This is a genomic window from Streptomyces sp. NPDC006487, from assembly GCF_042870555.1.
GTDB lineage: Bacteria > Actinomycetota > Actinomycetes > Streptomycetales > Streptomycetaceae > Streptomyces.
Genome location: NZ_JBIAHN010000014.1, coordinates 1 through 225,744, shown reverse-complemented (window position 1 = coordinate 225,744; position 225,744 = coordinate 1). Strand labels below are relative to the sequence as shown.

The window sequence follows — 225,744 nt, the reverse complement described above, 5'->3', positions numbered from 1 at the left end:
CCTCCGCGCCCGCGGCGGCCTCCCTGCTGACGCGGGCCGCGGAGCGGGGCGTGCGGGAATCCGTGCTCGGGGCGCTGACCGGTGGATCGGTCCTCTCCGCCTGCGTGGGACCGGTGACGGCCCTGCCCCTGCAGGCGGAAGGAGTGCCCACGGTGCAGCCCGAGCGCTTCCGGCTCGGACCCCTCGTGCAGCTCCTGTGCCAGGAACTCCCGGGCCGCGCCCGTGTCTTCCCGGTGGCCGGACACCGGCTGGAACTGCGCGGCCATGCCGTCCTCGTCGACACCGAGCTGCGCTCCGTCCCACCGGCCGGGATGGCCCTGCTCAGGGCCCTGTCCCGGCGCCCGGGCTGGGTCGTGGCCCGCTCCGAACTCCTGCGCGCCCTCCCCGGCGCGGGCCGCGACGAGCACGCGGTGGAAACGGCGATGGCCCGCCTGCGCGTGGCCCTGGGCGCGCCGAACCTCATCCAGACCGTCGTCAAGCGCGGCTACCGGCTCTCGCTGGACATGGCCGCCGACACGAAGTACGCGGACGCCTGACACCCCCTGCGGCCGGAAGCCGACGGGGCGCCGCTCTGGCCCGGGACCGGGCCGTCCGTTAGCGTGCCCGGATGATCACTGACGGGGTGGAGATGAGGGAGATCCGGGAGGCCGACGCCGCCGGGCTCGCCGAGGTGCTGGACCGCAACCGGGCGTACATGGCCCCCTACGAGCCCCTGCGGACCGCGGGCTTCTACACCGAGGCCGGCCAGCTGGAGCGGATCGAGGGCCTGCTCGCGGACCGGGACGCAGGGCGGGCGCGGCCGTACGTGCTGATCGGGAACGGCGTGCCGATCGGGGCGATCAACCTCGGCTCCATCGCCCTCGGGCCGCTGCGCAGCGGCGGCATCGGCTACTGGGTGGACCAGGCATGGGCCGGCAGGGGGGTGGCCACCGCCGCCCTGGAGGAGCTCTGCCGGATCGCCCGCGACGAGGTCGGGCTGCACCGGGTCGAGGCGGGGACCCGGATCGAGAACCTTGCCTCGCAGCGGGTCCTCGCGAAGGTGGGCTTCGAGCAGTACGGGCTCGCGCCCCGCTACCTGCACGTCGGCGGGGACTGGCAGGACCACCGGCTCTTCCAGCGGCTCCTCAACGACGACCCGCCCGCCCCCTAGCCGACTGCCCGCGGGACGGGCACTCTGGGGGCACGCCCCGAGTGGGAGGCGGTGACGGGCATGTGGTTCGACTCCGGGCGGGTCTGCCTGGACCTGGTGGCTACTTTTTCGCCCCTCGGACACCCCGGGGGCACCGAGGGGATCCGGGACGGAGACGGGCTTCGGCTGTGGCTCACCGGAGCCGGGCTGGTGCCCGACCGGACGCCGCTCAGCCGCGTCGGGGACGACTGGGTGCGGGCCTTCCGGGTGCTGCGCGCCGACGTCGAGAGCCTCGTACGGGCCGAGCTGGCCGGAGCCGCGCCGCCCGGGCCCGCACTGGCCCGGGTCAACGCGGCGGCCGCCGGTCCACCCCCGGGACTGTGTGCCGTACAGGACCAAGAAGGGCACCTCGTCCGTGAGTTGTGCGGCGGCGTCGGATGCGCCGGGCTGCTCGCCGCCGTGGCCCGGGACGCCGTCGAACTGCTCACCGACCCCGGCGAACGGGCGCTGCTGCGCACCTGTGAGGGCGACGGCTGCGCCCGCGTCTACCTCGACACCTCGCGCGGACACCGCCGCCGCTGGTGCTCCAGCGAGCTCTGCGGCAACCGCGAGCGCGTCGCCCGCCACCGGCGGCGCGTCCTCGAATCCCGCCCCGGCTGACGCCGCCCGCGGCGCCCGCCGGGCGTGATCTTCGTCCTGATCCGCGAGCCGTCCCGGAAGGGGCGTGCGCACACGGGCCCCTTCGCGTACGGTTGACGGCTGCCCATGCACGTCAGAAAGGGGCCTTGGTGGCCGCGCAGAATGCCGCTGTCGACAGCACGGCGGATTCCGTCCGCGATCGGGAGATCGCGGTCGAGCAGACGCATCTCGATCACGTGTACCGACGCCTTGAGGAGAAGATCCACGAGGCGGAGTTCCTGATGAACGACGCCGCCAAGCGTGGCCAGGTCGGCACGCCCGGCGCCCTCGCGGAACGGGACGCACAGGTGTTCCGCGCCGGGATCCACCTCAACCGTCTCAACAACGAGTTCGAGGACTTCCTGTTCGGCCGCATCGACCTGGTCCTCGGCAAGGACGGGGAGCGGGGCCCCGACGGAGCCTTCACCTCCGTCGAGCCCGCCGACGACGCGATCCGTACCGACCTCACGGCCGATATCGCCGAGACGCTCCACATCGGCCGCATAGGAGTCCTCGACTCCGACTACGCGCCGCTCGTCATCGACTGGCGCGCCCCCGCGGCCGCGCCGTTCTACCGGTCCACCCCCAAGGAGCCGGGCCGCGTCGTACGCCGCCGCGTCATCCGCTCCAAGGGCCGCAAGGTGCTCGGGGTCGAGGACGACCTGATGCGCCCCGAGGTGACCGCCTTCCTCGACGGGAACGAACTGCCCGTCATCGGCGACGGCGCGCTGATGGCCGCCCTGGGGCGGGCCCGCACCCACTCGATGCGCGACATCGTCTCCTCCATCCAGGCCGAGCAGGACCTCGTCATCCGGGCGCCCGCCGCCTCGGTCGCCGAGGTCGCGGGCGGACCCGGCACCGGCAAGACCGCCGTCGCCCTGCACCGTGCCGCCTACCTGCTCTACCAGGACCGCCGGCGCTACTCCGGAGGCATCCTGATCGTCTCCCCGACCCCGCTGCTGGTGGCCTACACCGAGGGCGTCCTGCCCTCCCTCGGCGAGGAGGGCCAGGTCGCCATCCGGGCGCTCGGCTCGCTCGTCGACGGGGCCGAGGCGACCACGTACGACGACCCGTCCACCGCACGCGTCAAGGGCTCGTCCCGGATGCTCAAGGTGCTGCGCAAGGCCGTACGGGGGGCACTGGAGTTCGGCGGTCCCGGCGGGACCCCCGCCCCCGACCGGCTGCGCGTGGTGGCCTTCGGGCGCCGCCAGGAGCTGGAGGCCCCCGACCTCGACCGGATCCGGCAGAACGTCCTGTCCGGCACCGCACCGGTCAACCTGCTGCGCCCGCGTGCCCGCAAGCTCCTGCTGGACGCGCTGTACTCCAAGTCCGGCGGGGCCGGCCGGCACAGCGACCCGGAGCTCGCGGCCGAGCTGCGCTCCGCCTTCGACGAGGACATCTCGACGGAGGACGCGTTCATCGACTTCCTGAACGCCTGGTGGCCCGAGCTGACCCCGCGCGGGGTGCTGGCGTCCATGGCGGACGAGCGGCGCCTGTCGCGCTGGTCGCGCCGGGACCTGAACCCGCGCGAGACCCGTCAGGTGGCGCGCTCCCTGCGCCGGGTGGGCCCGGACGGCAAGGGCGCCCTGTCGGTGCACGACGTGGCGCTGCTGGACGAGCTCCATCAGCTGCTGGGCGCGCCCGCGCGGCCCAAGAAGAAGCGGCAGATGGATCCGCTCGACCAGCTCAGCGGGCTGGAGGAGCTGATGCCCACCCGCGAGGAGACCCAGTGGGAGCGGGCCGAGCGGCTCGCGGCGGAGCGCACCGAGTACGCGCACGTCATCGTCGACGAGGCGCAGGACCTGACGCCGATGCAGTGGCGGATGGTCGGCCGCCGCGGCCGGGGCGGCACGTGGACGGTGGTCGGTGACCCGGCGCAGTCCTCGTGGACCGATCCGCAGGAGGCGGCCGCCGCGCGCGACGAGGCGCTGGGCACGCGGCCGCGGCGCAAGTTCACCCTGACGGTGAACTACCGCAACCCGGCCGAGGTCGCCGAGGTCGCCTCGCGGGTGCTGAAGCTGGCGGCGCCGGGCACGGAGCCGCCGACGGCGGTGCGTTCCACGGGCCTGCGGCCGCGCTTCACGGCGGTGACGCGGGATCTGCGCTCCACCGTCGTGGAGGAGACCCGGCGGCTGCTGGAGCAGGTCGACGGCACGGTCGGCGTGGTCGTGGCCATGGACCGGCGCGCGGAGGCCGCGGGCTGGCTCGCGGACCTGGGGGAGCGGGCGGTCGCGCTGGGCAGCCTGGAGGCGAAGGGCCTGGAGTACGACGCCACGGTGGTCGTCTCCCCGGCGGAGATCGCGGACGAGTCCCCGGCCGGTCTGCGGGTGCTCTACGTGGCCCTGACCCGTGCGACGCAGCAGCTGACGGTGATTTCCACGGACCGGGACGCCCCGGACGCGGAGGGGGTCGCGGCGCTGCTGCAGCCATCGGGCCCGTCGTAGGGCCGGTTGGTCGGCGGCCAAGGGCGTGGTCCCCGCAACCGGTCTGCGGTGGGGGGATCACTTCCGGCGAACCTTTGTTAGCCTGGGTTACGGCACCGACTCGATCCAAGCCCCCGGGCCCAACCTTAGTCGCCTAGAGCGACCACTTGCCGCGAGGCGAGCATGGCGGGTCGGTGTCGCAGACGTAGGAAGCACCAGGTCCGCGTCCTCCACTCAGTGGGGGGCGCGGACCTTTTTGTATGGGCCACCCATTCCGCAGACCCCGGAAATCTCGTATGGTGGAAGAGTTCTTCCGAAATTTGTAGCTGGTTACCTTGTACCGGCTGGTAGGTGGGACGATCGGACAACAGGTCCTGCCAGTCCTGCCATGTTCTCGGCGGCGCAGCGCGGGACCCTGTGTGTACAGAACCAGGGACAGAAGAGGAACACGGCCATGGCAACGGCGCCCAGCGTCTCGTACTCGATGACGGTCCGTCTGGAAGTCCCCGCGAGCGGTACCGCGGTCTCCCAGCTCACCACCGCCGTGGAGTCCTCCGGTGGCTCGGTCACCGGCCTCGACGTGACCGCATCCGGCCACGAGAAGCTCCGTATCGACGTCACCATCGCCGCGACGTCCACGGCGCACGCCGACGAGATCGTCGAGAAGCTCCGCGGGATCGAGGGGGTCAGCCTCGGCAAGGTCTCCGACCGCACCTTCCTGATGCACCTCGGCGGCAAGATCGAGATGCAGTCGAAGCACCCCATCCGCAACCGCGACGACCTCTCGATGATCTACACCCCGGGCGTGGCCCGGGTGTGCATGGCGATCGCCGAGAACCCCGAGGACGCCCGGCGCCTGACCATCAAGCGCAACTCCGTCGCAGTCGTGACGGACGGCAGCGCCGTGCTGGGCCTCGGCAACATCGGCCCGATGGCCGCGCTGCCCGTGATGGAGGGCAAGGCGGCCCTCTTCAAGCGCTTCGCCGGCATCGACGCCTGGCCGATCTGCCTCGACACCCAGGATTCCGACGAGATCGTCGCCATCGTCAAGGCGATCGCCCCGGGCTTCGCGGGCATCAACCTCGAGGACATCTCCGCGCCCCGCTGCTTCGAGATCGAAGCCCGGCTGCGCGAGGCCCTCGACATCCCCGTCTTCCACGACGACCAGCACGGCACCGCCATCGTGGTCCTCGCCGCCCTCACCAACGCACTGCGCGTGGTGGGCAAGGCCGTTGGCGACGTCAAGGTGGTCATGTCGGGCGCCGGCGCCGCCGGTACGGCCATCCTCAAGCTGCTCCTCGCCGCGGGCGTCAAGAACGCCGTCAGCGCCGACATCCACGGCGTGGTGCACGCGGACCGCCCCGACCTCGTCGACGCGGCCGCGGACTCCCCGCTGCGCTGGATCGCCGACAACACCAACCCCGAGGGCTACACGGGCACGCTGAAGGAGGCCGTGGTCGGCGCCGACGTGTTCATCGGCGTCTCGGCCCCCAACGTCCTCAGCGGCGATGACGTGGCCGCCATGGCGGAAGGCGCGATCGTGTTCGCGCTCGCGAACCCGGACCCCGAGGTGGACCCGGCGATCGCCCGCCAGACCGCCGCCGTCGTGGCCACCGGCCGTTCCGACTTCCCGAACCAGATCAACAACGTGCTGGTCTTCCCGGGTGTCTTCCGCGGCCTGCTGGACGCCCAGTCGCGCACCGTCAACACCGACATGATGCTGGCCGCCGCGACCGCCCTGGCCGACGTGGTCGGCGAGGACGAGCTGAACGCGAACTACATCATCCCGTCGGTCTTCAACGACAAGGTCGCGGGCGCGGTCGCAGGAGCCGTCCGCAAGGCGGCCTCCGCGGCTGTGACGCCGCCCACCTCCGTCTGATCCCCGGCGCGTCGCGGGATGCGGGCCCCCCGGGCCGCCCATAGGGTTGCGGGGATGCCCGCGTGGCCCGCGGTCCGCGTCTCCGGACACCCATCCGGACGCCTTCTGGTGCGGACGGAGCGTCACCGCGGCGTGACTGTGGCGCTTTTCGTGTGACCCCGGTGGGTGCCGGATTGGCTTTCCCGCCGGTGGTGGGGGCAGGATGCGTAACCGGGCGAGAGGGTCTGACGTCAGACCCGGGTCCGGGGACTGTCCTAGGGCCCTGGCAGCATCGGCTTCGATCTCACGCCTCTAAGGCACGTTGAACACGGGAGTACAACATGAACCGCAGTGAGCTGGTGGCCGCTCTGTCCGAGCGCGCCGAGGTGACCCGCAAGGACGCCGACGCCGTTCTGGCCGCGCTCGCCGAGACCGTCGGCGAGATTGTCGCCAAGGGCGACGAGAAGGTCACCATCCCCGGCTTCCTGACCTTCGAGCGCACCCACCGTGCCGCTCGCACCGCGCGCAACCCGCAGACCGGCGACCCCATCCAGATCCCGGCCGGCTACAGCGTGAAGGTCTCCGCGGGCTCCAAGCTCAAGGAAGCCGCCAAGGGCAAGTAGTCCGCCCTTGTGCCGAGGGCCTCACCGGCCCCCGGGACGGCAGGAGTACGCAGTAGTACGTAGTACGCGAGAGGCGGCCGCCCGGCACCGGGTGGCCGCCTCTCGGCGCTCCCGGCACCACGAGTGGCCTCCGGGAGCCAGAACGCCCCCACAGGCCCCGTACGGGGCCTGTGGGGGCGTTCTGGGTCGGTCTGCGTGGATCTACGGCGTACCGGCGTACCGGAGCGCCGGTCAGACGAGGTCGCCGCCCGGGAGCTCGACCTTGGCGCCCAGTTCCACGAGCTTCTCCATGAAGTTCTCGTAGCCCCGGTTGATCAGGTCGATCCCGTGCACCCGCGAGGTGCCCTCGGCGGCGAGCGCCGCGATCAGGTACGAGAACCCGCCGCGCAGGTCCGGGATGACGAGGTCGGCGCCCTGGAGCTTGGTGGGCCCCGAGACGACGGCCGAGTGCAGGAAGTTGCGCTGGCCGAAGCGGCAGGCGCTGCCGCCCAGGCACTCCCGGTAGAGCTGGATGTGCGCGCCCATCTGGTTGAGCGCGGAGGTGAATCCCAGACGGGACTCGTAGACCGTCTCGTGGACGATCGACAGGCCGGCGGCCTGGGTCAGCGCCACGACCAGCGGCTGCTGCCAGTCCGTCTGGAAGCCGGGGTGGACGTCCGTCTCCAGCGCGATGGCGTTGAGCGGGCCGCCCGGGTGCCAGAAGCGGATGCCGTCGTCGTCGATCTCGAACGCCCCGCCGACCCGGCGGAAGGTGTTCAGGAACGTCATCATCGAGCGCTGCTGGGCGCCGCGCACGTAGATGTTGCCGCCGGTGGCGAGGGCCGCGGAGGCCCAGGAGGCGGCTTCCAGCCGGTCCGGGAGCGCCTTGTGGTTGTAGCCGCCGAGGCGGTCCACACCGGTGATCCGGATGGTCCGGTCGGTGTCGACGGAGATGATCGCGCCCATCTTCTGCAGGACGCAGATGAGGTCTTCGATCTCCGGTTCGACGGCGGCGTTGCTGAGCTCGGTGACGCCCTCGGCCAGGACGGCCGTCAGCAGCACCTGCTCGGTCGAGCCGACCGACGGGTAGGGCAGGCGGATCTTGCAGCCGCGCAGTCGCTGCGGGGCCTCCAGGTACTGACCGCCCTCGCGCTTCTCGATGGTCGCGCCGAACTGGCGGAGCACCTCGAAGTGGAAGTCGATCGGCCGGCCGCCGATGTCGCAGCCGCCGAGGCCGGGGATGAAGGCGTGGCCGAGGCGGTGCAGCAGCGGGCCGCAGAAGAGGATCGGGATCCGCGAAGAGCCCGCGTGCGCGTCGATGTCCGCGACGTTCGCGCTCTCGACGTGCGAGGGGTCGAGCACCAGCTCGCCCGGTTCGTCACCGGGGCGGACGGTCACCCCGTGCAGCTGGAGCAGCCCGCGCACGACCCGGACGTCCCGGATGTCGGGGACGTTGCGCAGCCGGCTGGGCTCGCTGCCGAGCAGGGCCGCGACCATCGCCTTGGGTACGAGGTTCTTCGCGCCGCGGACACGGATCTCGCCCTCGAGCGGAGTTCCGCCGTGGACAAGCAGTACATCGTCACTGATGCCGGTCATGAATCTCGCGTTCCGGAGAGGGGTGGGCAGGGGGGCCAGTGAAAAGGGTAAGGGGCATGACCCCCCTGTTCGTAAGGCTGACGGGGCCGTAGGACTGTCATGAATTCGGTACAACACCCTGGGTGCCCGCCAGGTGGCGGAGCGTCTCCTTCCGCCCGGGGTCCGCGCGGCGGCCCGTACGCGCCCCGAATTGCCGCCGTGCGCCCTGAGCTGCGTACGTTCCGGATGCGCCGCCCACTCCCCCTCGCGGGCGAATGTGCGAGACCATGGCGCCATGACCGAGGTGTCCTCCCTCACAGGGCGGCTGCTCGTGGCCACCCCCGCCCTCGCGGACCCGAATTTCGACCGCGCGGTGGTGCTGCTGCTCGACCACGACGACCAGGGCTCGCTCGGCGTCGTCCTCAACCGCCCCACCCCGGTGGGCGTCGGTGACGTCCTGCTGCCCTGGGCTCCGCTGGCCAAGGACCCCGGAGTGGTCTTCCAGGGCGGCCCGGTGGCGCTGGACTCCGCGCTGGGCCTGGCCGTCATCCCGGGCGAGGAGGGACCGCTCGGCTGGCGCCGCGTGCACGGGGCGATCGGCCTGGTGGACCTGGAGGCCCCGCCGGAACTCCTCGCGGCGGCCCTGGGCGGCCTGCGCATCTTCGCCGGGTACTCGGGCTGGGGCCCGGGGCAGCTGGAGGAGGAACTGGGCGTGGGCGCCTGGTACGTGGTCGACTCCGAGCCCGGCGACGTCTCCTTCCCCGACCCCGAGCGGCTCTGGCGCGCGGTGCTGCGGCGCCAGCGCAGCGACCTGGCCATGGTGGCCACGTACGCGGACGACCCGTCGCTGAACTGAGCCCGCGGCCGGGGCGCCCGCCACGGATCCCTCGCGCGCGAGGGACTCGGTACCCTGGCAGTCATGAGCACTCTTGAGCCCGATCGCGGGACTGGTACGGGGACCCTCGTAGAGCCGACGCCGCAGGTGTCCCACGGCGACGGCGACCACGAGCGCTTCGCCCACTACGTCCAGAAGGACAAGATCATGGAGAGCGCGCTCGGGGGCACCCCCGTCGTCGCGCTCTGCGGCAAGGTCTGGGTGCCGGGCCGGGACCCGAAGAAGTACCCGGTCTGCCCCATGTGCAAGGAGATCTACGAGTCCATGGGCCCCGGCGGGGACAAGGACAAGGGCGGCAAGGACGGGAAGTAGCAGCCGTCCGGCCCTCCTGGAGCGGGACGAAGGCCCTCGGTGCGCAGACGTGCGCACCGGGGGCCTTTTCCGTGCCCCCGGGGCGGGTTAGGGTCGCCGCGTCAGCGCCCTGTGAAACGTACGTTGCGCCTGGTGCAACGGTGAAGGAGTCGAGGCCATGCCCGAGTTGATCCCGCGGCCGCGGTACGCGCGATTCCTGCCCGACGGCGGCACCTGCGAGCTCGCCGACCCGCTCCTCGACGCCCCGCCCGGCACCGAGGGCGCGGCCCGCTGGCTGCGCCGCGAGCTCGGCGACGCCACCGGCTGGACGCTGCCGGCCCCGGTCCGCGGGGAGGCGTACGGCGAACGCCCGGTGATCCGGCTCGCGCTGCGCCCCGGGATCGCGCGGGGGACCGGGGCGGAGTCGTACGAACTCCACGTGGCGCCCGGCTTCGTCCTCCTGGAGGGCGCCGACCCGGCGGGCCTCTTCTACGCCGCCCAGACGCTGCGTCAGCTGCTCGGGCCCGACGCCTTCCGGCGGGCGCCGCTTCCCGGCGCGGTGTGGCGGCTGCCGGTCGGGGACCTCCTGGACGGCCCCCGCTTCGGCTGGCGCGGGCTGATGCTCGACGTGGCCCGGCACTTCATGCCCAAGGACGGGGTGCTGCGCTACATCGACCTGCTCGCCGCCCACAAGCTCAACGTGCTGCACCTGCACCTGACGGACGACCAGGGCTGGCGCGTGCAGATCGAGCGCTACCCGAAGCTCACCGAGGTCGGCGCCTGGCGGGCCCGCAGCCGGCGGGGCCACCGGGCCTCGCCGCTGTGGAACGAGACGCCGCACGGCGGCTTCTACACCCGGGAGGACATCCGCGAGATCGTGGCCTACGCCGCCGAGCGGCACGTGCGGGTGGTGCCCGAGATCGACGTGCCCGGGCACTCGCAGGCCGCGATCGCCGCGTACCCGGAGCTCGGGAACACCGACGTGGTGGACACGGCCGCGCTCGGAGTGTGGGACGACTGGGGCATCAACGAGAACGTGCTCGCGCCCACCGAGGCCGTCCTGCGGTTCTACGAGGGGGTCTTCGAGGAACTGCTGGAGCTGTTCCCGGCAGAGGTCTCGCCCTTCGTGCACATCGGCGGCGACGAGTGCCCCAAGGCGCAGTGGAAGGCCTCCGAGGTCGCGCAGGAGCGGATCCGCGAGCTGGGCGTCGACGGCGAGGACGGTCTGCAGTCCTGGTTCATCCGGCACTTCGACGGCTGGCTCGCCGAGCGCGGCCGCCGGCTCATCGGCTGGGACGAGATCCTGGAGGGCGGACTGGCCCCCGGAGCGGCCGTGTCCTCCTGGCGCGGCTACGCGGGCGGGATCGCCGCCGCCGAGGCCGGCCACGACGTGGTGATGTGCCCCGAGCAGCAGGTGTACCTGGACCACCGTCAGGCGGGCGGCGAGGACGAGCCGATGCCCATCGGGTACGTACGGACATTGGAGGATGTGTACCGTTTCGAGCCGGTACCGCCGAAGCTGTCCGAAGAGGCCGCCACCCACGTACTGGGAGCGCAGGCCAACGTGTGGACCGAGGTGATGGAGGACCAGAGCCGCGTCGACTACCAGACGTTCCCGCGCCTGGCGGCCTTCGCCGAGGTGGTGTGGTCCCGGCTGCCGCGGCCCGAGGAGCGGGACTACGCGGACTTCGAGGCGCGGATGACGGCGCACTACCGGCGCCTGGACGCCCTCGGGGTCGACTACCGGCCGCCGGGCGGCCCGTTGCCGTGGCAGCGCAGGCCCGGAGTCCTCGGACGCCCGATCGAGGGAGCGCCCCCGAACGTGTGACGAGCCCCCCGCGGGGATGAGCCGGGGCGGCGGCGGGGGCGGCGGCACCGGGGCGGGAACGCGGCGCCGCCCGCGCGGGATCGAGGCCGGATCGATGCCGGAGCGAGACCCGGTCACGGCCGGATCGCGGCCCGGTCCCGGCCGGATCACGCCGGTGCCGCGCGGGTGGTGCGGGGGCCGCAGGGGGGCCGCACACGGGGCTTCGCGGGTGGTGTCGCCGGTGGTGCGCGGGCGGTGGACCCTCGCGTCCGGTGCTCCGGAAGATGTGCCAGAGTTGCCACGTCCCGGCGGTGAGCACGTACCGTACGGCGGACAGGCGTGAGCGCCGGGACCGGGACATCGGGAAGGGGCAGCTGGGTTGACCACGCACGCACCGCACGCACCGCAGGCACGGGACTCGTCCCAGGGGCCCCGCAGCGACCCGCGGGCGGGGAACGCGGAGCAGTCCGTGACGCTGCCGGCCTCGCTCGACGAGGCCGTGGCGGCGCTCGCGGCCATGCCCGCCGCCGTCCCCGTGGCGGGCGGCACCGACCTCATGGCCGCCGTCAACGCGGGACTCCTGCGCCCCGCCGCGCTCGTGGGCCTCGGCCGGATCAACGAGATCCGCGGCTGGCAGTACCAGGACGGCCACGCGCTGCTCGGCGCCGGCCTCACGCACGCGCGCATGGGCCGGCCGGACTTCGCCGCCCTCATCCCGGCCCTGGCCGCCGCCGCACGCGCCGCGGGCCCGCCGCAGATCCGCAACGCCGGCACCCTGGGCGGCAACATCGCCACGGCCGCGCCGACGGGTGACGCGCTCCCCGTGCTGGCCGCGCTGGAGGCCGTACTCGTCATCGTCGGGCCCGGCGGATCGCGGCGCGAGATCCCGGTCTCGCACCTGCTGGCCGGCCGGGAGATGCTCCGCCCCGGAGAGCTGATCGGCTTCGTGCGGGTGCCGTTGCTGCACGCGCCGCAGGTGTTCCTCAAGGCCACGGGCCGTACGGGACCGGGGCGCGCGGTGGCGTCCGTCGGGCTCGTGCTGGACCCCGCGCGCCGGGGTGTGCGCTGCGCGATCGGCGCGGTCGCCCCGATGCCGCTGCGGCCGCTGGAAGCCGAGCAGTGGGTCGCTTCGTTGATCGACTGGGACGGGGACCGCAGTCTGGCCCCCGAGGCGCTGGAAGCGTTCGGCGAGTACGTCGCGGCGGCGTGCGTACCCGACCAGGGGGAGCCGGTGGCTCCCGCAGTACTGCATTTGCGGCGGACGGTGGCCGTGCTGGCACGGAGGGCCCTGGGGAGGGCGCTGAGCTCATGAGCGAGAACGAGAACACGGGCCCCGCGGGTCCCACGGGACCTGCGGGACCCCACTGGGGCTGGGAGCCGGTGCCGCACGGCGGCGAGTACGACTCCGACGCGACGGCCTTCGTGAAACTGCCGCAGGACATGCTGGACGCGCTCGGCACCGGGGAGCCCCTCGCGGCCCCCGGGCACGGCTACGTGCCGCCGCCGATGATCGTGCCGCTGGGCAGCGGGAGTACGGATCCGGCGGCCACGGGCACGTGGACGATCCCGGTGCAGTGGCCGGAGGCGGGTTCGGCGGCTCCGGCGGACGCCGGTGCGGCCGCGGGAACTTCGGGGGCCGCGGCGCGGGCTCCGATCCCCGCGTCGGTGCCGATTCCGGCGTCGGTGGCCGCGGCGTTCGCTGAGCCGGCGGCGGAGCCGGTGGCCGAGCCCGTCGCGGAGCCCTTCGGGCAGCCCCGCGCGGAGCCCTTCGCCGAGTCCTACGCGGAGCCGTTCGGCGAGTCCTTCGCGGAGCCCTTCGCGGAGCCCTTCGCGGGGAACCGGTCCGGTGTGCACGAGCCGGGGTCCACCGCCGAGTGGCGGTTCCCCGAAGCGGTGGCCAGCGACGTGTGGACCCCGGGCGGCGGGGGCGACACGGGCAGCTTCGGGCAGCTCGCGGCCTCGGCCGACTGGAGCCAGGCCCCCGCGACGCTGCCCGGCGGGGCCGCGGCTCCGTGGGCGGCCCATCCGGACTTCGAGGGTGCGCGAGGGTACGCGGCGCAGCAGCCGGGCGGGGACGGTCCGGGCTCCGACGGTCCGGGCTCCGGCCAGCCGGGTTCGCCGCTGGGCTCGGACCCGCTGGGCTCGGACCCGCTGGGCTCCGGGGTGCTTCCCGGGGCTTTCGCACCGGCCGGCGGCCCCTTCGGCTCCACCTCGGCCCCGAGGCGCGGACCGCGCGTGCTGGGCGGCCCGGGGGTCGGTACCCCGCTGGACGGCGAGCCGGGCTACCCGGCCCCGCACGACATCGAAGCCGCCCACGGCCCGGCGCAGGTCCCGGACTCGGGGGAGCGGCAGCATCCGGGGAACGAGGGCGAAGCCCGGGCGGGTGACGAAGCCCGGGGTGATGGCGAGGCCGAGGCCGTCGCGGGCGAAGCCGGGGATCAGGCCGGAGCCGGAGCCGGAGCCGTGGTCGTGGAGGCGGAGCAGGGTGACGGCGGAGCCGTGCCGGCCGGCGGCGGAGCCGGGGCCGCGCCCGCGCCGGGTGCGGACGACGCCGACCCGGCTGTCGGGACGGCACCGGCGGAGACGGCCGAAGGGGCTCCGGGCGAGGGGGCGACGTACGAGGAAGAACCCACCGGCAGAGGCGATGGAGCGGACGCCGCGGCCGTCGCCCAGCACGAGCACCCGTCGGCCTCCTACGTCCTGCGCGTCAACGGCGCCGACCGCCCCGTCACCGGCGCGTGGATCGGCGAGTCCCTCCTCTACGTGCTGCGCGAGCGCCTCGGCCTCGCCGGCGCCAAGGACGGCTGCTCGCAGGGCGAATGCGGCGCCTGCGCCGTGCAGGTCGACGGCCGACTCGTCGCCTCCTGCCTCGTCCCGGCGGCCACCGCGGCGGGCAGCGAGGTGCGGACCGTGGAAGGTCTCGCGACCGACGGGGAACTGTCGGACGTACAAGAGGCGTTGTGCAGGTCGGGTGCGGTGCAGTGCGGGTTCTGCGTCCCCGGCATGGCCATGACCATCCACGATCTGCTGGAAGGCAACCACGCCCCCAGCGAGCTGGAGACCCGCCAGGCCCTGTGCGGCAACCTCTGCCGCTGTTCCGGCTACTCGGGCGTCATCGAGGCCGTCCGCGAGGTCGTCGCCGAGCGCGGATCGGCGGCCGAAGCGGCTGCCGCGGCGTCCGCCGAGGCCCGGATCCCGCACCAGGCCCCGCCGGGCGAGGGCGGCGTCCACGGGAACCAGGGCAACCACGGGAACCACGGGATGCTTGGCAACGGCAACCACGGCAACCACGGCAACCACGGCAACCACGAGGGAGGCACGGCGTGAGCGCCCACGACGCGGCGACGGTCCCGGTATCGGTCACGACACCGGTGCCCGAGGGCGCGGACCCCTCGGAGTCGGCGGTCCCGCGCGGCATCGGCGCGTCCGTACCGGCCACCGACACCCGGGCCAAGACCGAGGGCACCTTCCCCTACGCCGCCGACCTGTGGGCCGAGGGCCTCCTCTGGGCCGCCGTGCTGCGCTCCCCGCACGCCCACGCCCGCATCCTCTCCATCGACACCTCCGCCGCCGCCGAGATGCCCGGCGTGCGCGCCGTCGTCACGCACGCCGACGTCCCCGGCGCCACCACCCACGGCCGCCGCATCGCCGACCGGCCGGTCTTCGCGCACGACGTGGTCCGCCACCACGGCGAGCCCATCGCCGCCGTCGCCGCCGATCACCCGGACACCGCACGCCTCGCGGCCGCCGCGATCGCCGTCGAGTACGAGCTCCTCGACCCGGTCACCGACCCCGAGCAGGCCTTCGGCGCCCCCGACCTGCACCCCGACGGCAACCTGATCCGGCACATCCCGCTGCGCTACGGCGACCCCGAAGCCACCGGCGAGGTCGTCGTCGAGGGCCTCTACCGCATCGGCCGCCAAGACCCCGCCCCCATCGGCGCCGAGGCCGGCCTGGCCGTGCCGCGCCCCGACGGCGGCGTGGAGATCTACACCGCCTCCACCGACCCGCACACCGACCGCGACCTGGCCGCCGCCTGCTTCGGCCTCGAACCGGACCGCGTACGGGTCGTGGTCACCGGGGTCCCGGGCGCGACGGCCGACCGCGAGGACGCCGCCTTCCAGCTCCCGCTGGGCCTGCTCGCCCTGCGCACCGGCTGCCCGGTCAAACTGGCCGCCACCCGCGAGGAGTCCTTCCTCGGCCACCCCCACCGCCACCCCACGCTGCTGCGCTACCGCCACCACGCGGACGCGGACGGCCGGCTGGTCAAGGTCGAGGCCCAGATCCTGATGGACGCGGGCGCGTACGCCGACGCCTCCTCGGAATCCCTCGCCGCGGCGGTCGCCTTCGCCTGCGGCCCGTACGTCGTCCCGCACGCCTTCGTCGAAGGCTGGGCGGTCCGCACCAACAACCCCCCGTCGGGGCACGTGCGCGGCGAAGGCGCCATGCAGGTCTGCGCGGCCTACGAGGGCCAGATGGACAAGCTGGCGGCCGCCCTCGGCATCGACGGCGCCGAACTTCGCCTGCGCAACGTCCTGGCCACCGGCGACCTGCTCCCGACCGGCCAGACCGTCACCTGCCCCGCCCCCGTGGCGGAACTCCTGCGCGCCGTCCGCGACTGCGAACTCCCGCCGCTCCCGAAGGACACCCCGGAGGAGGACTGGCTGCTCCCCGGCGGCCTGGAGGGCGCCGGGGAGCCGGGCGCGGTGCGGCGCGGAGTCGGGTACGGGGTCGGCATGGTCCACATGCTCGGCGCGGAGGGCACCGACGAGGTGTCCACGGCCACCGTGAAGATCGTCGGCGGGGCGGCGACGGTCATCTGCGCGGCCGTCGACACCGGCCAGGGCTTCTCCACGCTCGCCCGCCAGATCGTCCAGGAGACCCTCGGCGTGGACGAGGTCGTCACGGCCCCGGTCGACACCGACCAGCCGCCGGCGGGCCCCGCCGCCCACGGCCGCCACACCTGGGTCTCGGGCGGCGCCGTCGAACGGGCCGCGAAGATGGTCCGTACGCAGCTCCTCCAGCCGATGGCCCACAAGCTCGGCATGTCCACCGAACTCCTCCAGATCGCGGACGGCCGGATCACCTCGTACGACGGAGCCTTCTCCACGACCGTCGCGGAGGCGATGGAGGGCAAGGAACTCTGGGCCACGGCCCAGTGCCGCCCCCACCCGACGGAGCCGCTGGACGGGGACGGCCAGGGCGACGCCTTCGTGGGCCTCGCCTTCTGCGCGATCCGCGCGGTGGTCGACGTGGACATCGAGCTCGGCTCGGTACGCGTCGTGGAACTCGCGGTCGCCCAGGACGTGGGCCGCGTCCTGAACCCCCGCCAGCTGGCGGCCCGTATCGAAGCGGGCGTCATCCAGGGCGTGGGCGCGGCCCTCACGGAGAACCTCCGCACGGCCTCCGGCCTGATCCGCCACCCCGACCTCACGGGCTACGCCCTGCCCACCTCCCTGGACGCCCCGACGGTCCGCATCGTCAAGCTCGTCGAGGAACGCGACGTGGTGGCCCCCTTCGGCGCCAAGCCGGCGAGCGCCGTCCCGGTGGTCACGGCCCCCGCGGCGGTGGCCTCGGCGGTCCGCGCGGCCACGGGCCGCCCGGTCAACAGGCTCCCGATCCGGCCCTCGGCGGCGGTGGCGGCGGTGGCGGCGCCCAACTCCTGACCCTCCGGCCCTGATTGCATCCGCAACCCAGGACTTGGGTCCCGTCGGCGTCTGTCGATACAGTTCCTCTGGACGTTGGTGCGGCACGTGTGCGTATGCGTATGCGTGTGCGAACGGGGAGTCGTGGAGTCGGGGAGGCCATCGTGACAGTGGACTACGGGCCGGGCGTGTTAGGCCGGGACTTCGGCGTGGGCGTGGCCTCGCCCGCGGTTTTGGTCGCGCTCCAGGTCGAATACGAGTCGCTGACGGACTACAAGAACCGGGTCGACGGCCTCCTGTCGAAGCTGGACGGCTCCCCGGCGAGCGACAGGCAACTAGCGGACGGCACCCTCCCGGAAACCTCCCTCGGCGAGGGCTTCGCGGAGGCCAAGAGGCTGTTCACGGCCTACTCGAACGTGCACGGGCAGTTGCTCGCGCTGTCGAAGGGGCTGGCTGACCAGATCGAGGGGCTCGGCATCGCGATCCAGACGGCGGGGCGGGGCTTCGGGGACGTGGACGAGGACACCAAACGGCGGATGCTGGCGATCAGCAAGCAGGCCGACGCGAACTACGTCCCGGAACGCGACCCGTTGGCCCCGCCACCCCCGCACGGTGCGGCTTCGCCGACGGCTGGATCCGGAACCGCGCAGGTGGAGAGTCTCTGATGGCGACGAGCTTCGAGAGCCACACGCACCAGCAGCTGTTAGCCATGCTCGCCTCGGCCGATGCGGAGATTCTCAAGGCCCGCGGCGCCCAACTGGCGGACGCCGCGGCGGTCCTGAAGGACATCGGTGAAAGCCTCAAGGACCACCGGGCGACCGGCTGGGAAGGCGAATCCGCCACGGCCTTCCAGGACTGGGTGAGTCGCACGGGCAACGCGACGCTGCGCCTGAGCGAGTACAGCGCCGAGGGCGGCAAGCAGCTGACGCAGGCCGGCCAGGTCGTCATCGAGGTCAAGGCCAACATGCCGACGTACGACACCGGGGCCGAGGCCAACCTGAAGGCCGCCCGCGAGTACCACAACGACCCCGACGCACAACGGATCGGCCAGCAGGCGCACTCGAAGCTGAGCGGCGACCGAGAACAGGCGATCCAGCAGATGACGAAGCTGGCACAGGGGTACGAGGCTGCGGCCACTGGGATGGAGATGGCGGAGGTTCCGACGTTTCCGCCACCTCCGGCAACGTTTGTCCCGGAGGCTAAAGATGGCGGGCAGCAAATCGAGCGGCCTGGAGGGGCTACTCCGGGGGTAATTGGAGGCGCTGCTCCGGGGGCAATTGGGGCAGGTGGTCCTTCGTACTCCTCGTCACCAGTGAGCCCCAGTGGTTCGTCGTCTGACTCGGGCCCAGCGTTGGTCCCCCAGCCGTCGGCGGGACCGATCGCGGCACCCTCGGACCGCAACATTGGCACCAATCTTGACACCGTGGGCCCGACGCCAAGTGCGGCCCTTCCCCTGGCCCCGGGCATGCCCGGAGGCCTGGGGCCGAGTGGACTAGGCGGTGGCAGTCCGGGTAGTACCCCCGGTGGGTTTGTCCCACCCCTGACGTTGCCGGCCGGCAGTGGCGTACAGAAGCCGATCGGTGATGTCGGCCCGGGCGGCTTTGGTCCCGGCGGGACCCTTCCCGGCCCCGGCAGGGCTGGCGGGAAGGGTGGTGGACTAGGTGGTGTTGCAGGGCTAGGGCTGCACCTACGCGACAGTGGGATCAGCGGTGGTAGGCCGGTCACACCCGGCGGGCCGGATACGAGCATTTCCCGTGGCACGGTCATTGGTGGTGAGGGAGCCGAGGCAGGCGGGCGTGGCATGGGTGTGGGCGGCGGCATGGGTATGGGTGGTGGCGGAACGCACGGCGGTCCCGGTAATTCCATGGCCGGGCGTCGCCTCGCCACCGAACTGGGCGGCAACGTTGGGCATCTGGGCTCGGGCGGCCGCTCGATTGCGGGCGGTCAGCCATTCACTCCGGGTGGTTCAGGACTGGTTCGTGGTGGCCCCAGCACTGGTACGGCTGGTGGTCCGATGGGTCACATCGGAGCGGGTGTACATGCCCCGGGCCGGCGAGGTGACGGACGGCAGGGTGAGCGTCCTGACTACCTGGCTGAGGATGAAGAAACGTGGCAGGGCGATGGTCGTGTCGTTCCGCCGGTGATCGACTGAGTGGAGCGGGCGTTGCACGGGATGCGTACGCGTAGGGCTACGGCGGCCTTGGCCGCTTTCCTGCTGGCTGGGATTGCAGCGACGCCGGCTCATGCGGAAACCGTTCGATCCCAGCAGTGGCATCTCACGTCGATGAAGGCTGATGCGATCTGGGAGACCACCACGGGCAAGGGGGTCACTGTCGCTGTAATCGACACAGGTGTCGGTCGCATCCCTGAGTTGGAAGGGCAAGTCCTGCCCGGAATAGACCTAGCCACGGCAAACGAGGGCGACGAGCGCACCGACTACGAGAAGCATGGAACCACTATGGCTGCGTTGATCGCAGCAACGGGAAAGCATCCCAGTGGCGATGGGTCGTTTGGGCTTGCGCCGGGAGCCAAGATTCTCCCGATCCGGGTGCCACATGAGTCCCGTGAGACCGCTCCCTCCTGGACCAAGGCCATTCGGCTTGCGGCAGACTCAGAGGCCAAGATCATCAATATCTCGTTAGGGCTACCCAAGGACGACCCTGAGCGGCTCGGCGCCGTTAAGTACGCGTTGTCCAAAGGGAAATTGATCTTTGCTTCCGTCGGCAATGAGGGCGACGCAGGCAACAGTGTCCTCTACCCGGCTGCAACGCCAGGCGTGGTAGGTGTTGGTGCCGTTGGCTCAGATGGAAAAACGACTGCGGAGTCTCAGCATGGCCCCCAGGTCGACCTAGTGGCCCCAGGCATCGACATCGTTACGGCTTGCGCCAGTGATACTCAACTGTGCAAGAACCACGGCACGAGTGACGCCACCGCCCTCGCCTCCGCCTCGGCGGCCCTGGTCTGGTCTGCCCACCCCGAGTGGACAAACAATCAGGTACTCCGGGTCCTCATCAACACGGCAGGCAAGCCCGTCGGCGGGGCCGCGCGCAGCGACTTCGTTGGCTATGGCGCCGTCCGTCCCCGCATCGCGGTGCCCACCCCCGGCGACCCCGGCCCCGCGGACGTCTACCCGCTCCCCGACCTCGCCGCAGCCGGCGGCGGGACCGGTGCGAAGGCCACGTCGGCGCCATCCTCCACCTCCACCTCCACCTCCCCCTCCGGCCAGGCGGCCCGCGCTCCCCAGGCCGGGGCAGGGGCGGAGGGGAGTGGTGGCCTCGCCTGGATCGCGCTCGGTCTAGGGGCCTGCGTGCTCATCGGTGGGGGCGTGACCGCAGTCGCCGTCCGGCGCCGGAGCCGCTGACTCGCGCGAAGTCTCCGGGGGCTTCAGCCCTTCTTGGAGGCTGATCGCAGCAGTTCTGCAAGCGGCTTCTGCATGTAACCGCTCGGGGCGTTGGACAGCCCGTAGGTGTCCGCCATCTGTCGGCGCTCCGAGGCGGTCGGCTCCGGCCGCTCCATACCCTCCGGTCCTACGATTGCCGTCAGTTCAGGACCGAAGGGGGACTCCGATGGCGGCTCTCTCCCGACCCACCAGAGGGTTACGTAATGTGGAGGGCGGGTGTGTTCGAGCAGCGAGTTGCTCTGCTTGATGCGGGACCTGAATCGGTAGGTGATTTCGCCGGGTTGCGCAATCCAGGAGGGTGGCGCTGGAGCTCCATAGTGATGATAGGTGTCGTTCGACACCCACAGCCTGCGTCCAGAGGTTCCGAAGTTATCGGTCAGCTTCGCTCGGTCTCTCCGCATATAGACGATGTTCGCGGTGATTCCCAGCACGTCGTACTTCGCGCCGTACGGAAACTCGAGAACGCGCTCTGCGACAATCTCGCTACCTGGCTCGAGAACGACCACCAAACCGGCTCTCCCCGTGAACTGGCCCTGCGCCAGGAGCTGATATCCATTCTTCGGCACATCGGTATGGCGCAGTAGATCGCGCTGCCGATCATCCCAGTCCTGGAACAGTTCGCGTTTGGTTCGGGCCTTCGTGACGAACCGGGGCTTCCTTCCGCTGACCTGATAGAGGGAGCCGAGGGCGTAGACACCCACCTTCCCGATGTTCTTGGTGCGTAGGCGCACCGTGACGACGACCTTGTCTTCTTCAGGCTCGTGCGTGGCGCCGAGGAATTCCACAGAGGTGGAGAGCAGCGCGGTCGATACGTAGGGCTGGTAGACCTGGGTGTAACCAAAGTTGCCGATCGCCACCATGGCGGTGACCACCACTCCGGCAGCAAAGCCACGGGGTCGCGATACCCCTTTCCAAAGGTCCCATTCCCACCAAAGAGCCCAGAAAGCCCACAGCGCGAGGAGTCCCCAGACCCAGAGGTAGTGGGTGTAGCCGCCGTCGGCCAGTTGGAGAGTGAGCAGCACGAGATTCAGGACCAGCGACACCAGGATGCCGATCCCCAGCAGCGCGGCGGCATGCCTTGGCGTGCCACCGGCAAAGACAGAGACCGCAGCGAAGAATGCCGCCGACTCCAACAGCATCGCCGCCAGGAACACGACCCCGGTCATCCGGCCGGCGAAGGTCAAGGCGCTGCCGACGTCCTCGGCTCCGAAGAGCATCAGCTCGACCGCCGTCACGAACAGACCCGCCAGGAGGGCCGTTCTGCAGGCGAGGCTCGTCACACTCGACATCCGCACCCGCTCACAGTGGCACGCAGAGCGCGCGCCCTCCGGGTACCGCTCCGCGCGAGGTCCACAGGCACCCACACGCTCGGACGGGAGCCCCCGTCCGGCCTACCCCGTCGCCGCGGCGGACGGGCCGGATGGGGGAGACGGCGAGCGGCCGGCGTGCTCGTACCAGGGAAGCCAGGCGAACAAACGAATGGGCGGCGCTCGCGGCGGTGCGGGATGATCAGCCCGGTGCAGCGGTAGCCGCCGTCAGCGATCACGGTGGTGTTGCCCAGGGGGCATCCTTGGCGCCGGAGGGATCCCATGCCTTGCAGTCGTTGCGGTTGCCGGGCAAGGGCCGGCCGACCACGACAACGCGCCGGGTGTCAGCGTCGATGACGACCTGGTGGTTGGTGGAGTATCGGTAGTTCTTGGATTGTTCAGCCACGGTGTGGTCACGGGTAGGGACCAGGGTGCCGTCCACGATGAGCACGGTGTTCTTGCGGAACCGCCTGCGGGGCCGCAGTGCCACCAGGGGCCCGAGGTGGTTGATGATGCGATCGGCCGCGGATTTGGAGACACCAAAAAGCGGGGCGAGCTGGCGCAGGGTCAAATTGGTGCGCCAGTAGGCGGCGACCAGCAGCACCCGGTCCTCCAGCGGCAGGCTCCATGGTCGGCCCCTGCGGACCGCGTCCGCGCCTTCACGCCGCAGCGTCGTCAGCAACTTGCCGAACAGGCTTGGGCTCAGCCCGGTGAACGGGGCTATCCAGGACGGTTGCGACGCCGTGATCACACCGGTCACGGCGAGATCCTCGCACGGTTCCCGCCGGTACTGGCGCGCCAATCACTTCCTGGACAAGCACAGATCTTCGGCTGCGGGTCATTGGATCAGCGGTCTTCCCACTGGGTGCGGGCGAGCTCCGAGTTCGTCCGGACCAGGTCCTCGGCGTCCTCGATCATGAACAGCGAGTACCGGCCCGTTCCGTCCAGGGCGTCGAAGACCCGGTGGGCCCAGGCGCCCGAATCCGGCTGATTGGCAGTGACCCGGGCCGGGTGGGAGTGGTGCGGCTCGTCCAGGTCTGGCGGCACGGCGACCCAGACCCTCAGCCAGCGCTCGTTGTCCCCCCAGGTGAAGGAGGGGAAGTGCCCATCGGCGTCACCGGAGAACCTGATGCCGAAGGCCGCTTCGAGGTCAGCCCACAGGGTCTTTCCGAGGGTGACCACGGGGGCCTGCGGCTGCCGGTGGCCAGCGTAGATGTTGTATTCGCTCAAGATGATCAGCCTCAGCCCACGTCGAAGGTCTCGTCGTAGCAGTATCCGATCGGTCACACCTGGGTGAACTCAGCCCCTCGCACCGGAGGGACTGGGCGGAGTGGACGACCTACTCGTGGAAGCGAAGGTTCGTGACGGACGGCTCCACGACGCACGGCACACGGCGGCCACGGTGCTGCTCATCCTCGGGATGCCCGGGCGAGCCGTGATGGGCCTCATGGGAGGGTCGACCACGGCCATGGCCGCGCGGTATCTGCACGTGGTCGACGCGGCGCGGACCGATGTGGCGCGCCAGGTCGATGGTCTGATCTGGAAGCCGGAGCCGGAGCCGGAGCCGGAGCCGGAGCCGGAGCCGGAGCCGGAGCCGGAGCCGGAGCCGGAGCCGGAGACGGGCCAACTGAATGACGGCGCGGCCGATGCCGTCATTCGCGGCTACTGAGCTGCTCGGTGGAGTCGAGCGCCACCGGCCAGATGCGCACAGACGGGACCGCGATGGCGGGTGGAGCTCGCACCCCTTGACCTGCCAGGGAGATGGCGGCGTGTGAGGTGCATCACTCGAAATCGGCGGTTCCGAAAAGGGGGCCTTGGCCATCTGCGCGCAGTGATGGTAGGCCGCGGATCAATTCGGACTTATTTCGGAAACCTCGTGATCGCGGCCTTGTGGCAGCGTGTCCGATACGCCCGTTACGGCGTCAATAAGACGCGCGGCGCGCCCGGTTGGCCCGGTTCGCGAACAACTGTGGCGCAGACCGCGTTTCTTGAAGGGACCCCGGATGCCCTGATAGCGGTTGGTCAAGCGCCCCAACAGGGGTGTCCCCAAAGGCCTTTGGTCGCAGCCTTCCTCCCGGCATGGCTGCGGCCCCCTGCTACCAACAGGGGGCCGCCGGGTATGTGCAGTCGAGCCTGGAAAGGGTCGATACCCATGTTTCACCGTAGTGCCCGGCGTCAGCGGCGCACAGTGACGCCGCTCACGCAGAGTGCTGTAAATCGCGGCAAGCGACCGATTTTGATTGCATCCGTCGTTACTGGGGCCGGGCTCATGCTCGGCGGTGGTGTCCTCGCCGGCGCCGTCGCGCCGGATGCGGCAACCGCTGTGGCCACCATCGGCACCGCCACAGGGGGCATCGTCGCCTTCGTCCTGCGCCGCTCTTCGGTCGCATCGGGCGACAGTGCCGCAGAGGGGCGCAGGCGCGTCACCGGGCGGGACGACAGCACGACTTCCCTGGAGAACTAACAAGGAAGGCTGGAGCCCCGGGCGCTCGCGTGTCCCGGGTCTCCGGTCTGCTCGGTCTTGGTCGGGCCGAGAGGGCGGCCGGTTGTGCCGTCCGGGCGATGGTGCAGCCCGCGGCGGAGAGCACCGATGGAGGCGGGAACTGAGACGGACGGCCGAAGGGGCGGCACCCTCAGAGGGTGCCGCCCCTTCGTTTTGCCTGTTCAGGCAGCTAGAAGCCGTGACCGGAATCGAACCGGCGTAACTCGCTTTGCAGGCGAGTCCCTCAACCACTCGGGCACACGGCTGGGTGGTGGTGATGTGTATGACCGTACGAGGGCGGGGAGGGCGGGGGAAGGGGTGCGGGGGCGGTGCAATGTGACTGCCACGCCGCGTTCACAGAGGGGCGGGTAGGACCTTCGGCCTAGGGCTGGGGGAGGGGGTGGGATCGGTCGAAATGACAGGGTCGAAATCTAGGTACGGGCCTTACTCTGGGGCGATGAGCGTCCTCCCGCAGCGGGCTGCTGCACCAGCCGCACCGATACCCGGCCACCCGAAGGGCGGGATCCTCGGGCCCGCGTACCGGACGCTCAGCATCGGGATCATCTCCGTCATTTTTCTCATCGCCTTCGAGGCGACCGCGGTGGGGACCGCCATGCCCGTGGCCGCCCGTGAGCTGAACGGGATCGGGCTCTACGCCTTCGCCTTCTCCGCCTACTTCACGACCAGCCTCTTCGGGATGGTGCTCTCCGGGCAGTGGGCCGACCGGCAGGGGCCGCTGCGGCCGCTGACCGTGGGGATCGGGTCCTTCGCCGCCGGGCTGGTGTGTTCCGGGACCGCCGGGGCAATGTGGATGTTCGTGCTCGGGCGGGCCGTGCAGGGGTTCGGGGGCGGGCTGGTCATCGTCGCGCTCTACGTGGTCGTCAGCCGGGCCTACGAGGAGCAGCTGCGGCCCGCGATCATGGCGGCCTTCGCGGCGAGCTGGGTCGTGCCGTCGATCGTCGGGCCGTTGGCCGCGGGGACGGTGACCGAGCACCTCGGGTGGCGCTGGGTCTTCCTCGGGATTCCCGCGCTGGTCTTCGTACCGCTGGCGGTGGCGCTGCCCGCGATACGGCGGAGTGCGTCCGGACCCGTGGACCCCGAGGCTCCGCCCGTGGCCGTCGACCGGCGGCGGATCAGGCTCGCCCTCGGGATCTCGGCCGGTGCGGGGCTGCTGCAGTACGCCGCCCAGGATTTGAGGTGGCTGTCGCTGCTGCCGGGGCTGGCCGGGGCCGCGCTGCTGGTGCCCGCCGTGCTGGGGCTGCTGCCGCGCGGGACCTACCTGGCGCGGCGCGGGCTGCCGTCGGTGGTGCTGCTGCGGGGCGTGGCGGCGGGATCGTTCATCGCGGCGGAGAGCTTCGTACCGCTGATGCTGGTCACCCAGCGGGGGCTGAGCCCGACGATGGCCGGGTTCTCGCTCGCGCTGGGCGGGGTGACGTGGGCGACCGGTTCGTGGGTGCAGTCGCAGGGGCGGGTGGCGCCGTACCGGGAACGGCTGATGGTGCTGGGCATGATCATGGTCGCCGCGTCGATCGCCGGGGCGCCGGCGGTGCTCCTGGAGTGGGTGCCGGTGTGGGCCCTGGCGCTGGTGTGGGCGCTGGGGTGCCTGGGGATGGGGCTCGTCATCGGCTCCACGAGCGTGCTGCTGCTGAAACTTTCGGCGCCGGAGGAGGCGGGGGCGAACTCCGCCTCGCTGCAGATTTCGGATGCGCTGGCGAACGTGGTGCTGCTCGCTGCCGGAGGCGCGGCGTTCGCCGCGCTGGGCGGGGGAGCGGTGGGTGCGGCGCACTCCGTGGCGGAGGGGGGCGGGGCTTCGCACCCCGGTGCCTTCGTGGTGGTGTTCCTGCCGATGGCCTGTGTGGCGCTGGTGGGGGCGTGGGTGGCCACCCGGCTGGATGCGGAGCCCGGGCGGGGCTGAGGCCCGTTGCAGGGTCGGGGCGCCGTTGCCGGGGGCCGGCCCCGGGCGCCCGCTCCTCAAACGCCGGAGGGGCTGGATTTTCGCCGGCCCCGGCGCTGCCCGGGTGGGTCGTACCAACGGAAACGCGGGCGCGGGCCGGGGGCGGATCTGGCTAGCATCCGGGGATGAAAGAGCTGACCATCGCCATGCCCGACGCCGAGCGGGTGGAGCTGGACGATCTGGCCGATGCCACCGGGCAGAGCGTCGAGGACGCCGTGCTGGCGGCCGTACGGGCCTGGGTGCTGGGGGAGCGGGAGCGGGCCGGGAGCGAGGCCGCGCGGTTGGCCGGGCGGCATGCCGGGCTGCTGAGGAGGCTCGGGGAATGAGCACCGGACACCTCACCCGGCACCTGACCCTCGGAGAGGTTCTCGACCTCGCGCGGTATGCCTGCCTCGCCCAGGACCAGCCCGTCGAGCTGCGGGCCCCCGGGCTGCTCGAGTCCGCTGTGCACCGGCCGCGGGCAAGGATGTTCGGGACTTCGGCGTACGAGGACACCTACGAGCAGGCGGCCGCCCTGCTGCACGGGATCGCGACGAACCACCCCCTCGTCGACGGGAACAAGCGCACCGCCTGGCTCGCCGCCGTCACCTTCCTCGCCCTCAACGGCGTCGATCTCGGTGATGCCGATCAGGACGCGGCGTACGACCTGGTCATCGACGTGGCGGCGGGCGACGAGGAGCACACCGGACGGATCGCGGAGCGGCTGCGCACTCTCGCCCGGCGAATGTGACGCTCGCCGCACGCCCCGAGGTCACGGGCCTGTCCCTCCGCGGGGGGCGGGCCGGGGCCGGTAAGGTGGCCCGGTTGTCCTACGTACGACTGCCCGTACCGCTGGCCGTACCGATGCCCGGAATGCACGCCGCCCGGAACGGATACGCCGCCGAGAGCCCGAACCGGAGACCGTGACTACTACCGCCTCCCACCACCTCTCACCCGCCTTCCCCGGCCGCGCGCCGTGGGGTACCGCCAGCGCCCTGCGAGCTTGGCAGCAGGGTGCGCTGGACCGGTACCTGGAGACCCAGCCGCGCGACTTCCTCGCCGTCGCGACCCCCGGCGCCGGAAAGACCACCTTCGCCCTGACACTCGCGTCCTGGCTGCTGCACCACCACGTGGTGCAGCAGGTGACCGTCGTCGCACCGACCGAGCACCTGAAGAAGCAGTGGGCGGAAGCGGCCGCCCGGATAGGGATCCGGCTGGACCCCGACTACTCCGCCGGCCCGCTCAGCAAGGACTACCACGGGGTCGCCGTCACGTACGCGGGCGTGGGCGTGCGCCCGATGCTGCACCGCAACCGGTGCGAGCAGCGCAAGACCCTGGTGATCCTGGACGAGATCCACCACGCCGGTGACTCGAAGTCCTGGGGCGAGGCCTGCCTGGAGGCGTTCGATCCGGCGACCCGGCGGCTCGCCCTCACCGGTACGCCTTTCCGGTCCGATACGAATCCCATTCCCTTCGTCGCCTATGAGGAAGGGAACGACGGAATCCGGCGGTCCTCCGCCGATTACACGTACGGCTACGGGAACGCCTTGGGCGACGGGGTCGTGCGGCCCGTCATCTTCCTTTCCTACAGCGGCAACATGCGCTGGCGCACCAAGGCGGGCGACGAGATCGCCGCGCGCCTCGGCGAGCCGATGACCAAGGACGCCATCTCGCAGGCCTGGCGCACGGCGCTCGACGCGCGCGGCGACTGGATGCCGAACGTGCTGCGCGCCGCCGACCAGCGGCTGACCGAGGTCAGGAAGGGCATCCCGGACGCGGGCGGGCTGGTCATCGCCGCCGACCAGGACTCCGCGCGCGCCTACGCCAAGCTCATCCGGGAGATCACGGGGAGCAAGGCCACCGTCGTCCTGTCCGACGACACGGGCGCCTCGAAGCGGATCGACGAGTTCGCCGCGAGCAACGACCGGTGGATGGTCGCCGTCCGCATGGTGTCCGAGGGCGTCGACGTACCGCGGCTCGCGGTCGGCGTGTACGCCACCACCATCTCGACCCCGCTGTTCTTCGCGCAGGCCGTCGGCCGCTTCGTGCGCTCGCGCCGGCGCGGCGAGACGGCCTCGGTGTTCCTGCCGACCATTCCCTACCTGCTCGGCTTCGCCAACGAGATGGAAGTCGAGCGCGACCACGTCCTCGACAAGCCGAAGAAGCAGGGCGAGGAAGACCCGTACGCCGACTCCGAGAAGGAGATGGAGGAGGCGAACAAGCAGGAGGACGAGGACACCGGCGACGAGGAGCAGATGTCCTTCGAGGCGCTGGAGTCCGACGCCGTCTTCGACCGGGTCCTCTACGACGGCGCCGAGTTCGGCATGCAGGCCCACCCGGGCAGTGAAGAGGAGCAGGACTACCTCGGCATCCCCGGGCTGCTCGAACCCGACCAGGTGCAGATGCTGCTCCAGAAGCGGCAGTCGCGGCAGATCGCGCACAGCAAGCGCAAGCCGGACTCGGAGGCGGACCTGCTGGAGCTGCCCGCCGACCGGCGGCCGGTGGTCTCCCACAAGGAACTGCTCGAGCTGAGGAAGTCGCTGAACACGATGGTGGGCGCGTACGTCCACCAGAGCGGCAAACCGCACGGCGTGCTCCACACCGAACTGCGCCGCGTGTGCGGCGGACCGCCGAGCGCGGAAGCCACGGCCGGACAGCTGCGCGAGCGCATCAAGAAGGTCCAGGAGTGGGCCACCCGGATGCGGTGATTTCCTACGGAATGCGGCGCGGCGGGCGGGGGGAGATTCGTACGGTTCCCGCTCGCCCGGGCCGTCGTGGCGCTCTCGCCGCACCCGTGGTGGGAGGCCCTGCGCGGCCGCACGGGGGCCCTGTGGAGACGGGGGCCGACGCCAGGGGCCGAAGGTCACGAATCGACGGCGATGCGCGTTTTCAACCGGCATAAAACGGCAGTAGGCGCCCGGATTCTGGACGAGCCCTTCCGCTGAGCGAACCTGCTCGCTACTGTCCCCGCATCGAACGCCCCGTGGCAGCGCCGCCGCGGGAGCGCAGCCGGTGCCATGGCCGCTACCGGCGGCCTCTCCGTGCGTCGCCGAGGGACCGGCGGCGCTATCCCCAGAGAGTCACCGCCGCCCACCGAAAGAGGGAGAGGCGTCGTGACCGCGGAAACCTCCCAGACTCTCGACCGAGGACTCCGAGTTCTCAAACTGCTCGCCGACACCGACCACGGTCTGACCGTCACCGAGCTCTCCAACCGCCTCGGTGTGAACCGCACCGTCGTCTACCGCCTTCTGGCCACCCTCGAACAGCACGCCCTGGTCCGCCGCGACCTCGGCGGCCGCGCGCGCGTCGGGCTCGGAGTGCTGCGCCTGGGCCGCCAGGTGCACCCGCTCGTGCGCGAGGCGGCGCTGCCCGCGCTGCGCTCCCTCGCCGAGGACATAGGCGCCACCGCGCACCTGACCCTCGTGGACGGAACCGAAGCGCTCGCCGTGGCGGTCGTCGAGCCGACCTGGACCGACTACCACGTGGCCTACCGGCCCGGCTTCCGGCATCCGCTGGACCGCGGGGCGGCCGGCCGGGCCATCCTGGCCGCCCGTCAGGGCACGCTCATCGAGCCCGGGTACACGCTGACCCACGGTGAGCTCGAAGCGGGCGCCAGCGGTGCCGCGGCGCCCCTCGTGGGCATCACCGGGCTGGAGGGCAGCGTGGGCGTCGTCATGCTGGCCGACGCCGTGCCCGAGCGGGTCGGCCCGCGCGTGGTGGACGCCGCCCGCGAGGTGGCCGACGCCCTGCGCTGAGCCGCGGAGCAGCAGGGCCGCAAGCGCGGCACATCCCGGACACCGAGCCGCGCCCCCGACCGCAGGGGGCGCGGCTCGACCCGTTCGGGGGCACCCGCGCTAGATTGACCCGGTGCTCTCTCGCCTCACACGTCTGCCGCGTCCCGCCGCCCTCGCCGTCTGCGCCGTGCCCGTGCTCGCGCTGTTCGCCGTCGCGGCCTTCGCACCGCTGCCCTTCGTGATCGCGCAGCCGGGCCTCACGGCCGACGTGCTCGGTTCCCGTGACGGCAAGCAGGTCATCTCCATCACCGGGGCACCCACCCGCGAGACCACCGGCCAGCTGCGGATGACCACCATCCAGGCCACCGGCCCCTCCACCTCCGTCACCCTCCCCGAGCTGGTCGGCGACTGGTTCGACACCTCCCGCGCGGTCATGCCCAGGGAAGCGGTGTACCCCTCGGGCGGAAGCGACAAGGAGATCGAGGAGCACAACCTGGAGGAGATGACCAAGTCGCAGTCGACGGCCTCCGAGGCCGCCCTCGGCTACCTCCACAAGGACCCGAAGGACGTGAAGGTCGAGCTGAACCTCGCCGACGTCGGCGGTCCGAGCGCCGGACTGCTCTTCTCCCTCGGCATCGTCGACAAACTCGACGGGAACGGCAGCGGCGGCGATCTCACCGGCGGCAGCACCATCGCCGGTACGGGCACGATCAGCGCGGACGGCGAGGTCGGCGCGGTCGGCGGGGTGGCCCTGAAGACTCAGGCCGCGCGGCGCGACGGGGCGACCGTGTTCCTCGTACCGGCGGCGGAGTGCTCGGACGCCTCGTCCGAACTCCCCGAGGGGCTCCGGCTGGTCCCCGTCACCTCGCTGACGGATGCGGTGAACGCGCTGCGGGCTCTGCAGAAGGGCGAATCGGTTCCGTCCTGCTGAGCCGGGGGGCCGCCTCCATGCTCCGCCAGGAGGGGAACAGCAGGGGCGAGAGCGTGGCGAGGAAGTACGCCCCGCCGAACACCAGCAGGGCCTGCGTCACCCCGAAGCCGTCGACCAGCAGGCCCGCGGCCAGCCCGCCCAGCGGCATCGTCAGCTCGCAGCCGGCCGTGGTCACGCCCGCGACCCGGCTGCGCAGGGCGTCGGGCACCTTCTCCAGCGTCACGGTGGTCAGGATCGGGTTGAGCACGCCCGCGCCCAGCCCGGACAGCGCCATCGTGACCGCGAGCGGCAGCGGGGTGTCGGTGAAGGCGGCGACCACGTAGCGCGGGGCCCCGGCCAGCAGGAACGCCGCGGCGAACACGGCCCTACGGGGGAACCGCTCGCCCCAGGCTCCGTAGAGCAGGGCCCCCAGCAGCGCGAACCCGCCGAAGAGGGCGATCATCAGGCCGAGCGCGGCGGCTCCGCCCAGGGCCTCGCGGCCGTGCACGGGCAGCAGGACCGAGGACCAGCCCTGGTCGATGCCGTTGGTCGTCATCACCATCAGGGTGATGCCCAGCAGCAGCCGGGCCCGGGTCAGGAACCGCCAGCCCTCGGCGAGTTCGGCCCGGTAGCCGGCCAACGAGACCTTCCCGGCGGCGCGCTGCGGCTCGGCGGCCGGTATCCCGCGCAGGAACACGGCGACCAGCAGCGCCGAGGCGCCGAAGGTGGCCGCGTCGAGGAGCAGGACCGACTCGGCGCCGACCGTGGCGATCAGTACGCCGGCCAGCGCGGCCCCGATCATGCGGGCTCCGCGCGAGACGGCGTCGTAGAGGCTGGCGGCGCGGGCGACGGTGGTGCCGGCGTGTTCGGCGAGATGGGGGAGCATGACGTAGCGCGCGGTCAGTCCGGGGGTGTGGACGAGGCCGCCGACCGCCATCAGCGCGCACAGCATCCAGAACTGCAGCAGCCCGGTGTGGTGCAGCAGCGGGATCGCGCCCACGGCCAGTCCGCAGATCAGGTCGGAGACGGCGGAGACCCGGCGGCGGCCGATCCGGTCGATGACCGGGCCCCCGACGAGGGCGGCCACCGCGACGGGCAGGGTGGCGCAGAAGGCGACGATCCCGGCCCGGCCGGCGCTGTCCGTGGTCTGGAGCACGAACAGGGGCACGCCGATGAGGGACAGCGAACTCCCGGCTATCGAAATGGTGTTGGCGATCAGGACGGCGGTGAAGGGGCGACGGTTCACGCGATGCCGCCGTACGGCCGGGGGCCGTGGGCGCCGCGGATGATGCGCGCATGCAGGTGCGCGGGCTGTATGAGGTGGATCCCGGCGGCGATCAAGGCCTCGCCGACCCGGTTGCGCACGGCGGCGCCGGGGCGCCGGCGCAGGCGGGGTGCGGCCTCGTGCGCACGGCGCCAGGCGGCGGCCTCGGCGGTGCGGGCGGCGTGGGTCCCGGCATGGATCTGGGCATGGCTGAAGGCGTGCACGGCAGGGCTCCTTCTGCGAAAGGGGTGCTGTGGGTGCTGCTGCGTGGCCGCGTGGGCGCTACTTGGTGCGGACCGGGAAGGCGTGCGTGTGGAAGCGGACCGTCTCGGTGTCCTCGGAGGGCGGCAGATCGCGGTAGCTGTTGATCAGGTCGTGCACCTTGAGGACCAGTTCGTGGCTCTGCTCGGGGGTCAGCTGCAGTGAGAAGTCGCTGAGCTCGGAACTCCGGCGCCACTCCACCGACCAGGTGTGCGCGTCGCCCAGCCAGGCGGACAGCTCCTGTTCGTGGATCTTCACGATCTCCGCCATGAAGACCTCCGCGGCGCCGCGCGTGGCCGGGTTGGTGTCGTAGATCAGCGCCTCGTCGAAGATCGTGCCGTCCTGGGACGGCCGCCACCAGCGCTCGCGGCCCTTGCCGTGCTCGGGGGCGTCCTCGACGAACCCGTACGCGGCGAGCTGGCGCAGGTGGTAGCTGGTGGCCCCGCTCGATTCCCCGAGCTGCTCCGCGAGTTGCGAGGCGGTGGCCGGCCCGTGCAGGCGGAGGTTGCCCAGCAGTCGGATGCGCAGCGGGTGAGCCAGGCCGCGCAGGGAGTGGGCGTCGAGTTTGCGGAGTTGGGGTTCGGCCGGCTGCGGGGACTGGGACTGGGACTGGGGCTGGGGCTGGGCGTTCTTCTCGGGCATGCCTCAACAGTAGAGTTGCAAAGAAGTCTGTGCAAGGGTTTCTTTGCAAGCACTTCTTTGCGTCCCGTTCCGGAGGTCACCCCTCCTTGATGAACCCCTCCGCCACCAGCCACTCCTTCGCCACGTCGTGCGGATCCCGCCCGTCGACGTCCACCAGCGCGTTGAGCCGCTGCGCCGTCTCCGTCGTCAGCCGCTTCGACAGGGGGTCCAGGAGCCCCGCGATCGCCGGATACTTCTCCAGCGTCTTCGCGTGCAGCTCCGGCGCCGCGTTGTAGTTGGGGAAGAAGTGCTTGTCGTCGGCGAGGGTGTCCAGGTCCATGGCCCTGATCCGGCCGTCCGTGGTGAAGGCCTCGCCCAGCAGACAGGAATCGGACGTGGAGACCTGCGTGTAGATGATCCCGGCGTCCATCTTCATGACGTTGCCCGCCGGGATCTTCATCCCGTACGCCTTCTCCATCCCGGGCAGCCCGTCCTCCCGCGAGGCGAACTCGTTCTCCACGCAGACCGTCACCGCCTTGGGGTCGCGCTGCGACAGCGCCGCCACGTCCGACATGGTCTTCAGCCCGTACTTGGCGTTGTTCTTCTTGCTGATGGCGAGCGTGTAGGTGTTGTTGAGCGTGGAGGGCGGCAGCCAGGCCACGCCGTTCTTCACGTCGGCGTCCCGCACCGCCTCCCACTGCGCGTACGGGTCCGTGATCGGCTTGTCGTTGCCGAGGTAGGTGATCCACGCCGTGCCCGTGTACTCGTACATGGCGTCCGCGTCGCCCTGGATGATCGCCTCGCGGGCGCTGATCGAACCGGGCAGGTTGGTGCGGTCCAGCACCTCCGCGCCGGCCGCCTTGAAGATCAGGCCGATCATCTGGCCGAGCACGATGTTCTCGCTGAAGTTCTTCGAGGTGACCGTGAGCGAGGCGCCCTTGAGGGGCTGCCCCTGGCCGACCGAGCCCGGCAGGACGTCGTCCACCATCGGGGACCCGCTCTTGAGCCCGCAGCCCGCCAGGGGCAGCCCGAGTGCCAGCAGGGCCGCGCAGGCCGCGGCCGTCCGTACGGAGAGGGGGAGCCGGTCCATCTACGCCTCCAGCCCGCGCGGGGTCAGGACCGTCTCGGCCAGGGAGGCCAGCCAGTCCACGAACAGCGCCAGTGCCACCGTCAGTACCGAGCCCAGCACCAGCACCGGCATCCGCTGGGTCTGGATCCCGGAGGTGATCAGGTCGCCCAGGCCCCCGCCGCCGCCGAAGGTGGCCAGGGTCGCGGTGCCGACGTTGAGGACGAGGGCCGTCCGTACGCCCGCCAGGATCAGCGGGACCGCCAGCGGCAGTTCGACCTTCATCAGGGTTCCCATGGAGGACATCCCGATCCCGCGCGAGGCCTCCACCAGCTGCGGGTCGATCCCGCGCAGCCCCGCGACGGTGTTGGACAGCACGGGCAGGACGGCGTAGGCGACCATGCCGATGATCGCCGTCGAGGGGCCGATGCCGAGCCAGATGACGAGGAGGGCGAGCAGGCCGATGGCCGGGGTGGCCTGGCCGATGTTGGCGACGGCGGTGACCAGCGGGGCGGCCCGGCGCAGACCGCGGCGGGTGAGGGCGATGCCGAGCGGGATCGCGATGACCAGCACCCAGAAGGTGGAGATCGCGGTGAGCTGGACGTGCTGCCACAGCCGGAGCTCGACGTTGCCGTCCTTGAGGGAGTTCTCGGCGATCGTGTCGAGGGTGGCGTTGGTGATCCACAGGTACGTGGCCAGCAGCACCAGCGCCAGCACGATGGGCAGGGTCACCAGCCGGGCCCAGGTGAGCCGGCTCCCGGGGCGGGGCGGCGCGATGGAGGCCATGACCTCCTCGTCGGGCCCGGGGTCCTCCGGATCGCGGAAGACGTGGCCCTTGAGCTCGTGCTCGCCGGGCGGGCGCTCGGGGGAGACCGGGTTCCGCGGGCTCATGAGCCCTCCGAACCGTCCCGGAGCCCCTCCAGGTCCCGTTCGGTGCGGTGGTGGCGCAGCTCCTCGAGGTCGTGCGCGTGCTCGGCGGCCGTCAGCCGGTCGGCCTCCAGCATCTCGTGCACCGAGTTCATCAGGGTCTCCATGTCCACGACGCCGATGTACTCGCCGCGCCGCCCGGTGACGGCCACCCGGCCGCCGCTGTCGGTCAGTACGGCCTCCAGGGCGTCGTGCAGGGTCGCGTCCCGGGTCACGGTGTCGTGCACGAGCTGGCCGGCCCGGGCGAGGGAGCCCTTGGCGCGCATCAGGTCGCCGCGGCGCAGCCATTTGTACGGGCGGCCGCGCCGGTCCAGCATCAGCAGCTCGTTGCCCTGTCCGGCGCGCAGGGTGTTGAAGATCTGCTGGAGCGGGTCGTCCACGGACACGGTCGGGAACTCGGCGATCTCCACGTCCCGCACCCGGGTGAGGTTGAGCCGCTTGAGCGCGGCCCCGGCGCCGACGAACCCGGAGACGAAGTCGTCGGCGGGGTTGGTGAGGATCGCCTCGGGGGTGTCGAACTGGGCGATGTGCGAGCGCTCGCGCAGGACGGCGATCCGGTCGCCCAGCTTGATGGCCTCGTCGAAGTCGTGGGTGACGAAGACGATCGTCTTGTGCAGCTCGTGCTGGAGCCGGATCAGCTCGTCCTGGAGGTGGTCGCGGGTGATGGGGTCGACGGCGCCGAAGGGCTCGTCCATCAGCAGGACGGGCGGGTCGGCGGCGAGGGCCCGGGCCACGCCCACGCGCTGCTGCTGGCCGCCGGAGAGCTGGCGCGGGTAACGGCCGTGGAACTCGCGCGGGTCCAGGCCGACCAGGTCGAGCATTTCCTCCACCCGGTCCTTGACGCGGGACTTGGACCAGCCGGTCATCTTCGGGACCAGGGCGATGTTCTCGGCGACCGTCATGTGCGGGAAGAGCCCGGAGGACTGGATCGCGTACCCGATCTTGCGGCGGAGTTTGACCGGGTCCATGTCGGTGACGTCCTCGTCGCCGATGCGGATCCGGCCGGAGGTGGGCTCGATCAGCCGGTTGATCATCTTCAGGGTGGTGGACTTCCCGCAGCCGGAGGGGCCGACGAAGACCACCAGCTCGCCCGCCTTGATCTCCATCGAGACGTCGTCGACGGAGGGATGGGGGTTGCCCGGGTAGCGCTTGGTGAGGTTCTCCAGCCGGATAGTGGCGCCGGAGGCGGCGGCCGGCCGGGGGCTCGCAGCCTCCGGAGCCTGCGGACCGGTCGTCGGCTGCGGGCTGGTCCTCGGCGCGGGCTTCGGCTCAGACACGGATTCCCCTCGGGATGGTGAGACGGCCGAGCAGGACGTACGCGGCGTCGAAGAGCAGGGCGAGGATGACGACGCCGAGCGTCCCCGCGAGGACCTGGTTGATGGCGTTGGCGCTGCCGAGCGAGGCGATCCCGCGGAAGATCTCGTTGCCCAGGCCCGGCCCGGAGGCGTAGGCGGCGATGGCCGCGATGCCCATCAGCATCTGGGTGGAGACCCGGATGCCGGTCAGGATCGGCGGCCAGGCGAGCGGCAGTTCCACCTTCAGCAGCTGGGCGCTGCGCGACATCCCGATGCCCTTGGCGGCGTCGACCAGGGCGGGATCCACCCCGCGCAGCCCCACGATGGAGTTGCGGACGATGGGCAGCAGCCCGTACAGCGTCAGGGCGATCACGGTCGGCGCGACGCCGAGGCCGACGATCGGGATCAGCAGGCCGATCATGGCGAGGGAGGGGATGGTCAGCACCGTGGAGGTGGAGGTGACCGCGAGGTTGCCGGCCCAGCCGCTGCGGTAGGTGAGCACGCCGATGGCGACGCCGAGGGCGGTCGCGATCACCATGCACTGGAAGACGGCGCTGGCGTGCTGGAAGGCGTCGGTGAGGAGCTGCTGGTGGCGGCTGGACAGGTAGGACCAGAAGCTCACGCCACGTCACCTCGTCCGTCGTTGCCGCAGGCCGGTCGGGTCAGTCGTCCTCGGCCGCCTGTTCGACCAGGGGGATGATCCGCAAGGGTACGGGATTCTCCATGACAATCGCTGTCGAAGCCCGAACGATCCCATCAAACGCGACAACTCGGTCGATCACCCGCTGAAGGTCCGCGTTGGACCGGGCCACGAGCCGGCACAGCATGTCCCCGTGGCCGGTCGTCGTGTGCAGCTCCAGCACCTCCGGAACCCCGTCCAAGTGGGCTCGTACGTCCGCGCCTTGCCCCTGTTTGATCTCCAGTGTGGCGAAGGCCGTCACCGGGTAGCCCAGGGCCGCCGGATCCACCTGCGGACCGAACCCCCGGATGACTCCGTTCGACTGAAGCCGGTCCAGCCGGGCCTGCGCCGTACCGCGCGCCACGCCGAGCCGGCGCGAGGCCTCCAGCACCCCGATCCGGGGCTCGCGGGCGAGCAGGACGATGAGCCGGCCGTCGAGTTCGTCGATTCCCATGGGTGCCTCCCGGGCGGTCGGTCGGTGGTCATAGTGCACAGATATCCCAGCCATGGTGGGCTGATACTGGGCAGTCTGTACAGCAGAAATGGAAACTATTGCGCAGCTTGTGGAACGGCGGGACTCTGCCGTCATGACTGAGACCCAGCCGCTCGACACCGCACCGTCCACCGCCGCCAAGGCCGACCCCTTCCCGGTCAAGGGCATGGACGCGGTCGTCTTCGCCGTAGGCAACGCCAAGCAGGCCGCGCACTACTACTCGACCGCCTTCGGCATGAAGCTCGTCGCCTACTCCGGACCGGAGAACGGCACGCGCGAGACGGCCAGCTACGTCCTGACCAACGGCGCCGCGCGGTTCGTCCTCACCTCGGTCATCAAGGCCTCCACCGACCGCGGCCGCTTCCTCGCCGAGCACGTCGCCGACCACGGCGACGGCGTCGTCGACCTGGCGATCGAAGTCCCCGACGTGAAGGCGGCCTACGCCTACGCCGTCGAGCACGGCGCGCGCGGCCTCGACGAGCCGTACGAGCTCACCGACGAGCACGGCACGGTGCGGATGGCGGCGATCGCCACCTACGGCCAGACCCGGCACACCCTGGTCGAGCGCGGCGACTACACCGGGCCCTACCTGCCCGGCTTCGTCTCCGTCGCCCCGATGGTCGAGCCCCCGGCCAAGCGCACCTTCCAGGCCATCGACCACTGCGTGGGCAACGTCGAGCTCGGCCGGATGAACGAGTGGGTGGCGTTCTACAACAAGGTCATGGGCTTCACGAACATGAAGGAGTTCGTGGGCGACGACATCGCGACCGAGTACTCGGCGCTGATGTCGAAGGTCGTCGCGGACGGCACCCTGAAGGTGAAGTTCCCGATCAACGAGCCGGCGATCGCGAAGAAGAAGTCGCAGATCGACGAGTACCTGGAGTTCTACGGCGGCGCCGGAGTCCAGCACATCGCGCTCGCCACGAACGACATCGTCCGCACGGTGCGCGAGATGCGGGCGGCCGGTGTGACCTTCCTGGACACCCCGGACTCCTACTACGACACCCTCGGCGAGTGGGCGGGCGAGACCCGCGTCCCCGTCGAGACCCTGCGCGAGCTGAAGATCCTCGTCGACCGCGACGAGGACGGCTACCTGCTGCAGATCTTCACCAAGCCGGTCCAGGACCGCCCGACCGTCTTCTTCGAGATGATCGAGCGGCACGGGTCGATGGGCTTCGGCAAGGGCAACTTCAAGGCCCTGTTCGAGGCGATCGAGCGGGAGCAGGAGAAGCGGGGCAATCTGTAGATTGCGCAGTCCGGGCTGCGGGCCCGGCCGAGCCGGGGTTGCTGGGGCTCCGCCCCAGACCCCGCGCCTCAAACGCCGGCGGGGCTGGATTCGGCCGGCGTCGCCCGGCACCTTCAAAGCCGGCGGGTTGGAACATCCAGCCCCGCCGGCGTTTGAGGCGCGGGTCCGGGCAGAGCCCGGGACGCCCCGCGCAGCGGCCCCGGCCCGGCCCGCCTCCTACGGCTTCGGCTTCGGCTTGGGCACCGGCTTCGCCTTCGGGAGTTCCGGAGCCACCCACGGCTTGGTGGGCTGCATGTTCTCCGGGCCGCCCGCCGGGGGCTTGCCGATGGCCGCCAGGGCCTGCTTGGCCAGCGGCGCCCGCACCGGCGAGAACCGCGGGTTCGTGCGCAGGGCCTCCTCCAGGTGCCGCCGCGCCCCGGCCACGTCGCCCAGGCCGCGCTCGATCATCGCCCGGTGGTACGAGAACTCCGCGATCCGCAGCCCCTGCTCGGTGGCCTTCTTCGCGTACTCCAGGGCCCCCGCGTCATCGCCCGTCTTGTGCAGCGCCCAACCCAGCGCGTCCGCCACCTGCACGCTCTTGTGCCGGGCCCACTCCGCCGTGAGGCGCCGTACGGCCGCCGCCGGGTCGCCGTGGTCCGCCTCGAACCGGCCCAGGAGCAGCTCCTCGTTCACCCCGCTCCGGGCGGCCTGCGCCACGATCCCGTCGTACACCGCCTTCGCCTCGTCGCCCCGGCCCAGGGACTCCAGCAGCTCGCCCAGCTCCAGCGACAGTGCCGGCACCGAGGCCCGCCCCAGCGCCAGCCGGTAGTCCCGTACGGCCTCCCCGCCCCGCCCCAGCGCCGCCAGCACCCGCGCCCGGCCGCCCAGCGCCTGGGCCTGCGCCGGATCGGTGCGCAGCGCGGCTTCGTACTGCTTCAGGGCCTCCGCGTCGTCGCCGCGCTCCCACGCCAGCTCCCCGAGGCGGAACAGCACGTACGCCTTCTCCGCCGGGGCCTTCGCCGCGCCGCCCGCGTGCTCCATGGACATGGTCGCGTCCTCGCGCCAGCCCCGGTCCCGGTACACCTGCGAGGCCTTCATGAAGGCCGCCAGCCCCGGCCGCAGGTCCACCAGGCTCTCCATGGCCTTCTCCGCGGCCTTGTAGTCCCCGAGACCTCCGTACGCGTCCACGAGCACCGGGTACGCCGTCCACCGCTTCGGCGCCTGTGCCCGTACGAGCTCGCCCCACTTCTTCCCGGTCCCGAAGTCCCGCCGGGCGTTGGCCAGCGTGCCCATGCCCGTCATCGCGTCGAAATTGCCCTTCTCCGCCGGGCGCAGCTCCAGCGAGCGCTTCAGCGCTCCCTCCGCCTTCGGGTACCAGCCGGGATCGGCAGTCCGCCGCGCCTGCTCCAGGTACGCCGACCCCAGCACCGCCCACGAGGCCTCGTCGTCCGGGTGCCCCGCGACCCACTTCTCCCGGTCGGCGACCAGCGCCGACAGGTCCACCGCCGCCACCGGCGCCCCCATGCCGACCGCCGCGCGGGCCCGCTCGCTGGGCCCCGGCGGGCGCGCGTCGTCGCCCGTGCGGGCCGGCCGGATCAGCAGGGCCCCGGCGATCAGGACCACCAGGGCCGCCGCCGCCACGAGCGTCTTGCGGCCGGTGAAGGTCACGGGCGGGGCAGCCTGCTGCTGCCTCTCCTGAGAGACGGATGCGTCGCGCATAGGGTCCATGGAGTCACTGTGCGTCAATATGAAGAGCTCGCCGAGGTGTCCGAAGAGCGTCGCGGGCGTGTTCACACCGATGGCCCCGACTGTCACGCTGGCACCATGGCTGACGAAGTTGACGACGTTCGCGCCCCGAGCCGCGCCCCGCAGGACGCCCCGCTCGCCCCGCGGCTCCATGCGGTGCTCCTGGAGGGCCTCCCGCCCGAGGCCCTGCTGACGGACCCGCAGGTGACCGCCTCCTACGCCACCGACATGGCGAGCTTCTGCGCCGCGGGCACCCCGGCCGCCGTGGTCCTGCCCCGGACCGTCGAACAGGTCCGGCACGTCATGCGCACCGCCCACGCGCTCCGCGTGCCCGTCGTCCCCCAAGGTGCCCGTACGGGCCTGTCGGGCGCGGCCAACGCCTCCGACGGCTGCGTCGTGCTCTCCCTCGTGAAGATGGACCGGATCCTGGAGATCGACACCGTCGACCGGATCGCCGTCGTCGAACCGGGCGTCGTCAACGCCGTCCTCTCGCGCGCCGTCGCCGAGCGCGGACTGCACTACCCGCCGGACCCCTCCAGCTGGGAGCAGTGCACCATCGGCGGGAACATCGGCACCGCCGCCGGCGGTCTGTGCTGCGTCAAGTACGGGGTCACCGCCGAGTACGTCATCGGCCTCGACGTGGTCCTCGCCGACGGCCGGCTCCTGCAGACCGGCCGGCGCACCGCCAAGGGCGTCGCGGGGTACGACCTCACCCGCCTGTTCGTCGGCTCCGAAGGCAGCCTCGGCGTCGTCGTCCGGGCCGTCCTCGCCCTGCGCCCGGCCCCGCCCCGCCAGCTCGCGCTCGCCGCCGAGTTCCCCTCCGCGGCGGCGGCCTGCGCGGCCGTCTGCGCCGTCATGGAGGCCGGTCTGACGCCCTCGCTGCTGGAACTGATGGACCGTACGACCGTCCGCGCCGTCAACGCGCTGGGCAAGATGGGCCTGCCCGAGACGACCGAGGCCCTGCTGCTCGCCGCCTTCGACACCCCGCACGCGCCCGAGGACCTGGCCGCCGTGGGAGCGCTGTGCACCGCCGCCGGGGCGAGCGCCGTCGTACCGGCCGAGGACGAGGCGGAGTCCGAACTGCTCCTCCAGGCCCGCCGGATGGCCCTGCCCGCCCTGGAGGCCCTGGGGCCCGCGACGATGATCGACGACGTGTGCGTACCGCGCACCCGGCTCGCCGAGATGCTGGACGGGACCGCCGCCATCGCCCGTACGCACGACCTGCTCATCGGGGTCTGCGCGCACGCGGGCGACGGGAACACCCACCCCATCGTCTGCTTCGACCCCGCCGACGAGGACGAGACCCGGCGGGCCCGCGCGTCCTTCGAGGAGATCATGGCGCTGGGGCTGGAACTGGGCGGGACCATCACGGGGGAGCACGGGGTCGGCGTCCTGAAGAAGGACTGGCTCGCCCGCGAACTCGGCCCGGTGGGGCTGGAGATGCAGCGCGCCGTCAAGCACGCCTTCGACCCGGAGGGACTGCTCAACCCGGGCAAGCTGTTCTGAGTCACAGCTCTCCGTCCGCCGACTCGTCCGACGGCCACGGGTCGCGCATCCACAGCTCGTCGGCCGGCGTCGGGGCGAGCAGCTCGGCCAGCGCCGCGTCCAGGCCGAGCCGGTCGGCCTCGGTGCCGGGCGGCACGATCCTCAGGGTCCGCTCCAGCCAGGCCGACACCGACACGGCGGGGGCCTCCAGCAGGGCGTCGCCGTCGGGGGAGCTGAGCGCCATGCACAGAACGGCCTGCTGGCCGACCTTCGTGGGCCAGATCCGTACGTCGCCGTGGCCGCACGGGCGGAACACCCCCTCGACCAGCAGTTCGCGGGCGAAGGTCCAGTTGACGGGGGTGCTGGAGCCGGTGTGGAAGGTGATGTGCACGGCGTACGGGTCGTCCGTCAGGTACAGCAGCCGGGCGGGGACGGGGACGCTGCGCTCGGGGGACAGGACCAGCTTCAGTTCCAGCTCGCGCTCGACGACGGGGTGCTGCATGGCGGCCTCACTTCGGTACGGGGTACGTGTTCGGGTGGTGCGCGGGGCCGGAGGGCCGGCCCACACCCGCAGAGAGCGCCGAAGTGCCCGGGTATGACGCGACTTCGCGAGGCAGGTCGAGGATTGGCCGAAATCAATCGGATGACCGAAATCTTCCGTACGGGGCCCGCGCTCGTCAGGGTTCGCCCGAACGCTTGGATTCTCCCGTTACCGGACCTGCCGGGGGGCGGTTCTTGGCTATGGTCCACCCCTGCAAGAAGCCTCAAGCCACGATCGGAGTTGGGGACATTGACGGCCTCCCCTGGTGACGGCGAGCACGCGGCCCGCGAGGGCTACTACCCCGATCCGTCCATCCCCGGGTACGTCAGGTTCTGGAACGGCCTGAACTGGGTTCCCGGTACGAGCCGCCCCGCGGCCCCTGCCGACGAGACGGGTCCCGTGTTCCTCGACCAGACGGGAATGAGCGAGGCGCTGCGTGAGCCGGAGCGATGGCCGGAGCCCCGGCCGGAACCGGCTCCGCACCCGGCCCGCGACGCCTGGCCGGAGCCGGCCGCGCCCCGGGCGGAGCCTGCCCTGCGGCCCGATCCCGCTCCCCAGGCCGAGCCCGCTCCCCAGGCCGAGGCCGCTCGCCGGTCGGAGTCCGCTTACCGCTCCGAGCCCGCGCACCGGTCGGAGCCCGAGGCCTGGCCGGAGCCCGCCGCCCGGGCGGAGTCCGGGGCTTGGGGCGGGTCCGGTGCGGACCCCGAGCCCGCGGGATGGCAGGTCGACCCGCTCCACCAGGCCGGGTTCGGCGGGCCGCGCGACCACCGGGTGTCCTGGGGCCATGAGCACGAGGAGGCCGCGGCCGCCCGCCCCGGCGGGATCTCCCTGGCCCGCCCGCCGGTACCGGCCCCCGCCCCCCGCCCGGCGCAGGCGCATGCCCAGGTGCAGGCCCAGGCCCCGGCCCACCGCTCGGCACCGGCCCCCGTCTCGGCCGCCCTGCCCGCGCAGGTCTCCGGCTCCGCCGCCCCGGGCGGCCTCGGCATCCTGTCGGCTCCCTCCCCGGCCGGCGAGGCCGCGGCAGCCGCCCGCGCCGCCGCCCAGGAGCCCGCGTGGCCCGCCGCCCCGGCCGCGCCGCTCCCGGACGCGGCCCCGGAGCGCGCACCCTCCGCGGAGCGCCCCGCCCCCGCCCCGGCTGCCCCGGCCGTCGCGGCGGAGCCCGCCCGGCGCGCGGCCCCCGTAGAGACCCCGAACCGCGCGGAGCGACCCGCGGGGACCGGCCGCGCGGTGTTCGAGCGGATGGCGGAGCGGGCCGTGCGCCCCGCCGGGCTCGTGCGCCGCGCGACGGCCCGGCTGCTGGACTGCCTCGTGTACGCCGCCGTCGCGACCGGGGCGGCGCTGCCCCTCGTGCCCGCGGCGACCGCGCACCTCCAGGCCAAGGTGGACGCCGCCCGGGCGGGCGGCCGGACCACCACCGTGTGGCTGCTCGACGGGACCACCGCGGGCTCGCTGGGCCTCGTACTGGGCGCCGTCCTCCTCTTCGGCGTCCTCTACGAAGCCCTGCCCACGGCCCGTTGGGGCCGCACTCCGGGCAAGAAGCTGCTCGGCGTACGGGTCCTGGCCACCGCCACGCTGCGCCCGCCCGGCTTCGGCGCGGCACTGCGCCGCTGGCTCGTGTACGCCCTCCTGGGCCTCCCGGGGGCCCTGTGGGCCCTCGCGGACCGCCGGCGGCGCCGGACCCTCCACGACCGGGCGGCAGGGACGTACGTGGCCCGCTAGGGGCCTGTCGTCAAACTCCCGTCTGCCTCGCGACGCCTGGCACGCGCTCTCGCCGCACCGAACGGCAGCCAAGTACGTCCGGTACACGGGCTTCCGCCCGGCACGCCGAGAGCACGCACCAGACGCCGCGAGGCCGCCCTTCGGGCGACGACGGGAGTTTGACGACAGGCCCCAGGCCCTGTCGTTGGCCGTCTCCCGCACGCCCGTCCCCCGAATGGACGCGTTCCCGTTGCGGGCCGCTGCGGGCCGGGTTCGACTCGGGCCATGAGCACCGACCAGCCGCCGCCGGGCCAGCCGCCCGAGGACGACCCGTTCCTCAAGAAGCCCCAGGAACCGACGCCTCCGCCGTCGGGTGGTTCGCCGTACGGCTCACCGCCCGCAGGCGCCGGTGGAGGTTTCCCGCCGCCTCCGCCCGGAGGTGGCGGGGGCTATCCGCCGCCTCCCCCGCCCGGCGGAGGCGGCTACCCGCCCCCACCGCCCCCGTACGGAGGCGCGGGCGGTGGCGACCCGTACGGCGGTGGTGGCGGCTACGGCATGCCCGACCCGCTCGCCGGGATGCCGCCGCTCGCCGACTTCGGCAAGCGGCTCGTCGCCCGCGTCATCGACCTGCTGATCATCGCCGTCCCGCTGTTCGTCATCCAGCTGTTCGCCGGTGACCGCAACCGCTACACGGTCGACACGAACCAGGGCGAGGACGTCACCGAGGTCATCACCAAGTCCTACAGCGGCAGCGGTCTCGTCATGACCCTGATCTCGATCGTCGCCTACGTCGGCTACGACTGGTGGTTCGTCAAGAAGAACGGCCAGACCCTCGGCAAGAAGTGGATGGGCCTGCGCGTCGCGATGCTCAACGACGGCAGCGTCCCGCAGTCCAACGCCGCTCTCAGCCGGTCGGCCGTGCTCTGGCTGCCGACGCTGATCTGCTGCTTCTGCCTGTGGCCGATCGCGCTCGTCATCTCGATGCTCGTCGACAAGCCCTACAAGCAGGGTCTGCACGACAAGGTGGCCAAGACCGTGGTGGTCCAGGCCACCTAGCGGCACCCGGTCCGAACGCGCGGGCGGCCTCCCCACGGGGGAGGCCGCCCGCGCCTCGGTGTGCCGTGCCGTGGTCCGGGGCGGGCCGGCGGTGTCCGGTCAGTGGTGCACGGGGTGTTCCACCGGGGCGGGGGCACCGGCCGCAACGTCCTGGGGCACGGTGTCGGGCACCGGCGATGCGGTCCTCGTACGGGTCGCCGCGTGCCTCCCGCGCCGGCGCGGGAGCGGCACGGTGAGCGCGACGAGGAGCCCGAGGGCGAGGGCGGCGGCGGAGATGACCGCGACGCCGAGTCCCGTGCTCGTCTGCGAGAGCAGCAGCATGGCGATCGTCGACACGATGACGGTGGCGGACCCGTAGGCGAGCTGTGCGGCAGTCGGACGCGGCATGGCGATTTCCGTCCTCGAAGCGGGAGGGGGAGTCGGCTCGGACCAGGTCTGGCGTCGAGTGACTCTACGACGGTGGATGCCCGAGCGGAACTGTCGGTAAGCGTGACCTCACTCATGCGACGGGAAGCAGCGGAGCACGGGGGGCGCACGGGGAGCATCCCTGGGGCCCGGGGGGCCCGGGGGGCGGGGAGGGGCGGATGGGACGGGTGGGGTTCGATGGCATCCAGCACGGGTCCGCTACGGGTCCACCGCGGGTCCGGCACCAGTACGGGGCGAGTCCGGGGCGGGGTGCGACGCCGGGCCAGAAGTACCGTTCGTCCCCTATGGCCGCGGAACGTCCGAATAGCGGAACTCGATGACCGCATAGTGCAGTTGTAAGGAACAAGTCAAGGTCTGTCTTTTCTTGCGACTCTCCGGTCAAATGTCGTCACTTGAGACGCGCGCCGCACGGAACCCCCCACTCCTACGGAGAAGTTCCGCACCACTTCGCGGCCGCGGGAGGGGAACGACATCAAGTGACCAGCAACTCGGCCAGAAGACGAGCGCTGCGCGCCGCCGCAATCGGCGTGACCCTGGCAGCGACGGCGGCCACCGGCGCCGCCTTCACGATGGCCACGGCAGACCCGGGTGCGAAGGTGTCTGCCGCGGACCGCCAGGACCCGACCGCTCCTTCGAAGGAGCAGGTCAAGCACAACCTCGAAGGCCCGTTCAGCAAGCAGCAGGAGCAGGCCCGCAAGGCTGCCCTGGAGCAGGTGCTGAGCGGCAAGAAGGGCGTCGAGCAGCGGGGCGCCTCCAAGGTCGTCAAGCTCGACGACAAGAAGTACGTCGAGCTCGGCCGCGAGAAGACCGACAAGATCTTCACGATCCTCGTCGACTTCGGCGACCAGGTGGACAACACCACCACGTTCGACCCGGACGGCCCCGGTCCCAAGCCGGCCGTGCCCAAGTACGGCGGCAACCCGGGCCCGATGCACAACCAGATCGCCCAGCCCGACCGTGCGGTGAACAACAGCACGGCCTGGCGCAAGGACTTCAACCGCGCGTACTTCCAGGACCTGTACTTCGGTACCGGCAAGGGCAAGAACTCGCTGAAGACCTACTACGAGAAGACCTCCTCGGGCCGTTACTCGGTCGACGGCGAGGTGGCCGACTGGGTCAAGGTCCCGTACAACGAGGCCCGTTACGGCTCGAACTACTGCGGCCAGACCAACTGCGCCAACGTCTGGGACACGGTCAAGGACGGCGTGACCGCCTGGGCCGAGGGCCAGAAGAAGGCCGGCAAGACCGACGCCCAGATCAAGGCGCAGCTCGCCCAGTACGACCTCTGGGACCGCTACGACTTCGACGGCGACGGCAACTTCAACGAGCCCGACGGCTACATCGACCACTTCCAGATCGTCCACGCGGGCGAGGACGAGTCGGCCGGCGGCGGCGTTCAGGGCACCAACGCCCTGTGGGCCCACCGCTGGTACGCCTACGGGACCGAGGCCGGCAAGAACGGCCCCGCGAACAACAAGGCCGGCGGCACCCAGATCGGCAGCACCGGCATCTGGGTCGGCGACTACACGATGCAGCCCGAGAACGGCGGCCTCGGCGTCTTCGCGCACGAGTACGGCCACGACCTGGGCCTGCCGGACCTCTACGACACCTCCGGTGGCGGCGAGAACTCGGTCGGCTTCTGGTCCCTGATGTCGGCCGGCTCCTGGCTCGGCAACGGCAAGGACTCCATAGGCGACCTCCCGGGCGACATGACCGCCTGGGACAAGTTCCAGCTGGGCTGGCTGAACTACGACAAGGCCAAGGCCGCGACGAAGTCCACCCACAAGCTGGGCGTCTCGGAGTACAACACCAAGGACAAGCAGGCGCTCCTCGTCGACCTTCCCAAGAAGAAGGTCACCACCGACATCGTCGCTCCCGCCGAGGGTGCTTCCCAGTGGTGGAGCAACATGGGTGACGACCTCAAGAACACCCTCACGCGCTCGGTCGACCTGACCGGCAAGTCCTCCGCGGCCCTGTCGCTCAAGGGCTGGTGGGACATCGAGGCGGAGTACGACTTCCTGTACACGGAGGTCTCCACCGACGGTGGCGCCACCTGGACCGCGCTCGCCGGCACCGCCGACGGTGTGGCCATCCCGGTCGACGCTTCCAACAGCCCGTCGCTCACCGGCGTCTCGGGCGGCTGGAAGAACCTGAACTACTCGCTGAACGCCTACGCGGGCAAGAAGGTCGACCTCCGCTTCCGCTACCAGACGGACGGCGGCGCGGGCGGCAAGGGCTTCACGGGCGACGCGCTCAGCATCACGGCGGACGGCGCCACGCTGTTCACCGACGGTGCCGAGAACGGCGACAACGGCTGGACCGGCAAGGGCTTCTCCCGCGTCGGCGCCGGCTTCACCAAGGAGTACGCCCAGTACTACCTGGCCGAGAACCGCCGCTACGTCTCGTACGACAAGACCCTCAAGGTCGGTCCGTACAACTTCGGCTTCGCCAACACGAAGCCGAACTGGGTCGAGCACTACGCCTACCAGGACGGTCTCCTGATCTGGCAGTGGGACACCTCCCAGAAGGACAACAACACCAGCCAGCACCCCGGCGCCGGTCTGATCCTTCCGATCGACGCCAACGCCAAGCCGATGAAGTGGTCGGACGGCACCCTGCTGCGCAACAAGATCCAGCCGTACGACGCCGCCTTCAGCGCGTACAAGACGGACGCGATCACCCTGCACAAGAACGGCCAGGAGCTCTTCCTGAAGCCCAAGCCCGCGCAGCTCGTCTTCGACGACCACAAGGGCAAGTACTTCTACGACGAGAACCCGACCGGCTCGGTGAAGACAACTGACACCAACACCAAGATCAAGATCGTGAAGGAGACCTACGACGGTCTCGTCATGACGGTCGAGGTCGGCCCGTCCGTTAAGTAATCGGCAAAACCGCAGGTCAAAGCATGATCGGCCGTCGCCCCCTAGCGGGCGGCGGCCGTTCGCGTTTAGATGCGTGGGCTGAGTTTCTTATTGACGGGGGAGATGAAGACATGCCCGGTGGAGGTTTCGTCCGATTGCCAGGCGGCAGCGTGGTCGTCGCGCTCACGCTGCCCAGACCGTCCGTGGAAGGTGCCGTCGAGGGCGGCATCGAAGGCGGAGCCGAAGGCGGAAACGTCCGCGTGCTGGTGCACGCGGTGAACCGGGCCCGCGCCCTGACCAGGCTGCGGAACCTCGGACTGCGCGCCGTCTACCTGCGAGGCAACGCCCAGCCGCCTACTCCGGACGAGATCACGGCCGTCCTGCACCACCCCGACGGCCTGCTCTGGCGCTGCGCGCCGGACCGGGCGGCGGAGCTGTGGCACCCGATCAGGGCCCTGCTGGGCTGACCGGGCGGCTCGAGCGGGCGGGGGCCGGCCGGGGCGGGGCCGAGCGGCCCCGCAGGCGCCCCGCAGGCGCCCCGCAGGCGCCCCGCAGGCGCCCCGCCGGGCCTACGCCGGTGCCCCGGTGTCAGCCGGCCACCACCGGGGTCCCGCTCAGCTCCACACCGGCCTCCCGGAGCTCGGCCAGCGCGCGGGTCGTGGTGTGCGGGGCCACTCCGGCCGTCAGGTCCAGCAGCACGTGCGTACGGAACCCCGCGCGGGCCGCGTCCAGGGCGGTGGCCTTGACGCAGTGGTCGGTGGCGATCCCGACCACGTCGACCTCGGTGACCTGCCGGTCGCGCAGCCACTCGGTGAGCCCGCGGCCGTTCTCGTCCGCGCCCTCGAACCCGCTGTACGCCGCTTCGTACGCGCCCTTGTCGAAGACGGCTGCCACGGCCCCCGAGGCGACGGCGGGCGCGAAGTTCGGGTGGAATCCCACGCCCTCGGTCCCGGCGACGCAGTGCACCGGCCAGGAGGTCTCGTAGTCCGGCCGGGCCGGGGGGTGCGCGAAGTGGGACCCGGGGTCGATGTGGTGGTCGCGGGTGGCGACGACGTGCCGGTAGCCGGCGGTGGCCTGGCCGATGAGCTCGGTGATGGCGGCGGCGACGTCGGCTCCGCCGGTGACCGCGAGGCTGCCGCCCTCGCAGAAGTCGTTCTGTACGTCGACGACGATCAGTGCGCGGTGCATGTCCGGTGCCCTTCGGCTTGGTGTGTGGTGGGCGGGGACCCTGCGGGGGCTCTTCCCCCACCCCGCCCCTTCCCGAAACTGGGGGCTCCGCCCCCAGCCCCCTTTCGCGGGGCTCCGCCCCGCACCCCGCACCTCGAACGCCGGCGTGACCGGGTCCGGGCGGAGCCCGGGGAACGGTGGAAGGGCGGGTCGGGGACGAGCCCCGCAGGGCCCGGCCCCCGGCCTCCGGGCGCTACGCGTACTCGGTCGGGATCACGGCCTCGCCGCGCGAGAGCTGGGTGGCGGACAGCGGCAGGCCCGCCAGGACCTCGCGGTGGCGGTCGCGGGCCGTCTCCAGGGACTCGCGGGCCACGACCTCGCCGCCCTTGACCAGCTCCACCAGGAGCTGCTTGTCCGCCAGCGCCGCCGGCACCGGCCCGGTCCCGAGGACCTCCGCTTCCGCGATCCCCTCGGAGTCGACCCGGCGGGCCGCCCACTTGCGTCCCCCGACGGAGGTCTTGCCGCCCGAGGACTTCTTCGCCACCGACACCAGCGGCGCCTTCGGATCGGCCGAGGCCGCCCGCGCCACCAGCTTGTAGACCATCGAGCACGTCGGGTGCCCGCTGCCCGTCACCAGCTGGGTGCCGACCCCGTACGCGTCCACCGGCGCGGCCGCCAGCGAGGCGATCGCGTACTCGTCGAGGTCCGAGGTCACCACGATCTTCGTCGCGGTCGCCCCCAGCTCGTCGAGCTGCTGCCGCACCCGGTGCGCGACCAGCAACAGGTCCCCGGAGTCGATCCGCACGGCGCCGAGGTCCGTCCCGGCCACCTCCACGGCCGTCCGGACCGCCTCCGCCACGTCGTAGGTGTCCACCAGCAGCGTGGTGGAACCGCCCAGCGAGGCGACCTGGGCGGTGAAGGCGTCGCGCTCGCTGTCGTGCAGCAGGGTGAAGGCGTGCGCGCTGGTGCCGACCGTGGGGATCCCGTACCGGAAGCCGGCCGCGAGGTCCGAGGTGGAGGTGAAACCGCCGACGTACGCGGCGCGCGCCGAGGCGACGGCCGCCAGTTCGTGCGTGCGCCGGGCGCCCATCTCGATCAGCGGCCGGCCGCCCGCGGCCGAGGACATCCGGGAGGCGGCCGCGGCGATCGCCGAGTCGTGGTTGAGGATCGACAGGATCACCGTCTCCAGCAGCACGCACTCGGCGAAGCTGCCCTCGACGCGCAGGACCGGGGAGCCGGGGAAGTAGACCTCGCCCTCCGGGTAGCCCCAGACGTCGCCGGAGAAGCGGTAGGCGGCGAGCCAGTCCAGGGTGCGGGCGTCGACGACGTTCCGCTCGCGCAGGAACTCCAGTACGGCGCCGTCGAAGCGGAAGTTCTCCACCGCGTCGAGCACCCGGCCGGTCCCCGCGATCACCCCGTAGCGGCGCCCCTCGGGGAGCCGGCGGGTGAACACCTCGAAGACCGAGCGGCGGTCGGCCGTGCCGTTGGCCAGCGCGGCCTGCAACATCGTGAGCTCGTAATGGTCCGTGAAGAGCGCTGTCGACGGCACGTCCACCGGCAGGCCCAGGTCCGCAGGGTTCATGCGACGGATGCTAGCGCACATCTCGTCAAAGTGACGAGATGTAGGGGCCCGTTTGTGCGACGGGCCCCCGTCAGTGGCAGCATGGGACAAGTGAGTGTTGCTCCTGTTGAGATCGAACGCACCGAATCGGCCGAAGAGACCTTCGCGGTCCCCGAACCCGACGTCCCGTGGGTGACCCTGGTGCACAACGACCCGGTCAACCTCATGAGCTACGTGACGTACGTGTTCCAGGCGTACTTCGGCTACTCCAAGGACAAGGCGAACAAGCTGATGATGGACGTCCACCACAAGGGTCGGGCGGTCGTCTCCAGCGGCAGCCGCGAGGAGATGGAACGGGACGTGCAGGCCATGCACGGCTACGGCCTCTGGGCGACCATGTCCCAGGACCGCAACTGATGGGCGGCGTGTTCGAGCCCCTCAAGGCCGGCGGGGCCGCCATCGCCCTGGACGAGATCGAGATCTCGATCCTGCGCTCCCTGGCCGTACAGCTGCTGGAACTCATCGGTCCCGGCGATCCGGAGCCCGATCCGGACGCCGACCCGCTGGCCGCGCTCTTCGCCTCCTCCGACGGCCCGACCGAGCCCCCCTCCGACCCGGCCCTGGCCCGGCTCTTCCCCGACGCCTACGGCGGCCCGGAGACCCCTGCCGACGCCGACGCGGAGGAGCTGCGGGCCCACTCGGCCGAGTTCCGCCGCTTCACCGAGAACGACCTGCGCTCCCGCAAGCGGGAGGACGCGCTGGCCGTCGTACGGAGCCTGGACGGGCTGAGCCCGGCCGGCGACGGGGCGGCCGTCCTGGAGGTCGACGGGGAGCTGCGGCTGCGCTGGCTGGGGGCCCTGAACGACCTGCGGCTCACCATCGCGGCCCGCCTCGACATCACGGAGGACGACGAGAGCGCCGTGCTGTTCCGGCTGCCGGACGACGATCCGCGCAAGCCGATGGTGATGGCGTACCTCTGGCTCGGAGGTCTCCAGGAGACCCTCATCGAGACGCTCACCGGGACCCACTGAGAAGCCCTCCCGGGGGAACCTCCGGGGGATCCGCCGAGGAACCTCCGGGGGATCCGCCGAGGAACCTCCGGGGAACCCTCTGAAGATCCTCAAGCGGGTCGGCCGTTCGCTCAGCGGACCCTCAAATCCGGATAACGATCAGATCACCACGATGTGGTGATCTGATCCATTTCAGGACCTCTGTCCTGATTTTTTTATGCCCTGCGTCACATTTTCTTCCCTCATGCGCCCATAAGCACGTGATAAATCTTCACGACCGCCGACGGGGCGCCACCCATGCCCCCCGGCCTGCTTGAACCGGCTGATCGCCGGCGTGCAACTCCATCCGTATCCGGGGGGATCGAGGACCCGATCCGCTGCCAGTCGTGGCGCGGGTCGGCGTGGAGAAAGGCGCACCAAGACATGACCTCCGTACAGGTCGACGAGCAGCAGCACGACACAGGCGAGGGCGACGGTTACCACCGCGCACTCGGCGCCCGCCAGATCCAGATGATCGCGATCGGCGGCGCCATCGGCACCGGCCTCTTCCTGGGCGCCGGCAAGGCCATCTCCAAGGCCGGCCCCAGCCTGATCCTGGCCTACGCCATCGCGGGCCTGGTCATCTTCTTCATCATGCGGGCCCTGGGCGAGCTGCTCATGTACCGCCCGGTGTCCGGCTCCTTCTCGGACTACGCCCGGGAGTTCCTCGGCCCCTTCTGGGGCTACGTGACCGGCTGGACCTACTGGCTCTTCTGGGTGGTCACCGGCATCACCGAAGTCACCGCCGCGGCGCAGTACATGTCGTACTGGACCCATGACAGCTTCCCGCAATGGGCGTACGCGCTGATCTTCACCGTCATCCTCTACGGCGCCAACCTGATCTCCGTGAAGCTCTTCGGCGAGCTGGAGTTCTGGTTCTCCATGGTCAAGGTCACCGCCATCGTCGGCATGATCCTGATCTGCGCCGGCATCCTCACCATCGGCTTCTCCGACGCCGCGGACACCGCCACCGTCACCAACCTGTGGAACGACGGCGGCTTCTTCCCCAAGGGCCTCGGCGGCACGCTGATGACCCTGCAGATCGTGATGTTCGCCTTCCTCGCCGTCGAGCTGGTCGGCGTCACCGCCGGCGAGTCCAAGGACCCCGAGAAGACCCTGCCCAAGGCCATCAACACCGTGCCGTGGCGCATCGCCGTCTTCTACGTCGGCGCGCTCATCATGATCCTGTCGGTCGTCCCCTGGCACGAGTTCCAGCCCGGCGTCAGCCCCTTCGTCGCCGCCTTCGAGAAGATGGGCCTCGGCGTCGGCGCCGCGATCGTCAACTTCGTCGTCCTGACCGCGGCCCTGTCCTCCTGCAACTCGGGCATGTACTCCACCGGCCGCATGCTGCGCGACCTCGCCCTCAACGGCCAGGGCCCGAAGTTCTTCACCAAGCTCACCAAGAGCGGCACCCCGCTGGTCGGCACCACCTTCTCGGCGGCCCTGATGCTGGTCGGCGTCTGGATCAACTACGTGGCCCCCGGCAAGGCCTTCGACTACGTCGTCTCCTTCGCCACCATCTCCGGCATGTGGGCCTGGATCATGATCCTGGTCTGCCAGATCCGCTACCGCGCCGCCTCCGACCGCGGAGACCTGCCGAAGTCCCCGTTCCGCGCCCCCGGCGCCCCGTACACGAGCTACTTCGCCCTGGCCTTCATCGGCATGGTCATCGTGATGATGGGCGTCGACAAGGACGCCCGGGTCTCGCTCTACTGCGCCCCGCTGTGGGGTCTGCTGCTGGGCGTCTCCTACCTGGTGATGAAGTCCCGCGACCCGCGCTCCGCCGCCTTCACCAAGGCTTCCTAAGGCGCCGTAAGGGCCCTGTCCACCATCCGGGCCCTCCCGTACCAGTCCTCGGTACGGGAGGGCCCGTCTGCTTATCCTGTCGCTCATGCTGACCATCACCCAGGCCCTGTACGACCAGATCGTCGCGCACGCCCGCCAGGACCACCCTGACGAGGCCTGCGGCGTGGTGGCCGGCCCGGCGGGCACCGACCGTCCGGAGCGGTTCGTGCCGATGCTGAACGCCGCCCGGTCGCCCACGTTCTACGAGTTCGACTCGAAGGACCTGCTGAAGCTCTACCGCGAGCTGGACGACCGGGACGAGGAGCCCGTCGTCGTCTACCACTCGCACACCGCGACCGAGGCCTACCCCTCGCGCACGGACGTCACCTACGCGAACGAGCCCGGCGCGCACTACGTGCTGGTCTCCACGGCCGACAAGGACGGCCTCGGGGAGTTCCAGTTCCGGTCGTACCGGATCGTGGAAGGCGTGATCACCGAGGAAGAAGTGCAGGTCGTAGCGGCCTACTGAGGCACCGGCACAGGGCTACTTCTCAGTATGTGAGCGATATCCGTCCACAATGCGGGATCACACTCCAAACCAGGCACCGGGAATCGTTAACATGACCGCATGGTTTCCCACGACGTGAGCATCGAGACGCCCGGCAGGCTGCTGCTTGTGGCGCGGCTGCACGTCGACCTGTGCCGCCTCGCCAGCGCCATCTGTACTGCCGCCTGAGCCCCGCAGGCCCCCTCGCGGGCCGCGGCGGCTCACGCCTGCTCCGCTTCGCTTCGCCCGTCTTCCCTTCACCATTCTGACTGGAGCCTGCCATGGCCATCGAGGTCCGCATCCCCACCATCCTCCGCACCTACACCAACGGCGAGAAGGCCGTCACGGGCGCGGGTGCGACGCTCTCCGAGCTGTTCTCCGACCTGGAGACCCGCCACAAGGGCATCCAGGAGCGCATCATCGACGAGGCCAAGGGCGGCGAGCTGCGCCGCTTCGTCAACGTCTACCTCAACGACGAGGACGTCCGCTTCCTCGACGGCATCTCCACCGCGCTCAAGGACGGCGACAACGTCACCATCCTCCCGGCCGTAGCCGGCGGATCGAAGTAATGCGCTACGACTCCCCCCTGGCCGCGGTCGGCAACACGCCGCTGGTACGCCTGCCCCGGCTCTCGCCCTCGGACGACGTCCGGATCTGGGCGAAGCTCGAGGACCGCAACCCGACCGGCTCGATCAAGGACCGCCCCGCGCTCCACATGGTCGAGCAGGCCGAGAAGGACGGCCGGCTGTACCCCGGCTGCACGATCCTGGAGCCCACCTCGGGCAACACGGGCATCTCCCTCGCCATGGCCGCGAAGCTCAAGGGCTACAACATCGTGTGCGTCATGCCGGAGAACACCTCCCAGGAGCGGCGCGACCTGCTGGCCATGTGGGGAGCCGAGATCATCCCGTCGCCGGCGGCGGGCGGCTCGAACACGGCCGTCCGCGTCGCGAAGGAACTGGCGGCGCAGAACCCCTCCTGGGTGATGCTCTACCAGTACGGCAACCCGGACAACGCGGGCGCCCACTACGCCACGACCGGTCCGGAGATCCTTGCCGACCTCCCCTCGATCACCCACTTCGTGGCGGGCCTCGGCACCACGGGAACGCTCATGGGCGTGGGCCGCTACCTGCGCGAGCACGTCCCGGGCGTCAAGATCGTCGCGGCGGAACCGCGCTACGACGACCTCGTCTACGGGCTGCGCAACCTCGACGAGGGCTTCGTCCCCGAGCTGTACGACGCCTCGGTCCTCACCACCCGCTTCTCGGTGGGCTCGGCGGACGCGGTCACCCGCACCCGCGAGCTCCTCCAGCAGGAGGGCATCTTCGCGGGTGTCTCCACGGGCGCGGCCCTGCACGCGGCGATCGGCGTCGGCCGCAAGGCGGTGGCGGCGGGCGAGTCGGCCGACATCGTCTTCGTCGTGGCCGACGGCGGCTGGAAGTACCTCTCGACGGGCGTCTACACGGCGGCCACCACGGAGGAAGCCATCGAAGTCCTCCAGGGCCAACTCTGGGCGTAGCCGGCCTCCCCGACGCGCACCTTTTTGACGCGGAGCTCGCACCGCTCGGCCCCGGGGGGCCTCCCGGGCTTCGCCCCGCTGCGCCGGACTCCGTCCGGCGGTGGCCCGGTCGGGGCTTCCGCCACCGCCGTCCCGCCGCGGAGTCCGGTGGGCGGGTGCGGGTGCGGGTGAGTGTGCCCTGCGGGGCGGGGTCCCCTACCCGCCCTTCGCCCGTTCCCCGGGCGCTGCCCGGACCCGTTCCGGGGGCCGGCCCCCGTACCTCCGTTCCTCCAGCGCTGGGTGCATCCGGCCCCGCCGGCGTTTGAGGCGCGGGGTCCGGGGCGGAGCCCCAGGGTCTTTCGGGGTCCGGGCAGCGCCCGGGGAACGGCGGAAGGGCGGGTAGGGGACACCGCACCCGCCCGCCGGGCACCGCGCCGGGACGGCGGTGGCGGCAGCCCCGACCGGCCCCGCCGGACGGAGTCCGGCGCAGCGGGGCGAAGCCGGTGAGGCCCGCCAGGGCAGCGCTGGGCGAGCGGCGCGTCAGGAAGGCACGTCCTCCAACAGCGCGGCCAGCACCCCCGCATGACCGGCCCCCGGCTCCTTGACGGCAGTCAGCAGCGTGACCGGCCCGGCCGCAGCCACGGACCGCAGCCGCGACAGCTCCGCCACCGCCTCCTCCGAGCGGAGCTCCACCGCGTACCGCTCCCGGAACTCCGCCACCGACCCGCCCCCGTGGAACCACTTCCGCAGCTCCCCCGACGGGGCAACCGCCTTCGCCCACTCGTCGACCCCCGCCGCCTCCTTCGACAGCCCCCGCGGCCACAGCCGGTCCACGAGCACCCGGACCCCGTCCAGCTCCGGCTCCGGGGGATCGTAGACCCGCTTCAGCCGGACGGCCCCGGTCCTCCGAGCCCCCCGAGCCCCTTCACCTCGTCCCACACCGCCGGATCCACCGTCCCCAGCGGCCGCGCCCGCGCGAACTCCCATACCGACACCTCCACGACCCGGTCCGCCTCCAGGAACCCGCCCCGGGCCCCCACCACTCCCGGCGGCAGCGGGATCACCCCGGCGCGCCGGTCGTCGTACTTCCCGGTGATCCGCGCGATCCGTGCCCGGTGGCCCCGTACGCCCAGCACGAGGACGGGCCGTCCGTCCTCCAGGGACCACAGCTCACCGGCCTCCGGCCGCGGCAGCGGTCCCGGTCCGTGCGGGGGATCCGCGGCCCGCCGTACCCGCCGGGGGAGGAGCACCAGCAGGATCACGACCACCACCGCGGCGACCGCCGGCCACCAGGACGTGTCCATACTCCGACCGTAGTCCTGCCCGGCACCCCCGGCATGGCAGCGGCACGCACCGCGGCGGCGCGCACCGCGGCGCACGCCGGACGGCAACCCGCGTCCACCCCGTCGCTCCCCCGGGTGACAGCTCAGGTGATTCGCCCCACAACGGCCTGCCGCGGAGGAGCGACCGGACGTTTCGCGCCTTACGCTCGACCCACGCACGGCCCGCATTCCGTCCACGGACCGTCCACGGAGGTTCACGCTCCATGAAGCTCACCGTCGTCGGCTGTTCGGGCTCGTTCCCGTCCGCGGAATCGGCCTGTTCGAGCTACCTCGTCGAGGCCGACGGCTTCCGGCTGCTCCTCGACATGGGCAACGGCTCCCTCGGCGAGCTCCAGCGGCACATCGGGCTCTACGATCTCGACGCGATCTTCCTCAGCCACCTGCACGCCGATCACTGCATCGACATGTGCGCGTACTTCGTCGCCCGCTTCTACCGCCACGAGGGCGGCCGCTGCGGCACCATTCCCGTCTACGGCCCCGAGGGCACCGAGAAGCGGCTGTCCACCGCCTACGAGGACGTCCCCGACGAGCGCTCCATGAGCGAGGTCTTCGACTTCCGGACCCTGAAGTCCGGAACCTTCGAGATCGGCCCGTTCCAGGTCCGCACCGAGAAGGTCTGCCACCCCGTCGAGTCCTACGGGATCCGCGTCGAGCACGGCGGCCGCTCGCTGACGTACTCCGGCGACACGGGCGCCTGCCCCGAGCTGGGCCTGCTCGCCGAGGACACCGACCTGTTCCTGTGCGAGGCCTCCTTCACGCACGGCAAGGAGGACATCCCGGACCTCCACCTCAACGGGCGCGAGGCCGGAGAGTTCGCCCGCGCCGGCCGCGCCGGGCGGCTCGTCCTGACGCACATCCCGCCGTGGACGGACGCCGAACGCAACCTGGCCGATGCCCGCGCGGTCTACGACGGCCCGGTGGAGCTGGCGTACACGGGCGCGGTCTACGAGGTCTGACCTGGCCAAGGTGGCCTGGAGCTCGTACAGCCGGCCCGTCAGGCTTGGTTGCAGGGCCGCTCGTGGATTCCGCACACGCCCGAGGGCGTGCACACCGGATTGGTGTGCACGCCCTCGGAATTACGGTGTGGTGCTTGCTACTTGGCCTCGGCCTTGAGCAGCTCGGCGAGCTCCTCGTCGGACTCGCGACCGGGGGTCGGGAGGTTCCACTTGGTGATCGCGAAGCGGAAGACGAAGTAGTAGACGACCGCGAAGCAGAGGCCTATGCCGGCCAGGCCCCACGGGTTGTTCGCGATGCCGAGGTTCAGGACGAAGTCCACGGCGCCGGCGGAGAAGCCGAAGCCGTCCCGCATGCCCAGGGCCCAGGTGAGCGCCAGGGAGACACCGGTCAGGACCGCGTGGATCGCGTAGAGGACCGGGGCGATGAACATGAAGGTGAACTCGATCGGCTCGGTCACACCGGTCACGAAGGCGGTGAGCGCGAGGGAGAACATCATGCCGCCGACGACCTTGCGGCGCTCGGGGCGGGCGCAGTGCACGATCGCGAGGCAGGCCGCCGGGAGGGCGAACATCATGATCGGGAAGAAGCCGGTCATGAACTGTCCGGCGGTCGGGTCCTCGGCCAGGAAGCGGGCGATGTCACCGTGGACCGCGCCGGTCGGGGTGTCGAAGGAGCCGGCCTGGAACCACGGGAAGGAGTTCAGCAGGTGGTGCATGCCGATCGGGATCAGCGCGCGGTTGGCGACACCGAAGATGCCCGCGCCGACGGCGCCGGAACCGGTCAGCCACTCACCGAAGTTGTGCAGACCCGTGCCGAGGACCGGCCAGATGAGACCGAAGACGATGCCGGTGATCAGACCCGCGAAGGCGGAGAGGATCGGGACGAGGCGGCGGCCGCCGAAGAAGCCCGCCCAGTCCGGCAGCTTGGTCCGGTAGAACTTCTGGTACAGCAGGGCGGTGATGACACCCATCACGACGCCGCCGAGGACACCGGCGTTGACCGCGGCGTCCACGTGGATGATCTTGTCGCCGTCAACCTTGGCGACCTTGGGCAGGTTGCTGTCGGTGAAGGTGGCGAGCACCTTCTGGAAGACGAGGTAGCCGGTGACGGCCGCGAGTGCGGTCGAACCGTCGGACTTCTTGGCGAAGCCGATCGCGATGCCGACGGCGAACAGGAGCGCCATGTTGTCGAGGATCGCGCCACCACCGGCGGCCATGTAGCCGGCGATCTTGTTCACGAAGGACGGGAGGGTGTCCTTCCCGAGCATGTCGCCCGCGCCCAGGCGGAGCAGGAGTGCGCCGGCGGGCAGCACCGCAACGGGGAGCATGAGGCTCCGGCCGATGCGCTGCATGACGGCCATCACGCCAGCGCCCTTCTTCTTTTCCGCAGCGGTGGCTGTGGACATGGTCTTCCTCCAGTGGACAAGGCGCTGCCTGGGGACATGAAAAGGGGGGGTGGCGGCGTCTCGGGAAAGGGGGACCGCGAGGCCGAAAGGCCTACGTGGTCTACACCACTCAGTGGTGTAGACCAGTTGTAGCACGTGAGGTTCAGGTAAGGAACCCTCCGGTTTCGTGGGGGAGGACACAGTCGGGCATACACGACAAAGGCCCTCGGACCCTGTGGGTCCGAAGGCCTTCGACTCTCCTATGGGCGCCCTGGGCAGGGCTTGTGGCGTGACGGGAGGGGCGTTCGGCCGGCCCCGCACGGATCCTTCGCCGAAGCCCGCAGGGGCTTCGGGCCCGGCCCGGGTGACGCTCGAGGGGGGCCGGCGGGGGCCGGAGATCCCGGCCGCCGGCTATGCCTTGGTGTTCTCCGCCTGCATCGCTTCGATCTCCTCGTCGGACTCCCGGCCGGGCGTCTTGATGTCCCACTTGGTGATCGCGAAGCGGAAGATGCCGTAATAGACGACCGCGAAGCACAGGCCGATCGGAATGATCAGCCAGGGCTTCGTCGCCAGGCTCCAGTTGATGAGGTAGTCGATCAGGCCGGCCGAGAAGCTGAAACCGTCCTTGACCCCGAACGCCCAGGTCACCGCCATCGACACACCCGTGAGCACGGCGTGGACCGCGTACAGCAGCGGCGCGAGGAAGAGGAACGAGTACTCCAGCGGCTCCGTGATGCCGGTGACGAAAGAAGTCAGGCCGACCGACAGCATCAGACCGCCGACCTCCTTGCGCCGGGCCGGCTTCGCGCAGTGCGTGATCGCCAGCGCCGCCGCCGGGAGGGCGAACATCATGATGGGGAAGAAGCCGGTGAGGAACTGGCCGGCGTTCGGGTCCCCCGCCAGGAACATGGGGATGTCACCGTGCACGGTCGATCCGTCCGGCTTGGTGTAGCTGCCGAACTGGAACCACACCGGCACGTTCAGGAACTGGTGCAGGCCGATCACCAGCAGCGCGCGGTTCGCGACGCCGAAGATGCCGGCGCCCAGTGACCCCAGGCTGATCAGCCAGTCCGAGAAGCTCTCCAGCGCGTCGCCGATCGGCGGCCAGATCAACAGGCACAGGACGGCGAAGGCGATCGCCACCAGGGTCATGATGATCGGGACCAGGCGACGGCCGTTGAAGAAGCCCAGCCAGTCCACCAGCTTGACCCGGTGGTAGCGCTGCCAGAACCAGGCGGCCAGCAGACCCATGATGATGCCGCCGAAGACCCCGGGGTTCTGGAAGGTGTACTCGGCGAAGGTCTGGTCGGGACCCAGGCAGCCACCGCCGATGTCCTTCGTCCCCGTCGGGCAGTCCTTGGGGAAGACGCGCAGCACGCTGCGGTAGACGAGGAAGCCGACCACCGCCGCGAGCGCCGTCGAGCCGTCGGCCTTCTTGGCCATGCCGATCGCGACGCCGATGCAGAAGAGCAGGGGCAGGCCGAGGTCGGCGTTGAGCAGCGCGCCGCCCGCGGCGGCCATGACCTTGGCGACGTTCGTCCAGCCCAGGCCGTCCTTGCCGAACACGTCGTCCTGGCCGAACCGGTTCAGGATGCCGGCCGCCGGCAGGACGGCGATCGGCAGCTGAAGGCTCCGGCCCATCTTCTGCAGCCCTTGGAACAAGCCGTTCCACCACTTCGGCTGTGGCACTGCTGCGGCGCTGCTCGCGCTCATCCGCGTCCTCCCTGACCGGCCCGTTTTTGGCAGTCGCGACACTTGCGGCACACTGGTGTAGACCACTTGTGTTGCGGTCGCATTTCACCCGCCCGAGGGCAGGTTGGTGCTGATCGTCATCATTCGGCAGATAGCGGGCATGTGCCCGCATAGCTGGGCCAATCGTGGGTTACCGTGACGAAGCGGACCGCCCTGGTTGGTCGGTCGGTCGGGCGGCGGGCGTCACGGACGCCGGACGCCGGATGTCAGTCGGACTCGTTCTTCGTAGAACTCAGGGAGAAACACATGGCCACCAAGGCTGAGAAGATCGTCGCCGGGCTCGGCGGCATCGAGAACATCGAAGAGGTCGAGGGCTGCATCACCCGCCTGCGCACCGAGGTCATCGACCCGAGCAAGGTCGACGAGGCCGCGCTGAAGGCCGCCGGCGCCCACGGTGTCGTCAAGATGGGCACCGCGATCCAGGTCGTCATCGGTACCGACGCCGACCCCATCGCCGCCGACATCGAAGACATGATGTGAGCTGAGCCCACCGGCTCACGCGCGCGCCCCCGCGCGCACCCTTACGTACGACAGGACCCCGGCCGGACGCACCCGGACGGGGTCTTTTCGCAGCGACCCGGGCCGGGGCCCGCACCGGCTAGGCTCGGTCCCATGTCTCGCATCGACGGCCGTACGCCCGAACAGCTCCGCCCGGTCACCATCGAACGCGGATGGAGCAAGCACGCAGAGGGCTCCGTCCTCGTCTCCTTCGGAGACACCAAGGTCTTCTGCACCGCCTCCTTCAGCGAAGGCGTCCCGCGCTGGCGCAAGGGCAGCGGCGAAGGCTGGGTCACCTCCGAGTACTCGATGCTGCCCCGCGCCACGAACACCCGCGGCGACCGCGAATCCGTACGCGGCAAGATCGGCGGCCGCACCCACGAGATCTCCCGCCTGATCGGCCGCTCGCTGCGCGCCGTCATCGACTACAAGGCCCTCGGCGAGAACACCATCGTCCTGGACTGCGACGTCCTCCAGGCCGACGGAGGCACCCGCACCGCGGCCATCACCGGCGCCTACGTCGCCCTGGCCGACGCCATCTCCTGGGGCCAGGGCAAGAAGCTCATCAAGGCCGGCCGCAAGCCCCTGACCGGCACCGTCGCCGCCGTCAGCGTCGGCATCGTCGACGGCGTCCCGCTCCTCGACCTCTGCTACGAGGAAGACGTGCGCGCCGAGACCGACATGAACGTGGTCTGCACCGGCGACGGCCGCTTCGTCGAGGTCCAGGGCACGGCCGAGGGCGAGCCCTTCGACCGCAAGGAACTCAACGCCCTCCTCGACCTGGCCGCCGGCGGCTGCGCCGACCTGGAAGCCCTCCAGCTGAGCGCCCTGGAACTCGCCCTCTGACGCTGGTGGCAACCGCGCGGCCCGTCCGTGCGTCTCTTGGCATACGGGTGCACGGCGTCGAAGCCGTGCGCCCGTCCACGTACCCGAACGTCTGTATCCGTGCACATCCTCCTGGGGGCCGAAGTGAAGCCGAAGTACCGCCTGGCAGCCGTCGCCCTGACGGCAGCGCTCGCCATACCCGCGATCACCTCTTGCGACGCGATCTCGACCGCGATGGACTGCGCGAGCACGGCGGTCGCCATCACGGACGGCGCCAACGACCTCCAGCAGGCGGTCTCGCAGGCCGGCAACAGCCCGCAGGACGCCCAGAACGCGCTCAACGCGATCGAGGCCAACCTCAAGAAGGTCGGCGACCAGACGGACAACGCCGACCTGAGCAAGGCCATTTCCTCGATGAACACGGCCGTCCAGAACGTCCGCACCTCCATCGAGAGCGGCACCACGGCTCCCGACGTCACCCCGGTCGCGGACGCGGCGAAGGAGATCTCGAAGGTCTGCACCCCGGGCTGAGCCCGCGGCCCGGCGGCCGGAGGGCGGCCCGGATAATGGCTGCATGACCTCCACGCAGCCCAGCCGCCTGATCCTCGCCACGCGCAACGCGGGCAAGGTCACGGAGCTCCACGCCATCCTGTCCGCCGCCGGCCTGTCGCACGAACTGGTCGGCGCGGACGCGTACCCGGAGATCCCGGACGTCAAGGAAACCGGCGTCACCTTCGCCGAGAACGCCCTCCTCAAGGCCCACGCCCTGGCCCGGGCCACCGGCCTGCCGGCCGTCGCCGACGACTCGGGCCTCTGCGTGGACGTCCTGAACGGCGCCCCGGGCATCTTCTCGGCCCGCTGGGCCGGCGCCCACGGCGACGATGCCGCGAACCTCGCGCTCCTCCTGGCCCAGCTCGGCGACATCGGCGACGAACACCGCGGCGCCCACTTCTTCTGCGCGGCCGCCCTCGCCCTCCCGGACGGCACCGAACGCGTGGTCGAAGGCCGCCTCCTGGGCACGCTGCGCCACACCCCGGCGGGCACGGGCGGCTTCGGCTACGACCCGATCCTCCAGCCCCTGGGCGAGTCCCGCACCTGCGCGGAACTCACGGCGGCGGAAAAGAACGCCATCTCCCACCGAGGCCAGGCCTTCCGAGCCCTGGTCCCGGCGGTGAGGGAGCTGCTGGGCTGACGTCGTCCCGTGTCATGCCGAAGGCCCAGCTCTCAGAGCTGGGCCTTCGATTCCATGATCCGTGCGGCCGATGGGATTCGAACCCACATGGACTTTCGTCCAGAGGCACCTAAAGCCTCCGCTTATACCGTTCAGCAACGGCCGCGCGCGCCACAATCCTAGCCGGAACGCGGTGCTTTGCGGGCCGAGATTCGGCTCTCACGGTGGCGACGGCCTCCGCGGCACCAAGTGCTGGTGACGGCGTGACAGTGAGGGCATAGCAGCCGGAGGTTCGTGGCGCGGTCGTCGCTCCAGTCCCCGTTGACGTGGTCGACCTCCAGAGTCATGGGCCGCCCGAGCCACCTGGGGTCTGTCCCGCACATGTCGCAACACTCCGGGACGCCGATCTCCCGCAGCGCGCGCCGCAGGAGTTGGGTGCGGGTGCGTCGCAGCCCGTCGTGCTTCACAAGGATGTCCTCGGCGGTCTTCACAGGGGTGGGACTCTTCTTGCCACGTTGATGGGCCTGTCCGAGGAAGTGTGCTGTCGAGAGGCTGTCCTCGTCTTTGACGTAGCTCCGTCGCTTCAAGTTGTTCATCCGCGCCTCTTGGCGCGGCCGCGGTACGTGTCCGTCGTGGAGTGGCAGTTCGGGCAGACCAGCCGAAGATTGCCGCGACGGCCTCCGCCAGGATCGCCCTCGTCTACTTGAGGGCCTCCACCCTCTCGAAGTGCGAGACGTCCACGCCCGGCTTCCGCATGCGGTCGTGCAGGTACCGCCTCGTCGGACTCTTCGGGGCTACCCCCAGCTTCTCCAGCGCCTCCGTCAGCGTGCGTGAGCTCGCCGCAGCCTCCGTGAGGCGCTCCCTCGTGTACGGGCTGATCGGCATCCGCGCCCCCTCCGTCTCTCGGCCGCACGTGCGGCCCTCGTACGGAGTAACGGACCGATAGTCGGACGGTTACGGCTGATTTCACCCGACAAGCAGCGCGGCCCGCACCGGGTGGGTGCGGGCCGCTGCGTCAGGAGAGGGGCGGGATCAGATGCCCAGGTCCTTGATGATCTTGGCTACGTGGCCCGTGGCCTTGACGTTGTAGAGGGCGCGTTCGACCTTGCCCTCCTCGTCGACGATCACCGTGGAGCGGATGACCCCGGTCACCGTCTTGCCGTACAGCTTCTTCTCGCCGTACGCGCCGTACGCCGTGAGGGTCTCCTTCTCCGGGTCGCTGACCAGGGTGACCTTCAGGTGCTCCTGTTCGCGGAACTTCGCCAGCTTCTCCGGCTTGTCCGGGGAGACGCCGATGACGTCGTAGCCGGCCGTGGCCAGGACGGCCAGGTTGTCCGTGAAGTCGCAGGCCTGCTTGGTGCAGCCCGGCGTCAGGGCGGTCGGGTAGAAGTACACGATCACCTTGCGGCCCTTGTGGTCGGCGAGCGAGATCTCGTTGCCGTCCGCGTCGGGCAGGGTGAAGGCGGGGGCGATGTCGCCCGGCTCAAGTCGCTCGCTCATTCTCAACAGTCTCCTCGGGAGGGGATCGGTACGGTGTCGAGACTAAGCTGCTGACAGACTGTTCATGGTGGGCTACGCCCGCCAAGGGACCGACCACGACGACGGAGGCAGCGCGGTGCCGGAAGCCAGGACCCCCGCACAGATCGAGGCGGACATCGTCCGCCGCCGCGAGCAGCTCGCCGAGGCGCTCGACGAGATCGGGGTGCGCATGCACCCCAAGACGATCGTCGGGGACGCCAAGGCGAGGATGGTCGGCAACATCGACCACGTCGTCGGCCGTGCGGTGGCGACGGTGAACCGCCTCGTGACCGATGCCGGTGACGGGCTGCGTCACGACGACGGCACCCCGCGCGTCGAGCGGATCGTGCCGGTCGCGCTGCTCGCGGTGGGGGTCGTGGGCCTGCTGGTGATGTCGGCGCGCCGCAAGCGCTGATGACCCTGGGGGGTGCGGGGCGGGTGTGGGCGGGTAGGTTCGCTCCGTGAGCGAGAACACCACCACCCACGACAAGCTGCCCATCCGCATGCTGCACGACCGCGTGCTCGTGAAATCCGATTCGCCGGAAGGTGAGCGCCGCTCGGGCGGCGGCATCCTGATTCCGGCGACGGCCGCGGTGGGCAAGCGGCTGGCCTGGGCCGAGGTGGTCGCGGTCGGGCAGAACGTACGGACGGTCGAGCCGGGGGACCGCGTGCTGTACGACCCCGAGGAGCGGGCCGAGGTGGAGGTGCGCGGGGCGACGTACCTGCTGATGCGGGAGCGGGACCTGCACGCCGTGGCCGCCGAGCGGCTGGGGTCGGAAGACTCCACGGGGCTCTATCTCTAGCCCCTGCAGAGATGTGGAAAAGGGCCGGTGACCATCGTCACCGGCCCTTTTCGTTCGGTTTTGCTACGGTGGTGGGGAACCCCCGACGAGACGCGCCGTACCGGGTCGCCCCTGGCCAGTGGCCAGTGGCTGCATGACAAGACGACGCACCCCGTTCCGCTCTCGTCCCGGAGGTGCCTGTCATGGCCTGGGTTCTGCTCATCGTCGCCGGTCTGATCGAAGTCGCTTGGTCGATCGGCATGAAGTTCACCGAGGGATTCACCCGGTTCTGGCCGAGCGTGTTCACGGGCGCCGGCATCGTGGCGAGCATGGTGCTGCTGTCGATCGCGGTCAAGACCCTGCCGATCGGTACGGCGTACGGCGTGTGGGTCGGCATCGGCGCGGCCGGTGCGGCGGTGGTCGGGATGGTCGCCATGGGGGAGCCCGTCACCGCCGCCCGGATCTTCTTCATCTGTCTGCTGCTGGCCGCCGTCGTCGGACTGAAGGCGACCTCCGGTCACTGAGTCACCGGTTCACCGGTTCACCGGTTCACCGGTTACTTCGGTTACTCCAGTAGGTCCGCCGGTGGGCGTAGGCCTTCGGTGGTGCCGCCTTGGGTGCCCGTTGCGGTGCCGCCGTCGGTCTGGCCGCCGGTGGTCTGACCGGCGTCCGTCTGGCCGCCCGTGGTCTGGCCCCCGGTGTTCTGGCCGCCGGTGGTCTGACCTCCGTCCGTCTGGCCTCCGTTGTTCTGCCCGCCCGTCGTCTGGCCGCCGTCCGTCCGGCCCCCGTTCGTCTGCCCGCCTGTGGACGGGGTCCGGGTCGGGCGGCTCGGACGGCCCGAGGGGCGGTCGCCCGGTGTTTCCTCCTGGGAGGGGGTCGGGTCCGGGTTCACGGGCGGGAGCGGCGGGGGCTGGTTCGCGCCCGGCATGAGCTCCAGGTCGAAGTCGAGGGGGTCGCTGTCCCCCAGGGCCGTCTTCGTGTACTGCGCCCAGATCCGGGCCGGGTAGCCGCCGCCGCCGATGCGGGCCTCGCCCAGTGCTCCGTAGAGGGATTCCAGGGAGCCGGTGTCCGGGTCCTGGCCCATCATCGAGACGACGGTGACCAGGTTCGGGGTGTACGCCGCGAACCAGGCCGAGCGGTCCTGTTCGGCGGTGCCCGTCTTGCCGGCGGCCGGGTGGCCGGCGGCAAGGGCGGCCGTACCGGTGCCGTTGTCCACGACGCTGACCAGCATGGACGTGGTGGTGTCGGCGGCTTCGCGGCTGACGGCCTGGGCCGGTTCGCGTGACGGGAGCGGGACGGTGTCCCCCTCCTTGGTGATCTTCTCGACGAAGGTGTACGGGGTGCGGCGGCCGTGGTCGGCGAGGGTCGCGTAGGCCTGGGTCATGTCCAGGACGCTGGCCTGCATGGTGCCCAGCGCCATGGCCGGCCCCGGGTCGAAGTTCGGGGTGTTCTCGGGGATGCCGAGGGCGATGGCGGTCTGCTTGACCTTGTCGGTGCCGACGTCGACGACCATCTGGGCGAAGACGGAGTTGACGGAGAGGTCGGTGGCGGTGTTGACGGTGATGTTGCCGTAGCTGAGCTGCCCCTCGTTCTCCGGGTCGTAGGGGATGCGGCTGCCGACGACGGGTCGTTTGTTGTCGCCGTTGTAGATCGTGTACGGGGTGATCAGGCGGCCGCTCTGGGTGCGGGAGTTGTTCTGGACGGCGGAGGCGAAGACGAACGGCTTGAACGTGGAGGCCACTTGGTAGTCGTGCCGGGTGGCGTTGTTGACGTACTGCTTGGTGTAGTCGATGCCGCCGTACAGGGCGACGACCTTGCCGGTGGACGGGTCGATGGAGACGGCTCCGGTGCGTACGACGCGGTCCGCCTTGCGTTTGGCGGGGTCGAGCTTGCTGACCATCTTGTCGTTGACGGCGTCGACCATGGCGGTCTGGCGGGTCTTGTCGATGGTCGTGGTGATGCGGTAGCCGCCCTCGGCGAGGGTCTTGTCGTCGAGGATCCTGTTCTCGGCGATGTAGTCCTTGATGGCCTCGACGAGGTAGCCGCGCTGTCCGGAGAGGCCGGCGGCCGGGCGGATCTTGCCCGGCTCGGGGAACCGGGTGGCGGCGCGTTCGGCGGGCGTCATCCAGCCCTTCTTGACCATGCCGTCGAGCACGTAGTTCCAGCGGGCGAGGGCGCGGCCGCGGCCCTGGGGGTGGGCGACGACGTCGAAGGCGCTGGGGGAGTTGAGGAGCGTGGCGAGGTAGGCGCCCTCGGCGGTGGTGAGCTTGCCGACGTCCTTGCCGTAGTAGGCCTGGGCGGCGGCCTGGATGCCGTAGGCGTTGCGGCCGAAGTAACTGGTGTTCAGGTATCCCTCGAGGATGTAGTTCTTCGACTTCTCACGACCGAGCTTGATCGCGATGAAGAACTCCTTCACCTTCCGCTTGATGGTCTGTTCCTGGCCCAGGTAGTAGTTCTTGACGTACTGCTGGGTGATGGTCGATCCGGACTGGGTGCCTTTGCCGGTCGCGGTGTTCCAGGCGGCGCGCAGCATCGCCGCGGGGTCCACTGCCCGTTCGGAGTGGAAGTCGCGGTCCTCGGCGGCCAGTACGGCCTCCTGGACGGTCCGGGGGATCTGGGAGAGCGGCACGTTGACGCGGTTGACTTCGCCGTCGCGGGCGAGCTGCGTGCCGTCGGTGTAGAGGTAGACGTTGGACTGCGCCGTGGCGGCCGCGTTGGCAGGCGGGATGTGGACCAGCAGGTAGCCGGCCACGAGGGCGCCGCCGATGAGCAGGGCGAGCAGCAGGCACGCGCCCAGGACCATGCGCCAGGTCGGCAGGAGGCGGCGCCAGCCGGTGCGCTTGCGCTTGGCCTTCTTGGCCGCCTTGGCCTGCTGTTTCGCCGCTCTCTTCGCGTCCTCGGCCGTGGGCGGTGCGCCGGGCGGCGGGGCCGCGCCGGCGCCGGTGGGCTGCTGCCCGTCGGGGGTGTCGGGATCGCGAGGCGTCCATCCGGGCGGTGGTGACGGGTCGCTCATCTCCGGGACTCCTCGGCGCCGTACGAAATATCCACATCTGTACCTCATGCTGTCTACCCGATGGCCGCCGGTTCCGCTCCGGACGGGCGTAAATCGTTCGCGTGGATCGCCCCTCCGCACTAAGCTCGCGCGCTTTGGCCGACGTAGGAACGACGCAGCAACGATCCGGGAAACGGAGGGGACGAGGTGCGCCAGCCGACGGCCCGGCGAGCGGGGCTCTACGGGGCGGTCGCGGCCGGGGGTTTTCGCAGGTACGCCACCTACGGCACGGCCACCGCGGCGGGGGTGTTCACCAACACCGTGTTCGGCTTCATCCTGGCCTACACGTACATCGCGCTCTGGGACGAGCGGCCCGGGCTCGGCGGCTACGACCAGTCCGAGGCCCTCACGTTCATGTGGGTCAGCCAGGCGCTGCTCGCCGCCGGGGCGCTGATCGGCGGCGGCTTCCAGGAGGAGTTCCAAGAACGCGTCCGTACGGGTGACATCGCCGTCGACCTGTACCGTCCGGCCGATCTCCAGGCGTGGTGGCTCGCGGGTGACCTGGGCCGGGCGGCGTTCCAACTCCTGGGCCGCGGCGTGGTTCCGCTGGTGATCGGCGGGCTCGCCTTCCAACTGGCGCTGCCCACCGCCCCGCTGCGCTGGCTGCTCTTCCTGGTCTCCGTGTTCCTCGGGCTGGTGGTGAGCTTCGCGCTGCGCTACCTGCTGGGTCTGGCGGCCTTCTGGCTGATGGACGGGGCCGGGATCAACATGATGGCCACGGTCGTCTCCATCTTCTGCTCCGGGATGCTGCTGCCGCTGACCGTGTTCCCGGGCGGCTTCGGGGAGTTCGTCCGCGTCCTGCCCTGGGCGGCGATGCTCCAGGTACCGGTGGACGTGCTGCTCGGCGGAGGCGGCGGGGCCGGTGGGGCCGGCGGGGCCGCGCGTACGGCGGGGGCCCTGGGCTTCCAGGCCGCGTGGGCGGTGGTGCTGCTCGGGCTGGGCCGGCTGGTGCAGTCGGCGGCGACGCGGAAGGTGGTGGTTCAGGGTGGCTGAGCGGGTGGTGGAGGGAGGGACGGAGGCCGGGGTGGAGGCAGCGGCGGAGGGAGGAGCGGGGGGAGGGGTGGCCGGGGTGGGCGTGCCGGCCGGAAGGGCGGCGGAGCCCGGGCTCCTCGTGCCGCGGCGCAGCCGGGTCCTGGAAGGGCTGCGCGGCTACCGGCTGATCGCCGCGATGTGGATCCGGTCGACGATGACGTACCGCACGTCCTTCCTCCTCTCCACCTTCGGGAACGCGGCCATCACGCTCCTCGACTTCGTGGCGATCATGATCATGTTCTCGCACGTGGACGAGCTGGGCGGCTTCACGCTGCCCGAGATCGCCCTGCTGTACGGGTCCTGCTCGGCCTCCCTGGGCCTGGCCGACCTGCTGCTCGGCAACACCGACCGGATCGGTTCCCGGATCCGCGACGGCTCCCTCGACACCATGCTGGTCCGCCCGGTCCCGGTGCTCGCCCAGGTGGCGGCCGACCGGTTCGCGCTGCGCCGGCTGGGGCGCATCGGGCAGGGGCTCGCGGTGCTGGGGTGGGCCGTCTCCGAGCTGGACCAGCTGCACTGGACGGCCGGGAAGGTGCTGATGGTGCCCGTGATGATCACGGCCGGGGCGGCGATCTTCGGCGCGGTGATGGTGGCCGGGGCGGCCTTCCAGTTCCTCGCCGGGGACGCCGCTGAGGTGCAGAACAGCTTCACCTACGGCGGCTGCACCATGCTCCAGTACCCGCCGACCGTCTTCGCGAAGGACCTGCTGCGCGGGGTGACCTTCATCGTGCCGCTCGCCTTCGTCAACTGGCTGCCCGCGCTGTACGTGCTCGGACGGCCCGATCCGCTGGGGCTGCCGGGGTGGGTGGCGTACGCGAGCCCGCTCGTGGCCTTCCTGGTGTTCCTCCCCGCGTCGCTGGCATGGCGCGCGGGCGTCCGTTCGTACCGCAGCACGGGGAGCTAGTCGTGTCGGATGCGCTCATTTCATTGGACGGGGTCGAGAAGGTCTTCGACGTACGCCGCCGGGTGGGCCTGGTGCGCCGTGAGAAACGGCAGGTCAGGGCCGTGGACGGGATCAGCTTCGAGGTGGCCCGGGGCGAGATGGTCGGCTACATCGGGCCCAACGGCGCGGGCAAGTCGACCACCATCAAGATGCTGACCGGCATCCTCACCCCGAGCGGCGGCCGGCTGCGGGTCGCGGGCATCGATCCGGCGCGGGAGCGGATGCGCCTCGCGCACCGGATCGGCGTGGTCTTCGGGCAGCGCACGACGCTGTGGTGGGACCTGCCGCTGAAGGACTCGTACGCGCTGATGCGGCGGATGTACCGGATCCCGCAGGCGCGGTTCGCGGAGAACATGGAGCGCTGCGTGGACCGGCTGGACCTCGCCGAGCTGCTCGACGTACCGGTACGGCAGTTGTCGCTGGGGCAGCGGATGCGCGGGGACATCGCGGCGGCGCTGCTGCACGACCCCGACGTGCTGTACCTGGACGAGCCGACGATCGGGCTGGACGTGGTGAGCAAGGCGAGCGTACGGGGCTTCCTGCGGCAGCTGAACGAGGAGCTCGGCACGACGGTGCTGCTGACCACGCACGACCTCCAGGACATCGAGCAACTGTGCGAGCGGGTGATGGTGATCGACCACGGGCGGCTGGTCTACGACGGCTCGCTGGGCGGGCTGCACACGGCGGACGGCGCGGACGGTGCGGTGGTGAGCGAGCGGACGCTGGTGGTGGACCTGGAGCGGGAGCTCCCGCCGATCGAGGTGGCGGGGGCGCGGGTGGTGAAGGTGGAGGGTGCGCGGCAGTGGCTGGCGTTCCCGGCGCGCGCTTCGGCGGCTCCGCTGGTGGCGGCGGTGGCGGCGGAGTACCCGCTGCTGGACCTGTCGGTGCGGGAGCCGGACATCGAGGACGTGATCGCGCGGATGTACGCGGGGCGGGGATAGGGGTCAGTGGTAGGTAGGGGGGCGGGGCGGGGAGGGTCGGGGCGGGGGTTAAATCAGGGACAACCCTGAGCCGGAGAGGGGTTCGGGCCGTACCGCTCTCCGGGGTGACTGCATAGGCTGGTCCGCATGAGTGATGAGCGGTCCGAGAAGCCGTTGCCGGAGTCGGCGCAGTCCGAGGAGCAGCCGCAGTCCGAGGAGCAGCCGCTGTCCGAGACGGCCCTCCCGGGAGGACCATCGCCCTCGCAGGTGCCCTCGCAGGTGCCCTCGCAGGCGCAGGCGCCTGCACCCTCGCCGGCGCCGCTGCCCGAGCTGAGGGCTTCGGACGCCGACCGGGAGCGGGTGGTGGACCGGCTGCGGGACGCCGTCGCCGAGGGCCGGCTCGACATGGACGAGTTCGAGGAGCGGCTGGACGCCGCCTACCGGTCCCGTACGTACGCGGAGCTCGAACCGCTGACGCGGGATCTTCCGGCGCTGGGCGCGACGGCGCCGATCGCGGCCGCCCCGGTGGCTCCGGTCGGGCTGACGAAGGCGGAGCCGGCGGGTTCGGAGGCCGCCTGGCCTGCCCGGATCGTGGGCGGCGGAGGGGCGGCGGGCGGTCCGGCCATGGCCGTCGCGGTCATGTCGGGCTTCCAGCGCAAGGGCAACTGGACCGTGCCCGCCCGGTTCCACGCGGTGGCGTTCTGGGGCGGCGGTGAGATCGACCTGCGCGAGGCGAACTTCGCGGAGCGGGAGGTGGTGATCAACTGCGTCGCCATCATGGGCGGCATCCAGATCACCGTGCCGCCGGGCGTCGAGGTCGACGTGCGCGGCATCGGCGTGATGGGGGGCTTCGACCAGCGCGACAGCCCCGGCCCGGTGGAGCCGGGGGCTCCGCGGGTGGTCGTGACGGGCCTCGCCTTCTGGGGCGGGGTCGAGGTGAAGGTGAAACCGCCGAAGCAGCGGGCGATCGCGAAGCAGAAGCCGCGCAAGGAGTTGTAGAGGGAGCTGCGGAGGGAGCTCCAGGGCGACACGGTCCGGGGGACCGCGGTCCACGGACGGGGGACGAGTTCGGCGCGCCGGGAACTCCCCGGGCGCCCCGGGAGTCGGATGCTATGAAGTCGGACGCTTTGCGGCCGAAACCGTCGCCCGGGGGAAGGCAGGAGCACGTGGAGCAGGGCAGCACGACGGCTACGGCACGGGGCGGCTTCGTGTTCAGCGAGGCGGACGAGGAGCGCCGGCACGGCGTCCGCCGGATGAAACGGACCGCCACCGGCCTGCTGATCCTGGTCGCGCTGGTCTACGTGGCGGCGAAGTGGGCGGAGCACGCGGGCGCGGGCGGCTGGGCCGGGTACGTCGCGGCAGGGGCCGAGGCGGGCATGGTCGGCGCGCTCGCGGACTGGTTCGCCGTCACCGCCCTGTTCCGGCGGCCGCTCGGCCTGCCCATCCCGCACACCGCGATCATCCCGACGAAGAAGGACCAGCTGGGCGTCTCGCTCGGGGAGTTCGTCGGGGAGAACTTCCTCTCCGCCGACGTGGTGCGCACGAGGCTGCACGCCCTCGGCATCGGCGGCCGGCTCGGCGCCTGGCTGGCCGAGCCCGCGCACGCCGACCGCGTCACGGCAGAGCTGGCCACGGCCTTGCGCGGGGCGCTGACGGTCCTGCGGGACTCCGATGTGCAGGCCGTCGTAGGCGAGGCGATCACGCGGCGGGCCGAGACGGCGGAGATCGCGCCGGGGATCGGCAAGACGCTGGAGAAGGTCGTCGCGGACGGCGGCCACCGCCGGGTCGTGGACCTGGTGTGCGCGCGGGCGTACGACTGGCTGGTCACCCATGCCGAGTCGGTGGAGTCGGCGGTGCAGGGCGGGGCCCCCGGCTGGACCCCGAGGTTCGTCGACCGCAAGATCGGCGACCGCGTCTACAAGGAACTGCTGCGCTTCGTCCAGGAGATGCGGGACATGCCGGAGCACCCGGCGCGCGGGGCGGTGGACCGCTTCCTCGCGGACTTCGCGGCGGACCTCCAGTCGGACACGGAGACGCGGGCGCGGGTGGAGCGACTGAAGTCGGAGATCTTGCAGCGCGAGGAGATCCAGGACGTGATCGCCTCCACCTGGACGGCGGTCCGCTCGATGATCATCTCGGCGGCGGAGGACGAACGCAGTGCGCTGCGCCTGCGGGTCCGCTCCTCGCTGATGTCCCTGGGCGCCAGGCTGGCGACCGACGGCCGCCTCCAGGACAAGGTGGAGGGCTGGATCGAGGGCGCGGTGGTCTACGTGGTCACCACGTACCGCACGGAGATCACCTCGCTGATCACGGACACGGTGGCGGGCTGGGACGCCGAGCACACCTCGCGCAAGATCGAGGCCCACATCGGCCGCGACCTCCAGTTCATCCGCATCAACGGCACGGTGGTCGGCGCTCTGGCCGGACTGCTGATCTACAGCTTGTCGCGCGCCTTCGGGGCTTAGCGGGGGCCACCTCGGGGTCTGGCGGCGGCGCAGCCTGACGGGGACGCCGCTCGGCGCGTACGTGGCCGGTGGGACGTCGCTCGGCGCGTACGTGGCCGGTGCGGCGAGGCCGGTGGGACGTGGCCGGTGCGGCGAGGCCGGTGGGACGTGGCCGGTGGGACGACGCCGGCGGGACGAGGCCGGTGGGACGAGGCCCGGCCGGGCAGGGTGGGCGGCGCCGTACGGGACGCTCCCGGGCGTGGTCAGCGGCGCCGGGCGAGATGGACGACCACGTCGGCGGCGATCTCGACGCGGGCCGGCAGGATCCGCACGACCCGGCGGAACACCTGCTCCCTCTCGACGGCCGGCAGGACGAGGTAGGCGGAGACGGTGGAGAGGTAGCCGATGTAGTCGTCGGCGCTCATCGTCAAGCGGCGGTCGATCACGGCCTGCCGCACATCGGTGAACCAGGCGGAGGCGGACCGCTGGAGCTCCGTCCCCGGCCACTGCAGGGCGTCTTCGGGTGGTGTCCCGTCCGGGGACGGGATCTCGTCGCTCTCCAAGAACGGCGCCCGCGCCGCACGAACGGCCTCCGTCACGGCCGGGTCGACCGGCCGCACCTGCCCGCCTGCCGAGGCGAACACCCCTGCCGACTCCACAAGGGAGGCCACCCGCGCCCACCGGCCGTCCGGGTCGGTCCAGTGCAGCGCCGCCACCGCGTAGACCAACCCGTACCGCCGACGGCCCGGCCGTAGCTCCTCGAGGGAGGCCCGCACCGGCCTGACGCCCGCCGGTACGTGCTTGCGCAGCTCGGCGAGCATGGCTCCGTCGGGTTCGGTCGCGGTGACGGCGATCCCGTGCCCGGCGAACAGACGGGTTGCCTTGCCGGTCCCGGCGCCGATTTCGAGGGCGCTCGGAACCGGACCGCCGGCGTACTCCCGCACGAGGTCGAACAGCTCCGCGGGATATCCGGGCCGGAACCGCTCGTACGCCTCCGCCCTCTCTCCGAAGCTCAGTGCGCGATCAGGCATGCCGGAGATCCTGGCACGAACGGGTGCCACGCGGGGCCGGGCGCGGAGATGGTGCCGGACGGGCAGAGCGTCGTCCGCGGTCCGCGGACCGGTACCCGGGGTGGCCGGTACCGCCGGGGCGGTCAGCCCCTGTCGGCGACCGCCCAGGACGCGGCGGCCACCACGCCCGCGGCGCCGATGACCGCCGGCCAGGCGCCGACCTTCTTCGCCAGCGGGTGCGCACCGGCGAACCCGGCGAGGTACAGCGCACCGAGCCCGGCCGCGGCGGGGGCTCCGCCCCGCTTGTGCCACTCCCGCCCGGCCACGATCCCCGCGGCGCCGAGCACGACACCGCCGAGGGGCCGCTTCTTGGTCCACCGCGCGACGGCGTAACCCCCGACCAGACCGGCGGCCGCCACCACAGAACTCGGTACCCGTGCCATGCTGTCCAACTCCCTCACCTCATCGGTTCATCGGTTCATACGCGCACACCTACTCGCCCCCCGAGGCTAACTCGACCCCTTGACCACCCGTCGGGCCCCCACCGCGCCCAACACCAGTACGGCACCGCCGATCACCGGATCCGGCACGGCGTCCCGTACGCCGCGCGGCAGCACCGCGACCACGCCCAACACGAGCAGAAACGCGAGCCCACACCCGCCGGCGGCCCGAAGCAGTCTGTCCACGTGCTGCTCAACGCGGCCGCCGGGCCGCCCGACACGGACCGTGCCGAGGGGATTTGTCGCACACTCGCCGGATCCGCGCGATGTCTGCTCAGGGAACCTGATGGGCATAAATTCAATCTCCCACCCAAAGGGGCAAACCACCTCGCCCCCTCCCGCCCGCCCCACCCCTCCCACCCCTCATCCCACATCAGGAGCCAGGACATCGTGATCTGCTACGGACAGGCCGTCCTCGACCTCGCGGACGAACTGGTCGACGCCTACGCCGACGTCTTCTCCGCACCGCCGTGGAACGAAGACGAAGAAACCATTCGCCAGTTCGCCACCCGCCTCCCGGCCGACGCCCGGCGCCGTGGTTTCCGTACCGCCTTCATCCAGTCCGCCACCGGCATCGACGGCTTCGCCACGGGCTGGATCACCCCGGTGGCCTTCCCGAAGAACCGGGCGTACGCCCAGGTCTCGGCGCAGCTCGGCTCGGCCCGGGTGAAGGAACTCCTCACCGGGGCGCTGGAGATAGACGAACTCGCGGTACGCCCCTACGCGCGTGGCCGCGGCACCGCCCGGGACCTCCTCACCGAGATCACCACCGACGCCCCGGACCGCCGCGCCTGGCTGCTGACCAGCCGGCTGGCCAAGAACACGGTGGCCACGTACCGCCGCCTGGGCTGGCACGAGGTCGCGGCCCTGCCCGGCACGGAGACGGGCGTCATCGTCTTCCTGTCCCCGGACCACCCGAACCGGGCGGCGTAGCCCGCGGCCCGCGCGGCAATGAAGACGGGCCTCACCGCCTTCCCGGTCCGGTCCCGTCCCGTACCGTCCCGCCCGATCCCGTCCGTCCCGTCCCCGCACCCCTCCCGACCCCGGCGGCGCAGCCCTGCCGACCGCTCCCGGACTTCGGCCGGACGGCGACGGCCGGGAGGTGCTCCCCGCTCACGTCCGGCCAACGGGCCGACCGGATCCGGGAACCCACGGGAAGCGTCTCTGGACGGCGCAGGACACGCCGCAAGGACACCCGGAGGCAGCTCCGAAACATCGCCCGGAGGCGCGTCCGAGTCACTCGGGCGGGGCATACCGCGGCCATGAACCCCACCACGGGCACCACACGCCCCACGCACACGATGCCCCCGGCACACCCGGTGAAGTCCAGGCGGCCCGCCCGGTCCAGGCAGGCCACCCAGCCCCCACCCAGCACTCAGCCCACCCAAACCCGCCCCACCCCCACTTCCACGGCCCGCCGCCAACTCAACCTGGCCACACGCCACCAACTCACCACCACCGCCGGCGTCCCACCCGGCACGATCGCCTCCCGCACCCGCCCCGGCGGACCCTGGCAGCGCCTGCTGCCCCGGGTCTACCTCCTCCAGACCGGCCCTCCGGACCACCGCCAACGTGCCCTCGCAGCCGTCCTCTACGCCACCGAATCCGGCTCCGACCCGCTCTCCGGCGAGACGGCCGCCCTCACCGGCGGCGCGGCCCTCGCCCTGCTCGGGATCCGCGAAGCCCCGTACGCCCCGGCCGACGTCCTGATCCGTGCGCCGCGCCGGCTTGCCGGCTCTCCGGGTGTGCGCCCGTACCCGACCACCCGCTGGCCCCGCACCATCACCGTCTCCGGCATCCCGAGCACCCGCCCGGTGCGCGCGGCCGCCGACTTCGCGGCCCGGACCGAGGAGCCGGCGGACCGGGTCCGCTCGGTCCTCGCGCACGTCGTGCAGTCCGGCTGGTGCCATCCGCACGACCTGTACGCCGAACTCCGCGCCGCCCGCCTCCTGGCCCGCCCCGCGATCCGCGCGGCGGCGGCGGAACTCCTCGCCGGAGTCCGCTCGGTCGCCGAGGCCCGGGCCCGCGACACCCTCTCGGCCACGGACCTCCCGACGCCCCTGTGGAACGCCCGCCTCCACACCCCGGACGGAACCTTCCTGGCGAGCCCGGACGCCTACTGGCCCGACGAGGGCGTGGCTCTGGAGATCGACTCGGCGGAGTACCACTACACCCGCGACTCCTGGCACGCCACGCTCCACCGCCGCCTCCGCCTGGAGTCCCACGGAATCCTGGTGGTCAGCGCCACCCCCTCGATGATCCGCGACACCCCGGCCGAAGTCATCGCAGCCCTCCGCACCCTCCTCACCCTGACCACCACCCGCCCCACCCCACCCACAGCCCTCGCCCGCGGCCACCAGCAACTGCTGCTGTTTCGGGGAAATCCCTGACTCGTCTTCTGCCTGCCTGCCTACCTGCCCGCGTGCGTCGTTTTCCCCTGCAACGAAGTACGGCCAGAGACAAACAGCATGTGATCGACCGGGATTGACTGCTGTTGATGTATGCGTAGCGTTTCGGCATGACGATGCGAGAGCTGCTCTTCGAAGTTGCACACACGTATGACCAGAAGGCGAGCACGAAGGGGCACGTTCCCGGTCAGAAGGTCCTTCGCAAGGTGGCCAGCCGTACCGACCTCGGGGTGCTGGACGGCTGGGAAGCAGAAGGCTACGGGGGGAAGGGGACTGCTGCCCTAGCGCCGTGGGTGGGGGTATTCGACCCGAAGATCAACCGCAATCCGAAGGCCGGACTGTACCTCGCCTACATCTTCAGCACGGATCTGAAGACGGTGACGTTGACCCTTCAGCAGGGGGTCACGGATCTGGAAGAGAAGATCCGTGGGAGGAAAGTTCTCCTCAGCCATCTGGAGCGGCAGGCGGACCGTCTCTTTACGGCTCTACCGGCGAAGCTGGCCGAGGAGTGGAACTACCGTCCGTCCTTCGGCCCGCAGGAGCGCCCGGAAGCGTACGAGGCCGCAAGCGTGGTGGCTCGTCCGTACGACGTCAGCAACCTCCCTACGGAGGACCAACTACAGCAGGACCTTCGCGCGGCCGAGAGTCTGCTGAGGAGTGCTGCCGAAGCGGATGAGGCACTGCGGGCCGAAGAGGAAGGCGAGCCGGGGCTCGCCCAGCCGAAGCGCAAGCGTAAGGCCGGGGCGGCTCCGGCGATCGGGTTCAAGCCGGGCAATAGCTCGGCCTATCTGGTGGCCATCGCGGCTCACGAGCAGCTGAAGAGCCGCAAGCACGAGCTGCTGATCCAGGATTTCGCCACCCACATTGCCGAGCGGGATTACGAGGCGAGGAACCAGCACATCCACCCCAAGGATCTGACGCTCCACCCGGCCGATGCGGCCGCGGGCGACGCCGGAGGGGCCGATGCAGGAGCGGCCGATCTCCAGGAGTGGCTCGTCGAAGCCAAGGTGCTGAGGAACGGCAACGCTGCTCCGGCCGTACGCGAGGCCGTTGGTCAGCTCAAGGAATACAGCTACTTCCTCTACGGAGAGAAGGGGCTGAAAGCCCCCCACCTCATCGCGCTCTTCTCCGAGGACATCGGTGTGTACGCGTCGTACCTGGAAGCCGAAGGCATCGCCGCGATCTGGCAGACCAGCGATGGCTGGGGCGGGACCGCCACCGCTGATGCCTGGGGAATGGTGGGCTGATCAGGCGGCGCCATTTCCGTGGCACTCCCCGTAAGGCCTGCCCGATGTGCACCAGCAGGTGGTGGTGTTCGTCGGGGGCCAGGGGGTGGCTTTGCCGCGGGCGGCCAGGGTGGTGGCGTATTCCGCCAGGAGGGACGGGGAGGACGGGGAGGTCTTCTCCGAGGCGGCGAAGGCTTCGTATGAAGGGACGCTCGCCGTGACGATGCCGAGGTTCGTGGTGCCCGAGGCGGCCAGGGAGCGGAGGGAGGCTTCCACCTGGGCCAGGTGGGCGTCGTGGGAGGGGTACTCCGCCGAGAGGGTGGGGTAGCTGGTGAGGAGTTCTGCCAGTTCGCGGGCCGGCCAGTGGAGGATGGCCACCGGGAAGGGGCGGGAGAGCGCGGCGCGGCGGTCGCCGAGTTCGGCGCGCAGGCGGGCGATCTCGGCGCGGAGTTCGGCGGGGTCGTCGGAGCCGAGGGCCCAGATGCGCTTGGGGTCGTGGAGTTCGTCCAGCGGGATCGGGCCGATGTGGCGGGTGTCCGCGACCATGTCCCAGTCGTCGTGGGGGAGTCCGAGGAGGCGGCGTACGCGGTGGCGGCCCGTGAGGAGCGCGGTCGTGGCCGGGGTGAGCGGGGCGTTGTCCGGGACCAGGAGGGTGGCCGCCTCCGTGAAGCACTCGTGGGAGGCCTCGAGTTCGTCGTGGGCCTCCAGGGCTTCGGCGATGACCTCCCAGGGGGCGGGGTCCGAGGGGGCCGCCGCGCGGATGCCCTGGATGAGGGCGCGCGCCTCGGGCTCGTGGCCGTACTCCCAGAGGTTGGCCGCCTGGAGGGCCTTGATGAGGGACGGGTCGTCCGGCGTGTCCGCGGCCAGGAGTTGGTCGTAGAGGGCGCTCGCCCGCTCGCGTTCGTCGGCCAGTTCGAGGTGGGCCGCGGCCTGGAGGAGCAACGGCTCCTGGTCCTCGGGGTAGCGGGTCGCCGTGCGGATGAGGCGCTCGGCTTCGGCGATGTGCTCGGCAGGCGTGTCGGGGCGCATGGTTTGCAGCGTACTGCCGCTGGTCAGTTGAGGGGGGAGGACTTAAGGTGCCGCCCGTGCGAGATCGCGTGCGGGTCGTGGTGCAGGGGAGGGGCCGGCGGTCCTGGCATGCTCGCAGGGCCGGTCTCGCCGGGGCGTTGTGGGCGGCCGGTGAACTGGCCGTCACGGTCGGCGTGGTGGTGATGCTGCTGGTGGTGCACCAGGTGTGGTGGACCAACCGGCAGGCGCTGAGCGCCGCGCACGAGGTGGTCAGGGAGCTCGAGGGGGGCGGGTGGCCCGCCGGTCCCGAGGGGGAGGGGCAGGGGGAGGGGACGGGGGCGGAGGAGGGGCCGGACGCAGAGGCTTCCGTCGGGCCTTCCGGCGGTTCGGGCGATTCCGGGTCCCCGGGGGGTGCCCCCGCCGGGAACTCCGGGCCGCGTACCGTCGATCCACCGCCCCGGGCGTCCGCGTACGGCATCCTGCGCATTCCGCGTCTGGGCGTCGCCGTACCCGTCGCGCAGGGCGTGGACAAGCGGTCCGTGCTCGACAAGGGGTACGCCGGGCACTACGTCGGGACCGCGCAGCCGGGTGCCGAGGGGAACTTCGCGCTCGCCGGACACCGCAACACGCACGGGGAGCCCTTCCGTTACATCAACCGGCTCAGGGCCGGGGACGAGCTGATCGTGGACGTGCGGGGGAAGCGGTACGTGTACCTCGTCGGGCAGACGCTCGCGGAGACGACCGAGCGCGACACCGGGGTGATCGCGCCCGTCCCGCGCAGCGCCGTGACGCCGGGGGCCGGGTACAGCGAGCCCGGTGCGTACATCACGCTGACCACCTGCACGCCCGAGTACAGCTCCAAGTACCGGCTCGTGGTGTGGGGGACCCTCAAGCGCTGACGGGTGGACGCGCGGCCGGACCGTAGGGTGGGGCGGTGCGTCTGAAAAGGGTGAAACGTCCGCAGTTGTTGTGGCTGGTCGTGCCGTTCGTCTTGTTCGTCGGTGTGCTGCCGCTCGCGAACCGGGTGGAGCCGGCGCTGGGCGGCGTACCGTTCCTGCTCCTCTGGTTCGCCGGGGCGACCCTGCTGACCCCGCTTGCGGTCTGGCTGACCTGGCGCGGTGATCACCGATGAGTCAGGTGGCCGTGGCGACCACCGTCTTCGGCGTGTTCATGGTGGCCACCGTGTCGCTCGGACTGCTCGCGGTGCGCGGACGCGGCGGGGGCGGCGGCGGGCTCGCCGAGTGGTCGGTGGGCGGGCGTTCGCTCGGCACCGTCTTCATCTGGGTCCTGATGGCGGGCGAGGGGTACACGAGCTTCAGTTACCTCGGCGCGGCCGGCTGGGGCTACAACTACGGCGCCCCGGTGATGTACGTGGTCGCGTACATGTCCTGCGGCTACGCCGTCGGCTACCTCGTCGGCCCCATGCTGTGGGACTACGCGCGCCGCCACAACCTCGTCGGCATCACCGACATGGTGAGCCACCGGTACGGCCGTCCCTGGCTCGGTGCGGCGGTCGCCGTCCTCGCGACCGTCTTCCTGCTCCCCTACATCCAGCTCCAGATCACCGGAATGGGTGTGGTGGTCTCGACGGTGACCTACGGGGCGGTGCCCCTGGAATGGGCGTACTTCATCGCCTTCGCCGTCACCACCGGCTTCGTCGTCGTCAGCGGCCTGCGCGGCAGCGCGTGGGTGTCCGTGCTGAAGGACGTGCTGGTCATCGGCACGCTCGGGTTCCTCGCCGTCTACGTGCCCCAGCACTACTTCGGCGGGTACGGGGAGCTCTTCGGCCGGTTGACGGCCGAACGCCCGCAATGGCTGACCCTCCCCGGAGCCGGCAGCGGGGAGGGCGGCCGGGGCGAGCTGGGGGTGGGGTGGTTCGCCTCCACCACGGTGCTGAACGCGCTGACCGTCGTCATCTTCCCGACCACGGTCGCGGGGTACCTGGGCGCGCGCAGCGCCGACGCGCTGCGCCGCAACGCGATCCTGCTGCCCGCCTACAACGTGCTGCTCTTCGTGCCGATGCTGCTGGGCATGGCAGCGCTGTTCGTCGTACCGGGACTGACGGGCGCCGAGTCCAATCTCGCGCTGTTCAAGCTGGTCGTGGACTCCCTGCCGGCGTGGGCGGTGGGGGTGATCGGGGTCGCGGCGGCGCTGTCCTCGATCGTGCCGATGGCGGTGTTCATGCTGGTCATCGGCACGATGTGGGGGCGCAGCGTGCTCTCGCTCGTGCCGCGGTGGAGCTCGGGGGAGCGGCAGAAGCTCGCCTCGCAGGTGGTCGTGGTGGCGGCCGGGACGATCGCGCTGGTGATGACGTACACGGCGCCGAACACGCTGGTCAGGCTCTCGCTCGTGTCCTACGAGGGCATGGCACAACTGGTGCCGATGCTGCTGCTGGGCCTGGTGTGGCGCAGGCTCACGACGCCGGCCGCGGTGGGCGGGCTGGCCGCCGGGGTCGCGGTGGTCTGCGGGCTGGTCTTCACGGGCAACGACCCCGTGTGGGGGGTGAACGCCGGAATGGTCGCCCTCGCGGTGAACCTCGGGGTCGCGCTGACCGTGACCTGGCTCGGTCCGCGGGAGCGGGCGGCGGGCGGGGGCGGGGGGCCGGACCGCCGGCCCGACGGGGAGGTGCTGGCGCGCGACCCGCTGCCCGGGACCGGGGACGAAAACGAGGTTCCGTCCGTTGTCGGTGCACGCGGTTAGTATCGATCGCGAGTACGAGTACGAGTACGAGTACGAGTGCGGGTGCGAGTGGTTGGTGCGCGGAGGGGGTGGTTCGTATGGCAGAGCACAGCGGGCTTCGCCCCGTGCGGTTCACGGCGCCGTCCGCGCGCCTCGTGGCACTGCTGACCTCCCTCCTGCTGCTCGGCGGCTTCCTCGGGCTGTTCGCCGGGGAGGGCGGGCTCGGCGCGGTCGTGGTGGTCCTCGCGGCGAGCTTCGCCGTGGGTGCCTCGGCCCTGGCCGCCCGGCTGGTCCGGCCGGTGCCGCCGCACCGAATACGTACCGCGATCCGTGATCGCGAGCAGCGCACGGCGTTCCTGCCGCAGCGCGATCCCGATGCTTCGGGCCGGTCGCGGCCCCGGGCGCCCGGCCGTCTCCTTCCGACGGCCGCGTAGGGGCGCGCAGCTCCTTCCTCCTGATCACTTCTGATCGCTTCTTTTGCCGCCCCTCGCGGGTCGTCACGCCGAAACGCATCTCTTTCGACGTTCGACGAGTCCCTTCGGAGGGCCCACGTGTCCGTTTTCATCGATCTTGTTGCTGTGCTGGGCCGGCTGCTGGAGCCGGTGCTGGCCGAGTCCGCGACCGCTGCCGCGATCGTGCTGTTCACCGTGCTCGTGCGGCTCGCGCTGTACCCGCTGAGCCGGGCCTCCTTCCGCGGGGCGACCCCGGTGGCGGGCCTGCTGCCGGTGCTGCTGCAGCTGCCGGTGTTCTTCCTGATGTACCGGGCGTTCTCCTCGGCGGAGATCGGCGGGGCCGCCAACGAGCTGCTCGGGCACCGGCTGTTCGCCGCGCCGCTCGGGGACCGGTGGGGCGACGCACTCGGGGAGGGAGGCCTCTTCGGGGAGCGGGGGCTGGTGTTCCTCGGGCTGTTCGCGGTCGTCGCGGTGGTGGCCGCGTGGAGTGCGGTCCGCGGACGAAAGGCCGCGGCGCTGGCGGCTGCCACGGGTGGGGCCGGCGCTGCCGTGGTCAAGGCGGGCGGTGCCAAGCCGGGCGGTGCCAAGCCGGGCGGTGCCAAGCCGGGCGTGGGCAAGCCCGGCAGGGCCGGCGGGGCTGCCGGTGCCAAGGCTGCCGGTGCCAAGGCGGGCGGTGCCGTGGGTGGCCGTGCCAAGGCGGGCGGTGCCAAGGCCGGTGGGCTCGGGGTCTCGGGGGCTGGTGGGGCCGGGGCGGTCGCCGGTTTGAGTGCCGAGCAGCAGGAGGTCATGCGCAAGCTGGGCGGCGTCCTGCCCCTGCTGTCCTTCGGGACGCTGATCACGGCTGCCCTGGTGCCGCTGGCGGCCGGGCTGTACCTGGTCACGACCACCGCCTGGTCGGTGGCCGAGCGCCTCTGGCTCCAGCACCGGAAGGACCGGGCGGGGCGTGCCGGGCAGGAGCCCGGCGGAGCAGAGCGTTCCGTCATGTGAACAGGGTCTTGCGGATGAGGCCGACATCTTGGAGGATCGACCAATCCTCCGATGGCCGCAACCCATCGTCCGGCCCGGGGCATGCCCATGGGCCGACCACCCTCGACCACGGGAGAATGCCCATGAAGCTGCTGCGTGTAGGACCCGTCGGGTCGGAGCGCCCCGCGCTGCTCGACCAGGACGGGACCCTGCGGGACCTGTCCGGCCTGATCACGGATGTGGACGGCGCGCTGCTCTCCGACGACTCCGTGCTGTCCCGGGTCCGGGACGCAGCCGCGTCCGGTGAGCTCCCGGTGCTGGACGCCGAGGGTCTGCGGATCGGGTCCGCGGTCGGCCGCATAGGCAAGGTCGTGGGCATCGGCCTGAACTACCACGGGCACGCGGCCGAGGTGGGCGCCGAGGCGCCGGCCGAGCCGATCGTGTTCCTCAAGGCCCCGGACACCGTGGTCGGCCCCGACGACACCGTGCTGATCCCGCGCACCAGCGTCAAGACCGACTGGGAGGCCGAGCTCGGCGTCGTCATCGGTGCCACCGCCCGCTACCTGGCCTCCCCCGAGGAGGGCCTCGCGCACGTCGGCGGGTACGTGCTGGTCAACGATGTGACCGAGCGCGCCTTCCAGATCGAGCGCGGCGGCACCTGGGACAAGGGCAAGAACTGCGAGACCTTCACCCCGCTCGGCCCCTGGCTGGTCACCGCGGACGAGATCCCGGACCCGCAGGCGCTGGACGTCAAGCTGTGGGTCAACGGTGAGCTCAAGCAGGACGGCAACACGTCCGACCAGATCTTCGCGGTCGGCGAGGTCGTACGGTACGTCAGCCAGTTCATGACCCTGTACCCGGGCGACGTCATCGTCACCGGCACCCCGGCCGGCGTGGCCGCGGGCCAGCCGGAGCCGAAGCCGTTCCTGCGGGCCGGCGACGTCGTGGAGCTGGAGATCGACGGGCTCGGCCGTCAGCGCCAGGAGTTCAAGGACGCGTAGTCGGTCCTCGCGGGCCGACAGGGAGGGGCGGTGCCGTCGTCGACGGCGCCGCCCCTTTCGCGTTCCCGTTCCCTTTCGCGGTCTCCGGCAGGGCGCGGACGGGTCAGACCTTCACTGTGCACCCGTCCCGCGACGACTTGCGGGCCGCCTCCAGTACGTCCAGGCAGTGCGCCGCCTCCAAGGCCGTGACGGGGGCCGGCCCGCCGTCGCGCAAGGCCGCCGCCACGGCGGCGTAGTACGCGGGGTAGTCGCCCGGCACCGTGCGCACCGGGGTGCCCCCGCCGGTCAGTGGCGATTCCCCGGAGCCCAGCCGGCCCCACAGGTGCTCGGGCTCCTCGCCCCAGGTCCGGTCGGGGTCGCCGGGGCGCAGGCCCTCGCGCAGTGCCCCCTCCTGGGGGTCCAGGCCGTACTTCACGTAGCCCGCGCGGGAGCCCAGGACGCGGAAGCGCGGGCCCAGCTGGGCCGTGGTCGCGCTGACGTAGAGGTGGGAGCGGACCCCGCTCGCGTGGGTGAGCGCGATGAAGGTGTCGTCGTCCGCCTGGGCGCCCGGGCGGCGCACGTCGGTCTCCGCGTAGACCCGTACGACGGGGCCGAAGAGCACCAGTGCCTGGTCCACCACGTGGCTGCCGAGGTCGTACAGCAGGCCGCCGATCTCCTCGGGGGCGCCGGACTCCCGCCAGCCGCCCTTGAGCTGCGGACGCCAGCGCTCGAAGCGGGACTCGAAGCGCTGGACCTCGCCCAGCTCGCCGTCGGCGATGAGGCGGCGCAGGGTGAGGAAGTCGTTGTCCCAGCGGCGGTTCTGGAAGACCGACAGGAAGGTCCCGGTCCGGTCGGAGAGCGCGGCCAGTTCGCGGGCCTCGGCCGCGGTGGCGGCGAGCGGCTTGTCCACGACCACCGGAATGCCGGCCGTGAGGGCCGCCGTGGCGAGCGGGACGTGCGTCTTGTTCGGGGAGGCGATGACGACGAGGTCCGGGGCGGGGCTCTGGGCGAGCAGCTCGGCTGCGGTGGCGGCGATCCGGACGTCCGGGTAGGCCTCGCGGGCCTGCGCGGCGCGGCCCGGGTCGGAGGTGACGACGGTGTCCAGGACCAGGCCCTCGGTCGCGGAGACGAGCGGGGCGTGGAAGACGGAGCCGGCCAGGCCGTAGCCGACGACTCCGACGCGGAGGGGGGTGAGGGGAGAGGCGGGGGCGGTGGCGTTCATGGTGACCACTTTGGCAACAGTGTTGCTTAAGTGCAAGGAGGGTGGACAATGGCCAGGTGGACCGGGGTAGCAGGGGCAGTGGCGGTAGCGGTATCGGCAGCGGTGGCAGGGACGGCACGGGGGGCGGCAGCGGCGTGAACCTGCCGGCGCTGCGGGGGCACAACGACGCGCTCGTACTGGACCTCCTGCGCGGAGCCGGCCCCGCCGGGCTCGGCCGCGGCGACCTGGCCGCCCGTACGGGACTCACCCCGCAGGCCGTCAGCAAGATCGCGGCTCGGCTCCGGACCGACGGCCTGGTGGCCGACGCCGGACGCGAGGCCTCCACGGGCGGCAAACCGCGCACGCTGCTGAGGCTGGTGCCGGAGGCGCGCAACGCGGTCGGGGTGCACTTGGACCGCGACGAGCTCACGGCGGTACGGGTCGACCTGGCGGGCCGCGTCGTCGCCGAGGAGCGGGCCCCGCTGGACTTCGGGGCCGGTCCGGACACGGTGGTCGAGGAGACCCTACGGGCCGTCGCGCGGGTGTGCGGCGACCGGCCCCTCCTCGGCGTCGGCGTGGCTGCGCCGGGGCCGCTGGACTGGCGGACCGGGGTGCTGGGGCGGGTGACGGGGTTCCCGGAATGGGAGGGGTACCCGTTGCGGGAGGCGCTGGAGGGGCGGTTGGGGGTTCCCGTGCGGGTGGACAAGGACACCAACGCGGGGGTCGCGGCGGGGGCCGGCTTCGGAGCGGCCGCCTTCGGGGAGGCCGTGGCGTACGTGCACGTCGGCACCGGACTGGGAGCGGGGCTCCGGCTGGCCGGCGCGGGAGAGGTCTACCGGGGGCGGCGCTCGGCGGCGGGGGAGTTCGGACACCAGGTGCTGCGGCTGGACGGGCCGGCCTGCCGGTGCGGGGGGCGCGGGTGTGCGGAGGTGCTGTGCCTGGACGCGGTGGCCGGGGGCCGGATCGAGGAGGCGGCGCGGATCGTGGGGGAGGCGGCGGCGAACCTGGTCGCGCTGCTGGATGTGGACCGGGTGTTGCTCGGGGGGCGGGTGGTGGCGGCTGCGCCGGGGGTGTTCCTGGCGGGGGTGCGGGGGGTTTTGGGGGTGCGGGCCTTTGTGGGGGGTGCGGTGAGGGTTGAACTCGCGGAGGGGGGTGTGGCGGAGGGGGCGGCGGAGCTGGTGCTCGGCCCGTTGTTCGGGCGGGGGGTGTGAGTGGCCCTGCGGGCCGCTGGCCTCCGGGTCGCTGGCCCCGGGCCGGGGTGGGGGTGGGGCTCGCTGCGCGTGCGTTCCGCCTGGCTGGTGGCCCCATGGCCGACCGCCCCGCCTGGGGCCTGGGTGGGTTGGCCCTGCGGGGCGGAGTCCCCGCTGCGACCCTTTGCCGCTGCGCGGGGCGAAGTCCCCGACCCGCCCTTCCACCGTTCCCAGGGCCCGGCCCTGACCCGGTCCTCAAACGCCGGACGGGCTGGGGAGGGGTACCGGGCTGCGCCCGGACCCCCTGGGGCTCCGCCCCAGACCCCGGTCCTCAAACGCCGGACGGCTGAAAGGGACCAGGCCCGGGCCTCGAACGCCGGGCGGCTGACAGGGCTCAGACCCCGGTCCTCGAACGCCGGACGGCTGAAAGGGACCAGGCCCCGGTCCTCGAGCGTCGGGCGGCTGGGTCTGCGGGACGGCTGAGAGTGGCCCGGGTATGCCTCCCCGTGCGTGTCCGCCGAATGGGGGGAAACGGGGAGGACTCGGGCGTGGTGCTGGACAAAGGGTCGAGGGTGCGTGGGAGGGTGCGGGCACAGGCCGGGGTGATTGTCGGGTTGTCCGGTAATCGTTTTGCCGGTCGTTCCGTTCTGTCGGGTGTTCTGTCGTCGGCGAGTAGGGGTTCTTCATGCGACTGCGCAAAGCCCTTGCCCTGGCAGCCGTCTTCGCGGCCACCGCCACCGCCGCCGCCGTCCCCACCGCGTCCGCGGACATCGGGACCGGCGGTGGAGCCCGTCCCGCGCCCGCGTTGCCCTCGCGGGTGGAGGCCGTCTGCGGTGACGGGAAGAGCACGCAGTTCCCGATCGGCGCCCGCATTCGCGGGGGACCGGCGGTGTACCGGACCGGCGGCGCGGCGCAGACCTGGTACCTCGACCTCACCAACACCACCACCGCCGAGTGCACGGCCATCCACCCCGTCGTCGTCTTCACCGACCCGGCCCACGCCCTGCGCCCCGCCCATTTCCGCATGGAGTTCGACGCCCCCGGCAACACCTTCCCCGTCAGTCTGGAGCGCACCGACCGGGACGAGATCGTCGCCGTCTTCGACGGCGGCGACGCCTTCTCCGGCTTCACCGTCGGCCCCGGCGGTTCCGTGACCGTCACCGTCCGGCTCGCCTTCGCCCCCGACGCCCCGCGCGGCGAAGCCGTCGCCGACGCCGCGCTGGTGCAGCGCAAGGGCGACGACGGCGACTGGATCGGCGAGGCGGGCGGCTACCGGTTCGAGGTCCAGGGCCCCGACGCGGAGACCGGCGAGGCCGGGGCGCTGGCCGAGACCGGCCGCACCGCGGGGGCCTTGGCGTACGGGGCCGGTGCCGCGGCCGCCCTGGTCGGCGGAGGCGGCCTGCTGCTCGGGGCCCGCCGGCTGCGCAAGGAGCCCGGCCCGCAGTCCACGTAGAGTCCGAGCGTGGAAGAACCGACCGCCTACGCGCACCACCACCAGCCCGGCCTGCCCGTCCGCTCCGGCATCCCCGAGCACGGCCGCATCCCCAAGTACTACGCCGTCAAGGCCCGCATCGCCGGGCTGCTCGACGAGCTCGGCGAGGGGGGACTACTCCCCACCGAGCGCGATCTCGCCGAGCAGTACGAGGTCTCCCGAGAGACCGTCCGCCAGGCCCTGCGCGAGCTGCTGCTGGAGGGTCGCCTGCGCCGCTCGGGCCGTGGCACCGTCGCCGCCGGGCCGAAGCTCGAACAGCCCCTGTCGCTCGCGAGCTACACCGAGGGCGTACGCCGCCAGGGGCGCACCCCGGGGCGGAGTCTGATCGGCCTGGAACGCTTCCCCTGCCCGGCCCCCGTGGCCCCCGGCATCGGCGCCGAGCCCGGGGAGCCGGTCTGGCACCTGGAGCGGGTGCTGCTCGCCGACGAGGAGCGGGTCGGACTGGAGAGCACGTACGTCCGGGTCGCCCGCGCGCCCCGCCTCGACATCGATTTCCAGCCGGACTCCTCCTTCTACGGATACCTCCGCGACAGCCTCGGCATCTCCTTCGGCGACGCCGACGAGAAGCTGGAAACGGTTCTCGCCACGCCCCGCGAAGCGCTGCTGATCGGCACTCCGCCCGCGCTCCCGATGCTGCTCATCCACCGGTTCTCCCGGGATCAGGACGGCAGGCCGCTGGAGCGGGTGCGTTCTCTCTACCGTGGTGACCGGTTCAGCTTCACGACCCACCTGCGGCCCGAATAGTCCCGCACGAAGCCCACCGTAAGGAATGAAATGGGGCGAACTCTTGTCACGGACTGGTAACGGGTCTAGTCCAAGCGTTGGAGGCTGTTCACCGGAGCGTCGCCCGGGGGATCCTCCCGGGTCACGGGCCGCCGTCACCTTGGAGCACGTGAGAGTCATAGTCGTCGGAGGCGGCGTGGTAGGCACCATGCACGCCTGGCAAGCAGTGGAACGCGGCCACGAGGTCGTCCAGATCGAGCGAGAAGCGGAGGCCCGCGGCGCGTCATTGCGCAATTTCGGCCAGATCTGGGTCAGTGGACGGGCCGGGGGCGAGGAGCTCGACACCGCCCTGCGGGCCCGCGAGCTCTGGGAGGCGATCGGTGAGCGGGTGCCCGGCCTGGGCTTCCGCGCCATCGGCTCCCTGACCCCGGTGCGCAACTCCCGCGAGCACGCCGTCGCCGAGGCCGCCGTGGCCCGCCACGACGCGGCCGCCCGCGGCTACAAGCTGGTCACCGCCGAGGAGGCCAGGGCGATCAACCCCGCCCTGCGCGGCGCGTTCGAGGCCGCCCTGTGGTGCGAGCGGGACGCGGCCGTGGAACCGCGCACCGCCCAACTCCACCTGCGCGAAGCCCTCAAGGCCTCCGGCCGCTACACCTTCCTCCCGGGACGGGAAGTGCGCGAGGTCGTCGGGAACGGAGCCGTCCGCGACGACCACGGCGACGTCCACCAGGGCGACACCGTCGTCCTGGCCACCGGCGCCTGGCTCTCCGGCCTGGTCCGCGAGCTGGTCCCCGACCTGCCCGTGCGCCGCGTCCGGCTGCAGATGATGCAGACCGCCCCGCTCGGCGAGACCCTGACGACCTCGGTCGCCGACGCCGACAGCTTCCGCTACTACCCCGCCTACAAGAGCGCGGCTCTCGACGAGCTCAACGCCGAGCAGGCCCAGGCCCCGATCGCCGCCGCGCACAAGATGCAGCTCCTGATGGTGCAGCGGCAGGACGGCGGACTGACCATCGGCGACACCCACGAGTACGAGCACCCCTTCGCGTTCGACACCCTCGAAGACCCCTACACGCACCTCACCGAGGTCGTCGAGTCGTTCCTGGGCCGCCCGCTGCCGCGGATCCGGCACCGCTGGGCGGGCGTGTACGCGCAGTGCACCGACACCACCCGCGTCGTCCACCGCCAGCAGGTGGCCGACGGCGTCTGGCTGGTGACCGGGCCCGGCGGCCGCGGCATGACCTGCTCGCCCGCCATAGCCGAAACCACCGCGAACGAACTGGGCTGGTAAGCACCATGACCGACAACCGCACCCCCCGCACCCCCCGCACCACGCGCGAACACGGCCTGATCGTCCTCGACATGGCCGGCACCACCGTCGCCGACGGCGGCCTCGTCGAACGCGCCTTCGAGCGGGCTGCCGAGCGCCTCGGCGTCGAGCCGGGCAGCGCCGACCACGCCGCCAAGCTCCAGTACGTCCGCGACACCATGGGCGAGTCGAAGATCTCCGTCTTCCGCCACCTCTTCGGCGCCGAGGACCTCGCCCGGCGCGCCAACTCCGCCTTCGAGGAGGCCTACGGGGAACTCGTCGACGGCGGCCTCATCGCCCCGGTCCCCGGCGCCCGCGAGGCCATCGAGAAGCTCCGCGCCGACGGCCGCACCGTGGCCCTCACCACCGGCTTCGCCCGCGTCACCCAGGACGCCATCCTCGACGCCCTCGGCTGGCAGGGCCTGGCCGACCTCACCCTGTGCCCCGCCGACGCGGGCGGCCGCGGCCGGCCCTACCCGGACATGGTGCTGGCCGCCTTCCTGCGCACCGGCGCCGCGGCCGACGTACGCGACACCGTGGTCGCCGGCGACACCTCCTACGACATGCTCAGCGGCGTCCGCTCCGGCGCCGGGATCGTGGCCGGCGTCCTCACCGGCGCCCACGACCGCGCGGCCCTCACCGAGCACGGCGCCACCCACGTCCTGGCCTCCATCGCCGAGCTGCCCGCACTCCTCGAGCACGCTGACCAGGAGCGGGAGCCCGGCGCGTGAGCGGCATCCGCTTCGACTCCGTCTCGGTCGCCTACGGCGGTACCACCGTCCTGGACTCCCTCGACCTGACCGTCGAGCCCGGCGAGGTCATGGCGCTGCTCGGCCCCTCCGGCTCCGGCAAGACCACGGCCCTGCGCGCGGTGGCCGGCTTCGTCCGGCCCGCCTCGGGCCGGATCCTGATCGGCGGCCGGGACGTCACCGCGCTCCCGCCGCACAAGCGCGGCATCGGCATGGTCGTCCAGCAGTACGCGCTCTTCCCGCACATGCGCGTCGCGGACAACGTCGCCTTCGGCCTGCGCGCGCAGAAGGCGCCCAAGGCGGAGATCCCCGGCCGCGTCGCCGAGGCCCTGGAGATGACCGGGATGGCGGCCTACGCCAAGCGCTACCCCCGTGAGCTCTCCGGCGGACAGCAGCAGCGCGTGGCCATCGCCCGCGCCCTCGCCATCCGCCCCGGCGTCCTTCTCCTGGACGAGCCGCTGTCCGCGCTCGACGCGCAGCTGCGCTCCGGGATGCTCGCCGAACTGGCCCGGCTGCACCGCGAACTCCCCGACGTGTCCATCCTCTACGTCACCCACGACCAGGTCGAGGCGCTGACCCTGGCCGACCGGATCGCCGTCATGGACCAGGCCCGCCTGCAGGACTGCGGCACCCCGCAGGACCTGTACCGGGCCCCGCGCACCGAGTTCACCGCCTCCTTCGTCGGCAACGCCAACCTGCTGCCCGTCACCGTCGCCGACGGCGGCGCGCTCTTCGCCGGGCATCCCCTCACCCTCGACCCCGGCCGCGCCGCCGTCGGCGCCGGCGCCACCCTGTGCGTCCGCCCGCACCTGCTCGGCCTCGGCGCCGGCCCCAACGCGCTGAGCGGGACCATCACCGAGGTGCAGTGGCGCGGTTCGACCCACCGGCTCTACGTGGACATCGAGGGCCACCGGGTCAAGGCGGACCTGCCCGAACTGCGCGAGACCCCGGCGCTGGGCGACCAGGTCACCCTGCACTTCGAGCCGCGCGACGCGGTGCTGCTGGCCGCAGGGGTCTCCGATGGCTGAGGCCACGGACCGGCGCGCCCCCGCGCCCGCGCCGACCCCCGCGCCCGCACCGACCCCCGCGCCCAATCCGACCCCCGCGCCCAAGCCGACCCCCGCACCCGGCTCGGCGGCGGCCGGCCCCGAGCCCGCGGTCATACCCCACCAGTCCGTACGAAGCCCTGCCCCGGGCACGCCCGAAAGCGCGGCCGAAGCCCCCGACGGCTTCGCGGGGAAGGCCGCACGTGCGCCCCGTAGCGTTCCCGGCTGGCTGTGGGCCGTGCCTCCCGTCGCCGTGCTCGCGGCGATCTTCCTCTACCCCCTCGCGCTGGTCGTCCAGCAGTCCCTGTCCCCCGAGAACGGGGGCGGCACCTTCGACGCCTACGCCTCCGTCTTCGCCTCGCACTCCTTCCGCGAAGCCCTCGGCACCACGGTCTGGCTCGCCGTCGGCGCCACCGCCGGCTGCCTGGTCCTCGGCTTCGCGCTCGCGCTGGTCATCGCCTTCGTCCCGTTCCCCGGGGCGCGCGCCGTGGCCAAGTTCATCGACGTCTTCCTCTCCTTCCCCTCCTTCCTCATCACCCTCGCCCTCCTCTTCGTCTACGGCACGGTCGGCATGGCCAACGGCCTGTGGACCGACGCCTTCGGCACCCGGGAGGGGCCCTTCCACTTCCTGACCACCCCCTGGGGCGTCCTCCTCGCGGAGATCACCTACTTCACGCCCTTCGTGATGCGCCCGCTACTCGCCGCCTTCTCCCAACTGGACACCGCCCAGCTGGAGGTGGCCTCCTCGCTCGGCGCGAAGCCCGGCCGCATCATCCGCCGGGTGATCCTGCCCGAGGCCCTCCCGGCCCTCGCCGCCGGCGGCAGCCTCGTCCTGGTCATGTGCCTCAACGAGTTCGGGATCGTCCTGTTCACCGGAGCCAAGGACGTCACCACGCTCCCGATGCTCATCTACGGCAAGGCGATCCTCGAATCCGACTACGCCGCCGCCTGCGTGGTCGCCGTCGTCAACATCGTGATCTCCGTCGGCCTGTTCGGCCTCTACCGGGTGGTGAGCAAGCGTGCTGGTGCATAGCAAGAGCGGCCGCTGGGCCGCCTGGAGCCTCTTCGGCCTCCTCTTCCTGCCCCTCTTCGCCCTGCCCCTGCTCGTCGTGGTGGCCGCCTCCTTCTCGACGCACTGGTCCGGGGCCTTCCCCTCCGGCCCCACCACCGAGAACTACGCCGCCGCCGTCCGCGGCGAATCCCTCCAGGCGCTGACCACCTCGCTGCTCACCGCCCTGGCCGCCAGCCTGATCGCGCTCACCGTCGGCACCTGGGCGGCGCTCGCCGCGGCGGGGCTGCGGGGGCGCGGAAAGAGCTCGCTGGACGCGCTGTTCATGCTCCCGGTCGCCGTGCCGTCCGTGGTGGTCGGCCTCGCCGTGCTCGTCGCCTTCAGCAAGCCGCCGCTGCTCCTCAACGGCACCAGCTCGATCGTGATCCTGGCGCACACGATTCTTGTCACGGCGTTCGCCCACCAGTCGGTTTCGGCTGCCATCGTGCGTCTCGACCCCGCGTACGAGCAGGCGGCGGCCTCCCTGGGCGCCCGTCCCGCGTACGTGCTGTGGCGGGTCAAGCTCCCCCTTCTGCTGCCGTCGCTCACCGCGGCCGCCGGGCTCTGCTTCGCCCTGTCCATGGGCGAGCTGAGCGCCACGATGATGCTCTACCCGCCGGACTGGATGCCCCTCCCGGTCCGGATCTTCACCGCCACCGACCGCGGCTCGCTCTTCAGCGGATCCGCCGTCGCCGTGGTCCTCATGGCCACCACCCTGCTGGTCCTGCTGGCCGTCTCCCGCGTCCGCACCAGGGCCGCGTACCGCTAACCCCCACGACAACCCCCCCGCCGGCCCCCGCCGCACCCCGCTGATTCCCCTGCTGACTCCCTTTCCCCGTAAGGAAGTTCCATGCCCAGCAACAGACGCCTCCGCATCACCGCCGCCGTCACCGGCAGCCTCGCCCTCGCCGCCGGCCTCACCGCCTGCGGTGGCTCCTCCTCCGCCACCGACTCCAAGGGCGGCGGCGAGAAGGTCGTCACCGTCTACAGCGCCGACGGCCTCAAGAGCGACAAGGGCGACGGCTGGTACGACCAGGTCTTCGCCGACTTCACGAAGAAGACCGGCATCGAGGTCAAGTACGTCGAGGGCGGCTCGGGGGAGATGGTGCAGCGCGCCGTCCGCGAGAAGACCAACACGCAGGCCGACGTACTGATCACGCTGCCCCCGTTCATCCAGCAGGCAGACGGCAAGGGCCTCCTCCAGGCCTACGCGCCGCAAGGCGCCGACAAGGTCAACGGGGCCAACAAGTCCTCCGACGGCAAGTGGACCTCGGTCGTCAACAACTACTTCGGCTTCATCTACAACAAGAAGGAGCTGGCGGCGGCCCCCAAGACCTGGGAAGAGCTCCTGGACCCCACGTACAAGGGCAAGCTCCAGTACTCCACCCCCGGCGTCGCGGGCGACGGCACCGCCGTGCTCATCAAGGCGATGCACGACTTCGGCGGCAAGGAGCCGGCGAACGCGTACCTGAAGAAGCTCCAGGCCAACAACGTCGGCCCGTCCTCCTCCACCAGCAAGCTGGCGCCGAAGACGGACAAGGGCGAGCTGCTCGTCGCCAACGGCGACGTCCAGATGAACTTCGCGCAGTCCAAGTCCATGCCGAACCTCGGCATCTGGTTCCCCGCCAAGGACGGCGGCAAGCCCACCACCTTCTCCCTCCCGTACGCGGCCGGCCTCGTCGCCAAGGCCCCGCACACCGAGAACGGCAAGAAGCTCCTCGATTACCTGCTCAGTGAGGACGCCCAGAAGCTGGTCAGCGGCGTCGGCGGCGGCTTCCCGGCCCGCACGGACGTCAAGCCCACCGACGCCAACGCCGTCGAACTCACCAAGCTCATGACCGGAGTCGAGATCTTCGAGCCGGACTGGGCCGACATCGACAAGAACCTCACCGGCTACGTCGACGCGTGGAAGTCGGCCACCGGAAGCTGACCGGTCGCCTCCCGGTCACCCGAGACCGGAGTAGTGACGCATGGATAACGGGTCTGGACCGAGTCTCGCCTTCGGTCCGGTCCCGCCGTACGCTCGCTCGCGCTGACGCACGACCGCCGTACGACCGCACGCCCCGTACGTCCCCTGCGCCTTCCCCACGATTACTCCCGGAGGAGTACGTGTCCACTGTCCTGTCCGGACGGACCCTCGCCGTGGCCGCCACCGCCACGGTCCTGCTCGCCACCGGCCTCGGTGCCCACGCCGCGACCGCCGCGCCCGCCGACGAAGCTGCCCCCGCCGCGAACAAGGTGCTCGTCATCGGCATCGACGGCGCGGTCCTGGACCGCGTCAAGGCCGCCAACGCCCCGCACCTGAACGGCTTGATGGCCCAGGGCCTGACCGCCCGCAGCACCCTGTACGCGAACCCGATGGCCGCCACCTCCTCGGGCCCCGGCTGGTCCACCATCGCCACCGGCGTCTGGCCCGACAAGCACGGCGTGAAGGACAACTCCTTCACCGGCAAGAACTACACGGCCTACCCCGACTTCCTGACCCGCATCGAGAACGCCAACCCGGCGCTCAACACGTACGCGGCCGCCGACTGGGAGCCCATCACCTCCACCGACCAGAACGGCCCGATCTTCTCGGCCAAGGTCGACAAGCGCCTCTCCCTCAAGGGCGACCGCGACGGCTACCGCAACGAGGACCCGAAGATCGCCGCGGCCGCCGCCGCCGAGCTGCAGGGCCAGAACCCTGACGCCGCCTTCGTCTACCTCGGCGAGATCGACGCGGCCGGCCACTCCTACGGCGCCGCCAGCCAGCAGTACCTGGACACCATCGCCCGCGTCGACGTCCTGGTCGGCCAGCTCCTCACCGCCGTCCAGAACCGCCCGACCTACGCCCAGGAGAACTGGAAGGTCCTGGTCACCACCGACCACGGCCACACCAACTCCGGCGGCCACGGCGGCTCCACCATCCAGGAGCGCGGCACCTTCGTCCTGGCCAAGGGCGCCGGCATCCCGGCCGGTTCGGTACGCGACGACGTGAAGCTCGTCGACGTCGCGGCGACCGCGCTCGCCCAGGTCGGGGTCACCCCCGGCTCCGCGATCGACGGCATCCCGCTGGGCGCACCGGACGACGGCGACGCCTTCGACACCCTGCGCCCCAACCTCCAGGCGCGCGCGGACGAGACGGGCATCCCGGCCGGCACCAAGGGCTTCACGCACACCCCGCCCGCCGGCTGGTCCGTCGACAACTCCAAGATGGGCACGGGCGGCGTCACCGAGTGGGCCGGATGGGCCTTCGCGACCGACGAGTTCTGGAGCCAGGCGCAGCGCGACCAGTGGCGCGAGCTGAACGTCCGCTCCCGTGACGTGTTCGCCGTCGCCGACTCCGACGAGTGGGACGACAAGAGCCACACCGGCTCCTACGACTCCACGCTCATCACCCCCAAGTGGGCGGTCACGGGCGGCACCACGCGCAACCTGAGCTTCCAGACCCACTACCACCACGAGGCCGGCCAGACCGCCCAGGTCCTGGTCTCCTACAACGGCGCCGCGGCATCGGTCGTCAAGAGCTACACCGCCGACGCCGTCGCCCGCTCCGAGTCCATCGCGCTCCAGGTCCCGGCAGGCGCCACCGACGTCCAGGTCCGCTTCCGCTACGCCGGCAGCAACAACTGGTACTGGACCGTGGACAACGTCAAGCTCGGCTGACGGAACCTTTCGGCGGATACGGGACCTTCGACGGGGCCCATCGCGGGCCCACCGCGGGCCCACCGCGGGTCCCGTCGACGGGCCTTCGCGGCCGCCCGCTCCGCCGTGCGGTCCGGGCCGTGGACGCCCCACGCGTCCGCGGTCCGGCCCGGATAAGGTGGTAGAGACCAGAGGTCACAGACGTCACAGACGTCAGACGCCACCGAGAGCGGAGAACAGTCCAGTGGCAGAGCGCAAGCCGATCGAATCCTGGCTCACCGACATGGACGGGGTCCTCGTCCACGAGGGCATCCCGATCCCCGGCGCCGACGCCTTCATCAACCGGCTGCGCGAGTCCGGCAAGCCCTTCCTCGTGCTGACCAACAACTCCATCTACACCCCGCGCGACCTCCAGGCCCGCCTGAGCCGGATGGGGCTGGAAGTCCCGGTGGAGAACATCTGGACCTCGGCCCTGGCCACCGCGAAGTTCCTCGACGACCAGCGTCCGGGCGGCACCGCGTACGTGATCGGCGAGGCCGGTCTGACCACCGCCCTGCACGACATCGGCTACGTCCTGACCGACCACGAGCCGGACTACGTGGTCCTGGGCGAGACCCGGACGTACAGCTTCGAGGCCATGACGAAGGCGGTCCGCCTGATCAACGCGGGCGCCCGCTTCATCTGCACCAACCCGGACGAGACCGGCCCGTCCGCCGAGGGCCCGCTGCCCGCCACGGGCGCGGTCGCCGCGCTGATCACCAAGGCGACCGGCAAGAAGCCGTACTTCGCGGGCAAGCCCAACCCGCTGATGATGCGCACCGGACTGAACGCCATCGGCGCGCACTCCCACAGCAGCGCGATGATCGGCGACCGGATGGACACGGACATCCTCGCCGGTCTGGAGGCGGGCATGCAGACCTTCCTCGTGCTGACCGGTCTGACGTCGGTCGAGGACACCGAGAAGTTCCCGTACCGCCCGACCCACACGTTCGACTCCATCGCCGATCTGGTCGATCTGGTTTAGCGCGTACGGCTGACACGTACGGGCCAAGAGGGCGCCGCTCCGGATGCGGAGCGGCGCGCCGCGCGTGAATCTCCTTGTTGAGGAGGTTCACCATGCGCAGTGATTTGTTCGCTCTCCGTGTCACCGGGGTGGCCGTCGCCCTGACGGCCCTGTCCGCCGTGACCGCCCCCTTCGCCTTCGCGGAGGAGGACTGGAACCGCGACCGCGGCAGCGTCTCGGCAGACCCCAATCCGGCGGAACCGGGGGCGCAGGTCAAACTGCGCGTCCGCGGCTGTGACGAGGACTGGGCCGTCGCCTCGTCCGTGGTCTTCGTCTCCGAGGTCCGCCTCTCCACCGGCCGAGACGACCGCCGCACGCTGTGGGGCGACGCGATGATCCGCTCCTGGGCCGAGCCCGGCCGCCACGACATCAAGATCAAGTGCGGCGGCCGCGGCGGCGAACGCGAATGGGGCACGATCGAGATCGAGCGCCGCCGCGAGCACCGCCCCGACCCCCACCACACACCCGTCTGGCCGGTCCACGCGGGCGGCGGCGGCATGTCCGAGGAGATCGCCGCGAAGTCGAAGGCGGCGGGCTCGGCCGAGGCCGCCAAGGCCGCCGACTCCGCGCAGCTCGCCGCGGCGACGAAGAAGAGCCACGACGGCGACGGCCCGGGCCTGCCGCACACGGTGATCGGCGCCGTGCTCGCCGCCGCCGCCACCCTCGCGGTCGCCGGCCGGGCGCTGACCCTGCGCCGCCGCCGCAGCGGCGAGTGACCGGGTGATCGGGTGAGTGGGGAGGCGAGGAACTCCGGCGGCTCCCGGCTGCTGACCTTCGCCGCCTGGTCGGTGCTGGTCCTCGGTCTGTGGCTGTGGGGCCGCGAGATCACCGGGGTGGCGATACCCCTGCCCGGCCAGGCCGGCGGACCGGCCGCCCCGGGCATGCCCGCCGCGCACACCCCGCTGGGGCCGGCCGCGCCCGCGCGCGTCGACGTACCGTCCCTCGGCGTCCAGGCCCCGGTGATGGTCAGGGACCTCGACGCGAAGGGGGCGATCGAACCGCCCCCGTACGAGAACCCGGGCACGGTCGGCTGGTGGCGCGGCGGCGCCCAGCCCGGCACGGCCGGGACGGCGCTGCTGGTCGGGCACGTGGACACGAAGTCGAAGCCGGCGGTGTTCTACGGCCTGAGCTCGGCGAAGACGGGCGACAAGGTGCGCGTGCTGCGGGCCGACGGCTCGGTGGCGGAGTTCACGATCGAGGACGTGCGGGTCCACGAGCGCGCGGACTTCGATCCCGCCAAGGTCTACGGCCCCAAGGTCCGGGGCAGGGCCGAACTGCGGCTGGTGACCTGCGGCGGCACCTACGACAAGGCGGCCAAGGAGTACTCGGCGAACGTGGTGGTGTCGGCGTACCTGACGGGCGTCGGAGTCCGCCCGGGAACGGCGGTCTGAAGCGACCGCCTGGTGCGACCGCCCCGGAGACACGAAGAAGCCCCTCACAGTTTTCACTGTGAGGGGCTTCTTCGTGTCTGTGCGCCGCCAGGGACTCGAACCCCGGACCCGCTGATTAAGAGTCAGCTGCTCTAACCAACTGAGCTAGCGGCGCTTGGTGACAGGGAAAACTCTACCCCACCGCTGCGGGTGCTCGTGACAAGCCGCGCCCGTTCTGTCCGATTAACCCATGTTTAGGGGTTTTGTCGTGCACGATATGTCTGGGCCAAGCCGGATCTGATGCCCCGCCAGATGCGGTCCCGGCCGACCAGTGACGAGCAGGGGAGTGGACGGAACCGCATGACGATGCAGCCTCCGACGCATGTGTACGAAGCGACGCCCATGGCGGTGCCGGTGGCCGAGGCGATGCCGCCGATGCCACTGCCCTCCTTCGAGGAGTACGAACCCGCCGGCGACTGCCCGTGCCAAGGCTGTGCCCGGCGCCGTCGCACGCTCGCGCGCGCCCGGGCCATACCGCTACGCGACGGCGGACACCCGGCCGCGCGCGGGGCCCGCCGGGTGCTGGTCCTGGCCACCGCCGCGGGAGTGGTCCTCGGCGGCGGGGGAGCGTCCGTGGCCGCGGCCGCGCCGGGCCCCGGCGGCCGGGTGGCGCTGGACGACCCCGGCTCCCCGCAGGGCGGCCGGGCCCCGCTGCACGGGCCGAAGGGCAAGAAGGGCACGCCCGCGAAGCCGGCCGGGCTGCCGGGAGCGCCCTCCGCGGTGAAGCGGACCGACCGGGCGACGATCATCAACCGGGCGAAGCTGTGGCTGGACGCGAAGGTCCCGTACAGCATGGAGGAGTACTGGTCGGACGGGTACCGGCAGGACTGCTCCGGCTTCGTCTCGATGGTCTGGAACCTCGGCACGAACGAATGGACCGGCAGCCTCGACAAGTTCGCGACGCGGATCACGAAGGAGGAGCTGCTCCCCGGAGACATGCTGCTCTTCCACAACCCGGCCGACCCCAACAAGGGCTCGCACGTGGTGATCTTCGGCGGCTGGGTGGACGAGACGCGCACGCACTACGTCGCCTACGAGCAGACGCGGCCCACGACGCGGAAGCTGGCCACGCCGTACGGCTACTGGAACAACTCGGTGAAGTACATCCCGTACCGGTTCAACGGGCTGGCGGGCGGGGTCGTTCCGGAGCTGCCGGCCACGGGCGAGCCGCCCGCGCCGGGCGGCACGCCGGCCGTCTCGGCCACCTTCCCCGGTGCGTCGAAGTTCGGGCCGGGCGCGGACAACGCGTACGTCGCCCAGCTCGGCCGGATGCTGTCCGACCGGGGCGGGACGCGCTTCTACCCGAAGGGCGTCAGTACGAAGTGGTCCGACGCCGACCGGCTGGCGACCGAGGCCTTCCAGCGCGCGCAGGGCTGGACGGGCGCGGACGCCGACGGCCTCCCGGGAGCCACCACCTGGCGGCTGCTCGCCAGGCACCAGGGCAAGGACATCCCGCCGCTCACGGGCGGCGCACCGGGTCCGGCGGGCAAACCCGCCTACCCCGGGGCGTCCTTCTTCCGGCCCGGGACGTCCCACCCGTCCATCACCGCCCTTGGCCGCCAGCTGGTGAAGAAGGGCTTCGGCAAGTACTACACGGCCGGACCCGGCCCCCGCTGGGGCGAGGCCGACCGCCGCAACGTCGAGGCGTTCCAGCGAGCCCAGGGCTGGCGCGGCGCCGAGGCCAACGGCTACCCGGGCCCGGAAACCTGGCGCCGGCTGTTCGCATGACGGAGGCAACGATGTACCCCACGCGCACCACATCGACCACAGGCACCTTCGAGATCCCCCCGCACCCCACCCCCCGAGCGACGCCCCCGTCCCCGTCCACCCCGACTCCGGCCGAAGCGGAACACCCCGGGTCCCCCCAGCCCGGGTCCCCCCAGCCCGAGGCCCCCCAGCCCGAGGCCGCACTGGGCGCGACCGCACTGGGCGTGGCCGCACTCGGCTCCGCCGCACCGGCCGGAACCACCCCGGGTGGAACCACGCCGGGCGAAGCCGCGCCGGCGGTTGCCTCGCCCCGGTGGGCCGTTCAGGCCGAGGCCGCACCGACCGAGGCCGGTGGGGCAGCGGCCGGGTCCGGCACCGAGTCGGGCTCGACCGTGCCGACCGCAGCCGCGCCCGCCGCACCCGCACCGGCCGCCGCACGGTGGGCACCGGCCGAGCCCGGCGCCGAGCGGAGCGCACCGCTGTCGGGTGAGCCCGACCGGGGCGCGCCCGTTCCGGCTGACGCCGGGTGGGCGGCGGCCGAGGCGCGCGCCGAGGGGAGCGCACTCGTGTCGGCCGCGCCCGACGTGGCCGCGTCCGTGCCCGTTCCTTCGGGGCGGGCCGAGGTCTCCGCCGCCATGGGCTCCGATGCGGTGGCGGCCGCGCCGTCCGTGCCCGCGGCGGCGGTGACCGAGTGGGCCGCGTCCACCGGTTGGGCACTGGCGGGCGAGCCGTCCGGGTCGGTACGCGGCGAGGCCGCCTCCCGGCCGGCTCCGGCCGGGGTCGAGCGGGACACGGAGGGGCTGGTCGCCGTGGGTACGGCGGCGCAGGTGACGGCCGTCGCCCCGCACGGGCCCGCCGGACGGGCGGGGGAAGGCGCGCGCAGCGACGTACCGGCGGCTCGGGCCCAGACCGAGCCGGGGCTGGACATCCCGCACCCCCAGGACGAGGCGGCCCACGCCGGTGCGGCCACGCTCCGGCTGCGGAGCCCCGACTCCGAAACCGCCCGGCCCCACCCGCAGGACGGGGCCGAGGCCTGGCCCCCGACCGCCGTGCTCGCACCGGGCGCGCCCCTCGCCGTCGCGGAGCACGCTCCGCGGCACGCGGGTCCGCCCGCCGCCTGGGACCTGCCCGGACAGGGCGGCTCGTCCGCCGAGCACGGCCGCGGCGCGCAGCACGCGGTCCCGGGCCCCGCTCCGGAGGCCGGGTCCGCGGATCCGTACCCCGCACCGGACCTGCCCGGGGCTCCGGGCGGAGCCGGTGACACGGACGGCGAGGCCGTCAAGGCCGAGGCCGTCGAGGCCGCGACCGGCGGCGGACTCGTCCCGGGGCCCGGGGCGGCCGAGGTGGTCGAGGTCGTCGCGCGGGCCGTGGCGCGGATCGCCGAGGACGACACGCAGGACCTGCCCCTGGTGACTGCGGTGCGCGGAGTCGCGGTGACCGAGGTGCCGGTGCACCTTCCGTTCCGCGGCGCCGTCCAGCCGCAGCAACCGGACCCGCAGCAACCGGACCCCCAGCCGGACCCCCAGCAGAAGCAGAAGCACCCGCAGCCGAAGGCCCAGCCCGCCGTCACGCCCCGGTCCGCCCCCGGACGCCGCGTCCCCCGCGGCGACGACCGGCTCCACGAGCACCACGGCCCGGTGCTGCCCGGCTGGATCGCGGTGGCCGTCGGCGGGGTCGCGCTCGCCGGCTGCGCGGTCGTGCTCTGGCGGGCCGGGGCCGTCCCCGATTCCCTCGCTCTCGCGTTCGGGGTGGAGCCCCGCCCCTACCGGGGACTGCAGGCACGCTTCTGGCCGCCGCTCGCCTTCCTCGGGGTCGTCGCGCTCCTCGCCCTCGGCGGGCTGGGCCGCGGCCGGGCCGGCCATGCCTGGGTGCTCACCCTCTTCGGCCGCTACCGCGGCACGGTCCGCCGTACCGGCCTCACCTGGATCAGCCCGCTGCTGCTGCGCCGCCGGGTCGACGTCCGGCTGCGGCACTGGCGCAGCGACCCGATGCCCGCCGTGGACTCCGGCGGGCTCGCCCTCCAGGTCGTCGTCCAGGTGGTCTGGCAGGTCAAGGACACGGCCCGGGCGACCCTGGCCGTGGAGGACCACGTCGACTACCTCGCCGAGCAGGTCGAGTCGGCCATGGCCCGGGTCCTGTCCCAGCTCCCGGCCGACGCCTTCCACGAGGCCGCCCCGACCCTGCGCGACGCCGAGGCGGTCGGCGACGCGCTGACCCGGATGCTGGCCGCGGAGACCGAGGCGGTCGGCGTGGAGGTGTTCTCCGCGCAGCCGACGCGGATCGAGTACGCCCCCGAGGTCGCGGACGCCATGCGCCGGCGCCGGGTCGCGGCGATCGACGCCAAGCACCGGGACACCGTCCTGACTTCGGTGGTCGACGCGGTGGACGACACCGTCCACCGCCTGACCTCGCGCGGGATCGTGGAGCTCGACGACTACGAGCGCAAGGCCCTCGTGAAGGACCTGACCGTCGCCTTCTACACGGGCCGCGCCGAGTAGCCCTCGCCGGCCGGCGCCGGAAGCGGGAGAGAGCGGGTGGAATCCGGGTGGTCCGGACCACCCGTTCTTCCATTGGTCTGGACATGGCCAACTCCCGTCAATACTGTGGAACTTGGTCTAGACCTAAACCCAGAGCTCGTGAACGGGCCGTGCCGCCGAAACCGGTACGGCCCATCCCCACGCGTGCGCACGCTCTCTCCGGACATCCCCCCACGTTCAAGGAGCATCAGCCTCATGCGTTCCTTCCGCATGCCCAGAACCAAGCGGGCCGCCGCCACGGCCACCGCCACCACCGTCGGCCTCGGCGTCGTCGCCGCCCTCGCGCTCGTCACGGCCCCCACGGCCAGCAGCCACGGGTACACCGACACCCCGATCAGCCGCCAGAAGCTCTGTGCCAACAAGACCGTCTCCGACTGCGGCCCCATCCAGTGGGAGCCCCAGAGCGTCGAGGGCCTCAAGGGGTTCCCGGCCGCGGGTCCCGCCGACGGCCGCATATGTGCGGGCAACCACACGGAGTTCGCCCAGCTCGACGACCCGCGCGGCGGCGCCTGGCCGGCCACCCAGGTGACCAGCGGGCAGAGCTACAGCTTCCGCTGGCAGTTCACCGCGAACCACTCCACCACCGACTTCCGGTACTACGTCACCAAGAACGGCTGGGACTCCACCAAGCCCCTCACCCGTGCCGCCCTTGACCCGCAGCCCTTCCTCACGGTCGCCTACAACGGCGCCCGCCCCGCCATGACCACCGTCCACCAGGGCACCATGCCGAGCGGCAAGACCGGCCGGCACATGATCCTCGCCGTGTGGACCGTCAACGACACCCCGATGGCCTTCTACTCCTGCTCCGACGTCCGGTTCTGACCGCCCGTGACCATGGGCTCCCCGCCCGGCGTTCATTTCTGACGGAACGTCAGCTATCCTCCGGCGGCATGCGGACGACGACACCCGAAACCGTCGCGGAGCTCATCGCGAGCCAATGGGGCGACCACCGGCCCGGTCTGAAGTACGCCGACGGCGTCCTCAGTCACCACCGGACCGCCCGGGAGGCCGCGGCCCGCGCCGCGCTCCTCGTCGACCTCCTGCCGCCGGGGGCGGAGCCGCACATCGGGGTGCTGCTCGACAACACCCCCGAGTTCCCGTTCTGGCTCGGCGCGGCGGCCCTCGCCGGGGCCGCCGTCGCCGGGATCAACCCCACCCGGCGCGGTCCCGAGCTGGCCCGCGACATCCTGCACACCGACTGCCGGATCCTGGTGACCGAGCGGACCCACCTGCCGCTCCTGCGCGGCCTCGACCTTCCCGGCGTACGCCTCCTGGTGACGGACACCGAGGAGTACGAGGCCCTGCTCGCCCCGTACGCCGGCGCGAAGCCCGGCGACGCGACGCTCGGCCCCGGCCCGACCCCGTCCTCCCGGCTGCTCCTCTACTTCACCTCAGGCTCCACCGGCGCCCCCAAAGCGGCCATCTGCACCCAGGGCCGCCTGGCCGGCGCCGGCGCCTCTCTCGCACGTCACTTTTCAGTCACCCCGGACGACGTCCACTACATCTGCATGCCCCTCTTCCACGGCAACGCGGTGATCGCCGACTGGCTCCCCGCCCTCGCCGGCGGGGCCGCCGTGGCCCTGCGCCGCCGCTTCTCGGCCTCCGCGTTCCTGGACGACGTACGGGCCTACGAGGCGACGTACTTCACCTACGTAGGCCGGGCGGTGCAGTACCTCCTCGCCACCCCGCCCCGCCCCGACGACCGCGAACACACCCTGCGCCTCGGCTTCGGCACCGAGGCGGGCGCGGTCGACGCGGCGCGCTTCGCCGAGCGCTTCGGGGTCCGCCTCGTCGAGGGCTACGGGGCCACCGAAGGCGGCGCCTCCGTCCAGCGCACCCCCGACACCCCGCCGGGCGCCCTGGGCCGGGCGGGCGCGGGCGACGACCTGGCCGTCATCGACCCGGAGACGGGCCGGGAGTGCCCACCGGCCGTGCTCGACCCGCGGGGCCGCCTCCTCAACGGCTCCGAGGCCATAGGCGAGCTGGTCAACAAGGGCCGCAGCCTCTTCGAGGGCTACTGGCGCAACCCCGACGCGGAGGCCGCCCGGACCCGCGACGGCTGGTACTGGACCGGGGACCTCTTCTTCCGCGACCCCGACGGCTTCCTCTACTTCGCCGGCCGCACCGACGACCGGCTGCGCGTCGACAGCGAGAACCTGGCCGCGGCGGTGATCGAGAACATCCTCGCCCGCTGGACCCGGGCGGCCGCCGTGGCGGTCTACGCCGTACCGGACGAGGTGGCGGGCGACCAGGTCATGGCCGCCGTGGCCCTGCGCGAGGGGGCCGTCTTCTCCCCGCAGGGGTTCGCGGCCTTCCTCGCCGCCCAGCCCGACCTCGGCACGAAGATGGCCCCGCGCTACGTGCGCATCGTCGCCGCCATGCCGACCACCGCCACCAACAAGGTCCACCGGGTCTCCCTGCGCGGCGAGGCCTTCCACACCACCGACCCGGTCTGGTGGCGGCCGCCGGGCGAGGACGCGTACCGGCGACTGGAGGCGGAGGACCTGACCGGGCTGCTGGCCGCCTACGAGGCCCAGGGGCGGGCCGATCTGCTGAGCCGCTGACCGGGTCGCCGAGGGCGGCTCCGGAAGCGGTTTTGAGCACTCCGGAGGAGCAGGTAGTATTTTCTCTGTCAGCAGGCGCCGCTAGCTCAGTTGGTTAGAGCAGCTGACTCTTAATCAGCGGGTCCGGGGTTCGAGTCCCTGGCGGCGCACCTGTCCTTCGGGCGGTTTCCGGTTCACCGGGAACCGCCCGAAGTGTTTTCCGGGCCGGTTCGGCCCGGTCCGGCCCCTGCCGTGCGGGGCCCGGACCGCGCTCAGAGGGTGAGCGAGAGCAGCAGCGGCGCGGCCTTGCGGTTCAGCACGTCGGCCGCGGCCCGCAGCCGGTGGGCGTGTTCCACGGGCAGGGACAGGGCGAGGCAGCCCACCGAGGCTCCCGCCGTGATCGGGACGGCCGCGCAGACCGTGCCGACGGCGTACTCCTGCAGGTCGAGCGTGGGCACCGTGGCCGGCTGGCTGTCCAGCTTCGAGAAGAGGATCCGCTCGTTCACGATGGTCTTCGACGTCAGCCGGGCGATCTTGTGCCGGGACAGGTGGTCGCGCCGTCCGTCCAGGTCGAGCTGGGTCAGCAGGCACTTGCCGACCGCGCTGGCGTGCGCCGCCGAGCGGAAGTCGACCCACTCGTGGACCTTGGGGGTGCGCGGGCTGTCCGCGAACTGCGTGATCCGGACCTCGCCGTCCACGTACCGGCTGATGTAGACCGCGGCGCCGACGGAGTCCCGCAGCCGGTCCAGGGTGTCCTGGAGCTTGTCCTGCAACGCCTGCTGGCGGTCGACGCCGGAGCCCAGGAGGACGAGGGAGTCCCCGATGGCGTAGGCGCCGTCGGACACCTGCAGTACGTACCCCTCCCGGCGCAGCATGAGGAGCATGGGGGCGAGGTGGACCGCGGGCAGGCCGGTCTCACGCGCGATCTGCACATCGGTCACACCGCCGGTATGGCGGGCGACCGTTTCGAGTACGCGCAGGGCGTACTGCACCGAGTGGAACGGCGCGGTCGGCTCGGGCTTCAGCGCCACGGTTTTCCCCCTAGCAGGTTGTTACCGCTTGCTCTCACACGATAGCCATCAAGAGGCCCGTGTGGAGCGCCTGTTGATGAGATTGATGGCTCAATTACGCCGCTCTGCCTGGATCTACTCCTCTGGCATATGCCAAGGTCATGGGTGGTGTCCGAGAGTGCCGGGAATGCCCGGACCGGCCGCGCGGTTCGGGTTCTTCGTAGGGACGAGGACGGACGGGCGAGCGGAGCGGGAGAGACGATGAGTGACACCGGAGGCGCGGGGGACGCTGGACGACGGGGAGCCGATCGCCCGGGCGACGGATCGGGCGAGATACCGGCCAACGGACCGGCCGACGGACCGGTCGGGGGAGAGATCCGCGGGACGGCCCTCGGGCGGGCGCCCGTGCCGCTCTCGGTGCTCGATCTCGTCACCGTCGGCGCCGGCAGCACCGCCCACGCCTCCCTGCGCACCAGCGTCGACATCGCCCGGCTCGCCGAGTCCCGCGGCTACCACCGCCACTGGGTCGCCGAACACCACTCGATGCCCGGCGTCGCCAGCTCCTCCCCGGCCGTGATCCTGGCCCACCTCGCGGCCCACACCTCCCGGATCCGGCTCGGCTCCGGCGGGGTCATGCTGCCCAACCACGCCCCGCTCGCCATCGCCGAGCAGTTCGGCACCCTGGAGGCCCTGGCCCCGGGCCGGATCGACCTCGGTCTCGGCCGCGCACCCGGCACCGACGGGCACACCGCCGCCGCCCTGCGCGGGCCCGGGCGCCGTGACGAGGCCGTGGACGAGTTCCCCCGGCAGCTCGCGGAGCTGATCCGCTTCCTCGACGACGACTTCCCCGACGGACACCCGTACGCCCGCGTGCACGCCGTGCCGGGCCCCGTACAGGGCCCCGCCGCGCGGCCGCCGGTGTGGCTGCTCGGCTCCTCCGGCTTCAGCGCCCGCCTCGCCGGCGGACTCGGGCTGCCCTTCGCCTACGCGCACCACTTCTCCCCGGCCGGGACCCTGCCCGCCCTCGACCTCTACCGGCAGTCCTTCCGCCCCTCGGCCGTCCTGGACGCCCCGTACGCCGTCATCGGAGTCGCGGCCCTCGCCGCCGACACGGCCGCGGAGGCCCGCGCGCAGGTGCTGACCGGCGCGCTGTCGATGCTCCGGCTGCGCAGCGGGCGCCCCGGGCTGGTCCCGACGCCCGAGGAAGCGGCCGCGTACCCGTACACGCCGATGGAGCGGGAGTTCGTGGACGACCGCCTCGCGAGCGTGGTCCACGGCACCCCCGACGAGGTCACCGCGGGCCTGGACGACCTCGCGAAGCTGACGGGCGCGGACGAGCTGATGCTGACCGCCAACGCCCACTCCGGGGAGGCCCGGCTGCGCTCGTACGCCCTCGTCGCCGACGCGTACGGCATGCCGGCCCTCGGAGCCTGACCTGGCCGCCCCGCGGGCCCCGTCACGGACCGGAGATCCCACCCGCCCGGAAGGGTTTACGGATGCGCACCGGCCCGGACGGGCTCGCATGAGATGACATCCGGAGTTTGGCTGGTTTGTTGCTGAAACCTTGCCGGAGGGTGAATGAAGGCAGCCTTAAATCGCTCGTCACCATGGGTGGCGAGCGATTTTTGGTGTGGTCCCACGTCGCTGACGTGGGGTTCTGGGTCGCGAGTGGTCTAGTCCTTCTTTGGTCCAAACCATTGACTCGGGACCGGCGTGATCGCTATCACTATCCCCACCTGAAGTCTTGCCTTCCCCTCCCACTTCCCCGGAGGCAGTTCATGCACATCCGTAAATCCCTCATCGCGGCCGCCGCCACGGCCGCGCTGGCCGGCGGCACGCTGGCCGCCTTCGCGGGACTCACCACCGCCTCGGCCGCCGAGGCCGGGACCACCGCTTCGGCCGGCAACGTCAAGATCGCTTACTACGACCAGTGGTCGGTGTACGGGAACGCCTTCTATCCCAAGCACCTCGACACCCGTGGCATAGCGAGCAAGCTGGACGTCATCAACTACTCGTTCGGCAACATCCACCCCACCAACCTCACCTGTTTCGAGGCGAACAAGGCGGCGGGCGACGACAACAACCCCAACGCCGGTGACGGTGCGGGCGACTCGTACGCCGACTACCAGAAGTCCTTCAGTGCGGCCGACAGCGTCAGCGGCGTCGCCGACAAGTGGGACCAGCCGATCGTCGGCGTGTTCAACCAGTTCAAGCAGCTCAAGGCGAAGTACCCGAACCTGAAGATCAACATCTCGCTCGGTGGCTGGACCTACTCGAAGTACTTCAGCGACGCGGCCAAGACCGACGCTTCCCGCAAGAAGCTCGTCTCCTCCTGCATCGACCAGTACATCAAGGGCAACCTGCCCGTCGAGGGCGGCTACGGCGGCGCGGGCAGCGCGGCCGGCATCTTCGACGGCATCGACATCGACTGGGAGTACCCGGGCTCGTCGGGCGGCCACCTCGGCAACCACTACGCCCCCGAGGACAAGCAGAACTTCACGCTCCTGCTCAAGGAGTTCCGCAGCCAGCTCGACGCCTACGGCACGGCCAACGGCGGCAAGAAGTACCTGCTGACCTCCGCCCTCCCGGCCGGCCAGGACAAGATCAAGTACATCGAGACGGACAAGATCGGCGCGTACCTCGACTACGCGAACATCATGACGTACGACATGCACGGCGCCTGGGACTCGGACGGTCCGACGTACCACCAGTCCCCGCTGCTGCCCTCGTCGGCCGACCCGACCGACGCGATCGCCCCGGGCACCGAGAAGTACAGCATCAAGAACGCCATCGACTCCTGGATCGACGGCAACGCGGCCTACGGCATCACCGGCGGCTTCCCCGCCAACAAGCTGGTCCTGGGCTACGAGTTCTACTACCGCGGCTGGAAGGGCGTGCAGCCCGGCACCACCAACGGTCTCGCCCAGCCCGCCACCCTGGCCTCCGCCGCCCGTCCGACCAGCCAGCAGGCCGGCATCGCGCTCTACAAGGAGCTCGGCGGCATCGTCGACAACCCGGCGACCACCTTCTGGGACGACCAGGCCAAGGCCTCGTACTTCTACAAGGACGGCGAGTTCTTCACCGGCCTCAACCAGAAGTCCATCCAGGCCCGTGTCGACTACGGCAAGCAGCGCGGCCTGGCCGGCGCGATGATGTACTCCCTGCTCGGCCTGGACGCCAACGCGACCCTGCTGAACCAGATCTCGGACTCCCTCGGCGGCACCACCCAGCCGCCGACCACCCCGCCGACCACGCCTCCCACCACCCCGCCCACGACGCCGCCGACGACCCCGCCGACCACGCCTCCGACGACGCCGCCCAGCACGGGCTGCACCGCCGCGGCCTACGTCCCGGGCAACATCTACACCGGTGGCACCGAGGTGTCGTACAACGGCCGCAAGTACAAGGCCCAGTGGTGGACGCAGAACGAGGTGCCCGGCACCACCGGTGAATGGGGTGTCTGGAAGGACCTCGGCGCCTGCTGATCCCCCCACCCCGCGCCGAGCGACCGGCAGCCCCCGCACTCCCCTCCCAGGGTGCGGGGGCTGCCGTGTGACATGGTTGCGGAATTCCCCGTACCGGAGCGTGCGGTGGTCGCTACGCTCGGCGACGAGTTGGATCCGCACGCGTCCTCATGGGGGTGACCGCCCATGGTCAACATCCGCGCTCTCGATCCCAGCGCCTCGCCGCTGGACTACTACGCGTACGAGCTGTGCCGCCTGAGAGAGGCGGCCGGGCTGAAGCAAGCCCAGTTGGGCGACATCATCTACTGCTCGGGCTCGCTGATCGGCATGATCGAGAACACGAAACGGGTGCCGACCCGGGACTTCTCGGAGAGGCTCGACGCTGCGCTGGGCACGGACGGGCACTTCTCCCGCCTGGTGGGGCTGGTCCTGCGGAGCCAGCTGCCCCACTGGTTTCAGGCGTACGCGGATATGGAGGCCCGGGCCGAGTACATCTCCACCTTCCAGTGCCAGTTGGTCTACGGGCTCCTCCAGACGGAGTCGTACGCCCGCGCCCTGATCGGTGTGGACCGCCCCGACCAGATCGACGAGCTCGTGGCGGCCCGCATGGAGAGGCAGCGCATCCTGAAGCGCGAGCAGCCGCCCGCACTGTGGGTGGTCCTCGGCGAGGCCGTGCTGCATCAAGAGGTCGGCGGCCGCGAGGTCATGCGGAAGCAACTCACCCACCTGTTGGGCTTTGCCGACCGGCCCTGGGTGCAGGTCCAGGTGCTGCCCTTCTCGGCCGGAGCGCACACCGGGATGCAGGGGTCGTTCACCCTCCTGCGCTTCGATGGTGACCCGGATCTGATCTACGAAGAGGGCTACGCGCAGGGTTACATGACAGCCAATCCGCCAGTGATCAGGGAGCGTTCGGTCGGATACGCTCGGCTGCAAGCCGAGGCGCTCTCACCGGACTGCTCGGCGGCGCTGATCGCTCGGGTGATGGAGGAACGCTATGGGAAGCAACCAGAACCTGGCGGGCGCGCTGTGGCGTAAGTCGTCGTACAGCGGGACCACCGGCGGCGAGTGCGTCGAGTGCGCCCCGCTCGGTGACGCCGCCTGGCGCAAGGCCTCGTACAGCGGAGCCAGCGACGGCGAGTGCGTCGAGATCGCCGCCCAGCCCTGCCGCGTAGCCGTCCGGGACTCCAAGCGCCCCGACGGCCCCGCCTTCACCGTGAGGCCGGAGGCGTTCGGAGCGTTCGTCCGGAGTCTCTGACTCAGACCTCGGGATGCGGCGCGGGCCCCTCCGGCTGGCCGGGGCTCGTTGCCGCGGCTTCGGCGATCTGCCGGCTGATGATGGCTGCGATCGCCTCCGGCGCCACCGCCCGGGAGTACAGCCAGCCCTGGCCCGTGTCGCAGCCGACGCGCTTCAGCCGGGCCGCCTGGCCGGCGGTCTCCACGCATTCGGCCGTCACCGTCAGGCCCAGCCGGTGGGCGAGCTGCACCAGGGCTTCGACGATGGTCTCGTCGGCCGGGTTCGGGTGGGAGCCCTCCTCGTAGCGGAAGCCGCGGACGAAGGAGCCGTCCAGTTTGAGGACGGAGACGGGCAGGCGGCTGAGGTAGGCCAGGTTCGAGTAGCCGGTGCCGAAGTCGTCGATGGCGATCCGCACCCCCATGTCGCTCAGTGCCTGGAGGGCCTGGAGCGGGCGGCCCGCCGAGCCCATGACGGCCGACTCCGTCAGTTCGAGCTGGAGGAGCTGGGGGGCCAGGCCGGTCTCCGCCAGGATCTCGGCGACGTCGCCGACGAGGTCGGAGTCCCAGACCTGGCGGACGGCCACGTTGACGGAGACGAAGACGGGGGAGTCGCTGGGCTGCTCGATCTGCCAGCGCCGGGCCTGGCGGCAGGCGGTCTGGAGGACCCAGCGGCCCAACTGGACGATGGATCCGTCCTCTTCGGCGATTCCGATGAACCGATTCGGCGTCAGCGTGCCGAACTGCGGGTGGTTCCAGCGCACCAGGGCCTCCACCCCGCGCACCGCCCCGCTCTCCAGGTCCACCAGGGGCTGGTACTCCACGTTGAACTCGCCGCGCTCCACGGCCGGCCGCAGCGTCGACGACAGGGCCTGGCGGGTCATGCGGTGGGCGTTGCGCTCCGGGTCGAAGAGGGTCCAGCGGGCCTTGCCGTCCGCCTTGGCCCAGTAGAGCGTCGTGTCCGCGGCCTGCATCAGGCCGGTCGCCGAGGTCCCGGCGGCCGCCCGTTCGACGACTCCGATGGAGGCGGAGACCGACAGTCGCTGCCCGGCCAGGTCGAAGGGCTCCTGTACGGCCGCCAGGACGCTCCGGGCCAGGTCCGCGAGCTGCTCGGTGCCGGTGGACTCCTCGACCAGCAGGGCGAACTCGTCGCCGCCCAGGCGGGCCACCAGGTGCCCGCCGGTGCGCCCGTAGCCGGACTGGTCGGCGCACTGGGTGAGCCGCTGGGCGACGGCGGTCAGCAGCCGGTCGCCGACTCGGTGGCCGAGGGTGTCGTTGACGGCCTTGAACCCGTCGAGGTCCAGGTAGCACAGCCCGATCCGGCCCGTGCCGCTCTGCCCGTACGAGGACGCCTCCAGGGCGGTGGAGAGCCGCTCGAAGAACAGCGCCCGGTTGGGCAGCCGGGTCACCGGGTCGTGCATCTGGAGGTGGCGCAGCCGGGCCTGGAGGTCGCGCCGGTCGCTGATGTCGGCGACGGAGAGCAGGACGTCACCGGCGTCGGTGCCGGGTACGGGGCCGAGGGTGATCTCGGTCCACAGGGAGTGCCCGTCGGGGTGCTTGAGGCGGCGGGTGCAGCGGAGCCGGGCCTGCCGGCCGCGCAGCACCTCCTGGTAGGCGTGCCAGGTCCGGGCTTCGGAGGCCAGGTCCACCAGCTCGGCGGCGGACTGCCCGGCGAGGAGGTGCGGCTCGGAGCCGAGGAGCGCGGCGAGGGCCTCGTTGGCTCCGGCGATGTGGCCGGTGCGGTCGACGACGGCCATGGGGAGGTGGGCCGCGTTGAAGGCGGCCCGGTAGTCGGCCCGGTAATCGGCCTGGAGGTCGGCGCGGTCCGGGGTTGCCGTCGTCGCCGGCGTTGCCGTGTGACGCTGCGTCATGGCCGGTCGGATGCTGTCGGCCGCCGAACCGGTTCCATCTGGGGTTCCGCTCACCGTTGGCTCCCGCAGTGCGTGTGAGTGTCCGTGCAGGAAAGTGTGCCGATCATAGAGGCTCCCGGACGGCCCTATCCAGCGGCGACGCCGTGTGGGGCGCGGGAGTTCGGCGTGATGACGGATCGTCGACGTGTCGGCGACTGATCGTTTCCGCACGGCTGTGAACACCCGGCGCCCACCACTGATCCGACCTGATCGGTCGTGACTTTCTGTAGGCACATGTGCGAAACCCGGCGTCACCGGCTTGCCCTAGTGCTCACTCGTGTGGGGCAGCGGAACAGGGCATTAGTAAGACAATCGCCCCAAGGTGGATGAAGAGGTACTAATCCACCACCGGAGGTCGATGTGCCGCGACAGCAGACACCCGGGGGAGTGGACCGCTCCCGCATGCGAACCACGGCGGCGGCGCTCACTTCCCTGACGGCGCTCGCCGCCATGTCGCTCGTCGCGGGACCCGCGGTCGCCGCTCCGGGAGCCGGACCCTGTGCGCTGACCCGTACCGCGGCCCACCACTCCCTGGGCCTGGACAGCTGGAACGGCGCCTACCCCAAGCCCGAGCGCACCCTCAACGCGGTCATGGTCTTCCTCTCCTTCCCCGACCACCGCCCCACCCTGACCACCGAGGAACTCACCGCCGACTACTTCCCGGCGACCAGCGACTTCTTCGAGCGGGCCTCCTACGGCCGCTTCCGCCTGGTCCCGCACCCGCAGAAGCAGTGGGTCCAGATGCCGAAGCCGTCCGCCGCCTACGGCATACAGCGCGACTGGGCCCCGGCGGACCGGGCCGCCTACCTGCGCGACGCGGTGGCCGGAGCCGACCCGTCGGTGGACTTCGGCCGGTACGACGTCGTCTACTTCGTCGCCGACCCGGAGGCGCCCGGCGTCGACTCCGATGCCACCAAGGTCGTCAACTTCGAGCAGCCGATCCGGGCCGACGGCACCGACCTGCGCCGCATCGTCACGGTCTTCGAGAAGCACCCGCCGGACCGCAACGTGCTGGCCCACGAGACCGGGCACGTCTTCGACCTGCCGGACCTCTACCACCGGCCCTCGGACGGCAAGGGGGACTGGGACACGTACGTCGGGGACTGGGACGTCATGGGCAGCCAGTTCGGCATGGCCCCGGACCTCTTCGCCTGGCAGAAGTGGAAGCTCGGCTGGCTGGACGCCTCCCAGGTGGACTGTGTGGGAGCAGGCTCCTCCCTGCACACCCTCCAGCCGCTGTCCGAGGCTCCCCGCCCGGGCGGCACGGGCGGCACCCGGCTCGCGGTGGTCCGTACGGGCGCCGGCAGCGCGATCGCCGTCGAGGCGCGGGGCTCCGCCGGCAACGACGGGGACACCTGCACCGAAGGGGTCCTCGTCTACCGGGTCCGCAACGAGGCGGCCTCCGGCGGCGGGCCGATCGAGGTCGTGGACGCGCACCCCGACACCGAGGCCTGCTGGGACCGCTCGGTGTACCCGCCGCTGGCGGACGCCCCGCTGGAGGTGGGGGAGACCTTCACCGTCCCGGGTGAGGGGATCACCGTGGAGGTGGCGGACCGCACGCAGTCGGGTGCGTACACGGTGAAGATCACGCGCGAGGACCGGTAGGAGCGCCGGGAGGGACGCGGGGTCCCGGACGCGGCGCGGGGGGTTCCGGACGCGGCGCGGGATCCCGGACACGAAAAAGACCCCCACTCGCGTGGGGGTCTTTCTCCGTCTGTGCGCCGCCAGGGACTCGAACCCCGGACCCGCTGATTAAGAGTCAGCTGCTCTAACCAACTGAGCTAGCGGCGCTTGGTGACGAGGAAGACATTAGCACCCCGACCGGGGATCGGAAAAATCGATATCCGCAGCTCGGGTGGCACGGACGAACGCCCACAGCAGTGCCTCCGGTCCGGGCAGCCACGGCAGCCGGGTGTCGGGCGCCACGAGCCAGCGCGAGGGTCCTCCGACCGCGGCCAGCGGGGGCACGGTGACGGCATCGCCGCGGCCGTGGCAGAGCGGGGCGGGCACGGGGGTGCTCCACTCCTCCCAGGCCAGCAGGGCCGGGAGCCGGTGGGCGGTGCCGGGGGCGGCGAAGAGCAGGGTCCGCCCGCGGTGCACGGCGGCCGGCCCGGAGCCGGGGCCTTCGGCCCAGAGCAGGTCGAGCATCCGGCGCCCGAGGACGAGGGGAACGTTGACGACGTCGAAGGCGGTCCCGCAGGGCAGCACGGCCGGCGCGGTGGGACGGGCCTGCCAGGCGGCCAGCGTGCCTCCGGGCTGGGCGGAGGCCGAGGCCAGCCAGGCGGCGCCGGCCGGGGTGACGTGGGTCGCGGAGGCGGTCGTCGTCGTCCGCAGGTCGAGCGCGGGGCATCCGGTCAGGGTCGTCATGCCTTCAGGTCTACCCGGGGTAGCGAACCGATCTCCGGGAGTTACGGGAAACCGGGACAGGCCGGGCCGGACTGGGGTATGTTGCGCCCCGCATATGCCAGGGGGGCGCGGCGGGGGGCGCGGCCGGGCGGGTCCTCAGGCGCCCTCGGGGGTGGTGCCCCGCAGCAGGGACTCGCCGAACTCGATCATCTTGCGGGCGTAGTCCTCGGTCCACTCCGCCTGCTCCGCGATCGCCGCCGCCGGCAGCCGGTCGAACCGCCGGGGATCCGCGAGCTGCGCCGCCGCCACCGCCTGGAACTCCACCGCCCGCTCCTGGGCGGCACGGAACGCCAGGGTCAGCTCCGTCGCCCGGGCCAGCAGCTCCCGCGGGTCGTCGATCGATTCGAGGTCGAAGAAGTGCTCCGGGTCCGTGACGGTCTCCGACGGCTCGAAGAGCAACTGCGCGGGCCGCAGCCTCCGCTCGGTCCGCTCGGGCTCTGCCATGCGTGTCCTCCTGCTGGACGTGGGAAATGCTTCCGGGCCACCGTCCATTGTCCAGCTTCGCGCAAGGGCGCCCGAGGGTCCCGGCCCATGGGCTAGAACGTGCGTATGACCGATGGTGTGCACGAGACGCTGGACAAGCTCTGCGACGAGGGCATCGAGCAGGTGATCGGCTGGCGCCGTCACCTCCACCGAAATCCGGAGCTGCCGAACCGGGAGGCCGCCACCGGGCGGCTCGTGGCGCGGGAGCTCGCCGCGTTCGGACTCGACGAGGTGCGGACCGGCATCGCCGGGCACGGGGTGGTCGGGGTGTTGCGCGGCGGCCGCCCCGGGGACCGGGTGGCGGCGCTGCGGGCGGACATGGACGCGCTGCCCGTCCCCGACCGCTGCGGCACGGACTTCGCCGCCACCGGCCGGGCCTCGCACGCCTGTGGCCACGACTGCCACACCGCGATGCTCCTCGGAGCCGCGCGCGCACTGGCCGACGTACGGGTGCGGGAGCAACTGCCCGGAACGGTGCTGTTCGTGTTCCAGCCCGCCGAGGAGGGCCCGCCGGTCGGCGAGGAGGGAGGGGCGCGGCTGATGGTGGCCGAGGGGGCCTTCGAGGACCCCGTCCCCACGATGGCCTTCGGCATGCACGTCACCCCGCACCCCAAGGGCTGGGTGGGGTACAAGTCCGGCCCGATGTACGGGGCCTCCTGCCTGGTCCGCGTCACCGTCACCGGCCGGCAGTCCCACGCCTCCTCGCCCTGGCACGGCATCGACCCCATGCCCGCCGTCGGGGCACTGCTCACCGGGATCGGTCAGCTCTACCGGCAGGTCTCGGCGTTCTCCCCGGTCACGGTCTCCATCGGCCACATCGAGGACGTCGGCCGGTACAACGTCATCGGCGAAAGCGTCACCCTGTGGGGCACGATCCGCTGCGCCGAGGAGCGGGACATGCCCGAGGTCAAACGCCGCCTGACGGTGCTGGCCGAGCACACGGCCGAGGCCTACGGCGCCTCTGCGACCGTCGAGCTGCTCCAGGACGTGCCCGCCGTACGCAACGAAGCGGCCTGGGTCGAGGCCGCGCTGCCCACGCTGCGCCGGGTCGCGGGCTCCGACCGGGTGGTGGAGGTCGGCGGCACGCTCGGCTACGACGACGTCTCCGAATTCATCACCCGCTTCGGCGGGCTGTACGTGATGCTCGGCGTCCAGGACACCGCCCTGGACCCGGCGAGCGGCGAACCGGTGGCCGTACCCGGAGGCCGGGGTCTGGTGGGCAACCACCACCCCGCCTTCTACGCCGACGACGACACCCTGATCACGGGCGTACGGCTGCACGCGCACGCCGCGTACGACCATCTGACGGGGGCCCTCGTCACGCGCTGACGGCCCCCGTCACGCGCTGACCGGGGTCCTCGCCAGGGCGGCGAGCTCGTCCAGTACGGCGGCGAGCTCGCCCGCGAGGCCCTCCGGCGCCCGGAACCCCTCGGCCGTGACCAGCCCGCCGATGCCCGGGACGGCCGCCGAGGCCTCCGCGGGCACCATGCCGACGGCCTCCAGCACGGGCCGCAGCATCCGGCCGGCCGGGGCGCCGCCGGAGCCGCCCGCGCTGTAGGAGAGCAGCCCGGCGGGCTTGCCCTGCCATTCGCCGTAGAGGAAGTCGATGGCGTTCTTGAAGGGGGCGGTGAAGCCGCCGTTGTACATCGGCAGGACGAAGAGGAAGGCGTCGGCGGAGTCGACCAGGGCGCTCCACGCGCGGGTGTGGGGGTGGGTGTAGATCCCGGTGGAGGCGTATTCGGGCTCGTCCAGGAAGGGCAGGGCGATCTCGGCGAGGTCGACCGGGGTGACGTCGAAGCGCCCCTCCTCGTGTGCGCTGGCCTGGTCGGCGGCCCAGCGGGCCAGGGGGCGGGCGGCGGAGGTGGGGCGGACGGAGGCGGAGATGACGTGCAGGCGGATCGGGTGGGAGTTCATGACGGGCTCCTCGCGGCCGGGGCGGTGGTGTGGAGAGGGTTTTGTTGACGTGTCACCTATGAGAGCGCAGAGGTGGGTGACGTGTCAACCAGGTAGGTGACGTGTCACGTACCGGTCTAGACTTCGACCATGACCGAAAACGAGAGCGGGACCGCACCGCGCTGGCTCAGTGAGCCCGAACAGCAGGCCTGGTACGCCTGGCGGCGGATGTTCCCCTTGGTCAACGCCGATATCGCGCGCGACCTGACCCAGGACAGCGGGCTCTCCGAAGCCGACTACGACGTCCTGTCCGTCCTCGGCTCCACCGACGGCCACCGCATGCGCATCAGCGCCCTCGCCGTCCTCATGCAGTGGTCCCGCAGCCGGCTCTCCCACCAGCTCACCCGGATGGAGCAACGGGGCATCGTCCGCCGCGAAGAAGTGGCCCACGACGGCCGCGGCGCCGAAGTGGTGCTCACCGAGCAGGGCGTCACCACGATCACGACGGCCGCCCCGCTCCACGTGGAATCCGTGCGCCGCCACCTGATCGACATCCTGACCCCGGAACAGCTGCGCACCTTCGCCGAGGTGGGCGAACTGCTCCGCACCCGCCTCGGCGTGGAGCGCAAGACCCGCTGACCCGCCGGGCTACGGCCGCCAGACCACCCGGTGTTCCGCCAGGTGGGCCAGCACCGAATGGTTGGCCTCCCAGCCGTCCGGGAATTTCATGGTCACGCCCAACTGCACCGGTTCCGAGGACGGGTGGGCGTCCAGGAGCTCCGCTATCCCCGCCCGGGCCACCACCACGCAGGCGTGCCGGTGCCGGGAGGCCAGGACGCAGAGCCGGCCCGTCTCGAGGTGGAACGCGGTCGCGTCCGGGCGGCCCGACAGGGGGTGCAGGACCACCGTGAGGTCGTACTCGCGGCCCTGGAGCCTGTTGGCCGTGTCCACGGTGACCCCCGTGACCCCGAGCGCGGACAGCGCCCCCCGGACCGCCGCCGCCTGGTCCCGGTGGGCGGTGCCCACCGCGATCCGGTCAGCCGTCAGCGGGGACGGGCCGCCCGCCTGCTCGTCCACCGTCACCGCACCCCGGTCCAGCGCCCGGCGCACCACCAGGGCCACCGCCCGGACCGCCTCCGGGTCCGTGCGCGGGGTGTGCCGGGCCGGCAGTTCCAGCAGCCCCCACCCCGACTCGGCGGCCTCGTCCAGCACCCGGTCGGGTCCCGATCCGTCGCCCGCGACCCCGTAGGACATCCGCCGCTCGCCCGGCCCCGTACCGCTGCGGAACCGCGTGTACGGGTAGAACGCGCGGGAGACCAGCGGCGCGGCCGAAGCAGGCAGCCGCCAGGACACGGGCAGCCGGTGCTGCGGCAGGTCCGGGTTGTGCGCGAGGAGGGTGGACACCGCCGACGCCGAAGGGTCGTAGGACAGGCCCGCCCACTGCTCGGCGCCGACCACGCTGAAGGGGTCGAGCTGTCCCGGGTCGCCCACGAACAGCGCCCGGTCGAACAGCCCCGCCACGGCCAGCAGCGCGTCCGAACGCATCTGGTACGCCTCGTCCACGATGGCGTGCTCCCAGGGCTCCACGTCCTTGACCCACGCCCACTTGGCCGCCGTCGAGATGGTGATGGGCAGCCCCGCGAGGTCCCCCGGCTTCGCCGAGAGGACCACCGAGTCCAGCTCGCGCAGGGCCGGATCGTAGGCGTCGCCCTCGCTGCTGTGCAGCCGGCCCACCTTCAGCTCCGGATCCTTCGCGTGCAGTCGCAGCACCAGGTCGTCGACCTGCGCATTGGTCTGCGCGACCACCATCAGCCGGCGCCCGGCCGCCGCCAGGTCCCGGGCCGCCCGTACCACCAGGGTGGACTTCCCGGCCCCGGGCGGGGAGTCGACGACCACGCCCCGGGCCCCGCCGTGCAGGGTGTCGCGCAGGATGGCATCGGTGGCCCGGCCGGCGGCCGCACCCGGATCGAAAGCGGTGCTCGCGGTGCTCACAGGAGGTCCTCGGCGGTCACGGGATCGGGCAGCGGCAGCGCGGGCGCGTCACCGGTCAGGTGCGCGGGCGGCCCGCCGTGGGTCCACGGGGTCCGCTCGGCGTCCGGCAGCTTCGGGCCGCCGCGCGCATCGTGCTCGAACAGCGTCCAGCACACCCGGTCGCCCTTCTCCGGCACCGAGCCCGGCTCCGGGTCCTTGCCGCGGCCCATCTTGTCGAGGACGCGCAGCACGAGCCGGCCGTCCTCCTCCCGGCGCACGAACTGCGCGCTCTGCGGGCGCCCGTCGAGCGAGCGGTACACCTTCGGCCCCCCGACACTGCCGCCGCCGCTGCCGCCTTCGCCGCCGTCGGTGAGCTGCGGCCGGTCCTCCGTCGCCACCCACACCAGCGGGCGCGGGCTCGGCCGCTTCGACTCCGTCCACTCCATGACCACCTCGGTGACCTCCCCGGCGAAGGCCTCGCCCGAGAGCCGCCGCCCCGCCATCACCAGCAGGTCGTCCAGCGCCTCCTGGGCGTCGAGCCGCACCTGCTCGGTCTCCCGCGTCGCGAGCTTGCGAGCGGCCGTCACCGCGTCGTCGCGGCGCGGTTGCGGGCCCTCGCCCGCCCGGACCCGGTCCCGGTGGCCGGTGTACGACCAGCGGTCACCGGTCCAGCGGTCCTCGGTCCGCCGGCCCGGGGGCAGTTCGCGCAGCAGGGCGATCGATTCCCAGACCGCCCGCCAGGTGCCCTCCATCTGCTCCACGACCAGCCGCCGGACCGCCTGCTCGGCGGCCGCGCGCCGTCCGTCGCCGTTCCCGCCCGTGGCCGCGGCCTCAGCCGCCCGCGCCGCGTCGAACTTCGCGATCGCCGGGGCCAGCAGCTTGTTGTCGAAGGCCGGATCGGTGGCCGGACCGGCCGGCGGGAACAGCAGCAGGCCCTGCGGATCCCGGCCGAGCTCCGCGCGCAGCGCCCGCTCGGCGCCCGATTCCCCCTCCGGCGGGTCGATCCACGCCAGCAGGGCGCCCAGGTGCTGGTCCTCCAGATTGCTCTGACCGGTCGCCCAGTGCCGCGAGAGAAGGTCCGTCGCCGACAGCAGCATCGAGGAACCGGGCACCCGCGAGCGCTCGGCGAGGTGCGTGAACCAGCGCCCCAGCAGCGGCACCTGCGCGGGCGCCGGGTACGGGTGCTCGGGGTCCTCCTCGGCGGTCCGCCGGAACCGCATGGACCGCCCCAGCAGCCGGACGTACTCGATGCCCGCGCGGCTCGGCACGATCAGCTGCGGAGCGTCCAGACACAGCTCGGCCTCCACCTTGACCCGCTTGCCCGACTCCGGGTCGGTCTCGGTGCGCTCCACCGGCTCGACGGCGTCCGCGTACCCCTCGATGTACGGGACCACGTGCCCGGCCAGCTCCGCCAGGAACTCCCACCGCAGGTCCCGGTCGCGCGGCTGCGGTATGGCCAGGACGTGCGGGCGGTCCGGATCGGTGCCGACCATGGCGCCGAGCGGAGCCCCGGCCTCGCCCGCCGTGGTCAGCGGGACGAAGACCAGCGGCCGCTCCGACAGGTGCCGGTGCCGTACGGTCGCCAGTGGCTGGGCCCGCCCTGCGCGGACGGCCTCCAGCCGGGCCAGGGTGTTCAGCAGGGACATGCGACGACCTTCGGGCGGATGCGGGCGGGGGCTTGCTCCAGCGCCTCGGCGCGCAGCCGGGCGGCCCGGCGCAGCGCGGCGGCCGTGGGGTCCTCGGGGGCCGCGTCATCGGGAGCGGTGCCGTCCGGAGCCGCGGCGCCCGAGGCCGCCGCGAGGGCGGCCTCGATCGTGGTCAGCCCGCCCAGCTCGCCCCGCACGGAGCGGCCGAGCGCGGTCACTTCGCCGGCCCCGCGCGCCCGCTCCCGGCAGTGGAAGGCCAGCTCGCAGGCGGCCAGGCACTCGGGGGCGTAGGAGGCGGACACGGCCGACACGGCCTCGGTCAGCTCCTCGGCGGAGCACGCCGGATCGAAGGTGAGGCCTTCGGGCAGGGCCCCGGCCAGCTCCTCGACCCGGGTGAGCCGCTCCAGCTGGCGCCGGGTCACGGACCGCTCGCGGCGGATGTCGACGGGGGCGGCGGTGGGCAGGTTGGAGAAGTCCTTGGGGCAGACGAGCAGCACGGTGTGTCCGACCTCGGCGCCGGCCACCTTCGCGGCGGTCGTCTCCAGGGCCAGGACGTAGACCGCGGCCTGGCGGGCGGCGGCGCCCACCTTCGCGGCGTCGGCGGACCCGTCGATCACCGGGAACGACTTGATCTCCACCACGGTCCAGCGCCCGTCGGGGTGCACGACGACGGCGTCCGGCTCCAGGTAGGCGGGGGAGCCGGCCACCTCCAGCGCGAGCATGGGGTGGTCGAGCAGGGTCCAGGCCCCGGCGGCGGTCGCCTCGCGCAGCGCGAGCGCGGTGCGGGCGGCGCGGCCCTGGGGGCCGGCGGCGGTGAGGTCGGGGGTGAGGGCGTCCGGTCCGGGCGGGTCGGCCGCGCCACCGGATCCCGCGCCGAGGTGCTCGTACACCAGCCGCAGGAGCTCGGCTCCGCCGTCGCCTTTGACCTTGGCCTCGAAGGAGTTGCCGCGCACGATGGCGAACTGTGACTGCCCGAAGGCCGCGGGGGAGCCGAGGGACGCCGCGAGGACGGTCTTGTCCACGCCGGCGCCGTCGAGCAGGGCGCGTCTGCCGCAGCCCGGGTTGGCGGCGAGGGCCGCCAGTGCGCGGGCGTCGAGCGGGCGCGGTGCGACGTCGGGGCCGCGCAGATCAGCGAGCCGTTGCCGCAGCGTCTTCGGGGGATTCGGGGGAGTCATCGGCTGCGCGGCCTGCGGTGCCTGCGCGGCCTGCGCGGTCCGCCATGCCGCCGGCTGCGCCGTCGGCCCGGGGGACCGCGGCGGGGTCTGCGGCGGCTGACCGCTGGACGGGTAGGAGCTCACCCGCGGAAGTCTCCCATCCGCCACTGACAATCGTGGACTTACCGCGGAAACCCGCTGTTCGGGTGGTGTGCGGAACGGGCGCGGCGGACCTGCTGGACCCGCCGAACGAGGGGAGTCCGGCGCCGGTGGCGCCGGTGGCGCCGGTGGCGCCGGTGGCGCCGGTGGCGCCGGTCGCGCCGGTGACCCGGGCGATTCCGGCGGGCAGGGCGCGGGCCGCGAGGTAGCCGGCCCCCATCACGGCGGCCCCGGCGACGGCGTCGAGGAAGTAGTGGTTGGCCGTGCCCATGACCACCACGGTGGTGACGGCGGGGTAGGCGGCCCCGAGCGCCCGGACCAGCGGCCGGCGCGCGCAGCACCACAGCGCGACCCCGCACCACAGGGCCCAGCCCACGTGCAGGCTGGGCATGGCGGCGAACTGGTTGGTGAAGGAGCCGAGCCCGCGCGGGGCGCTGGCCTCCCCGCCCCACCAGCCGTAGGCGCTGTAGTGGGCCATCGTGTCGGTGAAGCCGTACGAGGCGTCGAGCAGCCGGGGCGGGCAGGTGGGCACCAGGGCGAAGCCGACGAGCCCGAGGAGGGTGGAGAGCATCAGCCAGGTGCGGGCGAATCGATACTGCTGGGGACGGCGCCGGTAGAGCCAGACCAGCACCGCCGGGGTGACGAGGTAGTGCAGGGAGGCGTAGACGAAGTCGGCGGGTATGCCGAGGGCCGCCTGGCCGGTGAACAGCCGGTTGAGCGGCCGCTCCAGATCGAGGGCCAGGAGTTCCTCCATGCGCAGGATCGCGAGCCCGTGGTCCACGGCCAGCCCGACGTCACCCCGGGCGAGGAGTCTGCCTCCCGAGTACGCGGCGTAGACGATGCCCAGGATCAGCAGTTCGGCCCACCAACGCGGAGGCTGCCGCCTATTAGTCATACGGCGTATGACGTGTGTGAAGACGAGAGGGTTGCGTGGCGTTCACCTGATGGATGATGGAGCGGTGGCGGAACCACCGCAAAGCAGTGCGAATGGTCGGGCCGCCGGTTCTCCGACCGTCCCGACCGCCCCGACCGTCCTGATCTTCCCACCCCACTCGCCCCCTCGACCGGGAGAACTCATATGGCCCCCCGCATCCTCTTGGCCCGTCACGGCCAGACGGCGTGGTCCCAGCTCGGCAAGCACACCGGACGCACGGACGTGCCCCTGCTGGAGGAGGGGAAGCGGGGCGCGAAGCTGCTCGGCGAGCGCCTCGCCCGCGACCCCTGGGCGAGCCTGCGCGGGCTGGAGGTGCGCACCAGCCCCCTCGTGCGGGCCAGCGAGAGCTGCGACCTGGCCGGCTTCGGCATGCAGGCGGACCCGTGGGACGCGCTGATGGAGTGGGACTACGGCGACTACGAGGGCATGACCCCTGCCGAGATCCAGGCGGTCCGGCCCGGCTGGCTGATCTGGCGCGACGGGGTCCCGGGAGGCGAGTCCGTCGCGGACGTCTCGGCCCGCGCGGACGAGGTCGTCACCTGGGCCCGCTCGGCCGAACGCGACGTCCTCGTCTTCGCGCACGGCCACATCCTGCGCACCCTGGCCGCCCGCTGGCTCGGCTTCGACGCCTCCTTCGGCGCCCGCATCCGGCTGGAGCCGACCTCGCTGTCGGTCCTGGGCTGGGCGTACGGTGCCCCCGCGCTGGAACGCTGGAACGACACGGGACACCTGGAGTAATCCAGCCCCTCCGGCGTTCGAGGAGCGGGTTCCGGGGCGGAGCCCCAGGGGCTCGTGCGCAGCGCGCCGCCCCTGTCCGCCCCTCCGGAGAGTCAGGCCGACGCGTGCCGGGCGAGGAACGAGCCCACGCGCGGCGAGCGCTGGTGCGGGACCAGCGTGCGGGCCGTCGCCGCCAGCATCGACTGGATGCGGGTCGACTGGACCTCCTCCAGCAGTTCCAGCACCCGGCCGCCCGCCCAGGCGGCCTCGTCGGGGGCGCCCGCGTGGGCCAGGTTGTCGGCCAGTTCGGCGGTGTAGAGGGCGACGTTGCGGGCGAAGTGCGGATCCTGGAGATCCGCCGCCCGGCGGGCGTGCCGGGCCGCCCGCGCGTGCTCGCCCAGCGCGGCCCAGCAGCGGGACTCCAGGGACTCCAGCTCGGCCTCGCCGAAGAAGGACATCCACTCGGGGTCCGCCCCCGCCTCACCGCGCGAGAACTCCGTGTGCGCCCGGGTCAGCGCCTCCTCGCAGGCCTTGCGGTCGGACAGTCCCGCCCAGCCGCCGGCCTCCCGCAGGGCGAGCAGCGACAGCAGCCGCGGGGAACCGAGCGAACGGGCGGCGCGGCGGCCCGCCTGGGCCGCCCGTACCGACTCGCGGGGCCGCCCGCAGTCCCGGGCGAGGAAGGCCATGTTGCTGAAGGCGTGCGCCTCCAGGCCGGCGTCCCCGGAGACCCTGGCCGTGGCGAGCGCCTCCGCGTAGTGCGAGCGGGCGTCGTCGAAGCGGCCCGAGTCGTGCGCGAGCCAGCCCACCGAGATGGCCAGCTCGCCCGCGCCCGCGTGCAGCCGGTCCTCGGTGGACTGCCGGGTCGCACCCGCGTCGAGCAACGCGTAGGCCGTGCGCAGGGGTTCCGCGGCCCGCCGGTACAGGGCGTCGGCGCCGTGCCGGTCGTCCAGCAGCCGGATCTGGCGTACGGCGTCCTCGACGGCGGCCGCCTCGGACTCGCCGGCGCGGGAGGGGAGCCGGCGGGTGTCGCCGAGCAGGGTGAGGCTGAGGGTCGCGGCCGCCACGGTCGCGGAGCCCCCCGCCATGAACGCGCGACGCAGCACGTCGCTCTCCTTGGAACGCGAAGGGGCGGGGAAGCCCGTGGGATGGGGGTGGGGGTGGTGCGGGGCGAAGGCGGAGAAGGATGCCGCCTGTTCGCGCTGCGCCAGCCGGCCCCGTACCGTCTCGCGCGGGGAGAACCCCAGGTCGGCCAGGGTGCGACCCGGGAACATGTGGAGGAAGACGCGCTCGTAGGCGTAGTTGGGGCAGCGGATCTCGCCGGACTCGACCCGGCCGATGTAACGGGCGTCGCAGGAAACCGTTTCTCCGATTTCCTTCGCCGCCCTGCGCACCAACGCGGCGAACTCGGCCGGGGAGTGCTGACCGCGCAGTCGCCGGAAGGGGGTGTTGGGTGAGTGGGGGGACGTCGCCATGGACGCGGCCTCTCTGGGCAAGTGATTGCGCTGCCGGTGACTGTGTGGTGCCTGTGACGCGCTGCCCGGCGGGCATGAACGTACCGCCAGCGGTGGTCGGTTGACGCGGTGTTTGGCTACAAAACGGATATCTCACCCGCGATCCGCCATGAACTGCCATCCTTTGCAGCGTCTTGCCGCCGCACCTGTTGACGTTCCCGTGCGTTGAACTCATGCGGAGTGGGAGGAAGCCCGCCGGCTTCCGGAACCGCTCCCGCGATGCTCGTACGCGGATCGAGGAGGGGTTCCCTTGGTGGAAGGCGGCATGGAGAGCACGGACACGAACACCGCGCCCGAGCCCGGAGCGCCCCTGAGGACCGGAGCGTCCCTCGTGGAGGGTGGGGCGTCCTTCGCCCTGGGTGCCCCGGACCTGGTCACCGTGCCCACCCGGCAGGGGCTGGAGGCCGTCGACATCATCCAGCGTGCCGCCGGTCAGGCCAGCCGCGCGGGCGGCGTCGGCCCGGTCCTGCACGACGGCTCCGGCAGCACCCTCGGGTTCCTCGTCCCACCCGGCACGGCCGACGCCTGGGACCTCCCTGGCAGCGCCTGTACGCACACCAACGGGCGCGGCATGCGCTTCGGCGACACCTCGCCCACGGCGGGCGACACCGGCTGGCTCCTGCCGCCGGAGGCCGTCGGGCCGGTCACCGACCCGGAGGTGCTGCGGGCGGCGCTCGGCGAGGCGGCCCGGCTGATCGAGGCCGCCGACAACTGCCGCTAGGGCCTGTCGTCAAACTCCCGTCGTCGCCCGAAGGGCGGCCTCGCGGCGTCTGGTGCGTGCTCTCGGCGTGCCGGGCGGAAGCCCGTGTATGGACGTACTTGGCTGCCGTCCGGTGCGGCGAGAGCGCGTGCCAGGCGTCGCGAGGCAGACGGGAGTTTGACGACAGGCCCTAGAGCCTGTCGGGCCCTGACCAGCCATAATGAGGGCGTGGCGAGCAAGGGCAAAAGCAAAAGCAGCGACAAGGGCAACGACAAGCGGCGCGGCGGCCGGAACGCCTCCGAGGCGCCGGCCGGGCCGGTGGACGGCGGGCACGCCGCGCTGGAGCCCGACCGGGAGCGGCCCGGCGCCTGGACCCTGCTGATCGACGGAGCCCCGCAGTCCCACGTGGACCTGGACGATCCCGGGCACCTGGACTTCGCCTACCAGCGCAGGATCGGTCACCTGATCGACCTGTTCGCCCCCGCCCGCCAGCCCCTGAACGTGCTCCACCTCGGCGGCGGCGCCTTCACCCTCGCGCGCTACACGGCCGCCGCCCGCCCCCGCTCGACGCAGCAGATCGTCGAGATCGACGCCGGGCTCGTGGCCTTCGTACGGGAACACCTGCCGCTGGACCCGCAGGCCCGGGTCCGGGTCCGCGCGGTCGACGCCCGGGCCGGGCTGGCGAAGATCCCCGACGGCTGGGCCGACCTGGTGATCGCCGACGTGTTCAGCGGGGCCCGCACCCCGGCGCACCTGACGAGCGCCGAGTTCCTGGACGACGTACGCCGGGCCCTGGCGCCGGGCGGCTGGTACGTGGCCAACCTGGCGGACGGTCCGCCGCTCTCCCACCTGCGGGCCCAGATCGCCACGGCCGCGTCCCGGTTCGCGGAACTGGCGCTGGCCGCCGACCCCGTGGTGTGGCGGGGGAAACGCTTCGGCAACGCCGTGCTGGTGGCCGCCGACCGGGAGCTCCCGGTCGCGGAGTTCACCCGGCGGGTGGCGAGCGACCCGCACCCCGGCCGGGTCGAACACGGCCGCGCCCTCATCGACTTCGCGGGCGGCGCCGTCCCCGTCTCGGACGCCTCGGCGGTGGCCTCGCCGGAGCCCCCGCCGTCGGTCTTCCGCTGACCCCCGGCTACTCCCCGGAGGCCGCCGCGAGCTCCCGCAGGCGCCGCTTGTCCGGCTTGCCGCGGTCCGTCAGCGGGAGCGCCGGCAGCCAGAACACCGCCGCCGGCCGCTGCCCCGGCGCCAGCTCCGCCGCGACCAGCGCGCACGCCCCGTCCGCGGCCTCCTCCGTCGGGGCGTGCCCGGGGGCCGCGACGAGGAAGGCGCACACCGCCTCCCCGGTGACCGGGTCCGTCCGCCCCACGACGGCCGCCCGGGCCACGGCGGGATGCCGGGTCAGGGCCGTCTCGATCGGGCCGCAGTAGATGTTCGCCCCGTGCACCATCACCACGTCCTTGACCCGGTCGTCGAGGTACAGGTACCCGTCGGCGTCGAAGTGCCCGACGTCACCCGTGCGCAGCCAGCCGTCGTGCAGGACCCCGGCCGTCAGGGCGGGCTGGTTGCGGTAGCCGGCCATCACCATCGGGGAGCGCACCCACACCTCCCCGGTGGCCCCCGGCGCGGAGCCCCGTACCTCGACCTCCACCCCGGGCGCCGGGCGGCCGACGGAGCCGAGCAGGTGGGGGCGGTCGGTGGCCGCGGCGTCGTGGTCGGCCGGGGAGAGCCGGCTGAGGACCCCGGCCTCGTTCATCCCGTAGCCCTGGGTCCAGCGCACCCCGGGACCCCACCGGGTCAGCGCCCGCCGCAGCCGCTCCGGGTGGACGGGGGAGTCGCCGTAGGAGACCCGTACCAGGCCCGGCACTCCGTCGGCGGTCTCCGGGTCGTCGAGCAGGCGGTACAGCATCGAGGGCGTCAGGTACGTGGCCGCGGGCCCGAGCCGCCGGCAGGCCTCGGCGAACTCCCGGGTGCCGAAGGGGTGCAGGATCTCGGAGCGGCCGCCGACCCGCAGCTGCTCCAGGCACCGGCCGCCGGAGCGCTGGGAGAGGGAGTCGGTCGATACGAACGTCAGCGGTGCGGAGCCCGCGGTGTCCGGGGAGTCGGCGCGGGTGGCCGTACGGGCCGCCATCGCGGCGAACGTCGAGGCCACCCCCTTCGGCCGGCCCGTCGTACCGCCCGTGTAGGTCACCCGGGCCACGTCCTCGCCGCGCGCCGCCACCGCGACGGGCAGGGCCTCCCGGGCGGAGGCCAGCTCCAGCAGCGCGTCCAGGCCGATGCGGGCCGCGGGGCCCGGCGGCACGGGGGTGTCGTGGACGATCAGGGCGGGCTCGCAGTCCCGTAGGAGGTGGTCGAGCCCGTGAGTGGTGGGCCCGACGCACACGTGGGTCAGCCGGGCCCCCAGCACGTGCGCGGCCAGCCGTACGAGCAGGGTCCGGGGCGGATTGCCCGCCGATACGCAGGCCAGCCCGGAGCCGCGCCGGATCCCCAGCTCGGCCAGGGCGCCCGCCAGCCGGTACGTCCAGGCCAGCACCTCGGAATGGGTCAGGACCCAGGACCCGGACCCGAAGGCGGGCCGGTCGCCGTACCGCTCGCAGGCGTCGATCAGGTCGGTGACGTACCGCGCGCCGGTGCTCATGGCGCCACGGTATCCGGCGGCCCGGGTCGGGACGACGGGCCCTACGGGTCGACGATCTCCACCAGCGGCGGGTGGTCGTGCCAGGTGCAGAACACCGACACCTCGCGGCCGTCCCGGGTGAAGGTCACGCGGATCCAGAACGGCTGCTTCCAGACCTGCATCCGCCAGCCGGCCAGCGGGGTCGCCGATACCAGCTCGCCGGGGGCGGCGCCGAGATCGAAGACGACCCGGCCGCCCGAGACGCTGTACGCCTTCACGTTCTCGCCCGGGTGTGCCTGCCGCTGTGAACGGGGGGTGGGCGGCGCGGAGGACTTCGCGGAGGCGGAAGGGGAGGCCGGCGCGGTGGACACGGACGCGGAGGGCGACGGCGACAGCGCGGGGGAAGGCGTCGGCTCCGGCGGCTGCGCCCGGTGGGTGGAGGAGGAGAGGGGCTGCGCGGCCAGTGGCACCGCGAGCGGCGGATCGTAGGCCGTACCGGACATGACCGAGTGCACGCCCCACCACGACAGCGTCACCGCCGCGCCGGTCGCCAGGGTCCAGGCCCCCGCATGGCCGACTGCTCTACCGACATGTCCTCGTCGCATCGGGGGACATCCTGCACCACCTGCCCCAGACCTGGACCGGCACCCCTCGTCGTCCCCCGAATGGGCTACGGTGCGGGCCATGGCTAGTGTGCTCGTGGTCGAGGACGACCAGTTCGTACGTTCCGCCCTCATCCGGCACCTGACCGAGGCCTCGCACACCGTGCGCAGCGTCGGCACCGCCCTGGAGGCGCTGCGCGAGGTCGCCCACAACCGCTTCGACGTGGTGATCCTCGACCTCGGACTGCCCGACCTGGACGGGGCCGAGGCGCTCAAGATGCTGCGCGGGATCACCGACGTGCCCGTCATCATCGCGACCGCCCGGGACGACGAGGCGGAGATCGTCCGGCTGCTCAACGACGGCGCCGACGACTACCTGACCAAACCTTTCTCCGTGGAACACCTCTCCGCGCGGATGGCCGCCGTCCTGCGCCGTGCCCGCTCCTCCGCCGGGGCCGAACCGCCCTCCCGCGTGCTGCGCGTCGGCGGACTCGCCATCGACCCGCTGCGCCGGCAGGCCGAGCTGGACGGGGCGGTGCTGGACCTGACGCGGCGGGAGTTCGACCTGCTGGCCTTCCTCGCCGGGCGGCCGGGCGTGGTCGTGGCCCGCCGGGAACTGCTCGCCGAGGTCTGGCAGCAGTCGTACGGCGACGACCAGACCATCGACGTCCACCTGTCGTGGCTGCGCCGCAAGCTCGGCGAGACCGCCGCCAGCCCGCGCTACCTGCACACGCTGCGGGGTGTCGGAGTCAAGCTGGAGCCGCCGCAGTGATGCGCCGATGAGGTGGGCGCTGGTCAAGGTGTGCCTCGCGGTCACCGTGATGGTGGTCGTGGCCTTCGCCGTACCGCTCGGGCTGGTCGTCCAGGAGATGGCCAGCGACCGGGCGTTCTCCAACGCCGAGCGGCAGGCCGCCACCATCGGGCCGACGCTGTCCATCACCACCGACCCGGTGCAGTTGCGCAAGGCCGTGGAGTCCACGCAGATGGGCGCCGACCGGCGGATGGCCGTCCACGTGCCGGCCGTCGGGGACGACCCGCGCGTGGACATCGGCGACGGCTGGGCCGGCGACCGCGCCGTCTTCGAGACCCGGCGGATCGGGCGGGCCGCGACCGTCCCGGTGGCGGGCGGCGGCTTCGCGCTGCTCCAGCCCGTGGCGCTCGGCTCCGGAGACATCGCCGTGGTGGAGATCCTCGTGCCGGAGAGCGAGGTCAGCAATGGCGTCGCCACCGCCTGGGTCGTCCTCGCGGGCGTCGGCCTCGCCCTGGTCGTGGGCTCGGTGGCGGTCGCGGACCGGCTCGGCGCCCGCCTGGTGCGGCCGGCCGAGCGGCTCGCGGACGCCGCGCACCGGCTCGGTGAGGGGCGGCTGGGGGCCCGGGTCCCGGAGGAGGGACCGAAGGAACTCCGCTCGGCGGCCGTCGCGTTCAACTCGATGGCGGACCAGGTGGTGGAACTCCTGGCCAACGAGCGGGAGCTGGCCGCCGACCTCTCGCACCGGCTGCGCACCCCGCTGACGGTCCTGAGGCTCAACGCGGCCTCCCTCGGCGACGGCCCGGCGGCGGAGCACACCCGGGCGGCCGTGGAGCAGCTGGAGCGGGAGGTCGACACGATCATCCGTACCGCCCGCGAGCAGCGGCCCGCCGCCGCGCAGGGGCCGGGCGCCGGCTGCGACGCCTCCGAGGTGATCCGCGACCGGATGGGGTTCTGGTCGGCGCTGGCGGAGGACGAGGGCCGCGAGGTGCGGCTCGCGGGGGTCGACCGTACGGTACGGATCCCGGTGGCCCGGCCGGAGCTCGCCGCGGCGCTGGACGCCATGCTGGGCAACGTGTTCCGGCACACCCCCGAAGGCACCCCCTTCGCGGTGGACGTCCACGACGCGGGGGACGCGGTCATCGTGCTCGTCTCGGACGCGGGGGGCGGCATCGCCGACCCGGACGCGGCCCTGCGACGCGGCAACGACGGCGGCCGCGACGGGTCCACGGGCCTGGGGCTGGACATCGTCCGGCGGGTCGCGGAGTCGACGGGCGGGGACGTGCGGCTGGGGCGTTCGGTGCTCGGCGGCACCGAAGTGCGGGTGTGGATCGCGCTGGACGGGCGGGCGCGGGGAGACTCGGGGCGCGCCGGACGCAGCCGACGCAAGCGGCGGCGAAGCAACTGATGCCGGCGGCGGCGCAACCGACGTAACCCCGGGGCCGGCGGGGGCGCGCCGCGCGTCCGGTATGTCCCCCGGTCGGTACGGTCCGCGCCATGGACACCCTCATCTTCGGCGGCCTCCTCGCCACGCTGATCGCGATGTACCGGGACGCCCCGCGGTTCGTCGTGCTGGGCGCCTGGTGGCTCATGCTTCTCGCCGTGATCCTGCTGATGGCGCACCACATCACCGGCAGCCTCGCCCTCACCTTGAGCTACTGACCGTGGCCGCGATGTCCAGCCTCCTCCCGGAGGCGCAGCTGGAGGGCGGCCTGCTGGGCCGGGTCCAGTTCTGGTTCGCGTGCGCCTTCGCCATCGGCTGGACCGGGGTGGTGTGCGGCGGGCTCTTCTACCAGTTCGGGATGTGGGAGTACCCCTGCCCGCTCTGCGTCGTGCAGCGGATGTTCATGCTGATGGCGGCGATGGGGGCGGCCCACATCATCCGGACGGCGCTGTCGCGCGGGGCGGTGACCGGCCGCGACTACATGATGGGCTGGGGCCTGTCCCTGGTCGCCGTGACCGCGGGCTCGTTCGCCTCGTGGCGGCAGACGATGCTGCACGTCCTGCCGGGCGACAAGGGGTACGGGAGCGAGGTGTTCGGCCTGCACCTCTACGTCTGGGCGCTGATCCTCTTCCAGGCCTCGGTGGTCGCCGTCGGCATCGTCCTGGCCTTCGCGCACGCCACCGCGGACCGGGCCGTCCCGGCGGAGGACCCGGGACCGTACCGCGCGGTGGGGACGGCCGCGCTGTGGTTCCTGGGGCTGGTGATCGCCGTGAACCTCGTGGCCGTCTTCCTGGAGGAGGGCTTCCACTGGTTCCTGCCGGACGACCCGACGCGCTACCAGTTCTTCTACGACGTGGGGATCCTGGACTAGCTGAGGTTGGCGTGGAGTTGACGCCCCGTGCGCGGGAATCCGCAGGACCTGCTTGAGTGGGTCCGCCCTTCTTCGTTCTCTCCGATTCCTTCCGTATGCGATGGGAAGCCGTCATGCGCTACGCAGTCCTCGGCACCGGGATCGTCGGCCGCACGGTGGCCGCCCGGCTGCTCTCCCTCGGCCACGAGGTCGTCATCGGCACCCGGGACCCCGGGGCCACCCTCGAGCGCACCGAGTACGCCACCTGGCAGCAGGCCCACCCGGCGGCGGGGCTCGCCCGCTTCGCGGAGGCGGCGCGGCTGGGCGAGACGCTCGTCAACGCCACGGGCGGGCAGGTCAGCGTGGCCGCCCTGACGGAGGCGGACGCCGCGCACCTGGACGGCAAGATCCTGATCGACATCGCGAACCCGCTGGACTTCTCCCACGGGTTCCCGCCCGGGCTCGACCCGGTGGACAGCGACAGCCTGGGCGAGCTGATCCAGCGGACCTTCCCGGGGCTGCGCGTGGTCAAAACGCTGAACACGATGAACTGCCAGGTCATGGTCGACCCGGCCAGGGTCCCCGGCGACCACACCGTCTTCCTCTCGGGTGAGGACGCCGAGGCCAAGAAGGCCGTACGGGAGCTCCTGTACTCCTTCGACTGGCGCGAGCACAGCGTCATCGACCTGGGCGGCATCGAGACGGCGCGCGGTACGGAGATGCTGCTGCCGGTCTGGCTCCGGCTGATGGGGACCCTCGGGCACACGGACTTCAACTTCCACATCCAGGGAGCGAACCGGACGGAGTAGCCCGGCGCCCGGACGGAGGCGGAGATGTTGCCGCCTCCGGTACCCGAGCTCAGGGTGGCCGTGACGAAAGGAGCCGCGCATGAGAGTCATGCTCAGGGCCCATATGGACACGGCGGCGACGAACGAGGGCATCAAGAGCGGCGCCCTTCCCGATGCCATGAAGAAGCTCATGGAGACCGTGAAGCCCGAGGCCGCCTACTTCGGCCTCCACGAGGGTGTCCGGTCCTGCTGGATGGTCTTCGACCTCCAGGACAGCGCCCAGATGCCGCCCCTGATGGAGGACCTGTTCCTCCAGTTCAACGCCGAGCTGGAGGTCGCCCCGGTGATGAACGCCGAGGACCTGGCGAAGGGGCTGGCGGCGATGAAGAGTTCGGGCTGAGCCCCGGACCCAGGACCCGGTCGGCGGCCGCCCACGCCAGCACCGCGGAGGCGGCCGCGGCCGCGCACGAGACGGCGAAGGCCGCCCGGTACCCGTAGGCCGCGGCGAGCGGACCGGCGGCCGCCGCGGCCAGTGCCTGGCCGATGATCAGACCGCTGCCGGCCACGGTCATGGCCTCGCCCATCCGCCCTGCGGGACCGGTCCGTTCCACGAGGCCGAACAGAGCGATCAGGTGCGGGGCGACGGCCAGTCCGATGCCAGCTACGGCGAAGGCCGCGCCCCACAGGCCGGAGACGGCGAGCAGCGCGAGCGTCAGCAGCGCCTGGACGGCGATGGTCCGGCGCAGCCGGACGGTCAGGCCGGCCGCCCCGGGCCGGGCCACGGTCACGAAGCCGGCGACCGAGCTGGTCACGGCCATGGCGGCCCATACGAGCCCGGCGGCCCCGGGCGATCCGACCGCCACGGCGAGCGCGTTGACCCCGGTATTGGCCCCGCTCCACGCGGCGCCCTGCAGGACGGCCACGACGAACAGCAGCGCGAGCCCCGGAGACCACAGTCGTACGTCGCCCCGCGCGGCAGGGTCCGGTTCCGTCGGGCCGGGCGCCGTGGGATGCAGGGCGAAGAGCGTTCCGAACACCAGGCCCAGGGTGGCTGCGAGGAGCAGTGCCGACGCGGGATGGACGGTCACCGCGAGGATGCCGGCCAGCGCGGGCCCCACCATGAAACCGACTTCGTCGAGGGTGGTGTCGAAGGAGAGCGCGGCCCCGACCAGGGCCTTGTCCCCTCCGGCCAGCCGCACCCACCGGGCCCGGGCCAGCGGCCCGACCTGAGCGGCCGTGAGACCGGCGGCGACGGCGAGCACGAGGCGGGCGGCGAGCGGCAGTCCGCCGAGGACGGCGGCGACGAGGGCGAGGAGCACGGCGGCGTTCGCGGCGCAGGCGACCAGCAGGACGGGCCGGTGGCCCCGCCGGTCGGCGAGCCGGCCGATGACAGGGCCGCCGAGGGCCTGGCCGAGCCAGAGGGCGGCGGCAATGGTTCCGGCGTCGCCGATGCCGTCGCGTTCGTTGATGAGCAGCAGGGTGCCGATGGGGCACAGTGCGGCGGGGAGCCGGGCGAGGAACCCGTGGACGGGCAGGGCACGGCCGCCGAGGGCGAAGACCCCGCGGTAGCCGGCGGGGGCGGGCGGGGGCGTGGGCGCGGGCAGGGGCGTGGGCGTGGGCATGGACAACCTCCAGCCGCACGCCGACCCTCCCGTTTCTCCGGCGCGCGCCGTTGCCCGTTGGGGCGGACGCTAACGCGGGAACGGCGGGTTCGGAAGGGGGCGGCCGGGGGTCGGCCCCGGTCGGCCGGGGAGCGACCGGGGCCGCCGGGGGGGCAGCCGGGTGTCAGTCGGTGTCGCTGGAGTTCAGCCGCTTGGCCTGGGCACGGCCGACCTCGGAGGCACGGTGCAGGTAGTCGGCGATGACGGCCAGTTCGGTGTCGGAGTAGCTCGCCAGAACGGCGCCGAAGGCGCGGCCGGGGGTCTCCCAGGCGGCGCCGATCCGGTCGCGGGCGGCGGGGGAGAGGGCGACGAGGGAGCGCCGGCGGTCGTTCGGGTCGGCGTGCCGCTCGACGATGCCGGCCTTCACCATGCGGTCCACGAGGCGGGTGGCGGAGCCTGAGGTCAGGCCGGTGAGGCGGGCGATGTCACCGGTGCTGACCGGGCCGGGCTCCATGTCGAGGAGGGCGACGCACTGCATGTCGGTGGGGTGCAGGCCGACGTGGTCGGCCATGGCCTGGTTGAAGAGCGAGTAGTCGGCGTAATGCCGCTGGCTCTCGGTGACGATGCGCGCGAGCAGCTCGGCGCGGGTCCACTCATCACTCGAACGAGCGTAATCGGTTGACATCGGCTTCTCCGTGCTCCAAATTTATCTGTGTGGCGCAGAGATTGCGCCACGCAGAATCTGCGTCACGTACTCAGTCTAGAGTAGGAAGAGCAGGAATCCGCCATGTCGAACACGTCGAGCACTCCGAGCACGTCGCATGCGCCGAGCACGCTGAGCACGCCGGAGGTCCTCGTCACCGGTGGCCGCGGCGCCGTCGCCCGGGGTCTCTCGTCCCTCCTCACCGCCCAGGGCGTCCCGCACCGCCTCGCATCCCGCGAGCCGGACACACCCGGCACAGTCCACTGTGACCTCACCGACCCCGCGACCTTCCCCGAAGCCCTCGCCGGTGTCCGCTCCGTCTTCCTCTACGCCGAGGCCGCCGCCGTCGACGCCTTTGCGAAGGAGGCCGTCAGCGCCGGCGTGGAACACGTCGTCCTCCTGTCCTCCTCCTCGGTTCTGGCCCCCGGCGCCGCCGACAGCCCCCTCGCGGCCGCCCACCTCGCGGTGGAGCGGGCCCTCCTCGCCTCCCCGCTGCGCACCACCCTGCTGCGCCCCGGATCCTTCGCGAGCAATGCCCTGGGATGGGCCTGGCCGATGAGATCCGGCCGCCCGGTCCACCTGCCCTACCCGGGTGCGTACAGCGACCCGGTCCACGAGGCCGACCTTGCCGAAGCCGCCTTCGCCGTTCTCACCGACCCCTCGCTCGGAGGGTGCGCGTACACCCTGACCGGGCCGCGGACGCTGACCTTCGCCGCCCAGCTGGCCGTACTGGGCGACGCTCTCGGCCGGCCCATACCCTTCGAGGCCGTGTCGCGCGAGCAGTGGAAGTCCGAGGTCGACGGCTACATACCGGGCCCGTACGCGGAGGCCCTGCTCGACTTCTGGTCCGCCTCGGACGGCCTGCCCGTCGACCTCACCGCCGACCTCGAGCGGCTCACCGGACACGCGCCGCGCACCTTCGAGACGTGGTGCGCGGACCATGCGGACGCCTTCCGGGCGTAAGGCCTTCCTCCTTGGCCCCGGCTGTTTCCGCTGGCAGAGCTGCGTGTTAGCGTCCGCCGATTGATCGATTGCAGGGGGGGACATGCGAAGGTTTTTGAGCATCGGCAGCGCGGTGGCACTGCTCTTCACCGCAGGTGTGGTGGGTGCGGGAGCGGCCGTGGCGGCCGGGGATCCGACGTTCTGGTTCGACCCGGTCGAGGACAAGGTGCTGATGCCGGGCGAGGGCCGGGTCGGGATCGCACCGCAGGGCTCGGGCGGACAGAACAGCGGGGAACCGGACGGCACGTACGTCTACGTGGTGAGCAAGAAGCCGCTCACGGACGCCGGCTGGTCAGGCGGCGGGGTGCCGGCCGGGCTGAGAGTGGACCCGACGGACGAATGCGCGCCGAAGGCCGGGTTGGCCGGGGTGTACCTGTGTGACCTGAAGTGGATGGGCTTCCCCGCGCCCGAGCTGTCTGCGGCGAGCACCACGGCGGACGGCACGACGGTCTACTACGGACTCGTCTACGTGCCGCGCGGGGCCAGCGTCGACGCGGGCATCAAGGAGGCGCAGACCGCGGGGTCACAGCCGATCGGCAACCGTCGGGCGCACGCGACCGTCACGGTGAAGACGAAGGCACACGTCGCACAGAACACGATGGTGCTCTCGACGCCCACGCTGCCGGCCGGCGGTTCGGTCAAGCACACGGTGAAGCTGCACGCGGTCGACAAGGGCCGCCTGAACGTGAGCGCGTCCCCCGCACCGGGCTTCCGGCGCTGGGACGAGGGCGAGCTGAAGGTCACCGCCGACGGTATCGACGCGGGCGGCGCCGCGGGGGCCGAGTGCGGGCACCCGCTCGGGGATTTCGGCGGCGTCTGGTGTGACGTCGACAAGCCCGGCGACTACACGATCACCTACACGCTGAAGGCGCAGGCGACCGCACCGGCATGGAAGCTGCGCACCAGCGCGGTCTATGAGGTGTACACCTTCGGCACGGGCAACCCGGAGAAGACGTCGGACTTCGCGGTTGCCAGTTCGACCCCGGTGACCCAGCGCTTCCGGCTCCTGGCCCGTGACGCCGAGGGCTGGCTGTGGGACTACCGGAGCACGGGCAAGGCCGCCGAGCCGTTCCCCTGGGTCGACCCGGTCGGCGGCAACTTCGACTGGAACCAGTACACCGCGCTGACCCGGCTGGGGCCGGTGACCGTGCAGGGCACCGGGCGCGGTGCGGTGGGGCGGGACAAGGCCGGGGTGCTGTGGTTCCACCCGACCTCGGGTGACGGCTCCATCTTCAAGGACCGGATACGGGTCGGCGGCGGCTGGAACACCTACAACACGCTGGTCGGTGTCTCCGACGCGACCGGCGACAAGAAGGTGGACCTGCTGGCGCGGGACGCCGGGGGCGGCCTGTGGCTGTACCCGGGCACGGGCCTGAACACGACGCCGTTCGGGAGCCGGGCGAAGGTGGGCACCAACTGGAACATCTACAACCAGCTCGTCGGCGGCGTCGATCTGACCGCTGACGGCAAGGCCGACCTGGTGGCCCGGGACAAGGACGGCAAGCTGTGGCTGTACCCGGGCACGGGGGTGGCCGCGAAGCCGCTGGCGAGCAGGCAGCAGATAGGCACCGGCTGGCAGATCTACAACTCCGTCGTCGCTCCGGGTGACCTCACCTCGGACGGCAAGGCCGACCTGGTGGCGCGGGACAAGGCCGGCGCCCTGTGGCTGTACCGGGGCACGGGAGTCGCGGCGAAGCCGTTCGCCTCGCGGGTGAAGGCCGGTACCGGCTTCGACAGGTACAACCTGCTGTTCTGAGAAACGCGGAAGGCCCCGATCCGCTCTCGCGGATCGGGGCCTTCCCACAGGGTGAGTGACGGGACTTGAACCCGCGGCCACCTGGACCACAACCAGGTGCTCTACCAACTGAGCTACACCCACCATGTCCGGTCGGAAAACCGACCGGCCGAAGAAAAGGGTACAGGGTCCGGGAGGGTGCTCGCTCCCCCCTTTTCCCGCACCCCACTCCGGTGGGTGTCAGGCGCCGGGGACGACGTGCTTGGCGGCGATGGTGCGCGCCGTGTCCGAGTCCGGACCGGGCTGCGGTACGAAGACGGCCTCCCGGTAGTAGCGCAGCTCGGCGATGGACTCCTTGATGTCCGCGAGCGCCCGGTGGTTGCCGTTCTTCGGCGGGCTGTTGAAGTAGGCGCGCGGGTACCAGCGGCGTGCCAGCTCCTTGATCGAGGACACGTCCACGATCCGGTAGTGCAGGTACCCCTCCAGGGCGGCCATGTCGCGCAGCAGGAATCCGCGGTCGGTGCCGACCGTGTTTCCGCAGAGCGGAGCCTTGCGGGGTTCCTTCACGTGTTCCCGTACGTAGGCCAGGACCTGTGCCTCCGCATCCGCGAGGGTGGTCCCGCCGGCCAGCTCGTCGAGCAGGCCGGACGACGTGTGCATCTCGCGCACCACGTCGGGCATGGTTTCCAGGGCGGCGTCCGGCGGGCGGATCACAATGTCCACGCCTTCGCCGAGCACGTTGAGCTCCGAGTCGGTGACCAGTGCGGCCACCTCGATAAGTGCGTCGTCCGTCAACGAGAGCCCGGTCATCTCGCAGTCGATCCACACCATGCGATCGTTCATGCGCCCCACCTTATGCGGAAGGTCCCCCGCAACGGTGACCACCGAGGTGACCACTGGTGCGGGGGACCTTCACAGGACCTCGTTACGCGTGCTCGCGCAGCACCCGGCCCGGGGCGTACAGCTCCGTCACCGTGGGACCGGACGCGGCCAGTGCCGCGGCCGCCCGCTGCGGCTGCGGAGTGCGCTGGTGCGGGACCGGCGAATCCGACAGCTGAGCCACCTGGACCACGTCCGCCTGCGGGCGGCGTGCCCGGTAGGCGGAGCGGTAGGCGGCCGGGGAGGACCCCAGCTGGCGGCGGAAGTGCCCGCGCAGCGCGACCGGCGAGCGGAACCCACAGCGTCCGGCGACCTCGTCGACCGAATAGTCGGAGGTCTCCAGGAGCCGCTGCGCCTGAAGCACCCGCTGGGTGATCAGCCACTGCAGCGGCGCACTGCCGGTGAGCGAGCGGAACCGCCGGTCGAACGTGCGCCTGCTCATGTAGGCGCGCGCGGCCAGCGTCTCCACGTCGAACTGCTCGTGGAGGTGCTCCAGTGCCCAGGCGACGACCTCGGCCAGCGGGTCGGCGCCGATCTCCTCCGGCAGCGACCGGTCGAGATAGCGTTCCTGGCCACCCGTGCGGCGCGGCGGGACGACGAGCCTGCGGGCCAGTGCTCCCGCCGCCTCGCTGCCGTGGTCCGTGCGCACGATGTGCAGGCACAGGTCGATTCCGGCCGCGGTGCCCGCGGACGTCAGCACGTCGCCGTCGTCGACGAACAGCTCGCGCGGATCGACGTGGACGGACGGGTAGCGCTTGGCCAGCGTCGGCGCGTACATCCAGTGCGTCGTCGCGGGCCGGCCGTCCAGCAGACCGGCGGCGGCGAGCACGAATGCCCCCGTGCACAGTCCGACGATCCGGGCCCCCTCCTCGTGCGCCAGACGCAGCGCGTCGAGCGCCTCCGGCGGCGGAGGCGAGGTGATGGAACGCCACGCGGGAACGACGACCGTGCCTGCCCGGGCGATCGCCTCCAACCCGTATGGCGCGGTCAGCTCGAGTCCGCCGGTGGTCCGCAGTGGACCGTCCTCACCGGCGCACACGAGCAATCGGTAGCGTGGAACTCCCGCGTCCTGCCGGTCAATGCCGAACACGGAAAGTGGAATGGAGCTCTCGAAGATCGGTCCGCCGCTGAACAGCAGCACCGCGACGATCTCCCTGCGGCGACGCCCCGCGAGCTTCCTGCCGTCTACGACGACGGCGGTGGAATCCTGGCTCATGGCGCTAAGCCCCCCTTGGGTGTCGCGACTCCTTGGTCTGGTCGCACCTGCACGTATCCCCTCGGCCTTGCACGTGGCTCCCCCGCCGTAAATACATGATCGAATCTACTGCGTCCCGTGGTGTCGGCGTGACAAGTTCAGCACGCAGCGCTATGTCGACTTGGCAACTTGGCGAAAAGCATTCGATCAGGAAGCGTTCCACTCCGCTACCCGCGTGGAAAGCGCACTGTCCGGCCATGGCCAGTACTCGTAGGGTCAAAGACCCCCTGTGGCGCCGTAGTCGCTGATGGTGAGGGGGTCGGGGGGACATTCCGGCAAGGGGGGTGACCTGCCGGGAAGTTGGCTGAAAACATGCGGGTGTGGATGTGCGATTGAGTCAGTCCTGAGGGGACATCCCAGGGGAAACCTGGCATCCCCGCGGGCTTCCGGCCCCGGCGCGCGAGTGCCGGCCCCGATGGGGGGGCGTCAATCGGTCCTCGGCGAGGACCCGGGCGGCATTCCGCTCCGTCCGCTCGGACCGGCGCAGCAGCACCCGGCAGGCCGCCGTGACGGCCGCGAGGCCCAGGGTGGCGACGGCGGCCCCGCCGAAGGAGGTCCCGTAGACGACGAGGACCACGGGGACGAGCAGGCAGCTGAAGGCCGCCCAGCGCACCACGTCACCCGCGGGGTCCTCGTGGGGCCGCCGGGTGGCCTGCACGGACGAGTGAAGAGGGGGAGGTGGCATGTGGACGGACTGCGTCGGCTGAGCGGGCGACTGAGCGGGCTGGACGGGGTGAACCGGATGGCCGGGCACGGCGTGCTCCCTGCGGGCTCTTCCTGGACGGTCGGACTCCTGTCCAACGGCGTGCGACGCGGCTCGGTCACTGCGCGCACGGGTGGCGCACACCCGATGGGGTGCACCTCGTCACTGGCTGTAGGGGGCAGCGGACATTGCCAAGGAGGCGTGGCTGCGGCATGCTCCCTGGGACGCTCTCCAAGGGCGGCATGACCTGTGCACCACAGGAGTGTCGCCGTACCCTGGTGGGTATGGGCTTGGGAAGATGCTTCCCGGACAGAGCTCGGTCACACTGAGTTGTCGTTTTCTGGAATCGTCCCGCTTGAATCGTCGCTTCCGCCTACTGGCGCCCCGTCCGCTTGTCCCTTCCCCTGAGGACCTCTTCGCCGAGACACCCATGGCCGGTCACGAATTCTCCGAACCCGCGGACCGCAAGCGCAAACGCCTCGCCGATCCAGAATCGGCCGACCTGCGCGCGGTGGAACAACCACGTCATCCCTGCGACCCGGCCTTCCGGCACGGGGTCGTGGTGGGCTTCGACGGGTCCACGTCCAGTGAGCGCGCCCTCGCGTACGCGATCGGGATGGCCCGTCGCTCAGGCTCCGGCCTGATCATCGTCCACGTCGCGAACCGGCTCCCCACCACCGTGTGGGCGGGCTGCGAGCCGCCGGTCTTCGTGGACGTGCCGGACCACCGCACCGAGGTGCTGGGGCTGGAGCTGGCCTGCGCGGACTACCTCTCCGAGGTCCCGTGGATCCTCGTCGAGCGGGGCGGCGACATCTGCCACGAGTTGGAGGAGGTCGGCCGGGAGTACTCGGCGGACGCCATCGTGGTCGGCTCCACGCACGGCATCGTCGGCCGGATCTTCGGATCTGTGGCGGGCCGGCTGGCGAAGCGGGCGCAGCGACCGGTCGTTGTCATCCCGTAACCGACTGTATGTCGATTGTGCGGTTGTGCACCCCCATGTAAGGGGTAGATAAAGGCTGCTGGGACGCAGCAAACAACTGCAGATCGAAGGGAGCCCGCCGTGGACAATGGTGTCTCTGCGGGAAGCACGGCCTCGACTTCGACCCTCGGGCACATCGCCCTGGGTCTCACCCTTCTCGCGTTCGGTATCGGGACCACCGGCATCATCGACGGTGTGACCGCGGCCAACTCCGTGTCGCTCGCCATGTACCTCGGCGGACTCGCCCTGTTCGTGCTCGGAGTCCTCGAGTACCGGGGCGGCAACGGCTTCAACGGCACGGCCTTCGCGGGCCTCGGCACCTTCTGGTTCATCTGGGCCAACGGGGCCGACGGAAAGGTTTCGGCAGACGCGGCCGGAATGTTCCTCGTGCTGTTCGCGATGCTGGCACTGACCCTCACCGCCGCGGCCTCGGGCGGACTGTTCGGTCAGGGCGTGTACGGCCTGTTCACCCTCTCCCTGCTGCTCCTGGCGATAGGCACCTTCGCCGAGAGCGACGGGCTGGCCAAGGCGGCCGGCTGGGTGGCGGCGCTCTCCGGACTGCTGGCCTGGTACGGGGCCACCGCGGCGCTGGCGAGCTGGCCGATGGCCTTCGGGAAGGGTTCGCGCGGCGCGGTCGCCGCGAGCTGACGGACCCGGCACCACGCACCACGCACCGCACGAAGAAGCCCCCGGGGGATCCCCGGGGGCTTCTTCGTGCGCGAGACCTACTCGACCGTGACGGACTTCGCCAGGTTGCGCGGCTTGTCGATGTCCCGGCCCATGGCCAGGGCCGTGTGGTACGCCAGCAGCTGCAGCGGGATGCCCATCAGGATCGGGTCCAGCTCGTCCTCGTTCTTGGGCACGAGGATCGTGTGGTCGGCCTTCTCCTGCTTGGTGTGGGCGACCGCGAGGATCCGGCCACTGCGGGCCTTGATCTCCTCGAGCGCCGCGCGGTTCTTCTCCAGCAGGTCGTCGTCCGGGACGATCGCGACCGTCGGCAGCGAGGGCTCGATGAGGGCGAGCGGGCCGTGCTTGAGCTCGGAGGCGGGGTAGGCCTCGGCGTGGATGTAGGAGATCTCCTTGAGCTTCAGGGAGGCCTCCAGGGCCACCGGGTAGCCCCGGACGCGGCCGATGAACATCATCGACTTGGCCTCGGCGTACTCCGCGGCCAGCTTCTTGATGTCCTCCTCGCCGTCCAGGATCTCCTGGATCTGCGCGGGCAGCTTGCGCAGGCCGTCGATGATCCGCTTGCCGTCGGTGACGGACAGGTCGCGGATGCGGCCCAGGTGCACGGCGAGCAGCGCGAAGGCCACGACCGTGTTGGTGAAGCACTTGGTGGAGACGACGCAGACCTCGGGGCCGGCGTGCACGTACACGCCGCCGTCGGCGGCGCGGGCGATCGCGGAGCCGACCACGTTGACCACGCCGAGGACGCGGGCGCCCTTGCGCTTGAGCTCCTGCACGGCCGCGAGCACGTCGTACGTCTCACCGGACTGGGAGACCGCGATGTAGAGGGTGTCGGGGTCCACGACCGGGTTGCGGTAGCGGAACTCCGAGGCCGGCTCGGCGTCGGCGGGGATGCGGGCCAGGCTCTCGATGAGGCCCGCGCCGATCAGGCCGGCGTGGTACGAGGTGCCGCAGCCCAGGATCTTCACCCGGCGGATGCCGCGCGCCTCGCGCGGGTCCAGGTTCAGGCCGCCCAGGTGGACGGTGTTGAAGCGGTCGTCGATCCGGCCGCGCAGGACGCGGTCGACCGCGTCGGCCTGCTCGGAGATCTCCTTGTGCATGTACGTGTCGTGGCCGCCCATGTCGTAGGAGGCGGCCTCCCACTCCACGGTCTCGGGCGTGGCGGTGGTCGTCGTGCCGGAGGTGGTGTAGGTCCGGAAGTCGTCGGCCTTCAGGGTCGCCATCTCGCCGTCGTCGAGGGTGACGATCTGACGGGTGTGGGCGACGAGCGCGGCGATGTCCGAGGCGACGAACATCTCCTTCTCGCCGATGCCGAGGACGACCGGGGAGCCGTTGCGGGCCACGACGATGCGGTCGGGGAAGTCGGCGTGCATGACGGCGATGCCGTAGGTGCCCTCGACGACCTTGAGCGCCTCGCGGACCTTCTCCTCCAGGGTGTCGGCCTGGGCACGGGCGATGAGGTGGACGAGCACCTCGGTGTCGGTCTCCGAGAGGAAGACGACCCCGTCGGCCTCCAGCTTGGCGCGCAGTTCGGAGGCGTTGTCGACGATGCCGTTGTGGACGACGGCGACCTTGTTGTCGGCGTCCAGGTGCGGGTGGGAGTTGATGTCGCTCGGGGCGCCGTGGGTGGCCCAGCGGGTGTGGGCGATGCCGGTGGTGCCGGCGAAGCGCTTGGGTACCCGGGACTCCAGCTCGCGTACGCGGCCCTTGGCCTTGACGACCTTCAGGGCCGCGGCCTTCGGGCTGTTGACGACGATGCCCGCGGAGTCGTAGCCGCGGTACTCCAGTCGCTGCAGGCCCTCCAGCAGCAGCGGTGCCACGTCACGCTTGCCGATGTAACCCACGATTCCGCACATAAGGTCTTTCCCCTCCTGAAGTTCGGTTGTTCTTGCCGCTGTCCGGATCTCCGGCAGGTGGTGCCCGGCCGCGGGCGACTCAGCCGTAGACGATGCGGCGCAGCTGCCGGAGCGAGAGCTCCGGCGGTGATACGGCGCGGTGCGGCAGTTCGGCCGCGATCCGCTCGAAGATGTCCGCGTTGACCGCGCCCCCGGACTGGAGCTCACGGTGGCGCCGACGGACGAACTCCTCGGTGCTCTCGTCGAAGTACGCGAGAACGTCGAGCACCACTCGGGCGGCTTCGCCCCGCTGGAGCGAGGTGCTGCGCACCAAGTGGTCGACGAGGTCGTCGTGCGACGGGCGGCGGTCGGGCATCCGTCGATATTGGCGGTACGAGCCGCAGAACGCAAAAATCCTGCCCGAAATCGGGCAGGAATGCGCTGGTCTGGACCAGGGGAGGGGTGGATTCCGGTCTTTGCTGCTCAGAAACGACCCAAAATCGCCGCTTTCGCCGTCGTGAACTCCTCGGCCGTGAGGATCCCGGCCTGATGCAGTTCTCCCAGCTCGCGCAGCCGGCGCAGCAGCGCGTCGTGGTCCTGAGCCGGGGCCGGCGCCAGGGCCGGGGCGGCGGGCGGCCCGGGCGCCGGTGTGAACCCGGCCGGGAGCGAGGGCGAGGGAGAAGGCGAGGGCGAAGGTGAAGACGACGGCGAGGGCTCCGGTACGGACGCGAGCGCCGCCGGATGCGGCATGCGGACCGCCACGGCGGCCGCGACCAGCGCCATCAGGGGGTCCTTCTTGAAGCCGAACAGCTCCACCGAGTGCGGGTCGTACTTCGGCGGCGGGCTCTGGGCGGGAGCGCCGGCCAGGGCGAAGCGGATCCAGCCGTTCTCCAGCCCCCGGGACGGGGCCCATTCCACCGACCGCAGGTCCGCGACCCGGAAGTCCCGTGCCCCGCCCGACCGTTTCGCCTCCTCCGTCGTCCAGTTCCAGTCCAGGGACACCCGGTCCCCGTCGAAGGCCACCGTCCCGTCTCCCGCGCCGACCGTGATCGGCACCGAGGGGCCCGGCAGCAGGTAGGAGTCTGCGGGCCCGGCATCCACCCGGTCCAGCAGCAGGGCGTTCCGCACCTCGTCCACGAAGTACTCCGCCACGCCGCCGCGGTCCGGCTCCACGGTCAGCCGGTACGGATCGGAGGCCTCGGGCAGCCGGCCGCCCGTCACCTGGAGCAGCGGGTCGGCGCCGTCACGCAGCCGCAGGCGCAGCCGGCCCGCCTTGCGCCCCGGTTCGTAGGAGATCCCGGCCAGCGCGCGCAGCGGGACGAGCACCTCGCCCAGCGTCCGGCGCAGCAGCCCCACCCCCTTGTCGCGGCCCGGCACGATGCGCACGGCGTCCCCGTCGAAGGTCCATGTGCCGTCCTTCTGGATGATTTCCACCATCCTTGGATTCTTGCATCGGCCCCACGGGCCCGGTTGGCCTATACCTATGGCCATGAGAGTCCCGCGACGCGTCCTCGCCGCCCTCCTCGTCCTCGCCGCCGTCCCCGCGGCCGCCTCCTGCAGCAGCGCCGCGAGGGGGGACGACGCCCGGCCGGGCGACGAGCCGCCCGTCGCGCTCGCGCCCTATGAACGGCTCCTGCCCGCTCCCCTCTCCGCGCACGCCGAAGGCCCGGGGTACGCCTTCGGCCCGGGCACGGTCATCCGTACCGGCCTGACCGGCGACGAGGAGGTCCGCAAGGTCGGCGAACTCCTCGCCGAGCAGTTGCGCGGCCCCAGCGGGCTGCCGCTGCCCGTGGTCGACGGCGCGGAGGGCGACGGGATCCGGCTGCGGATCGACGGTGAGGCGGAGGGGGCGGGGGAGGAGGGCTACCGGCTGGAGTCCGGGCCCGGCGGGGTCACCCTCACCGCCCGCACGCCCGCGGGCCTCTTCCACGCCGGCCAGACGCTGCGCCAGCTCCTGCCGGTGGCCGGTCCGGGGACGGTGCCGGGCGGTACGGTCACCGACGCGCCGCGCTTCGCGTACCGGGGGGCGATGGTGGACGTGGCCCGCCACTTCTTCACGGTGGAGCAGGTCAAGAGGTACGTCGACCAGCTCGCGCAGTACAAGGTCAACACCCTGCACCTGCACCTGACCGACGACCAGGGCTGGCGCATCGCGATCGACTCCTGGCCGCGGCTGGCGGAGTACGGGGGCGCGAGCGAGGTCGGCGGCGGGCCCGGCGGGCACTGGACCAAGGACGAGTACCGGGACCTGGTGGCGTACGCCTCGGAGCGGTACGTGGACGTCGTCCCGGAGATCGACATGCCCGGCCACGTGAACGCCGCACAGGCCGCCTACGCCGAGCTGAACTGCGACGGGAAGGCGCGCGAGCCCTACACCGGGATCAAGGTCGGCTTCAGCTCGCTGTGCGTGGGGGACGAGCGGACCTACGCGTTCATCGACCAGGTGCTGGGAGAGCTCGCGGAGCTGACCCCCGGCAAGTACCTGCACATCGGCGGCGACGAGGCGCACTCCACGCCCGCGGCGGACTACGCGGCCTTCATGGACCGGGCGCAGGCGGTGGTGGCCGGGCACGGCAAGACCGTGGTGGCCTGGCACCAGCTCGCCACGGCCCGGCCGGCCCCGGGGGCGGTGCTCCAGTACTGGGGCCACGACCGCACGGCGGCGGCCGAGAAGGCGGCGGTGGCCGCGGCGGCCAAGGCCGGCAACCCGGTGATCCTGTCCCCGGCGGACCGGCTCTACCTGGACATGAAGTACGACAAGGCGACGAAGCCGGGCCTGGCCTGGGCCGGGTACGTGCCGGTGCGCCGCGCCTACGACTGGGACCCGGGGGCCTATATGACGGGTCTTCCGGAGTCCGCGGTCCTCGGGGTGGAGGCCCCGCTGTGGACGGAGACCATCGCGACGCGGGGGGACTGGGAACTGATGGCCTTCCCGCGCGTCCTGAGCCTCGCGGAACTGGGCTGGTCCCCGGCCGCCACCCGCGACTGGACCTCGTACCGCCTGCGCCTGTCCGCCCAGGGCCCGCGCCTCGACGCCCAGGAGGTCAACTTCTTCCGGACGCCGGAGGTGCCGTGGTCCTGACGGGAGTTTGACGACAGGCCCTAGAGCGCCGCCGTCGGGTCCTCGTCCGGGGCCTGGCCCGCGTAGGCCTCCGCGAGGAGCTGGTCCTCCGTGGCGCCGAGGCGCCAGTAGCCGGTGAAGCGGACCGCGCGGCGGTCGACGCCGCAGTCCCGGACGAAGTGCCTGCGGACCGCGCGGATCGTCGCGGACTCGCCCGCGATCCAGGCGTACGGGGCTGCGGCGGCGGGCCGTCCGGCTGCCCGGAGGGCCTCCAGAACCCGCTCGGTGCGTTCGGGGCCGGCGCCCGGTTCCCGTACGACCCAGGTGATGTCCGCGTCGGCGGACGTCGGCAGGTACAGCCGGTCGTCCTCGTGCGGGACCTCGAACCAGGCCCTGACCGGGGTGCCCTCGGGGAGCCGGTCCAAAATCGCGGAGGCCGCGGGCAGGGCGGTCTCGTCGGCGTACATCAGGATCGCGCCGGTGGCGGCCGGCGGCTGGAAACGTACGGACTTGTTGTCCGCGACGGCCGGGCCGATGGCCATGATCCGGCGGCCCGTCACCGCGCGGCCCGCCCAGGACGAGGCGGGGGAAGAGGTCCCGTGCAGGACGAAGTCGATGTCCACCTCGTCCACCCCGGCGGCGGTCCGGCGCTGCTCGCGGACCGTGTACGAGCGCATCACCGGGCGCTCCTCGTCCGGCATCGCCCGCCAGTCGCCGAACCAGGTGTCCTCGCCCGTGGACGGCAGCACCGTGTGCTCCCGGCCGGCGGGCGGCAGGAAGAGGGAAAGGCTCTGGTCGTAGCCGCCCGAGCGGAAGTCCGCCAGGGAGGCGCCGCCGAAGGTGATCCGCAGGAAGGAGCGGCCCAGGCGGCGCGTGCGGAGCACTTCGAGCTCGAAGAACCGGAAGTGCGGGATCGAGGCTGCGGGCGCGGTGGCGTCGGCGGTGCCGGTGGTGTCGGCGGTCATGCGGAGGGTCCCCCTGGGAGCGGCGATGACGGGCGAAGCGGAAGGCCCCGGCGCCTGGGTGAGGTGCCGGGGCCGGACGGCCGGGGGTCAGCTGACCTTCTTGGCGTTCTGGATGGACTTCGCGAGGTCTTCCAGGATCTGCGCGCACTTGTCGTACGAGTAGACCGGCTCGGTGACGCGGGGGGTGACCTGGCCGGCCTTGGCGGCGGGGAGCGTGGCCCAGGTGGGCTTCTCCTTCGTCAGCTGCGCGGGCTGGAGGGCGCTGCTGCGGTTGTCGAGCAGGATCAGGTCGGCCGGGTACTTGCCGGCGTTCTCCCAGCTGAGGCTCTCGAAGAAGGTGCTGCCCTCGTCCAGCTTGTCCGGGGTGATGAACTCGACGCCGAGCTGCTGGAAGTAGCTCAGGTCGGCCGCGGTCTTCGGCGTGGAGATGTAGAAGTGCTCCGCGTCGCCCGAGGCGACGAGCACCTTGATGCCGGGGTTCGCCTTGACCGCCTCTCGGACCTTGGCGGAGGCGGCCTCGAAACGGGCCTTGCCGTCGACGGCCTTCTTGGCGTTCAGGTCGGCGCCCAGGGACTTGGCGAGGTCCGCGGTGCGGGCGAGGGCCTTGTCCATGGTCACGCCGTCACCGCCCACGCGGACCGCGGCGGCCGGGGCGACCTTCAGGATCTTGTCCTTGGACTCGTCGGGCACGTACCAGTACGTGTCGTCCCAGGTGTTGGTGACCAGCAGGTCGGGCTGGAGGGCCGCGTACTTCTCGACGTTGAACTCGCCCCAGACGTTGCCGAGGATCTCGACCTTGGAGATGTCCATCGAGCCGGCCTGCACGTCGGGCTTGCCGTCGGCGGTCTTCGTCGGGCCGAACACGCCCTTGACGTTGACCCCGTAGTCGTAGAGCGCGGCCGCGGTGCCGGTGAAGGCGACGATGTTCTTCGGCGCGGACTTGGCGGTGACGTCCTTGCCCAGGTCGTCCTTGAAGCTCCACGCGCCCGAAGCGGCGCCCGTGCCCTTGTCGCCCGAACCGTCCTTCGCGGAGTCGCTGCCACCGCAGGCGGTGAGCGCGGCCACGAGGCCGAGGGCGCCGCCGGCCGCGATGAGACCGCGACGGGTGAGGAAGGAGGAGCGGGACTTGGGCATGGGAATGTCCACTTTCGTACGTACTCGGGCGGCTCGGATGTTCGATAGGAAGGTTAGCCTAACCTTTGCTCGAAACGATAAAGGGCCCTCCTGGCGGAAGGCCCCGTACCGCATCACCGACTGCCGACCGACTGCCGACCGGCTGTCGTCAGACGGACAGCCCCAGCTCACGGGCGATCAGCATGCGCTGCACCTCGCTCGTGCCCTCGCCGATCTCCAGGATCTTGGAGTCGCGCCACATACGTGCCACCGGGTACTCGTTCATGAACCCGTAGCCGCCGTGGATCTGCGTGGCGTCGCGCGCGTTGTCGACCGCCACCGTCGAGGAGTACAGCTTCGCGATGGCCGCCTCCTTCTTGAACGGCTCCCCGGCCACGAGACGGGAGGCCGCGTCGCGCCAGCCGATCCGCGCCATGTGGGCGCGCATCTCCATGTCCGCCAGCTTGAACTGGATGGCCTGGTTGTCGCCGATCGCCCTGCCGAAGGCGTGCCGCTCCTTGGCGTACTTCACGGACTCGTCCACGCAGCCCTGCGCCAGGCCCGTCGCGAGCGCCGAGATGGCCACGCGGCCCTCGTCGAGGATCCGCAGGAACTGGGCGTAGCCGCGGCCCTCCGCGCCGACCAGGTTGGCGAGGGGGACCCGTACGCCGTCGAAGGACAGCTCGCGGGTGTCCGAGGAGTTCCAGCCGACCTTGGAGTACGGGGCGGCCACGGTGAAGCCGGGGGTGCCCGACGGGACGATGATCGAGGAGATCTCGGGGCGGCCGTCCGCCTTGCGGCCCGTCACGGCGGTGACGGTGACCAGACCGGTGATGTCCGTACCGGAGTTGGTGATGAAGCACTTGGAGCCGTTGATCACCCACTCGTCGCCGTCCCGGACGGCGGTCGTGCGCGTGCCGCCCGCGTCGGAGCCCGCGCCGGGCTCGGTCAGGCCGAAGGCGCCGAGGATCTCGCCGGAGCACATCTTCGGCAGCCACTGCTGCTTCTGCTCCTCGGTGCCGAAGAGGTACAGGGGCATCGCGCCGAGCGAGACGCCGGCCTCCAGGGTGATGGCGACCGACGAGTCGACGCGGGCCAGCTCCTCCAGGGCGATGCCGAGGGCGAGGTAGTCGCCGCCCATGCCGCCGTACTCCTCCGGGAAGGGCAGGCCGAACAGGCCCATGCGGCCCATCTCGCGGACGATCTCGTACGGGAACTCGTGCCGCTCGTACAGATCGCCGATCTTGGGCGCCACCACATCGTGCGCGAACGCCTCTACGGTGCGGCGGAGTTCCTCGTGCTCGGGGGTGAGCCGGTGGTCGAGGGCCATGGTCTTCGTTACTCCTTGTGGGAGAGGGCGCGGACGGTGCGGGAGGGGCTGGGACGCCCCAGCTGCTCGGCCATCCACACGCTCGTGGCGGTGAGGGCGGCAAGATCGACCCCGTGCTCGATGCCGAGGCCGTCGAGCATCCAGACGAGGTCCTCGGTCGCGAGATTGCCGGTGGCGCTCTTGGCGTACGGGCATCCGCCGAGGCCGCCCGCGGAGGCGTCGACGGTGGTCACGCCGTGCTGGAGCGCGGCGAGGGTGTTGGACAGGGCCTGGCCGTAGGTGTCGTGGAAGTGCACGCCGATCCGGTCGGTGCCCACGCCCTCCTCGTTCAGCGCGGAGAGGAGGGCCTGCACGTGCCCCGGGGTGGCGACGCCGATGGTGTCGCCGAGGCTCAGCTCGTCACAGCCGAGGTCCAGGAGGGCCTTGGCGACGCCGACCACCTGGTGGACCGGGACCGGCCCCTCCCAGGGGTCGCCGAAGCACATGGAGAGGTAGCCGCGGACGTGCGCCTTGTGCTCCTTGGCGCGGGCCACGACCGGCTCGAACATCTCGAGGGACGCGGCAACCGTGCGGTTGAGGTTGCGGGAGGCGAAGGTCTCGGTGGCCGAACCGAACACGGCGATCCGATGGGCACCCAGCGCGAGCGCGCGGTCCAGCCCGCGCTCGTTGGGAACCAGGACCGGCAGCTCGGCGTGCACGTCGCCGAGGAGGGGGAACAGCTCCTCGGCGTCGGCCAGCTGGGGGACCCACCGGGGGTGCACGAAGCTGGTGGCCTCGATGGTGGTGAGCCCGGCGGCGGCCAGCCGGTGGACGAACTCGGCCTTCACGCGGGTCGGGACGGTCGCCTTCTCGTTCTGCAGCCCGTCCCGGGCGCCTACCTCGTGGATCCGGATCCGGGCCGGGAGGCCGTCCTCCGGGAAGCTCATCGGAAGCCCGTTCATTCGGCCTTCTCCTCCTCGTCCGGGGTCACCACGGCCAGGACCTGGTCCATGGCGACGGTGGTGCCGGGGGTGACGTCGAGTTCGGTGACGGTGCCGGCGTGCGGGGCGGAGATGACGTGCTCCATCTTCATGGCCTCGACGACGAGCAGGCTCTGCCCGGCGGTCACCTTCTCGCCGACGGCGACCTTGACCACCGTGACGGTGCCGGGCATCGGGGCGGCGAGGGTGTCGGCGCCGCCGCGTCCCGCGCCGCGGAGGTTGGCCTCGACCGGGTCGTGCGCCTGCACGTGCCAGGAGTCGCCGTCGCGGCCCAGCCAGGTCCCCTCCGGGGAGGTGGCGTGGCTGAACCGGTGGGTGACCCCGTCGAGTTCCACGGTGAGGTGCTCGGGGGCGAGCTGCACGATCCGGCCCCGGGCCGGGGTCGGCGGGGCTGGATTCGGCCGGGCGCCGCCGTCGGGTCCGGGATTCGGCTGCGTCACGGAGTCGTCCGTGGACAGCAGGAGCTCCGTGTCCGGGCCCGTTCCGGCGGGACGGGTGCGGACCGTGACCGGGTCCTGGCCCGGGAGGCGGAAGTGGTGGACCGTCCAGGCGGGGGTGCCGCCGAGGCGCCAGCCGGTGGCGGCGTCGAACGGGTCGACCCAGGCGGCGGAGCCGCCGGTCCGGGCGTCCTGTGAGCCCCCGGCGGGGTTTCGGGAAGGGGCGGGGTGGGGGACGGACAGCAAGGCCGCGGCCGCGTACACCTCTGCGGGCACCCCCTCGGGCAGGAGCCGGGACAGGTCCCGCTCCACCAGCCCGGTGTCCAGGTCGCCCGACACCACGTCCGGGTGCGCGAGCAGGCGCCGCAGGAAGCCCGTGTTGGTCTGGACGCCCAGGATCACCGTGTCGGCGAGCGCACCGCGCAGCACCCGCAGGGCCGCCGCCCGGTCGGGCCCGTAGGCGATGACCTTCGACAGCATCGGGTCGTACGTGGAGCCGGTGTCGACCCCCGCCGCCAGACCGGAGTCCGTACGGACCGAGCCGCCGTCCGGCTCCGACAGGGCCAGCACCATGCCGCCGGAGGGCAGGAAGCCCCGCGCCGGGTCCTCCGCGCAGACGCGGGCCTCGATCGCGTGCCCGGTCAGCCGGACCTCCGACTGGCCGAAGCCCAGCTCCGCGCCCGCCGCGACCCGGAGCTGCTGCTCCACCAGGTCCAGGCCCGTGATCAGCTCGGTCACCGGGTGCTCCACCTGGAGCCGGGTGTTCATCTCCATGAAGTAGTACGAGGAGGGGTCCCCGCCCGGGACGATGAACTCCACCGTCCCCGCGCCGACGTACCCGCAGGACCGTGCCGCCTCCACCGCCGCCGCGCCCATCGAGGCCCGCAGCTCGGGCGTCAGCAGGACCGACGGGGCCTCCTCGATCACCTTCTGGTGGCGCCGCTGGAGCGAGCACTCGCGCTCCCCGAGATGGACCACGTTCCCGTGCGCGTCCGCCAGCACCTGGATCTCGATGTGCCGCGGGCGGTCCACCCAGCGCTCCACGAGCAGGGTGTCGTCGCCGAAGGAGGACTTCGCCTCGCGGCGGGCCGCCGCGATCTCCTCGCCGAGCAGCACGGAGTCCCGTACGAGCCGCATGCCCTTGCCGCCGCCGCCCGCCGAGGGCTTCAGCAGCACCGGCATGCCGATCTGCTCGGCGGCGGCGACCAGTTCGGCGTCGGACAGCCCGCTGCCCGAGGAGCCCGGGACCACCGGCACGCCCGCGGCCTTGACGGTCTCCTTGGCGCGGATCTTGTCGCCCATCAGGGAGATCGCCGAGGCCGGCGGCCCGATGAAGGCCAGGCCCGCGTCCGCGCAGGCGGCCGCGAAGGCGGCGTTCTCCGCGAGGAAGCCGTAGCCGGGGTGGACGGCCTCGGCGCCCGTCCGGCGCGCCGCGTCGAGCAGCCGCTCCACCGACAGGTAGCTCTCGGCGGCCGCCGCCGGGCCGATGCGGACGGCCGTGTCGGCCTCCCGCACGTGCCGGGCGTCCGCATCGGCGTCGCTGAAGACGGCCACGGAACGGATGCCGAGCTCCCGCAGCGTGCGGATGACGCGGACCGCGATCTCGCCCCGGTTGGCGACCAGAACAGTGCTGAACATCAGTGAGGTCCTCACGTCACATACGGAAGATGCCGAAGCCCGAGTCGCTCAGGGGAGCGTTCGCGCACGCGGTCAGGGCCAGTCCCAGCACCTGCCGGGTCTCCATCGGGTCGATGACCCCGTCGTCCCACAGCCGCGCCGTGGCGTAGTAGGCGTTGCCCTGTTCCTCGTACTGCGCCCGGACCGGGGCCTTGAAGGCCTCCTCGTCCTCGGCCGGCCACTCGTGTCCCGCGCCCTCGATCTGGTCGCGCTTGACCGTCGCCAGGACGGAGGCCGCCTGCTCGCCGCCCATCACGGAGATCTTGGCGTTGGGCCACATCCACAGGAACCGGGGGCTGTACGCCCGCCCGCACATCGAGTAGTTGCCTGCGCCGTACGAGCCGCCGACCACCACCGTGAGCTTCGGGACCCGGGTGCAGGCCACGGCCGTGACCATCTTGGCGCCGTGCTTGGCGATGCCGCCCGCTTCGTAGTCCCGGCCGACCATGAAGCCGGAGATGTTCTGGAGGAAGAGCAGCGGGATGCCCCGCTGGTCGCACAGCTCGATGAAGTGCGCGCCCTTCTGCGCCGATTCGGAGAACAGGATGCCGTTGTTGGCGACGATCCCGACCGGGTGCCCGTGGATCCGGGCGAAGCCGGTGACCAGGGTCTGTCCGAACTCCGCCTTGAACTCCTGGAAGCGGGAGCCGTCCGCGATCCGGGCGATGATCTCGCGGGCGTCGTAGGGGGTGCGGGAGTCGACGGGGACCGCGCCGTACAGACCGTACGGGTCCACCTTGGGCTCCTCGGGAGCCTCGACCGACCAGGGCAGGGCCTGGCGCTCGGGCAGGGTCGCCACGATGTTCCGTACGATCCGCAGCGCGTGGGCGTCGTCCTCCGCGAGGTGGTCGGTGACCCCGGAGATCCGGGAGTGGACCTCGCCGCCTCCCAGCTCCTCGGCCGTGACCACCTCGCCGGTGGCGGCCTTCACCAGCGGCGGGCCGCCGAGGAAGATCGTTCCCTGTCCGCGGACGATGACGGCCTCGTCGCTCATGGCCGGCACGTACGCGCCGCCCGCAGTGCAGGAGCCGAGGACGGCGGCGATCTGCGGGATGCCGGCCCCCGACATGCGGGCCTGGTTGTAGAAGATGCGGCCGAAGTGGTCCCGGTCGGGGAAGACCTCGTCCTGCATGGGGAGGAAGGCGCCGCCCGAGTCGACCAGGTAGAGGCAGGGGAGACGGTTCTCCAGGGCCACCTCTTGGGCGCGCAGGTGCTTCTTCACGGTCATCGGGTAGTACGTGCCGCCCTTGACGGTGGCGTCGTTCGCGACGATCACGCACTCGCGGCCGCTGACCCGGCCGATGCCGGCGATCACCCCGGCGGCCGGGGCCGCGCCCCCGTACATCCCCTCGGCGGCCAGCGGGGCCAGCTCCAGGAAGGGGGACCCGGGGTCGAGGAGGGCGTCCACACGGTCGCGCGGCAGCAGCTTCCCGCGGGCGGTGTGGCGGGCGCGGGCCTTCTCGCCGCCGCCGAGCCGGGCAGCCTCCAGCCGGGCCCGCAGGCCCTCGGAGAGCTCACGGTGGGCGGCCTCGTTGGCCCGCCAGGCATCGGACGCCGGGTCGGCGGCGCTCGTCAGCACTGGTGCCTGCTGCATCGGTCGAGCTCCCTTGCTCGGTGCGCTCTGGTTCATTCGGTTAATGAGCGTTAACGCATGTGGGACTTAGGTTAACGACCGCTAACGGCCCTGTCTAGAATGGATTCCCATGAGCACCAGAGCGGCCGTCCCGACCCGGCGCGAGCAGATCCTCGGCGAGGCTGCGCGCCTCTTCGCCGAGCGTGGTTTCCACGGCGTGGGCGTGGACGAGATAGGGGCCGCCGTCGGCATCAGCGGCCCCGGCCTGTACCGGCATTTCGCGGGCAAGGACGCGATGCTCGCCGAGCTGCTCGTCGGCATCAGCGAACGGCTGCTCACCGGCGGCCGCCGTCGGGTGGAGGAGGCCGCCGCCGCCCCGCACGGGGACCAGGCGGCAGTACTGGCCTCCCTCATCGACGGCCACATCGACTTCGCGCTCGACGACCGGGCGCTGATCACCCTCCACGACCGGGAACTGGACCGGCTGCGCGAGGCCGACCGCAAGCTCGTACGGCAGCTGCAGCGCAAGTACGTCGAGCTGTGGGTCGACGTCGTACGGGAGCTGCACCCCGAGGTGGGCGAGGCGGAGGTACGCGTCTCCGTGCACGCGGTCTTCGGCCTGCTGAACTCCACCCCGCACCTCGCGGCGCTCGGCCGGGACGCGACGGAGTCGCTGCTGCGACGGCTCGCGAACGGGGCCTTCGGGGCGCTGTCGGGATGAGGCGCGGCGGCCGGGGTGTCCGGGGGGCGGGATGGAAGGGACGGCTCCGGGCGCGCGGCGGCAGAATGGGTCGCATGCCGAAGCCGATAGAGACGCCTGTCCCCAGCCGAGCCGAACTCATCGACCACCTGGTCCGCACGCGGATCGCGGGGGAGGTGGCCACCCCGCGCGACAACAACCTCTCCCACTACCGCAAGCTCGCCAACGGCGACCGGCACTACTGGCTGGGCCTGGAGCTGGGCGACCGCTGGACGGACGAGCAGGACGTGCTCGCGGTGATGGCGGAACGCTGCGGTGTGGTGGACGACCCCGCGCACCGCGTCGGACAGGACACCATCGACCCCGAACTCACCGTGTCCGCCCTGGACCGGATGGCCGCGCGCCTGCGCAAGGCCGCGCTGGACCGGCAGAGCGTGCTGCTGGCCACGGGGCACCCGGGCGGGCTGCTCGACGTGCACCGGGCCACGGCCGACGCGCTGCGCGCCGCGGGCTGCGAGATCGTGGTGATCCCGCCGGGGCTGGTCGCCGACGAGGGCTCGGTGTGGCAGTTCGCGGACGTCGCCGTCCTGGAGCGGGGCGCCACGCTGTGGCACACCCACTCGCCGGAGCCGATGGCGGCCATCCTGGACGCGCTGGCGGCGCTGGGTCGCCCCCAGCCCGACCTGGTCGTCGCCGACCACGGCTGGGCGGGCTGCGCGGCGCAGCGCGGGCTGGACGCGGTGGGCTACGCCGACTGCAACGACCCCGCGCTCTTCCTGGCCGAGGCCGAAGGCACCCTCCAGGTGGCGGTCCCCCTGGACGACCACGTCCGCGACCCGCGCTTCTACGACCCGGTGGTCGCGTACCTCCTCGCGGCGGCGGGCCTGCTGTAGTCAGGCCGGGGCGCGGCGCCGCGCCCCGGGGGCCGGCCCCCGGCTCAGCGGACCCAGCCGCCCGTGAGGGTCTGCACGGCCGAGCCGTCGAGGTCGGCGAGCTTCGGCGCGACGAAGTCGCGGGCCCACTGGGAGGTCTGGACGCGGAACGGCGGCCGTTCGGCGGTCAGTGCGGCGACGATCGGCGCTGCGGCCTCCTCGGGGGTCTGGGCGCCGGCGTAGGACTGCGTGGTGCGCTCGATGTAGGCCTTCAGTGCGGGGGCGTACGGGCCCGCCTCGGCGAGCATGGCCGGGACGTCGAGCCGCAGGCTGGTGACGAACTCGCTGGCCACGGCGCCCGGTTCCACGACGGTGACCGCGACGCCGACGGTGGCGGCGACGGGTGCGAGCGACTCCATGAAGCCCTCGACGGCGAACTTGGCCGCGCAATAGAACTCGTTGAAGGGCTGGCCGACCACTCCGCCGACGCTGGTGACCGTGATGACGCGGCCGCCGGTCGCGCGCAGGTGGGGGAGGGCGGCGCGGGTGAGCTCGACGACGCCGAAGTAGTTGACCTCCATGGCGGAGCGGACCGGCTCCATGCCCTGCTGTTCGACGGTGCCCACGGAGCCCGCTCCGGCGTTGTTCACCACCGCGTCGAGGCGGCCGTGCTCGGCCACGACCTCGGCCACGCAGGCGGTGACGGCCGCGGCGTCGGTGACGTCGAGGCGCTTCACCTGGACGAGGTCGCCGACGCCGGCCTCCTCGGCGGCCTTGAGCAGGGCGTCGGCGCGGCCGGTGTCGCGCATGGTGGCGACGGTGTGCCAGCCGGCCCCGGCGGCCGCAACGGCGGCGGCGAGGCCGATGCCGGAGGAGGTGCCGGTGATGAGGACGGTCTTGCGGGTGAGGGGCGTCTCGGGCGTCGCTTCGGGGGTCATGAGGGTCTCCAGGGTGCGGTGGGCGACACGCCAATAACCTTCGCGTGTACACACACAGATTACCGTTGTGTGTGCGTACACGCAAACGGGTATCCTGGCCGCATGGCGGACAACACTTTCACCCTCGGCCCCCTCACCCCCCGCGACCACGCCTTCTACGGCCTCGTCTGGGCGGGCACCACCCTCACCGCCCGGGTGGACCAGGCCCTCACCCGCCGCCACGACCTGCCGCTGTCCTGGTTCGAGGTCATGCTGTGGCTCCGGTCCCAGCCCGAGCCGGTCGCCCCCTCCGAGCTGGGGGCCAGGACCCTGCTCAGCCGCAGTCAGGTCTCGCGCGTCACGGACTCGCTCCAGGCCCGCGGGTTCGTCGAGCGGATACCGTCCCCGACGGACGCCCGCTCGATCCGCGTCGCACTGACCGACGCCGGGCGCCGCGCCTTCGAGGAGGCCGACGCCACCCGCCGCGAGGCGCTGGCCGAGGTGTTCGACGACCGGCTCGACGATGCGGACATCGCCGCGCTGGAAGCGGTATGGGCCAAGCTCAAGGCCCGCCCGCAGGGGTAGTCGGAGTCGGGTCCAGGTAGACGCGGCGGATCGCCGGGAAGCGGTCCCGGAGCTGCGCCTCGGCGATCTCGCACGCCGCCTCCACCTGCGCGGCGGACGCCAGGTCGTGGAAGTCGACCTTCGCGGCGATCAGTACCTCCGACGGCCCCTGCACGATCGTGGTCAGCTCGAGCACGCCCTCGATGTGCAGCACCGACAGCAGTTCCTCCCGTACCTGCGCCCGCATCGCCTCCGGCAGCGGCCGCCCGATCAGGTACTGCGCGTTCGAGCGCCCCAGCTCCCACGCCACCCACACCAGCAGCAGCCCGATGAGGAGCGAGGCCACCCCGTCGTAGGCGCCCGAGCCCGTGAGCTGCGCGCCGAGCAGGCCGCCGGCCGCCAGGGCCAGCCCGATCAGCGCGGCCACGTTCTCCAGGAGGACGGCCTTCACGGCCGTGTCCGGGGTGTGTTTCACGTAGAGGCCCAGCGGCGCCCGCATCCGCGCCGCCTCGCCCTTGACCTGCCGCCAGGCGACCAGCAGGGAGTAGCCCTCCAGGACGGCGGCGACGGCCAGGATGATGTAGGACAGGGTCGGATTGCCGGGGTCCTCCCCGTGGACCAGTGTGTGGATGCCGTCGTAGACGGCGAACACCGCGCCGCCGACGAAGGTGGCGATCGATGCGAGGAGTGCCCAGATGTACCGCTCGGGCCCGTAGCCCAGCGGGTGCGCCTCGTCCGCAGGCTTCGCGCTCCGCTTCAGCGAGGCCAGGAGCATCACCTCGGTCACGGTGTCGGCCACCGAGTGCGCCGCCTCGGAGAGCATCGCGCTCGATCCGCTGACGACTCCTCCCACGGCCTTGGCCGCGGCGATGCCGAGGTTCGTGACGACGGCGACGACGACCGTGCCGACGCTCTCGTTCCCACCCGGGTCCTCGCCCAGGCCGTCGCTTCCGCTGCCGTTCACCATCGCATCGCTGCTGGACATGGTGTGACGTTACGTCGGACGGTCGTACTACGCGCGCGGGACGCGCACCACGCCCTCCTGGATGACCGTCACGGCGAGCCTGCCGTCCTGGGTCCAGATCCGGGCCTGGCCCAGGCCCCGGCCGGCGGCCGCCGAGGGCGACTCCTGGTCGTACAGCAGCCATTCGTCGGCGCGGAACGGCCGGTGGAACCACATCGCGTGGTCCAGCGAGGCGCCGACCACGTCGCCGACCGCCCATCCGCCCTTCCCGTGCGCGAGCAGCACGGAGTCGAGCAGGGTCATGTCGGAGACGTAGGTGGCCAGACAGGTGTGCAGGAGAGCGTCGTCGCTCGCCAGCTTGTCGGCGGTACGGAACCACACCTGCGAGCGCGGTTCGACGGGTTCGCCGACGCTGCCCCAGGGCGGGACCGTCGCGTATCGCAGGTCGACCGCTCCGCGCGCCTCGATGAGCCGTTCCACCGTGCCCGGGTCGCGGAAGACCTCCCGGTAGTGCGGGAGGGACTCGGCGGCCGTGGGGAGGGTCTCCGGATCGGGGGCGTCGGGCATCGCGCTCTGGTGGTCGAGGCCCTCCTCGTACGTCTGGAAGGACGCGGAGAGGTGGAAGATCGGCTGGCCGTGCTGGACGGCGACGACGCGGCGCGTGGTGAAGGAGCGTCCGTCGCGGATCCGGTCGACCGAGTACACGATGGGCGCGCCGGGGTCACCCGCACGCAGGAAGTACGAGTGCAGCGAGTGCGCGGTGCGGTCCTCGGGCACGGTACGGCCGGCCGCGACCAGGGCCTGGGCCGCGACCTGCCCGCCGAAGACCCGCGGTACCAGCGCGGAACGGCTGGTACCGCGGAAGATGTTCTCCTCGATCTGCTCGAGGTCGAGCAGATCGAGGAGCGTCGTCAGTGCCTCGTTCATGGGGGAAGGCTAGATGCCTTACAGGCCCATCGACTTGGCGATGATGGACTTCATGACCTCGCTGGTGCCGCCGTAGATGCGGTTCACGCGGTTGTCGGCGTACAGGCGGGCGATCGGGTACTCGTTCATGTAGCCGTAGCCGCCGTGCAGCTGGAGGCACTTGTCGATGACGCGGTGCGCGACCTCGGTGCAGAACAGCTTCGCGGAAGCGGCCTCGGCGGCGGTGAGCTCACCGGCGTCCAGGGCCTCCAGGGCGCGGTCGGCGACGGCCTCGGCGGCGTCCACCTCGGCCTGGCAGGCGGCCAGTTCGAACTTGGTGTTCTGGAAGTGCGCGACCGGCTTGCCGAAGACGGTGCGGTCGGTCACGTACTGCTGGGCGAACCGGACGGCGGCCTTGGACTGCGCGTACGCGCCGAAGGCGATGCCCCAGCGCTCGGACGGCAGGTTGGCGCCGAGGTAGTAGAAGCCCTTGTTCTCCTCGCCGAGCAGGTCCTCGACCGGGACCTTCACGTCGACGAACGCCAGCTCGGCGGTGTCGGAGGTGCGCAGGCCGAGCTTGTCGAGCTTGCGGCCGATGGAGTAGCCCTCGGACTTGGTGTCCACGGCGAAGAGGGAGATGCCGAAGCGGCGGTCGTCCTCGCTGGGGGCGGAGGTGCGGGCGCAGACGATCACGCGGTCGGCGTGCACGCCGCCCGTGATGAAGGTCTTGGAGCCGTTGAGGACGTAGTGCGTGCCGTCCTCGGAGAGCTTCGCGGTGGTCTTCATGCCCGCGACGTCGGAGCCGGTGCCGGGCTCGGTCATCGCCAGGGCCCACATCTCCTCGCCGGAGACGAACTTCGGCAGGAAGCGCTTCTTCTGCTCGTCGCTCGCCAGCATCTTGATGTAGGGGAGGGCGAGCAGCACGTGCACGCCGGAGCCGCCGAAGTTGACGCCCGCGCGGGAGGTCTCTTCGTAGAGGACGGCCTCGAACTTGTGGGTGTCCAGGCCGGCGCCGCCGAACTCCTCGGGGACGTTGATCCCGAAGATGCCCAGCTCGCCGAGCTTGTAGTAGAACTCGCGCGGGGCCTGGCCGGCCGCGAACCACTCGTCGTAGACCGGGACGACCTCGGCCTCGATGAAGGCGCGGATGGTCTCGCGGAACGCCTCGTGGTCCTCGTTGAAAACGGTACGGCGCACGGCCGGCTCCCTTCGGTCGCGGCGGTCCGCCGCTTTCATAGCTAAGCGCTTGCTCATAGCTAAGTTACCCGGCGGTCACTCCAGCTGTCCAGGGCGGGGAGGTGTGACCCGGGACCTTTCCGCGGACCGGGCCCCGGAAGGGGGACGTGGCCAAGGGCGACTGGCCGGATACCCCCTTCTGCCGTCACCTCTCCCACGGCTTGACTCGTGGCTCCGCACACCGTCCCCGACAGAGAAGGAACCGGCATGATCAGGAGACTCCTGAGTCTTACGGCGGCCCTCGCCGCCACCGTGGTGCTCGGCGCGGGTACGGCCGGCGCCGCGCAGGGGCAGCGGGCGGAGGCGCCCCGGCAGGAGAAGCGCGTGCACAACGCGATGCAGATCGCCTTCGACCCCGCCCGCCCCGACTCCTTCTGCACCATCGGGGCCGTCGGCAACGACGATTACGGGCGGAAGATCGCGATCTCGGCCGGGCATTGCATATCCGGCCCCGCCTACGCGGACCGGGAGATCCGCGAGGACGTCATCCCGGTCTACCACCGCCAGGACATCGGCTACGGGCCCATCGGGTACGTCCGCTGGTTCAAGGACCCGGAGGGCTCCTCGACGGGACACCTCACCAAGGACTACATGGTCATCGAGCTGGTCGCGGGCGTGACCCTCTCGTCCCAGGGCCCGCACCTGAAGCAGACCGGCGTGATGGAGGTGCCCGGCGGGATCCCCAGTCCCAACGCGCTCACCCCCACCCTGAACAGCGAACGGCTGATCGGCGCCGCCTGGTTCAACAACAACGAACTGGTCGTCTCCGGCCAACTCGGCGTCTGGTACGGCCGGATCACCAACAACGACCGGGGCGTCTACCAGGCGCACCCCCAGCACAAGGCCGGTGACTCCGGCGGGCCCACGATCTGGCACGTGCCGGGGTCGGCCTACCCGTCCGAGGCCAACGGCGGCCAGGCCCAGGGACCCTGGGCGGGCATCACCAAGGCGATCATCCTCGGGTTCCCCATGTACGCCTACACGAGCTCGGCGAACATCATGGCCGACCTGCGCGCCCGTGACGCGGCGGACCCCGCCGACGTCTTCGGCGCCGGCTTCGAGGTGACCGCCAACCCGTGACGGGCCGACGGCCGGTCTGACCGGCAAGATCCGAAAGAGACGACCTAGTCCCCGCCGTCCCCGGCCGGACCCGCCGCGGGCGCCCGCAGCGGGTCCGGCCGGGGACCGGGATCACCGGGCAGCACGTACGCCTGCCGGGAGGCGCACGTCCAGATCACCGGGTGGACGGCGCCCAGGGCGTCCTGGGCGGCGCCGCCGACCCGGTCGTCGTCCGACACCGCGTACGCGGTGCTGTAGTTCTCCGCGCCGCCGATCCCGGGCAGGACGCGCATCGGCCCGCTGCCCGTCCAGTACTCCGCCATGGACCCCGGCAGGTCCGGGTAGCCCGGGTAGGGGTAGGAGAAGTCGGCCACGCCGACCGCCACCCCGGTGACCGGGCTGACGTCCTCGAAGCTGCTGCCCACGGAACCCGAGGCCAGTGGCGCGTCGGCGGGAGGCCCGTCGGGGGTGCGCCACACGACCCCGTGTTCCCGGCCGTCACCGCCGGACCGGTGGCGGCCGACGGTCCGCCCGGACTCGTCCAGCGCCAGGACGGTGTAGACGTCCGTCGGGACGCCGCCGGTCGCGAGCAGCGCGGGGGCGGCGGCCGGGCCGGCGGGCCACAGGGCCCCCCTGCCGTAGTTGAAGCCTTCGTGGGGCACGTAGGCGTTCCCGGCGATCTGTCCGGCGTTGTTGACGGCGGCCATGTGGGAGAAGGTGGATCCGGCGGGCGCGGGCAGCTCGCGGCGGACCCGGCCGTCGCCCGACCACCTCACGGCGACGGTCCGCAGCCGGGTCTCGTCCCGGAACCCGCCGACGATGACGCCCCGGTCGTTGACGCCGACGGCGGTGTTCCCGCCCGGCAGCAGCGTGACGGCCGGCGCGCCCGCCCGGTAGCTGAACGCCCGTGAGCCTTCGCCCGTGATGATCAGCTCCCCGACCATCAGGCCGTGCCGGTTGACGCCCAGCACCCGGCCCGCGCCGTTCGAGCCGGCGGGCAGCGGTACGGCGAACACCTTCGTTCCGACCCAGTAGGCGGGGGCGTACCCGCTCATGCCGACGGCCAGCCGCGAAGGCCCGGGGGCGAGGGCGGTGACCTCGGTCCGGCGCACCCACGGGCTCGGGTGCGGATCCTCCGCGCGGGGCAGCTTCTCCAGCACCTGAACGGACGGTGTGCAGCGCGCGGCGGCCCCCTCCGGGACCGGAGCCGAAGCCGCTCGTGCGGCGGCGGTCTGTACGGGAGCGGTCAGCGCGAGCGCGGCGAGCAGGGTCCCCGCCGCCCTGAGGCCGCCCCGCATCGTTCTGGTTCCCATGGATCCCCCCCCGGATCGACAGTGCGAGAGCCGACTGCTGGTCGGGGGACATCCTTGCCGTAATGGACAGGCACGGACAGATCGGATCCGGACATCGGCGGGGGCGAGGAGCGCGGCCGTCCGCGGCCGGCGTCAGCCGAGGGGTGCGCCGGGCGGAGCGGGGGACCAGCGCAATGCGAACCACAGCTCCATCCGGGTGTCCGGATCGTCCAGGTCGGCCCCGCCCAGGAGGTCCGCGGCGCGGGCGATCCGCTGGCGGACGGTGTTGCGGTGGATCCCGAGGGCGGCCGCGCTGCGGTCCCAGCTCCCGTGGTGGGCCAGCCAGCCGCGCAGGGTGTCCCGGAGCGCGGGGGAGAGGGGACCGAGCAGGGCCTCGGCGTGGGCGCGGGCCTCGGCCGCGCCGACCAGGCCCGCGAAACCGGGATCCCGGTGGCGGACCAGCGGGGTACGGGCCGCCTCGGCGCGCTCCAGGGCCCGCCCGGCCTGCGCGTCGGCGCCGGGCAGGCCCCCCGGCTCGGCCGCGGCGCTCACCCCGAGCCGCCACCCGGGCTGCGGCGTGGGCTCGCGGTCGGTGAGCAGGCGCACGGAGCCCGGGTGCGCAGAGCCTGTGTGTGCAGAGCCCTCGCGCGCGGGATCCCCGGGCGCGGAGTCCCCGCGCGGGTCCAGCAGTACGGTGCCCAGCGCGGCCGCCAGGGCCCGTGGGTCCCCGGTGCCGCGGGCGTGGACGGCGTACCAGGGCCCGGGGCCCAGTGCCCCGGCCGGGTCCCCGCCGAGGAGCAGCCGGGTCAGGGCGGCCTCGGCCCCGGCCGGGCGGTGCGCGGTGAGCAGGGTCAGCAGGACGGCTGCCACCGAGGCGATGGTGTGGTCCCCGGGGGCCCGGGAAGGGGTCGCCAGGGCCAGGACCCGGCCGCCGCCGAGGGCGTGGACGCCGAGGTGGAGCCCGGCGTGCGCACCCGTCGCGGTGACCGCTCCACCGGCCGCCACCCGCTGAGCGAGCGTGCCGAGCGCGTCCAGCACCTCGGGGCCGGGGGCCGGCCCGGCGGACGTTCCGGGTCCGCCCGCCGCGGATGCCCCCGGCCCGGGCCCGGCCCCCGGCGTGGCCGGGCCCGGCCCGGCCGCTGCGGCCGCGGCGGTGCCGGGTTCCCCGGCGGAGGCCGCGCCGCCCGGCGCGGCGGCTCCCCGCGGAGGCGGTGCGTCCCGGGCGGCCGGACCGGCCCCGGCTTCGGGGGTCCCCGGGCTTTCCGGCCGGCCGGCGGGGAGGAGGCCGGCCCAGCCGCCCAGGGTCGCCGCCAGCCGGCGCAGGACGGCCGGGACCGGGTCCGGGCGGGCGGCGGCCGCCGCCAGGGACTGCTGGGCCTCGGTCACCCGGCGGAGCTCGGCCGTCCGGGCCCGGGCCATCAGCCGCCAGACGCTCCGGCCGACCGCGGTGAACGGGGTCCCGGGCGGCACCTCGACCAGGGGCAGCCCGTACCGCTCGCAGGCCTCGATCAGGGCCCCGGGCACGGTCTCGTGCACCGGAGTCACCCCGAACCCGACAGCTCCGACGCCGGCCCGGACCAGCCGCGCGACGTACGCTCCGGCGTCGATCAGCTCGCCCGCCGCGTGCCCGGCACCCACCTGCCCGGCACCCACCTGCCCGGTGTCGGCCGGGTCCGTGGTGGCCCGCTCGGTGTGGGCGCGCCGGGTGGCCGCGTGCTCCGCGCCCCCGTGGCCGGGGCGAACATCGGCGGGCCCGGCTCCCGCCGGACCGGCGTCCGCCCCCGCGAGGCCCGCCCCCGCCGTCAGGAGGAGTTCGCCGCCCAGCAGGTAGGGGGACGGGTCCGCCATCTCGGAGGCGTGCACCCCGTGCAGTTCGGCCTCGGCGGGCCCGGCCAGGTGGCGCAGCCCCAGCTCGTGGTCGGCGAGCAGCCGCCCGAGCGCGACCGGCGGGGTGGGAGGGGCTTCCATGAGTGGATACTCCGTACACATCGGTGGAGCCGGATGGATGAAACGTACACTTCGCCGACCCGAGGTGTCCGTTTACGCTCGAAGGACCGCACCGCACACCTCCCCGGAAGGCCCCCCATGAGCACGCAGCCGCGCGGCCCCGTCGACTCCTCCCGCATCCCGCGCTACGCGGGCCCCGCGACCTTCGCCCGGCTGCCCCGCCTGGACGAGGTCGGCGGCAAGGCCGACGTGGCCGTCGTCGGCGTGCCCTTCGACTCCGGAGTCTCCTACCGCCCCGGCGCCCGCTTCGGCGGCAACGCGATCCGTGAGGCCTCCCGCCTGCTGCGCCCGTACAACCCGGCGCAGGACGCCTCCCCGTTCGCGCTCGCGCAGGTCGCCGACGCCGGCGACATCGCGGCGAACCCCTTCAACATCAACGAGGCCGTCGACACGATCGAGGCCGCCGCGGACGAGCTGATCGGCAACGGCTCCCGCCTGATGACCCTCGGCGGCGACCACACCATCGCACTGCCCCTGCTCCGCTCGGTGGCGAAGAAGCACGGCCCGGTCGCGCTGCTCCACTTCGACGCCCACCTGGACACCTGGGACACCTACTTCGGCGCCGAGTACACGCACGGCACCCCGTTCCGCCGCGCCGTCGAGGAGGGCATCCTCGACACCGAGGCCCTGTCCCACGTCGGCACGCGCGGCCCGCTGTACGGCAAGCAGGACCTGGACGACGACGCCAAGATGGGCTTCGGCATCGTCACCTCGGCCGACGTCTACCGCCGCGGCGCCGACGAGGTCGCCGACCAGCTCCGCCAGCGCATCGGCGACCGCCCGCTGTACATCTCCATCGACATCGACGTACTGGACCCGGCGCACGCCCCCGGTACGGGCACCCCGGAGGCGGGCGGCATGACCTCCCGCGAGCTGCTGGAGATCATCCGCGGGCTTTCCTCCTGCAACCTGGTCTCGGCGGACGTCGTCGAGGTCGCCCCGGCGTACGATCACGCGGAGATCACCTCGGTCGCGGCCTCGCACACCGCGTACGAGCTGACCACGATCATGAGCCGTCAGATCTCTGCGGCACGCGGCGCCCGCTAGGCACAGCGCGCAGGCGAGGCGAAGGCGAACCCGAAGGGCAACGAAGAGCGTGACGCACGACCACGACCTGGTACTCCGTCCCACCGAAGCCCAGAAGGCGGCGGCGCTCGCGCCCCCGCCGGGGCGCACGGGCGGGGACCTGGTCGTGGAGATGCTGCGCTCGCTCGGCGCGACCACCGTCTTCGGGCTGCCCGGCCAGCACGCGCTGGGCCTCTTCGACGCCGTCGGCCGCTCCGACCTGCGCCTGGTCGGACTCCGTACGGAGAACAACGCCGGGTTCGCCGCGGACGCGTACGGCCGGATGACGGGCGAGGCGGCACCGCTCCTCCTGTCCACGGGCCCGGGCGCGCTCATGGCGCTCCCCGCCCTGGCCGAGGCGGCGGCGGCGTCCGCGCCCGTCCTGGCGATCTCCTCGCAGGTACCGACCCCGGGCCTGGGCGGCGGCCGGCGCGGTCACCTGCACGAGCTGCGCGACCAGTCGGCCTCCTTCCGGGACGTGGTCAAGTCCGTGCACACGGCCCGGACCCCCTCCCAGATCCCGTCCGTGATCGCCGAGGCCTGGGAATCGGCGCTGACCGCCCCGCACGGACCGGTGTGGGTGGAGATCCCGGAAGACGTCCTGCGCACGGAAACCGTCATCCCGCAGGTCACGGGCATGGACGCGACCCCGCACGAGCTGGCCCCGCGCCCGGAGCTGACCGCACTGGCGGCCCACTGGCTGGAGAACGCCGAGCGCCCGGTGATCATCGCGGGCGGCGGGGTGATCCGCTCGGACGCGGCGGGCAAGCTGAAGCAGCTCGCGGAACGCCTGAACGCCCCCGTCGTCACCACCTTCGGCGGCAAGGGCGCCTTCCCCTGGACCCACCCGCTCTCCCTCCAGTCCTGGCTGGAGGACCGCCACATGACGGACTTCCTGGAGGACGCCGACGTCCTGCTGGTGGTCGGCTCGGGCCTGGGCGAACTGTCCTCGAACTACCACACGTTCTTCCCGGAGGGCCGGGTCGTCCAGATCGAGGCGGACCTCGGCAAGCTGGAGTCCAACCACGCGGGCCTCGGCATCCACGCGGACGCCCGCCTCGCCCTGCAGGCACTCCTCGAAACGGTCGCCGAACGCCCCGACCCGCAGGCCCCGGAGCGCGTCGCCCTGCTCCTCGCCGACATCGCGGCCCGCCTGGCCCAGCAGGACCTGACCCTGGAACAGCAGCTCCTGACCTCGATCCGGCAGGCTCTCCCGCCCCGCTCCCCGTCCTTCTGGGACATGACGATCCTGTCGTACTGGGCCTGGTCGGCCTTCGACGCCAAGCACCCCAACACCATGCACTCGGCGCAGGGCGCGGGCGGCCTCGGCTACGCCTTCCCGGCGGCCCTCGGCGCGGCCGTCGCGGAGCCGGGCACCCCGGTCCTCGCCGTCTCCGGCGACGGCGGCGCGATGTACTCGATCGCCGACCTGGCCACCGCCCGCCAGCACGACCTGGACGTCACCTGGCTGATCGTGGACGACGGCGGCTACGGCATCCTGCGCGAGTACGGCTGCGAGACGGGCACGAGCCTGACCCGCCCCGACTTCGTGGCCCTGGCGGCCTCCTTCGGCGTTCCGGCGACCACGACCACCCCGGAATCCCTCCGCGAGGACCTGGCCGCGTCCCTGAAGACCCCGGGCCCCTCGCTCCTGCTCCTTCCGGCCGAGCTGAAGATGTTCGAACCCACCCACGTCTGAGGGCTGCCCGGCCGGGCGCGGATCGGGCGACCTGCAGCAGGCCCCCGTAGCCCCCGTAGCCGCTTGAGCCCCCGTAGCCCCCTGGGCCCTCCTGTGCCCCCGTAGGACCAGCACCGCGCGCGGAACCCGCGGAACCCAGTTCGAATTGTTGCGGCGGGATGAAATCCGCCGGTCGGAGCGTTGGCGCTTCCGGCAGGGCAGGACGAACGGGGAGGCAGTACGTGGCTACGGCGACGGCGGACACGGCGGCTGGAAGCAAACAGGGGTGGGGGAGGCGGCTCGCCGCCTACACCTGGCGGTACAAGGCCAATGTGCTGCTGGCCCTCGGATCCTCGCTCGGCGGCATGGCCGTCATGGCGCTCGTTCCGCTCGTCACCAAGGTGATCCTCGACGATGTCATCGGCGACCACAGCAAGCCCATGGGGCCCTGGGCCCTGATGCTCGTGGGCGCCGCCGTCCTCGTGTACGTGCTGACCTACATCCGCAGGTACTACGGCGGCCGGCTCGCCCTCGACGTTCAGCACGACCTGCGCACCGACATGTACGACACCATCGCCCGGCTCGACGGCCGCCGCCAGGACGAGCTGTCCACCGGTCAGGTCGTCGGGCGGGCGACCACCGACCTCCAGCTGATCCAAGGGCTGCTCTTCATGCTGCCCATGACCATCGGCAACTTCCTGCTCTTCGGGATATCCCTCGGCATCATGCTGTGGCTCTCGCCGCTGCTGACCGTCGTGGCGCTGCTCATGGCCCCCGCCCTCTGGTTCATCGCCAAGCGCAGCCGCAAGAAGCTCTTCCCCGCCACCTGGTACGCCCAGAGCCAGGCCGCCGCCGTCGCCACCGTCGTCGACGGGGCCGTCACCGGCGTCCGCGTCGTCAAGGGCTTCGGCCAGGAGGAGCAGGAGACCGGCAAGCTCCGCGACGCCGGGCGCCGGCTGTTCGCCGGGCGGATGCGCGGCGTCCGGATGAACTCCCGCTACACCCCGGCGCTGCAGGCCGTACCGGCCCTCGGCCAGGTCGCCATGCTGGCCCTCGGCGGCTGGATGGCCACCAAGGGACAGGTCACCCTCGGCACCTTCGTCGCCTTCTCCACCTACCTGGCCCAGCTCGTCGGCCCCGTCCGCATGCTCGCCATGGTGCTCACCGTCGGCCAGCAGGCCCGCGCCGGCGTGGAGCGGGTCTTCGAGCTCATCGACACCGAGCCGGTGATCGAGGAAGGGAAGCGAGAGCTTCCCGCGGACGCGCCCGCCACCGTCGAGTTCGACGACGTGCGGTTCGGGTACGACCCCGAGCGGCCCGTGCTCGACGGGTTCAGCCTCTCGATCGCCGAGGGGGAGACCGTCGCCCTCGTCGGTTCCTCGGGCAGCGGCAAGTCCACCGTTTCGCTGCTGCTGCCGCGCTTCTACGACGCCGACCGCGGCGCCGTCCGCGTCGGCGGCCACGACGTGCGCGAGCTGACCTACGACTCCCTGCGCGATGCCATCGGGCTGGTGCCCGAGGACTCCTTCCTCTTCTCCGACAGCATCCGCGCCAACGTCGCGTACGGACACCCCGGCGCCACCGACGAACAGGTCCGTGCCGCCGTCCGCGCCGCCCAGGCCGAAGGGTTCATCGAGGCCCTCCCCGCCGGGTACGACACCAAGGTCGGCGAGCAGGGCCTGACCCTCTCCGGCGGCCAGCGCCAGCGCATCGCGCTCGCCCGCGCCATCCTCACCGACCCCCGCCTGCTGCTCCTCGACGACGCCACCTCCGCCGTCGACGCCCGCGTCGAGCACGAGATCCACGAGGCGCTGCGCGCCGTCATGGCCGGCCGCACCACCCTGCTCATCGCCCACCGCCGCTCCACGCTCGCGCTCGCCGACCGGATCGCCGTACTGGACCACGGGCGGCTCTCCGACGTGGGTACGCACGAGGAGCTGGAGCGCCGTTCCGCCCTGTACCGGCGGCTGCTCACCGACCCGGACGCGCTGGGCGCGGGCTCCCCGCGGACGCCCGAGGCGCCGCTGATGGAGGAGTTCGAGCGGGACATCGAGCGGGACATCGAGCTCGAAGCCGAGATCGACTCCGAGCCCGTCAACGCCAAGCGCCGGGTGGCCGGCGGGATCACCCCCGAGCTCTGGCAGCGGCAGGAGGAGGAAGAGGAGAAGACCACCGCCGCCGCGGGGATGTCCGCCACCCCCGAACTGCTCGCGCAGGTGGCCGCACTGCCGCCCGCCGCCGACACCCCCGACGTGGACGAGACCCGCGCCGCCTCCGCCGAGGACAGCTACAACCTGGGCCGCCTGCTGCGCGGTTTCTGGGCCCCGCTCGCGATATCCCTCGGCCTCGTCGCCCTCGACGCCGGCTCCGGCCTGCTCCTGCCCATCCTGATCCGGCACGGCATCGACCAGGGCGTCGAAGCGGCCGCCCTCGGCGCCGTCTGGGCGGCTTCCCTCCTCGCACTCGGCGTGGTCCTGGCCCAGTGGGCCGCACAGTTCGCCGAGACCCGGATGACCGGCCGCACCGGCGAGCGCGTGCTCTACGCCCTGCGCGTCAAGATCTTCGCGCAGCTCCAGCGCCTCGGCCTCGACTACTACGAGCGCGAACTGACCGGCAAGATCATGACCCGGATGACCACCGACGTGGACGCCCTGTCCAGCTTCCTGCAGACCGGGCTCGTCACCGCCGTCGTCTCCGTCCTCACCTTCTTCGGCATCCTGGTCGCCCTGCTCGTCCTGGACGTGGAGCTGGCGCTGATCGTCTTCGCCACGCTGCCCCTGCTGATCATCGGCACCGTCTTCTTCCGCCGGAAGTCCGTCGCCGCCTACGAGCTCGCCCGCGACCGGGTCGGACTGGTCAACGCCGACCTCCAGGAGTCCGTGGCCGGACTGCGCATCGTCCAGGCCTTCCGCCGCCAGCGCGCCGGCGCCGTCCGGTTCGCCGAGCGCAGCGACTCGTACCGTCAGGCCCGGGTCCGCGGTCAGTGGCTGATCTCGGTCTACTTCCCCTTCGTCCAGCTGCTGTCCTCCGGGGCGGCCGCCGCCGTCCTGATCGTCGGAGCGGGCCGGGTGGAAGCGGGCACGCTCACCACCGGCGCGCTGGTCGCCTACCTGCTCTACATCGACCTGTTCTTCGCCCCCGTCCAGCAGCTCTCGCAGGTCTTCGACGGCTACCAGCAGGCCACCGTCTCCCTCGGCCGGATCCAGGGCCTGCTGCGCGAGCCCACCAGCACCCCCCGCCCGGCCGACCCCCGCCCGGTCACCGAGCTGCGCGGCGAGATCGCCTTCGAGGGCGTCGAGTTCTCGTACGGCACGGCCGAGGAGCGCGGGGAGAAGGAACCGGCGCTCAGCGGGATCAGCCTGCGCATCCCCGCCGGGCAGACCGTCGCCTTCGTCGGCGAGACCGGAGCCGGCAAGTCCACGCTGGTCAAGATGGTGGCCCGGTTCTACGATCCGACCTCCGGCCGGGTCACCGCCGACGGGGTGGACCTGCGCGAGCTGGACCTGACGGGCTACCGCCACCGCCTCGGTGTCGTCCCCCAGGAGCCGTACCTCTTCCCGGGGACCGTCCGCGACGCCATCGCCTACGGGCGGCCCGAGGCGAGCGACGCCCAGGTGGAGGCCGCCGCGCACGCGGTCGGCGCGCACGCCATGATCGCCACCCTGGACGGCGGCTACCTGCACACCGTCACCGAGCGCGGCCGCAACCTCTCCGCCGGCCAGCGCCAGCTGATCGCGCTGGCCCGCGCCGAGCTCGTCGACCCCGACGTGCTGCTGCTCGACGAAGCCACCGCCGCCCTCGACCTCGCCACCGAGGCCCTGGTCAACCAGGCCACCGACCGGCTCGCGGGCAAGCGCACCACCCTGGTCGTGGCGCACCGGCTGACCACGGCCGCGCGCGCCGACCGGGTCGTGGTCATGGACCGCGGCCGGGTCGCGGAGGACGGCACCCACGCCGAGCTGCTGGCCCGCGGCGGCCGGTACGCCGAGCTGTGGCGCACCTTCGCGGGCGAGGACGAGCCGGCCGCGGCGGCGTAGCCCTAGAGCTCGCCGAAGAGCAGGTTGCCCGGGGCGTCCTCCTCGGTGCCGGTGTAGTACTCCCGCACCGCACCGAGGAGTTCGTCCACGGACAGGTACCCGTCGTGGTCGGCGTCGATCCGGGTGAAGAGCGCCTCGGTGTCCGCGTGGCTCAGCTTCGTGTCGAAGGCCGTCTGGGCCTTCTGGAACTCCTCGGGGCTGATCCGGCCGTCGTCGTCCTTGTCGGCGACCAGGAGCATCGCGTGGGCCATCGGCCGGAACGACTTGTCGTACGCCGCGCGGTCGTCCTGGAAGAGGCGCTTCATGCCCTGCTTGTACTCCTCCGGCGTGACCTTCCCGTCCCGGTCCATGTCGAGCTCGGTGAAGAGCTCCTGCCAGAAGTCGACCAGCCCGCCCATCACCCGGGTCGCCTTGGGGGAGGTCGCCGGCTCGCCGAGGGCCGACAGCAGGCGGGAACCGAGACCGATGATGTCGTGCTCGTCGATCACCTGGTCCTCGTTGACGTCGAGGTGGGCGAAGGCGCGGTCCAGCTTGCGGTCGAGCAGGTCGTTCGTCATATCGGTTGCCTTTCACGGCTACGGTGCGGGGTCTTTCGTTCACCTAGCGTAATCTCCTGCGTGATCACGAACTCCCGTTATCCCGCTAGGAAGTTGTGGATGCACTCTTACGAGGTATGGGTCAACGGCGCCGAGGAGCCGGGCACCCGATGGATCTACTGGCCGCGCGTGGGTCAACTCCTGCGTGAGCCGTTCGAGGTGCTCGGGCTCAAGGCCCGGCTGGAGCGAGGCGAGGACCTGCCGTACGACGACCGGCTGCTGGCGGGGCGCGTGGCCATGTCCACCCCCGAGCAGGGGCTGCGCGCCCTGGCCGCCGCCCGGGCCGCCCAGCCGGGATGGGCGGGAATCGCGCTCGCCGGCCGGCTGGAGCTGCTGCACGGCATCCACCGGGCCGTGGTCGAGCGGCGCGAGGAGCTGACGGGCCTGCTGGTCGCCGAGGGCCACCCCGTACGGCTGGCCGGCTGGGAGCTGGACTCCGTGGCGGCCTCCTTCCACCCGGATTCCGTGGCCGACTTCGCCGGACGGCTGCGGGAGCCCGAGAGGACCGCGGCCGGCCGGCGGACCCGCATGGTGCGCAAGCCGGACGGGGTGGTGTGCCTGAGCCCGCCGCGCAACGCCCCGACCTCCAACTCCTTCTACGGAGTGCTGGCGCTCGCCGCGGGCAACAGCCTGGTCGTCAACGCGCCGCCCACCGCCCCGCTGGGCGTCGGCTTCGTCTACCGGGAGATCGTGGCGCCGCTCCTGGAGCGGCTCGGCGCCCCGCCCGGCACCCTCAACGTGCTCTGCACGCACGCCCGCGCCGTGGTGCGCCAGTGGCTGGACAGCCCCGACTGCGACGACCTGGTCTTCTTCGGCGGCTCCGAGCAGGGGCTCAAGCTGGAGCGGGAGTGCGTGGCCGCGGGGAAGAAGCCCGTACTCGAACTGTCGGGCAACGACGGGGTGCTGGTGTGGCACGACGCCGAGACCGATCTCGCCGCACGGGCCCTGTGCGAGCGGTACTACGGCTCCGGGCAGATCTGCATGACCCCGAAGTTCGCCATCGTCCATCCGGAGGTGGCCGACCGGCTCCTGAAGGAACTGGTGGAGCAGGTGAGGGAGATCCGGCCCGGTCCGCCGGAGGATCAGCGCACGGTGCTGAGCCCGGTGGTCAAGCGGGCCGAGTTCACCGAGGTCCTCGGCGAGGTGCTGGCGGCCGGCGGGGAACTGCTGTGCGGCGGGGAGTTCGTGGACGTGGACGACGAGCCCTCGTCGGCGGGGCCGTTCATCCGCCCGGCGGTCGTCCGGGTGGACGGGCTGGCGGGGGCCGCCCGGCTGCGCGCCTTCCGTGAGGAGACCTTCTTCCCGCTGCTGTGCGTGGTGGTGCCCGAGGCGCCGGTCCGGCTGGAGGAGGCCATCGGCTTCCTCAACGCCAACCGCTACGGTCTGCGCAACTCCCTGTGGACGCAGGACGAGCGGGTCGTCGAGCGGTTCTGCGAGGAGGTGGTCAACGGCGGCATGCTGAAGGTCAACGACTCGCACATCGGCTGCCTGCCGGGGATCCCGTACAACGGCGGCACGGGAGCGACGGGCGGCATCTTCGGCGAGGCCAACCTGCCCGCCGTGCGCACCACGCACCTCCAGTCGATCGCCGTGGCCACCCTGGTCCGGCCGCGGGAGTCGGTCTTCGACCACGGGGCGGGCGTCATGCGATGACGGGCCGGGCGGGCTCCACGGGCTGAGTTCTTGTTCCACGCAACCATTCGAGGGGGTCCGGCGTCGTACGAACGTACGCACGTTGTACGTACGACCGATGGGGGCAGGGTGTCGAAGGCGCGGAACCGGAACGGGCGATGGGCCGCCCGCGCTCTGGTGATCACGGTGGCGCTGTGGCTGGGCGTGGCCGGACTGCTGACGGCGCAGCCGGCGCAGGCGGCGACCGGCGGGTGCGCCGGGAACCTGGTGCGGACGCTGCCGTTCTCCACGGGGGAGGTGCGCGTGTACAAGACCCGCGACCGGGCCTGCGCCGTGACGGTCGCCAGGGAGCCCGGCCGGCGGCGGCAGATGTCGGTGAGCATCCAGCCGCGCGGCGGCTTTCCGGTGCGCGACGCGGGTCCCTTCACCCGGTACGCCGGCCCCGTCGGGGTCCACGCGATCAACCGCTGCGTGTATGTAAAAGGGAGCGTGGGGTCCGGATCGGTGGATTCCGGCTGGATCCTTTGCTGATGGACCGGCCCAACTAGGTCTGTTCAGCCGCATGTTCCCCCGGCTAGGTTCACGGCGACCGATGTGAACTCTTGGGGAGTGTGAATGCGCAAGAAGCTCGGATGGCTGCTGTCGCTCGCGGTGCTGATCGGCACCGCGGGTGCGGCCGGCACCACGGCGCAAGCGGCCACCGCCGCGGAACCGTCCGCCGTCACGGATGCCACCGTCACGAATGCCAAGGCCGCCACGGAAGACATCAAGGACCGGATCCTCGCGATCCCGGGGATGAGCCTGATCGAGGAGAAGCCGTACCCCGGCTACCGCTTCTTCGTACTGAACTACGAGCAGCCGGTCGATCACCGCGCGCCGTGGAAGGGCACCTTCAAGCAGCGCCTGACCCTGCTGCACAAGGACGTCACGCGGCCCACGGTGTTCTTCACCTCCGGCTACAACGTCAACACCAACCCGCGCCGCAGCGAGCCGACGACCATAATCGACGGCAACCAGGTGTCCCTGGAGTACCGTTTCTTCACCCCGTCCCGCCCCGACCCGGCCAACTGGGCGAACCTCGACATCTGGCAGGCCGCCAGTGACCAGCACCGCGTCTTCACCGCCCTGAAGAAGGTCTACAAGAAGAACTGGCTCTCCACGGGCGGCAGCAAGGGCGGCATGACCGCCACCTACTTCGAGCGCTTCTACCCGCGCGACATGGACGGCGTCGTGGCGTACGTCGCCCCCAACGACGTGGTGAACAAGGAGGACTCGGCCTACGACCGGTTCTTCGCCAAGGTCGGCACCAAGGAGTGCCGCGACAAGCTGAACGCCGTGCAGCGCGAGGCGCTCGTGCGCCGCGAGCCGCTGGAGGCCAAGTACGCGGCCGCCGCCGCCGAGAACGGCTGGACCTTCACCACCGTCGGCAACCTCGACAAGGCCTACGAGGCCGTCGTGCTCGACTACGTGTGGGCCTTCTGGCAGTACAGCCTGCTCGCCGACTGCGCCACCATCCCGGCCGCCGCCACCGCGACCGACCAGGAGATCTGGGACACGATCGACACGATCTCCGGCTTCTCGGCCTACGCCGACCAGGGCCTGGAGACGTACACGCCGTACTACTACCAGGCGGGCACCCAGCTCGGTTCCCCCGACATCAAGCAGTCCCACCTGGGCAACCTGAGCCGCTACGGCTATCAGCCGCCGCGCAACTTCGTGCCCCGCGACATCCCGATGACCTTCCAGCCGGCGGCGATGCGGGACGTGGACACCTGGGTGAAGAACAACGCCAACCAGATGCTCTTCGTTTACGGGCAGAACGACCCGTGGGGTGCCGAACCGTTCCACCTCGGCTACGGGGCCCGCGACAGCTACGTGATGACCGCTCCGGGCGCCAACCACGGGGCCAACGTCTCCAAGCTCATGGAGGCCGAGAAGGCGCTGGCCACCGCGAAGATCCTGCAGTGGGCCGGAGTGGCCCCGGCCGCCGGGTCCACCGGTGCGGCGAAGGCGGCGCCCCTGGCGAAGCCGGACGCGCAGCTCGACCAGCGCGACATCGAGCGCGAGCCGATGCTGCGCCCGTAGCAGCTCCGCAGTGGGGCCGCGGGAGGGGTGCGGGGACTACCCGTACGCCAGCCCGTGGCCCAGCGGGTAGCGGCCCGGAACCGGAACCGGCAGGCGCCCCGTGGGGCGTACGGCCCCGGTGACCACCCGGGCCGCCGCCCGCAGCTCCACGTCCGACCAGGTGTAGGTGGCCAGTTCGGCCGCGCAGGCCGGCAGCCGGGCCGGATCGTAGGGGTTGCGGATCGCCACCAGGACCACCGGCACCCCGGTGGCCAGCAGTCGGGTGACCAGCTCGCGCTGCGGGCTCTCGCCCTCGGGGACGTTGTACGTGCACACGAGCACGGCCGCGTTGCCGGGGGCGGCCGCCACCGCACGCGCGGGCGGCAGGGCCGTCGCCCGGCAGCCCAGCGCGGACAGCTCCCGGGCCAGCACCGCGGTAGGGGGTCCCGTCGTACCCGTGGGGGAGACCGGATCGGTCCCGGTGACCAGGAGCAGCGGCCGGTCCGCCGGATCCAGCGGCAGCAGCCCCACCGGATTGGCCAGCAGGGTCGTCGTACGGTCCGCGATCTCCCCGGCCGCCGCCAGGTGCGCGGGGATGCCCACGACCGTGTCGACGGTGTTCACCGCCTCCCTCTGCCGCGCCGCGTCCGCGTCCCGCGCCGGCGCGTCGAACAGGCCCCGACGGGCCTTCAGTTCCAGGATCCGCAGCACCGACTCCTCGATCCGGGCCCGCGTCAGCTCGCCGGACTCCACGGCCGCCAGCACGCTGCGGACGGCCAGCCCCAGGTCCGGCGGGTTCAGCAGCTGGTCGCAGCCCGCCTTCAGGGCCAGCACCGGGACCCGGTCGTCCCCGTACTTCTGGCGGACCCCGGCCATGTCGAGGGCGTCGGTGACCACCACCCCGCGGAAGCCCAGGCGTTCGCGCAGGATCCCGGTGACGATGGGCCGCGAGAGGGTCGCCGGATCCCCCGAGGGGTCGAGCGCGGGGAAGACGATGTGCGCCGTCATCACCACGTCCACGCCCGCCTCCACGGCCGCCCGGAAAGGCGGCTCGTCCAGCTCCTCCCACTGCGCGCGCGTGTGCTTCATCAGCGGCAGCCCGACGTGGCTGTCGGTGCCGGTGTCCCCGTGCCCCGGGAAGTGCTTGGCCGTGGCGGCCACCCCGGCGCCCTGGTAGCCGCGGATCTGGGCGGAGACCAGGGCCGCCACGGCGTGCGGGTCGGCGCCGAAGGACCGTACGCCGATGACGGGGTTGGCGGGATCGACGTTGACGTCGGCCACCGGGGCGTAGTTGTGCCGGATGCCCATGGCCGCCAGCTCGGCGCCCGCGATGCGTGCGGCCCGGCGGGCCTCGGCGGTGGACCCGCCGGTCCCCAGGGCCAGGGCACCCAGCGCCATGGCCCCCGGGAGCAGGGTCGCGGGCCGGCCCACACGGGCCACGGCGCCGTGCTCCTGGTCGATGGAGAGCAGCAGGGGGATGCCGGCGGCTCCGTTGACGGGGGCCGTGGCCGCCTGCTGGAGCCCGGCCGAGAGCTCGGCGATCTGGCGCGGGGAGCGGGTGTTGTGGGCCCAGCCGAAGTAGACGATCCCGCCGAGGTGATAGCGGGCGACCAGCTCGGCGGGGGTGCGCACGCCGAACGCCTGCTGGTTGAGCGCCGCGTCCTCGGCGTCGGGCTCGGTCGCCGCGTGCCCGTACGCCCGCGATACGAAGAGCTGCCCGACCAGTTCGGCCAGGCTCATCCGCGCCATCGTCTCGTGCGGCCGGACCCGGGGGGCCGGGGTGTGCTTCGGTGCGCGGTCGCCCGGCCGGGGGTCGTCGGGGGCCGGGCCGTCGGGCTTCCGGGCGGGGCCCACCGCGGCGGAGGCGGCCCCCGCGGCGGTGGCGGCGGCCACGGCGGCCACGGTGAGCAGGGTCCGGCGGGAGGCGTGGTTCGGCACGCGCCGGACGCTACTGCGGGGCGGGGCCTCCGGTGTGGGGGACACTCGCGGAGTCCCCCGTACGGGGTGCGACTAGGGGCCAGTGCTCGCGCAGGGTCCGTACGGCCTCGGTGATCGCCGGCCGGCGGGCCGCCCCGGTCCGCCACAGGGCGTACAACCGGCGTACGGGGCCCGGCTCCAGCGGTACGGCCACCGCGCCGGGCGGCAGCGTCCCGGTGCCCAGCCGCGGTACGACGGCCACCCCGAGCCCGGCGGCGACCAGCGAGACGATGGTGTGGTTCTCCTCGGCGACGTGCGTGATGTCGGGCTCGAACCCGGCCGTGCGCAGCGTCCGCACCAGCCAGTCGTGGCATACGCGGCCGGGCGGCTGGCAGACCCAGCGCTGCCCGCCCAGGTCCGAGCGGTGGATGACGGTGCGCGAGGTGAAGGGGTGCCCGGCGGGCACGAGGAGGTCGCAGCGGTCGTCCCCGATCACGGCCTGCTCCACGCCTTCGGGGGCGGGCAGCGGCGCGATGTCCCAGTCGTGGGTGACGGCCAGGTCGGTGACCCCGCGCGAGACCAGGTCCATCGAGAGATGGGGATTGATCTCGGTGAGCCGTACTTCCAGGGCCGGGTGACGCCGGGCCAGGTCCGCGAGGACCCCGGGGAGCAGGCCGCGGGCGGCCGAGGCGAAGGCGGCGACCCGCAGCCGGCCGATGGGCTGGCCGCGGGACTCCTCCAGCGCGGTCTCGGCCTGCTCGGAGATGGCCATCAGCTGCTGGGCCGTCTCGGCCAGCAGTTTGGCCTCCTCGGTGAGGGCGACACCGCGGCCGTGGCGTTCGAGCAGGGTGGTGCGGGTCTCCCGTTCCAGCTTGGCGATCTGCTGGGAGACGGCGGAGGGGGTGTACCCGAGGGCGGCCGCGGCGGCGCCGACCGAGCCGTGGACGGAGACGGCGTGCAGGGCGCGCAGCCGGGAGAGGTCGAGCATGCCGGTCAGCTTAGGGCGTGCCGTCCGGATCGGGCCGGGCCCGCGTCGGGCCCGCGTCGGCCTGCGCCGGGTCCGTGTCTTCCTGCGTCGGGCCCGCGTCGGCCGGCGCCGCGGGACTCTGGATGAAGCATTGCTACATTCGACCCTGAAGACATTCGCGCTGGTGCTAAACGGTTGATGAGCCGATGCTCGGGTCATGCGACCCATGCACATCGCCCTCGCGGTCCTCGTAGCCGCGGTCTGGGGTTTCAACTTCGTCGTCATCGAGTTCGGACTCGGATCCTTCCCGCCGCTGCTGCTGTCCGCCCTGCGCTTCCTGGTCGCCGCCCTGCCCGCGGTGTTCTTCGTCGGCCGGCCCAAGGTGGCGTGGAAGTGGGTGATCGCGGTCGGCGTGGTCCTCGGCATCGCGAAGTTCGGGCTGCTGTTCTCCGGGATGGACAACGGGATGCCGGCCGGGCTGTCCTCGCTGGTCCTCCAGGCGCAGGCGGTGTTCACGGCCGTGTTCGCGGCCGTCGTGCTCCGGGAACGGCCGGGCCGGCTGCGGATCGCGGGCATGGCCGTGGCCTTCGCGGGGATCGCGGTGGCCGCCGTCGACGAGGGCGCCTCCGGGCCGGTGCTGGGCTTCGTCATGGTGATCGCCGCCGCCGCGTGCTGGGGCGTGTCCAACGTGCTGACCCGCAAGGCCTCCCCGCCCGACGCGCTGAACTTCATGGTGTGGGTGAGCGTGGTGCCCGTGCTGCCGCTGGCGGGGCTCTCGCTCCTGCTGGAGGGGCCGGAGCGGGACCTGGCGGCGCTGCGCGGGCTCGACTGGAGCGGGGCCGGGGTCATCCTCTACCTCGCCTGGATCACCACGGTGTTCGGCTTCGGGGCGTGGGGGTTCCTGCTGCGCACCTATCCCGCCTCCTCGGTGGCGCCCTTCTCGCTGCTGGTACCCGTCTTCGGGATGAGCTCGGCGGCCCTGGTGCTCGGGGAGGGCGTGAGCGGGCTGCGCTGGGTGGCGGCCGTACTGCTGGTCGGCGGGGTGGCGGTGACCTCGCTGGTGCCCTCGAAGCCCCGGCCCGCGGCGGCGGTGCAGGGCGCGGAGGCCCCCGCGGCCGCCCCCGGCCCGGTTCCGCTTCCGGTCGCGGGCGGTCGCTAGTGGGAACGCCCACGGCTCCCCGGCCGCCCGGGCCGGACCCGCGACCCGGGCGAACGGAGGGTCAGACACCGTTGAAAGGCTCCTTGCCCAGCAGATATCCGGCGTGCAGCCGGTTGCGGGCTCCGATGCTCTTCATGATGTTCGCAATGTGGCGTTGACAATTTCGCAACGATATTCCGACCACATGCGCTATTCGGTTGTCCGATTCACCCTGGATGAGCAGCGAGACGATCGTCTGCTGGATATCCGAGGTAATCGCCGCGCGGGCCGGCCGGTCGTCGTCCGAGGTGAATTTCTCGGCCGCGCTCCAGGCCCGCTCGTAGGCCTCCACGAGGAACGAGACGAGGTGGCTGTTTTTCGTTACCGCCGCACCGTGGGAGCCGTCCGAAAGCGGCAAGATCGCCACTTCCTTGTCGAAGATGATGCAGCGCGGAAAACCGTGTGCGAGCGTGCACACCTCCGCTCCGAGCGGCGCCACCCGCTCGACGAAGGACGCGGTGGCCGGGCTGAACCGGGCCGTGTGCTGGTACAGCGTCCGCATGCGGACGCCGCGTTCCAGCAGGCGTTCGGTGCGTTCCAGGCTCTCCTGGAGCACCTCGGTGTCCCGGGCTCCGCCGGGCTGGGAGGTCATCACCTCGGTGCGGCAGCCGACGGCGAGGCCGGCGATGAGTTTGCGGACGTCCCCTACGCCCGGCACCAACTCCAGTGCCGTGTCGTCCTGAAGGTGCGCCGTCGTGAGCGTCAACAGGTCTAAGTCCCCGCGTAGTTGATCGAGGAAGGTCTGGGTCTCGTTCAGGCTGTGCTGCGCCGGGTTGAGGACCTTGATGCGTGCGTGCTCCACGGGGTACGGGGTGTAGATCTCGGTCACGGGGCACCTGCTGAGCAGCCCCAGGGTGTCCAGGGACGCCGCGGCCGCCTCTATTTCCCCGGGGGTCATGCCGAGTGCCGCGGCGGCCGTATCGCGGGTTGTTCCCGGTGTCTGTGTGCAGTACCGGTAAAGACGATCTCCGGCAGGGGTGAGCCGGGGCACGGGAAAAGGGTGGACTTGTCTGATTGTGTTCAATTCATCCCCCTGTCATGTTTTCGCCAGCGGCAACATGATCCCAGAAAGGGATGGCTCCGGATGTCGTGGAAACGACAGGATGAGGCCGAAGCTGATCCGGACCGCAAGACATCTTGAGGGGCAGGCAAGCATGCCACGTATAGCGAGTTTCCTCATCGCCATTGCGGCAACTTTCTCGGTGACCGTCTTCCTGGCCCCGTCGACCAGTGGTGCGGCGAACATCGCCGGCTCCAGGGGTCCGGGTCAGGTAACCAACGATCTCGGCTGGGGATGAGATGCCTCGAAGTAAGTCGTACAACACGTACTCCAACCTGCAGCGCCCTGAGTTCCGCAAGCGCGTCGACGAGCTCCTGCTGAAGTTCGAGCGGGACTTCTACGAGCGCAGCGCGGGCGCCGACGGGATGCTCGACAAGGACAAGTTCGACCTCGAGCTGTACAAGCGGCACAACGTCGAGACGATGATCCGGATCGGCCTCAAGCGCGCCGTCGACCCGCTCATCGCCAACTACTGGGCCACCCGGGACCCGCAGCTCTGCAAGGAGTGGGGCCTGTACGGCGCGGAAGAGGGCCGTCACGACCGCATGTTCGCCGGCGACCTGCACAAGGTCGGCATGACGGACGAGGAGATCTACGCGATCCGTCCGACCTTCGCCACCGAGCTGCTCAACGGCTACTTCTACTACACGATGGCCACCGAGGGGCCTCTGGCCGCGATGATCAGCGGGTTCTACCTGGAGTACATCGCGGGCAAGACGCAGCCCGACTGGCTGGACATCATGGAGCAGCACGTCGGCGCCGACAAGACCAAGGGTGCCCGCGCCCACCTGGCCCTCGACGAGGACGACGACCACGTCGACATGGTCTGGAACCTCATCATGCGGATCATCGAGGACGAGGCCGGCGAGGAGCGCTTCGTCGAGCACCTCATCAAGATCAACTCGCTGTTCGTGTCCTACTTCGTCGAGGTCTACGCGGCCACCGTGCTCGGCGCCGGCGCCGACGCCTCGCTGCTGACCCAGGCCGCACCGGCCGCCGCCGTACAGACCAACCTGCAGACGAAGGCCACCGCTTCGGTCTGACCGACGGGCCCACACCTGCCGGCGACGCTCTGAAAGGCCGAGGTGCCGAGGTGCCGAGGGCCGAAGGGCCGACACTCCCGCAGTCCGGCGATCCCGGGCATTGCGTTCCAGATGTGCCGCACGGCCCCCACGGGGCGGTGCCGCGATGTCCGGGGTCCGGCTGCTCCACCCGTCTACTCACCAAGGAAGACGATGCACTATTCGTGGCCTCGCGAACTGTCCGAACAGGACATGCGCGAAATGATCGAGCTGATGGACGCCGTCGCGGTCAAGGAGATGACCCTCGGCTTCTACGAACCGGTGGGCCTGGAGAAGGGCCTGCCCCTGATGCGGGCCTTCGAGGCCGACCTGCGCAAGGGCGCCGTCGACCTCCTCCACGTCCGCAACGACGAAGGCCGCATCGTCGGCATGGTGACGCTCGCCCGGGCCCCGCTGCCCGCCCGGCGCCACATCGTCGAGATGCGCCGCTGCGTCGTGGCCCCCGACCACCGCGGGCAGTTCCTGCTCGAAGGCTGGGCCGAGGCCCTGCGCAAGGTCGGCGAGATGGGCTGCGACGTCATCACGCTCGAAGTCCGCGACGACGGCCCCTCCGTGCTCTGGCAGCGCCTGGGCTTCCGCGAGTACGGCCGGCTGCCCGACTACGCCCGCGCCGACGGCCGCCCCGTCACCGGCTTCTACATGCACGCCCGGCTCTCCGACGTCACGGCCCACTTCGAGGCCACCGGCACCTGGCTGCACGAGCTCGAGTCCGACCGCGTCGCGGTCGCGAGCTGACGTCCCCACCGGCAGGCCGTACGCGCACCTGGTACGCGCGTCAGGCCTGAGGCACTCCCCGCGCACCCGCATCCGCGCCCCTTCTGACCGCCGCGCCGCCCGATCGGCCGCGCAGGCCCCCCTACCGAGCACGCCGTACCGAGCACGCCGTACCGAGCACGCCGTACCGAGCACGCCGAACGAGCACGCCCTGCACCGCCGCGGGCCGATCCGCCCGTGTGCCACGGCCCTTCGCGGCCGCCGGCCGGTGCGTGCTCCTCCCGCCTCACCCACCGCCCGCCGGGGCGTACGCCGCCGTGCGCCGGCCGGGCTCCGGGACCACACCACTCCACCGAAGGGCACAGCCATGTCCAAGATCGCCGTCCTGACCAACGACCTCCAGTACGAGCTGGTCGAGAAGAACCCGGAGCGCGTCGCCGCCGTCGAGGCCGCGACCCCCCACTTCACGGGCTTCCTCGACGAGATGCGCAGCCGCGGCCACCACGTCTTCCACCTCCAGCTCGTCAACGACCCGGACGACCCGAACGCCGAGCGCTACGACGGTCACCTCCCGGTTCAGCGCGGCACCCACGGCGCCGACGTCATCGAGGCCTTCCTGGCCCCCGAGGACGTCGTCATGGAGAAGAGCAAGGACTCCGGCTTCTACGAGACCGACCTGCACGAGCGCCTCCAGGCCCTCGGCGTGGACACCGTGCTGATCACCGGCATGCAGACGCAGATATGCGTCCAGACCACCGCCGCCGACGCCTTCTTCCGCGGCTACAACATCTGGGTCCCCTCCGACTGCGTCGTCTCGGCCCGCCCGGACGACAAGCAGCGCGCCCTGGACTGGCTGGAGGGCTACTGCGCCACCGTGACCGACTCCACCGAGGTGATCCGGGTCCTCGACGCCGAGGGCGGGCTGCCCCGCAAGAACATCAAGACCCCGTGACCACGCCCCCGCCCGCAACTCCCCGTTCCGGCCCCACTCACGAAAGGAACGAACCGGCATGACCACGAGCGTGGATCCCACCGAATTCATCGTCCTCGACCACGGCACCGGCGCGAAGCTGAGCCAGGACCTGGTCCAGCTGATCGCGGCGACCCTCGGCGACGTGTACGTCGGCATCATGGAGGACAGCGCGGTCCTGAAGATCGAGGGCGACCGCATCGCGATGACCACCGACTCCTTCGTGATCGACCCGCCGTTCTTCGGCAACGGGGACATCGGGAAGATCGCGGTCTGCGGCACCGTCAACGACCTGGCCGTGGCCGGCGCCCGGCCCAAGTACCTCACCCTCGGGATGATCCTGGAGACCGGGCTCGCCATCCCCAAGCTGGTCCAGGTCCTGGAGTCGATCCGCGACACCGCCCGCGAGGCCGGCGTACAGATCGTCGGCGGGGACACCAAGGTGGTCCGCAAGGGCGAGGCCGACCAGATCTACCTGAACACCGCGGGCGTCGGGGTCTTCGAGCGCGAGCCGCTCACCATGACCGACGTGCGCCCCGGCGACAAGGTGATCCTCAGCGGCCCCATCGGCAACCACACGGTGCACCTGCTCTCCATCCGCGAGGGCCTCGGCTTCGAGCAGCGCGTGGACAGCGACTGCGCGCCGCTGAACGGCCTCGTCGACACGGTCCTGTCGACCGTGGCGGCCGGCGCCGTCCGCTCGATGCGCGACGTCACCCGCGGCGGCCTGACCGCCGTGCTCCACGAGTACGCCCACAAGCTCGGCCGCACCATCCGCGTCGCCCAGGACGACCTGCCCATCCAGCACGAGACCGCGATGGCCGCCGACATGCTCGGCATCAACCCGCTGCACTGCGCCAACGAGGGCTGCCTCGCGGTCTTCGTGGCACCGGAGGCGGAGGCCGACGTACTGGCCGCCCTGCGCTCGCTGCCCTACGGCAAGCACGCGGTCACCATCGGCGAGATCTCCGAGGACACCGAGGCCCTGGTGCTGCTGCGCGACAAGGACGGCCGCGAGACCCGGCTCGAGGAACTCCTCGGCGCCGAACTCCCCAGGCTCTGCTGAGACAAGGGACCGAGGAAACCGCCATGAGCACCGAGCAGACCGTCACGGAGCGTTCCGACGGGGTCGACACGGCCCACAGGTCCGACACGGCCCACAGGTCCGACACGCCCCACGGGACCGACAGGACCGGCAGCGCCGGCAGCGCCTCGGGCGCCGTCGAGGAGTGGCGCATCCGCGTCACCGGCGTGGTCCAGGGCGTCGGCTACCGGCCGTTCGTCTACAAACTGGCCCGTGAACTCGGCCTCTCCGGCTGGGTTCGCAACGACCCCGAGGGCGTGCTGGTGGAGGCGTCCGGACCGGTCACCGCCCTGGAGGAGTTCGCGGCGGGCCTCAGCGGCCGCGCCCCCGAGCTCGCCCGGGTGGACGAGGTCCGGACGACCCGGGGACCGGACCGCGCCGCCGTGCCCGCGGGCCCGTTCACCATCGTGCACAGCGAGCACACCGGAGCCCGGTCCGCGCTGCTCCCGGCGGACACCCACGTCTGTGGCGACTGCCAGGCGGAACTTCGCGATCCGAAGGACCGCCGGCACCGCTACCCCTTCATCAACTGCACCAACTGCGGGCCCCGGTACTCGATCATCCGGGACCTGCCGTACGACCGCCCGATGACCACCATGGCCACCTTCACCATGTGCGCGGTCTGCAAGGCCGAGTACGAGGACCCGATGGACCGGCGCTACCACGCGCAGCCCAACGCGTGCCCGGACTGCGGCCCCCGGCTGCTGCTCCGGGACCGCGTGGGGAACACGGCCGAAGGGGACGAGGCGCTCCTGCACGCCGCCCGGGTGCTCGCGGACGGCGGGATCGCGGCCATGAAGAGCGTGGGCGGCTTCCACCTCGTGGTGGACGCGACCAACGCGGAAGCCGTGGCGCTGCTGCGCCGCCGCAAGCGGCGCGACTCCAAGCCGTTCGCGGTGATGGTCCGCGATCTCGCCACGGCGCAGGGCCTGGTGGACCTCTCCGAAGCGGAGATCGCCGTCCTCCGCTCGCCGGCCCGTCCCATCCTGCTGGCCCGCAAGCGCGCGGGCTCCCTCCCGGAGTCCGTGGCCCCGCGCAACCCCAACCTGGGGATCATGCTGCCCTCGGCACCCCACCACCACCTGCTGCTGGACGAGCCCGGCCTCGAAGCGCTCGTCGCCACCAGCGGCAACATCTCCGGCTACCCCATCGCCTACCGCAACGAGGAGGCCCTGGAGCAGCTCTTCGAGATCGCGGACGTGATCCTCTACCACGACCGCGACATCGAGATCCGGGTCGACGACTCGGTGGTCCGCCTCTCCGACCACCCCGAACTCGAGCAGCCGCTCCTCCAGTTCATCCGCCGGGCCCGCGGCTACGCCCCCTACCCGGTGGACGTCGGCCGCGAGGTGGTCCCCGTGGTCGCCCTCGGCGCCGAACTGAAGACGACCGTGGCCCTCACCAACGGCTCCCAGGTCTTCCTCAGCCAGCACATCGGCGACCTCAAGAACGACGAGACCTTCGCCGCGCACCACCGTACCGCCCGGCACCTGGCGCAGCTCTACGCGCTCAAGCCGGAGGTCACGGCGCACGACATGCACCCGCAGTTCCGCTCCACCCGCGCCGCCCTGGACGACGACGGCGCGGGCCCGGCGCTCCCCACCGTGGAAGTCCAGCACCACCACGCCCACATGGCCTCCTGCATGGCGGAGAACCACGTGAGCGGCACCACCCTCGGCGTGATCTTCGACGGTTTCGGCTACGGCGAGGACGGCACGGTCTGGGGCGGGGAGTTCCTCCTCGGGGACTACGCCGCCTACCGCCGGGTCGGCCGGATGCGCGGCCTGCCGCTGATCGGCGGGGACCAGGCCGTACGCGAACCCATCCGCACCGGGTACGCACTCGCCCTGGACGCCTACGACGGGGACGCGGACCGGGCCCTGGCGGGCTTCCCGGCCCTCGCCGCCCTCGACGGGCAGCGCCGGCAGGTCTTCGCCACGATGGCCTCCCGGGGGATCAACTCCCCGTCCACCTCCAGCATGGGGCGGCTCTTCGACGGGGCCGCCGCCCTCGCCGGGGTCTGCGCCAGGGCCGAGTACGAGGCCCAGGGCCCGATCGAGCTGGAGGGGCTGCTCGACCGCGACGCCGCCCCGGAGCCGCATGCCTCGTACCGCTTCGGGGCCTACGCGTCCGACGGACTGACCGAGGTGGACCCGCGGCCCGTGATCCGGGCGATGGCGGCCGACATCGCCGGCGGACTGCCCGTGGACCGGATCAGCCGCCGGTTCCACACGGCCGTCGTCGCGATGGTGCGCGAGCGCTGCGAGGCCCTGCGGGAGGAGACCGGGGTCAACCAGGTCGCCCTCTCGGGAGGCGTGTTCCTCAACGAGTTCCTGCTGCTCAACTGTCTGACCGGGCTGACCGCCGACGGTTTCGACACCCATGTCCACCGGCTCGTCCCGACCAATGACGGAGGGATCGCCCTCGGCCAGGTCATGGTCGCGGACGCCCGCTCACGCCTGAGGAACCGAAGAGGAGTGACGACGTGACCACCCTCACGCCGGACGAGATGTACACCTTCGTCGAGGCGCGCGAATCGGGCGCCCGGACCTACGCCAACGCCTTCGGCAAGCTCCTCACCGAAGGCCGCGGCGCGCGGATCCGCGACGGGCACGGCCGCGAGTACCTGGACTGCCTCGCCGCGGCGGGCACCCTCGCCCTGGGGCACAACCACCCCGGCGTACTGGCCGCGGTGGGGGAGTACCTCACCTCCGGTCAGGTCCAGCAGGCACTGGACCTGACCACCCCGGCCAAGTACGAGTACCTCCGGGCGCTGTACGCGCGGCTGCCCGGCACCATGGCGGACACCTTCAAGACGCAGTTCTGCGGACCGGCGGGCGCCGACGCCACCGAAGCCGCCATCAAGCTGTTCAAGATCGCCACCGGCCGCCGGACGGTGATCTCCTTCCACGGGGCCTACCACGGCATGACGGCGGGCGCCCTCGCCCTCACCGGCAACCTGGGCGCCAAGGAGCCGGTGCCCTCCCTGATGCCGGACGTCCACCACCTGCCCTTTCCCTACGACTACCGGTGCCCCTTCGGAATCGGCGGCGAGGCGGGCATCCAGGCCGGCCTGACCTACATCGAGCGGCTGCTCACCGACCCGGAGAGCGGCATCACCACACCGGCCGCGATCTTCGTCGAAGCCGTCCAGGGCGAGGGCGGGGTGATCCCGGCACCGGCCTCCTGGCTGCGCGGCCTGCGGGAGATCACCGCCCGGCTGGACATCCCGCTGGTCCTGGACGAGATCCAGGCCGGCTTCGGACGCACCGGCACCATGTGGGCCTTCGAGGAGTCCGGGATCGAACCGGACGCCGTGCTCGTGTCCAAGGCGGCCGGCGGCGGCTTCCCGCTGTCCCTGCTGCTCTACCACGGCAAGTACGACAAGTGGACGCCCGGAGCACACGCGGGCACCTTCCGCGGCAACCAGATCGCCCTGGTCGCGGGACTCGCCGCCATGCGGGTCACGGAGTCCGAGGGGCTGATCGAAAAGGCCGCCGCCAAGGGCGAGTCGATCGCCACCCTGCTCGGGCGGCTGGCCGCCGGCCACCCCGAGATCGGGCAGATCCGCGGCCGGGGCCTGATGTGGGGCATCGAGATCGTCGACCCCGCGCGCCCGGCCGACCGGCTCGGTGCGCTGCCCGCCGACGGGGCCCGGGCCAAGCGCATCAAGCGCGCCTGCCTGGACCACGGGCTGCTGCTGGAGAGCGGCGGCCGGCACGGCGCCGTCCTCCGGCTGCTCCCGCCACTGGTGATCACCGACGAGGAGATCCACGAGATGGCGGCGGCGCTGGAGAAAGCTCTGATCGACTGCGCCTGAGCCGGAGAAGCCGGTCCGGCACGGCAGAGCACGGATCCACGAAGAGTAGGGACAGCGAACATGGCAATGGCCACGGGAACGAACAACAGCGGTGAGCGGCGGGTCGACTTCGACGCGGAGGTCGTCTTCAGCAACGGAGGCGCCCTGCAGATGCAGGGGTTCCGCCTGGACATCCCCGGCGACGACATCACCGACGGGGAACTGGGCGAACTGATCGTCCGCCACCTCGGACTGCTGATGGTCGGCAGCGTGAAGATCACCCGCCGGGAGCTGCTCCGGGAGCCCCACAAGGGCTCCCGGAACACCGGCTCCGCCGGTTCGGGCCGCACCACGACGGACCTGACCGGCCCCGCCACCCGGGCCGCCTGGCCGACGGGCCCGGGCGGCGCCGCACCGGGCCTGGCCCGCCTGGTGGACCTTCCCGTGGTCCTGGTCCGGCTCCTCGGAGCCGGAGCGCCGGTCGCCGACCGGCTCGCGCTGGCGCCCTTCGACCTCGCGGGGCACGCGGTCGTCGTGCAGACCGGCCGCGCGGCCGGCCCGTACCTCACCGAGGACGCCGTGGCACTGCTCGCCGAGCAGGGCGCGCTCCTCGTGGCCACGGACAGCCGCGAGGGCAACGGTCCGGCGGCGACGGCGCTCGCCGCCGCCGGCCTGCCCGCCCTCACGGGCCTGACCGGTCTGGAAGCCCTCCCGGCGACCGGGGTCCGGCTGCACGCCGTGCCCTTCCCCGGCCAGGACACCGCATTGATCAGGGTCTACGGAGTAACAGATGACCACCACTGAGACCGGCCGTCACGCGGGGGGCGGCCTCCCGGCGGCCGGCGCGGAGGCGGCCACCACCGCCCCCGCGCCGGCCCGGCGCCCCCGCAGGGAACTGGCCGCCGCCACCGCCGGCTCGGTCGTCGAGGCCTACGACTGGACCGTCTACGGCATCCTCGCCCCCTACTTCGCCGAGGCGCTGTTCCCCGGCACCTCGCCCACCGCGAAACTCATCGCCGCCTACCTGGGCTTCGCCCTCGGCTTCCTGGTCCGCCCGCTGGGCAGCGTGCTCATCGGCCGGCTCACCGACACCCGCGGCAGGCGCTACGGACTGACCCTCACCGTCGGCCTGATCGCCGCCGGCTCCCTGTGCCTGGCCGTCATACCGGGCTACGCCTCCATCGGCCTGGCGGCCCCGCTCCTGGTGGTCGGGGCCCGGCTGGTGCAGGGGCTGTCGGTCGGGGCGGAGAACCCGAGCGTGGCCGCGTACGTCACCGAGACCGCGCCGGCCGGGCACCGCTACTTCTACAGCGCCGTCTCCTACGGGGGCGTGGTGCTGGGCAGCGCGCTCTCCTTCATCGTCATGAACGTCCTGCTCGGCGTGTTCGGGGAGAGCGGCGTCGAGGACGGCGCCTGGCGCTACGGCTTCGTCTTCGGCGGACTGCTCGGGCTGACCGCCCTGTGGATCCGGCGCGGGGCGGCGGAGAGCGGCGTCTTCACGGCGGCGAAGGAGCCGAAGACCCGGGCGCCGAGCCCCTGGCCGGTGCTGCGGGCCCATCTCGGGCGCCTCGCCCTGGTGTTCGCCCTCACCTCGGGGGTCACCACCACCTTCTACTTCGTCACCGTCGACTTCCCCTCGTACGCCGAGAGCGCCGGGGCCGCCGGCAAGGAGGAGACCTCCGCCGCACTGCTCCTCGGCATGGTGGCGCTCCTCGCGGCCATGCTCGGCGGAGGCAAGGCCGCCGACCGGTTCGGCGCCCTGCCCGTGCTGCGCCTGGGCTTCGCCGGGCTCGCCGTGGGCACGGTGCCGCTGCTGGCGGCCATGACCTCCGGACGGATCCCCGTCCAGCCGGTCACCGTGGTCCTGCTCTTCCTGCTGGGCCTCCCGCTCGCGGTGAGCAACGTCTTCGCGGGGCAGCTGTTCCCGCCCGCGGTGCGCGCCGTCGCCGTCGGCCTGCCCACCGCGGCCGCGATCAGCCTCTTCGGCGGCACGTTCCCGGTGCTCGCGGAGCTCCTGAGGTCGGCAGGCCACAACTCCTGGCTGCCGTGGTGGCCCGCACTGACCGCCGCGGCGGCGCTGGCCGCCTCGTGGGCCGTACACGAACACCCCGGCCGCGAGCACCCCGTGCCCGTAACCCCTCATGCCTGAGAAGGACGTCATGACTGCACTGCTCGAAGGTCTCGACTCGCTGATGCCGGCCCTCGAGGCCGACTACCGCGCCCTGCACGCCCACCCCGAACTCGCCTTCCAGGAGAAGCGGACGGCGGCCCTCGTCGCCGAGCGGCTGGCCGCCCAGGGCGGCTGGGAGATCACCACCGGCGTCGGCCGCACCGGCGTGGTCGCGGTCCTGGGCAACGGCCCCGGACCGGTGGTCATGCTGCGCGCCGACATGGACGCGCTGCCCGTCAAGGAGGCCACCGGGCTGCCCTACGCGAGCACCGAGACCGCCACCGACGAAGCGGGCGCCGAGGTCCCCGTGATGCACGCCTGCGGCCACGACCTGCACGTGGCAGCCCTGATCGGGTCCTGCGCCCTGTTCGCCCGCAACCGCGGGGCCTGGGGCGGCACCGTCGTCGCCGTCTTCCAGCCGGGGGAGGAGAGCGGCTACGGAGCCCGCGAGATGGTCGAGGACGGCCTCTTCGAGCGCTTCCCGCGCCCCGACGTGATCCTCGGCTCGCACGTGGGACCCGGTCCCGTCGGCCTCATCGCGACCCTGCCGGGCACCGTCATGGGCGCCACCGACTCCCTCACCGTCAAGCTCTTCGGGCGCGGCGGCCACGGCTCCAAGCCCGAGGCGGCCGTCGACCCCGTGGTGATGGCGGCCTCGCTCGTGCTGCGGCTCCAGACCGTGGTCTCCCGCGAGATCGCCGCCCAGGAGCCGGTGGTGGTCACCGTCGGAAAACTGCACGCGGGCACCACCGCCGCGGTCATACCCGACACGGCCGAGCTCGGGATCAACGTGCGCACCAGCTCCGCGCCGGTCCGCGAGAAGGTCCTCGCGGCCATCGAGCGCCTCGCCCGCGCCGAATCGGCCGCCGCGGGCGCGACCGCCGACCCGGAGATCACCTCCGTCTACCACCTGCCGATGACCGTCAACGACACCGCGAGCGCCGAGCGGGTGGCCGACGCCCACCGCGAGCACTTCGGGGCCGGCGCCGTCATGACGATGGGCCCGACCACCGCCAGCGAGGACTTCGGTCTCCTCGCCACCGCGGCCCAAGTCCCCTCGGTGTACTGGTTCTACGGCGGCCTCGACCCGCAGGCCTTCGGCGAGGCCTTCGCCGCCGGCAAGCTGGAGGAGCTCCCGCAGAACCACTCCTCCACCTTCGCGCCCGTCGCCGGACCCGCACTGTCGGTCGGCGTCCGGACGATGGCCACGGCCGCCCTGCCCTGGCTCGCCGCGAACCCCACCGTCATCGCCGTCGCCGACACCGACTCGGGTGAGGGGGGCGAGGCGGCATGAGCGCCGACCGGCCGCACATCGTCGTCCTGCACCGCTGGCGGGACACCCACGCGCACTACGCCGACTACCTCGACCACACCACCGCCCACGTCACCTACGTGAGCACCGAGCTCGGCCGCGCCTCGTTACCGGAGGCCGCCGCCGCGGTGGCCACGGTCGCGCTGACCGACGACCTGCCCGCCGTCCGGGCCGCCGTCACCGGGCTCGTCGCCCGCTTCGGCGCCCCGGCGCGGCTGATCGCCCTCAACGAGGGGGACCTGGACACGGCCGCGCTGCTCCGCGAGGAGTTCGCGATCCCCGGCCAGCACACCGCCGAACTGGCCGTGTTCCGCGACAAGCTGACCATGTGCCGCACCGCCGAGGCCGCAGGCCTGCCGGTGCCCGCCTTCGCCCCCGCTCCCGATCCGGCCGCCGTGCTCGCCTTCGGCGAAACCCACGGCTGGCCGCTGGTCGTCAAACCACACCGCGGCACCGCCAGCCGGGGCGTGATCCGGATCGACTCCGCCGCCGAACTGGAGGAGCTGACCGGGCAGGCCGCGGCGCTCGCCGCCGAACCGCACCTCGTCCAGAGCTACGTGGACGGGCCGATCCTGCACATCGACGGCCTGTGGGAAGGCGATTCGCTCGGCAGCTGGACCGTCTCGCGCTACGTGGGCGGCACCTGCGCCGACTTCACCCAGGGCACCTGGCTCGGCTCCGTCGAGGAGGACGACCCCGCACTGCTGGAGGCCGTCGAGGCCTTCGCCGCCGCGGTCGGCCCCGCCCTCGGCGGCTCCCGGCCCTGGGTCTTCCACCTGGAGGCCTTCGTCACCCCGGATCCTCACGGCGGGCCCGCGCTGGTGTTCCTGGAGTGCGGGGCCCGGGTGGGCGGCGGGGAGATCCCCTTCACCTGGCGCGACGTCCACGGCGTCGACCTGATGGCGGCCGCCGTGGACATCCAGCTCGGCCTGACCCCGGTCCTGCCGCCGCTCAAGACCGGCGAGGTCGGCGGCTACCTGCTGCTCCCGCTTCCGGTGCCCGCCCCCTGCCGGGTCGAAGCGGCCGGCTGGGTACGGGAACCGGCGCCCGGCCGGCTCCCGTACGCCGTCAAGCACACCCCGGTCGGCTCCACGGCCCCGGCGATCAGCGGCTACGAGCACGTCGGCACCCGCTTCCGCTTCCGCGGCGCCTCCACCCGGGAGGTCGAGGCCGCCATCACCGAGTCCGCCGACTCCTTCCGCCTGACCTGCCTACCGGTCGGCGCCCCGCCCGCCGACGGGGGATGACCCGCCCCACCACACCTCTCGCACCACCTCTCGCACCCCCCGTTCTCCGGGGCGAACACGCTCCACGCCCCGTACCGGAAAGGAATCCACCGTGGCTTTCACGACCTCCGAACGCCAGCGCGTCATCCTCGTAGGCAGCCGCATACAGCAGTACCGGGAGTACGCCCTGGCCTCCCTCGCCCGGAACTACGAGGTGACGCTCGTCGCGCCGGAGGCGCCGACGTGGCAGGCCCGCTACGTGGACATCCACCGGATCGCCGACACCACGGACGCCGCCAAGCTGTACGCCCCGGTCGCCGACCTGCGCGGGGAGGTCGCCGACGCGGCGATCGTCACCTGGGACGAGTGGTCGCTGGTCGCCGTGTCCTCGGTCGCCGCCAAGCTCGGCATGCGGGCCATGGACCCGGCGGCCGCCAGGATCTGCCGCGACAAGTACGCCACCCGGCAGGCCCTGGAAGCGGCCGGCATGGCCGCCGTCCGCTACGTCCCGGCCACCACCGAGGAAGAGGCCGTCGCCGCCGCCGAGTCCATCGGCTTCCCCGTCGTCGTCAAGCCGCGCACCCTCGGCGGCAGCTTCGGCGTGATGATGGCCCGCGACGTCGACGGCCTGCGCCGGGCCTTCCGGCTGGCCTCCACCAGCCGGCTGCGCGGCGCCGGCACCACCGCCTCCGTCCTGATCGAGGAGTTCGTCGAAGGCCCCGAACTGAGCGTGGACAGCGTCGTCGTGGACGGCGTCGCCACCCCGGTGTGCGTGGCCCGCAAGCGCCTCGGCGCCCACCCGTACTTCGAAGAGGTCGGCCACCTCGTCACCGACTGGCGCCACGAGCCCTGGGCGCAGGCCGTCACCCGGCTGGTCCAGGACTCCCACCGCGCGGCCGGAGTCGACTACGGCGTCACCCACACCGAACTGCGCGTCGCCGCCGACGGCCCCCGCCTGATCGAGCTCAACGGCCGCCTCGGCGGGGACCTCATCCCGCACCTGAACAAGCTCGCCACCGGCGTGGACCTGCCGCTGGCCGCCGCCAGGATCGCTTTCGAAGAGACCCCCGACATCACCCCCACCCGCGCCCTCAGCGCCGAGGTCCGCTTCCTCTACCCGGCCTACGACGGCGCCGTCGACCGCGTCGTCCTGCCCGCCCCCGAGGACGTCGAGGACCTCGCCGAGGCCGTCGCCCTGGTCGAGCCCGGCGACGAGCTGCTGCTCCCGCCCCGCGGCCTGACCCCCCGCTCCGCCGCGCTCATCGCGGTCAGCGCGACCCCGGCCGGCACCCGCCGCGCCCTGGACCGCGCCGAGGCCCTCTCCCGTACGGAGGTCTCCGGAGTGGCCGCACACCGGCTCGGCGCCCGCGTCGAGAACGCCGTGACCCGCCGCTTCTTCGACCACGAGCGCACCGCCCGCCGCCAGACCGTGTCCGGAGTCCGCGGCGTGGAGTGGTTCCGCTACGGAGCCGGCGGCGGCGAGGGGCTCAACCGCCCCGTCTTCCTCAGCGAGGCCGACGTGGCGGGCCTGGAGAACGACCTGAACGGCCTCTTCGAACTGCTCAAGGCCGTGCCCGCCCGGCTCTTCGGCGGCGACCTGCGCGCCTTCGCGACCGCCGTCGGCATGTCCCCCACCCAGGCCGACCTGGTCCTGCGCGGCTCCGTCGACGAGCTCGCCCCGCTCTCCCGCGCCGACCTGTACCGCGAGACCGGCGGCTTCCGCGTCATGGAGCTCAACACCGGCTCCTCGCTGGGCGGCTGGCAGATGGGCGAGTTCGCCCGCGCCCTGATCCAGGATGCCGAGTTCGCCGAGTTCGCGGCCACCGAGGGCCTGGTCCACCCCGACCCGCTCGCCCGCATCACCGAGGTGCTGCGCCGCCAGGCCCCCTCCCTCGAAGGCGTCGAGCGGCCCCTGCTCGCGATCACCGACTGGCCCGAGGGCTTCGAGAAGTCCAAGTGCTGGATGGAGTTCGTCGTACCGGCCTTCGAGCGGCTCGGCTTCGAGACCGTCGTCTGCCACCTGGGCGACTTCGCCTACGAGAACGGCAACGTCCTCCACGAGGGCCGCAAGGTCGACGTGGTCTACCGGATGTTCCTGCCCGGTGAAATGCCCGACGAGCCCCGCACCTACGACCTCGTCAACCCGCTGCTCGACGCCGTCGAGGCCGGCACGGTCGAGCTGTTCGCCCCGCTCGACTGCGAGCTGTACGGCAACAAGGGGAGCCTCGCGATGCTCAGCGACGAGCGCAACCGCTCCGTCTTCACCGGGGCCGAGCGCGAGCTGATCGACCGGATCCTGCCCTGGACCCGCTTCGTCCGCGACGAGAAGGTCACCTTCGGCGGCGAGAAGATCGACCTGCTGCCCTACGCCATCGCCAACAAGGACCACCTGGTCCTCAAGCCCACCCTGCTCTACGGCGGCGTCGGCGTCACACCCGGCTGGACCACCGACCAGAAGGAGTGGGTGGCCAAGCTCCGGCAGGCCGTCGACGGCCCGTACGTCCTCCAGCACCGCCTGCTGCCCACCACCGAGCGGTTCCTCTCCGAGGACGGCGAGACCTGCGAGGACATGGCCGTCGCCTACGGGACGCTGATGGTCGACGGACGCTACGCCGGCACGCTGGCCCGCGGAGTCACCGACCCGGCCGTGGGCATCGTGAGCATGCTGCGCGGGGCCCAGATCGGCTGCGCGTTCCACGTGGACCCGGCCGCCGAGGGAGTGGAAGCGAAGTGACCGACACCGGGAACGGGGCCGCCGAGCCGGTGGAGGCGACGGCGGCCGCACCACCGGCCGCCGCCGCACCTGCCACGCTCTGGCGGGACCCGGAGTTCCTCACGTTCTGGTCCGGGGAGGCGATCTCACAGGTCGGGGCCCAGGTCACGACCCTGGCGCTGCCGCTCACCGCGGTGCTGACGCTCGACGCCAGCTCCTCCCAGGTGGGCTTGGTCAACGCGGCCTCCTACGCCCCGTTCCTGATGGTCACCCTCCTGGTGGGCGTCTGGGTCGACCGGGTGCGCCGCAGGCCCCTGATGATCATGGCCAACGTGGGGCGTGCGCTGCTGGTCAGCGCGGTGCCGCTGCTGGCCGTGCTCGACCTGCTCCGCATCGAGTACGTCTACGTCGCCGCGCTGCTCGTGGGCACCCTGACGGTGGTCTTCGACGTCTCCTACCAGTCCTACCTGCCGACCCTGGTCGGCAAGGAACACCTGGTGGAGGGCAACAGTAAGCTCCAGGGCACCAGTTCGCTGGCCCAGATCGGCGGTCCCGGACTGGCCGGGCTGCTCATCGGCTGGGTCACCGCCCCCTACGCGCTGCTGATCAACGGGATCTCGTACCTCGTCTCCGTGCTGACGCTGCTCGCCGTACGGCGCGTGGAGCCGGAGCCGGTGCCCCAGCAGGAGCGGACCGGGATCCGGACCAGCATCGCCGAGGGCATCCGGATCATCCGGGACAGCGCCCACCTGCGGGCCTGCGCCCTCCAGTCCGGGCTGTACAACCTGTGCTGGATGTCCCTCCAGACGGTCTTCGTGCTCTACGCGGCCCGCACGCTCGGCATCTCGCCCGGCGGCATCGGCCTGCTGCTGGGCACCGGGGCGGTGGGCTCGCTGGCCGGCTCGATGGCCGCCCAGTGGCTCAAGCGCAGGACCGGACTCGGCCCGGCCATCCTGACGGCCCTGCTGCTGTGCTGCCTGGCCCCGGTGGCCATCCCGGCGGCACCGGCGAACGGCGGGGCGCTCTCACTGGTCCTGTTCGTCGCCGCGTTCGCCCTGATCGGCGCGGGCGGCACCATCGCCAACATCCACATCATCAGCCTGCGCCAGTCCATGACCCCGGACCACCTCCTGGGCCGGATGAACGCCGGGTACCGCTTCGTCTCCTGGGGCACGCTGCCGCTCGGCGCCCTGCTCGGCGGCTGGCTCGGCGACCTCATCGGGCTGCGGGAAACGCTCTTCGTCACGGCCGCGCTCTTCCTTACCGCGGTCCTGGTCGTCCTGAAATCGCCGGTGTGGCGACTGAAGGACTTCCCGCCCCAGATCGTCGCCGAGCCGCGGAAGGCGGACGCAAGGTGAGCGCAGCACAGCAACCCGCCGCCCCCCGCGGCATCGAGGGCCTGCTCGCACGCCGGACCGGCTGGGGCCGCTCCGACGCCGTGAGCCGGATCCTCGCGGCGGCTTCCGCCCCCGGGGTCCTCTCGATGGCGGGCGGGATCCCGGCCCCCGACAGCTTCCCGGTCGCCCGGCTCGCCGAGGCCACCGACCGGCTGTTCGCGGGGCCGGGAGGGCCGGCCGTACGGGCCCTCCAGTACGCCCCCACGGACGGCATCGGCCCGATGCGCGAGGTGATCGCCGCCAGGGCGAGCGCGACCGGCGCCCCCGTCGGCCCCGACCGGGTGATGGTCACCGCGGGCAGCCAGCAGGGCCTGGACCTCGTCGCCCGGACCATCGTCGACGAGGGCGACGAGGTGGCCCTGGACGACCCGAGCTACCTGGGCGCCGTACAGGTCTTCCGGCGGGCCGGCGCCCGGCTGCTGCCGGTGCCCGGCGACGCGGAGGGGATGCGCACCGACGCACTGGAGCAGCGCCTCCTCGCCGGGGCCCGGCCCAAACTGGTCTACGTCGTACCGCACTTCCACAACCCCACCGGAGCCGTGCTCTCCGAGGAACGCCGCCGTCACCTGGCCGCGCTGGCCGAACGGTTCGGTTTCCTCGTCGTCGAGGACGATCCGTACGGGGACCTGGCCTATGAGGGCAGCCGGCTGCCGTCCACCGACGTCCACAGCGGGCGGGTGGTCCGGCTCATGAGCCTCTCCAAGACGGTCTGCCCGGGCCTGAGGGTGGCCGGTCTGGTCGCCCCGGCCGGGCTGATCGGGGAACTGGTCGCCGCCAAGCAGTGCGGGGACCTCCAGACCAACACCTTCGGCCAGTACCTCCTCGCCGATCTGCTGGGGGACCCGGAGTTCCTGCCGGCCCATCTGGCGGGCCTGCGCACGCTGTACGGCGGCCGGGCCCGCGCCATGGAGACGCTGCTGCGCGAGCGGCTGCCCTGGCTGGACTTCGAGCGGCCGCGCGGCGGGCTCTTCTTCTGGTGCCGGCTGACCGACCCCCGGGTCGGCTCGGACGCGCTGTACGGGCACGCGCTGGCGCAGGGAGTGGCCATCGTGCCCGGCACGCCCTTCTGCATGGAGGAGGACGGCTCGCGGGTCCTGCGGCTGTCCTTCGCCTCCCTGGACGGCGCGCAGCGCCGCGAAGGGGTATCGCGGCTGGCCGCGGCCTGGGAAAAGGCCCTCGCCGACGGACCGTCTTCCGACTTTCGTCCACACCCCCGAGGAGCAAGGCAGTGACAACGACGTCGCCCGCACCGGTGACCGCCGAATCCCTGGTGGCCCGGCTGTTCCAGGTGATCGACAGCCGCTCGTGGGAACGGCTCGGCGAGGTCTTCGCGCCGGACGCCGTGTACGAACGGCCGGGCTACCCGGCGCTGGAGGGTCTCGACCGGATCCGCCGGTTCTACGAGCACGAACGGATCATCACCTCGGGAGCACACGAGGTGAGCCAGGTGACCGGGGGACTGGCCGCGGCCGCCTGCTGGGGACGCTTCCGGGGCGCCGACAAGGACGGCAAGACCTTGGACGAGGCCTTCGCCGACACCTATCTCGTGCGCGACGGAAGGATCGAGCGCCGCAAGACCTTCTTCTACCGCCCGGCGATCTGATACCGGCGATCTGACCGCGGCCGGGTCCGGACCGCCGGGTCCGGACCGCCGGGGGCTGATTCGTCCGAACGGGTGAGGTGCGCTACTTCTTGCCGCCGCCGAGGATCTGGCCGAGCAGGTCGCCCAGGCCGCCGCCGGCCGCCGGAGCCGCGCCGGCCGGACCCGCGGGGGCGGCGCCCGCCGCACCCGGCACCGCTCCCGGGGAGGGGATCGGGGACTCGCCGCCGGCCGCGGCCGGGGCTCCGCCGCCGGCCTTCCCGGCGGCCGCGCGCTTGGCGAAGACCGCCAACAGGACCGGGATCAGCAGCTCGATGACCCGGGCGACGGTGGGGGCGGGGATGCCGGTCTTCTTCGAGACGGCATTGGCCACGGGCTTGCTCACCTTGGCGAGCACCCCGGCCATCATCCCGCCGCTGAGCATGCCGCCCAGGCCGCCGCCGAGGGTGGCCACGCCCTCCAGCGGGGCCTGGGTGACCTCGGCGAAGGCCTGGCGGACCTCGTTGCCGTCGTCGTCATCGGCGTCGGCCTTCTGCTGGAGGTCGCCGGTCATCGCCCCGACCGTGGCCGCGACGGTGTCACGGGCGCCGTTGGTGTCGGTGCCGAGGAGGCCGGCGATCTCGGTCAGCCGGTCGTCGCCGAGTTCGGTCAGCACGTCGTCCTGGAAGGTAGGTTCGCTCATGTCTGAAACGCTACTTCTGCGGCGATTCGGCGGCACCTCGGATGGCGCCCGGAACCCCCCTGAGTAATGGAAAGGTAAAGTTCCGAATCCGCGTGCAACCACGGGCAGGGGTCGCGGGTCGTATGTTGCGTCGGGACTTCCGGGGGGGATCCGGGGGGATCGGGAAGTCCGATGAGGGAGGGGTAACCGTGAGGGGGTCCGGCCGGAAGGCAGGACCCCCTTTTGGTTGGCGCTTCCGGGGTGGCCGCACTTTTTCCACAGTCGGCGCGGGCCTGTCGCACCCGGGCTGTAGCTTCGGGCCATGACGACGAACGCGGCCGTGGCGCCGGCGGTGGTCGAGGGGGTGCTGGAGCGCATCACCTACGCCAACGAGGAGAGCGGATACACGATCGCCCGGGTGGACACCGGCCGTGGCGCCGGGGACCTGCTCACGGTCGTCGGCTCCCTCCTGGGTGCCCAGCCCGGCGAGTCGCTGCGCATGGAGGGCCGTTGGGGCTCGCACCCCCAGTACGGCCGGCAGTTCACCGTGGAGAACTACACGACGCTGCTGCCCGCGACCATCCAGGGCATCCGGCGCTATCTCGGCTCCGGCCTGATCAAGGGCATCGGCCCGAAGATCGCCGACCGGATCGTGGAGCACTTCGGCCTCGACACCCTCGACGTCATCGAGGAGCAGCCGAAGCGGCTGATCGAAGTGCCCGGCCTCGGCCCCAAGCGCACCAAGCTGATCGGCGCGGCCTGGGAGGAGCAGAAGGCCATCAAGGAGGTCATGGTCTTCCTCCAGGGGGTCGGCGTCTCCACCTCCATCGCGGTGCGCATCTACAAGAAGTACGCCGACGCCTCCATCTCCGTGGTCCGCAACCAGCCGTACCGGCTCGCCGCCGACGTCTGGGGCATCGGCTTCCTGACCGCCGACCGCATCGCGCAGGCCGTCGGGATCCCGCACGACAGCCCGGAGCGGGTCAAGGCGGGGCTCCAGTACGCCCTGTCCCAGTCCGCCGACCAGGGGCACTGCTTCCTGCCCGAGGACCGGCTCATCGCCGACGGGGTCAAGCTGCTCCAGGTGGACACCGGGCTGGTCATCGACTGCCTGGCCGAGCTCGCCGCCGATCCGGAAGGGGTCGTACGGGAATCCGTGCCGGACCCGCAGGGCGGCCCGGACCCCCTCACCGCCGTGTACCTGGTGCCGTTCCACCGCGCCGAGCTGTCCCTGGCCGGTCAGGTCCGCCGCCTCCTGAACGCGGACGAGGACCGGCTGCCCGCCTTCCGGGACGTGGACTGGGACAAGGCCCTGGGCTGGCTCGCCGGCCGGACCGGAGCCACGCTGGCCCCCGCGCAGCGGGACGCGGTCCGGCTCGCCCTCACCCGCCGGGTCGCGGTCCTCACCGGCGGCCCGGGCTGCGGGAAGTCCTTCACCGTCCGCTCGATCGTGGAGCTGGCCCGGGCCAAGAAGGCCAAGGTCGTCCTCGCCGCCCCCACCGGCCGGGCGGCGAAGCGGCTGGCCGAACTCACCGGGGCCGAGGCCTCCACCGTGCACCGGCTCCTGGAGCTCAAGCCGGGCGGGGACGCGGCGTACGACCGGGAGCGGCCGCTCGACGCGGACCTGGTCGTCGTGGACGAGGCCTCGATGCTCGACCTGCTGCTGGCGAACAAGCTGGTCAAGGCGGTGGCACCGGGTGCCCACCTGCTGCTGGTCGGGGATGTGGACCAGTTGCCCTCGGTCGGGGCGGGCGAGGTGCTGCGCGATCTGCTCGCCGAGGGCGGGCCGGTCCCGGCCGTCCGGCTGACCACCATCTTCCGCCAGGCCCAGCAGTCCGGTGTGGTCACCAACGCCCACCGGATCAACACCGGCCTGCCGCCGATCACCGACGGGCTGCCCGACTTCTTCCTCTTCCCCGAGGAGGACACCGAGGAGGCCGGAAAGCTCGCCGTCGACGTCGCCGCCCGTCGTATTCCAGCCAGATTCGGCCTCGACCCGAGGCGGGACATCCAGGTCCTGGCCCCCATGCACCGCGGCCCGGCCGGCGCCGGAAACCTCAACGCGCTGCTCCAGCAGGCCATCACCCCGGCCCGGCCGAACCTGCCCGAGAAGCGGTTCGGCGGCCGCGTCTTCCGGGTCGGCGACAAGGTCACCCAGGTCCGGAACAACTACGACAAGGGCGCCAACGGGGTCTTCAACGGCACGGTCGGCGTGGTCACCGGCCTTGACCTGGAGGAACAGCGGCTGACGGTGCGCACGGACGAAGACGAGGAAGTGGCCTATGAGTTCGCGGAGCTCGACGAGCTGGCCCACGCGTACGCCGTCACCATCCACCGCTCCCAGGGGAGTGAATATCCGGCCGTCGTGATCCCGGTCACGACCGGCGCTTGGATGATGCTCCAGCGGAACCTGCTGTATACGGCCGTCACCCGGGCGAAGAAACTGGTCGTCCTGGTCGGGTCCCGCAAGGCCCTGGCTCAGGCGGTGCGTACCGTTTCCGCAGGCAGGAGGTACACGGCCGTCGCACCCAGGCTGTCCGGCCGGATACCGGTGGGAAACATCACCTAGATGATCGATCATTTGGGGTTCCTACAACGGTTCCGGAGGGGGCAGGATGTGCACGCTGGCGGCACTGAGTGCCGTCGAAAACACCAAAGCTCGACCCCGAGTGCACTCACCTGCGCCAAATGGGGGAAGGTAGAGGCAGTCAGGGCACCTCGAAGAAGAGGCACTACGTCGGTGAGGGATGACGTGAGCGACAACTCTGTAGTACTGCGGTACGCGGACGGTGAATACACCTACCCGGTGGTCGAGAGCACCGTCGGTGACCAGGGCTTCGACATCTCGAAGCTCAGGGCTCAGACCGGGCTGGTCACCCTGGACAGCGGCTACGGAAACACCGCCGCCTATAAGTCCGCCATTACTTATCTCGACGGTGAGCAGGGCATCCTGCGCTACCGCGGTTACCCGATCGAGCAGCTGGCGGAGCGCTCGACCTTCATCGAGGTCGCGTACCTGCTGATCAACGGGGAGCTGCCGACCGTCGACCAGCTCGCGTCGTTCCGCAACGACATCACCCAGCACACGCTGCTGCACGAGGACGTCAAGCGCTTCTACGACGGCTTCCCGCGCGACGCGCACCCGATGGCGATGCTGTCCTCCGTGGTCAGCGCGCTGTCGACGTTCTACCAGGACAGCCACAACCCGTTCGACGAGAAGCAGCGCAACCTCTCGACGATCCGGCTGCTGGCCAAGCTCCCGACGATCGCGGCCTACGCGTACAAGAAGTCGGTCGGCCACCCGGTGGTCTACCCGCGCAACGACCTCGGTTACGTCGAGAACTTCCTGCGCATGACCTTCTCCGTGCCGGCCCAGGAGTACGACCTGGACCCGGTCGTGGTCGCCGCGCTCGACAAGCTGCTGATCCTGCACGCGGACCACGAGCAGAACTGCTCGACCTCCACCGTGCGTCTGGTCGGCTCCTCGCAGGCGAACATGTTCGCCTCGATCTCCGCCGGCATCTCGGCCCTGTGGGGTCCGCTGCACGGTGGCGCCAACCAGTCGGTTCTGGAGATGCTCGAGGGCATCAAGAACGACGGCGGCGACGTCGACGCCTTCATCCGCAAGGTGAAGAACAAGGAAGACGGCGTCCGCCTGATGGGCTTCGGGCACCGCGTCTACAAGAGCTTCGACCCCCGGGCGAAGATCATCAAGGCGGCGGCGCACGATGTCCTCTCGGCGCTCGGCAAGGACGACGAGCTCCTCGACATCGCCCTGAAGCTGGAAGAGCACGCGCTGGCCGACGAGTACTTCGTCGAGCGCAACCTCTACCCGAACGTGGACTTCTACACGGGCCTGATCTACCGGGCCATGGGCTTCCCGACCGAGATGTTCACCGTGCTCTTCGCGATCGGCCGGCTGCCCGGCTGGATCGCGCAGTGGCACGAGATGATCAAGGAGCCCGGCTCCCGCATCGGCCGCCCGCGCCAGATCTACACCGGCGAGGTCCTGCGCGACTTCGTTCCGGTCGAGTCCCGCTGACCCGAGGGTCGAGCCGCAGTACCCGTAGGAGCAGCAGCACCCGAACAGGAAAAGCGCCCCGCCATCGATCCCCCCACGGGTCGAAGGTCGGGGCGCTTTCCTTACCCCGGAACGGATTCCCCCCACGGGACCCGGACCGGGTGTCTGCGTGCCGGCGCAACGTGTAGTCGTCCCAACACGTTTCCGGCATCGCCCCATTAGACCCACGCGACTGCCCGAAGGTTACGCCGGGGTCCCTGTGATCTGCGTCTCGTGTGAAGGTGCTGTGCGCGAGACGTGAAGGGTGATCACTAGCGGAAGGACCGCAGCCGCAGGCTGTTGGTGACCACGAAGACCGAGGAGAAGGCCATCGCGGCCCCCGCGATCATCGGGTTGAGCAGTCCGGCGGCGGCCAGCGGCAGCGCCGCGACGTTGTAGCCGAAGGCCCAGAAGAGGTTGCCCTTGATGGTGGCCAGGGTCCGGCGCGAGAGCCGGATCGCGTCCGCCGCGACCCGCAAGTCGCCCCGTACGAGCGTCAGATCGCTCGCCTCGATCGCCGCGTCGGTGCCGGTGCCCATGGCCAGGCCCAGGTCGGCCTGGGCCAGCGCGGCCGCGTCGTTGACCCCGTCGCCGACCATGGCGACCGTACGGCCCTCGGCCTGAAGCCGGCGTACGACGTCGACCTTGTCCTGCGGGAGGACCTCGGCGATGACCTCCTCGATGCCCACCGCGCGGGCCACCGTCCGGGCGACGGCCTTGTTGTCGCCGGTCAGCAGGACCGGGGTCAGACCCAGGGCCCGCAGCCGGGACACGGCCTCGGCGCTGGTCTCCTTGACGGCGTCGGCCACGGTCAGCACCCCGCGGGCCTCCCCGTCCCAGGCGACCAGCACGGCGGTCGAACCCTCGGCCTCGGCGGCGTTCTTGACCTCGGCGAGGGCGGGGGGCAGCGCGATCGACCAGTCGGCGAGCAGCTTCTCGCGCCCCACCAGGACGGCGTGTCCGTCGACCACGCCCTGCACGCCGAGGCCGCCGTGGTTCTCGAAGTCCTCCGGGGCCGACAGGCCGCCGGGGAGTTCCGCGGCGCCCGCCGCGATGGCCCGGGCGATCGGATGCTCGGAGGCGTGCTCCAGGGAACCGGCCAGGCGCAGCAGTTCGGTCGCGTCCACACCCTCGGCCGGGTGGGTGCCGGTCAGGGTCATCTTGCCGGTGGTCACGGTGCCGGTCTTGTCCAGGACGACGGTGTCGACGCGGCGGGTGGACTCCAGCACCTCGGGGCCCTTGATCAGGATGCCGAGCTGTGCGCCCCGGCCGGTGCCGACCATCAGCGCGGTCGGGGTGGCCAGGCCCAGGGCGCACGGGCAGGCGATGATCAGGACGGCCACGGCGGCGGTGAAGGCCGCCGTCGGGTTGTCGGTGATCAGCAGCCAGGTGACCCAGGTGCCCAGGGCCAGGACGAGCACGACCGGGACGAAGACGCCGGAGATCCGGTCGGCGAGGCGTTGGACCTCGGCCTTGCCGTTCTGCGCGTCCTCGACCAGCTTGGCCATCCGGGCGAGCTGGGTGTCCGCGCCGACACGGGTGGCCTCGACGACGAGGCGGCCCGAGGTGTTGACGGTGGCTCCGGTGACGGTGTCGCCCACGGTCACCTCGACCGGGACCGATTCGCCGGTCAGCATGGCGGCGTCCACGGCGGAGCTGCCCTCGACGACCGTGCCGTCGGTGGCGATCTTCTCGCCGGGCCGGACGAGGAACCGGTCGCCCACCGCGAGCGCGCTCACGGGGATGCGTACCTCGGCCCCGCCGCGCAGGACCGCCACGTCCTTGGCGCCGAGCCGCATCAGGGCCTTGAGGGCCGCGCCGGCCTTCCGCTTCGAGCGGGCCTCCAGGTAGCGGCCGAGCAGGATGAAGCTGACGACTCCGGCGGCCACCTCAAGGTAGATCGCCGAGGAGCCGTCCGTGCGGGAGACCGAGAAGTCGAAGCCGTGCCGCATGCCGGGCATTCCGGCGTGGCCGAAGAACAGGGCCCACAGCGACCAGGCGAAGGCGGCCCCGGTGCCCACCGACACCAGGGTGTCCATGGTGGCGGCGCCGTGCCGTGCGTTGGTCCAGGCGGCCTTGTGGAAGGGGAGTGCGCCCCAGACGACGACGGGGGCGGCGAGGGTGAGCGAGAGCCACTGCCAGTTGTCGAACTGGAGGGCCGGGACCATCGCGAGCAGGACGACGGGCAGCGAGAGCGCCACGGAGACCAGGAGGCGCTGGCGCAGCGCGGCCAGTTCGGGGTCGCGCGCCTCCTGCGCCCCGGTGTCCTGCGACTCGGGCCCGGTCTCGGTCTCGGGCTCCGGCGGCGGGGGCTCCTCGGCGGTGTAGCCGGTCTTGACGACCGTCGCGATGAGGTCGGCGACCTGCACGTCGGCGCCGTAGGAGACCTTGGCCTTCTCGGTGGCGTAGTTCACCGAGGCGGTGACCCCGTCCATCCGGTTCAGCTTCTTCTCGATGCGGGCCGCGCAGGAGGCGCAGGTCATCCCGCCGATGGTCAGCTCGACCTCGGCGGTGCCCGAGGCTGCCGCCGATGCCTGCGCCGCCGCTATGGGTCCGTCGTGCACTGTGCTGCTGCTCATGTTCCGGCTCCAGGGGGAGGGCCGGGCCGTACGGAACCAGTATGAGCTGGCCGGTACGGCCCGGCGGGGTACTGCGGGGTACGGCCGAAGAGGGAGGGCTCAGGCCTGGCCGGCGAACTCGTAGCCGGCCTCGTCGACTGCGGCGCGCACGACGGCCTCGTCGAGGGGGGCCGCCGAGACCACGGTGACCTCGCCCGTGGCGGCGACGGCCTTGACCGAGCTGACGCCCGCCAGGGCGGAGAGCTCGGTGGTCACCGCGCCCTCGCAGTGCCCACAGGTCATGCCGGTCACCCGGTAGACGGTGGTGGTCTGGGTGTCCGTGTCGGCGCTCATGTCGTTCTCCTCTTCAAGGGCGTTTCCGGGGGGCCGGAAGGGGCGGCGGATCGCTCGTGGAGTATCCACCGTTCATCCCGACACTGCGAGACTATACCCCTAGGGGGTATCAATGCGAGCATCCCGCGAGATCTTTTGCGGTGGACAATCGGGGCGAAGCGTATGTAAATGACACACATGGCGCACTCGGGGATCACTCTCATCCTGATCATGTCGATCGCGGTCCTCGCGCCCCTGCTCGCGTACGGGGTCTCGCGCTGGCTTCCCGTCCCGCTGGTGATCTTCGAGATCGTCCTGGGCGTTCTGGTCGGACCCGACGTCCTCGGCTGGGCGCACTCCACCGATGTCATCGACGTGCTCAGTGAGCTCGGCCTCGCGATGCTGATCTTCCTGGCCGGCTACGAGATCCAGTTCGCCCAGGTCAAGGGCGACACCCTGAAGCGGTCGGTGTGGGCCTGGATGGCCGCCCTCGCGCTCGGGCTCGGGCTCGGCCTGCTGCTGTCGGGCGGCGGATTCGAGAAGGGCGTCTACATCGGCACCGCGCTCACGAGTACCGCCCTCGGCACGATCCTGCCGGTCCTGCGGGACTCGGGGGACCTCCAGAGCCGGTTCGGCTCGGTGATGATGGCGATGGGCGCGGTGGGCGAGTTCGGGCCGATCATCGCGATGGCCCTGCTGCTCAGCGGCCGGGCGCCGGGGCAGTCCGCGGCCCTGCTGATCGGCTTCGCGGTGCTGACGGCCGCCGCCGTGTTCTGGGCGATGCGGCCCAAGCCGCCCTGGTTCGCCCGGGTCATCGCCAAGACCCTGCACAGCAGCGGGCAGTTCGCGGTGCGCCTGGTGGTGCTGATCCTCGTGGCGTTCCTGGCGCTGTCCGAGGTGCTCGGCCTCGATGTCCTCCTCGGAGCCTTCGCCGCCGGGCTGATCACCCGGCTCGTGCTGCACGGGGCCGCGCCGGAGAGCAGCGAGGCCGTGCTGTCGAAGGTGGAGGCCATGGGCTTCGGCTTCCTGGTGCCGCTGTTCTTCGTGGTCACCGGGATCGAGTTCGACCTGGACGCGCTGCTCGCGGGCGGGCGGGTGCTGCTGTTGCTCCCGGTGTTCCTGTTGCTCTTCCTCGTGGTGCGCGGGCTGCCGATGTGGCTGCTGGCCCCCCGGGACCTCGGACGCCGGGACCGGTCGGCGCTGGTGCTGTTCGGCTCCACGGCGCTGCCGCTGGTGGTGGCGATCACCACCCTGGGCGTGGAGGAGGGGAAGCTGGGGCCGGGCGAGGCGGCCGCGCTGGTCGGGGCCGGAATGGTGTCCGTACTGGTCTTCCCGCTGGCGGGGCTGCGGTTGCGGGCGGGAGCCGGTGACGGGTCCGGCTCCGGTGCGGGCTCCGGCGGGCCCGGGGACGTGGGGAAGATGGTCAGCGAGGAGGAGGCGTGGTGATCATCGGGTCCAGGTAGCGGAACAGGACGGTCTTCAGCTCCGCGACGTACGCGGCCCGTTCCGCCCCCTCGCTGGCCAGGATCAGTTCGAGCGAGGTCTGCACGATCCCGAGCACCATGTGGGCGACGTGGCTGAGCTCCGTCCCGGTGGCGGGGGCGCCGGGGGCGGCCGGGGTGACGCAGGCGCGCAGCAGCCCCTCGACGCGGGTCTGCATTCCGGCGTGCAGCTCGTCGTGTTCCTGGGCGATGCCGGGGATGCCGGACCCGTGCATGAGCGCCCAGAAGGACGGGTTCTCGCAGTTGAAGGCGATGACCGGATCCAGGACCGCGTCGAGCAGCTCGGGCAGCGGCCGGTCCAGGTTCTCGGGGAGGAAGGCCCGGCCGTGCGCCTCGTGGGCGCGCTGGAGGAGGTGGCCGCCCAGCTCGACGGCGATGGCTTCCTTGTTCGGGAAGAACTGGTAGAGCGTGCCCGGGGACACGCCGGCCTCGCGGGCGATGGCGTTGGTGCTGGCCGCCGCGTAACCCGTACGGCAGAACACCCCGGCGGCGGCGGTCAGGAGCTGGGCGATCCGGCGCTCGCCGCGGGCCTGGCGGCGGCGGGGGGCGGCTTCTGTCGCTGTTGCCGCCACTGTTGCCCCCTCCGCTTCCGCGGTGGATTCATCCGGTTTGTCCGCGCTCTTGGTCCGAGAGGTCTCCCGCATGTCCAATCCCTTGCTTCCCGTTGCTTCCCGTGGGTGATTGACAAACACGAGAGATCGCTCGCATTCTTGAAAAACGCGAGCGACTGCTCGTGTTTGCCAGTCTAAGTGGCCTGGCAACCACGGTGAAGGGGACACCGAGACATGTCCGAAGTCAAAAAACCGCCGTCGCCTGGGGAGGGCGGCCGGTGGACGGGGTTCGTCACCACACGGCCGAGGCTCTCACTGCTGCTCGCCCTCGTGGTCACGGCCCTGGCCGTCTTCGCCGGCGGAGGCGTCGCCGACCGACTGGGAAGCGGGGGCTGGGAGGATCCCGGGGCCCGCTCCACCTATGCCACCAAGGCGCTGGAGCGCGAGTTTCCCGGCTCCCAGCCCAATCTGCTGCTGCTCGTCGAGTCCGGGGCCGCCGCCGGGACGGCCGGGGTGGACGACCCCGCCGTCGCCGCCGAGGCGGAGCGGCTGACGGCGCGGCTCGCCGCCGAGCCCGGGGTGACCGGTGTGGGTTCGTACTGGCGGACCGGGCTGCCCACCCTGCGCTCCCAGGACGGCCGCGAGGCCCTGATAGCCGCCCGGGTGCTGGGTGACGAGAAGACGGCCAACGCCGTCCTGGACCGGATCGTCCCGAGCTACCGCGGCGAGCACGGACCGGTGAAGGTCACCCTCGGCGGTCCGGCCGCCGTCCAGCGCGAGGTGACCTCCACCATCCAGGAGGACCTGCTGCTCGCCGAGCTGATCGCCCTGCCCGTGACGCTCGTCCTGCTCGTCCTCGTCTTCGGCAGCGCCGTGGCGGCCCTGCTGCCCCTCGGTGTCGGCATCGTCGCCATCATCGGAACCAACGCCGTGCTGCGCGGTCTCACCGAGATCACCGACGTCTCCGTCTTCGCGCAGAACCTGACCACCGCCCTCGGGCTCGGACTCGCCGTCGACTACGCCCTGTTCATCGTGCGGAGGTTCCGCGAGGAGCTGGCCGCCGGGCGCGACCCGGTGGCGGCCGTCGGAGTCACCCTGCGCACCGCCGGGCGGACGGTCCTGTTCTCGGCGCTGACCGTGGCCGTCGCCCTCTCGGCCATGCTCTTCTTCCCGATGTACTTCCTGCGCTCCTTCGCCTACGCCGGAGTCGCGGTGGTCCTGCTCGCCGCGGCGGCCGCGCTCATCCTGCTGCCCGCGGCGCTCGTGCTGCTGGGAGAGCGGGTCAACTCCTTCGACCTGCGCCGGCTGTGGCGCCGGGGCGGACCGGCCGGGAGCGATCCGGGCCGGACCGGGGGCGGGCGGGGCTGGGCCCGGCTGACGGACCTGGTCATGCGCCGGGCCCCCGTGTTCGCCGTGGCCACGACGGCCGGGCTGCTGCTCCTCGGACTGCCCTTCCTCGGCGTCAAGTTCGGCACCGTGGACGACCGGCAGCTGCCGGCGACCGCCGAATCGCACGTGGTGCAGCAGCACATCCGCGAGGGCTTCCCCGGCAGTCCCGGCGGAGCGCTGACCGTACTCACCGAGGGGGCCCCCGGCGCCGCCGACCTCGACGCCTACAAGCGACAGGTCGAAGCCCTGCCCGGAGTGCTGGGGGTGGAGGGGCCGGTCGCTTCCGCCGCCGGCAGCGGATACGCCTACTTCTCGGTGCTCACCGAAGGCGAGGAAGTGGGAGAGCAGGCCCAGGACCTGGTGGGCCTGGTCAGGGCGGTGGACGCGCCTTTCGACACCGCCGTGACCGGACAGGCCGCGGTGCTCGTCGACGCCCGCGACGCCATAGCCGAGGAGCTGCCCCTGGCCCTGGCCGTCGTGGTGCTGGCGACGCTGCTGCTGGTATTCCTGCTCACCGGGAGCCTGCTGATACCCGTGCAGGCCGTACTGCTCAACGCACTGAGCCTGACCGCGATGTTCGGGGCGGTGGTGTGGGTGTTCCAGGAGGGCCACCTCTCCGGACTGCTCTCCTTCACCTCCACCGGGGACATCGAGACCACCCTGCCCGTGCTGATGTTCTGCATCGCCTTCGGACTCTCCATGGACTACGGGGTGTTCCTCATATCCCGGATCAAGGAGGCGTACGACCGGACCGGAGACCACGAGGGGGCGGTGCGCGCCGGGCTGACCCGCACGGGCGGACTGATCACCGCGGCGGCCGTGATCCTGGCGGTGGTGATGGTGGCCATCGGCAGCTCGCGGGTGACCAACACCAAGATGCTCGGCCTGGGGATCGCGCTGGCCGTACTGATGGACGCGATGGTCGTGCGGAGCCTGCTGGTGCCGGCGGTGATGAAGCTGACCGGGAAGGCCACCTGGTGGGCGCCGGCTCCGCTGCGCCGACTGCACGCACGCATCGGGCTGAGCGAGGGGGAGCCCGCGCCGGCCGCCGAGCGGCCCGAGCCCGAGCCGGTGCCCGCCGGGAGCCGCTAGCGGACGGGGCCCGGGAGGGTCCCGTCCCTGGACCGGACGCCGTGTCAGTCCTCGCGGCGTCCGCGGTTGCCGGGCCGGCGCGCCACCCAGGTGCGGATGGTGTCGGCGTACCAGTAGGGCTTACCGCCCTCCACATGGTCGGGGGCGGGCAGCAGCCCGTGCTTGCGGTAGGAGCGCACCGTGTCCGGCTGGACCCGGATGTGAGCGGCGATCTCCTTGTACGACCACAGCTGTCGGTCGCTCATCCTCGACACCTCCTTGTCCACGCCGCAGGGCCGGCCGGGAGGCCGTCGGGGGAGCCGGCGCGTGGACACTGACGATCACTCAGGTTGTGCCCGGGGAACGACGCAGGGTGAGGCCAGGGGAGGGGCTGTCGTCCGGCTGTGACGGAAGACCCGCGTAATGCGGACATGTGTGACACAAGGGCGACCCTCGTGACACGGGTGGCACATGGGGAAGGAGGGCGGCCGTACCGGCCCGGGGGCCGGGGCGCGTCATCGAGGGTCCTGAGGCCGGGGCGGGTGGATCAGCGGTAGAGGGCCGGGCGCTGGGCCAGTTCCACCAGGGTCCGCACGCCGCTGCGGGCCGCGGCGAGGCCCGCCTCGGAGACGGCCGCCGCCGCGTAGCCGTCCCAGGCGTCGGGACCGTCCACCCTGCCCAGCGCGGCCGCGGCGACCCAGCGGCGGAGCTGGCGGTCGTAGGCGTCGGCGAACCGCACCGTGAAGTCCTGGTCGATCTCCCCGCCCCAGCGGCCCGCCGACTGGACGACCATCGCGTGGCCGTCACCGATCCGGGCGGTGCCGGACTCGCCGACCGCCTCGCACTGCACCTGGTAGCCGAAACCGCAGTTGACGAAGATCTCCACGTCGACCACGGCGCCGCCGGAGGTCTCCATGAGGACGAACCGGGGATCGCGCAGCCCCTCGCGGGCGGCAGAGGCGGGCGTCGGGGAGAACACGGTCACCGCGGTGATCTCCTGGCCCAGCAGCCAGCGGGCCGCGTCCACCTCGTGCACCACCGAATCGCTGATCAGCATGTCGCTGGTGAAGAAGGACGGCGAGGAGGCGTTGCGGTGCCGGCAGTGCAGGAACAGCGGCCGTCCGATGCCGCCCGCGTCGAGCAGCTCCTTGAGCCGCGCGTACTCGGCGTCGTAGCGCCGCATGAAGCCGACCTGGACGAGCCGGCGGCCCAGCCGCGCCTCCGCCTCCATGATCCGCAGGGCGCCCGCCGGATCGGGGGTCAGCGGCTTCTCGCAGAGCACCGGCAGCCGCCGCTCCAGCGCCTGCAGGATCGCTTCCTCATGGGCGGGCCCGGGCGAGGCGATCAGTACGGCGTCCACCCCGGGCGCCGCTATCGCGGCCGCCGGATCGGTGTGCGCGCTCGCCGCCTCCAGACCGGCCGTGACCTCCTTGACCCGGTCCCCGTCCGGGTCGGCCACGGCCACCACCCGGGCCCCGCCGACCGTCCGGCCGAAGCGGCGGACGTGGTCGGAGCCCATCTTCCCGGTACCGATGACGGCGATGCCGAGCGTGCTGGTCATGTTCTGTTCCTCCACGAGGGTGCGTACGGCCGGGGGATCCGGTTCAGCGGGCGCCACAGGAGCGCAGGTGGGCGCGGGTGCGGCGGGCGATCGGCAGCGGCCGGTCGGGCGGGCACGGGTACATGTCCTGCTCCACGATGGCGAACAGGTCCACGCCGAGCCGCTCGGCGGCCGCCAGCACCGGTTCGAGCGCGGGTACCCCCGACGGCGGCTCGCACATCACCCCACGGGCCACGGCCGGCCCGAACGGGACCTGGTCCCGGACGACTTCGGCGAGGATCCGCGGATCGACCTGCTTGAGGTGCAGGTAGCCGATCCGCTCGCCGAAGGTCTCGATCGCCCGGACGCTGTCGCCGCCGCAGTACGCGTAGTGCCCGGTGTCCAGGCAGAGGGAGACCAGTGCCGGGTCGGTGGCGTCGAGGAACCGCGCCACGTTCTCGGGGGTGTCGATGTGCGTGTCCGCGTGCGGGTGGACGACGATCCGCAGCCCGTACTCGTCCTGGACCCGCTTCCCCAGCCGCTCGGTCTGCGTGGTCAGTTCGCGCCAGGCCCCGGGGGTGAGGGTGCGCTCCTCCAGCACCTCGCCGGTCTTGTCGTCCCTCCAGAAGGAGGGGATCACGACGAGGTGCGCCGCTCCCATGGCCCGGGTGAGCTCCGCGATCCGCGACACGTGCTCCCAGGTTGCCTCCCACACGGCGGGCCCGTGATGGAGTCCGGTGAAGACGGTTCCCGCGGAGACCCGCAGGCCGCGCGCCCCGACTTCGTCGGCGAGCCGGACGGGATCGGTGGGGAGATAGCCGTAGGGGCCGAGCTCGATCCACTCGTACCCGGCTTCGGCGACCTCGTCGAGGAACCGCTCCCACGGGGTCTGCCGGGGATCGTCGGGGAACCAGACCCCCCAGGAGTCCGGAGCCGAACCGACGCGGATTCGGGTCAACGCGGGCGGTGAGGACGTCATACGGCCACCTTAGGGTGCGAGGCTCTTGGGTGCGGGGAGCACTCGGTCGGGAGGAATGGTGTGGTGATGGCTGCGGATCCGTTGGCGTTCGACCTGATCACGATGGGGCGGATCGGGGTGGATCTCTACCCCCTGAGGACGGGCGTACCGCTCGGCGAGGCGGACACCTTCGGGAAGTTCCTGGGCGGTTCCCCGACCAACGTCGCCGTCGCGGCGGCCCGGCTGGGACGGCGGACGGCGGTGATCACCCGGACCGGAGCGGACCCCTTCGGCGCGTATCTCCGGGCGGAGCTGCGCGGGTTCGGGGTGGACGACCGGTGGGCCGGTGAGGTGGCGGCCTATCCGACGCCGGTGACCTTCTGCGAGATCTTCCCGCCGGACGATTTCCCGCTGTACTTCTACCGCTACCCGAAGGCGCCCGACTTGGAGATCGCCGCGGACGAGCTCGACCTCGACGCGGTGCGGGCGGCGCGGGTGTTCTGGATGACCGGCACGGGGCTCAGCGCGGAGCCGAGCCGGACGGCCACCCTGGCGGCGCTGGAGGCACGGGACAGGAGCCCGTTGACGGTGTTCGACCTGGACTGGCGCCCGATGCTCTGGCCCTCCGGGGACGGGGGCGGCGCCGCCGGGCCCGGGGAGTGGTACCGCCGGGCGCTGTCCCTCGCCACGGTGGCCGTGGGCAACGCCGAGGAGTGCGCGATCGCCACCGGCGAGACCGAGCCGTACGCGGCGGCGCGGGCGCTGCTCGGCGCCGGGGTCGAGCTGGCGGTCGTGAAGCGGGGCCCGGCGGGTGTGCTGGCCGTCCACCGGGACGGGACGGTGGCGGAGCTCCCCCCGGTACCGGTGACCGTCGTCAACGGGCTCGGCGCGGGGGACGCCTTCGGCGGGGCCCTGTGTCACGGGCTGCTCTCGGGATGGGAGTTGGAGCGGGTAATCGGCTACGCGAACGCGGCCGGGGCCATCGTGGCGTCGCGGCTGGCGTGTTCGACGGCGATGCCGTTCGCTGCGGAAGTGGAGGAGGTGCTCGGCCGTGCCGGTGGTGTCTGAGTGGGCGATGGAGTGGACGGGGCTGCGCGTGCTCGACCTCGCGCCCGGGGAGGCGTACGCGCATGCGTGCGGGGAGTCGGAGTGGATCGTGCTCCCCCTGTCGGGCGGCTGCGAGGTCCGCTGCGCGGAGCCGTCCCCCTCCCCGCCCCTTCCCGAAACCGGGGGCGCTGCCCCCGGCCCGCGAGGGCGCACGGCGGGTCACCCGCACACGCAGGCTGACGCCGGCCGGAATCCAGCCCCTCCGGCGTTCGAGGAGCGGGGTCCGGGGCAGAGCCCCGGGAGCGGACCGCAGGTGTTCCGACTCCGGGGGCGACGCGGGGTGTTCGACGGTCCCACCGACTTCGCCTACCTGCCCCGGGACGGCCACGCCGAGGTCACCTCCCCCGGCGGCGGCCGCTTCGCGCTCGTCGGCGCCCGCTGCGAGCAGCGTCTCCCCGCCCGGTACGGGGCCGCCGCCGAGGTGCCCGTGGAGCTCCGGGGAGCCGGACAGTGCTCCCGCCAGGTCAACAACTTCGCCGCCGCCGGAGTCTTCGACTGCGACCGGCTCATCGCCGTGGAGGTGCTCACCCCCGGCGGCAACTGGTCCTCGTACCCGCCCCACAAGCACGACGAGCACCACCCCGGCGTGGAATCCCGGCTGGAGGAGATCTACTACTACGAGATCGCCCCGCACGGGGACACACCCGGCCTCGGCTACCAGCGTGTCAGCCCGTCCCCGGCGGGGAAGACCGACATCCTCACCGAGGTGAGGACCGGCGACGCGGTCCTCATCCCGGACGGCTGGCACGGCCCCTCCATCGCCGCGCCCGGCCACGACATGTACTACCTCAACGTCATGGCGGGACCCGGAGCGACCCGGGAATGGCTCATCCGGGACCACCCCGATCACGGGTGGATCCGCTCCACCTGGACCGGCCGGGACGTCGACCCCCGACTGCCCTTCCACCACCGAGCGGAGGACTCCGCATGACACCGACCGTCCGGCTCACCGTCGCGCAGGCCCTCGTCCGCTTCCTCTCCCGGCAGTACACCGAGCGCGACGGACACCGCCGGCGGCTGATCGCCGCCACCTGGGGGATCTTCGGGCACGGGAACGTCGCCGGGATCGGCCAGGCCCTGCTGGAGACCGGCCGCGCGGAGATGCCGTTCCTGCAGGGCCGCAACGAGCAGGCCATGGTGCACGCCGCGGTCGGGTTCGCGCGGCAGAGCGGGCGGCTGTCCGCGCACGCCGTCACCACCTCCATCGGCCCGGGCGCCACCAACCTCGTCACCGGGGCCGCCCTCGCCACCATCAACCGCATCCCGGTGCTCCTGCTGCCCGGGGACGCCTTCGCGACCCGGCCCGCCGACCCCGTCCTCCAGCAGCTGGAGGTCCCCCATGCGGGTGATGTCTCCGTCAACGACACCCTGCGCCCCGTCTCCCGCTCCTTCGACCGCGTCACCCGTCCCGAAGCCCTGATTCCGGCCGCGCTACAGGCCGTACGGGTCCTCACCGACCCGGTGAGCACCGGCGCCGTCACCCTCGCGCTGCCGCAGGACGTCCAGGCCGAGGCGTACGACTGGCCGGAGGAGTTCTTCGCCGAGCGGGTGTGGGGCGTACGCCGGCCCCGCCCCGACCGGACCGAGCTGACGCGGGCGGCCCGCGCCGTACGCGGCTCCGCGCGGCCGCTGATCATCGCCGGCGGCGGGATCCGGCACAGCGCCGCGGGCGCTGCGCTGGCGGGGTTCGCCGAGGCCACCGGGATCCCGGTGGCCTCCACCCAGGCGGGCAAGGGGGCCCTGCCGTGGGACCACCCCGCCGACGTGGGCGGGATCGGGCACACCGGCACGGCCACCGCCGACGCGCTGGCCCGCGAAGCCGATCTGGTGATCGCGGCCGGGACCCGGCTCACCGATTTCACCACCGCCTCCGCGACGCTGTTCCAGGACCCCGGCGTGCGGTTCCTCGGGCTCAACCTGGACCCGTACGACGCCCACAAACTCGCCGCCCGCCCTCTGGTCTGCGATGCGCGGGAGGGCCTGGAAGAACTCCGGGCCGAGGTCGCCGGGTACCGGGTGGACCCCCCGTACGAGGCGGCGTACAAAGAAGGGAAGAGGGCGTGGGAGCGGCTGGTCGACCGGGCGTACGCGGCTCCCGACGAGGACGCCGTCCCGACGCAGGCACAGGTGCTGGGTCTGCTGGACGGCCTCGTCGACGGTGACGACATCCTGATCAATGCCGCCGGTTCGCTCCCCGGGGACCTGCACAAGCTGTGGCGGGCCCGCTCCGCGGACCAGTACCACGTCGAATACGGGTACTCCTGCATGGGCTACGAGATCCCCGCCGCGATCGGCACCGCGCTCGCCGCCCCCGGGCGGCCGGTGTGGGCGCTGGTCGGCGACGGGACGTACCTGATGAACCCGACCGAGATCGTCACCGCCGTACAGGAGGGGATCCCGGTCAAGGTGGTGATCCTCGACAACCACGGATACGCCTCGATCGGCGGCCTCTCGGACGCGGTGGGCGCCGAGGGATTCGCCACCGCCTACCGCTTCCGGGCGGTGGACGGTTCGTACAGCGGTGCGCCCCTGCCGCTGGACCTCGCGGCCAACGCGGCCTCCCTCGGGATGGCCGTCCTCCGCCCCCGCACCCTCGGTGACCTGCGCAAAGCCCTTGCCGAGGCGCGGGTGGCGGACCGTCCCACATGTGTCTACGCACAGACCCGAACACCCGACACTGTGTCGGGCCCACCCCCCGCACAGGCGTGGTGGGATGTACCTGTGGCCGAGACCGCGACCCGTGCGTCGGCGGCCCGGGCCCGAGAAGAGTACGACCGGCAAGCCGCGCAGCGACGTCGCCATCTGTGAAGGAGTTAGGCATGAAGACCGTCAACCACTGGATCGGTGGCAAGACCGTCGAGGGCGCGTCGGGCAACTACGGCCCTGTCACCGACCCGGCCACCGGTGAGGTCACCACGCAGGTGGCCCTCGCGTCCGCCGACGAGGTCGACGCGGCCGTACGAGTCGCCAAGGAGGCGTTCCTGTCCTGGGGGCAGTCCTCGCTGGCCGCCCGCACCAAGGTGCTGTTCGCCTACCGCGCCCTGCTGGACGCCAACCGCGACGCGATCGCCGACCTGATCGTCGCCGAGCACGGCAAGGTCCACTCGGACGCGCTGGGCGAGGTCGCCCGCGGCCTGGAGATCGTCGAGCTGGCCTGCGGCATCACCGTGCAGCTCAAGGGCGAGCTGTCCACCTCGGTGTCCAGCCGCGTGGACGTCTCCTCGATCCGCCAGCCGATCGGCGTGGTCGCGGGCATCACCCCGTTCAACTTCCCGGCGATGGTGCCGATGTGGATGTTCCCGCTGGCCGTGGCCTGCGGCAACACCTTCATCCTCAAGCCGAGCGAGAAGGACCCCTCCGCCTCCACGCTGCTGGCGCAGCTCGCCAGCCAGGCCGGTCTGCCGGCGGGCGTGCTGAACGTGGTCCACGGTGACAAGGTCGCCGTCGACGCGCTCCTCGCGCACCCCGACATCGCGGCCGTCTCCTTCGTGGGCTCGACCCCGATCGCCCGCCACATCCACACCACCGCCTCCGCCAACGGCAAGCGCGTACAGGCCCTGGGCGGCGCCAAGAACCACATGCTGGTGCTGCCGGACGCCGACCTGGACGCCGCCGCCGACGCAGCGGTCTCGGCCGCCTACGGCTCGGCCGGCGAGCGCTGCATGGCCATCTCGGCCGTCGTCGCCGTCGGCTCCATCGCCGACACCCTCGTGGACAAGATCCGCGAGCGCGCCGAGAAGATCAAGATCGGCCCCGGCAACGACCCGACCTCCGAGATGGGTCCGCTGATCACCGCCGCCCACCGCGACAAGGTCGCCTCGTACGTGACGGGCGCGGCCGCGCAGGGCGCCGACGTGGTCCTGGACGGCACCGGCTACACGGTCGAGGGCAACGAGAAGGGCCACTGGATCGGCCTCTCGCTGCTGGACAACGTCAAGACCGACTCCGACGCCTACCGCGACGAGATCTTCGGCCCGGTGCTGTGCGTGCTGCGCGTCGAGACCTACGAGGAGGGCGTGGCGCTCATGAACGCCTCGCCGTTCGGCAACGGCACCGCCATCTTCACCCGCGACGGCGGCGCCGCCCGCCGCTTCCAGCTGGAGATCGAGGCGGGCATGGTCGGCGTCAACGTGCCGATCCCGGTGCCGGTGGGCTACCACTCCTTCGGTGGCTGGAAGGACTCCCTCTTCGGCGACCTGCACATCTACGGCAACGACGGCATCCAGTTCTACACCCGGGGCAAGGTCGTCACGACCCGCTGGCCCGACCCGTCGGACGCCCCCGCCGGCGTGGACCTCGGGTTCCCGCGCAACCACTGACGGGAGTCCCCGGCCCGAGTCCCCGGCCGGGCGCACGCCTCGTAGGACCGCTCGCCCCCCGCAACCCTCACCGCGGGGGGCGAGCCCGTTCCCGGCCCGGCTCGGATCAGCCCGGCACGGTGCGGCTCAGAGCAGCGACCAGACGTCCGCCGCCGCCGTCTGCGACCAGACGGGGTCGCCGTGCCCGTAGCCCGGGAGGACGGTGAAGCGGACCCGCCGGTTGCCGCCCGCCCGGATCAGCCGGGGGCCGCGCGCGTGGTCGCCGCGGCCCAGCTCGGTGTTGATCCACACCACTTCGGCGGAGATCCGCTCCCAGTCGATCGCGTACGTCTTCTCGTCGCCCGCCCAGACCGCGGCCAGGTCCCGCATCAGGGCGGTCGGGATCAGCCCGCTGCCCAGGGCCGTGGCCGCCGCGTGCCAGGTGGCGAGCGGTGCATGGGCGAGGGCGAAGCGGTCCCCGGCCGGGGTGGCTCCGAAGGCGTACGAGCCCGCCGCGTGGCCCTGGGTGTGGATCCAGTTCGCCGGGCCGGGCAGCAGGGAAGTGCGGACCAGCGCGTAGTGGGCGAGCCCGGCGTTGGTGAAGCGGAGCCCGGGATCGGGGGGCCAGGGAACATCCGAGGGGCCCGCCGGGTCGGTGACGGCCCGGGCGACCAGCGCCGCCAGGCCCGGATCGGTCGCGTACGCGCCCTCCGCGATCCCGGCCGCGTACGCGTCCCGGGTCTGGGCCGCCCGTACGGCCAGGTCGCCGGAGTAGGGCCCGGTCGTGTCCAGGGCCACGACCCGGGTCAGGCGGGGCGAGTCGTCGTGCGCGGCGGCGTCCAGGGCGAGCAGGGCCCCGGCGGAGTGGCCCACGTACTGGTACGGCAGCCCGAATGCCGCCTCCAGCGCCTCCACGACCGCGGCCAGATCCCGGCGGTGCGCCGCGAGCCCCCAGTCGGGGCCGATGTCCTGCGCGGTCGCGGCGTCCTCGCGCGGGGTGACGCCGACGACGAGCAGGCCCTCGCGGCGCAGCCGGTGGGCGAGGTTCAGGTCGGACGGGGTGAAGAAGACGGAGCCGAAGTTCAGTCCGCCGCCCGGCAGGAGGTACGCGATCCCGCGCGGGGTCCGGCGGGTGTCCGCGATCACGTCCACCGTGACCGGGGCCGGACCGCCGTCCTCGCGCGGGAGCGTGAGCCGGATCCAGCCGTCCCCCGGGACGTACACCGCGGTGCCGGTGCCCAGGGTCCGCTCGACGAGGGCCAGCAGCCCGATCCCCGCGTCGGCGGGATCCGCGGGCCGGCCCGCGGGGGTTCCGTGCGCGGGCCGGCCGGGCTCCGCTTCGCCGTGCTGTCGTGCCATGTGTGGTGCCTCCCGGGCGCCTGCCCCTGCCCGGGGATGGCCGGATGCCGTCCCCTGGGGACACCTTTGCCGATCAGCGCACTCCAGCCAAGTCCGGTGCCTGTTCCGGCCGTTCGGCGGCGGCCCGGCGGCGCCGGAGCAGTGCCCGGGCGGCGATGGCGGCGCCGGCCAGCACCAGGAGGGCGCCGAGCGCGGTCCACGGCACCGCGAGGAAATCCGTGGCCGAGGAGGATGCGAGGTCGGGGTAGGCCGAGGCGCCGGCGGTGATGTCGACGGTGACCCAGTCCGACTGGGGTGCGTCCGCCCACTCCTCGGTCAGCTCGATCCGCTGGCCCGGGAGGAGGACGAGCTTCAGCTCGCGGGCCGGCCGGTCCAGCACCCGGCGGCCGAACAGCCCCTCGGCGGACACCGTCACCTTCGGTTCGACGACCACGTTGCCCCGGTTGACCAGGGAGTACGTGATCTTGGCGCGGGCGTCCTTGACCCAGGGCAGCAGCGGCGCCGCCCGGCTGATCTTCACGTCCTCCACGCTCAGCCCCGGGGTCACCGGCCCCGGGACCCGGAAGTACAGCCGGGCACCGACCTGGCGCTTCACCCCGACCTGGACCTTGCCCTCCTGCTGGATGCCCTCGACGGCGGTGTTGAGGGCGACGATCCCGCCCACGTGGTCACCGGGTGTCGCGTCCGCCGGAACCTTCACGGAGAACGGGAAGTCCTTGCGGCCCTTGGGGGGCACGGTGACGGTGGCCTTGGTCTCGGGCGGCAGCGCGACCCAGGTGCCCACGTCCTTGGGCTTGGTCTCCACCGGCAGCAGAGCGAAGCCGCCGCCCACCGGGGTGTTGACGGCGTCAGTGGCGAATATCCGGAACGTCAGCTCCTTGTCGGAGGAGTTCACGATCGTCGCGCTGTCGCTGATGGTGGTGCCGGCCTCGCCCTGGTGGAAGAAGTACGCGCGGTCGGTCATCGCCGCACCGGCCGGGGGTGTCGGGAAGACGCCCCAGGTGCCGTTGTCCGCGGCCGTCGCGGGAAGGGCCGGGAGCAGCAGGGCGGCGAGGCCGAGGAGCAGGCCGAGGAGGAGGGTGCGGGTACGCATGGGCGGTTCTCCAGTCGGGCCGGACGGGGAGGGGGTGAGCCGGGGCGATCGCTGGCGGGGGGTGGTGCGCGGAAGGGTGGTGCGCGGAAGGGTGGTGCGCGGAAGGGTGGGGGGGGGGGGGGGGGGGGGGGGGGGGGGGGGGGGGGGGGGGGGGGGGGGGGGGGGGGGGGGGGGGGGGGGGGGGGGCGGGGGGGGGGGGGGGGGGGGGGGGGGGGGGGGGGGGGGGGGGGGGGGGGGGGGGGGGGGGGGGGGGGGGGGGGGGGGGGGGGGGGGGGGGGGGGG

Annotated in this window: 200 protein-coding genes, 6 tRNA genes and 3 pseudogenes (1 of these 209 only partly in view); 130 read left to right on the top strand and 79 right to left on the bottom strand. The window is 72.1% G+C overall.

Annotation, left to right across the window (positions count from 1 at the left end; translation table 11 throughout):
* The 6 genes from ACFYM0_RS25690 to ACFYM0_RS25665 all read left to right on the top strand — a co-directional run.
* Positions 1-536 carry the end of a uroporphyrinogen-III synthase gene (locus ACFYM0_RS25690; RefSeq protein WP_388505443.1) on the top strand. It extends 619 nt beyond the left edge of the window, so the window shows 536 of its 1,155 coding nt (coding positions 620-1,155); its start codon lies off the left edge, out of view; the stop codon is at positions 534-536.
* A 71-nt stretch (positions 537-607) separates the two neighbouring features.
* Complete coding sequence (locus ACFYM0_RS25685) at positions 608-1,150, top strand: GNAT family N-acetyltransferase (protein WP_388505332.1); 543 nt, start codon at positions 608-610, stop codon at positions 1,148-1,150.
* Between the two features lie 60 nt (positions 1,151-1,210).
* Positions 1,211-1,789 carry a CGNR zinc finger domain-containing protein gene (locus ACFYM0_RS25680; protein ID WP_388505440.1) on the top strand — a complete coding sequence of 193 codons (579 nt, stop codon included), beginning with the start codon at positions 1,211-1,213 and terminating at the stop codon, positions 1,787-1,789.
* Between the two features lie 128 nt (positions 1,790-1,917).
* On the top strand, positions 1,918-4,251 hold the full coding sequence (locus ACFYM0_RS25675) for a HelD family protein (RefSeq protein ID WP_388505329.1): 2,334 nt from the start codon (positions 1,918-1,920) through the stop codon (positions 4,249-4,251).
* A 433-nt stretch (positions 4,252-4,684) separates the two neighbouring features.
* On the top strand, positions 4,685-6,109 hold the full coding sequence (locus tag ACFYM0_RS25670; RefSeq protein WP_388505326.1) for an NAD-dependent malic enzyme: 1,425 nt from the start codon (positions 4,685-4,687) through the stop codon (positions 6,107-6,109).
* 320 nt (positions 6,110-6,429) lie between these two features.
* Positions 6,430-6,711 (top strand): HU family DNA-binding protein, encoded by a 282-nt coding sequence (locus ACFYM0_RS25665; RefSeq protein WP_007264399.1) that lies wholly within the window; start codon positions 6,430-6,432, stop codon positions 6,709-6,711.
* A gap of 231 nt (positions 6,712-6,942) precedes the next feature.
* Here ACFYM0_RS25665 and murA read toward each other — a convergent pair whose 3' ends face one another.
* On the bottom strand, positions 6,943-8,286 hold the full coding sequence (gene murA, locus ACFYM0_RS25660) for a UDP-N-acetylglucosamine 1-carboxyvinyltransferase (protein ID WP_327252982.1): 1,344 nt from the start codon (positions 8,284-8,286) through the stop codon (positions 6,943-6,945).
* A gap of 274 nt (positions 8,287-8,560) precedes the next feature.
* Here murA and ACFYM0_RS25655 point away from each other — a divergent pair, with 274 nt between their 5' ends.
* The 9 genes from ACFYM0_RS25655 to mycP all read left to right on the top strand — a co-directional run bounded on the left by ACFYM0_RS25655 (position 8,561) and on the right by mycP (position 20,264).
* Positions 8,561-9,121: a YqgE/AlgH family protein gene (locus ACFYM0_RS25655; RefSeq protein WP_388505322.1), complete on the top strand. Its 561-nt coding sequence runs from the start codon at positions 8,561-8,563 to the stop codon at positions 9,119-9,121.
* Positions 9,122-9,184: 63 nt separating this feature from the next.
* Positions 9,185-9,472 (top strand): DUF3039 domain-containing protein, encoded by a 288-nt coding sequence (locus ACFYM0_RS25650; protein WP_243337322.1) that lies wholly within the window; start codon positions 9,185-9,187, stop codon positions 9,470-9,472.
* Between the two features lie 157 nt (positions 9,473-9,629).
* Positions 9,630-11,279 carry a beta-N-acetylhexosaminidase gene (locus tag ACFYM0_RS25645; protein WP_388505319.1) on the top strand — a complete coding sequence of 550 codons (1,650 nt, stop codon included), beginning with the start codon at positions 9,630-9,632 and terminating at the stop codon, positions 11,277-11,279.
* A gap of 358 nt (positions 11,280-11,637) precedes the next feature.
* The gene (locus ACFYM0_RS25640; protein ID WP_374323622.1) at positions 11,638-12,570 is read left to right on the top strand and encodes a xanthine dehydrogenase family protein subunit M; all 933 of its coding nucleotides are present in this window, start codon (positions 11,638-11,640) and stop codon (positions 12,568-12,570) included.
* On the top strand, positions 12,567-14,585 hold the full coding sequence (locus tag ACFYM0_RS25635) for a (2Fe-2S)-binding protein (protein WP_388505316.1): 2,019 nt from the start codon (positions 12,567-12,569) through the stop codon (positions 14,583-14,585). The genes ACFYM0_RS25640 and ACFYM0_RS25635 overlap by 4 nt, the downstream gene beginning before the upstream one ends.
* A gap of 44 nt (positions 14,586-14,629) precedes the next feature.
* Entirely contained in the window at positions 14,630-16,924 is a 2,295-nt protein-coding gene (locus ACFYM0_RS25630; RefSeq protein WP_388505437.1) for a xanthine dehydrogenase family protein molybdopterin-binding subunit, read from the top strand.
* 143 nt (positions 16,925-17,067) lie between these two features.
* Positions 17,068-17,568, top strand: a complete 501-nt coding sequence (locus tag ACFYM0_RS25625) for a hypothetical protein (RefSeq protein WP_388505313.1) — start codon at positions 17,068-17,070, stop codon at positions 17,566-17,568.
* Positions 17,568-19,055 carry a WXG100 family type VII secretion target gene (locus tag ACFYM0_RS25620; RefSeq protein ID WP_388505310.1) on the top strand — a complete coding sequence of 496 codons (1,488 nt, stop codon included), beginning with the start codon at positions 17,568-17,570 and terminating at the stop codon, positions 19,053-19,055. The genes ACFYM0_RS25625 and ACFYM0_RS25620 overlap by 1 nt, the downstream gene beginning before the upstream one ends.
* A gap of 48 nt (positions 19,056-19,103) precedes the next feature.
* Positions 19,104-20,264 carry a type VII secretion-associated serine protease mycosin gene (gene mycP / locus ACFYM0_RS25615; protein WP_388505307.1) on the top strand — a complete coding sequence of 387 codons (1,161 nt, stop codon included), beginning with the start codon at positions 19,104-19,106 and terminating at the stop codon, positions 20,262-20,264.
* 23 nt (positions 20,265-20,287) lie between these two features.
* Here mycP and ACFYM0_RS25610 read toward each other — a convergent pair whose 3' ends face one another.
* The 3 genes and pseudogenes from ACFYM0_RS25610 to ACFYM0_RS25600 form a co-directional block, all read right to left on the bottom strand.
* Positions 20,288-21,583 carry a hypothetical protein gene (locus tag ACFYM0_RS25610; protein WP_388505304.1) on the bottom strand — a complete coding sequence of 432 codons (1,296 nt, stop codon included), beginning with the start codon at positions 21,581-21,583 and terminating at the stop codon, positions 20,288-20,290.
* Positions 21,580-22,370, bottom strand: a pseudogene (locus ACFYM0_RS25605) (transposase family protein). The gene ACFYM0_RS25610 and the pseudogene ACFYM0_RS25605 overlap by 4 nt, the downstream one beginning before the upstream one ends.
* Before the next feature lie 86 nt (positions 22,371-22,456).
* Positions 22,457-22,840, bottom strand: a complete 384-nt coding sequence (locus tag ACFYM0_RS25600) for a hypothetical protein (RefSeq protein WP_388505301.1) — start codon at positions 22,838-22,840, stop codon at positions 22,457-22,459.
* 71 nt (positions 22,841-22,911) lie between these two features.
* Here ACFYM0_RS25600 and ACFYM0_RS25595 point away from each other — a divergent pair.
* Positions 22,912-23,279, top strand: a pseudogene (locus tag ACFYM0_RS25595) (hypothetical protein); the annotation flags it as partial.
* 567 nt (positions 23,280-23,846) lie between these two features.
* Complete coding sequence (locus ACFYM0_RS25590) at positions 23,847-24,074, top strand: hypothetical protein (protein WP_388505298.1); 228 nt, start codon at positions 23,847-23,849, stop codon at positions 24,072-24,074.
* 212 nt (positions 24,075-24,286) lie between these two features.
* On the opposite strand, the gene ACFYM0_RS25585 is transcribed toward ACFYM0_RS25590, so the two are convergent.
* Positions 24,287-24,358 (bottom strand) — tRNA-Cys (locus ACFYM0_RS25585).
* A gap of 191 nt (positions 24,359-24,549) precedes the next feature.
* On the opposite strand from ACFYM0_RS25585, the gene ACFYM0_RS25580 reads away from it, so the two are divergent.
* The 6 genes from ACFYM0_RS25580 (at position 24,550) to ACFYM0_RS25555 (ending at position 30,690) form a co-directional block, all read left to right on the top strand.
* A complete protein-coding gene (locus ACFYM0_RS25580; protein WP_388505295.1) occupies positions 24,550-26,007 on the top strand; it encodes an MFS transporter in 1,458 nt (485 codons plus the stop codon).
* A 164-nt stretch (positions 26,008-26,171) separates the two neighbouring features.
* Positions 26,172-26,372: a hypothetical protein gene (locus ACFYM0_RS25575; protein ID WP_388505292.1), complete on the top strand. Its 201-nt coding sequence runs from the start codon at positions 26,172-26,174 to the stop codon at positions 26,370-26,372.
* Positions 26,369-26,776, top strand: coding sequence for a type II toxin-antitoxin system death-on-curing family toxin (locus ACFYM0_RS25570; RefSeq protein WP_388505289.1), 408 nt, complete (start codon positions 26,369-26,371; stop codon positions 26,774-26,776). The genes ACFYM0_RS25575 and ACFYM0_RS25570 overlap by 4 nt, the downstream gene beginning before the upstream one ends.
* Before the next feature lie 172 nt (positions 26,777-26,948).
* The gene (locus ACFYM0_RS25565) at positions 26,949-28,733 is read left to right on the top strand and encodes a DEAD/DEAH box helicase (protein ID WP_266877913.1); all 1,785 of its coding nucleotides are present in this window, start codon (positions 26,949-26,951) and stop codon (positions 28,731-28,733) included.
* Between the two features lie 405 nt (positions 28,734-29,138).
* Positions 29,139-29,780 (top strand): IclR family transcriptional regulator, encoded by a 642-nt coding sequence (locus ACFYM0_RS25560; RefSeq protein ID WP_054222485.1) that lies wholly within the window; start codon positions 29,139-29,141, stop codon positions 29,778-29,780.
* A gap of 112 nt (positions 29,781-29,892) precedes the next feature.
* Positions 29,893-30,690, top strand: a complete 798-nt coding sequence (locus ACFYM0_RS25555) for a PDZ domain-containing protein (RefSeq protein WP_388505285.1) — start codon at positions 29,893-29,895, stop codon at positions 30,688-30,690.
* Here the strand turns inward: ACFYM0_RS25555 and ACFYM0_RS25550 are convergent.
* The 8 genes from ACFYM0_RS25550 to ACFYM0_RS25515 all read right to left on the bottom strand — a co-directional run bounded on the left by ACFYM0_RS25550 (position 30,620) and on the right by ACFYM0_RS25515 (position 37,236).
* The gene (locus ACFYM0_RS25550) at positions 30,620-31,915 is read right to left on the bottom strand and encodes an MFS transporter (protein WP_388505282.1); all 1,296 of its coding nucleotides are present in this window, start codon (positions 31,913-31,915) and stop codon (positions 30,620-30,622) included. The genes ACFYM0_RS25555 and ACFYM0_RS25550 overlap by 71 nt on opposite strands.
* Positions 31,912-32,157, bottom strand: a complete 246-nt coding sequence (locus ACFYM0_RS25545) for a hypothetical protein (protein ID WP_388505279.1) — start codon at positions 32,155-32,157, stop codon at positions 31,912-31,914. The genes ACFYM0_RS25550 and ACFYM0_RS25545 overlap by 4 nt, the downstream gene beginning before the upstream one ends.
* A 58-nt stretch (positions 32,158-32,215) precedes the next feature.
* Entirely contained in the window at positions 32,216-32,836 is a 621-nt protein-coding gene (locus tag ACFYM0_RS25540) for an ArsR/SmtB family transcription factor (protein ID WP_388505276.1), read from the bottom strand.
* 76 nt (positions 32,837-32,912) lie between these two features.
* A complete protein-coding gene (locus ACFYM0_RS25535) occupies positions 32,913-33,905 on the bottom strand; it encodes a glycine betaine ABC transporter substrate-binding protein (RefSeq protein WP_388505273.1) in 993 nt (330 codons plus the stop codon).
* The gene (locus tag ACFYM0_RS25530; RefSeq protein WP_388505270.1) at positions 33,906-34,772 is read right to left on the bottom strand and encodes an ABC transporter permease; all 867 of its coding nucleotides are present in this window, start codon (positions 34,770-34,772) and stop codon (positions 33,906-33,908) included.
* Entirely contained in the window at positions 34,769-35,980 is a 1,212-nt protein-coding gene (locus ACFYM0_RS25525) for a betaine/proline/choline family ABC transporter ATP-binding protein (protein ID WP_388505434.1), read from the bottom strand. The genes ACFYM0_RS25530 and ACFYM0_RS25525 overlap by 4 nt, the downstream gene beginning before the upstream one ends.
* 97 nt (positions 35,981-36,077) lie before the next feature.
* On the bottom strand, positions 36,078-36,725 hold the full coding sequence (locus tag ACFYM0_RS25520; protein WP_388505267.1) for an ABC transporter permease: 648 nt from the start codon (positions 36,723-36,725) through the stop codon (positions 36,078-36,080).
* 40 nt (positions 36,726-36,765) lie between these two features.
* Positions 36,766-37,236 (bottom strand): Lrp/AsnC family transcriptional regulator, encoded by a 471-nt coding sequence (locus ACFYM0_RS25515; protein ID WP_327252965.1) that lies wholly within the window; start codon positions 37,234-37,236, stop codon positions 36,766-36,768.
* 133 nt (positions 37,237-37,369) lie between these two features.
* On the opposite strand from ACFYM0_RS25515, the gene hppD reads away from it, so the two are divergent.
* Entirely contained in the window at positions 37,370-38,521 is a 1,152-nt protein-coding gene (gene hppD, locus ACFYM0_RS25510; protein WP_388505264.1) for a 4-hydroxyphenylpyruvate dioxygenase, read from the top strand.
* A 216-nt stretch (positions 38,522-38,737) separates the two neighbouring features.
* Here the strand turns inward: hppD and ACFYM0_RS25505 are convergent, their stop codons facing one another.
* On the bottom strand, positions 38,738-40,315 hold the full coding sequence (locus ACFYM0_RS25505; protein ID WP_388505262.1) for a tetratricopeptide repeat protein: 1,578 nt from the start codon (positions 40,313-40,315) through the stop codon (positions 38,738-38,740).
* A 9-nt stretch (positions 40,316-40,324) separates the two neighbouring features.
* Here ACFYM0_RS25505 and ACFYM0_RS25500 point away from each other — a divergent pair, with 9 nt between their 5' ends.
* Complete coding sequence (locus ACFYM0_RS25500) at positions 40,325-41,752, top strand: FAD-binding oxidoreductase (protein WP_388505259.1); 1,428 nt, start codon at positions 40,325-40,327, stop codon at positions 41,750-41,752.
* Position 41,753: 1 nt separating this feature from the next.
* Here ACFYM0_RS25500 and ACFYM0_RS25495 read toward each other — a convergent pair whose 3' ends face one another.
* Positions 41,754-42,233, bottom strand: coding sequence for an SsgA family sporulation/cell division regulator (locus ACFYM0_RS25495; RefSeq protein ID WP_266908420.1), 480 nt, complete (start codon positions 42,231-42,233; stop codon positions 41,754-41,756).
* A gap of 288 nt (positions 42,234-42,521) precedes the next feature.
* Between ACFYM0_RS25495 and ACFYM0_RS25490 the strand changes: the two genes are divergently transcribed.
* Entirely contained in the window at positions 42,522-43,991 is a 1,470-nt protein-coding gene (locus ACFYM0_RS25490) for an RDD family protein (protein WP_388505255.1), read from the top strand.
* A 264-nt stretch (positions 43,992-44,255) separates the two neighbouring features.
* Positions 44,256-45,026, top strand: a complete 771-nt coding sequence (locus ACFYM0_RS25485) for an RDD family protein (protein WP_388505252.1) — start codon at positions 44,256-44,258, stop codon at positions 45,024-45,026.
* Between the two features lie 99 nt (positions 45,027-45,125).
* On the opposite strand, the gene ACFYM0_RS25480 is transcribed toward ACFYM0_RS25485, so the two are convergent.
* A complete protein-coding gene (locus ACFYM0_RS25480; protein ID WP_267821196.1) occupies positions 45,126-45,413 on the bottom strand; it encodes a hypothetical protein in 288 nt (95 codons plus the stop codon).
* Between the two features lie 515 nt (positions 45,414-45,928).
* Here ACFYM0_RS25480 and ACFYM0_RS25475 point away from each other — a divergent pair.
* Complete coding sequence (locus ACFYM0_RS25475) at positions 45,929-48,334, top strand: immune inhibitor A domain-containing protein (protein WP_388505249.1); 2,406 nt, start codon at positions 45,929-45,931, stop codon at positions 48,332-48,334.
* Positions 48,335-48,444: 110 nt separating this feature from the next.
* The gene (locus tag ACFYM0_RS25470; protein ID WP_327252956.1) at positions 48,445-48,780 is read left to right on the top strand and encodes a hypothetical protein; all 336 of its coding nucleotides are present in this window, start codon (positions 48,445-48,447) and stop codon (positions 48,778-48,780) included.
* Positions 48,781-48,901: 121 nt separating this feature from the next.
* Here the strand turns inward: ACFYM0_RS25470 and ACFYM0_RS25465 are convergent, their stop codons facing one another.
* Positions 48,902-49,501, bottom strand: a complete 600-nt coding sequence (locus ACFYM0_RS25465; protein WP_388505246.1) for an isochorismatase family protein — start codon at positions 49,499-49,501, stop codon at positions 48,902-48,904.
* Between the two features lie 232 nt (positions 49,502-49,733).
* Positions 49,734-51,062, bottom strand: coding sequence for a nicotinate phosphoribosyltransferase (locus tag ACFYM0_RS25460; RefSeq protein WP_388505243.1), 1,329 nt, complete (start codon positions 51,060-51,062; stop codon positions 49,734-49,736).
* A gap of 81 nt (positions 51,063-51,143) precedes the next feature.
* Here ACFYM0_RS25460 and clpS point away from each other — a divergent pair, with 81 nt between their 5' ends.
* From clpS to ACFYM0_RS25425, 7 genes are all read left to right on the top strand, one after another.
* Positions 51,144-51,458: an ATP-dependent Clp protease adapter ClpS gene (clpS, locus tag ACFYM0_RS25455; RefSeq protein WP_254383268.1), complete on the top strand. Its 315-nt coding sequence runs from the start codon at positions 51,144-51,146 to the stop codon at positions 51,456-51,458.
* Positions 51,458-52,072, top strand: coding sequence for a DUF2017 domain-containing protein (locus ACFYM0_RS25450; protein ID WP_388505240.1), 615 nt, complete (start codon positions 51,458-51,460; stop codon positions 52,070-52,072). The genes clpS and ACFYM0_RS25450 overlap by 1 nt, the downstream gene beginning before the upstream one ends.
* Before the next feature lie 402 nt (positions 52,073-52,474).
* Positions 52,475-53,896, top strand: a complete 1,422-nt coding sequence (locus ACFYM0_RS25445) for an amino acid permease (protein WP_388505238.1) — start codon at positions 52,475-52,477, stop codon at positions 53,894-53,896.
* Positions 53,897-53,981: 85 nt separating this feature from the next.
* The gene (locus tag ACFYM0_RS25440; RefSeq protein WP_388505235.1) at positions 53,982-54,404 is read left to right on the top strand and encodes a Mov34/MPN/PAD-1 family protein; all 423 of its coding nucleotides are present in this window, start codon (positions 53,982-53,984) and stop codon (positions 54,402-54,404) included.
* 99 nt (positions 54,405-54,503) lie between these two features.
* Entirely contained in the window at positions 54,504-54,611 is a 108-nt protein-coding gene (locus ACFYM0_RS25435) for a putative leader peptide (RefSeq protein ID WP_323182362.1), read from the top strand.
* 92 nt (positions 54,612-54,703) lie between these two features.
* A complete protein-coding gene (locus tag ACFYM0_RS25430) occupies positions 54,704-54,991 on the top strand; it encodes a MoaD/ThiS family protein (RefSeq protein WP_254383264.1) in 288 nt (95 codons plus the stop codon).
* Positions 54,991-55,941, top strand: a complete 951-nt coding sequence (locus ACFYM0_RS25425) for a cysteine synthase (RefSeq protein WP_327252950.1) — start codon at positions 54,991-54,993, stop codon at positions 55,939-55,941. Before ACFYM0_RS25430 ends, ACFYM0_RS25425 begins: the two co-directional genes overlap by 1 nt.
* Positions 55,942-56,460: 519 nt before the next feature.
* Here the strand turns inward: ACFYM0_RS25425 and ACFYM0_RS25420 are convergent.
* Together ACFYM0_RS25420 and ACFYM0_RS25415 are read right to left on the bottom strand one after the other, a co-directional pair.
* Positions 56,461-56,760: a DUF488 domain-containing protein gene (locus tag ACFYM0_RS25420; protein ID WP_388505230.1), complete on the bottom strand. Its 300-nt coding sequence runs from the start codon at positions 56,758-56,760 to the stop codon at positions 56,461-56,463.
* A gap of 44 nt (positions 56,761-56,804) precedes the next feature.
* Positions 56,805-57,224, bottom strand: coding sequence for a hypothetical protein (locus tag ACFYM0_RS25415; protein ID WP_388505227.1), 420 nt, complete (start codon positions 57,222-57,224; stop codon positions 56,805-56,807).
* Positions 57,225-57,466: 242 nt separating this feature from the next.
* On the opposite strand from ACFYM0_RS25415, the gene ACFYM0_RS25410 reads away from it, so the two are divergent.
* Positions 57,467-58,219 (top strand): MBL fold metallo-hydrolase, encoded by a 753-nt coding sequence (locus ACFYM0_RS25410; protein ID WP_388505224.1) that lies wholly within the window; start codon positions 57,467-57,469, stop codon positions 58,217-58,219.
* A 137-nt stretch (positions 58,220-58,356) separates the two neighbouring features.
* Here ACFYM0_RS25410 and ACFYM0_RS25405 read toward each other — a convergent pair whose 3' ends face one another.
* A complete protein-coding gene (locus ACFYM0_RS25405) occupies positions 58,357-59,625 on the bottom strand; it encodes a PTS transporter subunit EIIC (protein ID WP_388505221.1) in 1,269 nt (422 codons plus the stop codon).
* 390 nt (positions 59,626-60,015) lie between these two features.
* Positions 60,016-61,317, bottom strand: coding sequence for a PTS transporter subunit EIIC (locus tag ACFYM0_RS25400; RefSeq protein ID WP_388505218.1), 1,302 nt, complete (start codon positions 61,315-61,317; stop codon positions 60,016-60,018).
* A 174-nt stretch (positions 61,318-61,491) separates the two neighbouring features.
* On the opposite strand from ACFYM0_RS25400, the gene ACFYM0_RS25395 reads away from it, so the two are divergent.
* From ACFYM0_RS25395 to rdgB, 4 genes are all read left to right on the top strand, one after another.
* A complete protein-coding gene (locus tag ACFYM0_RS25395; protein WP_388505217.1) occupies positions 61,492-61,836 on the top strand; it encodes a glucose PTS transporter subunit EIIB in 345 nt (114 codons plus the stop codon).
* 132 nt (positions 61,837-61,968) lie between these two features.
* A complete protein-coding gene (rph, locus tag ACFYM0_RS25390; protein ID WP_388505213.1) occupies positions 61,969-62,700 on the top strand; it encodes a ribonuclease PH in 732 nt (243 codons plus the stop codon).
* Positions 62,701-62,799: 99 nt separating this feature from the next.
* A complete protein-coding gene (locus ACFYM0_RS25385) occupies positions 62,800-63,210 on the top strand; it encodes a hypothetical protein (protein WP_388505211.1) in 411 nt (136 codons plus the stop codon).
* Between the two features lie 43 nt (positions 63,211-63,253).
* Entirely contained in the window at positions 63,254-63,871 is a 618-nt protein-coding gene (gene rdgB / locus ACFYM0_RS25380; RefSeq protein ID WP_388505208.1) for an RdgB/HAM1 family non-canonical purine NTP pyrophosphatase, read from the top strand.
* 62 nt (positions 63,872-63,933) lie between these two features.
* On the opposite strand, the gene ACFYM0_RS25375 is transcribed toward rdgB, so the two are convergent.
* The 3 genes from ACFYM0_RS25375 to bcp all read right to left on the bottom strand — a co-directional run bounded on the left by ACFYM0_RS25375 (position 63,934) and on the right by bcp (position 65,350).
* Positions 63,934-64,016 (bottom strand) — tRNA-Leu (locus ACFYM0_RS25375).
* Between the two features lie 533 nt (positions 64,017-64,549).
* Positions 64,550-64,735 (bottom strand): hypothetical protein, encoded by a 186-nt coding sequence (locus ACFYM0_RS25370; RefSeq protein ID WP_388505206.1) that lies wholly within the window; start codon positions 64,733-64,735, stop codon positions 64,550-64,552.
* A 147-nt stretch (positions 64,736-64,882) separates the two neighbouring features.
* The gene (gene bcp, locus ACFYM0_RS25365; protein ID WP_243337246.1) at positions 64,883-65,350 is read right to left on the bottom strand and encodes a thioredoxin-dependent thiol peroxidase; all 468 of its coding nucleotides are present in this window, start codon (positions 65,348-65,350) and stop codon (positions 64,883-64,885) included.
* Between the two features lie 64 nt (positions 65,351-65,414).
* Between bcp and ACFYM0_RS25360 the strand changes: the two genes are divergently transcribed.
* The 3 genes from ACFYM0_RS25360 (at position 65,415) to ACFYM0_RS25350 (ending at position 66,674) form a co-directional block, all read left to right on the top strand.
* A complete protein-coding gene (locus ACFYM0_RS25360; RefSeq protein ID WP_388505203.1) occupies positions 65,415-65,783 on the top strand; it encodes a DUF3618 domain-containing protein in 369 nt (122 codons plus the stop codon).
* A gap of 46 nt (positions 65,784-65,829) precedes the next feature.
* On the top strand, positions 65,830-66,171 hold the full coding sequence (locus ACFYM0_RS25355) for a co-chaperone GroES (protein WP_250741151.1): 342 nt from the start codon (positions 65,830-65,832) through the stop codon (positions 66,169-66,171).
* A 182-nt stretch (positions 66,172-66,353) separates the two neighbouring features.
* Positions 66,354-66,674, top strand: coding sequence for a multidrug efflux SMR transporter (locus tag ACFYM0_RS25350; protein ID WP_243337238.1), 321 nt, complete (start codon positions 66,354-66,356; stop codon positions 66,672-66,674).
* A 41-nt stretch (positions 66,675-66,715) separates the two neighbouring features.
* Here ACFYM0_RS25350 and ACFYM0_RS25345 read toward each other — a convergent pair whose 3' ends face one another.
* Complete coding sequence (locus ACFYM0_RS25345; protein ID WP_388505200.1) at positions 66,716-69,163, bottom strand: transglycosylase domain-containing protein; 2,448 nt, start codon at positions 69,161-69,163, stop codon at positions 66,716-66,718.
* Positions 69,164-69,349: 186 nt separating this feature from the next.
* On the opposite strand from ACFYM0_RS25345, the gene ACFYM0_RS25340 reads away from it, so the two are divergent.
* The 5 genes from ACFYM0_RS25340 (at position 69,350) to ACFYM0_RS25320 (ending at position 74,562) form a co-directional block, all read left to right on the top strand.
* Positions 69,350-70,195 carry an ABC transporter permease gene (locus ACFYM0_RS25340; RefSeq protein ID WP_388505198.1) on the top strand — a complete coding sequence of 282 codons (846 nt, stop codon included), beginning with the start codon at positions 69,350-69,352 and terminating at the stop codon, positions 70,193-70,195.
* 76 nt (positions 70,196-70,271) lie between these two features.
* Positions 70,272-71,138 carry an ABC transporter permease gene (locus tag ACFYM0_RS25335; protein ID WP_388505431.1) on the top strand — a complete coding sequence of 289 codons (867 nt, stop codon included), beginning with the start codon at positions 70,272-70,274 and terminating at the stop codon, positions 71,136-71,138.
* The gene (locus ACFYM0_RS25330) at positions 71,096-72,118 is read left to right on the top strand and encodes an ATP-binding cassette domain-containing protein (RefSeq protein ID WP_388505196.1); all 1,023 of its coding nucleotides are present in this window, start codon (positions 71,096-71,098) and stop codon (positions 72,116-72,118) included. Before ACFYM0_RS25335 ends, ACFYM0_RS25330 begins: the two co-directional genes overlap by 43 nt.
* A 126-nt stretch (positions 72,119-72,244) precedes the next feature.
* Entirely contained in the window at positions 72,245-73,096 is an 852-nt protein-coding gene (locus ACFYM0_RS25325; RefSeq protein ID WP_388505194.1) for a DUF1707 domain-containing protein, read from the top strand.
* Positions 73,097-73,209: 113 nt separating this feature from the next.
* Entirely contained in the window at positions 73,210-74,562 is a 1,353-nt protein-coding gene (locus ACFYM0_RS25320) for a DUF445 domain-containing protein (RefSeq protein WP_388505191.1), read from the top strand.
* A 242-nt stretch (positions 74,563-74,804) separates the two neighbouring features.
* On the opposite strand, the gene ACFYM0_RS25315 is transcribed toward ACFYM0_RS25320, so the two are convergent.
* The 3 genes from ACFYM0_RS25315 to ACFYM0_RS25305 all read right to left on the bottom strand — a co-directional run bounded on the left by ACFYM0_RS25315 (position 74,805) and on the right by ACFYM0_RS25305 (position 76,237).
* Positions 74,805-75,572: a class I SAM-dependent methyltransferase gene (locus tag ACFYM0_RS25315; RefSeq protein ID WP_388505188.1), complete on the bottom strand. Its 768-nt coding sequence runs from the start codon at positions 75,570-75,572 to the stop codon at positions 74,805-74,807.
* A 122-nt stretch (positions 75,573-75,694) separates the two neighbouring features.
* Positions 75,695-75,994: a hypothetical protein gene (locus tag ACFYM0_RS25310; protein ID WP_267821242.1), complete on the bottom strand. Its 300-nt coding sequence runs from the start codon at positions 75,992-75,994 to the stop codon at positions 75,695-75,697.
* A 66-nt stretch (positions 75,995-76,060) separates the two neighbouring features.
* A complete protein-coding gene (locus ACFYM0_RS25305) occupies positions 76,061-76,237 on the bottom strand; it encodes a hypothetical protein (RefSeq protein WP_385372420.1) in 177 nt (58 codons plus the stop codon).
* 204 nt (positions 76,238-76,441) lie between these two features.
* Here ACFYM0_RS25305 and ACFYM0_RS25300 point away from each other — a divergent pair, with 204 nt between their 5' ends.
* The 3 genes from ACFYM0_RS25300 (at position 76,442) to ACFYM0_RS25290 (ending at position 79,706) form a co-directional block, all read left to right on the top strand.
* On the top strand, positions 76,442-76,984 hold the full coding sequence (locus ACFYM0_RS25300; RefSeq protein WP_388505185.1) for a GNAT family N-acetyltransferase: 543 nt from the start codon (positions 76,442-76,444) through the stop codon (positions 76,982-76,984).
* Positions 76,985-77,313: 329 nt separating this feature from the next.
* Positions 77,314-78,441, top strand: coding sequence for a hypothetical protein (locus ACFYM0_RS25295; protein WP_388505183.1), 1,128 nt, complete (start codon positions 77,314-77,316; stop codon positions 78,439-78,441).
* Between the two features lie 128 nt (positions 78,442-78,569).
* Positions 78,570-79,706 carry an MrcB family domain-containing protein gene (locus ACFYM0_RS25290; RefSeq protein WP_388505181.1) on the top strand — a complete coding sequence of 379 codons (1,137 nt, stop codon included), beginning with the start codon at positions 78,570-78,572 and terminating at the stop codon, positions 79,704-79,706.
* On the opposite strand, the gene ACFYM0_RS25285 is transcribed toward ACFYM0_RS25290, so the two are convergent.
* Complete coding sequence (locus ACFYM0_RS25285; protein ID WP_388505179.1) at positions 79,707-80,714, bottom strand: SEC-C metal-binding domain-containing protein; 1,008 nt, start codon at positions 80,712-80,714, stop codon at positions 79,707-79,709. It lies immediately after the preceding gene.
* A 56-nt stretch (positions 80,715-80,770) separates the two neighbouring features.
* Here ACFYM0_RS25285 and ACFYM0_RS25280 point away from each other — a divergent pair, with 56 nt between their 5' ends.
* From ACFYM0_RS25280 to ACFYM0_RS25255, 6 genes are all read left to right on the top strand, one after another.
* Entirely contained in the window at positions 80,771-81,592 is an 822-nt protein-coding gene (locus tag ACFYM0_RS25280) for a class E sortase (protein WP_388505177.1), read from the top strand.
* A gap of 35 nt (positions 81,593-81,627) precedes the next feature.
* Positions 81,628-81,825 (top strand): DUF3311 domain-containing protein, encoded by a 198-nt coding sequence (locus ACFYM0_RS25275; RefSeq protein WP_388505175.1) that lies wholly within the window; start codon positions 81,628-81,630, stop codon positions 81,823-81,825.
* Positions 81,822-83,393: a sodium:solute symporter gene (locus ACFYM0_RS25270; RefSeq protein ID WP_388505172.1), complete on the top strand. Its 1,572-nt coding sequence runs from the start codon at positions 81,822-81,824 to the stop codon at positions 83,391-83,393. The genes ACFYM0_RS25275 and ACFYM0_RS25270 overlap by 4 nt, the downstream gene beginning before the upstream one ends.
* Positions 83,394-83,470: 77 nt before the next feature.
* On the top strand, positions 83,471-83,806 hold the full coding sequence (locus ACFYM0_RS25265) for a DUF6412 domain-containing protein (RefSeq protein WP_388505169.1): 336 nt from the start codon (positions 83,471-83,473) through the stop codon (positions 83,804-83,806).
* A gap of 117 nt (positions 83,807-83,923) precedes the next feature.
* The gene (locus ACFYM0_RS25260) at positions 83,924-84,811 is read left to right on the top strand and encodes a hypothetical protein (RefSeq protein WP_388505166.1); all 888 of its coding nucleotides are present in this window, start codon (positions 83,924-83,926) and stop codon (positions 84,809-84,811) included.
* A gap of 122 nt (positions 84,812-84,933) precedes the next feature.
* Entirely contained in the window at positions 84,934-85,791 is an 858-nt protein-coding gene (locus ACFYM0_RS25255; RefSeq protein ID WP_388505164.1) for a fumarylacetoacetate hydrolase family protein, read from the top strand.
* Between the two features lie 103 nt (positions 85,792-85,894).
* On the opposite strand, the gene ACFYM0_RS25250 is transcribed toward ACFYM0_RS25255, so the two are convergent.
* Positions 85,895-86,992 (bottom strand): Gfo/Idh/MocA family oxidoreductase, encoded by a 1,098-nt coding sequence (locus tag ACFYM0_RS25250; protein WP_388505161.1) that lies wholly within the window; start codon positions 86,990-86,992, stop codon positions 85,895-85,897.
* Positions 86,993-87,126: 134 nt separating this feature from the next.
* On the opposite strand from ACFYM0_RS25250, the gene ACFYM0_RS25245 reads away from it, so the two are divergent.
* From ACFYM0_RS25245 to ACFYM0_RS25185, 13 genes are all read left to right on the top strand, one after another.
* Positions 87,127-88,182: an ROK family protein gene (locus ACFYM0_RS25245; RefSeq protein WP_388505158.1), complete on the top strand. Its 1,056-nt coding sequence runs from the start codon at positions 87,127-87,129 to the stop codon at positions 88,180-88,182.
* Positions 88,183-88,846: 664 nt separating this feature from the next.
* Positions 88,847-89,614, top strand: a complete 768-nt coding sequence (locus tag ACFYM0_RS25240; protein WP_388505155.1) for a hypothetical protein — start codon at positions 88,847-88,849, stop codon at positions 89,612-89,614.
* A 9-nt stretch (positions 89,615-89,623) separates the two neighbouring features.
* The gene (locus tag ACFYM0_RS25235) at positions 89,624-90,397 is read left to right on the top strand and encodes a GntR family transcriptional regulator (protein WP_388505153.1); all 774 of its coding nucleotides are present in this window, start codon (positions 89,624-89,626) and stop codon (positions 90,395-90,397) included.
* Positions 90,398-90,545: 148 nt separating this feature from the next.
* Positions 90,546-91,667 carry a TIGR03364 family FAD-dependent oxidoreductase gene (locus tag ACFYM0_RS25230; RefSeq protein ID WP_388505151.1) on the top strand — a complete coding sequence of 374 codons (1,122 nt, stop codon included), beginning with the start codon at positions 90,546-90,548 and terminating at the stop codon, positions 91,665-91,667.
* Between the two features lie 5 nt (positions 91,668-91,672).
* Positions 91,673-92,416 (top strand): phosphonatase-like hydrolase, encoded by a 744-nt coding sequence (locus tag ACFYM0_RS25225; RefSeq protein ID WP_388505148.1) that lies wholly within the window; start codon positions 91,673-91,675, stop codon positions 92,414-92,416.
* Complete coding sequence (locus tag ACFYM0_RS25220; protein WP_327252914.1) at positions 92,413-93,462, top strand: ABC transporter ATP-binding protein; 1,050 nt, start codon at positions 92,413-92,415, stop codon at positions 93,460-93,462. The genes ACFYM0_RS25225 and ACFYM0_RS25220 overlap by 4 nt, the downstream gene beginning before the upstream one ends.
* Complete coding sequence (locus ACFYM0_RS25215; protein WP_388505146.1) at positions 93,455-94,513, top strand: 2-aminoethylphosphonate ABC transporter permease subunit; 1,059 nt, start codon at positions 93,455-93,457, stop codon at positions 94,511-94,513. Before ACFYM0_RS25220 ends, ACFYM0_RS25215 begins: the two co-directional genes overlap by 8 nt.
* Complete coding sequence (locus ACFYM0_RS25210; RefSeq protein ID WP_388505143.1) at positions 94,500-95,297, top strand: ABC transporter permease; 798 nt, start codon at positions 94,500-94,502, stop codon at positions 95,295-95,297. Before ACFYM0_RS25215 ends, ACFYM0_RS25210 begins: the two co-directional genes overlap by 14 nt.
* Positions 95,298-95,378: 81 nt before the next feature.
* Positions 95,379-96,458 (top strand): 2-aminoethylphosphonate ABC transporter substrate-binding protein, encoded by a 1,080-nt coding sequence (locus ACFYM0_RS25205; RefSeq protein WP_388505140.1) that lies wholly within the window; start codon positions 95,379-95,381, stop codon positions 96,456-96,458.
* Positions 96,459-96,637: 179 nt separating this feature from the next.
* Positions 96,638-98,173: an alkaline phosphatase family protein gene (locus tag ACFYM0_RS25200; protein ID WP_388505138.1), complete on the top strand. Its 1,536-nt coding sequence runs from the start codon at positions 96,638-96,640 to the stop codon at positions 98,171-98,173.
* A 223-nt stretch (positions 98,174-98,396) separates the two neighbouring features.
* Positions 98,397-99,176, top strand: a complete 780-nt coding sequence (locus ACFYM0_RS25195; protein WP_250741188.1) for an HAD-IIA family hydrolase — start codon at positions 98,397-98,399, stop codon at positions 99,174-99,176.
* 92 nt (positions 99,177-99,268) lie between these two features.
* Positions 99,269-99,931 (top strand): hypothetical protein, encoded by a 663-nt coding sequence (locus ACFYM0_RS25190; RefSeq protein ID WP_388505136.1) that lies wholly within the window; start codon positions 99,269-99,271, stop codon positions 99,929-99,931.
* Positions 99,932-99,943: 12 nt separating this feature from the next.
* Positions 99,944-100,606: a class F sortase gene (locus ACFYM0_RS25185; protein WP_388505134.1), complete on the top strand. Its 663-nt coding sequence runs from the start codon at positions 99,944-99,946 to the stop codon at positions 100,604-100,606.
* 80 nt (positions 100,607-100,686) lie between these two features.
* Here ACFYM0_RS25185 and ACFYM0_RS25180 read toward each other — a convergent pair.
* A tRNA-Lys gene (locus ACFYM0_RS25180) sits at positions 100,687-100,760 on the bottom strand.
* A gap of 260 nt (positions 100,761-101,020) precedes the next feature.
* Between ACFYM0_RS25180 and ACFYM0_RS25175 the strand changes: the two genes are divergently transcribed.
* The 5 genes from ACFYM0_RS25175 (at position 101,021) to ACFYM0_RS25155 (ending at position 107,602) form a co-directional block, all read left to right on the top strand.
* A complete protein-coding gene (locus tag ACFYM0_RS25175) occupies positions 101,021-102,373 on the top strand; it encodes a peptidoglycan-binding protein (protein ID WP_388505428.1) in 1,353 nt (450 codons plus the stop codon).
* Positions 102,370-104,850, top strand: a complete 2,481-nt coding sequence (locus ACFYM0_RS25170; RefSeq protein WP_388505132.1) for an SPFH domain-containing protein — start codon at positions 102,370-102,372, stop codon at positions 104,848-104,850. Before ACFYM0_RS25175 ends, ACFYM0_RS25170 begins: the two co-directional genes overlap by 4 nt.
* Before the next feature lie 234 nt (positions 104,851-105,084).
* Positions 105,085-105,711, top strand: coding sequence for a lytic polysaccharide monooxygenase (locus ACFYM0_RS25165; protein ID WP_388505130.1), 627 nt, complete (start codon positions 105,085-105,087; stop codon positions 105,709-105,711).
* 68 nt (positions 105,712-105,779) lie between these two features.
* Positions 105,780-107,453, top strand: a complete 1,674-nt coding sequence (locus tag ACFYM0_RS25160) for an AMP-binding protein (RefSeq protein WP_388505127.1) — start codon at positions 105,780-105,782, stop codon at positions 107,451-107,453.
* Between the two features lie 75 nt (positions 107,454-107,528).
* Positions 107,529-107,602, top strand: a tRNA-Lys gene (locus ACFYM0_RS25155).
* 102 nt (positions 107,603-107,704) lie between these two features.
* Here the strand turns inward: ACFYM0_RS25155 and ACFYM0_RS25150 are convergent.
* Positions 107,705-108,463, bottom strand: a complete 759-nt coding sequence (locus ACFYM0_RS25150; RefSeq protein WP_243337173.1) for an IclR family transcriptional regulator — start codon at positions 108,461-108,463, stop codon at positions 107,705-107,707.
* Positions 108,464-108,703: 240 nt separating this feature from the next.
* On the opposite strand from ACFYM0_RS25150, the gene ACFYM0_RS25145 reads away from it, so the two are divergent.
* The 4 genes from ACFYM0_RS25145 (at position 108,704) to ACFYM0_RS25130 (ending at position 113,161) form a co-directional block, all read left to right on the top strand.
* A complete protein-coding gene (locus ACFYM0_RS25145) occupies positions 108,704-109,876 on the top strand; it encodes an LLM class flavin-dependent oxidoreductase (RefSeq protein ID WP_388505124.1) in 1,173 nt (390 codons plus the stop codon).
* 344 nt (positions 109,877-110,220) lie between these two features.
* A complete protein-coding gene (locus ACFYM0_RS25140) occupies positions 110,221-111,927 on the top strand; it encodes a glycosyl hydrolase family 18 protein (protein ID WP_388505121.1) in 1,707 nt (568 codons plus the stop codon).
* 165 nt (positions 111,928-112,092) lie between these two features.
* Entirely contained in the window at positions 112,093-112,941 is an 849-nt protein-coding gene (locus ACFYM0_RS25135) for a helix-turn-helix transcriptional regulator (RefSeq protein ID WP_388505119.1), read from the top strand.
* The gene (locus tag ACFYM0_RS25130; RefSeq protein WP_388505117.1) at positions 112,901-113,161 is read left to right on the top strand and encodes a DUF397 domain-containing protein; all 261 of its coding nucleotides are present in this window, start codon (positions 112,901-112,903) and stop codon (positions 113,159-113,161) included. The genes ACFYM0_RS25135 and ACFYM0_RS25130 overlap by 41 nt, the downstream gene beginning before the upstream one ends.
* A gap of 1 nt (position 113,162) precedes the next feature.
* On the opposite strand, the gene ACFYM0_RS25125 is transcribed toward ACFYM0_RS25130, so the two are convergent.
* The gene (locus ACFYM0_RS25125) at positions 113,163-115,061 is read right to left on the bottom strand and encodes a putative bifunctional diguanylate cyclase/phosphodiesterase (protein WP_388505114.1); all 1,899 of its coding nucleotides are present in this window, start codon (positions 115,059-115,061) and stop codon (positions 113,163-113,165) included.
* Between the two features lie 345 nt (positions 115,062-115,406).
* Here ACFYM0_RS25125 and ACFYM0_RS25120 point away from each other — a divergent pair, with 345 nt between their 5' ends.
* Positions 115,407-116,651: a M6 family metalloprotease domain-containing protein gene (locus ACFYM0_RS25120; protein WP_388505112.1), complete on the top strand. Its 1,245-nt coding sequence runs from the start codon at positions 115,407-115,409 to the stop codon at positions 116,649-116,651.
* Positions 116,652-116,763: 112 nt separating this feature from the next.
* Here ACFYM0_RS25120 and ACFYM0_RS25115 read toward each other — a convergent pair.
* The 3 genes and pseudogenes from ACFYM0_RS25115 to ACFYM0_RS25105 form a co-directional block, all read right to left on the bottom strand.
* A tRNA-Lys gene (locus ACFYM0_RS25115) sits at positions 116,764-116,837 on the bottom strand.
* A pseudogene (locus tag ACFYM0_RS25110) lies at positions 116,828-117,413 on the bottom strand (bifunctional DNA primase/polymerase). Before ACFYM0_RS25110 ends, ACFYM0_RS25115 begins: the two are co-directional and overlap by 10 nt.
* A 135-nt stretch (positions 117,414-117,548) precedes the next feature.
* Entirely contained in the window at positions 117,549-117,896 is a 348-nt protein-coding gene (locus ACFYM0_RS25105) for a hypothetical protein (RefSeq protein ID WP_327252896.1), read from the bottom strand.
* A 105-nt stretch (positions 117,897-118,001) separates the two neighbouring features.
* Between ACFYM0_RS25105 and ACFYM0_RS25100 the strand changes: the two genes are divergently transcribed.
* Entirely contained in the window at positions 118,002-119,264 is a 1,263-nt protein-coding gene (locus ACFYM0_RS25100; RefSeq protein WP_388505110.1) for a M20 family metallopeptidase, read from the top strand.
* A 9-nt stretch (positions 119,265-119,273) separates the two neighbouring features.
* Here ACFYM0_RS25100 and ACFYM0_RS25095 read toward each other — a convergent pair whose 3' ends face one another.
* Positions 119,274-119,849: an NADPH-dependent FMN reductase gene (locus ACFYM0_RS25095; protein ID WP_388505107.1), complete on the bottom strand. Its 576-nt coding sequence runs from the start codon at positions 119,847-119,849 to the stop codon at positions 119,274-119,276.
* Between the two features lie 129 nt (positions 119,850-119,978).
* Here ACFYM0_RS25095 and ACFYM0_RS25090 point away from each other — a divergent pair, with 129 nt between their 5' ends.
* Positions 119,979-120,467, top strand: coding sequence for a MarR family winged helix-turn-helix transcriptional regulator (locus tag ACFYM0_RS25090; protein ID WP_388505105.1), 489 nt, complete (start codon positions 119,979-119,981; stop codon positions 120,465-120,467).
* A 9-nt stretch (positions 120,468-120,476) separates the two neighbouring features.
* Here ACFYM0_RS25090 and ACFYM0_RS25085 read toward each other — a convergent pair whose 3' ends face one another.
* Genes ACFYM0_RS25085 through ACFYM0_RS25070 form a run of 4 tightly spaced genes read right to left on the bottom strand, consistent with a single transcriptional unit; the run spans position 120,477 to position 125,653 of the window.
* Positions 120,477-121,820: an AAA domain-containing protein gene (locus ACFYM0_RS25085; protein ID WP_388505102.1), complete on the bottom strand. Its 1,344-nt coding sequence runs from the start codon at positions 121,818-121,820 to the stop codon at positions 120,477-120,479.
* Entirely contained in the window at positions 121,817-123,445 is a 1,629-nt protein-coding gene (locus ACFYM0_RS25080) for a hypothetical protein (RefSeq protein WP_388505100.1), read from the bottom strand. Before ACFYM0_RS25080 ends, ACFYM0_RS25085 begins: the two co-directional genes overlap by 4 nt.
* Positions 123,433-124,620 carry a hypothetical protein gene (locus ACFYM0_RS25075; protein ID WP_388505098.1) on the bottom strand — a complete coding sequence of 396 codons (1,188 nt, stop codon included), beginning with the start codon at positions 124,618-124,620 and terminating at the stop codon, positions 123,433-123,435. The genes ACFYM0_RS25080 and ACFYM0_RS25075 overlap by 13 nt, the downstream gene beginning before the upstream one ends.
* A complete protein-coding gene (locus ACFYM0_RS25070; RefSeq protein WP_388505095.1) occupies positions 124,574-125,653 on the bottom strand; it encodes a phosphatase PAP2 family protein in 1,080 nt (359 codons plus the stop codon). The genes ACFYM0_RS25075 and ACFYM0_RS25070 overlap by 47 nt, the downstream gene beginning before the upstream one ends.
* A 183-nt stretch (positions 125,654-125,836) precedes the next feature.
* Here ACFYM0_RS25070 and ACFYM0_RS25065 point away from each other — a divergent pair, with 183 nt between their 5' ends.
* Positions 125,837-126,430 (top strand): histidine phosphatase family protein, encoded by a 594-nt coding sequence (locus ACFYM0_RS25065; protein ID WP_388505092.1) that lies wholly within the window; start codon positions 125,837-125,839, stop codon positions 126,428-126,430.
* Positions 126,431-126,522: 92 nt separating this feature from the next.
* Here ACFYM0_RS25065 and ACFYM0_RS25060 read toward each other — a convergent pair whose 3' ends face one another.
* The gene (locus tag ACFYM0_RS25060) at positions 126,523-127,881 is read right to left on the bottom strand and encodes a tetratricopeptide repeat protein (protein WP_388505090.1); all 1,359 of its coding nucleotides are present in this window, start codon (positions 127,879-127,881) and stop codon (positions 126,523-126,525) included.
* 304 nt (positions 127,882-128,185) lie between these two features.
* On the opposite strand from ACFYM0_RS25060, the gene ACFYM0_RS25055 reads away from it, so the two are divergent.
* The gene (locus ACFYM0_RS25055) at positions 128,186-128,641 is read left to right on the top strand and encodes a hypothetical protein (protein ID WP_388505087.1); all 456 of its coding nucleotides are present in this window, start codon (positions 128,186-128,188) and stop codon (positions 128,639-128,641) included.
* A 207-nt stretch (positions 128,642-128,848) separates the two neighbouring features.
* Positions 128,849-129,748 (top strand): spermidine synthase, encoded by a 900-nt coding sequence (locus ACFYM0_RS25050; protein ID WP_388505085.1) that lies wholly within the window; start codon positions 128,849-128,851, stop codon positions 129,746-129,748.
* A gap of 7 nt (positions 129,749-129,755) precedes the next feature.
* Here the strand turns inward: ACFYM0_RS25050 and ACFYM0_RS25045 are convergent, their stop codons facing one another.
* Together ACFYM0_RS25045 and ACFYM0_RS25040 are read right to left on the bottom strand one after the other, a co-directional pair.
* On the bottom strand, positions 129,756-131,258 hold the full coding sequence (locus tag ACFYM0_RS25045) for a class I adenylate-forming enzyme family protein (RefSeq protein ID WP_388505082.1): 1,503 nt from the start codon (positions 131,256-131,258) through the stop codon (positions 129,756-129,758).
* Positions 131,259-131,299: 41 nt separating this feature from the next.
* Positions 131,300-131,842: a hypothetical protein gene (locus ACFYM0_RS25040; RefSeq protein ID WP_388505079.1), complete on the bottom strand. Its 543-nt coding sequence runs from the start codon at positions 131,840-131,842 to the stop codon at positions 131,300-131,302.
* 79 nt (positions 131,843-131,921) lie between these two features.
* Here ACFYM0_RS25040 and ACFYM0_RS25035 point away from each other — a divergent pair, with 79 nt between their 5' ends.
* From ACFYM0_RS25035 to ACFYM0_RS25010, 6 genes are all read left to right on the top strand, one after another.
* A complete protein-coding gene (locus tag ACFYM0_RS25035) occupies positions 131,922-132,611 on the top strand; it encodes a response regulator transcription factor (protein ID WP_356508749.1) in 690 nt (229 codons plus the stop codon).
* A 7-nt stretch (positions 132,612-132,618) separates the two neighbouring features.
* Positions 132,619-133,995 carry a sensor histidine kinase gene (locus ACFYM0_RS25030; RefSeq protein ID WP_388505076.1) on the top strand — a complete coding sequence of 459 codons (1,377 nt, stop codon included), beginning with the start codon at positions 132,619-132,621 and terminating at the stop codon, positions 133,993-133,995.
* Positions 133,996-134,084: 89 nt separating this feature from the next.
* Entirely contained in the window at positions 134,085-134,249 is a 165-nt protein-coding gene (locus ACFYM0_RS25025) for a DUF5993 family protein (protein ID WP_327252879.1), read from the top strand.
* Between the two features lie 11 nt (positions 134,250-134,260).
* Entirely contained in the window at positions 134,261-134,902 is a 642-nt protein-coding gene (locus ACFYM0_RS25020) for a disulfide bond formation protein B (RefSeq protein ID WP_388505073.1), read from the top strand.
* Between the two features lie 113 nt (positions 134,903-135,015).
* The gene (locus tag ACFYM0_RS25015) at positions 135,016-135,690 is read left to right on the top strand and encodes an NADPH-dependent F420 reductase (RefSeq protein ID WP_388505071.1); all 675 of its coding nucleotides are present in this window, start codon (positions 135,016-135,018) and stop codon (positions 135,688-135,690) included.
* 79 nt (positions 135,691-135,769) lie between these two features.
* On the top strand, positions 135,770-136,069 hold the full coding sequence (locus ACFYM0_RS25010; RefSeq protein WP_388505069.1) for a hypothetical protein: 300 nt from the start codon (positions 135,770-135,772) through the stop codon (positions 136,067-136,069).
* Here the strand turns inward: ACFYM0_RS25010 and ACFYM0_RS25005 are convergent.
* Both ACFYM0_RS25005 and ACFYM0_RS25000 read right to left on the bottom strand, forming a co-directional pair.
* Positions 135,987-137,291: an MFS transporter gene (locus ACFYM0_RS25005; RefSeq protein WP_388505066.1), complete on the bottom strand. Its 1,305-nt coding sequence runs from the start codon at positions 137,289-137,291 to the stop codon at positions 135,987-135,989. The two genes, ACFYM0_RS25010 and ACFYM0_RS25005, sit on opposite strands and share 83 nt — an antisense overlap.
* A 163-nt stretch (positions 137,292-137,454) precedes the next feature.
* Positions 137,455-137,955: a MarR family winged helix-turn-helix transcriptional regulator gene (locus tag ACFYM0_RS25000; protein WP_388505064.1), complete on the bottom strand. Its 501-nt coding sequence runs from the start codon at positions 137,953-137,955 to the stop codon at positions 137,455-137,457.
* Positions 137,956-138,057: 102 nt separating this feature from the next.
* Here ACFYM0_RS25000 and ACFYM0_RS24995 point away from each other — a divergent pair, with 102 nt between their 5' ends.
* On the top strand, positions 138,058-138,936 hold the full coding sequence (locus ACFYM0_RS24995) for an NAD(P)H-binding protein (protein ID WP_388505062.1): 879 nt from the start codon (positions 138,058-138,060) through the stop codon (positions 138,934-138,936).
* An 82-nt stretch (positions 138,937-139,018) separates the two neighbouring features.
* Positions 139,019-140,731, top strand: coding sequence for an FG-GAP repeat domain-containing protein (locus ACFYM0_RS24990; RefSeq protein WP_388505060.1), 1,713 nt, complete (start codon positions 139,019-139,021; stop codon positions 140,729-140,731).
* A 50-nt stretch (positions 140,732-140,781) separates the two neighbouring features.
* On the opposite strand, the gene ACFYM0_RS24985 is transcribed toward ACFYM0_RS24990, so the two are convergent.
* The 4 genes from ACFYM0_RS24985 to ACFYM0_RS24970 form a co-directional block, all read right to left on the bottom strand.
* A tRNA-His gene (locus ACFYM0_RS24985) sits at positions 140,782-140,854 on the bottom strand.
* Between the two features lie 96 nt (positions 140,855-140,950).
* Complete coding sequence (gene orn, locus ACFYM0_RS24980; protein WP_266877785.1) at positions 140,951-141,553, bottom strand: oligoribonuclease; 603 nt, start codon at positions 141,551-141,553, stop codon at positions 140,951-140,953.
* Positions 141,554-141,635: 82 nt separating this feature from the next.
* Positions 141,636-142,805 carry a helix-turn-helix domain-containing protein gene (locus ACFYM0_RS24975; protein ID WP_243337100.1) on the bottom strand — a complete coding sequence of 390 codons (1,170 nt, stop codon included), beginning with the start codon at positions 142,803-142,805 and terminating at the stop codon, positions 141,636-141,638.
* Between the two features lie 376 nt (positions 142,806-143,181).
* Positions 143,182-143,502 (bottom strand): hypothetical protein, encoded by a 321-nt coding sequence (locus tag ACFYM0_RS24970; RefSeq protein ID WP_388505057.1) that lies wholly within the window; start codon positions 143,500-143,502, stop codon positions 143,182-143,184.
* A gap of 475 nt (positions 143,503-143,977) precedes the next feature.
* Between ACFYM0_RS24970 and ACFYM0_RS24965 the strand changes: the two genes are divergently transcribed.
* Both ACFYM0_RS24965 and ACFYM0_RS24960 read left to right on the top strand, forming a co-directional pair.
* Positions 143,978-144,508 carry a universal stress protein gene (locus ACFYM0_RS24965; RefSeq protein WP_214951587.1) on the top strand — a complete coding sequence of 177 codons (531 nt, stop codon included), beginning with the start codon at positions 143,978-143,980 and terminating at the stop codon, positions 144,506-144,508.
* 99 nt (positions 144,509-144,607) lie between these two features.
* A complete protein-coding gene (locus ACFYM0_RS24960) occupies positions 144,608-145,174 on the top strand; it encodes a GPR1/FUN34/YaaH family transporter (protein ID WP_388505055.1) in 567 nt (188 codons plus the stop codon).
* Between the two features lie 77 nt (positions 145,175-145,251).
* On the opposite strand, the gene glmS is transcribed toward ACFYM0_RS24960, so the two are convergent.
* The 3 genes from glmS to ACFYM0_RS24945 form a co-directional block, all read right to left on the bottom strand.
* On the bottom strand, positions 145,252-147,069 hold the full coding sequence (gene glmS, locus ACFYM0_RS24955) for a glutamine--fructose-6-phosphate transaminase (isomerizing) (RefSeq protein WP_266877782.1): 1,818 nt from the start codon (positions 147,067-147,069) through the stop codon (positions 145,252-145,254).
* A gap of 79 nt (positions 147,070-147,148) precedes the next feature.
* Entirely contained in the window at positions 147,149-147,424 is a 276-nt protein-coding gene (locus tag ACFYM0_RS24950; RefSeq protein ID WP_327252869.1) for a hypothetical protein, read from the bottom strand.
* A gap of 107 nt (positions 147,425-147,531) precedes the next feature.
* Positions 147,532-148,485, bottom strand: a complete 954-nt coding sequence (locus ACFYM0_RS24945) for a DUF4429 domain-containing protein (protein WP_388505053.1) — start codon at positions 148,483-148,485, stop codon at positions 147,532-147,534.
* A 52-nt stretch (positions 148,486-148,537) separates the two neighbouring features.
* Between ACFYM0_RS24945 and ACFYM0_RS24940 the strand changes: the two genes are divergently transcribed.
* Positions 148,538-150,130, top strand: coding sequence for a beta-N-acetylhexosaminidase (locus ACFYM0_RS24940; RefSeq protein WP_388505050.1), 1,593 nt, complete (start codon positions 148,538-148,540; stop codon positions 150,128-150,130).
* 20 nt (positions 150,131-150,150) lie between these two features.
* Here the strand turns inward: ACFYM0_RS24940 and ACFYM0_RS24935 are convergent, their stop codons facing one another.
* The 6 genes from ACFYM0_RS24935 to ACFYM0_RS24910 all read right to left on the bottom strand — a co-directional run bounded on the left by ACFYM0_RS24935 (position 150,151) and on the right by ACFYM0_RS24910 (position 158,205).
* Complete coding sequence (locus ACFYM0_RS24935) at positions 150,151-151,074, bottom strand: siderophore-interacting protein (protein ID WP_388505047.1); 924 nt, start codon at positions 151,072-151,074, stop codon at positions 150,151-150,153.
* Between the two features lie 87 nt (positions 151,075-151,161).
* Complete coding sequence (locus ACFYM0_RS24930; protein ID WP_388505044.1) at positions 151,162-152,208, bottom strand: ABC transporter substrate-binding protein; 1,047 nt, start codon at positions 152,206-152,208, stop codon at positions 151,162-151,164.
* A 148-nt stretch (positions 152,209-152,356) separates the two neighbouring features.
* Positions 152,357-153,517: an acyl-CoA dehydrogenase family protein gene (locus ACFYM0_RS24925; RefSeq protein WP_388505043.1), complete on the bottom strand. Its 1,161-nt coding sequence runs from the start codon at positions 153,515-153,517 to the stop codon at positions 152,357-152,359.
* Between the two features lie 8 nt (positions 153,518-153,525).
* The gene (locus tag ACFYM0_RS24920) at positions 153,526-154,458 is read right to left on the bottom strand and encodes a hydroxymethylglutaryl-CoA lyase (RefSeq protein ID WP_388505041.1); all 933 of its coding nucleotides are present in this window, start codon (positions 154,456-154,458) and stop codon (positions 153,526-153,528) included.
* Positions 154,455-156,572 (bottom strand): biotin carboxylase N-terminal domain-containing protein, encoded by a 2,118-nt coding sequence (locus ACFYM0_RS24915; protein WP_388505038.1) that lies wholly within the window; start codon positions 156,570-156,572, stop codon positions 154,455-154,457. The genes ACFYM0_RS24920 and ACFYM0_RS24915 overlap by 4 nt, the downstream gene beginning before the upstream one ends.
* A gap of 16 nt (positions 156,573-156,588) precedes the next feature.
* Positions 156,589-158,205, bottom strand: coding sequence for a carboxyl transferase domain-containing protein (locus tag ACFYM0_RS24910; protein WP_388505036.1), 1,617 nt, complete (start codon positions 158,203-158,205; stop codon positions 156,589-156,591).
* 109 nt (positions 158,206-158,314) lie between these two features.
* On the opposite strand from ACFYM0_RS24910, the gene ACFYM0_RS24905 reads away from it, so the two are divergent.
* Both ACFYM0_RS24905 and ACFYM0_RS24900 read left to right on the top strand, forming a co-directional pair.
* A complete protein-coding gene (locus tag ACFYM0_RS24905; protein ID WP_388505034.1) occupies positions 158,315-158,905 on the top strand; it encodes a TetR/AcrR family transcriptional regulator in 591 nt (196 codons plus the stop codon).
* Between the two features lie 74 nt (positions 158,906-158,979).
* The gene (locus tag ACFYM0_RS24900) at positions 158,980-159,777 is read left to right on the top strand and encodes a phosphatase (protein ID WP_388505031.1); all 798 of its coding nucleotides are present in this window, start codon (positions 158,980-158,982) and stop codon (positions 159,775-159,777) included.
* A 44-nt stretch (positions 159,778-159,821) separates the two neighbouring features.
* Here ACFYM0_RS24900 and ACFYM0_RS24895 read toward each other — a convergent pair whose 3' ends face one another.
* Complete coding sequence (locus ACFYM0_RS24895; protein WP_388505028.1) at positions 159,822-160,694, bottom strand: SDR family NAD(P)-dependent oxidoreductase; 873 nt, start codon at positions 160,692-160,694, stop codon at positions 159,822-159,824.
* A gap of 102 nt (positions 160,695-160,796) precedes the next feature.
* On the opposite strand from ACFYM0_RS24895, the gene ACFYM0_RS24890 reads away from it, so the two are divergent.
* Positions 160,797-161,258, top strand: coding sequence for a MarR family winged helix-turn-helix transcriptional regulator (locus ACFYM0_RS24890; protein WP_388505027.1), 462 nt, complete (start codon positions 160,797-160,799; stop codon positions 161,256-161,258).
* On the opposite strand, the gene ACFYM0_RS24885 is transcribed toward ACFYM0_RS24890, so the two are convergent.
* From ACFYM0_RS24885 to ACFYM0_RS24875, 3 genes are read right to left on the bottom strand one after another with little or no spacing between them, the layout of a single operon-like run.
* Positions 161,236-162,204 carry a cation diffusion facilitator family transporter gene (locus ACFYM0_RS24885; RefSeq protein ID WP_388505425.1) on the bottom strand — a complete coding sequence of 323 codons (969 nt, stop codon included), beginning with the start codon at positions 162,202-162,204 and terminating at the stop codon, positions 161,236-161,238. The two genes, ACFYM0_RS24890 and ACFYM0_RS24885, sit on opposite strands and share 23 nt — an antisense overlap.
* A gap of 45 nt (positions 162,205-162,249) precedes the next feature.
* Positions 162,250-163,128, bottom strand: coding sequence for an acyl-CoA thioesterase II (gene tesB, locus ACFYM0_RS24880; protein WP_388505025.1), 879 nt, complete (start codon positions 163,126-163,128; stop codon positions 162,250-162,252).
* A gap of 18 nt (positions 163,129-163,146) precedes the next feature.
* Complete coding sequence (locus ACFYM0_RS24875; RefSeq protein ID WP_254383175.1) at positions 163,147-164,304, bottom strand: acyl-CoA dehydrogenase family protein; 1,158 nt, start codon at positions 164,302-164,304, stop codon at positions 163,147-163,149.
* A 246-nt stretch (positions 164,305-164,550) separates the two neighbouring features.
* On the opposite strand from ACFYM0_RS24875, the gene ACFYM0_RS24870 reads away from it, so the two are divergent.
* Entirely contained in the window at positions 164,551-165,423 is an 873-nt protein-coding gene (locus tag ACFYM0_RS24870) for a hypothetical protein (RefSeq protein WP_388505022.1), read from the top strand.
* Between the two features lie 44 nt (positions 165,424-165,467).
* Here the strand turns inward: ACFYM0_RS24870 and ACFYM0_RS24865 are convergent, their stop codons facing one another.
* Both ACFYM0_RS24865 and ACFYM0_RS24860 read right to left on the bottom strand, forming a co-directional pair.
* Complete coding sequence (locus tag ACFYM0_RS24865; protein WP_388505019.1) at positions 165,468-166,715, bottom strand: hypothetical protein; 1,248 nt, start codon at positions 166,713-166,715, stop codon at positions 165,468-165,470.
* 132 nt (positions 166,716-166,847) lie between these two features.
* Positions 166,848-168,662, bottom strand: coding sequence for a helix-turn-helix domain-containing protein (locus ACFYM0_RS24860; RefSeq protein ID WP_388505016.1), 1,815 nt, complete (start codon positions 168,660-168,662; stop codon positions 166,848-166,850).
* Between the two features lie 117 nt (positions 168,663-168,779).
* Between ACFYM0_RS24860 and speB the strand changes: the two genes are divergently transcribed.
* The 3 genes from speB to ACFYM0_RS24845 all read left to right on the top strand — a co-directional run bounded on the left by speB (position 168,780) and on the right by ACFYM0_RS24845 (position 175,481).
* Entirely contained in the window at positions 168,780-169,748 is a 969-nt protein-coding gene (speB, locus tag ACFYM0_RS24855; RefSeq protein ID WP_327252855.1) for an agmatinase, read from the top strand.
* Positions 169,749-169,797: 49 nt separating this feature from the next.
* Entirely contained in the window at positions 169,798-171,465 is a 1,668-nt protein-coding gene (locus ACFYM0_RS24850) for a thiamine pyrophosphate-binding protein (protein WP_388505013.1), read from the top strand.
* Between the two features lie 158 nt (positions 171,466-171,623).
* Positions 171,624-175,481 (top strand): ABC transporter ATP-binding protein, encoded by a 3,858-nt coding sequence (locus ACFYM0_RS24845; RefSeq protein WP_388505010.1) that lies wholly within the window; start codon positions 171,624-171,626, stop codon positions 175,479-175,481.
* Between the two features lie 2 nt (positions 175,482-175,483).
* Here the strand turns inward: ACFYM0_RS24845 and ACFYM0_RS24840 are convergent, their stop codons facing one another.
* Complete coding sequence (locus ACFYM0_RS24840) at positions 175,484-176,038, bottom strand: EF-hand domain-containing protein (RefSeq protein WP_388505008.1); 555 nt, start codon at positions 176,036-176,038, stop codon at positions 175,484-175,486.
* A gap of 99 nt (positions 176,039-176,137) precedes the next feature.
* Between ACFYM0_RS24840 and ACFYM0_RS24835 the strand changes: the two genes are divergently transcribed.
* From ACFYM0_RS24835 to ACFYM0_RS24825, 3 genes are all read left to right on the top strand, one after another.
* The gene (locus tag ACFYM0_RS24835) at positions 176,138-177,730 is read left to right on the top strand and encodes an aldehyde dehydrogenase family protein (protein WP_388505005.1); all 1,593 of its coding nucleotides are present in this window, start codon (positions 176,138-176,140) and stop codon (positions 177,728-177,730) included.
* A 108-nt stretch (positions 177,731-177,838) separates the two neighbouring features.
* Positions 177,839-178,240 (top strand): hypothetical protein, encoded by a 402-nt coding sequence (locus ACFYM0_RS24830; protein WP_388505003.1) that lies wholly within the window; start codon positions 177,839-177,841, stop codon positions 178,238-178,240.
* Positions 178,241-178,324: 84 nt separating this feature from the next.
* Positions 178,325-179,794, top strand: a complete 1,470-nt coding sequence (locus ACFYM0_RS24825; RefSeq protein ID WP_388505000.1) for a S28 family serine protease — start codon at positions 178,325-178,327, stop codon at positions 179,792-179,794.
* A gap of 36 nt (positions 179,795-179,830) precedes the next feature.
* Here ACFYM0_RS24825 and ACFYM0_RS24820 read toward each other — a convergent pair whose 3' ends face one another.
* Entirely contained in the window at positions 179,831-181,711 is a 1,881-nt protein-coding gene (locus ACFYM0_RS24820; protein WP_388504997.1) for a glycoside hydrolase family 3 protein, read from the bottom strand.
* A 10-nt stretch (positions 181,712-181,721) separates the two neighbouring features.
* Complete coding sequence (locus tag ACFYM0_RS24815; protein WP_388504994.1) at positions 181,722-182,678, bottom strand: LysR family transcriptional regulator; 957 nt, start codon at positions 182,676-182,678, stop codon at positions 181,722-181,724.
* Positions 182,679-182,874: 196 nt separating this feature from the next.
* Between ACFYM0_RS24815 and ACFYM0_RS24810 the strand changes: the two genes are divergently transcribed.
* Positions 182,875-183,816 (top strand): EamA family transporter, encoded by a 942-nt coding sequence (locus ACFYM0_RS24810; RefSeq protein WP_388504991.1) that lies wholly within the window; start codon positions 182,875-182,877, stop codon positions 183,814-183,816.
* Between the two features lie 61 nt (positions 183,817-183,877).
* On the opposite strand, the gene ACFYM0_RS24805 is transcribed toward ACFYM0_RS24810, so the two are convergent.
* Positions 183,878-184,684, bottom strand: a complete 807-nt coding sequence (locus ACFYM0_RS24805; RefSeq protein WP_388504989.1) for a LuxR C-terminal-related transcriptional regulator — start codon at positions 184,682-184,684, stop codon at positions 183,878-183,880.
* A 470-nt stretch (positions 184,685-185,154) separates the two neighbouring features.
* Here ACFYM0_RS24805 and ACFYM0_RS24800 point away from each other — a divergent pair, with 470 nt between their 5' ends.
* The 14 genes from ACFYM0_RS24800 (at position 185,155) to ACFYM0_RS24735 (ending at position 202,985) form a co-directional block, all read left to right on the top strand.
* The gene (locus ACFYM0_RS24800) at positions 185,155-185,958 is read left to right on the top strand and encodes a hypothetical protein (RefSeq protein ID WP_327252844.1); all 804 of its coding nucleotides are present in this window, start codon (positions 185,155-185,157) and stop codon (positions 185,956-185,958) included.
* Positions 185,959-186,150: 192 nt separating this feature from the next.
* On the top strand, positions 186,151-186,732 hold the full coding sequence (locus tag ACFYM0_RS24795; RefSeq protein WP_388504986.1) for a GNAT family N-acetyltransferase: 582 nt from the start codon (positions 186,151-186,153) through the stop codon (positions 186,730-186,732).
* Positions 186,733-187,078: 346 nt separating this feature from the next.
* Complete coding sequence (locus tag ACFYM0_RS24790) at positions 187,079-187,663, top strand: cysteine hydrolase family protein (protein ID WP_388504984.1); 585 nt, start codon at positions 187,079-187,081, stop codon at positions 187,661-187,663.
* A 58-nt stretch (positions 187,664-187,721) separates the two neighbouring features.
* A complete protein-coding gene (gene hypE / locus ACFYM0_RS24785) occupies positions 187,722-188,747 on the top strand; it encodes a hydrogenase expression/formation protein HypE (protein WP_388504981.1) in 1,026 nt (341 codons plus the stop codon).
* A gap of 23 nt (positions 188,748-188,770) precedes the next feature.
* A complete protein-coding gene (gene hypF / locus ACFYM0_RS24780) occupies positions 188,771-191,254 on the top strand; it encodes a carbamoyltransferase HypF (protein WP_388504979.1) in 2,484 nt (827 codons plus the stop codon).
* On the top strand, positions 191,251-192,585 hold the full coding sequence (locus ACFYM0_RS24775; protein WP_388504976.1) for a diaminobutyrate--2-oxoglutarate transaminase family protein: 1,335 nt from the start codon (positions 191,251-191,253) through the stop codon (positions 192,583-192,585). The genes hypF and ACFYM0_RS24775 overlap by 4 nt, the downstream gene beginning before the upstream one ends.
* A 60-nt stretch (positions 192,586-192,645) precedes the next feature.
* The gene (locus ACFYM0_RS24770) at positions 192,646-193,368 is read left to right on the top strand and encodes a hypothetical protein (RefSeq protein WP_388504974.1); all 723 of its coding nucleotides are present in this window, start codon (positions 192,646-192,648) and stop codon (positions 193,366-193,368) included.
* On the top strand, positions 193,355-194,713 hold the full coding sequence (locus ACFYM0_RS24765; RefSeq protein ID WP_388504971.1) for an MFS transporter: 1,359 nt from the start codon (positions 193,355-193,357) through the stop codon (positions 194,711-194,713). Before ACFYM0_RS24770 ends, ACFYM0_RS24765 begins: the two co-directional genes overlap by 14 nt.
* A 10-nt stretch (positions 194,714-194,723) precedes the next feature.
* Complete coding sequence (locus ACFYM0_RS24760) at positions 194,724-196,028, top strand: amidohydrolase (RefSeq protein ID WP_388504968.1); 1,305 nt, start codon at positions 194,724-194,726, stop codon at positions 196,026-196,028.
* Positions 196,025-197,293 carry an acetyl-CoA carboxylase biotin carboxylase subunit family protein gene (locus tag ACFYM0_RS24755; RefSeq protein ID WP_388504965.1) on the top strand — a complete coding sequence of 423 codons (1,269 nt, stop codon included), beginning with the start codon at positions 196,025-196,027 and terminating at the stop codon, positions 197,291-197,293. The genes ACFYM0_RS24760 and ACFYM0_RS24755 overlap by 4 nt, the downstream gene beginning before the upstream one ends.
* Before the next feature lie 91 nt (positions 197,294-197,384).
* Positions 197,385-200,006, top strand: a complete 2,622-nt coding sequence (locus ACFYM0_RS24750; protein WP_388504962.1) for an acetyl-CoA carboxylase biotin carboxylase subunit family protein — start codon at positions 197,385-197,387, stop codon at positions 200,004-200,006.
* On the top strand, positions 200,003-201,343 hold the full coding sequence (locus ACFYM0_RS24745) for an MFS transporter (protein WP_388504960.1): 1,341 nt from the start codon (positions 200,003-200,005) through the stop codon (positions 201,341-201,343). Before ACFYM0_RS24750 ends, ACFYM0_RS24745 begins: the two co-directional genes overlap by 4 nt.
* On the top strand, positions 201,340-202,614 hold the full coding sequence (locus tag ACFYM0_RS24740) for a PLP-dependent aminotransferase family protein (RefSeq protein WP_388504958.1): 1,275 nt from the start codon (positions 201,340-201,342) through the stop codon (positions 202,612-202,614). Before ACFYM0_RS24745 ends, ACFYM0_RS24740 begins: the two co-directional genes overlap by 4 nt.
* Entirely contained in the window at positions 202,611-202,985 is a 375-nt protein-coding gene (locus ACFYM0_RS24735; RefSeq protein WP_388504955.1) for a nuclear transport factor 2 family protein, read from the top strand. The genes ACFYM0_RS24740 and ACFYM0_RS24735 overlap by 4 nt, the downstream gene beginning before the upstream one ends.
* 82 nt (positions 202,986-203,067) lie before the next feature.
* On the opposite strand, the gene ACFYM0_RS24730 is transcribed toward ACFYM0_RS24735, so the two are convergent.
* Complete coding sequence (locus ACFYM0_RS24730) at positions 203,068-203,664, bottom strand: DUF937 domain-containing protein (RefSeq protein ID WP_388504952.1); 597 nt, start codon at positions 203,662-203,664, stop codon at positions 203,068-203,070.
* Between the two features lie 301 nt (positions 203,665-203,965).
* Here ACFYM0_RS24730 and ACFYM0_RS24725 point away from each other — a divergent pair, with 301 nt between their 5' ends.
* Together ACFYM0_RS24725 and ACFYM0_RS24720 are read left to right on the top strand one after the other, a co-directional pair.
* Complete coding sequence (locus tag ACFYM0_RS24725) at positions 203,966-206,212, top strand: ATP-dependent RecD-like DNA helicase (RefSeq protein WP_388504950.1); 2,247 nt, start codon at positions 203,966-203,968, stop codon at positions 206,210-206,212.
* Positions 206,213-206,395: 183 nt separating this feature from the next.
* Positions 206,396-207,685 (top strand): citrate synthase, encoded by a 1,290-nt coding sequence (locus ACFYM0_RS24720; protein WP_327252830.1) that lies wholly within the window; start codon positions 206,396-206,398, stop codon positions 207,683-207,685.
* Positions 207,686-207,975: 290 nt separating this feature from the next.
* On the opposite strand, the gene ACFYM0_RS24715 is transcribed toward ACFYM0_RS24720, so the two are convergent.
* Entirely contained in the window at positions 207,976-210,186 is a 2,211-nt protein-coding gene (locus ACFYM0_RS24715) for a heavy metal translocating P-type ATPase (protein ID WP_388505422.1), read from the bottom strand.
* 195 nt (positions 210,187-210,381) lie between these two features.
* Positions 210,382-210,615, bottom strand: a complete 234-nt coding sequence (locus ACFYM0_RS24710; RefSeq protein WP_388504948.1) for a heavy-metal-associated domain-containing protein — start codon at positions 210,613-210,615, stop codon at positions 210,382-210,384.
* Positions 210,616-210,792: 177 nt separating this feature from the next.
* Between ACFYM0_RS24710 and ACFYM0_RS24705 the strand changes: the two genes are divergently transcribed.
* The gene (locus tag ACFYM0_RS24705; protein ID WP_388505419.1) at positions 210,793-212,040 is read left to right on the top strand and encodes a cation:proton antiporter; all 1,248 of its coding nucleotides are present in this window, start codon (positions 210,793-210,795) and stop codon (positions 212,038-212,040) included.
* Here ACFYM0_RS24705 and ACFYM0_RS24700 read toward each other — a convergent pair.
* Positions 212,018-212,740 (bottom strand): TetR/AcrR family transcriptional regulator, encoded by a 723-nt coding sequence (locus tag ACFYM0_RS24700; protein ID WP_388504945.1) that lies wholly within the window; start codon positions 212,738-212,740, stop codon positions 212,018-212,020. The genes ACFYM0_RS24705 and ACFYM0_RS24700 overlap by 23 nt on opposite strands.
* 141 nt (positions 212,741-212,881) lie before the next feature.
* Here ACFYM0_RS24700 and ACFYM0_RS24695 point away from each other — a divergent pair, with 141 nt between their 5' ends.
* On the top strand, positions 212,882-215,128 hold the full coding sequence (locus ACFYM0_RS24695) for an MMPL family transporter (RefSeq protein WP_388504943.1): 2,247 nt from the start codon (positions 212,882-212,884) through the stop codon (positions 215,126-215,128).
* Between the two features lie 44 nt (positions 215,129-215,172).
* On the opposite strand, the gene ACFYM0_RS24690 is transcribed toward ACFYM0_RS24695, so the two are convergent.
* The 3 genes from ACFYM0_RS24690 to ACFYM0_RS24680 all read right to left on the bottom strand — a co-directional run bounded on the left by ACFYM0_RS24690 (position 215,173) and on the right by ACFYM0_RS24680 (position 217,626).
* Positions 215,173-215,373: an AlpA family transcriptional regulator gene (locus ACFYM0_RS24690; RefSeq protein ID WP_030297784.1), complete on the bottom strand. Its 201-nt coding sequence runs from the start codon at positions 215,371-215,373 to the stop codon at positions 215,173-215,175.
* Positions 215,374-215,654: 281 nt separating this feature from the next.
* A complete protein-coding gene (locus ACFYM0_RS24685; RefSeq protein WP_388504942.1) occupies positions 215,655-216,668 on the bottom strand; it encodes a Gfo/Idh/MocA family protein in 1,014 nt (337 codons plus the stop codon).
* A gap of 43 nt (positions 216,669-216,711) precedes the next feature.
* Entirely contained in the window at positions 216,712-217,626 is a 915-nt protein-coding gene (locus ACFYM0_RS24680; protein WP_388504939.1) for a sugar phosphate isomerase/epimerase family protein, read from the bottom strand.
* 66 nt (positions 217,627-217,692) lie between these two features.
* On the opposite strand from ACFYM0_RS24680, the gene iolC reads away from it, so the two are divergent.
* The 4 genes from iolC to ACFYM0_RS24660 are packed head-to-tail and all read left to right on the top strand — an operon-like array spanning position 217,693 to position 223,031.
* Positions 217,693-218,673: a 5-dehydro-2-deoxygluconokinase gene (gene iolC, locus ACFYM0_RS24675; RefSeq protein ID WP_388504938.1), complete on the top strand. Its 981-nt coding sequence runs from the start codon at positions 217,693-217,695 to the stop codon at positions 218,671-218,673.
* Positions 218,674-218,680: 7 nt separating this feature from the next.
* Positions 218,681-219,643: a 5-deoxy-glucuronate isomerase gene (gene iolB, locus ACFYM0_RS24670; RefSeq protein WP_388505417.1), complete on the top strand. Its 963-nt coding sequence runs from the start codon at positions 218,681-218,683 to the stop codon at positions 219,641-219,643.
* Positions 219,640-221,520: a 3D-(3,5/4)-trihydroxycyclohexane-1,2-dione acylhydrolase (decyclizing) gene (gene iolD, locus ACFYM0_RS24665; protein WP_388504935.1), complete on the top strand. Its 1,881-nt coding sequence runs from the start codon at positions 219,640-219,642 to the stop codon at positions 221,518-221,520. Before iolB ends, iolD begins: the two co-directional genes overlap by 4 nt.
* A gap of 11 nt (positions 221,521-221,531) precedes the next feature.
* Positions 221,532-223,031 carry a CoA-acylating methylmalonate-semialdehyde dehydrogenase gene (locus ACFYM0_RS24660; RefSeq protein ID WP_388504933.1) on the top strand — a complete coding sequence of 500 codons (1,500 nt, stop codon included), beginning with the start codon at positions 221,532-221,534 and terminating at the stop codon, positions 223,029-223,031.
* A gap of 126 nt (positions 223,032-223,157) precedes the next feature.
* Here the strand turns inward: ACFYM0_RS24660 and ACFYM0_RS24655 are convergent, their stop codons facing one another.
* Positions 223,158-224,369: a hypothetical protein gene (locus tag ACFYM0_RS24655; RefSeq protein WP_388504930.1), complete on the bottom strand. Its 1,212-nt coding sequence runs from the start codon at positions 224,367-224,369 to the stop codon at positions 223,158-223,160.
* Between the two features lie 73 nt (positions 224,370-224,442).
* Complete coding sequence (locus tag ACFYM0_RS24650) at positions 224,443-225,462, bottom strand: WxL protein peptidoglycan domain-containing protein (RefSeq protein ID WP_388504927.1); 1,020 nt, start codon at positions 225,460-225,462, stop codon at positions 224,443-224,445.
* Between the last annotated feature and the right edge of the window lie 282 nt (positions 225,463-225,744).

Bases quoted from the DNA above. Each gene is read 5' to 3' on its own strand.
- ACFYM0_RS25685 (WP_388505332.1), top strand. From the start codon at position 608: ATGATCACTGACGGGGTGGAGATGAGGGAGATCCGGGAGGCCGACGCC.
- ACFYM0_RS25680 (WP_388505440.1), top strand. From the start codon at position 1,211: ATGTGGTTCGACTCCGGGCGGGTCTGCCTGGACCTGGTGGCTACTTTT.
- ACFYM0_RS25670 (WP_388505326.1), top strand. From the start codon at position 4,685: ATGGCAACGGCGCCCAGCGTCTCGTACTCGATGACGGTCCGTCTGGAA.
- ACFYM0_RS25665 (WP_007264399.1), top strand. From the start codon at position 6,430: ATGAACCGCAGTGAGCTGGTGGCCGCTCTGTCCGAGCGCGCCGAGGTG.
- murA (WP_327252982.1), bottom strand. From the start codon at position 8,286: ATGACCGGCATCAGTGACGATGTACTGCTTGTCCACGGCGGAACTCCG.
- ACFYM0_RS25655 (WP_388505322.1), top strand. From the start codon at position 8,561: ATGACCGAGGTGTCCTCCCTCACAGGGCGGCTGCTCGTGGCCACCCCC.
- ACFYM0_RS25650 (WP_243337322.1), top strand. From the start codon at position 9,185: ATGAGCACTCTTGAGCCCGATCGCGGGACTGGTACGGGGACCCTCGTA.
- ACFYM0_RS25645 (WP_388505319.1), top strand. From the start codon at position 9,630: ATGCCCGAGTTGATCCCGCGGCCGCGGTACGCGCGATTCCTGCCCGAC.
- ACFYM0_RS25635 (WP_388505316.1), top strand. From the start codon at position 12,567: ATGAGCGAGAACGAGAACACGGGCCCCGCGGGTCCCACGGGACCTGCG.
- ACFYM0_RS25620 (WP_388505310.1), top strand. From the start codon at position 17,568: ATGGCGACGAGCTTCGAGAGCCACACGCACCAGCAGCTGTTAGCCATG.
- ACFYM0_RS25580 (WP_388505295.1), top strand. From the start codon at position 24,550: ATGAGCGTCCTCCCGCAGCGGGCTGCTGCACCAGCCGCACCGATACCC.
- ACFYM0_RS25575 (WP_388505292.1), top strand. From the start codon at position 26,172: ATGAAAGAGCTGACCATCGCCATGCCCGACGCCGAGCGGGTGGAGCTG.
- ACFYM0_RS25570 (WP_388505289.1), top strand. From the start codon at position 26,369: ATGAGCACCGGACACCTCACCCGGCACCTGACCCTCGGAGAGGTTCTC.
- ACFYM0_RS25540 (WP_388505276.1), bottom strand. From the start codon at position 32,836: ATGCCCGAGAAGAACGCCCAGCCCCAGCCCCAGTCCCAGTCCCAGTCC.
- ACFYM0_RS25535 (WP_388505273.1), bottom strand. From the start codon at position 33,905: ATGGACCGGCTCCCCCTCTCCGTACGGACGGCCGCGGCCTGCGCGGCC.
- ACFYM0_RS25530 (WP_388505270.1), bottom strand. From the start codon at position 34,772: ATGAGCCCGCGGAACCCGGTCTCCCCCGAGCGCCCGCCCGGCGAGCAC.
- ACFYM0_RS25515 (WP_327252965.1), bottom strand. From the start codon at position 37,236: ATGGGAATCGACGAACTCGACGGCCGGCTCATCGTCCTGCTCGCCCGC.
- hppD (WP_388505264.1), top strand. From the start codon at position 37,370: ATGACTGAGACCCAGCCGCTCGACACCGCACCGTCCACCGCCGCCAAG.
- ACFYM0_RS25500 (WP_388505259.1), top strand. From the start codon at position 40,325: ATGGCTGACGAAGTTGACGACGTTCGCGCCCCGAGCCGCGCCCCGCAG.
- ACFYM0_RS25495 (WP_266908420.1), bottom strand. From the start codon at position 42,233: ATGCAGCACCCCGTCGTCGAGCGCGAGCTGGAACTGAAGCTGGTCCTG.
- ACFYM0_RS25485 (WP_388505252.1), top strand. From the start codon at position 44,256: ATGAGCACCGACCAGCCGCCGCCGGGCCAGCCGCCCGAGGACGACCCG.
- ACFYM0_RS25480 (WP_267821196.1), bottom strand. From the start codon at position 45,413: ATGCCGCGTCCGACTGCCGCACAGCTCGCCTACGGGTCCGCCACCGTC.
- ACFYM0_RS25470 (WP_327252956.1), top strand. From the start codon at position 48,445: ATGCCCGGTGGAGGTTTCGTCCGATTGCCAGGCGGCAGCGTGGTCGTC.
- ACFYM0_RS25465 (WP_388505246.1), bottom strand. From the start codon at position 49,501: ATGCACCGCGCACTGATCGTCGTCGACGTACAGAACGACTTCTGCGAG.
- ACFYM0_RS25460 (WP_388505243.1), bottom strand. From the start codon at position 51,062: ATGAACCCTGCGGACCTGGGCCTGCCGGTGGACGTGCCGTCGACAGCG.
- clpS (WP_254383268.1), top strand. From the start codon at position 51,144: ATGGGACAAGTGAGTGTTGCTCCTGTTGAGATCGAACGCACCGAATCG.
- ACFYM0_RS25450 (WP_388505240.1), top strand. From the start codon at position 51,458: ATGGGCGGCGTGTTCGAGCCCCTCAAGGCCGGCGGGGCCGCCATCGCC.
- ACFYM0_RS25445 (WP_388505238.1), top strand. From the start codon at position 52,475: ATGACCTCCGTACAGGTCGACGAGCAGCAGCACGACACAGGCGAGGGC.
- ACFYM0_RS25440 (WP_388505235.1), top strand. From the start codon at position 53,982: ATGCTGACCATCACCCAGGCCCTGTACGACCAGATCGTCGCGCACGCC.
- ACFYM0_RS25435 (WP_323182362.1), top strand. From the start codon at position 54,504: ATGGTTTCCCACGACGTGAGCATCGAGACGCCCGGCAGGCTGCTGCTT.
- ACFYM0_RS25430 (WP_254383264.1), top strand. From the start codon at position 54,704: ATGGCCATCGAGGTCCGCATCCCCACCATCCTCCGCACCTACACCAAC.
- ACFYM0_RS25425 (WP_327252950.1), top strand. From the start codon at position 54,991: ATGCGCTACGACTCCCCCCTGGCCGCGGTCGGCAACACGCCGCTGGTA.
- ACFYM0_RS25415 (WP_388505227.1), bottom strand. From the start codon at position 57,224: ATGGACACGTCCTGGTGGCCGGCGGTCGCCGCGGTGGTGGTCGTGATC.
- ACFYM0_RS25410 (WP_388505224.1), top strand. From the start codon at position 57,467: ATGAAGCTCACCGTCGTCGGCTGTTCGGGCTCGTTCCCGTCCGCGGAA.
- ACFYM0_RS25405 (WP_388505221.1), bottom strand. From the start codon at position 59,625: ATGTCCACAGCCACCGCTGCGGAAAAGAAGAAGGGCGCTGGCGTGATG.
- ACFYM0_RS25400 (WP_388505218.1), bottom strand. From the start codon at position 61,317: ATGAGCGCGAGCAGCGCCGCAGCAGTGCCACAGCCGAAGTGGTGGAAC.
- rph (WP_388505213.1), top strand. From the start codon at position 61,969: ATGTCTCGCATCGACGGCCGTACGCCCGAACAGCTCCGCCCGGTCACC.
- rdgB (WP_388505208.1), top strand. From the start codon at position 63,254: ATGACCTCCACGCAGCCCAGCCGCCTGATCCTCGCCACGCGCAACGCG.
- ACFYM0_RS25370 (WP_388505206.1), bottom strand. From the start codon at position 64,735: ATGCCGATCAGCCCGTACACGAGGGAGCGCCTCACGGAGGCTGCGGCG.
- bcp (WP_243337246.1), bottom strand. From the start codon at position 65,350: ATGAGCGAGCGACTTGAGCCGGGCGACATCGCCCCCGCCTTCACCCTG.
- ACFYM0_RS25360 (WP_388505203.1), top strand. From the start codon at position 65,415: ATGGTGGGCTACGCCCGCCAAGGGACCGACCACGACGACGGAGGCAGC.
- ACFYM0_RS25350 (WP_243337238.1), top strand. From the start codon at position 66,354: ATGGCCTGGGTTCTGCTCATCGTCGCCGGTCTGATCGAAGTCGCTTGG.
- ACFYM0_RS25345 (WP_388505200.1), bottom strand. From the start codon at position 69,163: ATGAGCGACCCGTCACCACCGCCCGGATGGACGCCTCGCGATCCCGAC.
- ACFYM0_RS25330 (WP_388505196.1), top strand. From the start codon at position 71,096: ATGGCGCGCGGGCGTCCGTTCGTACCGCAGCACGGGGAGCTAGTCGTG.
- ACFYM0_RS25325 (WP_388505194.1), top strand. From the start codon at position 72,245: ATGAGTGATGAGCGGTCCGAGAAGCCGTTGCCGGAGTCGGCGCAGTCC.
- ACFYM0_RS25320 (WP_388505191.1), top strand. From the start codon at position 73,210: ATGAAGTCGGACGCTTTGCGGCCGAAACCGTCGCCCGGGGGAAGGCAG.
- ACFYM0_RS25315 (WP_388505188.1), bottom strand. From the start codon at position 75,572: ATGCCTGATCGCGCACTGAGCTTCGGAGAGAGGGCGGAGGCGTACGAG.
- ACFYM0_RS25310 (WP_267821242.1), bottom strand. From the start codon at position 75,994: ATGGCACGGGTACCGAGTTCTGTGGTGGCGGCCGCCGGTCTGGTCGGG.
- ACFYM0_RS25295 (WP_388505183.1), top strand. From the start codon at position 77,314: ATGAACCCCACCACGGGCACCACACGCCCCACGCACACGATGCCCCCG.
- ACFYM0_RS25290 (WP_388505181.1), top strand. From the start codon at position 78,570: ATGACGATGCGAGAGCTGCTCTTCGAAGTTGCACACACGTATGACCAG.
- ACFYM0_RS25285 (WP_388505179.1), bottom strand. From the start codon at position 80,714: ATGCGCCCCGACACGCCTGCCGAGCACATCGCCGAAGCCGAGCGCCTC.
- ACFYM0_RS25270 (WP_388505172.1), top strand. From the start codon at position 81,822: ATGAGTCAGGTGGCCGTGGCGACCACCGTCTTCGGCGTGTTCATGGTG.
- ACFYM0_RS25265 (WP_388505169.1), top strand. From the start codon at position 83,471: ATGGCAGAGCACAGCGGGCTTCGCCCCGTGCGGTTCACGGCGCCGTCC.
- ACFYM0_RS25255 (WP_388505164.1), top strand. From the start codon at position 84,934: ATGAAGCTGCTGCGTGTAGGACCCGTCGGGTCGGAGCGCCCCGCGCTG.
- ACFYM0_RS25250 (WP_388505161.1), bottom strand. From the start codon at position 86,992: ATGAACGCCACCGCCCCCGCCTCTCCCCTCACCCCCCTCCGCGTCGGA.
- ACFYM0_RS25240 (WP_388505155.1), top strand. From the start codon at position 88,847: ATGCGACTGCGCAAAGCCCTTGCCCTGGCAGCCGTCTTCGCGGCCACC.
- ACFYM0_RS25225 (WP_388505148.1), top strand. From the start codon at position 91,673: ATGACCGACAACCGCACCCCCCGCACCCCCCGCACCACGCGCGAACAC.
- ACFYM0_RS25215 (WP_388505146.1), top strand. From the start codon at position 93,455: ATGGCTGAGGCCACGGACCGGCGCGCCCCCGCGCCCGCGCCGACCCCC.
- ACFYM0_RS25205 (WP_388505140.1), top strand. From the start codon at position 95,379: ATGCCCAGCAACAGACGCCTCCGCATCACCGCCGCCGTCACCGGCAGC.
- ACFYM0_RS25190 (WP_388505136.1), top strand. From the start codon at position 99,269: ATGCGCAGTGATTTGTTCGCTCTCCGTGTCACCGGGGTGGCCGTCGCC.
- ACFYM0_RS25175 (WP_388505428.1), top strand. From the start codon at position 101,021: ATGCCACTGCCCTCCTTCGAGGAGTACGAACCCGCCGGCGACTGCCCG.
- ACFYM0_RS25170 (WP_388505132.1), top strand. From the start codon at position 102,370: ATGACGGAGGCAACGATGTACCCCACGCGCACCACATCGACCACAGGC.
- ACFYM0_RS25165 (WP_388505130.1), top strand. From the start codon at position 105,085: ATGCGTTCCTTCCGCATGCCCAGAACCAAGCGGGCCGCCGCCACGGCC.
- ACFYM0_RS25160 (WP_388505127.1), top strand. From the start codon at position 105,780: ATGCGGACGACGACACCCGAAACCGTCGCGGAGCTCATCGCGAGCCAA.
- ACFYM0_RS25145 (WP_388505124.1), top strand. From the start codon at position 108,704: ATGAGTGACACCGGAGGCGCGGGGGACGCTGGACGACGGGGAGCCGAT.
- ACFYM0_RS25140 (WP_388505121.1), top strand. From the start codon at position 110,221: ATGCACATCCGTAAATCCCTCATCGCGGCCGCCGCCACGGCCGCGCTG.
- ACFYM0_RS25135 (WP_388505119.1), top strand. From the start codon at position 112,093: ATGGTCAACATCCGCGCTCTCGATCCCAGCGCCTCGCCGCTGGACTAC.
- ACFYM0_RS25130 (WP_388505117.1), top strand. From the start codon at position 112,901: ATGGGAAGCAACCAGAACCTGGCGGGCGCGCTGTGGCGTAAGTCGTCG.
- ACFYM0_RS25105 (WP_327252896.1), bottom strand. From the start codon at position 117,896: ATGGCAGAGCCCGAGCGGACCGAGCGGAGGCTGCGGCCCGCGCAGTTG.
- ACFYM0_RS25100 (WP_388505110.1), top strand. From the start codon at position 118,002: ATGACCGATGGTGTGCACGAGACGCTGGACAAGCTCTGCGACGAGGGC.
- ACFYM0_RS25095 (WP_388505107.1), bottom strand. From the start codon at position 119,849: ATGAACTCCCACCCGATCCGCCTGCACGTCATCTCCGCCTCCGTCCGC.
- ACFYM0_RS25090 (WP_388505105.1), top strand. From the start codon at position 119,979: ATGACCGAAAACGAGAGCGGGACCGCACCGCGCTGGCTCAGTGAGCCC.
- ACFYM0_RS25080 (WP_388505100.1), bottom strand. From the start codon at position 123,445: ATGTCCCTGCTGAACACCCTGGCCCGGCTGGAGGCCGTCCGCGCAGGG.
- ACFYM0_RS25075 (WP_388505098.1), bottom strand. From the start codon at position 124,620: ATGACTCCCCCGAATCCCCCGAAGACGCTGCGGCAACGGCTCGCTGAT.
- ACFYM0_RS25070 (WP_388505095.1), bottom strand. From the start codon at position 125,653: ATGACTAATAGGCGGCAGCCTCCGCGTTGGTGGGCCGAACTGCTGATC.
- ACFYM0_RS25065 (WP_388505092.1), top strand. From the start codon at position 125,837: ATGGCCCCCCGCATCCTCTTGGCCCGTCACGGCCAGACGGCGTGGTCC.
- ACFYM0_RS25060 (WP_388505090.1), bottom strand. From the start codon at position 127,881: ATGGCGACGTCCCCCCACTCACCCAACACCCCCTTCCGGCGACTGCGC.
- ACFYM0_RS25055 (WP_388505087.1), top strand. From the start codon at position 128,186: ATGGAGAGCACGGACACGAACACCGCGCCCGAGCCCGGAGCGCCCCTG.
- ACFYM0_RS25045 (WP_388505082.1), bottom strand. From the start codon at position 131,258: ATGAGCACCGGCGCGCGGTACGTCACCGACCTGATCGACGCCTGCGAG.
- ACFYM0_RS25040 (WP_388505079.1), bottom strand. From the start codon at position 131,842: ATGCGACGAGGACATGTCGGTAGAGCAGTCGGCCATGCGGGGGCCTGG.
- ACFYM0_RS25035 (WP_356508749.1), top strand. From the start codon at position 131,922: ATGGCTAGTGTGCTCGTGGTCGAGGACGACCAGTTCGTACGTTCCGCC.
- ACFYM0_RS25030 (WP_388505076.1), top strand. From the start codon at position 132,619: ATGAGGTGGGCGCTGGTCAAGGTGTGCCTCGCGGTCACCGTGATGGTG.
- ACFYM0_RS25025 (WP_327252879.1), top strand. From the start codon at position 134,085: ATGGACACCCTCATCTTCGGCGGCCTCCTCGCCACGCTGATCGCGATG.
- ACFYM0_RS25020 (WP_388505073.1), top strand. From the start codon at position 134,261: ATGTCCAGCCTCCTCCCGGAGGCGCAGCTGGAGGGCGGCCTGCTGGGC.
- ACFYM0_RS25015 (WP_388505071.1), top strand. From the start codon at position 135,016: ATGCGCTACGCAGTCCTCGGCACCGGGATCGTCGGCCGCACGGTGGCC.
- ACFYM0_RS25010 (WP_388505069.1), top strand. From the start codon at position 135,770: ATGAGAGTCATGCTCAGGGCCCATATGGACACGGCGGCGACGAACGAG.
- ACFYM0_RS25005 (WP_388505066.1), bottom strand. From the start codon at position 137,291: ATGCCCACGCCCACGCCCCTGCCCGCGCCCACGCCCCCGCCCGCCCCC.
- ACFYM0_RS25000 (WP_388505064.1), bottom strand. From the start codon at position 137,955: ATGTCAACCGATTACGCTCGTTCGAGTGATGAGTGGACCCGCGCCGAG.
- ACFYM0_RS24995 (WP_388505062.1), top strand. From the start codon at position 138,058: ATGTCGAACACGTCGAGCACTCCGAGCACGTCGCATGCGCCGAGCACG.
- ACFYM0_RS24990 (WP_388505060.1), top strand. From the start codon at position 139,019: ATGCGAAGGTTTTTGAGCATCGGCAGCGCGGTGGCACTGCTCTTCACC.
- orn (WP_266877785.1), bottom strand. From the start codon at position 141,553: ATGAACGATCGCATGGTGTGGATCGACTGCGAGATGACCGGGCTCTCG.
- ACFYM0_RS24975 (WP_243337100.1), bottom strand. From the start codon at position 142,805: ATGAGCCAGGATTCCACCGCCGTCGTCGTAGACGGCAGGAAGCTCGCG.
- ACFYM0_RS24965 (WP_214951587.1), top strand. From the start codon at position 143,978: ATGGCCGGTCACGAATTCTCCGAACCCGCGGACCGCAAGCGCAAACGC.
- glmS (WP_266877782.1), bottom strand. From the start codon at position 147,069: ATGTGCGGAATCGTGGGTTACATCGGCAAGCGTGACGTGGCACCGCTG.
- ACFYM0_RS24950 (WP_327252869.1), bottom strand. From the start codon at position 147,424: ATGCCCGACCGCCGCCCGTCGCACGACGACCTCGTCGACCACTTGGTG.
- ACFYM0_RS24945 (WP_388505053.1), bottom strand. From the start codon at position 148,485: ATGGTGGAAATCATCCAGAAGGACGGCACATGGACCTTCGACGGGGAC.
- ACFYM0_RS24940 (WP_388505050.1), top strand. From the start codon at position 148,538: ATGAGAGTCCCGCGACGCGTCCTCGCCGCCCTCCTCGTCCTCGCCGCC.
- ACFYM0_RS24935 (WP_388505047.1), bottom strand. From the start codon at position 151,074: ATGACCGCCGACACCACCGGCACCGCCGACGCCACCGCGCCCGCAGCC.
- ACFYM0_RS24930 (WP_388505044.1), bottom strand. From the start codon at position 152,208: ATGCCCAAGTCCCGCTCCTCCTTCCTCACCCGTCGCGGTCTCATCGCG.
- ACFYM0_RS24925 (WP_388505043.1), bottom strand. From the start codon at position 153,517: ATGGCCCTCGACCACCGGCTCACCCCCGAGCACGAGGAACTCCGCCGC.
- ACFYM0_RS24920 (WP_388505041.1), bottom strand. From the start codon at position 154,458: ATGAACGGGCTTCCGATGAGCTTCCCGGAGGACGGCCTCCCGGCCCGG.
- ACFYM0_RS24915 (WP_388505038.1), bottom strand. From the start codon at position 156,572: ATGTTCAGCACTGTTCTGGTCGCCAACCGGGGCGAGATCGCGGTCCGC.
- ACFYM0_RS24910 (WP_388505036.1), bottom strand. From the start codon at position 158,205: ATGCAGCAGGCACCAGTGCTGACGAGCGCCGCCGACCCGGCGTCCGAT.
- ACFYM0_RS24905 (WP_388505034.1), top strand. From the start codon at position 158,315: ATGAGCACCAGAGCGGCCGTCCCGACCCGGCGCGAGCAGATCCTCGGC.
- ACFYM0_RS24900 (WP_388505031.1), top strand. From the start codon at position 158,980: ATGCCGAAGCCGATAGAGACGCCTGTCCCCAGCCGAGCCGAACTCATC.
- ACFYM0_RS24895 (WP_388505028.1), bottom strand. From the start codon at position 160,694: ATGACCCCCGAAGCGACGCCCGAGACGCCCCTCACCCGCAAGACCGTC.
- ACFYM0_RS24890 (WP_388505027.1), top strand. From the start codon at position 160,797: ATGGCGGACAACACTTTCACCCTCGGCCCCCTCACCCCCCGCGACCAC.
- ACFYM0_RS24885 (WP_388505425.1), bottom strand. From the start codon at position 162,204: ATGGTGAACGGCAGCGGAAGCGACGGCCTGGGCGAGGACCCGGGTGGG.
- tesB (WP_388505025.1), bottom strand. From the start codon at position 163,128: ATGAACGAGGCACTGACGACGCTCCTCGATCTGCTCGACCTCGAGCAG.
- ACFYM0_RS24870 (WP_388505022.1), top strand. From the start codon at position 164,551: ATGATCAGGAGACTCCTGAGTCTTACGGCGGCCCTCGCCGCCACCGTG.
- ACFYM0_RS24865 (WP_388505019.1), bottom strand. From the start codon at position 166,715: ATGGGAACCAGAACGATGCGGGGCGGCCTCAGGGCGGCGGGGACCCTG.
- ACFYM0_RS24860 (WP_388505016.1), bottom strand. From the start codon at position 168,662: ATGGAAGCCCCTCCCACCCCGCCGGTCGCGCTCGGGCGGCTGCTCGCC.
- speB (WP_327252855.1), top strand. From the start codon at position 168,780: ATGAGCACGCAGCCGCGCGGCCCCGTCGACTCCTCCCGCATCCCGCGC.
- ACFYM0_RS24845 (WP_388505010.1), top strand. From the start codon at position 171,624: ATGAAATCCGCCGGTCGGAGCGTTGGCGCTTCCGGCAGGGCAGGACGA.
- ACFYM0_RS24840 (WP_388505008.1), bottom strand. From the start codon at position 176,038: ATGACGAACGACCTGCTCGACCGCAAGCTGGACCGCGCCTTCGCCCAC.
- ACFYM0_RS24835 (WP_388505005.1), top strand. From the start codon at position 176,138: ATGCACTCTTACGAGGTATGGGTCAACGGCGCCGAGGAGCCGGGCACC.
- ACFYM0_RS24825 (WP_388505000.1), top strand. From the start codon at position 178,325: ATGCGCAAGAAGCTCGGATGGCTGCTGTCGCTCGCGGTGCTGATCGGC.
- ACFYM0_RS24815 (WP_388504994.1), bottom strand. From the start codon at position 182,678: ATGCTCGACCTCTCCCGGCTGCGCGCCCTGCACGCCGTCTCCGTCCAC.
- ACFYM0_RS24810 (WP_388504991.1), top strand. From the start codon at position 182,875: ATGCGACCCATGCACATCGCCCTCGCGGTCCTCGTAGCCGCGGTCTGG.
- ACFYM0_RS24800 (WP_327252844.1), top strand. From the start codon at position 185,155: ATGCCTCGAAGTAAGTCGTACAACACGTACTCCAACCTGCAGCGCCCT.
- ACFYM0_RS24795 (WP_388504986.1), top strand. From the start codon at position 186,151: ATGCACTATTCGTGGCCTCGCGAACTGTCCGAACAGGACATGCGCGAA.
- ACFYM0_RS24790 (WP_388504984.1), top strand. From the start codon at position 187,079: ATGTCCAAGATCGCCGTCCTGACCAACGACCTCCAGTACGAGCTGGTC.
- hypE (WP_388504981.1), top strand. From the start codon at position 187,722: ATGACCACGAGCGTGGATCCCACCGAATTCATCGTCCTCGACCACGGC.
- hypF (WP_388504979.1), top strand. From the start codon at position 188,771: ATGAGCACCGAGCAGACCGTCACGGAGCGTTCCGACGGGGTCGACACG.
- ACFYM0_RS24770 (WP_388504974.1), top strand. From the start codon at position 192,646: ATGGCAATGGCCACGGGAACGAACAACAGCGGTGAGCGGCGGGTCGAC.
- ACFYM0_RS24765 (WP_388504971.1), top strand. From the start codon at position 193,355: ATGACCACCACTGAGACCGGCCGTCACGCGGGGGGCGGCCTCCCGGCG.
- ACFYM0_RS24760 (WP_388504968.1), top strand. From the start codon at position 194,724: ATGACTGCACTGCTCGAAGGTCTCGACTCGCTGATGCCGGCCCTCGAG.
- ACFYM0_RS24755 (WP_388504965.1), top strand. From the start codon at position 196,025: ATGAGCGCCGACCGGCCGCACATCGTCGTCCTGCACCGCTGGCGGGAC.
- ACFYM0_RS24730 (WP_388504952.1), bottom strand. From the start codon at position 203,664: ATGAGCGAACCTACCTTCCAGGACGACGTGCTGACCGAACTCGGCGAC.
- ACFYM0_RS24725 (WP_388504950.1), top strand. From the start codon at position 203,966: ATGACGACGAACGCGGCCGTGGCGCCGGCGGTGGTCGAGGGGGTGCTG.
- ACFYM0_RS24715 (WP_388505422.1), bottom strand. From the start codon at position 210,186: ATGACCTGCGCCTCCTGCGCGGCCCGCATCGAGAAGAAGCTGAACCGG.
- ACFYM0_RS24710 (WP_388504948.1), bottom strand. From the start codon at position 210,615: ATGAGCGCCGACACGGACACCCAGACCACCACCGTCTACCGGGTGACC.
- ACFYM0_RS24705 (WP_388505419.1), top strand. From the start codon at position 210,793: ATGGCGCACTCGGGGATCACTCTCATCCTGATCATGTCGATCGCGGTC.
- ACFYM0_RS24700 (WP_388504945.1), bottom strand. From the start codon at position 212,740: ATGCGGGAGACCTCTCGGACCAAGAGCGCGGACAAACCGGATGAATCC.
- ACFYM0_RS24695 (WP_388504943.1), top strand. From the start codon at position 212,882: ATGTCCGAAGTCAAAAAACCGCCGTCGCCTGGGGAGGGCGGCCGGTGG.
- ACFYM0_RS24690 (WP_030297784.1), bottom strand. From the start codon at position 215,373: ATGAGCGACCGACAGCTGTGGTCGTACAAGGAGATCGCCGCTCACATC.
- ACFYM0_RS24685 (WP_388504942.1), bottom strand. From the start codon at position 216,668: ATGACCAGCACGCTCGGCATCGCCGTCATCGGTACCGGGAAGATGGGC.
- ACFYM0_RS24680 (WP_388504939.1), bottom strand. From the start codon at position 217,626: ATGACGTCCTCACCGCCCGCGTTGACCCGAATCCGCGTCGGTTCGGCT.
- iolC (WP_388504938.1), top strand. From the start codon at position 217,693: ATGGCTGCGGATCCGTTGGCGTTCGACCTGATCACGATGGGGCGGATC.
- iolB (WP_388505417.1), top strand. From the start codon at position 218,681: ATGGAGTGGACGGGGCTGCGCGTGCTCGACCTCGCGCCCGGGGAGGCG.
- iolD (WP_388504935.1), top strand. From the start codon at position 219,640: ATGACACCGACCGTCCGGCTCACCGTCGCGCAGGCCCTCGTCCGCTTC.
- ACFYM0_RS24660 (WP_388504933.1), top strand. From the start codon at position 221,532: ATGAAGACCGTCAACCACTGGATCGGTGGCAAGACCGTCGAGGGCGCG.
- ACFYM0_RS24655 (WP_388504930.1), bottom strand. From the start codon at position 224,369: ATGGCACGACAGCACGGCGAAGCGGAGCCCGGCCGGCCCGCGCACGGA.
- ACFYM0_RS24650 (WP_388504927.1), bottom strand. From the start codon at position 225,462: ATGCGTACCCGCACCCTCCTCCTCGGCCTGCTCCTCGGCCTCGCCGCC.